Annotated in this window: 179 protein-coding genes, 3 tRNA genes, 2 rRNA genes and 1 other RNA gene; 94 read left to right on the forward strand and 91 right to left on the reverse strand. The window is 52.6% G+C overall.

What is annotated here, in order from left to right:
* The first annotated feature begins 6 nt into the window (after nt 1-6).
* The 3 genes from rrf (AC07RN_RS14965) (at nt 7) to rrf (AC07RN_RS14975) (ending at nt 369) form a co-directional block, all read left to right on the forward strand.
* Nucleotides 7-122 (forward strand): 5S ribosomal RNA (rrf, locus tag AC07RN_RS14965).
* Nucleotides 123-136: 14 nt separating this feature from the next.
* Nucleotides 137-212 (forward strand) — tRNA-Thr (locus AC07RN_RS14970).
* 41 nt (nt 213-253) lie between these two features.
* Nucleotides 254-369 (forward strand): 5S ribosomal RNA (rrf, locus tag AC07RN_RS14975).
* Nucleotides 370-503: 134 nt separating this feature from the next.
* Here the strand turns inward: rrf (AC07RN_RS14975) and AC07RN_RS14980 are convergent.
* From AC07RN_RS14980 to AC07RN_RS15010, 7 genes are all read right to left on the reverse strand, one after another.
* The gene (locus tag AC07RN_RS14980) at nt 504-1,262 is read right to left on the reverse strand and encodes an amino acid ABC transporter ATP-binding protein (RefSeq protein WP_015960688.1); all 759 of its coding nucleotides are present in this window, start codon (nt 1,260-1,262) and stop codon (nt 504-506) included.
* Between the two features lie 7 nt (nt 1,263-1,269).
* Nucleotides 1,270-2,373, reverse strand: coding sequence for an amino acid ABC transporter permease (locus AC07RN_RS14985; protein WP_478336794.1), 1,104 nt, complete (start codon nt 2,371-2,373; stop codon nt 1,270-1,272).
* A 9-nt stretch (nt 2,374-2,382) separates the two neighbouring features.
* The gene (locus tag AC07RN_RS14990; protein WP_478336732.1) at nt 2,383-3,564 is read right to left on the reverse strand and encodes an amino acid ABC transporter permease; all 1,182 of its coding nucleotides are present in this window, start codon (nt 3,562-3,564) and stop codon (nt 2,383-2,385) included.
* Between the two features lie 67 nt (nt 3,565-3,631).
* Nucleotides 3,632-4,657: an amino acid ABC transporter substrate-binding protein gene (locus AC07RN_RS14995; RefSeq protein WP_133631603.1), complete on the reverse strand. Its 1,026-nt coding sequence runs from the start codon at nt 4,655-4,657 to the stop codon at nt 3,632-3,634.
* A gap of 479 nt (nt 4,658-5,136) precedes the next feature.
* Nucleotides 5,137-5,358, reverse strand: a complete 222-nt coding sequence (locus AC07RN_RS15000; protein ID WP_015960684.1) for a lipoprotein — start codon at nt 5,356-5,358, stop codon at nt 5,137-5,139.
* A gap of 310 nt (nt 5,359-5,668) precedes the next feature.
* Complete coding sequence (locus AC07RN_RS15005; RefSeq protein ID WP_478336733.1) at nt 5,669-8,779, reverse strand: efflux RND transporter permease subunit; 3,111 nt, start codon at nt 8,777-8,779, stop codon at nt 5,669-5,671.
* 11 nt (nt 8,780-8,790) lie between these two features.
* Nucleotides 8,791-9,930 (reverse strand): efflux RND transporter periplasmic adaptor subunit, encoded by a 1,140-nt coding sequence (locus AC07RN_RS15010; protein WP_478336734.1) that lies wholly within the window; start codon nt 9,928-9,930, stop codon nt 8,791-8,793.
* A gap of 396 nt (nt 9,931-10,326) precedes the next feature.
* On the opposite strand from AC07RN_RS15010, the gene envR reads away from it, so the two are divergent.
* Complete coding sequence (gene envR, locus AC07RN_RS15015; protein WP_015960681.1) at nt 10,327-10,974, forward strand: acrEF/envCD operon transcriptional regulator; 648 nt, start codon at nt 10,327-10,329, stop codon at nt 10,972-10,974.
* Between the two features lie 14 nt (nt 10,975-10,988).
* Here envR and AC07RN_RS15020 read toward each other — a convergent pair whose 3' ends face one another.
* The 14 genes from AC07RN_RS15020 to acuI form a co-directional block, all read right to left on the reverse strand.
* Nucleotides 10,989-13,067: a putative bifunctional diguanylate cyclase/phosphodiesterase gene (locus AC07RN_RS15020; protein ID WP_478336735.1), complete on the reverse strand. Its 2,079-nt coding sequence runs from the start codon at nt 13,065-13,067 to the stop codon at nt 10,989-10,991.
* A 144-nt stretch (nt 13,068-13,211) separates the two neighbouring features.
* A complete protein-coding gene (locus tag AC07RN_RS15025; protein ID WP_015960679.1) occupies nt 13,212-13,376 on the reverse strand; it encodes a DUF2556 family protein in 165 nt (54 codons plus the stop codon).
* 179 nt (nt 13,377-13,555) lie between these two features.
* Nucleotides 13,556-13,852, reverse strand: coding sequence for a DNA-binding transcriptional regulator Fis (gene fis / locus AC07RN_RS15030; RefSeq protein WP_003855228.1), 297 nt, complete (start codon nt 13,850-13,852; stop codon nt 13,556-13,558).
* A gap of 25 nt (nt 13,853-13,877) precedes the next feature.
* Nucleotides 13,878-14,843, reverse strand: a complete 966-nt coding sequence (dusB, locus tag AC07RN_RS15035; RefSeq protein ID WP_015960678.1) for a tRNA dihydrouridine synthase DusB — start codon at nt 14,841-14,843, stop codon at nt 13,878-13,880.
* 330 nt (nt 14,844-15,173) lie between these two features.
* The gene (locus AC07RN_RS15040) at nt 15,174-15,914 is read right to left on the reverse strand and encodes a carbonic anhydrase (protein ID WP_478336736.1); all 741 of its coding nucleotides are present in this window, start codon (nt 15,912-15,914) and stop codon (nt 15,174-15,176) included.
* A 140-nt stretch (nt 15,915-16,054) separates the two neighbouring features.
* Nucleotides 16,055-16,936, reverse strand: coding sequence for a 50S ribosomal protein L11 methyltransferase (gene prmA / locus AC07RN_RS15045; protein ID WP_478336737.1), 882 nt, complete (start codon nt 16,934-16,936; stop codon nt 16,055-16,057).
* Between the two features lie 11 nt (nt 16,937-16,947).
* Entirely contained in the window at nt 16,948-18,399 is a 1,452-nt protein-coding gene (panF, locus tag AC07RN_RS15050; protein ID WP_015960675.1) for a sodium/pantothenate symporter, read from the reverse strand.
* On the reverse strand, nt 18,389-18,631 hold the full coding sequence (locus AC07RN_RS15055; protein WP_015960674.1) for a YhdT family protein: 243 nt from the start codon (nt 18,629-18,631) through the stop codon (nt 18,389-18,391). Before AC07RN_RS15055 ends, panF begins: the two co-directional genes overlap by 11 nt.
* Nucleotides 18,632-18,739: 108 nt before the next feature.
* Nucleotides 18,740-20,089 (reverse strand): acetyl-CoA carboxylase biotin carboxylase subunit, encoded by a 1,350-nt coding sequence (gene accC, locus AC07RN_RS15060; RefSeq protein ID WP_015960673.1) that lies wholly within the window; start codon nt 20,087-20,089, stop codon nt 18,740-18,742.
* 10 nt (nt 20,090-20,099) lie between these two features.
* The gene (gene accB / locus AC07RN_RS15065) at nt 20,100-20,564 is read right to left on the reverse strand and encodes an acetyl-CoA carboxylase biotin carboxyl carrier protein (protein WP_015960672.1); all 465 of its coding nucleotides are present in this window, start codon (nt 20,562-20,564) and stop codon (nt 20,100-20,102) included.
* A gap of 21 nt (nt 20,565-20,585) precedes the next feature.
* On the reverse strand, nt 20,586-21,038 hold the full coding sequence (gene aroQ, locus AC07RN_RS15070) for a type II 3-dehydroquinate dehydratase (protein ID WP_015960671.1): 453 nt from the start codon (nt 21,036-21,038) through the stop codon (nt 20,586-20,588).
* 234 nt (nt 21,039-21,272) lie between these two features.
* Complete coding sequence (gene msrQ / locus AC07RN_RS15075) at nt 21,273-21,872, reverse strand: protein-methionine-sulfoxide reductase heme-binding subunit MsrQ (RefSeq protein WP_015960670.1); 600 nt, start codon at nt 21,870-21,872, stop codon at nt 21,273-21,275.
* The gene (gene msrP / locus AC07RN_RS15080) at nt 21,873-22,874 is read right to left on the reverse strand and encodes a protein-methionine-sulfoxide reductase catalytic subunit MsrP (RefSeq protein ID WP_449554070.1); all 1,002 of its coding nucleotides are present in this window, start codon (nt 22,872-22,874) and stop codon (nt 21,873-21,875) included.
* Between the two features lie 77 nt (nt 22,875-22,951).
* Nucleotides 22,952-23,926 carry an acrylyl-CoA reductase (NADPH) gene (gene acuI, locus AC07RN_RS15085; protein ID WP_478336738.1) on the reverse strand — a complete coding sequence of 325 codons (975 nt, stop codon included), beginning with the start codon at nt 23,924-23,926 and terminating at the stop codon, nt 22,952-22,954.
* Between the two features lie 183 nt (nt 23,927-24,109).
* Between acuI and csrD the strand changes: the two genes are divergently transcribed.
* The 8 genes from csrD (at nt 24,110) to tldD (ending at nt 36,376) form a co-directional block, all read left to right on the forward strand.
* Complete coding sequence (gene csrD, locus AC07RN_RS15090; RefSeq protein WP_015960667.1) at nt 24,110-26,050, forward strand: RNase E specificity factor CsrD; 1,941 nt, start codon at nt 24,110-24,112, stop codon at nt 26,048-26,050.
* Nucleotides 26,051-26,331: 281 nt separating this feature from the next.
* Complete coding sequence (gene mreB, locus AC07RN_RS15095) at nt 26,332-27,375, forward strand: rod shape-determining protein MreB (RefSeq protein WP_000913396.1); 1,044 nt, start codon at nt 26,332-26,334, stop codon at nt 27,373-27,375.
* A gap of 61 nt (nt 27,376-27,436) precedes the next feature.
* A complete protein-coding gene (gene mreC, locus AC07RN_RS15100; protein WP_015960666.1) occupies nt 27,437-28,453 on the forward strand; it encodes a rod shape-determining protein MreC in 1,017 nt (338 codons plus the stop codon).
* A complete protein-coding gene (mreD, locus tag AC07RN_RS15105) occupies nt 28,453-28,941 on the forward strand; it encodes a rod shape-determining protein MreD (protein WP_015960665.1) in 489 nt (162 codons plus the stop codon). Before mreC ends, mreD begins: the two co-directional genes overlap by 1 nt.
* Nucleotides 28,942-28,950: 9 nt before the next feature.
* A complete protein-coding gene (locus AC07RN_RS15110) occupies nt 28,951-29,544 on the forward strand; it encodes a Maf family protein (RefSeq protein ID WP_478336739.1) in 594 nt (197 codons plus the stop codon).
* The gene (gene rng, locus AC07RN_RS15115; protein ID WP_015960663.1) at nt 29,534-31,003 is read left to right on the forward strand and encodes a ribonuclease G; all 1,470 of its coding nucleotides are present in this window, start codon (nt 29,534-29,536) and stop codon (nt 31,001-31,003) included. Before AC07RN_RS15110 ends, rng begins: the two co-directional genes overlap by 11 nt.
* A 42-nt stretch (nt 31,004-31,045) precedes the next feature.
* The gene (yhdP, locus tag AC07RN_RS15120) at nt 31,046-34,843 is read left to right on the forward strand and encodes an AsmA2 domain-containing protein YhdP (RefSeq protein ID WP_478336740.1); all 3,798 of its coding nucleotides are present in this window, start codon (nt 31,046-31,048) and stop codon (nt 34,841-34,843) included.
* Between the two features lie 87 nt (nt 34,844-34,930).
* Nucleotides 34,931-36,376 (forward strand): metalloprotease TldD, encoded by a 1,446-nt coding sequence (gene tldD, locus AC07RN_RS15125; RefSeq protein ID WP_015960661.1) that lies wholly within the window; start codon nt 34,931-34,933, stop codon nt 36,374-36,376.
* 37 nt (nt 36,377-36,413) lie between these two features.
* Here tldD and aaeR read toward each other — a convergent pair whose 3' ends face one another.
* Nucleotides 36,414-37,340, reverse strand: coding sequence for an HTH-type transcriptional activator AaeR (aaeR, locus tag AC07RN_RS15130; protein ID WP_478336741.1), 927 nt, complete (start codon nt 37,338-37,340; stop codon nt 36,414-36,416).
* 180 nt (nt 37,341-37,520) lie between these two features.
* On the opposite strand from aaeR, the gene aaeX reads away from it, so the two are divergent.
* The 5 genes from aaeX (at nt 37,521) to AC07RN_RS15155 (ending at nt 42,503) form a co-directional block, all read left to right on the forward strand.
* The gene (aaeX, locus tag AC07RN_RS15135) at nt 37,521-37,724 is read left to right on the forward strand and encodes a p-hydroxybenzoic acid efflux pump operon protein AaeX (protein WP_015960659.1); all 204 of its coding nucleotides are present in this window, start codon (nt 37,521-37,523) and stop codon (nt 37,722-37,724) included.
* A gap of 7 nt (nt 37,725-37,731) precedes the next feature.
* Nucleotides 37,732-38,664, forward strand: a complete 933-nt coding sequence (gene aaeA, locus AC07RN_RS15140; RefSeq protein WP_133631586.1) for a p-hydroxybenzoic acid efflux pump subunit AaeA — start codon at nt 37,732-37,734, stop codon at nt 38,662-38,664.
* Between the two features lie 5 nt (nt 38,665-38,669).
* Entirely contained in the window at nt 38,670-40,637 is a 1,968-nt protein-coding gene (gene aaeB, locus AC07RN_RS15145) for a p-hydroxybenzoic acid efflux pump subunit AaeB (RefSeq protein ID WP_478336742.1), read from the forward strand.
* A gap of 88 nt (nt 40,638-40,725) precedes the next feature.
* Nucleotides 40,726-42,180, forward strand: coding sequence for an NAD-dependent succinate-semialdehyde dehydrogenase (locus tag AC07RN_RS15150; protein ID WP_478336743.1), 1,455 nt, complete (start codon nt 40,726-40,728; stop codon nt 42,178-42,180).
* A 47-nt stretch (nt 42,181-42,227) separates the two neighbouring features.
* On the forward strand, nt 42,228-42,503 hold the full coding sequence (locus AC07RN_RS15155) for a barstar family protein (RefSeq protein WP_041689541.1): 276 nt from the start codon (nt 42,228-42,230) through the stop codon (nt 42,501-42,503).
* Between the two features lie 64 nt (nt 42,504-42,567).
* Here AC07RN_RS15155 and yhcN (AC07RN_RS15160) read toward each other — a convergent pair whose 3' ends face one another.
* The 3 genes from yhcN (AC07RN_RS15160) to argR all read right to left on the reverse strand — a co-directional run bounded on the left by yhcN (AC07RN_RS15160) (nt 42,568) and on the right by argR (nt 44,050).
* Nucleotides 42,568-42,834, reverse strand: coding sequence for a peroxide/acid stress response protein YhcN (gene yhcN, locus AC07RN_RS15160; protein ID WP_015960654.1), 267 nt, complete (start codon nt 42,832-42,834; stop codon nt 42,568-42,570).
* Between the two features lie 107 nt (nt 42,835-42,941).
* On the reverse strand, nt 42,942-43,205 hold the full coding sequence (gene yhcN / locus AC07RN_RS15165; protein ID WP_478336744.1) for a peroxide/acid stress response protein YhcN: 264 nt from the start codon (nt 43,203-43,205) through the stop codon (nt 42,942-42,944).
* Nucleotides 43,206-43,579: 374 nt separating this feature from the next.
* Nucleotides 43,580-44,050, reverse strand: a complete 471-nt coding sequence (gene argR / locus AC07RN_RS15170; RefSeq protein WP_015960652.1) for a transcriptional regulator ArgR — start codon at nt 44,048-44,050, stop codon at nt 43,580-43,582.
* Nucleotides 44,051-44,455: 405 nt separating this feature from the next.
* Here argR and mdh point away from each other — a divergent pair, with 405 nt between their 5' ends.
* A complete protein-coding gene (mdh, locus tag AC07RN_RS15175; RefSeq protein WP_015960651.1) occupies nt 44,456-45,394 on the forward strand; it encodes a malate dehydrogenase in 939 nt (312 codons plus the stop codon).
* Nucleotides 45,395-45,447: 53 nt separating this feature from the next.
* Here the strand turns inward: mdh and degS are convergent, their stop codons facing one another.
* From degS to zapG, 3 genes are all read right to left on the reverse strand, one after another.
* Nucleotides 45,448-46,515 carry an outer membrane-stress sensor serine endopeptidase DegS gene (gene degS / locus AC07RN_RS15180; RefSeq protein ID WP_041689727.1) on the reverse strand — a complete coding sequence of 356 codons (1,068 nt, stop codon included), beginning with the start codon at nt 46,513-46,515 and terminating at the stop codon, nt 45,448-45,450.
* Between the two features lie 91 nt (nt 46,516-46,606).
* Entirely contained in the window at nt 46,607-47,974 is a 1,368-nt protein-coding gene (gene degQ, locus AC07RN_RS15185) for a serine endoprotease DegQ (RefSeq protein WP_478336745.1), read from the reverse strand.
* A 171-nt stretch (nt 47,975-48,145) separates the two neighbouring features.
* Nucleotides 48,146-48,544 carry a Z-ring associated protein ZapG gene (gene zapG, locus AC07RN_RS15190; protein ID WP_015960648.1) on the reverse strand — a complete coding sequence of 133 codons (399 nt, stop codon included), beginning with the start codon at nt 48,542-48,544 and terminating at the stop codon, nt 48,146-48,148.
* A gap of 189 nt (nt 48,545-48,733) precedes the next feature.
* Between zapG and zapE the strand changes: the two genes are divergently transcribed.
* The 10 genes from zapE (at nt 48,734) to nanQ (ending at nt 57,232) form a co-directional block, all read left to right on the forward strand.
* The gene (gene zapE / locus AC07RN_RS15195; protein ID WP_478336746.1) at nt 48,734-49,858 is read left to right on the forward strand and encodes a cell division protein ZapE; all 1,125 of its coding nucleotides are present in this window, start codon (nt 48,734-48,736) and stop codon (nt 49,856-49,858) included.
* Nucleotides 49,859-50,147: 289 nt separating this feature from the next.
* Complete coding sequence (rplM, locus tag AC07RN_RS15200; RefSeq protein ID WP_015960646.1) at nt 50,148-50,576, forward strand: 50S ribosomal protein L13; 429 nt, start codon at nt 50,148-50,150, stop codon at nt 50,574-50,576.
* A 15-nt stretch (nt 50,577-50,591) separates the two neighbouring features.
* Nucleotides 50,592-50,984 (forward strand): 30S ribosomal protein S9, encoded by a 393-nt coding sequence (rpsI, locus tag AC07RN_RS15205; protein WP_003860436.1) that lies wholly within the window; start codon nt 50,592-50,594, stop codon nt 50,982-50,984.
* A 310-nt stretch (nt 50,985-51,294) separates the two neighbouring features.
* Nucleotides 51,295-51,933: a stringent starvation protein SspA gene (gene sspA, locus AC07RN_RS15210; protein ID WP_015960645.1), complete on the forward strand. Its 639-nt coding sequence runs from the start codon at nt 51,295-51,297 to the stop codon at nt 51,931-51,933.
* 5 nt (nt 51,934-51,938) lie between these two features.
* Nucleotides 51,939-52,436, forward strand: a complete 498-nt coding sequence (gene sspB, locus AC07RN_RS15215; RefSeq protein WP_015960644.1) for a ClpXP protease specificity-enhancing factor — start codon at nt 51,939-51,941, stop codon at nt 52,434-52,436.
* Nucleotides 52,437-52,548: 112 nt separating this feature from the next.
* A complete protein-coding gene (gene nanR, locus AC07RN_RS15220) occupies nt 52,549-53,331 on the forward strand; it encodes a transcriptional regulator NanR (RefSeq protein WP_015960643.1) in 783 nt (260 codons plus the stop codon).
* A 118-nt stretch (nt 53,332-53,449) separates the two neighbouring features.
* Complete coding sequence (gene nanA, locus AC07RN_RS15225) at nt 53,450-54,343, forward strand: N-acetylneuraminate lyase (protein WP_478336747.1); 894 nt, start codon at nt 53,450-53,452, stop codon at nt 54,341-54,343.
* A 65-nt stretch (nt 54,344-54,408) separates the two neighbouring features.
* Nucleotides 54,409-55,896, forward strand: coding sequence for an MFS transporter (locus AC07RN_RS15230; protein ID WP_059177308.1), 1,488 nt, complete (start codon nt 54,409-54,411; stop codon nt 55,894-55,896).
* The gene (nanK, locus tag AC07RN_RS15235) at nt 55,893-56,765 is read left to right on the forward strand and encodes an N-acetylmannosamine kinase (RefSeq protein ID WP_478336748.1); all 873 of its coding nucleotides are present in this window, start codon (nt 55,893-55,895) and stop codon (nt 56,763-56,765) included. The genes AC07RN_RS15230 and nanK overlap by 4 nt, the downstream gene beginning before the upstream one ends.
* Nucleotides 56,765-57,232, forward strand: a complete 468-nt coding sequence (gene nanQ, locus AC07RN_RS15240) for an N-acetylneuraminate anomerase (RefSeq protein WP_478336795.1) — start codon at nt 56,765-56,767, stop codon at nt 57,230-57,232. Before nanK ends, nanQ begins: the two co-directional genes overlap by 1 nt.
* Nucleotides 57,233-57,269: 37 nt before the next feature.
* Here nanQ and AC07RN_RS15245 read toward each other — a convergent pair whose 3' ends face one another.
* The gene (locus tag AC07RN_RS15245; RefSeq protein ID WP_015960638.1) at nt 57,270-58,688 is read right to left on the reverse strand and encodes a glutamate synthase small subunit; all 1,419 of its coding nucleotides are present in this window, start codon (nt 58,686-58,688) and stop codon (nt 57,270-57,272) included.
* A 9-nt stretch (nt 58,689-58,697) separates the two neighbouring features.
* A complete protein-coding gene (gene gltB, locus AC07RN_RS15250; RefSeq protein WP_478336796.1) occupies nt 58,698-63,158 on the reverse strand; it encodes a glutamate synthase large subunit in 4,461 nt (1,486 codons plus the stop codon).
* A gap of 682 nt (nt 63,159-63,840) precedes the next feature.
* Here gltB and mnmL point away from each other — a divergent pair.
* Entirely contained in the window at nt 63,841-64,785 is a 945-nt protein-coding gene (gene mnmL / locus AC07RN_RS15255; RefSeq protein WP_478336797.1) for a tRNA modification radical SAM protein MnmL/YtqA, read from the forward strand.
* Here the strand turns inward: mnmL and AC07RN_RS15260 are convergent.
* Complete coding sequence (locus AC07RN_RS15260; RefSeq protein WP_478336749.1) at nt 64,762-66,264, reverse strand: helicase HerA-like C-terminal domain-containing protein; 1,503 nt, start codon at nt 66,262-66,264, stop codon at nt 64,762-64,764. The two genes, mnmL and AC07RN_RS15260, sit on opposite strands and share 24 nt — an antisense overlap.
* A 137-nt stretch (nt 66,265-66,401) precedes the next feature.
* Between AC07RN_RS15260 and AC07RN_RS15265 the strand changes: the two genes are divergently transcribed.
* Entirely contained in the window at nt 66,402-68,048 is a 1,647-nt protein-coding gene (locus tag AC07RN_RS15265; RefSeq protein WP_478336750.1) for a glycerone kinase, read from the forward strand.
* A gap of 92 nt (nt 68,049-68,140) precedes the next feature.
* On the opposite strand, the gene ahr is transcribed toward AC07RN_RS15265, so the two are convergent.
* The 5 genes from ahr to pepA form a co-directional block, all read right to left on the reverse strand.
* Complete coding sequence (ahr, locus tag AC07RN_RS15270; RefSeq protein ID WP_015960633.1) at nt 68,141-69,160, reverse strand: NADPH-dependent aldehyde reductase Ahr; 1,020 nt, start codon at nt 69,158-69,160, stop codon at nt 68,141-68,143.
* Nucleotides 69,161-69,243: 83 nt separating this feature from the next.
* Nucleotides 69,244-69,750 (reverse strand): GNAT family N-acetyltransferase, encoded by a 507-nt coding sequence (locus AC07RN_RS15275; RefSeq protein WP_041689539.1) that lies wholly within the window; start codon nt 69,748-69,750, stop codon nt 69,244-69,246.
* A gap of 123 nt (nt 69,751-69,873) precedes the next feature.
* Entirely contained in the window at nt 69,874-72,729 is a 2,856-nt protein-coding gene (locus AC07RN_RS15280; RefSeq protein WP_478336751.1) for a valine--tRNA ligase, read from the reverse strand.
* On the reverse strand, nt 72,729-73,172 hold the full coding sequence (gene holC, locus AC07RN_RS15285) for a DNA polymerase III subunit chi (protein WP_015960630.1): 444 nt from the start codon (nt 73,170-73,172) through the stop codon (nt 72,729-72,731). Before holC ends, AC07RN_RS15280 begins: the two co-directional genes overlap by 1 nt.
* A 71-nt stretch (nt 73,173-73,243) precedes the next feature.
* Entirely contained in the window at nt 73,244-74,755 is a 1,512-nt protein-coding gene (gene pepA, locus AC07RN_RS15290) for a leucyl aminopeptidase (RefSeq protein WP_015960629.1), read from the reverse strand.
* A gap of 266 nt (nt 74,756-75,021) precedes the next feature.
* Between pepA and lptF the strand changes: the two genes are divergently transcribed.
* The 5 genes from lptF to mtgA all read left to right on the forward strand — a co-directional run bounded on the left by lptF (nt 75,022) and on the right by mtgA (nt 81,283).
* Entirely contained in the window at nt 75,022-76,122 is a 1,101-nt protein-coding gene (lptF, locus tag AC07RN_RS15295; protein WP_015960628.1) for an LPS export ABC transporter permease LptF, read from the forward strand.
* Nucleotides 76,122-77,204 (forward strand): LPS export ABC transporter permease LptG, encoded by a 1,083-nt coding sequence (lptG, locus tag AC07RN_RS15300; protein ID WP_015960627.1) that lies wholly within the window; start codon nt 76,122-76,124, stop codon nt 77,202-77,204. The genes lptF and lptG overlap by 1 nt, the downstream gene beginning before the upstream one ends.
* A 137-nt stretch (nt 77,205-77,341) precedes the next feature.
* Complete coding sequence (gene arcB / locus AC07RN_RS15305; protein ID WP_015960626.1) at nt 77,342-79,675, forward strand: aerobic respiration two-component sensor histidine kinase ArcB; 2,334 nt, start codon at nt 77,342-77,344, stop codon at nt 79,673-79,675.
* Nucleotides 79,676-79,907: 232 nt separating this feature from the next.
* Entirely contained in the window at nt 79,908-80,561 is a 654-nt protein-coding gene (elbB, locus tag AC07RN_RS15310; RefSeq protein WP_478336752.1) for an isoprenoid biosynthesis glyoxalase ElbB, read from the forward strand.
* Complete coding sequence (gene mtgA, locus AC07RN_RS15315; protein WP_478336753.1) at nt 80,558-81,283, forward strand: monofunctional biosynthetic peptidoglycan transglycosylase; 726 nt, start codon at nt 80,558-80,560, stop codon at nt 81,281-81,283. The genes elbB and mtgA overlap by 4 nt, the downstream gene beginning before the upstream one ends.
* A 53-nt stretch (nt 81,284-81,336) precedes the next feature.
* Here mtgA and npr read toward each other — a convergent pair whose 3' ends face one another.
* From npr to AC07RN_RS15370, 11 genes are all read right to left on the reverse strand, one after another.
* Nucleotides 81,337-81,609, reverse strand: a complete 273-nt coding sequence (gene npr / locus AC07RN_RS15320; protein WP_015960623.1) for a PTS phosphocarrier protein NPr — start codon at nt 81,607-81,609, stop codon at nt 81,337-81,339.
* Nucleotides 81,606-82,460, reverse strand: coding sequence for an RNase adapter RapZ (rapZ, locus tag AC07RN_RS15325; RefSeq protein WP_015960622.1), 855 nt, complete (start codon nt 82,458-82,460; stop codon nt 81,606-81,608). The genes npr and rapZ overlap by 4 nt, the downstream gene beginning before the upstream one ends.
* A 45-nt stretch (nt 82,461-82,505) precedes the next feature.
* Complete coding sequence (ptsN, locus tag AC07RN_RS15330) at nt 82,506-82,997, reverse strand: PTS IIA-like nitrogen regulatory protein PtsN (protein ID WP_015960621.1); 492 nt, start codon at nt 82,995-82,997, stop codon at nt 82,506-82,508.
* Nucleotides 82,998-83,079: 82 nt separating this feature from the next.
* The gene (hpf, locus tag AC07RN_RS15335) at nt 83,080-83,367 is read right to left on the reverse strand and encodes a ribosome hibernation promoting factor (RefSeq protein WP_015960620.1); all 288 of its coding nucleotides are present in this window, start codon (nt 83,365-83,367) and stop codon (nt 83,080-83,082) included.
* Nucleotides 83,368-83,389: 22 nt separating this feature from the next.
* Nucleotides 83,390-84,823, reverse strand: coding sequence for an RNA polymerase factor sigma-54 (gene rpoN / locus AC07RN_RS15340; RefSeq protein ID WP_015960619.1), 1,434 nt, complete (start codon nt 84,821-84,823; stop codon nt 83,390-83,392).
* A 47-nt stretch (nt 84,824-84,870) separates the two neighbouring features.
* Nucleotides 84,871-85,596 (reverse strand): LPS export ABC transporter ATP-binding protein, encoded by a 726-nt coding sequence (lptB, locus tag AC07RN_RS15345; protein WP_015960618.1) that lies wholly within the window; start codon nt 85,594-85,596, stop codon nt 84,871-84,873.
* Between the two features lie 6 nt (nt 85,597-85,602).
* Nucleotides 85,603-86,157: a lipopolysaccharide ABC transporter substrate-binding protein LptA gene (gene lptA / locus AC07RN_RS15350; protein WP_041689538.1), complete on the reverse strand. Its 555-nt coding sequence runs from the start codon at nt 86,155-86,157 to the stop codon at nt 85,603-85,605.
* The gene (gene lptC / locus AC07RN_RS15355) at nt 86,126-86,701 is read right to left on the reverse strand and encodes an LPS export ABC transporter periplasmic protein LptC (protein ID WP_133631563.1); all 576 of its coding nucleotides are present in this window, start codon (nt 86,699-86,701) and stop codon (nt 86,126-86,128) included. The genes lptA and lptC overlap by 32 nt, the downstream gene beginning before the upstream one ends.
* Nucleotides 86,698-87,264 carry a 3-deoxy-manno-octulosonate-8-phosphatase KdsC gene (gene kdsC, locus AC07RN_RS15360; RefSeq protein WP_015960615.1) on the reverse strand — a complete coding sequence of 189 codons (567 nt, stop codon included), beginning with the start codon at nt 87,262-87,264 and terminating at the stop codon, nt 86,698-86,700. Before kdsC ends, lptC begins: the two co-directional genes overlap by 4 nt.
* A gap of 14 nt (nt 87,265-87,278) precedes the next feature.
* On the reverse strand, nt 87,279-88,265 hold the full coding sequence (gene kdsD / locus AC07RN_RS15365) for an arabinose-5-phosphate isomerase KdsD (RefSeq protein WP_015960614.1): 987 nt from the start codon (nt 88,263-88,265) through the stop codon (nt 87,279-87,281).
* Between the two features lie 12 nt (nt 88,266-88,277).
* Nucleotides 88,278-89,255: a calcium/sodium antiporter gene (locus tag AC07RN_RS15370; protein ID WP_015960613.1), complete on the reverse strand. Its 978-nt coding sequence runs from the start codon at nt 89,253-89,255 to the stop codon at nt 88,278-88,280.
* Nucleotides 89,256-89,482: 227 nt separating this feature from the next.
* Between AC07RN_RS15370 and mlaF the strand changes: the two genes are divergently transcribed.
* The 7 genes from mlaF (at nt 89,483) to murA (ending at nt 94,276) form a co-directional block, all read left to right on the forward strand.
* Nucleotides 89,483-90,295 (forward strand): phospholipid ABC transporter ATP-binding protein MlaF, encoded by an 813-nt coding sequence (gene mlaF, locus AC07RN_RS15375; RefSeq protein ID WP_015960612.1) that lies wholly within the window; start codon nt 89,483-89,485, stop codon nt 90,293-90,295.
* Nucleotides 90,296-90,302: 7 nt separating this feature from the next.
* The gene (gene mlaE / locus AC07RN_RS15380) at nt 90,303-91,085 is read left to right on the forward strand and encodes a lipid asymmetry maintenance ABC transporter permease subunit MlaE (RefSeq protein WP_015960611.1); all 783 of its coding nucleotides are present in this window, start codon (nt 90,303-90,305) and stop codon (nt 91,083-91,085) included.
* Nucleotides 91,086-91,089: 4 nt separating this feature from the next.
* Nucleotides 91,090-91,653: an outer membrane lipid asymmetry maintenance protein MlaD gene (gene mlaD / locus AC07RN_RS15385; protein WP_015960610.1), complete on the forward strand. Its 564-nt coding sequence runs from the start codon at nt 91,090-91,092 to the stop codon at nt 91,651-91,653.
* A 3-nt stretch (nt 91,654-91,656) separates the two neighbouring features.
* Nucleotides 91,657-92,292 (forward strand): phospholipid-binding protein MlaC, encoded by a 636-nt coding sequence (gene mlaC, locus AC07RN_RS15390; RefSeq protein WP_407437250.1) that lies wholly within the window; start codon nt 91,657-91,659, stop codon nt 92,290-92,292.
* On the forward strand, nt 92,292-92,585 hold the full coding sequence (gene mlaB, locus AC07RN_RS15395; protein ID WP_015960608.1) for a lipid asymmetry maintenance protein MlaB: 294 nt from the start codon (nt 92,292-92,294) through the stop codon (nt 92,583-92,585). Before mlaC ends, mlaB begins: the two co-directional genes overlap by 1 nt.
* 125 nt (nt 92,586-92,710) lie before the next feature.
* Entirely contained in the window at nt 92,711-92,965 is a 255-nt protein-coding gene (gene ibaG / locus AC07RN_RS15400; RefSeq protein WP_015960607.1) for a BolA family iron metabolism protein IbaG, read from the forward strand.
* A 51-nt stretch (nt 92,966-93,016) separates the two neighbouring features.
* On the forward strand, nt 93,017-94,276 hold the full coding sequence (gene murA, locus AC07RN_RS15405; protein WP_015960606.1) for a UDP-N-acetylglucosamine 1-carboxyvinyltransferase: 1,260 nt from the start codon (nt 93,017-93,019) through the stop codon (nt 94,274-94,276).
* A gap of 71 nt (nt 94,277-94,347) precedes the next feature.
* On the opposite strand, the gene sfsB is transcribed toward murA, so the two are convergent.
* Nucleotides 94,348-94,635 (reverse strand): DNA-binding transcriptional regulator SfsB, encoded by a 288-nt coding sequence (sfsB, locus tag AC07RN_RS15410; RefSeq protein ID WP_015960605.1) that lies wholly within the window; start codon nt 94,633-94,635, stop codon nt 94,348-94,350.
* 228 nt (nt 94,636-94,863) lie between these two features.
* On the reverse strand, nt 94,864-95,835 hold the full coding sequence (gene ispB / locus AC07RN_RS15415; protein WP_478336754.1) for an octaprenyl diphosphate synthase: 972 nt from the start codon (nt 95,833-95,835) through the stop codon (nt 94,864-94,866).
* Nucleotides 95,836-96,094: 259 nt separating this feature from the next.
* On the opposite strand from ispB, the gene rplU reads away from it, so the two are divergent.
* The 4 genes from rplU to cgtA all read left to right on the forward strand — a co-directional run bounded on the left by rplU (nt 96,095) and on the right by cgtA (nt 98,939).
* Nucleotides 96,095-96,406, forward strand: a complete 312-nt coding sequence (gene rplU, locus AC07RN_RS15420; RefSeq protein ID WP_015960603.1) for a 50S ribosomal protein L21 — start codon at nt 96,095-96,097, stop codon at nt 96,404-96,406.
* 19 nt (nt 96,407-96,425) lie between these two features.
* Nucleotides 96,426-96,683 carry a 50S ribosomal protein L27 gene (rpmA, locus tag AC07RN_RS15425; RefSeq protein ID WP_007673187.1) on the forward strand — a complete coding sequence of 86 codons (258 nt, stop codon included), beginning with the start codon at nt 96,426-96,428 and terminating at the stop codon, nt 96,681-96,683.
* A 96-nt stretch (nt 96,684-96,779) separates the two neighbouring features.
* On the forward strand, nt 96,780-97,745 hold the full coding sequence (locus AC07RN_RS15430) for a DMT family transporter (protein WP_015960602.1): 966 nt from the start codon (nt 96,780-96,782) through the stop codon (nt 97,743-97,745).
* A 15-nt stretch (nt 97,746-97,760) separates the two neighbouring features.
* The gene (gene cgtA, locus AC07RN_RS15435; protein ID WP_174342824.1) at nt 97,761-98,939 is read left to right on the forward strand and encodes an Obg family GTPase CgtA; all 1,179 of its coding nucleotides are present in this window, start codon (nt 97,761-97,763) and stop codon (nt 98,937-98,939) included.
* A 46-nt stretch (nt 98,940-98,985) separates the two neighbouring features.
* On the opposite strand, the gene pmrB is transcribed toward cgtA, so the two are convergent.
* From pmrB to dacB, 3 genes are read right to left on the reverse strand one after another with little or no spacing between them, the layout of a single operon-like run.
* Nucleotides 98,986-100,029: a two-component system sensor histidine kinase PmrB gene (gene pmrB, locus AC07RN_RS15440; protein ID WP_015960600.1), complete on the reverse strand. Its 1,044-nt coding sequence runs from the start codon at nt 100,027-100,029 to the stop codon at nt 98,986-98,988.
* Nucleotides 100,026-100,688, reverse strand: a complete 663-nt coding sequence (pmrA, locus tag AC07RN_RS15445) for a two-component system response regulator PmrA (RefSeq protein ID WP_015960599.1) — start codon at nt 100,686-100,688, stop codon at nt 100,026-100,028. The genes pmrB and pmrA overlap by 4 nt, the downstream gene beginning before the upstream one ends.
* Before the next feature lie 2 nt (nt 100,689-100,690).
* A complete protein-coding gene (dacB, locus tag AC07RN_RS15450) occupies nt 100,691-102,124 on the reverse strand; it encodes a serine-type D-Ala-D-Ala carboxypeptidase (protein WP_478336755.1) in 1,434 nt (477 codons plus the stop codon).
* 243 nt (nt 102,125-102,367) lie between these two features.
* Here dacB and greA point away from each other — a divergent pair, with 243 nt between their 5' ends.
* The gene (gene greA, locus AC07RN_RS15455; RefSeq protein WP_015960597.1) at nt 102,368-102,844 is read left to right on the forward strand and encodes a transcription elongation factor GreA; all 477 of its coding nucleotides are present in this window, start codon (nt 102,368-102,370) and stop codon (nt 102,842-102,844) included.
* Nucleotides 102,845-102,995: 151 nt separating this feature from the next.
* Here the strand turns inward: greA and yhbY are convergent, their stop codons facing one another.
* Nucleotides 102,996-103,289: a ribosome assembly RNA-binding protein YhbY gene (gene yhbY / locus AC07RN_RS15460; RefSeq protein ID WP_041689726.1), complete on the reverse strand. Its 294-nt coding sequence runs from the start codon at nt 103,287-103,289 to the stop codon at nt 102,996-102,998.
* 126 nt (nt 103,290-103,415) lie between these two features.
* On the opposite strand from yhbY, the gene rlmE reads away from it, so the two are divergent.
* The 6 genes from rlmE to AC07RN_RS15490 all read left to right on the forward strand — a co-directional run bounded on the left by rlmE (nt 103,416) and on the right by AC07RN_RS15490 (nt 109,004).
* Nucleotides 103,416-104,042 carry a 23S rRNA (uridine(2552)-2'-O)-methyltransferase RlmE gene (rlmE, locus tag AC07RN_RS15465; RefSeq protein WP_015960595.1) on the forward strand — a complete coding sequence of 209 codons (627 nt, stop codon included), beginning with the start codon at nt 103,416-103,418 and terminating at the stop codon, nt 104,040-104,042.
* Between the two features lie 102 nt (nt 104,043-104,144).
* Entirely contained in the window at nt 104,145-106,079 is a 1,935-nt protein-coding gene (gene ftsH / locus AC07RN_RS15470) for an ATP-dependent zinc metalloprotease FtsH (RefSeq protein ID WP_015960594.1), read from the forward strand.
* 93 nt (nt 106,080-106,172) lie between these two features.
* Entirely contained in the window at nt 106,173-107,021 is an 849-nt protein-coding gene (gene folP / locus AC07RN_RS15475; RefSeq protein WP_478336756.1) for a dihydropteroate synthase, read from the forward strand.
* Nucleotides 107,014-108,351 carry a phosphoglucosamine mutase gene (gene glmM, locus AC07RN_RS15480; RefSeq protein ID WP_478336757.1) on the forward strand — a complete coding sequence of 446 codons (1,338 nt, stop codon included), beginning with the start codon at nt 107,014-107,016 and terminating at the stop codon, nt 108,349-108,351. The genes folP and glmM overlap by 8 nt, the downstream gene beginning before the upstream one ends.
* 224 nt (nt 108,352-108,575) lie before the next feature.
* Nucleotides 108,576-108,908, forward strand: a complete 333-nt coding sequence (gene secG / locus AC07RN_RS15485) for a preprotein translocase subunit SecG (RefSeq protein WP_041689537.1) — start codon at nt 108,576-108,578, stop codon at nt 108,906-108,908.
* 9 nt (nt 108,909-108,917) lie between these two features.
* Nucleotides 108,918-109,004: transfer RNA gene (locus AC07RN_RS15490), tRNA-Leu, on the forward strand.
* Nucleotides 109,005-109,190: 186 nt separating this feature from the next.
* On the opposite strand, the gene argG is transcribed toward AC07RN_RS15490, so the two are convergent.
* Entirely contained in the window at nt 109,191-110,537 is a 1,347-nt protein-coding gene (gene argG / locus AC07RN_RS15495) for an argininosuccinate synthase (RefSeq protein WP_478336758.1), read from the reverse strand.
* A gap of 344 nt (nt 110,538-110,881) precedes the next feature.
* Between argG and AC07RN_RS15500 the strand changes: the two genes are divergently transcribed.
* The 12 genes from AC07RN_RS15500 to mtr all read left to right on the forward strand — a co-directional run bounded on the left by AC07RN_RS15500 (nt 110,882) and on the right by mtr (nt 124,658).
* Nucleotides 110,882-110,958 (forward strand) — tRNA-Met (locus AC07RN_RS15500).
* 207 nt (nt 110,959-111,165) lie between these two features.
* Nucleotides 111,166-111,618 carry a ribosome maturation factor RimP gene (gene rimP, locus AC07RN_RS15505; RefSeq protein WP_015960590.1) on the forward strand — a complete coding sequence of 151 codons (453 nt, stop codon included), beginning with the start codon at nt 111,166-111,168 and terminating at the stop codon, nt 111,616-111,618.
* A gap of 28 nt (nt 111,619-111,646) precedes the next feature.
* Nucleotides 111,647-113,134 (forward strand): transcription termination factor NusA, encoded by a 1,488-nt coding sequence (nusA, locus tag AC07RN_RS15510; RefSeq protein WP_015960589.1) that lies wholly within the window; start codon nt 111,647-111,649, stop codon nt 113,132-113,134.
* Nucleotides 113,135-113,158: 24 nt separating this feature from the next.
* Nucleotides 113,159-115,855 carry a translation initiation factor IF-2 gene (gene infB / locus AC07RN_RS15515; protein ID WP_015960588.1) on the forward strand — a complete coding sequence of 899 codons (2,697 nt, stop codon included), beginning with the start codon at nt 113,159-113,161 and terminating at the stop codon, nt 115,853-115,855.
* 144 nt (nt 115,856-115,999) lie between these two features.
* Entirely contained in the window at nt 116,000-116,401 is a 402-nt protein-coding gene (gene rbfA / locus AC07RN_RS15520) for a 30S ribosome-binding factor RbfA (protein ID WP_015960587.1), read from the forward strand.
* Nucleotides 116,401-117,345, forward strand: coding sequence for a tRNA pseudouridine(55) synthase TruB (truB, locus tag AC07RN_RS15525; RefSeq protein ID WP_478336759.1), 945 nt, complete (start codon nt 116,401-116,403; stop codon nt 117,343-117,345). Before rbfA ends, truB begins: the two co-directional genes overlap by 1 nt.
* 151 nt (nt 117,346-117,496) lie before the next feature.
* Nucleotides 117,497-117,766 (forward strand): 30S ribosomal protein S15, encoded by a 270-nt coding sequence (gene rpsO, locus AC07RN_RS15530; protein ID WP_003861789.1) that lies wholly within the window; start codon nt 117,497-117,499, stop codon nt 117,764-117,766.
* A gap of 241 nt (nt 117,767-118,007) precedes the next feature.
* Nucleotides 118,008-120,143: a polyribonucleotide nucleotidyltransferase gene (gene pnp, locus AC07RN_RS15535; protein WP_478336760.1), complete on the forward strand. Its 2,136-nt coding sequence runs from the start codon at nt 118,008-118,010 to the stop codon at nt 120,141-120,143.
* 107 nt (nt 120,144-120,250) lie between these two features.
* Nucleotides 120,251-121,135 carry a lipoprotein NlpI gene (gene nlpI / locus AC07RN_RS15540; protein ID WP_015960584.1) on the forward strand — a complete coding sequence of 295 codons (885 nt, stop codon included), beginning with the start codon at nt 120,251-120,253 and terminating at the stop codon, nt 121,133-121,135.
* A 107-nt stretch (nt 121,136-121,242) separates the two neighbouring features.
* Nucleotides 121,243-121,323 carry a protein YrbN gene (gene yrbN / locus AC07RN_RS15545; RefSeq protein WP_097919743.1) on the forward strand — a complete coding sequence of 27 codons (81 nt, stop codon included), beginning with the start codon at nt 121,243-121,245 and terminating at the stop codon, nt 121,321-121,323.
* Nucleotides 121,316-123,271 carry a DEAD/DEAH family ATP-dependent RNA helicase gene (locus tag AC07RN_RS15550; RefSeq protein WP_478336761.1) on the forward strand — a complete coding sequence of 652 codons (1,956 nt, stop codon included), beginning with the start codon at nt 121,316-121,318 and terminating at the stop codon, nt 123,269-123,271. Before yrbN ends, AC07RN_RS15550 begins: the two co-directional genes overlap by 8 nt.
* A gap of 142 nt (nt 123,272-123,413) precedes the next feature.
* Nucleotides 123,414-124,658, forward strand: a complete 1,245-nt coding sequence (gene mtr, locus AC07RN_RS15555; protein WP_478336762.1) for a tryptophan permease — start codon at nt 123,414-123,416, stop codon at nt 124,656-124,658.
* A 46-nt stretch (nt 124,659-124,704) separates the two neighbouring features.
* On the opposite strand, the gene AC07RN_RS15560 is transcribed toward mtr, so the two are convergent.
* The 3 genes from AC07RN_RS15560 to ubiU form a co-directional block, all read right to left on the reverse strand.
* Nucleotides 124,705-125,712, reverse strand: a complete 1,008-nt coding sequence (locus AC07RN_RS15560) for a luciferase-like monooxygenase (protein WP_478336763.1) — start codon at nt 125,710-125,712, stop codon at nt 124,705-124,707.
* Nucleotides 125,713-125,843: 131 nt separating this feature from the next.
* Nucleotides 125,844-126,722 carry a U32 family peptidase gene (locus AC07RN_RS15565; RefSeq protein ID WP_478336764.1) on the reverse strand — a complete coding sequence of 293 codons (879 nt, stop codon included), beginning with the start codon at nt 126,720-126,722 and terminating at the stop codon, nt 125,844-125,846.
* Nucleotides 126,723-126,730: 8 nt separating this feature from the next.
* A complete protein-coding gene (ubiU, locus tag AC07RN_RS15570) occupies nt 126,731-127,726 on the reverse strand; it encodes a ubiquinone anaerobic biosynthesis protein UbiU (protein WP_015960579.1) in 996 nt (331 codons plus the stop codon).
* A 219-nt stretch (nt 127,727-127,945) separates the two neighbouring features.
* Between ubiU and ubiT the strand changes: the two genes are divergently transcribed.
* Nucleotides 127,946-128,470 (forward strand): ubiquinone anaerobic biosynthesis accessory factor UbiT, encoded by a 525-nt coding sequence (gene ubiT / locus AC07RN_RS15575; RefSeq protein ID WP_015960578.1) that lies wholly within the window; start codon nt 127,946-127,948, stop codon nt 128,468-128,470.
* A complete protein-coding gene (locus AC07RN_RS15580; RefSeq protein WP_015960577.1) occupies nt 128,464-128,967 on the forward strand; it encodes a GNAT family N-acetyltransferase in 504 nt (167 codons plus the stop codon). Before ubiT ends, AC07RN_RS15580 begins: the two co-directional genes overlap by 7 nt.
* Here AC07RN_RS15580 and AC07RN_RS15585 read toward each other — a convergent pair.
* Nucleotides 128,954-129,295: a GIY-YIG nuclease family protein gene (locus tag AC07RN_RS15585; RefSeq protein WP_478336765.1), complete on the reverse strand. Its 342-nt coding sequence runs from the start codon at nt 129,293-129,295 to the stop codon at nt 128,954-128,956. The two genes, AC07RN_RS15580 and AC07RN_RS15585, sit on opposite strands and share 14 nt — an antisense overlap.
* A 14-nt stretch (nt 129,296-129,309) precedes the next feature.
* Here AC07RN_RS15585 and AC07RN_RS15590 point away from each other — a divergent pair, with 14 nt between their 5' ends.
* Nucleotides 129,310-129,738, forward strand: coding sequence for a YhbP family protein (locus AC07RN_RS15590; RefSeq protein ID WP_015960575.1), 429 nt, complete (start codon nt 129,310-129,312; stop codon nt 129,736-129,738).
* Here AC07RN_RS15590 and AC07RN_RS15595 read toward each other — a convergent pair.
* A complete protein-coding gene (locus AC07RN_RS15595; protein WP_015960574.1) occupies nt 129,724-130,242 on the reverse strand; it encodes a type 1 glutamine amidotransferase domain-containing protein in 519 nt (172 codons plus the stop codon). The two genes, AC07RN_RS15590 and AC07RN_RS15595, sit on opposite strands and share 15 nt — an antisense overlap.
* Before the next feature lie 126 nt (nt 130,243-130,368).
* On the opposite strand from AC07RN_RS15595, the gene AC07RN_RS15600 reads away from it, so the two are divergent.
* Complete coding sequence (locus AC07RN_RS15600; protein WP_015960573.1) at nt 130,369-131,013, forward strand: NAD(P)H-binding protein; 645 nt, start codon at nt 130,369-130,371, stop codon at nt 131,011-131,013.
* Between the two features lie 39 nt (nt 131,014-131,052).
* The gene (locus tag AC07RN_RS15605) at nt 131,053-132,090 is read left to right on the forward strand and encodes a permease (protein ID WP_478336766.1); all 1,038 of its coding nucleotides are present in this window, start codon (nt 131,053-131,055) and stop codon (nt 132,088-132,090) included.
* A 48-nt stretch (nt 132,091-132,138) separates the two neighbouring features.
* Here AC07RN_RS15605 and dolP read toward each other — a convergent pair whose 3' ends face one another.
* From dolP to AC07RN_RS15625, 4 genes are read right to left on the reverse strand one after another with little or no spacing between them, the layout of a single operon-like run.
* Nucleotides 132,139-132,714, reverse strand: coding sequence for a division/outer membrane stress-associated lipid-binding lipoprotein (dolP, locus tag AC07RN_RS15610; RefSeq protein ID WP_015960571.1), 576 nt, complete (start codon nt 132,712-132,714; stop codon nt 132,139-132,141).
* Between the two features lie 9 nt (nt 132,715-132,723).
* Entirely contained in the window at nt 132,724-133,314 is a 591-nt protein-coding gene (diaA, locus tag AC07RN_RS15615; RefSeq protein WP_015960570.1) for a DnaA initiator-associating protein DiaA, read from the reverse strand.
* A gap of 20 nt (nt 133,315-133,334) precedes the next feature.
* Nucleotides 133,335-133,730 (reverse strand): YraN family protein, encoded by a 396-nt coding sequence (locus tag AC07RN_RS15620; protein ID WP_131486393.1) that lies wholly within the window; start codon nt 133,728-133,730, stop codon nt 133,335-133,337.
* On the reverse strand, nt 133,688-135,853 hold the full coding sequence (locus tag AC07RN_RS15625; protein WP_478336767.1) for a penicillin-binding protein activator: 2,166 nt from the start codon (nt 135,851-135,853) through the stop codon (nt 133,688-133,690). Before AC07RN_RS15625 ends, AC07RN_RS15620 begins: the two co-directional genes overlap by 43 nt.
* Nucleotides 135,854-135,914: 61 nt before the next feature.
* Here AC07RN_RS15625 and rsmI point away from each other — a divergent pair, with 61 nt between their 5' ends.
* Nucleotides 135,915-136,781, forward strand: coding sequence for a 16S rRNA (cytidine(1402)-2'-O)-methyltransferase (gene rsmI, locus AC07RN_RS15630; RefSeq protein WP_015960567.1), 867 nt, complete (start codon nt 135,915-135,917; stop codon nt 136,779-136,781).
* A gap of 39 nt (nt 136,782-136,820) precedes the next feature.
* Here rsmI and AC07RN_RS15635 read toward each other — a convergent pair whose 3' ends face one another.
* The 11 genes from AC07RN_RS15635 to kbaZ form a co-directional block, all read right to left on the reverse strand.
* A complete protein-coding gene (locus tag AC07RN_RS15635; RefSeq protein ID WP_478336768.1) occupies nt 136,821-137,531 on the reverse strand; it encodes a galactosamine-6-phosphate isomerase in 711 nt (236 codons plus the stop codon).
* Entirely contained in the window at nt 137,532-138,323 is a 792-nt protein-coding gene (gene agaD / locus AC07RN_RS15640; RefSeq protein WP_478336769.1) for a PTS galactosamine transporter subunit IID, read from the reverse strand.
* Complete coding sequence (agaC, locus tag AC07RN_RS15645; protein ID WP_478336770.1) at nt 138,313-139,116, reverse strand: PTS galactosamine transporter subunit IIC; 804 nt, start codon at nt 139,114-139,116, stop codon at nt 138,313-138,315. Before agaC ends, agaD begins: the two co-directional genes overlap by 11 nt.
* 51 nt (nt 139,117-139,167) lie before the next feature.
* On the reverse strand, nt 139,168-139,644 hold the full coding sequence (gene agaB / locus AC07RN_RS15650) for a PTS galactosamine transporter subunit IIB (RefSeq protein ID WP_041689723.1): 477 nt from the start codon (nt 139,642-139,644) through the stop codon (nt 139,168-139,170).
* A gap of 42 nt (nt 139,645-139,686) precedes the next feature.
* Entirely contained in the window at nt 139,687-140,565 is an 879-nt protein-coding gene (gene kbaY / locus AC07RN_RS15655) for a tagatose-bisphosphate aldolase subunit KbaY (RefSeq protein WP_478336771.1), read from the reverse strand.
* 12 nt (nt 140,566-140,577) lie between these two features.
* The gene (locus tag AC07RN_RS15660) at nt 140,578-141,720 is read right to left on the reverse strand and encodes an SIS domain-containing protein (protein ID WP_478336772.1); all 1,143 of its coding nucleotides are present in this window, start codon (nt 141,718-141,720) and stop codon (nt 140,578-140,580) included.
* A gap of 352 nt (nt 141,721-142,072) precedes the next feature.
* On the reverse strand, nt 142,073-142,507 hold the full coding sequence (gene agaF / locus AC07RN_RS15665; protein WP_015960560.1) for a PTS galactosamine/N-acetylgalactosamine transporter subunit IIA: 435 nt from the start codon (nt 142,505-142,507) through the stop codon (nt 142,073-142,075).
* A gap of 15 nt (nt 142,508-142,522) precedes the next feature.
* Nucleotides 142,523-143,401, reverse strand: a complete 879-nt coding sequence (gene agaE / locus AC07RN_RS15670) for a PTS N-acetylgalactosamine transporter subunit IID (protein ID WP_478336773.1) — start codon at nt 143,399-143,401, stop codon at nt 142,523-142,525.
* Nucleotides 143,391-144,167 (reverse strand): PTS N-acetylgalactosamine transporter subunit IIC, encoded by a 777-nt coding sequence (agaW, locus tag AC07RN_RS15675; protein WP_478336774.1) that lies wholly within the window; start codon nt 144,165-144,167, stop codon nt 143,391-143,393. The genes agaE and agaW overlap by 11 nt, the downstream gene beginning before the upstream one ends.
* Before the next feature lie 10 nt (nt 144,168-144,177).
* Nucleotides 144,178-144,651, reverse strand: coding sequence for a PTS N-acetylgalactosamine transporter subunit IIB (agaV, locus tag AC07RN_RS15680; protein WP_015960557.1), 474 nt, complete (start codon nt 144,649-144,651; stop codon nt 144,178-144,180).
* A gap of 18 nt (nt 144,652-144,669) precedes the next feature.
* The gene (kbaZ, locus tag AC07RN_RS15685; protein ID WP_478336775.1) at nt 144,670-145,965 is read right to left on the reverse strand and encodes a tagatose-bisphosphate aldolase subunit KbaZ; all 1,296 of its coding nucleotides are present in this window, start codon (nt 145,963-145,965) and stop codon (nt 144,670-144,672) included.
* A gap of 250 nt (nt 145,966-146,215) precedes the next feature.
* On the opposite strand from kbaZ, the gene AC07RN_RS15690 reads away from it, so the two are divergent.
* Nucleotides 146,216-147,025 carry a DeoR family transcriptional regulator gene (locus AC07RN_RS15690; RefSeq protein ID WP_478336776.1) on the forward strand — a complete coding sequence of 270 codons (810 nt, stop codon included), beginning with the start codon at nt 146,216-146,218 and terminating at the stop codon, nt 147,023-147,025.
* Nucleotides 147,026-147,080: 55 nt separating this feature from the next.
* On the opposite strand, the gene garD is transcribed toward AC07RN_RS15690, so the two are convergent.
* On the reverse strand, nt 147,081-148,652 hold the full coding sequence (garD, locus tag AC07RN_RS15695) for a galactarate dehydratase (RefSeq protein WP_015960554.1): 1,572 nt from the start codon (nt 148,650-148,652) through the stop codon (nt 147,081-147,083).
* Nucleotides 148,653-149,064: 412 nt separating this feature from the next.
* Here garD and AC07RN_RS15700 point away from each other — a divergent pair, with 412 nt between their 5' ends.
* The 18 genes from AC07RN_RS15700 to AC07RN_RS15785 all read left to right on the forward strand — a co-directional run bounded on the left by AC07RN_RS15700 (nt 149,065) and on the right by AC07RN_RS15785 (nt 168,669).
* On the forward strand, nt 149,065-150,399 hold the full coding sequence (locus AC07RN_RS15700; protein ID WP_015960553.1) for an MFS transporter: 1,335 nt from the start codon (nt 149,065-149,067) through the stop codon (nt 150,397-150,399).
* A gap of 15 nt (nt 150,400-150,414) precedes the next feature.
* Nucleotides 150,415-151,185, forward strand: a complete 771-nt coding sequence (gene garL, locus AC07RN_RS15705; protein ID WP_478336777.1) for a 2-dehydro-3-deoxyglucarate aldolase — start codon at nt 150,415-150,417, stop codon at nt 151,183-151,185.
* A gap of 29 nt (nt 151,186-151,214) precedes the next feature.
* Complete coding sequence (gene garR / locus AC07RN_RS15710; RefSeq protein ID WP_059177386.1) at nt 151,215-152,105, forward strand: 2-hydroxy-3-oxopropionate reductase; 891 nt, start codon at nt 151,215-151,217, stop codon at nt 152,103-152,105.
* 60 nt (nt 152,106-152,165) lie between these two features.
* Nucleotides 152,166-153,311, forward strand: a complete 1,146-nt coding sequence (gene garK / locus AC07RN_RS15715; RefSeq protein ID WP_478336778.1) for a glycerate 2-kinase — start codon at nt 152,166-152,168, stop codon at nt 153,309-153,311.
* 32 nt (nt 153,312-153,343) lie between these two features.
* An RNA gene (gene rnpB / locus AC07RN_RS15720) (RNase P RNA component class A) lies at nt 153,344-153,722 on the forward strand.
* A 284-nt stretch (nt 153,723-154,006) separates the two neighbouring features.
* The gene (locus tag AC07RN_RS15725) at nt 154,007-154,411 is read left to right on the forward strand and encodes a PAAR domain-containing protein (protein WP_478336779.1); all 405 of its coding nucleotides are present in this window, start codon (nt 154,007-154,009) and stop codon (nt 154,409-154,411) included.
* Nucleotides 154,411-155,823: a PAAR domain-containing protein gene (locus tag AC07RN_RS15730; protein WP_478336780.1), complete on the forward strand. Its 1,413-nt coding sequence runs from the start codon at nt 154,411-154,413 to the stop codon at nt 155,821-155,823. Before AC07RN_RS15725 ends, AC07RN_RS15730 begins: the two co-directional genes overlap by 1 nt.
* Nucleotides 155,816-156,223, forward strand: a complete 408-nt coding sequence (locus AC07RN_RS15735; RefSeq protein ID WP_478336781.1) for a hypothetical protein — start codon at nt 155,816-155,818, stop codon at nt 156,221-156,223. Before AC07RN_RS15730 ends, AC07RN_RS15735 begins: the two co-directional genes overlap by 8 nt.
* A 404-nt stretch (nt 156,224-156,627) precedes the next feature.
* Nucleotides 156,628-157,101, forward strand: coding sequence for a PAAR domain-containing protein (locus AC07RN_RS15740; protein WP_478336782.1), 474 nt, complete (start codon nt 156,628-156,630; stop codon nt 157,099-157,101).
* Nucleotides 157,101-158,519, forward strand: coding sequence for a PAAR domain-containing protein (locus AC07RN_RS15745; RefSeq protein WP_478336783.1), 1,419 nt, complete (start codon nt 157,101-157,103; stop codon nt 158,517-158,519). Before AC07RN_RS15740 ends, AC07RN_RS15745 begins: the two co-directional genes overlap by 1 nt.
* Nucleotides 158,509-158,925 carry a hypothetical protein gene (locus tag AC07RN_RS15750; RefSeq protein ID WP_478336784.1) on the forward strand — a complete coding sequence of 139 codons (417 nt, stop codon included), beginning with the start codon at nt 158,509-158,511 and terminating at the stop codon, nt 158,923-158,925. The genes AC07RN_RS15745 and AC07RN_RS15750 overlap by 11 nt, the downstream gene beginning before the upstream one ends.
* Before the next feature lie 572 nt (nt 158,926-159,497).
* Entirely contained in the window at nt 159,498-160,001 is a 504-nt protein-coding gene (locus AC07RN_RS15755) for a hypothetical protein (RefSeq protein ID WP_478336785.1), read from the forward strand.
* A 1,146-nt stretch (nt 160,002-161,147) separates the two neighbouring features.
* Nucleotides 161,148-162,086 carry a transcriptional regulator TdcA gene (gene tdcA / locus AC07RN_RS15760; RefSeq protein ID WP_235134121.1) on the forward strand — a complete coding sequence of 313 codons (939 nt, stop codon included), beginning with the start codon at nt 161,148-161,150 and terminating at the stop codon, nt 162,084-162,086.
* Nucleotides 162,087-162,184: 98 nt separating this feature from the next.
* The gene (gene tdcB, locus AC07RN_RS15765) at nt 162,185-163,174 is read left to right on the forward strand and encodes a bifunctional threonine ammonia-lyase/L-serine ammonia-lyase TdcB (RefSeq protein ID WP_015960548.1); all 990 of its coding nucleotides are present in this window, start codon (nt 162,185-162,187) and stop codon (nt 163,172-163,174) included.
* A 13-nt stretch (nt 163,175-163,187) separates the two neighbouring features.
* Nucleotides 163,188-164,519, forward strand: coding sequence for a threonine/serine transporter TdcC (gene tdcC, locus AC07RN_RS15770; protein WP_478336786.1), 1,332 nt, complete (start codon nt 163,188-163,190; stop codon nt 164,517-164,519).
* Nucleotides 164,520-164,549: 30 nt separating this feature from the next.
* Nucleotides 164,550-165,758: a propionate kinase gene (gene tdcD, locus AC07RN_RS15775; protein ID WP_478336787.1), complete on the forward strand. Its 1,209-nt coding sequence runs from the start codon at nt 164,550-164,552 to the stop codon at nt 165,756-165,758.
* A 15-nt stretch (nt 165,759-165,773) separates the two neighbouring features.
* Nucleotides 165,774-168,068 carry a formate C-acetyltransferase gene (pflB, locus tag AC07RN_RS15780; RefSeq protein ID WP_478336788.1) on the forward strand — a complete coding sequence of 765 codons (2,295 nt, stop codon included), beginning with the start codon at nt 165,774-165,776 and terminating at the stop codon, nt 168,066-168,068.
* A gap of 190 nt (nt 168,069-168,258) precedes the next feature.
* Nucleotides 168,259-168,669, forward strand: a complete 411-nt coding sequence (locus AC07RN_RS15785) for a Spy/CpxP family protein refolding chaperone (protein ID WP_015960544.1) — start codon at nt 168,259-168,261, stop codon at nt 168,667-168,669.
* 46 nt (nt 168,670-168,715) lie between these two features.
* Here the strand turns inward: AC07RN_RS15785 and AC07RN_RS15790 are convergent, their stop codons facing one another.
* Nucleotides 168,716-169,417 carry a pirin family protein gene (locus AC07RN_RS15790; RefSeq protein WP_015960543.1) on the reverse strand — a complete coding sequence of 234 codons (702 nt, stop codon included), beginning with the start codon at nt 169,415-169,417 and terminating at the stop codon, nt 168,716-168,718.
* Between the two features lie 104 nt (nt 169,418-169,521).
* Here AC07RN_RS15790 and AC07RN_RS15795 point away from each other — a divergent pair, with 104 nt between their 5' ends.
* Entirely contained in the window at nt 169,522-170,418 is an 897-nt protein-coding gene (locus AC07RN_RS15795) for a LysR family transcriptional regulator (RefSeq protein WP_015960542.1), read from the forward strand.
* 37 nt (nt 170,419-170,455) lie between these two features.
* Here the strand turns inward: AC07RN_RS15795 and AC07RN_RS15800 are convergent, their stop codons facing one another.
* The 11 genes from AC07RN_RS15800 to AC07RN_RS15850 all read right to left on the reverse strand — a co-directional run bounded on the left by AC07RN_RS15800 (nt 170,456) and on the right by AC07RN_RS15850 (nt 177,788).
* Nucleotides 170,456-170,821, reverse strand: a complete 366-nt coding sequence (locus AC07RN_RS15800; protein ID WP_202666223.1) for a DUF805 domain-containing protein — start codon at nt 170,819-170,821, stop codon at nt 170,456-170,458.
* 119 nt (nt 170,822-170,940) lie between these two features.
* Nucleotides 170,941-171,927 carry a glutathione S-transferase family protein gene (locus tag AC07RN_RS15805; RefSeq protein ID WP_478336789.1) on the reverse strand — a complete coding sequence of 329 codons (987 nt, stop codon included), beginning with the start codon at nt 171,925-171,927 and terminating at the stop codon, nt 170,941-170,943.
* 68 nt (nt 171,928-171,995) lie between these two features.
* On the reverse strand, nt 171,996-172,388 hold the full coding sequence (locus tag AC07RN_RS15810; RefSeq protein ID WP_015960539.1) for a DoxX family protein: 393 nt from the start codon (nt 172,386-172,388) through the stop codon (nt 171,996-171,998).
* Nucleotides 172,389-172,637: 249 nt separating this feature from the next.
* Nucleotides 172,638-172,934, reverse strand: coding sequence for a YqjK-like family protein (locus AC07RN_RS15815; RefSeq protein ID WP_449545190.1), 297 nt, complete (start codon nt 172,932-172,934; stop codon nt 172,638-172,640).
* Nucleotides 172,931-173,329 carry a phage holin family protein gene (locus tag AC07RN_RS15820; RefSeq protein ID WP_015960537.1) on the reverse strand — a complete coding sequence of 133 codons (399 nt, stop codon included), beginning with the start codon at nt 173,327-173,329 and terminating at the stop codon, nt 172,931-172,933. Before AC07RN_RS15820 ends, AC07RN_RS15815 begins: the two co-directional genes overlap by 4 nt.
* Before the next feature lie 2 nt (nt 173,330-173,331).
* The gene (locus AC07RN_RS15825; protein ID WP_478336790.1) at nt 173,332-173,637 is read right to left on the reverse strand and encodes an ElaB/YgaM/YqjD family protein; all 306 of its coding nucleotides are present in this window, start codon (nt 173,635-173,637) and stop codon (nt 173,332-173,334) included.
* Between the two features lie 29 nt (nt 173,638-173,666).
* The gene (locus AC07RN_RS15830; protein ID WP_015960535.1) at nt 173,667-174,035 is read right to left on the reverse strand and encodes a DUF1090 domain-containing protein; all 369 of its coding nucleotides are present in this window, start codon (nt 174,033-174,035) and stop codon (nt 173,667-173,669) included.
* Nucleotides 174,036-174,188: 153 nt separating this feature from the next.
* Nucleotides 174,189-174,572, reverse strand: coding sequence for an EnvZ/OmpR regulon moderator MzrA (gene mzrA, locus AC07RN_RS15835; protein WP_015960534.1), 384 nt, complete (start codon nt 174,570-174,572; stop codon nt 174,189-174,191).
* Nucleotide 174,573: 1 nt separating this feature from the next.
* Nucleotides 174,574-175,236 carry a DedA family general envelope maintenance protein YqjA gene (gene yqjA / locus AC07RN_RS15840; protein WP_015960533.1) on the reverse strand — a complete coding sequence of 221 codons (663 nt, stop codon included), beginning with the start codon at nt 175,234-175,236 and terminating at the stop codon, nt 174,574-174,576.
* A gap of 348 nt (nt 175,237-175,584) precedes the next feature.
* Nucleotides 175,585-176,361 (reverse strand): transcriptional regulator ExuR, encoded by a 777-nt coding sequence (exuR, locus tag AC07RN_RS15845; RefSeq protein WP_015960532.1) that lies wholly within the window; start codon nt 176,359-176,361, stop codon nt 175,585-175,587.
* 128 nt (nt 176,362-176,489) lie between these two features.
* On the reverse strand, nt 176,490-177,788 hold the full coding sequence (locus tag AC07RN_RS15850; RefSeq protein ID WP_041689534.1) for an MFS transporter: 1,299 nt from the start codon (nt 177,786-177,788) through the stop codon (nt 176,490-176,492).
* Nucleotides 177,789-178,262: 474 nt separating this feature from the next.
* On the opposite strand from AC07RN_RS15850, the gene uxaC reads away from it, so the two are divergent.
* Nucleotides 178,263-179,675 (forward strand): glucuronate isomerase, encoded by a 1,413-nt coding sequence (gene uxaC, locus AC07RN_RS15855; protein ID WP_478336791.1) that lies wholly within the window; start codon nt 178,263-178,265, stop codon nt 179,673-179,675.
* 17 nt (nt 179,676-179,692) lie between these two features.
* Nucleotides 179,693-181,180, forward strand: a complete 1,488-nt coding sequence (locus tag AC07RN_RS15860; protein WP_015960529.1) for a UxaA family hydrolase — start codon at nt 179,693-179,695, stop codon at nt 181,178-181,180.
* A gap of 93 nt (nt 181,181-181,273) precedes the next feature.
* On the opposite strand, the gene sstT is transcribed toward AC07RN_RS15860, so the two are convergent.
* The 4 genes from sstT to AC07RN_RS15880 all read right to left on the reverse strand — a co-directional run bounded on the left by sstT (nt 181,274) and on the right by AC07RN_RS15880 (nt 186,028).
* Nucleotides 181,274-182,515: a serine/threonine transporter SstT gene (gene sstT / locus AC07RN_RS15865; protein ID WP_015960528.1), complete on the reverse strand. Its 1,242-nt coding sequence runs from the start codon at nt 182,513-182,515 to the stop codon at nt 181,274-181,276.
* Between the two features lie 377 nt (nt 182,516-182,892).
* Complete coding sequence (locus AC07RN_RS15870; RefSeq protein ID WP_015960527.1) at nt 182,893-183,861, reverse strand: TerC family protein; 969 nt, start codon at nt 183,859-183,861, stop codon at nt 182,893-182,895.
* 422 nt (nt 183,862-184,283) lie between these two features.
* Entirely contained in the window at nt 184,284-185,282 is a 999-nt protein-coding gene (locus tag AC07RN_RS15875; protein ID WP_015960526.1) for a Gfo/Idh/MocA family protein, read from the reverse strand.
* A 245-nt stretch (nt 185,283-185,527) separates the two neighbouring features.
* Complete coding sequence (locus tag AC07RN_RS15880; protein WP_478336792.1) at nt 185,528-186,028, reverse strand: YgjP-like metallopeptidase domain-containing protein; 501 nt, start codon at nt 186,026-186,028, stop codon at nt 185,528-185,530.
* A 208-nt stretch (nt 186,029-186,236) separates the two neighbouring features.
* On the opposite strand from AC07RN_RS15880, the gene rlmG reads away from it, so the two are divergent.
* A complete protein-coding gene (gene rlmG, locus AC07RN_RS15885; protein WP_478336793.1) occupies nt 186,237-187,373 on the forward strand; it encodes a 23S rRNA (guanine(1835)-N(2))-methyltransferase RlmG in 1,137 nt (378 codons plus the stop codon).
* Nucleotides 187,374-187,642: the final 269 nt, after the last annotated feature.

Below are 187,642 nucleotides of genomic sequence, written 5' to 3' on the forward strand. Positions count from 1 at the left end.
AATTTGCCTGGCGGCTTTAGCGCGGTGGTCCCACCTGACCCCATGCCGAACTCAGAAGTGAAACGCCGTAGCGCCGATGGTAGTGTGGGGTCTCCCCATGTGAGAGTAGGGAACTGCCAGGCATCAAATTTAGCGTGCTGATATGGCTCAGTTGGTAGAGCGCACCCTTGGTAAGGGTGAGGTCCCCAGTTCGACTCTGGGTATCAGCACCACTTAACACGGGTTTAAGTTTGGCACTAAGTAAAAGAATTTGTCTGGCGGCTTTAGCGCGGTGGTCCCACCTGACCCCATGCCGAACTCAGAAGTGAAACGCCGTAGCGCCGATGGTAGTGTGGGGTCTCCCCATGTGAGAGTAGGGAACTGCCAGACATCAATTAAGTGAAAAGGCCATCCGAAAGGATGGCCTTTTTGCATTGGAAGATCTCTGAGTCTTACGTTATTTCTGCATTACTACGCCCGGGGAAGATGTTTCTCCGGGCGTAAGATCCTATTTATTCAACCTGTTAATGGATAACCTGCGATAAGAATGCTCTTGTACGTTCAGATTTCGGATTGGCGAAAAACTCTTCCGGTGGTGCCTGTTCAACAATTTCACCTCGATCCATAAAGATCACTCTATCTGCCACTGTTCTCGCAAATCCCATTTCATGTGTTACGCACAGCATGGTCATTCCCGATTGAGCAAGACCAATCATCGTATCCAACACTTCTTTCACCATTTCCGGATCAAGGGCTGACGTTGGTTCATCAAACAGCATAATTTTGGGCTTCATACACAGGGAACGAGCAATCGCAACGCGCTGCTGCTGCCCCCCAGAAATTTGCCCTGGGAATTTATGTGCATGCTCGGCAATACGAACGCGTTCCAGATAATGCATCCCTAAGACTTCGGCATCCTTTTTAGACATCTTTTTGACCCAAATAGGAGCCAGCGTACAGTTCTGCAATACCGTTAAATGTGGGAATAAATTGAAGTGTTGGAACACCATGCCCACTTCCTGACGCACGCGTTCAATATTGCGAACATCTTCATCCAGCTCGATCCCATCAACAACAATGCGTCCCTGCTGATGTTCTTCGAGGTGATTGATACAACGGATAGTTGTCGACTTTCCAGAACCCGATGGGCCACACAGAACGATACGTTCACCTTGCGTTACCTTCAGGTTGATATCTTTCAGCACGTGAAATTGTCCGTACCATTTATTGACATTTTCCAGGGTAATCATCGCGTCAGCAGGGGTCATAATTATTTTGCTCATAAATTCCTCAGTGCGGTGTCCGCCCGGTGTTAAAACGTTTCTCCAGATGCTGGCTATAGCGCGACATGCTGAAACAAAAAATCCAGTAAATCAGTGCAGCAAAGACATAGCCCTCGGTCGACATGCCAAGCCAGACTGGATCCACGGTTGCCTGTTGAACACTGCTGAACAGATCGAATAACCCGATAATGATCACCAGGCTAGTGTCTTTAAAGAGGGCAATAATCGTGTTCACAAGCCCTGGAATAACCAGTTTGAGTGCCTGCGGTAAAATCACCAAACCCTGCGTTTTCCAGTACCCGAGTGCCAGTGATTCAGCCGCTTCATATTGTCCTTTTGGCAGAGCTTGTAGCCCACCGCGAACGACTTCTGCGACATAAGCGGACTGAAATAAAATGACGCCCACGAGTGCGCGGATTAATTTGTCGATCGTAGTCCCTTCCGCCATGAATAATGGCAGCATCACCGAAGACATAAACAACACGGTAATCAGTGGTACGCCGCGCCAGAACTCGATAAAAATCACTGAAAGCACGCGCACTACCGGCATTGTTGAACGACGGCCAAGCGCCAACAAAATACCCAGCGGCAGCGCGCCAGCGATCCCGACGGAAGCAATGATCAAGGTTAATGTCAGCCCACCCCATTGGCGAGTTTCGACCCGCTCAAGTCCCAGCACGCCCCCATATAGCAACAACCAAACAACCAGCGGATAAACCACAGCCCAGCAAGCAATGTAGCGTCCACGGCGTGGCAAATGTTTCCAGAACATCGGTGCGATCGACAGCAGCCCAACAATCAGCGCCACGTTGATACGCCAGCGTTGCTCGTGTGGATACAAGCCATACATGAACTGACCAAAACGCTCATGAATGAATACCCAACAGGCACCCGCTTTGGTGCAGTCAGCGCGTGTGGAGCCAACCCAATTTGCCTGTAGAAATGCCCAGTTTATGAGTGGCGGGATAAGTTCCCACATCAGCCAAAAACAGATGATGGTGAGAAGACTGTTACTCCAGGAGGAGAACAGATTTTTACGTGCCCAGGCGATGAAACGCCAGCTCCCAGCGCTAGAAGGGCGCGGGGCGTGAGACAGTACGGCTTTTGTCATCATGACTCCTTAACGCTCGACCAGTGCGATGCGACGGTTATAGATGTTCATCAACAGTGAAATCGTCAGGCTAATAACCAGATAAACCGACATGGTGATGGCGATAGTCTCGATAGCTTGCCCCGTCTGGTTAAGTACTGTCCCGGCGAACAGTGAAACCATATCGGGATAACCGATAGCGGCAGCCAACGAAGAGTTTTTAGCAATATTCAGATACTGACTGGTCAGCGGTGGGATGATCACGCGTAAAGCCTGAGGAATGATCACCTGACGGAGTGTGACCGGATTGGGAAGGCCGAGCGATCGAGCCGCTTCGTGCTGCCCATGTGGTACAGCCTGAATACCAGAGCGAATAATTTCGGCAATAAACGCAGAGGTATAAATGGAAAGCGCCAGCGTGAGAGCCGCCAGTTCAGGGATTAATACCATCCCACCACGGAAGTTAAATCCGCGCAGTTCCGGAATATCCCAGTGCAATGCCGAACCAAAAACCCCTTGTGCCAGCAAAGGTAAACCCACGATCAAAAGTAATCCGACGGGCCAGGTCTTGCGAAGCTGTCCGGTTTTCATCTGATGCATGCGGTTATAGCGAAACAGCCCTACGGATATTGCAACGGCGATAACGATAGCGGCAATAGCGGCCCATAAACCTTCGCCAGCCTCAGGCGAGGGAATATATAAACCGCGATTACTGAGAAAAAATAACTCAAAAGCATCGAGGGCTTGGCGCGGACCTGGCAGATTACGCAGGACGGCGAAATACCAGAAAAAGATCTGCAACAAGGGCGGAATGTTGCGAAACGTCTCGATGTAAATCGTAGAAAGTTTGCGCAGGAGCCAGTTTTCAGATAGCCGGGCGAGCCCGAGGAAAAACCCGAGGAATGAAGCAAAGACAATACAGAGTGCAGAGACCAGAAGCGTATTCAGCAGGCCAACCAGAAATACTCTTCCATAGGTATCGCTCTCCTGATAATCAATCAGGTGCTGCACAATTCCAAATCCTGCAGTGCGATCCAGAAAGGCAAAGCCCGAAGTAATGCCGCGATTGCTCAGGTTAGTTACGGTGTTGTGAACCAAATAAATCGCAACGACCACGACGACGACGATGGCGATGATCTGAAATAGCCAGGCGCGGACCGCGGGATGAGAAAAGGAAAGTTTCCCTTTTAAGGCTAAGCGGCGATGGGACATAAAGAAACCTCGGTAACCATGACTCTGGGCTGGGCACCGCTCATGCAGTGCCCGTTACAGCTAAAAACTAGCGTACTGGTGGAGCGTACTGGATACCGCCGTTGTTCCAGAGGTTGTTCTGGCCACGTTTGATCTTCAGAGGACTTTCCGATCCCACGTTACGCTCGAAGATCTCTCCGTAGTTGCCAACGTGTTTAATGATGTTGTAAGCCCATTTATTATCGAGCTTAAGATCCTTGCCGTAGTCACCTTCTTTACCCAGAAGATGTGCCATATCCGGAGTGGATGGAGCTGCTGCTTTCTCATCAACGTTCTTCGAGTTAATTCCCATTTCTTCAGCATTCAGCATGGCGAAGAGAGTCCACTTAACAATCGAGGTCCACTCTTCATCACCGCGACGAACGACTGGGCCAAGAGGCTCTTTAGAGATAACTTCAGGCAGAACAATCCACTCCGCAGGATTACTGAGCTTAATGCGAAGGGCATACAGCTGAGACTGGTCAGAGGCCAGCGTATCGCAACGGCCTGATTCCAGAGCTTTTGCGGATTCATCAGAGCGATCGAACGTCACTGGGGTGTATTTCATCTTATTCGCTTTGAAATAATCCGCGACGTTCAACTCGGTATCCGTACCGGCCTGAATACATACAGTCGCACCGTCGAGTTCTTTCGCACTCTTCAGGCCTGCTTTATTGTGAGTCAGGAAGCCGATACCGTCATAATAGGTGACGCCAGTGAACGTCATGCCCATGCCAGCATCACGAGACGAGGTCCAGGTGGTATTACGCGAGAGCACATCAACTTCGCCAGATTGCAAAGCGGTGAAACGTTCTTTCGCTGTGAGTGGGGTGTATTTTACTTTGGTATCATCACCGAAGAGAGCCGCTGCAACGCCTCGGCACACGTCAACGTCGATCCCGGAGAATTTCCCGTTAGCATCCGCGTAGGAGAAACCCGGTAACCCATCGCTGATACCGCACTGTACAAAGCCTTTCTTTTTAACGGCATCCAGAGTTGCGCCTGCATGCGCCTGACCCGCTACAGCAAACAACATGCCGGCGGCGGCCAGGCTGGCTATCATCGTCTTTTTCATATGCATCCTGTGTGGCGAAAATTATTTTTATAGAAAGTCGTTTTAAAACGCTTTTACCTGTCTGTGGCGTTGGCCGACGTTTATAAAGCAAACGTAATGCCAGTTTTCGTATTCAGCTAAAAAGAGAGATATCTGAACGCGTAATGCTGAGTGTAGACAGGGATAATTAAATCAAGCGCCCTGAAATGGTGCGAAATGACAACCTACGCCACAAATCAGAGCAAAAGTTGATAAGACGAAACGGAAATTATTGAGATGATTTCAGGCGTGAATATTGGCAGGATATTGAATGTTATTAATCTGTGAAAAATATCACGTATTAGATTGCAACCTGGATCTCGAGTGAATAAAAATGTGAGAACAATCAAGGATGAAAAGAGAGACAGGAATGTTACAGGGAAGTTTTTTAACAAGGAGAGCAATGACTGCACTGATATGAAGCAAAAGCGCGGAAGATACCGCGCTTTTGTCAGAAAGCTTTATTTGGTTAACGCAACGATACCCAGCGTCAGGCCTGCAACAGCCGCAGCACCGCCTGCAATTGCGCCAGCTGTTTCCCAGTTATCCTGAGTGGTGCCTTTCATACACGTATTGGTATGGACAAGACGACCTTGATCGTCGTAAACCGGTACACACGGAGAATCGTGGGCACAACCAGCCAGAAGCGCAGCGAGCGTTGCAACGCAAATGAATCTTTTCATGATGTTACCTCAGAATAAAAACTGACTCGCCATAAATCCAAAAGGGTATTTACCGAGCAGAGCGCTATTTTATCACTGCTCACGGCTATCGAAGATAGATGAATAATCTCAAAGTATGTGGTTTGTAAAAATGATGGAGAGGTGCGGCTGAACGCATGAATGAATGGGTATTTTAAACGTAATACTTAGCGATTAGACCTAACTCAAATAATAAAGGGTTTCATTATTTATTCGTCATAGAACATAAGAGGACTAATACTTTGTTTAAACATAAAAAGAGCAGGCGCCATTCAGCGCCTACTGATTTTTTTTAATGATGTTGGCGAGTAAATCGCCGTCTTACGACGACGAAAAAGACGGGAACAAAAAAGATAGCCAGAAGCGTAGCGGACAACATCCCGCCCATGACGCCTGTACCTACGGCATTTTGTGCGCCGCTCCCCGCACCGTTACTGATCACTAACGGCATTACGCCAAGAATGAACGCCAGAGAAGTCATCAGAATGGGACGAAGGCGCATACGTGAAGCCTCCAGTGTTGCTTCGACAACCCCTTTGCCTTCTTTTTCCATCAGGTCTTTAGCAAACTCAACAATCAGGATGGCGTTCTTAGCAGAAAGCCCAATGGTGGTGAGAAGACCTACCTGGAAATAAACATCATTGTTCAATCCGCGCAGTGAAGCACCGAGGAGTGCTCCAATGACGCCTAATGGCACCACTAACATCACGGAAAATGGAATCGACCAGCTCTCGTAAAGTGCAGCCAGACACAAGAACACGATGATAAGTGAAATGGCATATAGCGCAGGTGCCTGGTTTCCAGAAAGCCGTTCCTGGTACGACATTCCCGTCCAGTCGTAGCCAATTCCGGAAGGCAGTTTATTCGCCAGGCTTTCCATCATGACCATGGCTTCACCCGTACTCTTGCCGGGCGCAGACTCCCCAAGTATTTCCATTGAGGGCATGCCGTTGTAGCGCTCAAGCCGTGGCGAACCGGAAACCCAGCGTGAAGAACTAAAGGCTGAAAAGGGGACCATCTCGCCGTTTGCACTGCGCACATAAAGATTATTGATATCACCCGGTAACATGCGGAACTGCGCCGCTGCTTGCGCATACACTTTTTTGACACGACCGTGATCGATGAAGTCGTTAACGTATGTTCCTCCCAGCGCAGTGGAAATCGTCTGGTTGATATCTGATACGCTGACGCCAAGCGCCTGGGCTTTCTCCTGATCAATATCGAGCTTAAATTGCGGAGTGTCTTCCAACCCATTAGGACGTACACGCACCAACAAGTCAGAATGTTCTTTGACCATACCCAGGAGTTGGTTTCGGGCTTGTGTGAGTGAGGTATGACCCAGGTTTGCCTGATCGATTAACTCAAAGTCGAAGCCCGTCGCTGTTCCCAGCTCGATAATGGCAGGTAGGTTAAAGGGAAAAACGAGACCATCTTTAATCTGGCTAAAGGCTTTTGTGGCACGGCCCACAATCGCTTCGACGCCATTTTTTTCACCTGGACGATCTTCCCACGGTTTGAGGCTGACAAATGCGATACCTGAGTTCTGTCCCTGGCCGCTGAAACTAAAACCGTTAACAGTAAAGACCGACTCAACGTTCGCTTTTTCTTGGATCAGATAGTATTGCTGAACCTGATCCAAAATTTGCTGCGTGCGGGTTTGCGTTGCACCGGCGGGTAGCTGAACCATTGTCATGAATACGCCCTGATCCTCCTCTGGCAGGAAAGAGGTGGGGAGACGCAAAAAGAGAACCGCCATACCGCCAACGATCAGCACATACACCACAAGATAGCGTCCTGTTTTACGCAGGATCCCGCTGACGCTATTACTGTAATGATCGACGCTTTTATCGAAGAGAGTATTAAACCAACCAAAGAAACCGCCTTTTGCGTGGTGCTCTTCAGAGGCCGGTTTAAGCAACGTCGCGCAGAGTGCTGGCGTCAGAATCAGTGCGACTAGAACTGAAAGAGCCATAGCAGAAACAATGGTCAGTGAGAACTGGCGGTAAATGGCTCCGGTAGAGCCACCAAAAAAGGCCATCGGTATAAACACCGCTGAAAGCACCATTGCGATGCCGACCAACGCGCCTTGAATTTGCTCCATCGATTTTTGCGTCGCCTCTTTAGGCGGTAGCTTGTCTTCTACCATAACGCGTTCGACGTTCTCAACCACCACGATGGCATCGTCGACCAGCAGGCCTATAGCCAACACCATGCCAAACATGGTGAGAGTATTGATGGAAAATCCAAATGCCGACAAAATGGCAAAAGTACCGAGCAATACAACAGGCACTGCGATGGTGGGAATGAGCGTGGCGCGCAGGTTTTGCAGGAACAAATACATGACCAGGAAAACAAGGACGATCGCCTCGAACAGGGTTTTAATCACTTCATGAATGGAGATTTTGACGAACGGGGTCGTGTCGTAGGGATAGACAACTTTCATCCCTTGCGGGAAGAAGGACTGTAATTCTGCGAGCTTCGTTTTAATGGCCGCTGCAGTATCGAGTGCGTTTGCGCCCGTTGCCAGTTTAATCCCAAGACCCGTCGCAGCCTGACCATTAATCTTGGTCACCATATTATAGTTTTCGCCGCCAAGCTCAATTCGAGCCACATCTTTCAGATGCACCATTGACCCATCTTGATTCACTTTCAGCGTGACGTTGCCAAACTCTTCCGGGGTTTTTAAACGGGTTTGCGCGATGATAGAGGCATTTAACTGTTGCCCTGGAATTGACGGCGTTCCCCCTAATTGACCGGCAGCTATTTGGTTATTCTGGATTTTTAGTTGGTTGATCACATCCAGAGGTGTTAGCTGAAATTTATTAAGTGCATTGCTGTCGAGCCAAATACGCATGGCGTACTGTGCGCCAAATAGCTGAACGTCACCCACGCCCGATGTCCGGCTGATCGCGTCTTTAACATTTGACGCAACGTAATCTGAGATATCGTCCTGCGTCAGCGTTTTATTATCAGAGACAAACCCTGCTACCAGAAGGAAACTGCTGCTGGATTTCTCCACGCCAATACCTTGCTGCTGAACTTCTTGTGGCAGCAGCGGCATGGCGAGCTGCAGTTTGTTTTGAACCTGTACCTGCGCGATATCAGGATCGGTGCCGGACTGGAAGGTCAACGTGATCGTGACGTTACCCGCTGAATCGCTGGTGGATGACATGTACATCAGGTTATCGATACCATTCATGTTCTGTTCGATAACCTGGGTCACGGTATCTTGTACCGTTTGTGCATCCACGCCGGGATAGGTTGCGGTGACGGCAACAGCAGGAGGCGCAATAGTGGGGTATTGCGCCACGGGTAATTGAAGAATAGCCAGCCCGCCCGCAATCATCAGAATGATGGCAAGTACCCAGGCGAAAATCGGCCGTTGAATAAAGAAATTAGCCATTTCGTAATCCTTTAGCTGGCTGTCTTGACGGCGGAAGCAGGCACGGCGATCACAGTGGCGCCAGGATGGATTTTCTGCAGGCCACTGACGACCACGCGATCGCCATCCTTAAGTCCTTCAGCGATCAACCAGCTGTCTCCAATGGCCTGAGGCGCAATAACATTACGCAATTCAATCTGCTCTTTATCATTCACCACCAGAACGGTGGCATCGCCACGTGGAGTACGTGTCACGCCCTGCTGGGGGACTAAAATGGCGTCAGGCTGTATGCCTTCATCAATACGGGCGCGGACAAACATCCCTGGCAACAAACTGTGTTGAGGATTCGGGAAAACGGCGCGAAGCGTGATGGAACCTGTACTTTCGTCGACAGTGACATCCGAAAATTGCAGCGTGCCTTTGAGTGGGTAAGGCTGACCATTTTCCATTAACAGCTGAACGCTGCTAGTACCCTCGTTTTTCTGCAAACGAGACTGCTTTAGATGCATGAAATCATTGCTCGACTGGGTCACATCAACATAGATCGGATCAAGCTGCTGGACGGTCGCCAGGGCAGAAGCCTGCCCGTTCGTGACTAACGCGCCTTCGGTGACGCTGGATTTGCCAATACGTCCATTAATAGGCGATGACACTTTGGTGTAGGCGAGATTAATACGTGCGGTTTCGACACTCGCTTGTGCCGCAATAACGCTGGCGTCAGCTTGCCTGGCATTGGCTACAGCCTGATCGTACTCTTGCCGACTAATGTATTGCGTCCCCACCAGAGGCACATAACGTTTCACCGTCAAGTGCGCAATGTTAGCTGCCGCCTCGGCTTTTGCCATCTCGCCTTTAGCGCTGTCATAGGCAGCCTTATACGTTGCGGGATCGATTTGATAAAGAGAATCGCCAGCGGTGACATCGCTGCCTTCAGTGAAATTGCGACGTAAAACAATGCCGCTCACCTGCGGGCGAACCTCAGCGACGCGAAACGCATCTGTGCGCCCCGGCAATTCAGTTGTCACTGCCAGTGGAGCACTTTTCACGACATAAACCGTTACCTGCGGAGCCTGTGCGCTTTGCTTTGGGTTGTCTGAACCATCACAGCCCGTGAGCAGTGTAGCGCAGACAATAAAACCGGATAGAGGTAAAAGCCTGAAGTGTGTCGTCATTACTGTTCCTTTAAAAACAATAAACTGATATTTGCCGTGGAGATGTGAAAAAAGGAGAAAGGCAAAGAGTCAGAAAGCCAGCGCACATCATAATGAGGTGTTTTGGCTTTTTTTAATTTATAAGTGCGGCATGCGGTCTATTAATACATAAATCACATTAAAACGTGGTAAATGAAGGGTATAGTGACCGATAAACAAATATATATTTTGTTTTTATCCATGGTTATTTATATGTTTAATGAATTTAATTATCACGATTCATTTATGGGGCTTATTAATTCCTAAAATTGACTTTTTTTGTTCAAAGTAAAAGGGGCATTTGGTGAATACTATCTGGGCAATGAGCGCCACGGATTTAACAGTGAGTGCAAATATTTATGTGACGGATGAGAGTCTATGGCGCGCAAAACAAAAGAAGAGGCACAAAAAACGCGACAACAGTTGATTGAAGCGGCCATCACACAATTCTCTACGCGTGGCGTTGCCAGTACCACACTGACGGATGTTGCAGATGCGGCAGGTGTGACGCGCGGTGCCGTATACTGGCATTTCACCAGTAAATCTGAATTGTTTAATGCGATATGGGAGCAGCAGTTACCGCTATGTGATCTGATTGATGAACGTCTTGCTCTCGATATCAGGGATGACCCTTTATTCACTCTTCGGGCGCGTTTTATTATTGCTTTGCAATATATTGCTCATGAGCCTCGCCAAAAATCGCTGCTGCAAATTCTGTATCATAAATGTGAATTTAATAAAGAATTGACATCAGAATGTGATATTAGAAAAAGAATTGGTTTCAATTATGACAATGTACGGGCGTTACTGGAGAGATGCCTGGCCCAGGGCGTTATTGATCCGCAGATTAATATTGATATGACGCTGATTGTTTTCCACGGTTTTTTTAGCGGCTTAATTAAAAATTGGTTAATGAATAGCGACAGCATCAACCTTTACCAACATGCACCCGCGTTAGTCGATAATATTCTGGCGACGTTAAACATTACGCGTAAGCCGCCAGTAAAATATGATGTTGCCTCTTAAAGGGCGACGTCATGTTAAAGGTTATTTTTCATCATCTCCGGACTGTGACAAAGTTCTTCGACGGCTTGTGCGGACACGGGTTTGCCGAGCAAATATCCCTGAAGCATATTGCAGCCAAGTTCTGTCAGGAATGCCTGCTGCGCCTCGGTTTCTACCCCTTCGGCAACCACTTTGAGATTTAACGTTTTTGCGAGTGCAACAATGGCAGAGACGATAGTGGCATCGTCGCTTTCACCGCTCAGATCTTTCACAAACGCGCGATCAATCTTCAATTCGCAGGCGGGCAGCCGCTTGAGATAAAGCAGGCTGGAATATCCTGTTCCAAAATCATCAATTGACGCTTTGACTCCCGCATTCGTCAGCTCTGTAAGGACCCTTACGCTTTCATCCGGGTTATTCATTGCGGTCGTTTCGGTCACTTCCAGGATCAGCGATTCTGGCGGAAGCTGATGCAGTGCCAGGCAATCGAGCACGGTGTTGACCAGCGACGGCTGCTCAAACTGCAGGGTAGACAAATTCACGGCCATCGACCAGTTAGTATGGCCCTGAATATGCCACGCGCGCAGTTGTCGACAGGCTTCATTGATCACCCAATTGCCTATCGGAATAATCAAACCGGTTTTTTCTGCCAACTGAAGAAATACATCAGGAGTCAACAACCCTTGTTTTGGATGCTCCCAGCGCAGCAGGGCTTCAAAGCCCAAAATAGGACCAGCGGGTGCATGAAACTTCGGCTGATAGTGCAGGCGCAATTCATCGCGCTCAACGGCCATCCACAGATCGTTCATCAACTGTAAATGCGTTTGCGCCAGTGTGTTCATCGACGGCTGGAAAAAGTGGTACCCATTCCGTCCAACATGTTTGGTGTGATACATCGCGGCATCAGCGTTGAACATCATTTCGCGATCGGTTTTCCCATCGTGCGGATACAACGCAATGCCAATACTGACGGTGACGACCAGCTCATAGGGATCAACGCTGAAAGGACTGTCGATGGCGCGCACTAACGCGTTAGCCAGTGAAGCGGCATCATCCGGTCCACTGACTTCGACCAGCAGAACAAACTCGTCACCGCCGATGCGGGCAAGCGTGTATTGCCCTTTCAGCGGTAACAGCAGCCGCTTAGTCACTGCGACCAACAGCTTGTCGCCAGTGACATGACCGTAAGCGTCATTCACTGCTTTAAAACCATCAAGATCCATAAACATCAGAGCGAAGTGTGTTCCTTCACGGTCTGCTTTGTTGATCGCCTGGCTGAGGCGATCTTCCAGCAGAATACGATTAGGCAACCGCGTCAGCGTATCGTGAAGGGCCAGTTGCGCCAATTCTCGGTTAGCTTCAGCAAGGGATGAGGCTAACAGCGTAGTCCGTGCCTGAAGGCGGGCATCAAGCATTGAGACCAGCAATGTGATCGCCAAAATCGAGAGTGCGACCACGCTGACCAAAACAGCTAACCAGCTGCCATTAATCCCGTGATGATGCATGTGCGTTGTTACTGGAAACTGCGCCGCTTTCATGCCCGCGTAATGCATGCCGGCAATCGCAATTCCCATTGTTAACGCTGCGCCCAGGCGCATCAGCGCAACTTGTGCGGCTTCATAACGTAATCGAAAGGTCAGCCACAGGGCGACCAGCGATGCCGCTAGCGCGATGATCACGGAAAGGGCGACCCAGGTTTTATCCCATACAATTCCCGGTGACACCTCAAGTGCCGCCATACCGGTGTAATGCATTGCGACGATGCCTGTCCCCATCACGAAAGCGCCCGGTAACAGGCGCCGTAAGCGAAGCTGTTCACCGCTCACCAACCAAAGGGCAAACATGGAGGAGACAATCGCAATAGCCATTGAAAGCGCAGTGATTGCCACGTCGTAGCTCATGCTCATGGCAAGATCCATCGCCAGCATACCGATGAAGTGCATGGCCCAGATGCCGATGCCCATCGCCACGCCACCGCCTGCGAGCCAAATGCGTGCCGCAATGCCCTGGCTCCCGGCGACTCGCCCAGCCATATTGAGTGCGGTATATGCAGCAAGGATGGCGACGACAAAAGAAATGACGACGAGGATATGGTTGTAATGGCTAACCAGCATGGTCTGTATAACTCATTCGTAGTGAGACGTTATGGAATAGTATCTGGAAAGGGCAGGGACATTATCACCGTACGGGAATGACGAAAAGGGATTTAAATCCCTGTTTTTAATAGGTGAAAAGTGTGTTTTTGCCGACGTTTGGGCTTAATCGAGATCCGAGCAGTTTACTAATTTTAAGGGATTCACGGAATTCATGTTACGACACTTGTCGGTTTCGGTGCTCAACAGCTCAATCCACTGCATGAGCAGCGCATCAAAGAGGAAAACCGAGACGGCAAAGATAACCAGCCACCAGTATTTACGAATCATTGTGTCGTTCCGGGGTCATCGAGCGAGAGAAGTGGTGGAAATATACACGAAACGCGGGCGTTTAAAAGGAGGAGAACTGAAGGTTTACAAATGGTTGACGGTACGGAGCGCAGGCAATAAAAAAGGCGCGTCCCCATGCCAGGTAGCGCCTTTTTAAACAAGCAGTTAGCTAATCGAAATTAGTTCATGCCGTATTTTTTGAGTTTCTTACGCAGGGTACCACGGTTGATACCCATCATCAGGGCAGCGCGGGTTTGGTTACCGCGGGTGTATTGCATCACCATGTCCAACAGTGGCTGTTCAACTTCAGCCAGTACCAACTCATACAGGTCACTCACATCCTGACCATTCAGTTGAGCAAAATAGTTCTTCAGTGCTTGTTTAACCGAGTCACGGAGAGGTTTTTGAGTCACCTGATCCTGAGAGTTAACGGTAGAAACGGTCAGTACGTCAGAATTTACGCGTTGTTCGAACATAGTTCTGTCAGCTCTTTATTTCTGTTTACGCAAAATTTTCGAAGTATGCCTCCAACGCCTCCAGCTGTACGCTGGCATCCTCTATGGCGTTGAATGTGCGCCGAAACTGGTCATTTGGAGCGTGTTCCTGGAGATACCAGGATACGTGTTTCCGCGCAATTCGGTACCCTTTTGCCTGACCGTAAAAGTCATGCAGTTCCCGAATATGCGCACAAAGCAAGCGCTTAACTTCTGCCAGAGGCAGTGGATCAAGCAACTCCCCAGTGTCCAGATAATGCTGGATTTCCCGAAAGATCCAGGGTCTTCCCTGAGCGGCACGTCCTATCATCAGAGCATCTGCCCCTGTATAGTCGAGCACAGCCCTGGCTTTTAGCGGGTCAGTTATGTCGCCATTCGCGATAATCGGAATGGAAACTTTCTGCTTAACTGCCCGAATGCTGTCGTATTCCGCATTGCCGTTGAACAAACAGGCGCGAGTGCGTCCATGAATGGTCAGGGCCTGGATACCACAATCTTCGGCCAGTTGGGCAATTTCTACACAGTTACGGTGTTCCGGCGCCCAACCAGTGCGAATTTTCAACGTAACGGGAACATCCACTGCGTTAACCACCCCCAACAAGATAGACTTCACCTGGTCGGGGTATTGCAGAAGGGCTGAACCTGCAAGCTTACGATTCACCTTTTTTGCCGGGCAACCCATATTGATATCAATAATTTGGGCGCCACTTTCAACGTTAATACGCGCGGCTTGCGCCATTTCTTCAGGATCGCTTCCAGCAATTTGCACGGTGCGAATACCTGGCTCATCAACGTGCACCATCCGTAGACGGGATTTATCGCTTTCCCAAACCTGCGGGTTAGACGACATCATCTCGGAAACGGTTAAACCGGCTCCCATCTCGTAGCACAGCGTCCGGAAAGGCCGGTCAGTAATACCTGCCATTGGCGCTGCGATCAGGCGATTTCTGAGCTGATAGTGTCCGATGCGCATGAGTTAAGAAATGACCATACTGTGACTGCAAGGCGGCGTATATTACGCATTTTTTACATGAGATGAAAGGCCAAACTTTGAACAATCTGCTGTTGCAGATCAAGGAATTGCTACTCAGCGCTAAGTGAGTGAATTATTCACTAAACAAATCATTGTGTTATGTTGTTTTGTCTATTTTATAGACGCTTACAAATTCCCGTAACTTCTCATCATTTCTCGATGAATGAATCATTTTATCGGGATAATCTGCTGTTTTTAGCAGCAGATTATTGACCTTCTTTGCGATCTGGGTCCCATTTCAGGACATGATATCAGCGCGCAATATGAACATTATTCAACCACAACACGCCCGTGAAGTGATTGTACCGGGCGGTTATTATCGTGATGCATAGTGTGGGTAAATTTTTCCAACTGAGTGGCGGAGAGGGTCATCGGATTTTTGAGCACCACCCAGGTCACTCCTTCCGAACAAGGAGGTGTGGTCAGAGAACCGCTAAAGCGCCAGTAGGTTTTGTTTTTAGGTAACAGTTTGTTCAGGTCAAGTTTCGTGTCCAGCGTCGCCGATTGTTCGGCTTGCCCTGGCATGATACCCCACAGTTTATCCAGCTCTGCGTTGGCGGCCCCTTTCTCAAACATCACCGCCACCACGGTCAATGCGCCATCTGCATTTTTATGGACCAGGTGCATTTCCATATCAAATTTTTTGCCGTGGATTGTATTTTCACTCGGCGCATGGAAGTGGAATTGCTGCAAAGCCCAGGATTGATTATCAAGCGTGATCGTATCTGCCGTATCCGGCTTTTCGGCCGCCTGAATGGTATGGCCGTTGTTGGTCAACGTGACAGGGCCATCGATGTAGTGGGTTTTTAACGGTGTGAGATGGGCCTTGATCGTTGAGTCGATATTAACAGGGGACTGGTTCATGCCGCTTTGACAGGTTTTATACGCCTCATCCAGCGCACCCCAATGCTCCGGTGAACCTTCGCCTTCATAGCTCCAGTGAGATGCATAAGCTGAAGCAGACACGATGCTTAGCGCCAGGATTGCTGCCTTACCAATAAATGGGGTCATAATATTCTTCCGGTGAATTTAATAATCTAAATCATATAATAGCCATATGATTTCAGTTGTTATTATACCGGACGGGAATAACGGGCGTAGAGGTTTTTTGCAGTAAAAATGGCGTGATCGACCGTTCACGCCAGAGGGAATTACTTCTTACGACCTGTAATGCGACACCATTCTTCTTTCTCTACCACCGGGTCGAGAGCGAAGAGTTCAGTGTAGGCTTCACATACGCTGTCTGCCTGGCTGGCCAGAATGCCGGAAAGCCCCAGTAAACCGCCCTCAACGGGCAGCACGCTGATTAACGGTGCCAGTTCACGCAGTGGGCCTGCCAGGATGTTTGCGACCACGACATCCGCTTTCATGACGTCTGGCTGGTCATTGGGCAAATACAGCTCAAGGCGATCGGACACCCCGTTTCGCTGGGCATTATCGCGGCTGGCCTGAATCGCTTGCGGATCGATGTCGATCCCGATCGCTTTTGATGCGCCGAGTTTCAGTGCGGCAATGGCGAGGATCCCGGATCCACAACCAAAATCGATCACCGTTTTCCCTTCCAGATCCAGACCATCAAGCCATTGCAGGCAAAGAGAGGTCGTTGGATGGGTACCCGTACCAAACGCCAGCCCCGGATCGAGCATCACGTTTACGGCATTGGGATCAGGCACATCGCGCCAGCTTGGGCAAATCCACAGACGTTTGCCGAACTGCATGGGATGGAAATTATCCATCCACTCGCGTTCCCAGTCTTTGTCTTCCAGTTGCTCGATTTTATGCACAAATCCTGCGCCCAGAAGCGGATGATTTTCCAGAATCGCCACGACGTCTTTCATGTCCGTTTCTGCGTCGAACAGGCCAATAACATCGGTATCACCCCACAGGCGCGTTTCGCCGGGCAATGGCTCAAACACCGGTGTGTCATGCGTGTCCTGGAAAGTAATGGAAACCGATCCGACTTCCATTAACGCATCACTCAGTTCTTCGGCGTTCGCGCCGGTTGTATTCAGTTTTAGTTGGATCCACGGCATGGCAAAACTCTTTATTTATGAGTAGAAATGACGGCCGCCTGTGGGACGGGTTGACCGAAACGGTTCCCCACCACAAACGCCAGCAAACTTAACAGTAACGAAGGCACAATCGGATGGAAGCCCAGATACTGAATTTTAAACGTGGCGAGCACCGCGTACAGTACGCCACCCACAATCATTCCGCTGAGCGCACCCGCAGCATTTGCGCGTTCCCAGTACAGACCCAGCACCAGCGGCCACAGGAACACGGCCTCCAGCCCGCCAAACGCCAGCAGGTTTAACCAGATGATCATCTCCGGTGGACGCCATGCGGCAAGCATCATCAAAATGCCAAGTACCAGCGTTGTCCAGGTTGAGATGCGCTTCAGGCGATGCTCATTATGGATTTTAGTGGGTTGCGCGCTGAGCCACAGATCTTTAATGATCGTGGCAGAGGCCTGCAATAAATGCGCATTCACATTCGACATTATGGCGGCCATTGGCGCGGCGAGGAATAATCCCGCAGCCCATGGCGGCAAGACTTGCACCATCAGTGTGGGGATAACCTGATCCGGCACCGTCAGATTCGGTAATATCGCGCGGCCAAGCGCCCCGGCAAGATGCATTCCGAGCATGAGCAGTGACACCACGACAGTGCCGATAATAATCCCACGGTGAACCGCTTTGCTGTCTTTATAAGAGATACAGCGCACGGCCGTGTGGGGCAAACCGATCACGCCAAAGCACACCAGCACCCAGAATGAAGTCATAAATGCCGGGGAGAGAATGTCGTCGGCACCGTGTGGGCTGACCAGTTTCGGATCGATCTTCTCCAGCGTTTCTACCGCATTGCCCAAACCACCGGCGGCGTAAATCACGCCAACCAGCAGCACCAACGTGCCTATCAGCATGACCATGCCTTGCATGGTGTCGTTCAGCACGCTGGCGCGGAAACCGCCAAACGCGGTGTACAGCGCGATGGTAATGCCGAAAATCAGCAAGCCATTTTCGTATTTAATGCCCGCTGCGGTTTCCAGCAATCGTGCGCCACCGATGAACTGCACGGCAATCGCACCGACAAACGCCACCAGCAGACTAATGCTGGCAATCCAGACCACTGCGCGGTTCTGATAGCGCGCCTGCAACATGTCATTAAGCGTGATCGCGTTGTATCGCCTTGCAAGAATCGCGAATTTTTTACCCAGAATACCGAGTGATAACCAGATAGTCGGAACCTGAATCATCGCCAACAACACCCAGCCCAGCCCGTATTTATACGCCGCACCGGGGCCGCCGATAAACGAGCTGGCGCTTACGTAGGTTGCTGTGAGCGTCATCGCCAGAACGAAACCGCCCATCGAGCGACTACCCAGGAAATACTCACTGAGAAACGAACCGGTGCTGCGTTTGCGCATGGCATAAGCCGAAAGGCCGAACACCACGAAGAGATAAATAATCAGAACGGCGATGATTTCAGTTTGCATCGCTATCCTCCAGAGAGATATCGCGGAAGATAAAACGCACCATCAGCCAGCACAGCAGAATAAAAACCAGCGGCATCAGAAGGCAGGCCATTTCGAACCAGTGTGGAAGGCCGGTGAACCCAGCGGTCGAATCAGGTAAGTAAGCAGTTACTAACCAAGCAACAAGGTAGAGAAGGGTCAGCCACAGCGCCCAGCGCGCCTCTTTATGGGCTTGAACAAAACGCTTGTCCATTTTATATCCCTTGTGGATGAAGAAAGCGGGGATTGTACATGATGGGTCCTGGCGATCCCCACAAATAAAAAAGGCCGGAATCTCCGGCCTTTTAATGAGAATGCAGTCTTACTTTTCCTGAAGACCGAGTTTTTTCTCCAGATAGTGGATGTTAGTTCCACCGTTCTGGAAATGCTCGTCGTTCATGATACGAACCTGCAGATCAATGTTGGTTTTGATACCGTCAATGATCAGTTCCTGCAAGGCGTTCTTCATGCGGGCAATTGCCACATCACGATTTTCGCCGTAACAGATAAGCTTGCCAATCATTGAGTCATAGTACGGCGGCACAGTATAGCCAGCGTAGATATGAGATTCCCAACGGACACCAAAGCCACCCGGCGCGTGGAAGCGCGTGATTTTACCCGGGCTTGGCAGGAAGGTGTTCGGGTCTTCGGCGTTGATACGGCACTCTACCGCATGGCCTTTGACGATCACTTCTTCCTGCTTGATGGACAGCGGCTGACCCGCAGCGATACGCAGCTGTTCTTTGATCAGGTCAACACCGGTAATCATTTCGGTGACAGGGTGTTCAACCTGAATACGGGTGTTCATTTCGATGAAATAGAACTCGCCGTTTTCGAACAGGAATTCGAACGTACCTGCACCGCGATAACCGATATCCACGCACGCTTTAGAGCAACGCTCGCCGATGTAGCGACGCAGTTCCGGCGTGATGCCTGGTGCTGGTGCTTCTTCAACGACTTTCTGGTGACGACGCTGCATGGAGCAGTCACGTTCAGCCAGATAGATAGCGTTACCCTGACCGTCAGCCAACACCTGAATTTCGATGTGACGTGGGTTTTCCAGGTATTTTTCCATGTAAACCATGTCATTGCTGAAAGCTGCTTTCGCTTCAGCTTTGGTCATGGCAATGGACTGCGCCAGGTCGGTATCGCTACGTACAACGCGCATACCACGACCGCCGCCGCCGCCGGACGCTTTGATGATAACCGGATAACCAATGCGTTTAGCATGGGCACGGTTAGCATCCATATCGTCGGTCAGAGGGCCGTCGGAACCAGGAACCGTTGGCACGCCAGCTTTCTTCATCGCGGTGATTGCAGAGACTTTGTCACCCATCAGGCGAATCGTGTCTGCTTTCGGGCCGATAAAGATAAAGCCAGAGCGTTCAACCTGCTCAGCAAAGTTGGCATTCTCAGAGAGGAAGCCATAACCCGGATGGATTGCCACCGCGCCGGTGATTTCAGCGGCGCTGATGATTGCCGGGATATTCAGATAACTTTTTACGGACGGAGCCGGACCGATACAGACCGTCTCATCCGCCAGTAATACGTGTTTTAAATCGCGATCCGCGCTTGAATGCACAGCAACAGTCTTGATGCCCAATTCTTTACAGGCACGAAGGATTCGCAGTGCGATCTCGCCGCGGTTGGCGATGACAATTTTATCCAGCATGTTCGCCTCGTTACTCGATGACGACCAGCGGCTCGTCAAATTCTACCGGCTGACCACTTTCGACCAGAATCGCTTTCACAGTACCAGACTTGTCTGCTTCGATTTGGTTCATCATTTTCATGGCTTCAACGATGCACAGGGTATCGCCTACATTGACTTTCTGACCCACTTCGATGAACGCCTTCGCGTCCGGGCTCGGGGTGCGGTAGAAAGTACCAACCATTGGGGAACGTACGATGTGACCACTGATTTCGGCTGCTGCAGCAACCGGCGCTTCTGCTGCCGGCGCGACTGCGTTAGACAGAGCAGGCTGTTGCATCACAGGTGCAGCATAAGCTTGCTGCATGACTGGATAGCCAACATTTGGCGCAGCACGACTGATGCGTACAGACTCTTCGCCTTCAGAAATTTCCAGTTCGGAGATGCCTGATTCTTCAACCAGCTCGATCAGCTTTTTAATCTTACGAATATCCATGAGTGGGTTCCGTACTCTTGTTTAGTGTGATTGTGACAAGCGTTTTACCGCTGTCTGTAAAGCGTATGAATAACCGTCAGCACCAAGTCCGCAGATAACGCCAGCGGCGATATCAGACAGATATGAATGGTGGCGGAACGGTTCACGGGCATGCACATTGCTCAGATGGATCTCGATAAACGGGATGCTCACCGCAAGCAGTGCGTCGCGGATAGCAACACTGGTGTGCGTAAACGCGGCCGGATTAATCAGGATATAGTCCACAGTGTCTTTAGCCTGATGAATTCGGTCGATGATTGCGTACTCCGCATTTGACTGAAAATGATCCAGTTCCACATTCAGTGAGGTTGCTTCCGTACTCAGACGGTTAACAATTTCGCTCAATGTCAAAGAGCCATACTTCTCCGGCTCACGGGTTCCGAGCATATTCAGGTTCGGTCCGTTCAGAACTAAGATGTGGAATTTATCAGCCATTGTGCCGCTATCTCCTGCGAATCTCGGGTAAAAAACAAAATATACCTTCAACGCGCAATTGTCACCTTTTCAGAGGCTAAAAACCCCTGTCAGGAAAACCAAAGTCGCACATTATAACGATTTCGTAGCATTTGGCAGCTAAATACTGGTCTTATCAGGGAAGATTATCAACCGCAAAGCCAAAAAGATTCGCGGTTGATAGGGTTTCTGCGGGAAAACGCACAGTTTAGCGGACTATCGCCACCACTGGCGGAACTTCTTGTAACGCCATGCCAGAAGCCCGAGTGCGAGCAAAGCATAGATGACAGGTTGGGGTGATAAAATCTTCACTGACCACAGGTAATGTATCGGCGTCAGGATCGCAACGAGATAGACGAAGTTATGCAAAAATTGCCAGCGTCTGCCCAGTTTTCGCTGCGCATATTGCGTTGAGGTTAACGTCAGCGCGAACAATATGACCCAACTTACAATACCTAGCGTTAAATAAGGACGCGATATGAGCTCGCTTCCGAGCAATGCCAGATTGTTAATCCCCAGTTCCAGCAGTGCGTAACTGGTCAGATGGAGCGTTGCCCAGGCAAAACACCACAAGCCTAAAAGGCGGCGAGTGCGGATCAATAACGGCTGTTTAGCGTAGCGCGCCAGGGGTGAAATCAGCAAGCTGGCCAACAAAAATTTCAGAGCCATCCTACCGGTAAAATGTTGGATATCTTTGGCCGGGTCGGCGCTGAAATAGCCCTGACTGGCCGCCCAGAATAGCCATATAAAAGGAAGCAAACCGGCAAGGTGTAAAATCACCTTTAGCCAGGTAATCTGCTTTGCGGTTAAACGCACTTAGAAATTCTCCCGCAAGTTGATGCCCCGATAGAGAGACGCGACCTGATCCGCGTAGCCGTTAAACAGCAATGTCGGCTGGCGTTTCACATCCAGCGCACCGCCGGATCCGATAAAACGCTCCGTAGCCTGCGACCAGCGAGGGTGATCGACGTGAGGATTCACATTCGCAAGAAATCCATATTCGTCAGGGGCGGCCAAATTCCACGTCGTAGGCGGGCGCTCGCGCGTCAGTTTGATGCTGACAATCGATTTGATGCCCTTAAAGCCGTATTTCCACGGCACGGTTAAGCGGATAGGCGCGCCGTTTTGCGGCGGGAGCGCCTTGCCATAAACGCCTACGGTCAGCAGCGTCAGCGGGTGCATGGCTTCATCCAGACGAAGCCCTTCCACGTAGGGATACTCCAGACCACCGCCGATAAACCGGTCCTTTTGTCCCGGCATCTGCTCCGGCGAGTAGAGCGTCTGGAAAGAGACATATTTTGCATTGCTGGTGGGCTCAACCAGCGCCAGCAATTTATGCAGCGGGAAGCCAACCCATGGCACCACCATCGACCAGGCTTCGACGCAGCGCATGCGGTAGATGCGCTCTTCCAGCGGGAATCGGGTGGTTAAATCGTGATGATCCAGCGTCAGTGGTTTTGCCACTTCACCGTCGATTTTAAGCGTCCAGGGATCGGTCTTCATGCTGCCTGCGTTGGCGGCAGGGTCCGCTTTATCCAGGCCAAATTCATAAAAATTGTTGTAACCGGTGACTTTATCTTCCGGCGTGAGCGACAGTTTGTTCTGCCATTGTGCGGGCTGGGTAAAATCCAGCGGCTGCCCGGAGGGGGCTTTGGGGCGGTCATTGCCTTTAAACCAATCAAGCAAGTCGGCATGAGCGGTGGGGGAAAGTGAAAGCGCGGTGGCGCTGATACCGAGCATCTTGAGGATCTGGCGGCGCTGTAACATAAAGACAGATTCGGACGTTACGTCGGCTTCCGTCAGTTTTCTGGTTTTCATGGCACTCTCCGTCATGCATTTTTATAAGCATGACGGAGGAGTGAGGTTATCGCGAATATGTCACGAAAAATTGAAGATTAGGCAATCTTGACTAGCGCACGGCCATGGAACTGGTTGTTCATGATTTTTTCGGCAAATTCAGGTGCCTGTTCGAGACGGATTTCAGTTGCGCTTTGGGTGTAGAACGATTCAGGTAAGTCAAGGGCCAGTCGTTCCCAGGCCTGTGTGCGGCGTGCTGCTGGTGTCATCACGGAATCCACACCTTGCAGACGCACATTACGCAGAATAAATGGCATGACGGTAGTTGGCAGGGCAAAACCACCCGCCAGACCGCAAGCGGCAACACATCCGCCGTAGTTCATCTGCGCCAGTAATTTTGCCAGCACTTTGTCGCCCACGGTATCCACCGCGCCTGCCCAGATTTGTTTTTCCAACGGGCGGGTTTCAGCGAACTCTGCGCGGCCCAGAATGCGGTTTGCACCGAGTGAACGCAGGTAATCATGCGTGCTTTCGCGACCGGAAACGGCAGCGACCTGATAGCCTAATTTGTGCAGCAGAGTAACGGCGGTACTGCCTACACCGCCACTTGCACCGGTTACCACGATTTCACCTGATTCGGGACGAATTCCCGCGTCTTCCAGCGCCATCACGCACAGCATCGCGGTAAAGCCAGCCGTACCGATGATCATCGCTTTACGACCATCCATGCCTTTTGGCATTGGCACCAGCCAGTCGCCTTTGACGCGGGCTTGCGCGGCCAGTCCACCCCAATGGTTTTCACCCACGCCCCAGCCCGTTAACAGCACCTGCTGCCCAACGTGGAAACGCGGATCTTCACTCGCGTGAACATGACCCGAAAAGTCGATTCCAGGAACCATCGGAAAGTTTCGGATGATTTTACCTTTGCCAGTAATGGCGAGCGCGTCCTTGTAATTCAGGCTGGACCAGTCAATGTCAACGGTGACGTCGCCTTCGGGCAGGCGGGTAGCCTCGATGGATTGAACCGAAGCCAGGGTTTTGCCGTCTTGTTGTTCTAAGATCAATGCCTGCATACAGGTATCCTCAGTAAGCATGGTGATTGGAAAATAATTTCTGAAGACTATACTCGCTCATTGAAACGCTATGCCGATTTAACGCAATAAATTGCCAGATATATCAGGTTTGCTAGTATGCCGCACTAGACATGCAAGTTAGTGCTCACTCGCCCCCCATCAACCAGCGGAGTAATCTCAAGGATGCGATTAACGACGAAATTTTCGGCTTTTATTACGTTGCTGACGGGGTTAACCATATTTGTCACCCTGATAGGCTGTTCGCTCAGCTTTTATAACGCCATTCAGGACAAGCTAACAAATCGCGTGCAGTCAGTTGCGTCCGTCATCGACACGCGGCTCGTGACATCAACTCTTCCCGCGCTTTCGCAGCAGCTTGATGAACTAATGGTGCCGGTCGATATCGTCCACATCGACATCCTGCAGGGGAATAAAGTCGTCCTCAGCCATGCACGCCAAAGTAGCTATCGCCCGGCGGGCACGCTCCCGCAGTACCGCGAACTCACCGTTCAATCATTAAAAAGCCCAGGCACGTCTATCCGATTGGTCTATCAGGACCCGATGGCCAATTATTTCCGTTCGCTGATGACTACCGCGCCGCTGACCTTCGCGGTGGGCTTTATGGTGATCCTGATTTTTCTGGCGGTGCGCTGGCTGCGACGCCAGCTTTCGGGGCAGGAGCTGCTGGAATCGCGATCCCTGCGCATTTTAAACGGTGAGCGAGGCGCGAAAGTGCGCGGCTCTGTCTATGAATGGCCGTCGCGTACCAGCAGTGCGCTTGATGTGTTGCTCTCTGAAATTCAGTTTGCCAGCGAACAGCGCAGCCGGATGGATACGCTGATTCGATCCTATGCCGCTCAGGATAATAAAACCGGTCTAAACAACCGGCTTTTCTTTGATAATCAACTGGGAACGCTGCTGGAAGATCCCGAAAAGGTCGGCACGCATGGGGTGGTGATGATTATTCGCCTGCCCGATTTCGATTTGCTGCGCGATACCTGGGGCCGCTCGGTGGCAGAAGATCACCTCTTCACGCTCATTAATCTGTTATCGACATTTATTATGCGCTACCCCGGCGCGTTACTGGCGCGCTATCACCGCAGCGATTTTGCCGTACTGTTACCGCATCGCACGCTGAAAGAGTCAGAAAGTATCGCCAGTCAGTTACTGAAAGCGGTTGATGCGCTGCCGCAGACCAAAATGCTCGATCGTGATGATATGGTCCATATTGGGATTTGCGCATGGCGTGGCGGGCAGCAGACTCAACAGGTCATGGAGCATGCCGAAGCAGCAACGCGCAACGCTGTGCTGCAGGGGGCAAATAGCTGGGCGATTTATGATGATTCTCTGCCAGAAAAAGGGCGCGGAAACGTACGTTGGCGTACACTTATTGAGCAAATGCTGAGCCGAGGCGGACCCCGAATTTATCAGAAGCCAGCGGTTCTGCGAAACGGGCAGGTTCATCACCGCGAATTAATGTGTCGCATCTTCGACGGCACCGAAGAGGTCATTTCGGCCGAATATCTGCCGATGGTGTTACAGTTTGGTCTCTCTGAAGAATACGACCGTCAACAAATCACGCGCCTTATCCCATTTTTATCTTTCTGGCCTGAAGAAAATCTGGCATTACAGGTTACGGTTGAGTCGCTGATTCGCCCGCGTTTTCAACGCTGGCTGCGTGATGTTTTAATGCAATGCGAAAAATCGCAACGTAAACGTATTATTTTTGAACTTGCAGAGGCAGATGTCTGTCAACATATCAGCCGCTTACAGCCTGTGGTCCGTTTGATGAATGCGCTTGGCGTACGCATCGCGGTGACACAAGCGGGTTTAACCCTGGTCAGTACCAGCTGGATCAAAGAATTGGATGTCGAACTTTTGAAGCTGCACCCGGGGCTGGTCAGGAATATTGAAAAGCGAGCAGAAAACCAGCTTTTGGTTCAGAGTCTGGTCGAAGCCTGCAAGGGTACGCAGACGCAAGTCTTCGCCACGGGCATACGTTCACGGAGTGAATGGCAGATGTTGACGGAGCGCGGTGTGGCGGGTGGTCAAGGAGATTTTATTGCGTCCTCTCAGCCGCTTGACAGCAATGTGAAAAAATATTTGCAAAGATACTCTGTTTGACCTGCCGTTTAATTTGTTTTCACGTAGAATATCGCGCCTGTGGCTTTGAGTATGACGAGCAAAACGCCAGTGAACGACCTTGAGTGTTGCAAATGGAAGTGAGGGACGCAGCTGTTGACTCAGCCCTGATGGAATCAGGTGATACATTTGTAACATTAGGAAACGTGCTGCACTAATTTTCACCGTAGCAGATGATTTTTGCGCCTTGTCGCTGCTGCGTGTGGTTGGTAAAGTAAGCGGATTTTATTTTTCCGCCCCAGCTTTCAGGATTATCCCTTAGTATGTTGAAAAAATTTCGTGGCATGTTTTCCAATGACCTGTCCATTGACCTGGGTACTGCGAATACCCTGATTTATGTTAAAGGACAAGGCATCGTATTGAATGAGCCTTCCGTTGTGGCCATTCGTCAGGATCGTGCCGGCTCCCCTAAAAGTGTGGCAGCCGTAGGACATGATGCGAAGCAGATGCTGGGTCGTACCCCAGGCAACATCGCCGCGATCCGCCCAATGAAAGATGGCGTTATCGCTGACTTCTTCGTCACCGAAAAAATGCTTCAGCACTTCATCAAACAGGTTCACAGCAATAGCTTCATGCGCCCAAGTCCGCGCGTGCTGGTTTGTGTGCCGGTGGGTGCGACTCAGGTTGAACGTCGTGCGATCCGTGAGTCTGCTCAGGGTGCGGGTGCGCGTGAAGTCTTCCTGATTGAAGAGCCAATGGCTGCCGCAATCGGTGCCGGTCTTCCGGTTTCTGAAGCGACAGGTTCCATGGTAGTGGATATCGGTGGCGGTACAACGGAAGTGGCGGTTATCTCCCTGAACGGCGTGGTGTATTCCTCCTCCGTTCGTATTGGCGGTGACCGTTTTGATGAAGCCATTATTAATTATGTGCGCCGTAATTACGGCTCTCTGATTGGTGAAGCCACCGCAGAGCGAATTAAGCACGAAATCGGTTCCGCTTATCCTGGCGACGAAGTCCGCGAAATTGAAGTTCGTGGTCGTAACCTGGCTGAAGGTGTTCCGCGTGGCTTTACCCTGAATTCCAACGAAATCCTGGAAGCGCTGCAAGAGCCGCTGACCGGTATCGTGAGCGCGGTGATGGTTGCGCTGGAGCAGTGCCCGCCAGAACTGGCTTCCGACATCTCCGAGCGCGGTATGGTTCTGACCGGTGGTGGTGCGCTGCTGCGTAACCTCGACCGCCTGTTAATGGAAGAGACAGGAATTCCTGTCGTAGTTGCAGAAGATCCACTGACTTGCGTAGCCCGTGGTGGCGGCAAGGCGCTGGAAATGATCGACATGCACGGCGGCGACTTGTTCAGCGAAGAGTAGTCGGGTGTGAAAGGGTAGCGGTCGCTACCCTTTCTCTCTGACGCGAGAATACGCATAGCCTATGAAGCCAATTTTTAGCCGTGGCCCGTCGCTGCAGTTTCGCCTGATCCTGGGGGTTCTGGTAGCGCTTGGAGTCATCATCGCCGACAGCCGCCTTGGTATGTTCAGCCAAATCAGAACATACATGGATACCGCCGTCAGCCCTTTCTATTTTGTATCTAATGGTCCCCGTGAATTACTCGATAGCGTTTCTCAAACGTTGTCTTCGCGCGATCAACTCGAACTCGAAAACCGGGCCTTACGCCAGGAACTGCTGCTGAAAAACAGCGAACTGCTGATGCTGGGTCAGTATCGTCAGGAAAACGCCCGTCTGCGTGAACTGCTGGGTTCGCCGCTGCGTCAGGATGAGCAGAAAATGGTGACGCAGGTGATCTCCACCGTTAACGATCCGTACAGCGATCAGGTGGTGATCGACAAAGGCAGCGTGAATGGTGTTTACGAAGGTCAGCCCGTTATCAGTGATAAAGGCGTTGTGGGTCAGGTCGTGGCGGTGGCGAAGTTGACCAGCCGCGTTCTGCTGATCTGCGATGCGACGCATGCGTTGCCGATTCAGGTGCTGCGTAACGATATTCGTATTATCGCGGCCGGTAACGGTTGCACGGACGACTTACAGCTGGAACATCTGCCTGCCAACACCGATATTCGCGTGGGTGACGTACTCGTGACGTCCGGTCTGGGTGGCCGCTTCCCTGAAGGCTATCCGGTGGCCGTGGTTTCCTCCGTGAAGCTGGATACACAACGCGCTTATACGGTCATTCAGGCTCGTCCTACGGCGGGTTTACAGCGCTTGCGTTATCTTCTGCTGTTGTGGGGGGCCGATCGTAATGGTACCAACCCGATGACGCCGGAAGATGTCCACCGCGTGGCCAATGAACGTCTGATGCAAATGATGCCACAGGTACTGCCTGCACCTGATTCGATGGGGCCGCCTGCGCCCGTACCAGCGCCTGCGACCGGATTAACGCAGCCAACGTCTGATGCGCCACCGCCGCCGCAACTCTCCTCAGGAGGGCAGTAGTGGCGAGCTATCGTAGTCAGGGTCGTTGGGTTATTTGGCTCTCGTTCTTCATCGCACTGTTGCTGCAAGTTATGCCCTGGCCGGACGACCTTCTCGTTTTCCGGCCAAACTGGGTGCTGCTCATTTTACTGTATTGGTCCCTTGCACTGCCGCACCGCGTAAATGTGGGCACAGGTTTTGTGATGGGTGCCATACTGGATCTCATTAGTGGCTCAACGCTTGGCGTGCGCGCCTTGTCCATGAGTATTATTGCGTACCTCGTCGCACTGAAATTCCAGCTTTTCCGAAACCTCGCGCTCTGGCAACAGGCGCTGGTGGTGATGTTGTTGTCGCTTGCCGCGGATATCATTGTTTTCTGGGCTGAGTTTTTAGTGATCAACGTCTCTTTCCGACCGGAAGTGTTCTGGAGTAGTGTAGTTAACGGTGTGCTCTGGCCGTGGTTGTTCCTGCTGATGCGCAAAATTCGCCAGCAGTTTGCCGTGCAATAAAAGGTTTCTATGACGTCTTTATATCTTGCCTCTGGTTCCCCGCGCCGTCAGGAGCTCCTCACTCAGCTGGGTGTCTCTTTTGAACGTATCGTCACCGGTATTGAAGAAAAACGAGCCGAAGGCGAAAGCGCGCAGCAGTATGTGTCCCGTCTGGCGCGAGAAAAAGCGCAGGCCGGTGTGGCACAAACGCCGCGAGACTTACCGGTGCTGGGGGCAGATACCATCGTGATTTTAAACGGTGAAGTTCTCGAGAAACCGCGTGACGCTGAACATGCGGCACGCATGCTGCGTAAATTATCCGGGCAGACGCATCAGGTGATGACAGCGGTTGCGCTGGCGGACAGCCAGAACGTGCTGGATTGCCTGGTGGTTACGGACGTCACATTCAGAGTGCTTACCGATGAGGAAATCGCCGGGTATATCGCCAGCGGTGAACCTATGGATAAAGCAGGTGCATACGGTATTCAAGGGCTGGGTGGCTGTTTTGTCAGGAAGATCAATGGCAGCTATCACGCCGTAGTCGGCTTACCGCTGGTGGAAACGTATGAGTTGCTAAGCAATTTTAACTCACTGCGTGAGGGAAGGGATAATTATGACGGCTGAACTGTTGGTTAACGTAACGCCATCGGAAACTCGAGTGGCCTATATAGATGGCGGCATTCTTCAGGAAATTCATATTGAGCGCGAAGCGCGACGCGGAATAGTAGGCAATATCTACAAAGGTCGTGTCAGTCGTGTACTACCGGGTATGCAGGCGGCATTTGTAGATATTGGTCTTGATAAAGCGGCGTTTCTGCATGCCTCAGACATCATGCCCCATACCGAATGCGTGGCGGGCGAAGAGCAAAAGCAATTTACCGTTCGTGATATCTCCGAACTGGTCCGTCAGGGCCAGGATTTAATGGTGCAAGTGGTGAAAGACCCGCTCGGCACCAAAGGCGCGCGTCTCACAACTGACATCACTTTGCCTTCACGCTATCTGGTCTTTATGCCGGGTGCCTCGCACGTAGGCGTTTCTCAGCGTATTGAGAGTGAAGACGAGCGCGAGCGCCTGAAAAAGGTGGTCGGCGCGTATTGCGATGAGCAGGGCGGTTTCATTATCCGTACTGCGGCAGAAGGGATCAGCGAAGAGGATCTTGCCTCCGATGCGGCCTATCTGAAACGCGTCTGGACCAAAGTGATGGAGCGTAAAAAACGCAACCAGACCCGTTATCAGTTGTATGGCGAGTTGGCGCTGGCCCAACGCGTGTTGCGCGATTTTGCCGATGCGCAGCTCGACAGAATTCGCGTCGACTCTCGTCTGACGTACGATGCATTGCTGGAATTTACTGCCGAATACATTCCTGAGATGCCGGGCCTGCTGGAACACTATTCTGGCCGTCAGCCGATTTTCGATCTCTTTGATGTCGAAAACGAAATCCAGCGCGCGCTGGAGCGCAAAGTCGAGCTGAAATCGGGCGGCTATCTGATCATCGATCAGACCGAAGCGATGACTACCGTTGATATCAACACCGGCGCGTTTGTTGGTCACCGCAATCTTGACGACACGATTTTCAACACCAATATTGAAGCGACCCAGGCGATCGCACGCCAGCTGCGCCTGCGCAATCTCGGCGGCATTATCATCATCGACTTTATCGATATGAGTAATGAAGATCACCGTCGTCGCGTCCTGCATTCCCTGGAGCAGGCGCTGAGTAAAGATCGTGTCAAAACCAGTATTAATGGTTTCTCGCAGCTTGGCCTGGTGGAGATGACCCGCAAGCGCACGCGCGAAAGCGTCGAGCATGTGTTATGCAACGTATGCCCAACCTGTAACGGGCGCGGCACGGTCAAATCCGTCGAAACCGTCTGTTATGAAATCATGCGTGAAATCGTTCGCGTTCATCACGCCTACGACTCCGATCGTTTTCTGGTCTATGCTTCCCCTGCGGTGGCAGAAGCACTGAAAGGCGAAGAGTCCCATGCGTTGGCGGAAGTGGAAATCTTTGTCGGCAAACAGGTCAAAGTGCAAATTGAGCCGCTCTATAATCAGCAGCAGTTTGATGTGGTCATGATGTAAACGCAGCGACGCTGCAAGAGAACGGCTGACAAGGAGAGATGCGTGAGGCGATTGCCAGGAATTTTACTGCTTACAGGGGCAACGCTTGTCGTCATTGTGGCGTTGCTCGTGAGCGGGCTGCGCCTCGTTCTGCCCCATCTGGATAGCTGGCGCCCGCAGGTGCTGGCAAAAATCGAACGTGCCACCGGCGTTCCGGTGGATGTCAGCCAGCTCAGCGCGAACTGGCAAAATTTTGGCCCGACGCTGGATGCGCGCGACATTAACGCCGCGCTGCCGGATGGCGGCTATCTTAAAATCAAACGTGTCACGCTGGCGCTGGATGTCTGGCAAAGCTTGCTGCACATGCGCTGGCAGTTTCGCGATCTCACCTTTTATCAACTCCAGTTTCTGACCAACACGCCTTTGCGCAACAGCAACAGCAAAGGAATCGAAACCAACCGTATCAGCGATCTGTTCCTGCGCCAGTTCGATCATTTCGATCTGCGTGACAGTGAAATCAGCTTTATTACGCTGTCTGGTCAACGTGCAGAACTGGCGATCCCGCAGCTTACCTGGCTGAACGGTAAAGATCGTCACCGCGCTGAGGGACAGGTCAATCTCTCCAGCCTGACTGGTCAACACGGCATCATGCAGGTGCGAATGGATCTGCGTGATGATAATGGTTTGCTGAACAGTGGCCGCGTGTGGCTGCAGGCGGATGACGTCGACGTCAAGCCGTGGTTGGGCAAATGGATGCAGGATAACGTCGCGCTGCAGCGTGCGCGTTTTAGCCTTGAAGGCTGGCTCACCCTGACGGATGGCGATATTGCGGCGGGTGATGTCTGGCTCAAGCAGGGTGGTGCGGCGTGGAAAGGCGACAATCAATCCCATGATATGTCCGTCGATAACCTGACCGCACATGTCACGCGTCAGGGGGCCAACTGGCAATTCTCTATTCCTGATACGCGCATTACGATGGATGGCAAAGCCTGGCCGCGTGGCGCGTTAACCATGGCGTGGATCCCTGAGCAGGAAGTCGGTGGCGTTGATAATAAGCGCAGCGATGAACTGCGTATTCGTGCGAGTAATCTTGAGCTGGCTGACCTCGAAGGCCTGCGCCCAATCGCCAACCGAATATCCGCTTCACTGGGCGATGTCTGGCAAGCCACGCAGCCGAGCGGGCAGATTGATAAGCTGGCGCTCGATATTCCCCTGCAGGCGACAGAAAAGACCCGATTCCAGGCATCCTGGAAAAATCTCTCCTGGAAGCAATGGAAGCTTCTGCCCGGTACAGAACACTTTTCTGGGACGCTTGAGGGCGGCGTTGAAAATGGCCGACTCACGGTGCAAATGAATGACGCTAAAATGCCTTACGAAACGGTTTTCCGCGCGCCTCTGGAGATTGAAAAAGGGTCTGCCACGCTCAACTGGCTGAAAAACGATAAAGGTTTTCAGCTGGATGGGCGTGACATTGATGTGAAAGCCACGGGTGTCCGTGCGGCGGGTAATTTCCGCTATTTGCAGCCAGAAGGCGACGAACCCTGGCTGGGCATTCTTGCCGGGATCAGCACTGATGACGGTGGCCAGGCCTGGCGTTATTTCCCGGAAAATCTGATGGGTAAAGCGCTGGTGGACTACCTGAGCGGCGCGATTCAGGGCGGACAGGCCGATAACGCCACGCTGGTGTATGGCGGGAATCCGCATCTTTTCCCTTACAAACATAACGAAGGCCAGTTCCAGATTCTGGTCCCGCTGCGTAACGCCACGTTTGCCTTCCAGCCCGACTGGCCAGCGCTCAAAAACCTGAATATTGAGCTGAATTTCCTCAATGACGGCTTGTGGATGAAAACCGACAGCGTCGCGCTGGGCGGCGTGACGGCCAGTAATCTCACCGCTGTGATCCCGGATTATTCCAAAGAAAAGCTGCTGATCGACGCGGATATCAACGGACCGGGTAAAGCCGTTGGGCCGTATTTTGAAGAGACACCGCTGGACGATTCCTTGGCTGCGGCGTTGAAAGAGTTGCAGATTGATGGCGATGTGAAGGCCCGCCTGCATCTTGATATCCCTCTGGATGGTGAAAAGACGACCGCTCAAGGCGACGTCGTGCTGAATAACAACAGCTTGTTCATCAAGCCGCTCAATAGCACGCTGAAAAACCTGAGCGGGAATTTCAGCTTTGTGAACGGCAATTTGAAAAGTGAACCGCTAAAGGCGAGCTGGTTTAATCAGCCGCTGAACGTGGATTTCTCAACCACAGAGGGTGAGAAAGCGTATCAGGTGGCCGTCAATATGAATGCCAACTGGCAGCCGTCAAAAATGGATGTGTTGCCAAAACCTATCGCTGAGTCGATTGATGGCTCGGTGGCGTGGAATGGCAAAGTGGGCATTGATCTGCCGTATCATTCTGGCGCGCGCTATAAGGTCGATATCACCGGCGATCTCAAGAATGTAAGCAGTCACTTACCGGCTCCGCTCAACAAGCGTGCGGGCGAGGCGCTGCCGATGAAAATAAACGTCGACGGCGATCTGAACAGTTTTGCGCTAAGCGGTAACGCTGACGCTAAAAACCACTTCAACAGCCGCTGGCTCCTGGGTCGTAAGTTGACGCTTGATCGCGCCATCTGGACGACGGACAGCCGCACCATCCCGCCGCTGCCTGAGCAGTCGGGTGTAGAGCTGAATTTACCGGCGCTGGATGGCGCGGAGTGGCTGGCGATGTTTAATCGCGGCGTCGGGCAAAATGTCGGTGACGCGGCCCAATTCCCGCAAAAAGTGACCGTGCGTACCCCGGCGCTAACGCTGGGCGGACAGCAGTGGAATAATCTCAGTATTGTTTCTGAACCGACAGTGAACGGCTCGAAAGTCGACGCGCAGGGGCGTGAGATCAACGGTACGCTGACGATGCGTGACAACGCGCCATGGCAGGCTGCGATTCGTTATCTCTATTACAACCCGACAACGGCTTCGCCAAAAGCTGATCCCAGCATACCTGCGCCCCTCTCCGAAGTGACAAAAGTGGACTTCAGTGGCTGGCCGGATCTGCAGTTGCGCTGCGCTGAATGCTGGCTGATGGGGCAAAAATATGGCCGCATTGACGGTGACTTTGCGATCGCGGGCAATACGCTGAGTCTCTCCGGCGGCCTCATCGACACGGGCTTTGGGCGTTTAACGGCTGATGGTCAGTGGGTGAATGGTCCTGGCGAACAGCGCACGTCCCTGAAAGGTCAGATCAAGGGAAGCAAACTGGATAGCGCCTTTGATTTCTTTGGCGTCAGCACGCCGGTGAGAGGCTCCTCTTTTGATGCCAATTACGATTTGCACTGGCGCGCCCAGCCGTGGAAACCGGACGAAGCGTCGCTAAACGGCATCCTGAAAGTTAATCTCGGCAAAGGTGAAATCGCTGATGTCAGCACCGGGCACGCCGGACAGATTTTGCGTCTGCTGAGCTTTGATGCACTGCTGCGTAAACTGCGCTTTGACTTTAGCGACACCTTCAGCGAAGGGTTCTACTACGATTCCATTCGCAGCACCTCGTGGATTAAAGACGGTGTGCTGCATACGGATGACACGCTGGTGGACGGTCTGGAAGCGGATATCGCCATGAAAGGCTCTGTCGATCTGGTGCGTCGCGAGTTGAATATGGAAGCGGTGGTCGCACCTGAAATCTCCGCGACCGTCGGCGTGGCGGCCGCGTTTGTGGTTAACCCGATTGTGGGGGCTGCGGTCTTTGCCGCCAGTAAGGTGTTGGGACCTCTGTGGGGCAAAGTCTCGATTCTACGCTATCGAATTACCGGCCCGGTGGATAAACCACAGATTAACGAGGTGCTTCGCCAGCCCCGCAAAGATGCACAGCAATGATTTGACGCGGGCGATATATTGCCTCACTCTCATTTATATTGATCTTTTATACCGCCCTCCCGGCGGCAACGAACGAGTAGCAAAACGATGAGTCTGAACCTGGTAAGTGAACATTTGCTCGCAGCGAACGGCCTGAGTCATCAGGATCTGTTCTCCATTCTTGCCCAACTGACCGAGCGTCGTCTCGACTACGGCGATCTCTATTTTCAGTCGAGCTACCACGAGTCCTGGGTTTTAGAAGACAGCATCATTAAAGATGGCTCTTATAATATCGACCAGGGCGTTGGCGTTCGCGCCGTGAGCGGTGAAAAAACCGGTTTTGCCTATGCCGATCAGATTAGCCTGACGGCACTGCAACAGAGCGCCCAGGCGGCACGTACTATTGTCCGTGAAACCGGTGATGGTCGCGTCAAAACGCTGGGTGAAGTGCAGCATACCGCGCTGTACACCAGCATCGATCCGCTGCAAAGCATGAGCCGTGAAGAGAAGCTGGATATTCTGCGTCGTGTGGACAAAGTGGCGCGCGCGGCGGACAAACGTGTGCAGGAAGTCTCGGCCAGTTTAACCGGTGTGTACGAACTGATTCTTGTTGCGGCAACCGATGGCACGCTGGCGGCAGATGTGCGCCCGCTGGTTCGTCTGTCGGTTAGCGTGCAGGTAGAAGATGACGGCAAACGTGAGCGCGGCTCTAGCGGCGGCGGCGGACGTTTTGGCTACGAGTGGTTCCTGGCCGACGAAGACGGCGAAGTGCGTGCGGATGCATGGGCAAAAGAAGCCGTTCGTATGGCGATGGTTAACCTGAACGCGGTCGCGGCACCTGCGGGCACGCTGCCAGTGGTATTGGGCGCGGGCTGGCCTGGCGTTCTGCTGCACGAAGCGGTCGGTCACGGTCTTGAAGGCGACTTTAACCGTCGTGGCACGTCCGTGTTTAGCGGTCAGATGGGGGAGCTGGTGGCCTCTGAGCTGTGCACCATTATTGATGACGGCACTATGGCCGATCGTCGCGGCTCCATCTCTATTGATGATGAAGGGACGCCAGGGCAGTACAACGTGCTGATCGAAAATGGCGTGCTGAAAGGTTACATGCAGGACAAACTGAACGCGCGTCTGATGGGCGTTGCGCCAACGGGGAACGGCCGTCGTGAATCTTACGCGCATCTGCCGATGCCGCGCATGACCAACACCTATATGCTGGCGGGTAAATCAACGCCGCAGGAGATTATCGAATCCGTTGATTACGGTATCTTCGCGCCAAACTTTGGTGGCGGACAGGTGGATATCACCTCCGGGAAATTTGTCTTCTCCACGTCCGAAGCGTATTTGATTGAGAAAGGCAAAGTCACCAAAGCGGTGAAAGGTGCCACGCTGATTGGTTCTGGAATCGAAGCGATGCAGCAGATTTCAATGGTCGGTAACGATCTCAAACTGGATAAAGGTGTTGGCGTCTGCGGTAAAGAAGGCCAAAGCCTGCCGGTTGGCGTGGGCCAGCCGACTCTGAAAGTCGACAGTTTGACGGTCGGCGGCACAGCCTGATTGTTGATTGAACATGCCCTCTACGGAGGGCATTTTATTACTCTTTTCTTCGCCCTCGCATTCCCTGATACAACTCCGCCACTTCCACAAAATAATCCGTCAGATAGTTAATGCACACCTGAACCTTCAGCGGCAGCTTGTCCTTTTCGGTGTACAGCGCGTAGACCGGGCGCGGGTCCGACTGATAACGCGGGAACAGGATCTCCAGTTCACCGCTGTTGATCTCATTGATCACCCACATCAGCGGTACGTATGCGATCCCCGCACCGGCCACCAGCCAGCGAGAAATAGTCATCGGATCGTTGGTCACAAACCGTCCCTGCGGCAGCAGTTTGGTTGACAGGCCTTCTGGTGCGATCAGCTCAAACTCGCTGTCCGGCCGCACGCTGTATTCCAGCCATGAATGATTGCTCAGATCCGCAGGTTTTTCTGGGACACCAAATTGCACCAGATAATTTTTTGAGGCACAGACGACCATAGGCATACTGCCCAGTCGACGGGAGAAAAGGCTCGAATCCTGGAGCGCCCCGACGCGGATCACGACGTCCAGCCCGTCAGCAATCAGGTCCGGTGCCGGGATCCCGGTGACTAAATTCACCGTCAGCCCTGGGTACTCTTTCAGCATTTCCGCGGTCATACCGGCGAGGACATTTTGTGCCATAGTTGAAGAACACCCGATGCGCAGCGTGCCGATAGGGGTGTTGTTAAAGGCATAAAGTTGTTCATGCACATCCTGAACTTCATGCAGCATGCGCCGACAGCCTTGATAATAAATTTTACCGGCCTCCGTCAGCCCAATACTCCGGGTGCTGCGATTTAGCAGCTTGACCTGAAGTTCATCTTCCAGTTTTGACACCGTCTGGCTGATGGATGACACACTCATCTGCAACTGCTTTGCAGCAGCGGTAAAAGAGCCAAATTCGACGACTTTGGCAAAGACGGACATGCGCTTTAAACGTTCCATTGTTCACTCTGGCTTAAAAGTGATTTAGATCACATATTATAGATAACAGCATAACAGTTACGTTAAAATATTATTAATGAGTTAACGGCTTCGCCATTCCCGCCCGGCTTTTCTTGCCTACTGCGATGGCGTGAGCGTAAAAAAATTCAGTCGCCTGCTCGCACTATAATCAAGGTCAACATGAGTCTGTTTCCCGTTTTCGTGGTGTTTGGTCTGTCCTTCCCACCGATTTTTTTCGAACTGATTTTATCACTGGCGATTTTCTGGCTGGTGCGTAAGCTGCTGGCCCCGACCGGTATCTACGATTTTGTCTGGCACCCTGCATTGTTTAATACCGCGCTGTATTGCTGCCTTTTCTACTTAATATCGCGCATGTTTGTCTGAGGTAGATGTGAAAACACTAACAAGAAATATCTCCCGTACTGCCATTACTGTGGCGCTGGTTATTCTGGCGTTTATCGCCATCTCGCGCGCATGGGTATTTTATACCGAATCACCCTGGACTCGTGATGCACGCTTTAGCGCGGATATCGTGGCGATTGCGCCTGATGTGGCGGGCCTCATTACAGCGGTCAACGTGCGTGATAATCAGCTGGTCAAAAAAGATCAGGTTCTCTTCACGATTGACCAACCGCGTTATCAGAAAGCATTAGAAGAGTCAGAAGCTGACGTGGCCTATTATCAGGCGCTCGCTACGGAAAAGCGTCGTGAGGCGGGGCGTCGCAACAAGTTAGGCATTCAGGCGATGTCTCGCGAAGAGATTGATCAGTCGAACAACCTGCTGCAAACCGTTCTTCATCAGCTGGCAAAAGCAGAAGCCACTCGCGATCTGGCGAAGCTGGATCTGGAACGCACCGTCATCCGCGCGCCCTCGGATGGCTGGGTGACAAACCTCAACGTCTACACGGGCGAGTTTATTACGCGCGGCTCAACGGCAGTGGCGCTGGTCAAACAACACTCCTTCTACGTTCTGGCTTATATGGAAGAGACCAAGCTTGAGGGCGTCCGCCCAGGGTATCGCGCTGAAATCACGCCGCTTGGCAGCAATCGAGTGCTGAAAGGCACGGTGGACAGCATTGCCGCGGGCGTCACCAACTCCAGCGCCACTCGCGACAGCAAAGGCATGGCGACGGTGGATTCCAACCTTGAATGGGTGCGCCTGGCGCAGCGTGTGCCGGTGCGTATTCGCCTGGATGACGAGCAGGGAAATCTGTGGCCCGCCGGGACTACGGCGACGGTAGTCATTACCGGCGAGAAAGATCGCAATGCCAGCAACGACTCTCTGTTCCGTAAAATCGCGCATCGCCTGCGTGAGTTTGGGTAATCACGATGGGTATTTTTACCATCGCCAGCCAGCACCTTCGCTTCGCCGTTAAGCTGGCATTCGCCATCGTCCTGGCACTGTTTGTGGGCTTCCACTTTCAGTTGGAGACACCGCGCTGGGCCGTGCTGACAGCGGCGCTTGTTGCGGCCGGTCCGGCGTTTGCCGCCGGGGGGGAACCCTATTCCGGGGCCATCCGCTATCGCGGCATGCTACGTATCGTCGGGACTTTTATTGGCTGTGCGGCCGCGCTGGTTATCATTATTACGATGATTCGTTCGCCGCTGCTGATGCTGATGGTGTGCTGTGTATGGGCCGGTTTTTGCACATGGGTTTCTTCGCTGGTAAAAGTGGAGAACTCGTATGCCTGGGGCCTGTCGGGTTACACCGCCCTGATCATTGTGATTACGATTCAGGCCGAACCTTTACTGGCCCCGCAGTTTGCCGTCGAACGTTGCAGCGAAATCGTGATTGGTATCGTCTGCGCGATCGTTGCCGATCTGCTTTTCTCGCCGCGATCCATTAAACAAGAAGTCGACCGTGAACTAGACGCCCTTATTGTTGCCCAGTACCAACTCATGCAACTGTGCATAAAGCATGGCGACAGCGCGGAGATGGACAATGCCTGGGGGGCGCTTGTGCGGCGTACCGCTGCGCTGGAAGGGATGCGCAGTAACCTCAATATGGAATCTTCGCGCTGGTCACGTGCTAATCGACGCCTGAAAGCCATCAATACGGTGTCATTAACGCTGATCACCCAGGCGTGCGAAACCTTTCTTATCCAGAACACCCGCCCTGAGGTGGTCACGGATACGTTTCGCGAGCTGTTTGAGGCACCAGTCGAAACGGTGCAGGATGTGCATCGACAGCTCAAACGCATGCGGCGGGTGATGGCCTGGACCGGCGAGCACGATACGCCGGTGACGATTTACACCTGGGTCGGCGCGGCGACGCGTTTTCTGCTGCTCAAGCGCGGCGTGGTGAGTAACACCAAAATCAGCGCCATCGAAGAAGATGTTTTACAGAGCGAAGTGGTTATCAAGCCCGAATCGGCCGAGCGCCACCATGCCATGGTCAACTTTTGGCGTACTACGCTGGCCTGTATGCTCGGCGCTTTATTCTGGCTCTGGACCGGCTGGACATCCGGGACGGGGGCGATGGTGATGATTGCCGTTGTCACCTCGCTGGCGATGCGGCTGCCGAATCCACGCATGGTGGCGATTGACTTCCTTTACGGCGCTATCGCTGCGCTACCCATCGGCGCATTCTACTTCCTGGTGGTGCTCCCGTCGACGCAGCAAAGCATGCTATTGCTCTGTATCAGTCTGGCGGTGCTGGCGTTCTTTATTGGGATTGAAGTGCAGAAACGTCGGCTGGGTTCGCTCGGGGCGCTGGCCAGCACCATCAATATTCTGGTGCTGGATAACCCGATGACGTTTCACTTTAGCCAGTTCCTCGACAGTGCGTTAGGCCAGCTGGTGGGCTGTTTCCTGGCGATGATGGTGATCCTGCTGGTGCGCGATAATTCTCAGGCGCGTACCGGGCGTGTGCTGCTGAATCAGTTTGTTTCTGCGGCCGTTTCCGCGATGACGACGAACACCGCGCGTCGCAAAGAAAATCATCTGCCCGCGCTGTATCAGCAGTTGTTTTTACTGCTGACGAAATTCCCAGGTGATGTCGCGAAATTTCGCCTGGCGCTGACAATGATCATCGCCCACCAGCGGCTGCGAAATGCGCCGGTGCCCATCAATGATGATTTGTCAGCGTTTCACCGCCAGCTTCGCCACACGGCCGATCGCGTTATTTCGGCTTCCAGCGATGACAAACGCCGTCGCTACTTTGGTCAGTTACTGGAGGAACTAAACGTGTATCAGGAGAAACTGCGTGTCTGGGAAGCGCCACCGCAGGTGACGGAACCGGTGCGACGGCTAACGGAAGTCCTCCATCGCTATCAAAATGCCCTGACCGATAGCTAAAGACCGAAAAAACCGACGCCAAAAAGCGTCGGTTTTTTTGTGGCTATACTTAATCTGGTAGGTTCTTAAACCCAGATCAGGAGGACACATGACCACCCAGACTCTTCAGGATAATGCGCTTTTCCAGACCGGCTATCTGGTCGATGGCGTGTGGAAAACGCTGGACACCACCTTTGATGTGCTCAACCCGGCAACGGGTGAAGTGGTCGCGAAAGTGGCGAAGGCGGGTAAAAAAGAGACCGAAGAAGCCATCGCGGCAGCCAGTCGCGCTTTTCCTGAATGGCGAGCCAAAACGGCGAAAGAGCGTTCGGCGATCCTGTATCGTTGGTATGAATTAATTATCGAGAATAAACGCTGGCTCGGGCAGTTGATGACCACGGAACAGGGCAAACCCTTAAAAGAGGCAGAGGGCGAAGTGGAATATGCCGCCAGTTTTATTCAGTGGTTTGCTGAGCAGGCAAAACGCGCCAACGGCGAGATTATCCCGCCCGTAAAACCGGGCTCCCGCATTCTGGCAACCCGTGAGCCGATCGGCGTCGTGGCGGCAATCACGCCGTGGAATTTCCCAATGGCGATGCTGACCCGCAAGCTCGGTCCGGCACTCGCGGCAGGCTGTACCGGGGTCATTAAACCCGCTAATAACACCCCTCTTAGCGCATTCGCGCTGCTATCGCTGGCGAAAAAAGCCGGTGTCCCTGATGGCGTGCTTAATGCGGTGGCGGGAAATACCCATGAAATCAGCGACGCGATTATGGCCAGTCACGAGGTGCGTAAAATCTCGTTTACCGGCTCTACCGAGGTGGGCAAAACCCTCATGCGTAACGCTGCGGAAACCATGAAAAAGGTATCGATGGAGCTGGGCGGCAATGCGCCTTACATCGTCTTTGACGATGCCGACATCGATGCAGCCGTGAAAGGCGCGATTGCCAATAAATTCCGTAACGCGGGGCAGGTGTGCGTTAGCGTGAACCGCTTCTATATCCAGGAATCTGTCTACGATACCTTCGTGACAAAACTCGCCGAAGCGGTTGAGGCGCTGAAAGTGGGGAACGGTCAGGAAGAGGGCGTCATTGTGGGTCCATTAATTGAACCTTCCGCGGTCAAAAAAGTGCGTGAACACGTCGAGGATGCCGTCGCGAAAGGCGCAACCGTGCTGGCGGGGGGGAAACCTCATGCGTTGGGCGGCAATTTCTGGCTCCCGACCGTGCTTGGCGATTGTCACGAAGGGATGAAACTTGCCGAAGAAGAGACGTTTGGCCCCGTTGCAGCGTGCTTCCGTTTTACCTCTGAGGAAGAAGTTATTCAGCGTGCGAATAATACGCCGTTTGGTCTGGCCGCTTACTTCTATACGCAAAACCTGCAGCGGGTTTTCCGCGTCTCGCAGGCGATTGAAAGCGGCATGATTGGCATCAATGAATGCGCCGTCTCAACCGAGCTGGGGCCGTTTGGCGGTGTGAAAGAGTCAGGGCTGGGTCGCGAGGGATCGGTGCTGGGGCTAGAGGAATTTCTGGAAGTCAAAACCCTGCATATCGGGGGATTATAATCAGCGTCAGGGCGGCGGAAGTCGTCTGTCTGGACGGGGTGGCGGCAATGAATATCTACACGTTTGATTTTGATGAAATCGACAGTCAGGAAGACTTCTGGCATGAATTTTCACGCACTTTTGGACTTGAGCGGGATAAAGTCACGAATCTGGATTCGTTATGGGATGTGATTGTTAGCGGGGGATTACCCATGCCGCTGGAGATCGAGTTTACCCATCTGCCGGAGAAACTCCGTCGACGGTTTGGCGCATTGATTCTGCTGTTTGATGAAGCGGAAGAAGAGCTGCAGGGGCAGTTACGCTTTAATGTTCGGCCTTCCTGATGGGCATAAAAAAGCCCCTGACAACGTGTCAGGGGCAAGTCGTATGATGAGATACGACGAGGGTTTATTTGTACAGCTCAGCCGTTGCGTGCCAGTGATCGCCCTGAGTTAACTCAGTCACGCGATAGCTGCTGGCACCGGCTTTCTCAGCTTTAGCTGCCAGTTTCTGACGGATATCCATTGGGGCGCCCCCAATGGCGGTGACCGATACGCTACCCATTGATTGCAGATTCTGCGCTTCGTCTGAATTCACCAGGTGTGCAGCAGCGCTGGCACCGAAGGAGAGAACGGAAGCTAAGCCAAGGGTTGCGATGATTAATTTGGTTTTCATAGTCATTTTCCTCAATAACGTTTTCTCAACGGCCAGAAGGATTAAACTGCTTTTTTTATGCCTGGTGCCGCTGAGTCGATAATTACAGTGTTCGGTATGGGCTGAACTTATTTGTACAGTTCAGCAGTCGCATGCCAGTGATCGCCTGAACGCGCTTCGATCACGCGATAAGATGATGCACCTTGCTCTTGCGCTTTTTTGTTCAGCATTTCATGCATATCCATCGGAGAAGTCCCGATAGCGCCGACTGAAACGGTGCCCATCGCCTGACGGGATTGTGCCTGATCCGCATTAATGGAGTCGGCGGCGAAAGCACTGAATGACAGGACAGACAGAACGCTCAGTGCTGCTACAGTTGATTTGATTTTCATAATTCTTTACCTCGTCGAATTTATTGGGGTCTTTCGTTTCGTGACCCTCATCACAAAATCAAGTATACACTAGTCACGCTAAATATTAATACCATGCTAATGGTTTCCTATGTAATTAGGTGTTAAATAGCTGAATAGATATAACCAAAATGAATATAAATGGTTAAATAATCGACATTTTATTTTATAAATGCAATGAAATCAGTGGGATATGGGTTTTTGATTTTTTGTGCGCTTTGTTGATTTGGTATTCACTGGATGAATGAAAAACAGCAGGATAAAGCACTAATTGCAAAATAGAAGGGCAAAACAATATGGTGTGGAATGGGGGAGGGGCAGAAGGTTCCCCGCTGCATTGACAGCAGGGAAGCGGTTTAAAGCTCTTGCTCGAACAGCATCAGGATGGCTTCGTACAGATCTTTCACCGAGAAACCGTTCGCAGGCGTCGTGAAGATCGTATCGTCACCCGCAATTGTTCCGAGAATGCCTTCCGATTTACCCAGTGAATCAAGCAGGCGAGCGATCAGCTGTGCAGCGCCGGGGCTGGTGTGAATCACGACAACCGCATCGTTATAATCAATATCCAAAACCAGATTCTTCAAGGGACTTGACGTGGTCGGCACGCCTAACTCTGCGGGCAGGCAGTAAACCATTTCCATTTTGGCGTTGCGAGTTCGTACCGCACCAAACTTGGTTAACATGCGGGAGACTTTTGACTGATTGATATTCTCGAAGCCCTGTTCCTGTAAGGCCAGGACAATCTCTCCCTGTGAGCTGAATTTCTCTTCTTTGAGCAGCGCTTTAAACGCTTTCACTAATTCTTCTTGTTTCGACGAGCTTCGCATATGTCACCCTGTTCAGGACGATGGAATGTCATCATTATGCATGTAAATGAATTTTTATGCAAATTATCGGATGGGGATGAAGGGGGAGATAATGTTATGAAAGGGAGTGATTTTATCAAATTTTGTTATCGGAAAACATGCCTGGGTCACGTCGCGCAAATAACCTTAAAAGTAAATTAAATGTTATCAAAATGATGTTGTTTTGATGACGAGCCAGGGTGTATGGTAACCCCCTCTTGATTCGTTGCTTTGTTGCTGAAAATTGCCCGTAAGCGTTCAGGCGAAGGCGAAAGAAGTGCGACCTCAAATTCTTTAGCTACGAAAATTGTTTTTATTCATCTGCTGAATTAAGGTCGCCGCAACGGAGTCACAGACACTTAAGTTAACCATAATAAGGAGTTTAGGATGAAAGTCGCAGTCCTCGGCGCTGCTGGTGGTATCGGCCAGGCGCTTGCCCTACTACTGAAAACCCAACTGCCTTCCGGCTCAGAACTCTCCCTGTATGATATTGCTCCGGTCACACCTGGTGTGGCAGTTGACTTGAGCCACATCCCAACAGCTGTGAAAATCAAAGGCTTCTCCGGTGAAAACGCACGTCCAGCGCTTGAAGGCGCAGATGTGGTGCTGATCTCCGCAGGTGTCGCGCGTAAACCGGGGATGGATCGTTCCGATCTGTTCAACGTTAACGCCGGTATCGTGAAAAATCTGGTTCAACAGATTGCTGAAACTTGCCCGAAAGCGTGCGTGGGTATCATTACCAACCCAGTCAACACCACGGTTGCTATTGCGGCTGAAGTGCTGAAGAAAGCCGGTGTATACGACAAGAACAAATTGTTTGGCGTAACCACGCTGGACATCATCCGTTCCAACACCTTTGTTGCGGAACTGAAAGGCAAATCACCGTCTGATATCGAAGTCCCGGTTATCGGTGGTCACTCTGGCGTGACGATTCTGCCATTGCTGTCGCAGATCCCTGGCGTGAGTTTCTCCGAGCAGGAAGTGGCTGACCTGACCAAACGTATTCAGAACGCAGGCACCGAAGTGGTCGAAGCGAAAGCGGGTGGCGGTTCTGCAACATTGTCTATGGGCCAGGCGGCTGCACGTTTTGGTCTGTCTCTGGTACGTGCGCTGCAAGGCGAGAAAGGCGTAGTAGAATGTGCGTATGTTGAAGGTGATGGCGAGCACGCTCGCTTCTTCTCACAGCCGCTGCTGCTGGGCAAAAATGGTATCGAAGAACGTCAGTCAATCGGCAAGCTGAGCGCGTTTGAACAACAAGCGATGGAAGGCATGCTGGACACGTTGAAGAAAGATATCACTCTGGGTGAAGAGTTCGTCAGCAAGTAATCGAACCCTCAGTCATAAAAACCGGAGCCATGTGCTCCGGTTTTTTTATGCTTTTAGTTAGTGGCGGGATATTCCTGAATCGTCACCTGAAGCGTCAGTTTTTTGTCATTACGCATGACTTCGACCGGAATAATCGAGCCAGGACGAATCTCTGCTACCTGATCCATTGTTTCGAGTGCGGATACGGCAGGCGTGCCGTTGACCGAAACAATCACGTCGTTCACCTGTAGCCCTGCGTTAGCCGCCGGACCGCCCGGTGTCACTTCATTGACCACGATACCTTGAATCTGATCGATGCCGCCGCCCTGAGTGTGCATTGGCGCAATTTCTCGGCCACCGATGCCAATATAGCCGCGAATGACGCGACCATCGCGAATCAGCTTGTCCATGATTTTGTTGGCCAGCTGGAACGGGATCGCAAAACCGATGCCCTCAGGCGTCTCGCCATCGTTACTTTTATCGAACGACAGGGTATTGATGCCCATTAATTCTCCAAGCGAGTTCACCAATGCGCCGCCGGAGTTACCGTGGTTAATCGAGGCGTCCGTTTGCAGGAAGTTTTGTCGCCCGGAGGGATTCAAACCGATACGACCGGTGGCGCTGATAATCCCCTGGGTAATGGTTTGCCCAAGGTTATACGGGTTACCAATCGCCATCACCACATCGCCGATATGCGGTGTGCGTTTACGGTTGATCGGAATCACCGGCAGCCCGCCCGTGGCATTGATTTTGAGGACGGCGAGGTCGGTCAGCGTGTCCGAGCCAACCAATAAGGCTTCAAACACGCGGCCATCCTGCAAGGCGACGATAATCTGATCGGCGTCGTTAATGACGTGTTTGTTGGTAATGATGTAGCCGCGCTCATCCATGATCACGCCGGAGCCGAGAGTACGAATCTCCAGTTGATTATGCGCGGAACTGTTGAGGCCGCGGTTATAGACGTTAACCACAGCAGGCGCAGCACGGCGAACCGCCTGGTTGTAGCTCACAGGCGTCTCATCGGTGCTGTCGAAACGCGGCGCCGCCAGCTGATTTAACTGACGTAAAGAGGGCATTGCAGCCAATAACAGGCCGCCAACGACCAAACCGATAGCAACTGAACGAAATAGCTTAAGAAACATGATGCGGGCGTCGTTAATTAAGGGACGGATGCAGCATAGCATGACTTATCCGGACATCACATGCAGCGGTGACGTCCGGATGAGCAAATGCTTAGCGTAATAGAATGTAGAGCGTATCGTTGCCACGGATGATTTGCAGCGCAATCACTGCTGGCTTGCTTTCCAGGACCTTGCGCATCTCGGCGATCGACTGAACACGGCTGCGGTTAACACCGATAATCACGTCATCCTGATGCAGGCCTGCCTGCGCGGCGGGACTGCTCTTTTCGACGCTCTCGATAGAAATACCTTTTGTACCGTCTTTAAGCTGACCATCGCTGAGCGCCGCACCTTGTAGTGCAGGGGCGATCAGTTCAGCACTGGCCGACGATGAGGTGCTCTTATCCAGCGTAACTTCGACTTCCAGCGGTTTGCCATCGCGCAGCAACCCAAGCTTCACCTTCGTCCCAGGTTCCGTGGTGGCAACACGTGAGCGTAATTCAGCGAAGCTGCTCAGCGGCTTACCGTTGAGGCTAACGATGATATCGCCCGATTTCACACCCGCTTTTGCGGAGCCGGAGTTCGCCAGAACTTCACTGACAAACGCCCCGCGCTGCACGTCGAGATTAAAGGCTTTTGCGATGTCCGCGCTCATTTCCATGCCTTTTATTCCCAGCAGACCGCGTTTTACCTCGCCGGATTCAATCAGCTGTTGCGAGAGGATTTTGGCCATATTGCTGGGGATCGCAAAGCCGATACCAACGCTGCCGCCACCGGGAGCAAGAATCGCGGTGTTAATACCAATCAACTCACCGTTAAGATTCAGCAGTGCGCCGCCGGAATTCCCGCGGTTAATGGAGGCGTCAGTCTGGATAAAGTTCTCCAGGCCTTCGAGATTTAGACCGCTACGACCCAACGCAGAGATGATCCCGGAGGTTGCCGTCTGGCCCAGACCGAAAGGGTTACCCACGGCCACGGCAAAATCTCCGACACGCAATTTGTCGGAATCCGCGATAACAATTTGCGTCAGCTTGCTGGGATTTTGGATTTGCAGTAGCGCGATGTCACTTTGATCGTCGCTGCCAATCAGTTTGGCATCGAACTCGCGACCATCATTCATTTGCACGCTGATTTTATCGGCCTGGCTGATAACGTGATTGTTCGTCAGCACGTAGCCTTTCGCCGCATCAATCACTACCCCGGAGCCAAGCCCTTCAAACGGCTGGGTTTGCTGATCGGGGCCCTCATCACCAAAATATTTTTTTAGCTCTTCCGGTATACGTTGGCTCTGTGCCGCCGTGCCCTCAACCTTGATGCTGACCACCGCCGGCAACACTTTTTCAAGCATTGGCGCAAGGCTTGGAATGGCCGCCTCCCCAGGCACTTGCGAAGGCAGGGCCGCAGCCGCAGGCCATGACGCCGTGAGAGATAACCCGACACTTAACGCAATCGCGCTTAACAGCTGGTTTTTTTTCTTCATTGATGCTGGCTCTCATAACCTGGAATAAAGGGAAAAACGGCCCAAAAACAGTTTGATGTTATTGAATTTTAAACCACTGAACAATGAGGTAATTGACTAAATAATAGCTGGGAAGGGAAAGAAAGGACGGGCGCAAGGGCTGCGCCCGTAAAATATATTGCAGATGTGCGATTAATCGCGTTTTACGCCACCGCGCAGCAGGCCGGATGCACCGTCTGAGTAATCACGCGGCATCTGTACTGGCACCTGATCGTTGCTGGCTTCGGACTCAGCCAGACGGTTGCGGAACGGGTTGCTTTCAGCACTCATCTCCGGCAGAAGGTTGCTGGAGCTTTTTGCCATATGTTGATATAGCTGACGATAGTCGGTGGCCATGTTGTCCAGCAGCTCGGCGCTACGGGCAAAGTGGCTGACCAGCTCTTCACGATACTCTTCCAGTTCAGCTTTGTTTTTTTCCAGTTCGTATTGTAACGACTGCTGCTGACGCAATTTGCGATTACCGAAACGCATGGCTACAGCACCGATTGCGATGCCGACGACTAAACCAATTAGCGCATATTCCCAGGTCATGAACTTCTCCCGTTGTCTTGTGGTTCCGTAGGGTATTGGCGCGGCTCCTGCCTGTGCCTGATTATGCCACTATAACCGCTATTTCTTCAGAAGTGGAATCCTGACGTATCATCGCGTACTGTAGAACGGCCTTTTTTTCGCCAGTTGAGCATCCTGGCGAGGATTAATTGAAGGAATAACAACGACATTATGCAAAGCCTGTCTCCAACATCGCGTTACCAACAAGCCCTGGATGAGGGCACTCACCAGCCAGATGATGTGCAGCGTGACGCGGTAAATCGCCTGAATTCTATCTATCAAAAATTGATGACCGAACCGACTGAAACGGCGCAAACCAGCGGGCTGAAAGCCGCGTTTGGGCGACTGTTAGGGAAAAAAGAGCCACAGACGGTTCCCCCGGTTCGCGGCTTATATATGTGGGGTGGTGTGGGGCGGGGCAAAACCTGGCTAATGGATATGTTTTATCAAAGCCTGCCGGGCACGCGGAAGCAGCGTTTGCACTTCCACCGCTTTATGCTGCGCGTACATGAAGAGCTCACGGCGCTGCAAGGCCACGCCGATCCGCTGGAGATTGTCGCCGACCGTTTTAAAGCGGAAACCGACGTCCTGTGCTTTGATGAATTTTTTGTCTCCGATATCACCGACGCCATGCTGCTTGGCGGCCTGATGAAAGCCCTTTTCGCGCGTGGTATTACGCTGGTAGCGACATCGAATATTCCGCCAGACGACCTGTATCGTAACGGTCTGCAACGCGCACGTTTCATGCCTGCAATCGATGCGATTAAAGAACACTGTGACATCATGAATGTGGATGCGGGTGTGGATTATCGTCTGCGCACGCTGACTCAGGCGCACCTCTGGCTGTCTCCTTTAAACGAGCAGACACAAAGCCAAATGGACAAACTGTGGCTGGCGCTCGCGGGCGCTAAGCGTGATAAATCGCCTGAACTGGAAATTAATCACCGCCCACTACAAACGCTTGGGGTCGAAAATCAAACCCTGGCCGTGTCGTTTGCGACGCTGTGCGTGGATGCCCGCAGTCAGCATGATTACATTGCGCTCTCGCGTCTGTTCCACACCGTGATGCTGTTGGATGTTCCGGTGATGACGCCGCTGATGGAGAGTGAAGCCCGCCGTTTTATTGCGCTGGTGGATGAGTTTTACGAGCGCCACGTCAAGCTGGTGGTCAGCGCGGAAATGCCGTTATATGAAATTTATCAGGGCGAGCGGCTGAAATTTGAATTCCAGCGCTGTTTGTCACGCTTGCAGGAAATGCAAAGCGAAGAGTATTTGAAGCGTGCTCATATGCCCTAACGCGCGGCCTTTCACGGTGTGAATGGCGCGGTCAGCGAAAGCATTCGCCAAAACGGACCGCTTCCCGGAAAACCTTGCGACTAATCACATTTAGGGGTCGATCTTTGACCCTGACTTCTCTATAATCTTGCGACCCCACGTTACGAGAAGGTTTTTTTCCCAAAACTTTCTATGTGCCGGCATAGGCTATTCGAAGGGGTAGGTTTGCTGGACAATGTCGTGTGAGCCTCAACTGACTAAACGTTTGGGTGTTCACCAACGTGTAACTTATTATTTGGGTAAGCTTTTAATGAAAACTTTTACAGCTAAACCAGAAACCGTAAAACGCGACTGGTATGTTGTTGACGCGACCGGTAAAACTCTGGGTCGTCTGGCTTCCGAACTGGCTCTTCGCCTGCGCGGTAAGCACAAAGCGGAATACACTCCGCACGTTGATACTGGTGATTACATTATCGTTCTGAACGCAGAAAAAGTTGCTGTAACCGGCAACAAGCGCGAAGACAAAATTTATTACCATCACACCGGTTTCATCGGTGGTATCAAACAAGCGACCTTTGAAGAGATGATTGCCCGCCGTCCTGAGCGTGTGATTGAAATCGCGGTTAAAGGCATGTTGCCAAAGGGCCCGCTGGGTCGTGCTATGTACCGTAAACTGAAAGTTTACGCGGGCAACGAGCACAACCACGCGGCACAGCAACCGCAAGTTCTTGACATCTAATCGGGATTATAGGCAATGGCTGAAAATCAATACTACGGCACTGGTCGCCGCAAAAGCTCCGCCGCTCGTGTGTTCATCAAACCGGGCAGTGGTAAAATCGTAATCAACCAGCGTTCTCTGGAACAGTACTTCGGTCGCGAAACTGCCCGCATGGTAGTTCGCCAGCCGCTGGAACTGGTTGATATGGTTGAAAAATTGGATCTGTACATCACTGTTAAAGGTGGTGGTATCTCTGGTCAGGCTGGTGCGATCCGTCACGGTATCACACGCGCTCTGATGGAGTACGACGAATCCCTGCGTTCTGAACTGCGTAAAGCTGGCTTCGTCACTCGTGACGCGCGTCAGGTTGAACGTAAGAAAGTGGGTCTGCGTAAAGCACGTCGTCGTCCACAGTTCTCCAAGCGTTAATCTTTTTTCTGCTTTGGCAGAAGGATTGGCGAAAAACCCGCTTCGGCGGGTTTTTTTTATGGATAATGTTCAGGTTATCCACAGTATTTATTTGATTCCCAGCTCTTTTTCAGCATTTCCAGAATCCCCTCACCACAAACCCTGCAAAATCTGGTAAACTATCATCCAATTTTCTGCCCAAATGTCGGCGAACCCTCGATTTTTGTTCACTTTATGAACAATGCGGTTGTTCTCTGGGATGGGTGACAAATCATCTGGCTAGCCATCGTGGCTAGTAGCAGTACTATTCTGAATATACCTGGAGGTTTTCATGGCTGTCGCTGCCAACAAACGTTCGGTAATGACGCTGTTTTCTGGTCCTACTGACATTTATAGCCATCAGGTTCGTATCGTGCTGGCCGAGAAGGGTGTCAGTTTTGAGATCGAGCATGTGGAAAAGGATAACCCGCCTCAGGATCTGATCGATCTCAACCCGAACCAGAGCGTACCAACGCTTGTGGATCGCGAGCTGACCCTGTGGGAATCCCGCATCATTATGGAATATCTGGATGAGCGTTTCCCTCATCCGCCGCTGATGCCGGTTTACCCGGTTGCGCGTGGCGAAAGCCGCCTGTATATGCAGCGTATCGAGAAAGACTGGTACACGCTGATGAACGTTATCGTCAACGGTTCCTCTTCTGAAGCGGACGCTGCTCGTAAGCAACTGCGTGAAGAATTGCTCGCAATCGCCCCGGTGTTTGGTCAGAAACCATTCTTCCTGAGTGATGAGTTCAGTCTGGTCGATTGCTACCTGGCTCCGCTGTTATGGCGTCTACAGTCTCTGGGCGTAGAATTCAGTGGTCCGGGTGCGAAAGAGCTGAAAGGCTATATGACTCGCGTATTTGAGCGTGATTCTTTCCTCGCGTCCCTGACAGAACCGGAACGCGAAATGCGTCTTGGCCGAGGTTAACGATTGTGGAAATGTCACAGCTGTCTCCACGCCGTCCGTATCTGCTGCGCGCCTTCTATGAATGGCTGCTGGACAACCAGCTGACGCCGCACCTGGTGGTGGATGTGACGTTGCCGGGTGTGCAAGTTCCGATGGAATACGCGCGCGACGGGCAAATCGTGTTGAACATTGCTCCGCGTGCGGTCGGAAATCTTGAGCTGTCCAACGACGAAGTGAGCTTCAATGCCCGCTTCGGCGGTGTACCGCGTCAGGTTTCTGTGCCACTGGCAGCCGTACTGGCGGTCTATGCACGTGAAAACGGTGCGGGTACGATGTTTGAGCCGGAAGCGGCTTATGATGAAGACGTCGCCAGCCTCAACGATGAAGACGGTTCTACCGGTAGCGAAAGCGAAACGGTCATGTCTGTTATCGATGGCGATAAGCCCGATCACGACAATGATAACGATCCGGATGACGATCCGCCGCCGCGCGGTGGCCGTCCAGCGTTACGTGTTGTGAAATAATCAAACAGGCCCCTTGGGCCTGTTTTGCTATCCAGGGTTTTTCGCTACGCTAAAAATCCTATGTTATGATAAATCGTTGTCACTGATTGTCACTCTTCTGACCCGAGTCTTTATGAAACCAATTGATCTTCAGGCGGAAAATTCAACCGAAACCGTGGGTCGCAGTTTGCGCCGTCGTCCGCTGGCGCGTAAAAAACTCTCCGATATGGTGGAAGAAGAACTGGAGCAAATGATTCGCCGGCAGGAGTTTGCGCAGGGCGAACAACTCCCGTCAGAGCGCGAACTGATGGAGTTCTTCAACGTTGGGCGTCCATCCGTACGCGAAGCGCTGGCCGCGTTAAAACGCAAAGGGCTGGTGCAGATTAACAATGGTGAGCGCGCACGCGTTTCCATGCCTTCTGCCGACACCATCATCGGTGAACTCTCCGGCATGGCGAAAGATTTCCTCACGCAACCCGGCGGGATTACCCACTTTGAGCAGCTACGGCTGTTTTTTGAATCCAGTCTGGTGCGCTACGCGGCGGAATTTGCCACGGATGAGCAGGTAGAAAGCTTATCGAAGGCGCTGGAAATCAACAGTCAGTCGCTCAGTGACAATGCGCTGTTTATCCGCTCCGATGTTGATTTCCACCGTGTGCTGGCGGAAATCCCAGGTAATCCCATCTTTATGGCGATCCACGTCGCGCTGCTGGATTGGCTGATTGCGGCCCGTCCAAAAGTCTCCGACGCCGAACTCTACGAACACAATAACGTCAGCTATCGCCAGCATATTGCGATTGTCGATGCGATCCGCCGACACGATCCCGATGAAGCCGATCGGGCGCTACAATCCCATCTCAACAGTGTTTCCGCCACCTGGCACGCGTTCGGCCAGGGATCCAAAAAGAAGAAATAACGATCCTTTAGTGAAGCAGATCGCATTATAAGCGTTCTGTATGCAGTGCTGCTTATTTGATCTGGTATAACAGGTATAAAGGTATATCGATAAGCAGACCAAAAACACTGAGGTATCTATGGCAAAGCAATTACGTGGCGTGATGGCCGCACTCCTGACTCCATTTAATAATCAGCAGGCACTCGATAAAGAGAGCTTGCGACGTCTGGTGCAGTTCAATATTCAGCAGGGAATCGACGGACTGTACGTCGGTGGTTCAACTGGCGAAGCCTTTGTGCAAAGCCTTTCCGAGCGCGAGCAGGTGCTCGAAATCGTAGCGGAAGAGGCAAAAGGCAAAATCACGTTAATCGCGCATGTCGGCTGCGTAAGCACGGCTGAAAGCCAGCAGTTAGCGGCGTCTGCCAGCCGTTTCGGGTTTGACGCTGTGTCAGCCGTCACACCGTTTTACTATCCCTTCAGCTTTGAGGAACATTGCGATCATTACCGTGCAATTATTGATTCGGCGGATGGTTTGCCGATGGTGGTGTACAACATTCCGGCGCTGAGCGGCGTGAAGCTAACGCTTGATCAGATCAACACCCTGGTGACGCTGCCGGGCGTGGGCGCGCTGAAGCAAACGTCTGGCGACCTGTTCCAGATGGAGCAGATCCGCCGCGCGCATCCGGATCTGGTGCTCTACAACGGTTACGACGAGATCTTCGCCTCCGGTTTGCTGGCTGGTGCTGACGGCGGTATCGGCAGCACGTACAACATCATGGGATGGCGCTACCAGGCCATCGCTAAAGCGATCCGTGAGGGTGACAACGCGACGGCACAGCGTCTGCAAAGTGAGTGCAATAAAGTTATCGATCTGCTGATAAAAGTTGGCGTATTCCGTGGCCTGAAAACGGTTTTGCATTACATGGATGTGGTGTCCGTCCCGCTGTGTCGCAAACCCTTTGCACCGGTGGCTGAACCGTATTTGCCGGAGCTAAAAGCGCTGGCGAAACAATTGATGGTTGAGAAGGCGTAGTGCGTTGCCCGGCGGCGCACCGTCGCTGGGCTAAACAGACGAAAACAGAGCGTCGGGAGAGTTAAATGCGTATTCCTACCCAAAGCATCCCGTGGTACCGCCATCTCAGCCGCCCGCAGTGGCGCGCCTTCTCCGCCGCATGGTTGGGATATCTGCTGGATGGTTTCGATTTTGTATTGATAGCGCTGGTGTTAACGGAAGTTAAAACGGAATTTGGACTCACAACGGTCGAGGCGGCTAGCCTCATATCCGCTGCCTTTATCTCCCGATGGTTTGGCGGCCTGCTGCTTGGCGCTATGGGCGATCGCTACGGGCGGAAACTGGCGATGATCACCAGTATCGTGCTGTTTTCGTGCGGGACGCTGGCGTGCGGTTTTGCGCCAGGCTACATCACGATGTTTATCGCCCGCATGGTGATCGGCATGGGCATGGCGGGCGAATACGGCTCCAGCGCCACCTACGTGATTGAAAGCTGGCCAAAGCATCTGCGCAACAAAGCCAGCGGCTTTTTGATCTCCGGCTTCTCTGTCGGGGCGGTTATCGCGGCGCAGATCTACAGCCTCGTCGTTCCCGTATGGGGCTGGCGCGCGCTCTTCTTTATCGGCATTCTGCCGATCATTTTTGCCCTGTGGCTGCGTAAAAATATTCCGGAAGCAGAAGACTGGAAAGCGAAACACGAAGGCAAAGCGCCCGTGCGCACGATGGTGGATATTCTCTATCGTGGAAAACATCGGGTGATTAATATTGTCATGACACTCTTCGCAGGTACGGCGCTGTGGTTCTGCTTTGCCGGGGAGCTCAACAATGCCGGTCTGGTGATGATTCTTGGCCTGCTGTGCGCCTTTGTGTTCATCAGCTTTATGGTGCAAAGCAGCGGTAAGCGCTGGCCGACGGGCGTCACTCTGATGGTAGTCGTGCTGTTTGCGTTCCTTTATTCGTGGCCGATTCAGGCGCTGCTGCCGACCTATCTGAAAACGGATTTGGCGTACGATCCGGCGATGGTGGCGCGCGTGCTGTTCTTCAGCGGCTTTGGCGCAGCGGTTGGCTGCTGTGTCGGCGGTTTTCTGGGGGACTGGCTGGGGACGCGCAAAGCGTACGTTTGCAGCCTGCTGGCCTCGCAGCTCCTTATCATTCCGGTCTTTGCGATTGGCGGGTCCAATATCTGGGTTCTCGGTTTTCTGCTCTTCTTCCAGCAGATGCTCGGGCAGGGGATTTCCGGAATTCTGCCGAAGCTTATCGGCGGCTACTTCGATACCGATCAGCGTGCAGCGGGGCTGGGCTTTACTTACAACGTCGGCGCATTGGGTGGGGCGATTGCGCCGGTGATTGGGGCGCTGCTGGCACAACGTCTGGAGCTAGGCACTGCGCTTGGTTCGCTCTCGTTCGGACTCACCTTTGTCGTCATCCTGTTGATTGGCCTGGATATGCCGTCTCGCGTGCAGCGCTGGATCCGCCCCGAGGCACTCCGCACGCACGATGCGATTGACGGTAAACCGTTCAGCGGAGCCGTTCCTTTAGGCAGCATCAAAAGCGAGCGTGAGGCGGTGAAATGACGACGTTGGCTATCGATATCGGAGGGACCAAACTCGCCGCCGCGCTGGTCGACGATTCTTTGCAGATCTGCGAACGACGCGAGATACCAACGCCTGCCAGCAAAACTCCCGATGCGCTGTATGCTGCGTTAACGGAGCTGGTGACACCGCTGATGAAGCAGGCAACACGCGTTGCCATCGCTTCGACGGGCATTATTCGCGAAGGCATTTTACTGGCGATTAACCCCCTTAATCTTGGTGGACTGCTGCATTTTCCGCTGGTGCAGACGCTGGAAAACATCACCGGTCTGCCTGCCATGGCGGTAAATGATGCGCAGGCTGCGGCATGGGCGGAATACCACGCGTTGGAAACGGAAGACGGCGAGATGGTTTTTATTACCGTCTCAACTGGCGTCGGCGGGGGCGTGGTGCTGAACGGAGTGTTGCAAACGGGATCGGGCGGTTTGGCCGGGCATCTGGGCCACACGCTTGCCGATCCGCAGGGGCCGGTGTGTGGTTGCGGGCGAACGGGTTGCGTCGAGGCCATCGCCTCTGGACGTGGCATCGCGGCGATGGCGCAGGGCGATCTGGCTGGGCTGGATGCCAAAACCATTTTCAGCCATGCGGCACGCGGGCATCAGCAGGCCCGCGACATCATCGCGCGTTCCGCCCAGACGCTGGCGCGACTGATTGGCGACGTCAAAGCCGTCACCGACTGCCAGACGGTAGTGGTGGGCGGCAGCATCGGGCTGGCCGAAGGCTATTTGCCTCAAGTGGTTGAGTCGTTAGCGCAGCTACCGCCGGTCTATCACGTTGCCGTGCGCCCGGCGCATTACCGGCACGATGCCGGTTTATTGGGTGCGGCATTACTGATTCAAGGAGAGCAATGATGATGATGGGTGAAGTAAAGGCGCTGTCTTTATCGGGCATTCATCCGATGTTGCAAGACGCGTTGATGCTGGGCGTCGCAGCCTGGCCGCAGGATAAACCGCCGGGTCGCTACGAATTGCAGGGTGACGATATCTTTATGAACGTGATGGAATTTGCCACGCAGTTACCGGAACAGAAGAAAGCGGAATTGCATGAGCGTTACATCGACATCCAGCTTTTGCTGGCGGGTGAAGAGCGGATCCAGTACGGCGTGTCAGGTTCGGCGCGGCAGTGCGAGGAGCAACACGTAGAAGATGATTATCAGCTGTGTAGCGTGATTCATGGCATGCAGCAGATCGATTTAAAACCGGGAATGTACGCGATTTTTATACCCGGTGAGCCGCATAAGCCCGGCTGCGTGGTGACGGAATCTGAAGAGATAAAGAAAGTGGTGATTAAAGTTCGCGCCAGTTTACTGAGCGCATAAAAAAAGCCGGATGGTTAACCCCATCCGGCCTTCGTTTTTACACTTCCAGGTAGTTCATGATTCCTTCAGCCGCTTTGCGGCCTTCGGCAATCGCTGTCACCACCAGGTCTGAACCGCGAACGATATCACCACCGGCGAAGATTTTCGGGTTGCTGGTCTGGAAAGCGTTTTCGTTACCTTCCGGCGCAATCACGCGGCCCTGCGAGTCCAGCTCTACGCTGTGTTTCGCCAGCCACTCCATGCTGTGAGGACGGAAGCCAAACGCCATCACCACCGCATCAGCCGGAACCACATGCTCTGAACCCGCCACGATTTCCGCACGACGGCGTCCCTTCGCGTCTGGCTGACCCATTTCGGTACGCGCCATTTTCACGCCGCTTACTTTACCGTTCGCATTCACTTCCACGCCCAGTGGCTGGACGTTGAACTGGAACTCCACGCCCTCTTCACGCGCGTTTTTCACTTCGCGTTTAGAACCTGGCATGTTCTCTTCGTCACGACGATACGCACAAATCACGTGCGTGGCATCCTGACGAATTGAGGTACGCACGCAGTCCATCGCGGTATCACCGCCGCCAAGCACGACAACGCGTTTACCTTCCATGCTGACGTACGGCTCAGCCGTGGTTTCGCCAAAGCCCATCATCTGCTTGGTGTTGGCAATCAGGAACGGCAGGGCGTCAAACACGCCCGGAGCGTCTTCGTTTTCCAGACCGCCGCGCATCGACTGATAGGTCCCGACGCCGAGGAATACGGCGTCGTAATCCTTCAGCAGATCGTCGATCTGGATGTCACGACCCACTTCGACGTTCAGTTTGAACTCAATCCCCATGTCGGTGAAAATTTCACGACGACGGGTCATGACCTCTTTTTCCAGCTTGAAGGCTGGAATACCGAAGGTCAGCAGGCCGCCGATTTCCGGGTGACGGTCAAACACGACAGCTTTGACGCCGTTACGGGTTAGCACGTCAGCACAGGCCAGGCCAGCCGGACCCGCGCCGATAATGGCGACGCGTTTGTCGGTCTGACGCACGCCGGTCATGTCCGGACGCCAGCCCATCTCGAAGGCTTTATCGTTGATATAGCGCTCGATGTTGCCGATGGTCACTGCGCCAAACTCGTCGTTCAGCGTACAGGAACCTTCGCACAGGCGATCCTGTGGGCACACGCGGCCGCAGACTTCCGGCAGGGTGTTGGTCTGGTGAGACAGCTCAGCGGCTTCGAAAATACGCCCTTCATTAGCCAGCTTCAGCCAGTTCGGGATGTAGTTATGTACCGGGCATTTCCATTCACAGTAAGGGTTGCCACAGGACAGGCAGCGATCTGCCTGTGCCTTGGCCTGGCCTTCTGAAAACGGCTCATAAATTTCTACAAATTCAATTTTGCGGATCTTCAGCGGTTTCTTCGGCGGATCAACGCGCTGCAGATCGATAAACTGGTATACGTTCTGACTCATTGCTACCCCTTACTGCGCCTGCACACGCAGCTCTGCTGCGCTACGACTACGGTGACCCAACAGTGCTTTAACATCGCTGGACTTCGGTTTAACCAGCGCGAATTTCGCTGAGAATGCTGGCCAGTTCGCCAGGATCTCTTCGCCGCGCGAAGAACCGGTATGCTGCACATGTTCGGTAATCAAACCGCGCAGATGTTCTTCGTGGATGGCCAGCGTTTCTACGTCCAGCACTTCCACCAGTTCAGGGTTCACGCGTTTGCGGAACTCACCGTCTTCATCCAGGACGTAGGCGAAACCGCCCGTCATGCCTGCGCCGAAGTTCACGCCGGTTTTGCCCAATACGCAGACAATCCCGCCGGTCATGTATTCACAGCCGTTATCGCCGATGCCTTCCACAACAGTGATGGCACCCGAGTTACGTACTGCGAAACGCTCACCTGCACGGCCCGCTGCAAACAGACGACCACCGGTCGCGCCGTACAGACAGGTGTTGCCGATAATGCTGGCTTCGTGACTGCGGAACGCAGAACCGACAGGAGGACGCACCGCCAGCAATCCGCCTGCCATGCCTTTACCGACGTAGTCGTTGGCATCGCCAGTCAGATACAGCTCAACGCCGCCCGCATTCCAGACGCCGAAGCTCTGACCCGCGGTACCGCTGAAGTGCGCGATAATCGGATCGGCTGCCAGGCCCTGATCGCCATGGGTTTGCGCGATATAACCAGAAAGCGTCGCGCCAACAGAACGGTCAGTGTTGCGAATATCAAACCAGAACGTTTTGCTCTGTTTGTCATCGACAAATGGTTTCGCCTGCTGCAACAGCTGGGCATTCAGCACGCCGTTATCAAACGGTGGGTTGGTCTCGGTCCAGTAAACGGCTTTGCCAGGGTGCGGCTGGGCCGTTTCCAGAAACTTAGACAGCTCCAGCTTCTGCTGTTTGGCGGTGAAACCTTCCAGCTCTTTCAGCAGGTCGGTACGGCCAATCAAATCCACCAGACGCGTCACGCCCAGCTGCGCCATCAGCTCGCGGGTTTCGCGGGCGATGAATTCAAAGTAGTTGGTCACTTTGAACGGCAAACCGTGGTAATGGTTCTTACGCAGTTTTTCGTCCTGAGTTGCCACGCCCGTTGCGCAGTTGTTCAGGTGGCAAATACGCAGGTATTTACAACCCAGCGCCACCATTGGACCGGTACCGAAGCCGAAGCTTTCCGCGCCCAGAATTGCCGCTTTAATGATGTCGAGACCGGTTTTCAGACCGCCATCCACCTGCAGACGGATCTTGTGGCGCAGACCGTTGGCTACCAGCGCCTGTTGCGTTTCAACCAGGCCCAGCTCCCACGGACAACCCGCGTATTTCACGGAGGAGAGCGGGCTTGCACCTGTACCGCCGTCGTAGCCCGCGATGGTAATCAGATCCGCATAGGCTTTTGCCACGCCCGTCGCAATGGTGCCCACGCCCGGTTCAGAAACCAGCTTCACGGAGATCAGCGCTTTCGGGTTGACCTGTTTCAGGTCGAAAATCAGCTGCGCCAAATCTTCGATAGAGTAGATATCGTGATGAGGCGGCGGGGAGATCAGCGTCACGCCCGGCACTGAGTAGCGCAGTTTGGCGATGTAAGGCGTCACTTTATCGCCTGGCAACTGACCACCTTCGCCCGGTTTCGCACCCTGAGCGACTTTAATCTGAATCACATCGGCGTTAACCAGATACGCCGGTGTGACGCCGAAGCGGCCGGAAGCCACCTGCTTGATGCGCGACACTTTGTTGGTGCCGTAGCGCGCAGGGTCTTCGCCGCCTTCGCCGGAGTTCGAGTTGCCGCCGATGCTGTTCATTGCTTCAGCCAGCGCTTCGTGTGCCTCAGGACTCAGTGCGCCGATGGACATGGCCGCAGTATCAAAGCGTTTGTACAGTTCGCTCGCGGGCTCTACGTCATCAATATTGACCGTTTTGCCGTCAGGCGTGACCGCCAGCAAATCGCGCAGGGTCGCCGCCGGACGTTCGTTCACCAGCTTTGAATACTGCTGATAATCGCTGTATTCACCACTCTGTACGGCCTGTTGCAGCGTGCGGACCACGTCCGGGTTGTAGGCGTGGTATTCGCCACCGTGAACGTATTTCAGCAAGCCACCCTGGTCCAGCGGTTTACGCGCCAGCCAGGCCCGTTTCGACAAGTTAATCAGATCCTGCTGGAAGTCAGAGAATCCGGCTCCGCCGATACGACTGATCACGCCCTGGAAACAGAGATCGGCGACGTCATCGTGCAAACCGACTGCTTCGAACAGCTTGGAGCAACGGTAAGAAGCGATGGTCGAGATGCCCATTTTGGACATGATTTTGTACAGGCCTTTGTTGATGCCGTTACGGTAGTTCAGCATCACGGTGCGGTAATTTTTTTCGATGACGTGTCCATCAACCAGTTTCGCCAGCGTTTCGTAGGCGAGGTATGGATAGATGGCGGTGGCACCAAAGCCCAGGAGCACGGCGAAGTGGTGCGGGTCGCGCGCGCTGGCGGTTTCAACGATGATGTTGGCGTCGCAGCGCAGGCTCTTATCCACCAGACGGGTCTGGATCGCGCCCACTGCCATCGGTGCAGGAACCGGCAGGCGGTTCTTAGCGATGTTACGGTCAGACAGCACCAGCAGAACTGTGCCATCACGCACCATCTGCTCGGCTTTATCACACAGCGCTTTCACCGTCTCTTCGAGGCTCGTTTCGGTCACGTCGAACGTAATATCGAGCGTGTCGGCGCGGTAATGCTCCTCTGTCATGGTGGTGAGCTGTTTGAAATCGGAGTACAGCAGGATCGGCGACTTAAAGCTCAGGCGGTGCGCCTGGCCTTCGGCTTCACAGAATACGTTCATCTCGCGACCGATGCTGGTCGCCAATGACATCACATGCGCTTCACGCAGCGGATCGATTGGCGGGTTAGTGACCTGCGCAAACTGCTGACGGAAGTAGTCGTAAATGATGCGTGGCTGGCTCGAAAGCACGGCAAACGGGGTATCGTCACCCATTGAACCGACGGCTTCCTGACCGTTCTCACCGAGCACGCGGATAACAGAATCCAGCTCTTCGGCGTTGTAGTTAAACTGTTTTTGGAAGCTGGCAAGCGTGTCGTCGTCCAGCTCGCGGCTGCCGACTTCTTCGTCCTGAAGATCTTCGAACGGCACCAGACGGCGGACGTTCTTCTCCATCCACTCTTTATACGGATGACGGCTTTTCAGATCGTCATCGGTTTCAGCCGAGTGCAGAATGCGGCCGCTGCGGGTGTCGATAACCATCAGCTCACCCGGACCGACGCGGCCTTTTTCAAGCACTTCGTCAGGCTGGTAATCCCAGATCCCTACTTCAGATGCGCAGGTGATCAGCTTATCTTTGGTGATGACGTAGCGCGCCGGGCGCAGACCGTTGCGGTCCAGGTTACAGGCCGCGTAACGTCCATCGGACATCACGATGCCCGCCGGGCCGTCCCACGGCTCCATGTGCATGGAGTTAAAGTCGAAGAACGCGCGCAGCTCAGGATCCATATTCGGGTTGCTCTGCCAGGCTGGCGGAACAAGCAGACGCATCGCACGCACGATATCCATCCCGCCAGCCAGCAGCAGTTCCAGCATGTTATCCATAGAGCTGGAATCCGAGCCGGTTTCATTCACGAACGGTGCGGCATCATGAAGATCGGGGATCAACGGGGTCTGGAATTTATAAGTACGTGCACGCGCCCACTGGCGGTTACCGGTGATGGTATTGATCTCACCGTTATGCGCCAGGTAGCGGAAAGGCTGAGCCAGCGGCCAGCGCGGTACGGTGTTCGTGGAAAAACGCTGGTGGAAGAGGCAAATGGCCGATTCCAGACGCAGATCCGCGAGATCCAGATAAAAGCGCGGCAGGTCCGTCGGCATACACAGACCTTTATAGATGTTCACCAGATTTGAGAGGCTACACACGTAGAACTCTTTATCGTCCAGCAAACGTTTTTCAATGCGGCGACGGGCAATGAACAGGCGGCGTTCCATATCACGCGGACGCCAGCCCGCAGGCGCATTCACAAAAATTTGTTCAATACGAGGCAGCGAGGAGAGGGCGATTTCACCGAGTACCCCTTCGTTGGTTGGCACATTGCGCCAGCCGACAATAGACAGGGTTTCGCGTTGAAGTTCTTCTTCGACGATGCGGCGTGATGCGGCAGCTTTTTCAGGATCCTGATTCAGGAACAGCATACCGACAGCGTAGTTTTTGGCTAAACGCCAGCCGCGCTCTTCTGCAACAATGCGGAAGAAACGATCCGGTTTTTGCAGCAGCAGACCGCAACCGTCGCCGGTTTTACCATCCGCGAGGATAGCACCTCGGTGCTGCATACGGGCCAGTGCGTGTATAGCGGTACGCACTACCTTGTGGCTAGGTTCGCCTTCTATGTGGGCGATCAGGCCGAAACCACAGTTATCCTTCTCAAGGGATTTATCGTACAACATATCAGTGAACCTCCCCAGGCTCTTCGGGCTTCCCATCTGGACGTGGCGCACAGGCACAGAAAGAGCGCGGCGACGGGGTTTGCGTGTCATACGCGTACCTCGCATTCGCCCTCTTAATATCCTTTTCGCACAGGTCAAACAAGTTTGAGGACTTGCTTCAGAGGGAATCTCAATTACTGCATAAATATGATGAGCAGGCTGCTCATCCAGAAAGCTTCCAGCGGATTTCCAAGTTATCGGTATTTGATACATAGGTCAAATGGCAATCTTATTTATACAAAATTGTACTAAAGAGGGGTTATCGATTTGAATTTAAACGTTATTTTGCTTATTTTTAACGAACTTATCGCAGGGGAGGCAATAAGGGAGTGTGATCTGACTCACTATCTGAAAGCGGTATTATCAATGCGGCATGCTGAATACCAGAATAATTGCAGGATATTACACTGGCGCTGCTGAACAACCCGCATAATCACACTGTTTTTCAGCCCCGGCGCTATAAGTGAAAAAATCGGCCTGAGCATAAGCAAAAGTAATTGCCAGAATGGTGAATGAAATTGCAATAATAGTGGGTTTTTATTCAAATGAATAATAGCGATCCAGAGCGATTGATCCAGGTCATCGCCGACTGAAGCTAAAAATGGCAGGCTTATCCCCTTTGTTCGGGGCGGTCTATCAGATTATGCAGTTACAGAAATTAGTCAATATGTTTGGTGGGGATCTTTCACGTCGCTACGGTGAAAAGGTTCATAAGCTCACGCTACACGGGGGTTTTAGCTGCCCCAATCGCGATGGCACCATTGGGCGTGGCGGCTGTACTTTCTGTAATGTGGCCTCTTTTGCCGACGAGACGCAGCAGCATCACTCTATTGCAGAGCAGCTCGCCCATCAGGCCCGTCTCGTTAACCGCGCTAAACAATATCTGGCCTATTTCCAGGCTTACACCAGCACCTGGGCAGAAGTACAAGTGTTGCGCTCGATGTATCAGCAGGCCGTCAGTCAGGCAAATATAGTGGGGCTATGCGTTGGGACCCGTCCGGACTGTGTGCCAGAAGCCGTGCTGGATCTGCTGAGTGAATATAAAGAGTTGGGTTACGAAATCTGGCTTGAGCTGGGACTGCAAACCGCACATGACAAAACCTTGCACCGTATTAATCGCGGCCACGATTTCGCCTGCTACCAACGCACTACGCGGCTTGCCCGCGAGCGCGGACTCAAAGTGTGTTCGCACCTGATTGTCGGTCTGCCGGGAGAAGGGCAGCAGCATGGCCTGGAAACGCTGGAAAAGGTGATTGAGACGGGCGTTGATGGCATCAAACTTCATCCGCTTCATATCGTTAAAGGCAGTATTATGGCGAAGTCTTGGGAAGCGGGGCGACTAAACGGGATTGAGCTGGAAGAATACACCGTTACGGCGGGTGAGATGATTCGTCATACGCCGCCAGACGTGATTTATCACCGTATCTCCGCCAGCGCCCGTCGCCCGGAACTGCTTGCGCCGCTTTGGTGTGAGAACCGCTGGACAGGGATGGTTGAGCTCGACCGCTACCTGAATGCGCACGGTGTACAGGGTTCTGCGATTGGTAAGCCCTGGGTTTCCCCGCTAACGTCGTCGGCCACCGAGTAGGCTACCCAGCATCCCGCGGACAATTTGATTCGTCACCTGGCGCGCCGCGCTTTTCGCCATGGTCTGCACGACGCCATCGCGCTTGCCGCCGCGCGGACCGGTGCTGCCGAAGAGAATGTCTTTCAACCCGCCGAGTATTCCGTCATCCACCGCAACCGACTCGCCTTTTGTCGCGGGCGCATTTTGCTGATCCGTCGTGACCTGAACCCCTTTTTGCAGCATTTCGAAGGCGGATTCTCTGTCGATGTCGTCCTCGTATTTTCCGTACACCGGCGAATGATTTATCAGTCCGTTTCGCTCATCCTCCGTCACGGGTCCCATGCGGGAGAATGGCGCAATAACCATTGCGCGCTCGACGATTGACGGGCTGCCTTTCGCATCCAGGAATGAAATCAGCGCTTCACCGGTTCCGAGCGCCTGAATGGCAAGCTCTGTATCAAACGCCGGATTGGTGCGCATAGTCTGCGCGGCAGCTTTTACGGCTTTCTGATCCTTCGGAGTAAAGGCGCGAAGCGCGTGCTGCACGCGATTGCCTAGCTGGCCCAGTACGTTGTCGGGGATATCAGAAGGGTTTTGCGAGACAAAATAAACCCCCACGCCTTTAGAGCGGATCAGGCGGATCATCTGTTCGATTTTATCCAGCAAGACCTGCGGGGCATCGCTAAACAGCAGATGCGCTTCGTCAAAGAAAAACACCAGCTTGGGTTTATCGAGATCGCCCGCTTCCGGCAGCTGTTCATAAAGCTCTGAGAGCATCCACAGCAGGCTAGCGGCATACAGTTTAGGCATCTGGTAGAGCTTTTCGGCGCTAAGGATGTTGATGATGCCTTTGCCGTTGCTATCGGTGCGCATCCAGTCTTTGATATCCAGCATCGGTTCGCCAAAGAAATGTTCGGCGCCTTGCTGTTCCAGACTCAGTAGCCCACGCTGAATGGCACCGACCGAGGCGCTGCTAATGTTGCCGTACTGATTCTGGAAGGATTTTGCGTTATCCCCGATATACTGCGTAATGGCGCGGAGATCTTTGAAATCGAGCAGCAGCAAGCCCTGATCGTCCGCAATGCGAAAGATGATATTCAGCACCCCGGATTGCACATCGTTCAGATTGAGGAGCCGCGCCAGCAGTAAAGGGCCGACGTCGGATACGGTCGCGCGCACCGGATGGCCCTTCTCACCGAAAATATCCCACACCACCACCGGATTACTTTGCGGTTGCCAGTCGGTTACGCCGATATTTTTGAGCCGGTCGATCAGTTTTTCAGACGCGGTGCCCGGCTGCGCAATCCCGGTCAAGTCGCCTTTCACGTCGGCCATAAACACCGGGACCCCAATTTCAGAAAAAGACTCCGCCAGCTTTTGCAGCGTGACGGTTTTCCCCGTCCCCGTCGCACCGGTAATCAGCCCGTGGCGGTTCGCCATACCGGGCAGCAGGAACAGCTCTTTCTCCAGCGTTCGGGCAATCTGCAGTGGTGTACTCATGGTGCGCGTCCTCTTTTTGTCCTGCGTCGAGTATAGGCAACCTGACGACAATGTGACTCAGTAAATTCCTGACTTTGCGGCGCATTATCCAGTGCGGACTATGCTTTTGCATACGGTTCACAAAATTTTGGGAAGCTATGTCCAGATTCTTTTTTAATGACCGCAAACAGCTGGTCAACGACGCCATTGAAGGCATACTGATTTCCGCGCCGCACGGGAATCTTGTCAAACTTGATATCGATCCCGCCATTCGGGTGGTTGCGCGTAGCGACTGGGATAAAAGCCGCGTAGCGGTGATTTCTGGTGGTGGCTCGGGGCACGAACCCGCTCATGCCGGATTTGTCGGCAGAGGGATGTTGACCGCAGCCGTCTGTGGCGATCTGTTTGCCTCACCGAGCGTGGATGCGGTGTTAAACGCGATTGTGGCGGTAACGGGCGATCGCGGTTGCCTGTTAATCGTCAAAAATTATACCGGCGATCGGCTTAACTTTGGCCTCGCGGCGGAAAAGGCCAAACGCTATGGGCTGAAGGTTGAGATGGTGATCGTTGCTGATGACATCGCCCTGCCGGATAACAAACAGCCGCGTGGCATTGCGGGGACGGCGCTGGTACACAAAATTGCCGGATATGCAGCCGAACAGGGGAAATCACTGGCTGACGTGCGGGATATTGCGCAGCAGGCCTGTGACAATATATGGAGCCTGGGCGTGGCGATGCAAACGTGCAACCTGCCGGGCAGCGACGATGAAGAAGGGCGTATCAAGGATGGTCATGTCGAACTGGGGTTGGGCATTCACGGCGAGCCGGGCGCGTCAGTGGTTGATACGCACAACAGCAAAGAGATTATCGACACCCTGGTGAAGCCGTTAAAAGAGACGGCCGGCGAAGGCAAATTTGCGGTGCTGATTAACAATCTCGGCGGTGTATCGGCGCTGGAGATGGCGCTGCTCACGAAAGAACTGGCGGATTCTGCGCTGAAAGAAAATATTGCGTATCTGATTGGCCCTGCGCCGCTGGTGAGCTCGCTGGATATGAAAGGCTTTTCGCTGTCACTGTTACGGCTTAACAATACCTTTGAGAAAGCCATTAACGCACCCGTCGAAACTATTGGCTGGCAAAAGCCGGTAGCATTCGCGCCATTACGCACGCTTTCGCATACTGCGATTCAGGATCGTGTTGAATTTACGCCTTCCGGGAACGACGAGGTCGCAGCGCGAATGGCAGCGGCGACGCAAACGTTGCTCGCTCTGGAGAACCGTTTAAATGCGCTGGATGCCAAAGTGGGTGACGGCGATACCGGGTCGACTTTTGCGCAAGGCGCGCGGGAAATTGCGCAGCTTCTGGAGCAAAAACAGCTTCCGCTAAACGATCTTTCTAAGCTGCTGTTGTTGATCGGCGAACGGCTGGCGACGGTCATGGGCGGGTCGAGTGGCGTCCTGATGTCGATCTTCTTCACAGCTGCCGGACAGACATTACATGACGGAAAATCACTGCCGGAGGCATTGCTGAGTGGGCTTGCGCAAATGAAGCATTACGGCGGAGCGGATCTTGGCGATCGTACCTTGATCGACGCACTACAGCCTGCACTGGAGACGCTGCAAAATGGCGATATTCAGGCGGCTGCCCAGGCAGCGAAAAAGGGTGCAGACGCTACGGCTGGCATGCAAAAAGCGGGAGCAGGGCGTTCGTCGTATGTGAATAAAGAGAACCTGGAGGGGGTAACGGATCCCGGGGCTGTGGCCGTTGCAGAGGTATTTAAGGCCATGGTAGATGCAAAACGGTAACAACCGTTACCGTTTTTAGTGTTTGCGCCCTCTCCCGGCGGGAGAGGGTTGGGGTGAGGGCATCAGGCCGCACATTTCCCGGCAATGTCACATCAGAAATCTGCTTTTAACACGACACGATAACGGGCTTTGCCGTCACGAACGTGCTGAATAGCTTCATTGATTTTAGACATCGGATACAGTTCGGTCGTTGGCGCAACCTTCGTGCGGCCAGCGAATTTCATCAGCTTGCGCAATTCGTAAGGCGTACCGGTCGCAGAACCCGACACGCTACGGTCGCCGCCAATCAGCGTGAACGCAGGCACAGGCAGTGGCTTCAGAACCGCGCCGACGGTGTGGAAGTTACCGCCATAGGCCAGCGCTTCGAAGTACGGCTGCCAGTCGAGATCGACGTTAACGGTGTTGATGATCAGATCAAACTGACCGGCCAACGCTTTTAACAATTCCGGATCGCGGCTGTTAACGACTTTGTCAGCACCCATCGCCAGGACTTCTTGCTCTTTCGCTGGGTTAGAGCTGAACGCGGTGACTTCGCAGCCCATGGCGTGCAGCAGCTTGATGGCGATGTGGCCCAGACCACCAATACCGATAACGCCGACGCGGCTGGTGGCAGTGACGTGATGCATCAGGAGAGGTTTGAAAACGGTGATACCGCCGCACAGCAGCGGGCCTGCGGATTCGATATCAATGCTGTCCGGCAGTGGAATAACCCATTGCCAGTCGGCGCGCAGTTTGTCGGCGAAACCGCCTTTGTTTAGGATTGTCGGGACAGCGCCTTCCAGACAGTTGATCTGATTGCCGCTGATACAGGCATCACAATGTCCGCAGCTACGCGCAGTCCAGCCGATACCGACACGCTGACCGATCTTAAGCCCTTTGTCCTGGGCAGCCGTCCCCAGTGCGACCACGCGGCCAATGACTTCGTGTCCAGCGACGAGTGGATAGCTTGAGAAACCCCATTCGTTGTCGATCATCGACAGATCTGAGTGGCAGATGCCGCAATAATCGACCTGTACTTCGACGTCTTCTGCTTTCAGCTCGCCCGCATCATATTCGTACAGCTCAAGTTCTGCACCTGCCTGCGGTGCGGCGTAGCTTTTTATCTTCGACATCGTCTTTCCCCCGTTTTGGTGTGAACTGAGAGTGTAGAGCATTCAGTTTACAGCCGCTTAACAGAAGAGGGCGGGAAAGGAATTTACAGATTTTTCAGCATTCTGACTTCGCAGTCGACGTGACCGGTACAGCCGAGAGGTTCTGAGATGTGCTCAAAGCCGAGGTGTTCGTACAACCCAATCGCATCTTTGAGGAACGCGGTGGTTTCGAGATAACAGCGCTTAAAACCCTGCGCGCGAGCGTGATCGAGTGCCACCAACGCCAGCTTTTTCGCCAGCCCTTGGCCGCGCACGGACGGCAGGAAGTACATTTTTTGCAGTTCGCAGATGTCGGGTTCGCTGCAGCTCAGCGGTGCCACACCGCCTCCGCCGACGACATGACCGTTTTGCTCGATGACCCAGTAGGCATGGCCTGGCTGACTGTAGAGTTGATACAACTCATCCAGATTCGGGTCAGCGACGGTGTAGCCTTTATCGGCCGTTAAACCATATTCAGCCGATACCGCACGAATGACGGTGGCGATGCCGGAATTATCCAGCTCTGTTATCCGACGCATCGTTGTCGCGGCGGTCGGGGTGATTACGCTCATAGCATGGCTCATGACAAAAATTGACACACAGTTGCAGTTAATAGCATCGCAGAAAAGGGAGTGCAAGCGAGGATATTTCAGGGAGGAGTCCCCTTACCTGCGAACAGGTAAGGGGTTAAGGCCTTACAGCGCAGCGATAACCGCTTGCTGTTCGATCAGTTTCGCTTTTGCATCAGCGAAAGCGACCAGACGTTCGCGCTCTTTCGCGATAACCGCTTCTGGTGCACGTGCCACGAAACCTTCGTTAGACAGCTTGCTTTCGATTTTGCCAATTTCGATCTCGACTTTGGTCACTTCTTTCGCCAGACGCGCCAGCTCAGTGTCCTTGTCGATAAGACCAGCCATTGGGATCAGCAGCTCGGCGCCATCGATGATTTTGGTCACGGAAACCGGACCTTTTTCATTGGCTGGCAGCACGGTAATGCTTTCCAGACGCGCCATGTTCTGCAAGAAGCTGCTGTTCTCATTAACACGACGAACCGCCGCATCACTGCAACCGCGCAGCAGGAGTTCCAGCGGTTTGCCTGGGGAGATGTTCATTTCCGCACGAATATTACGCACGGCAACGATCGCTTGTTTCAGCCATTCAGTATCAGAAGCCGCGGCTTCATCCACCTGTGCGGCATCAAACTCCGGGAACGGCTGGAGCATGATGGTATCGGCAGTAATGCCTTTGATAACCTTCACGCGCTGCCAGATGGTTTCGGTAATGAATGGAATGATCGGATGCGCCAGGCGCAATAAACCTTCCAGTACAGTAATCAGCGTGTTGCGCGTTCCGCGCAGTTCCGCTTCATTGCCGCCGTTCATCACCGGCTTGGTCAGCTCCAGATACCAGTCACAGAACTGGTTCCAGGTGAATTCGTACAGAATACCTGCCGCGATATCAAAGCGGTAAGTGTCCAGCGCTTCACGGTATGCTTTGATGGTTTGGTTGAATTCCGCGAGGATCCAGCGATCCGCTAGCGACAGCGTCATTTCACCGCCGTTGAAGCCGCAATCCTGATCTTCGGTGTTCATCAGCACAAAGCGGCTGGCGTTCCACAGTTTGTTACAGAAGTTGCGGTAACCTTCCAGACGTTTCATGTCCCAGTTGATGTCGCGACCGGTAGAAGCCAGCGCCGCCAGGGTGAAACGCAGGGCGTCGGTGCCGTGCGGCTCGATGCCGTCCGGGAATTGCTTCTCGGTACGCTTAGCGATTTTTTCCGCCAGCTGCGGCTGCATCATGTTGCCGGTACGTTTCTCGAGCAGATCTTGCAGAGAGATACCGTCAACCATATCCAGTGGGTCGATAACGTTGCCCTTGGATTTAGACATCTTCTGGCCTTCATCGTCACGAATCAAACCGGTCATGTAGACGGTTTTAAACGGAACCTGAGGTTTGCCGTTTTCATCTTTGATGAAGTGCATGGTCATCATGATCATGCGGGCGATCCAGAAGAAGATGATGTCGAAGCCAGACACCATCACGCTGGTTGGGTGGAACTGACGCAGCGCGTCGGTGTTCTCTGGCCAGCCAAGCGTAGAGAAGGTCCACAATGCGGAAGAGAACCAGGTATCGAGAACGTCGTCGTCCTGACGCAGCGCAACGTCTGCACTGAGGTTATTTTCCTGACGCACTTCTTCTTCGGTGCGGCCGACAAACACGTTGCCGTTGTTGTCGTACCACGCCGGGATACGGTGACCCCACCACAGCTGACGAGAAATACACCAGTCCTGAATATCACGCATCCAGGAGAAGTACATGTTTTCGTACTGCTTCGGCACGAACTGAATATCGCCGTTTTCAACCGCTTCAACCGCAGGTTTTGCCAGCACGTCAGCGCGTACGTACCACTGGTCGGTCAGCATCGGTTCGATAACCACGCCGCCACGGTCGCCGTAAGGAACGGTCAGATCGTGTGGCTTAACGTCTTCCAGCAGGCCAAGCGCGTCGATGGCGGCAACCACCGCTTTACGCGCGGCAAAACGCTCCAGCTTCTGGAATTCTGCTGGAATATCGCTTGGGTAAACGTCAGATTCTTCGCCTTTGGTGTCGTACACTTCTGCGCTTTCGCGGATGTCACCGTCAAAGGTAAAGATGTTGATCATCGGCAGGGCGTGACGACGGCCAACTTCATAGTCGTTGAAGTCGTGCGCCGGGGTGATTTTCACACAGCCGGTGCCTTTTTCCATATCAGCGTGTTCGTCGCCCAGAATCGGGATGCGACGATTCACCAGCGGCAGCATGACGAACTTGCCAATCAGATCTTTGTAGCGCGGATCTTCCGGGTTAACAGCCACGCCGGTATCGCCCAGCAGGGTTTCCGGACGGGTCGTCGCCACGACCAGGTAATCTTTACCGTCTGCGGTTTTCGCACCATCGGCCAGCGGATAACGGATGTGCCACATCGAGCCTTTCGACTCGCGGTTTTCCACTTCCAAATCGGAAATTGCCGTGCGCAGTTTTGGATCCCAGTTTACCAGGCGCTTGCCACGGTAAATCAGGTCTTCTTTGTACAGACGGACGAACACTTCTTTCACGGCATTGGAAAGACCTTCGTCCATGGTGAAGCGCTCGCGCTCCCAGTCCACGGAGTTGCCGAGACGACGCATCTGACGGGTAATGGTGCCGCCAGATTCTGCTTTCCACTGCCAAATTTTGTCGATAAAGGCGTCGCGACCGTAGTCGTGGCGGGTTTTACCTTCTTCAGCGGCAATTTTACGCTCCACCACCATCTGGGTCGCAATACCCGCGTGGTCAGTACCTGCCTGCCACAGGGTATTTTTCCCCTGCATGCGCTGGTAGCGGATCATGGTGTCCATGATGGTTTGCTGGAAAGCATGACCCATATGCAAACTGCCGGTGACGTTCGGCGGCGGGATCATGATGCAGAAGGACTCTTTGCTTTCATCGCCGTTAGGCTTGAAATAGCCCTGCTCTTCCCAGTGCTCGTAAAGCGGCTGTTCGATATCTCGTGGGTTGTATGTCTTTTCCATTATTTCCAGGTTGCCGTATTCAGGTTAAAACCAGCCAGGCGGTACGCTTTGTAGCGTTCGCGCGCCAGTTGTTTCAGAGAATCTTCGTGAGGGACAAAGTCTACCACTTCTGTGAAAGCGGTGGCAAAATCTGCAAAGCCCGTACGCAAGCTAATCAAAATATCGCGTGCGCTGCTGTTGCGTTTTTGCGGCCAGGCGATTTCCACCGGCGCGCCGCCGCGTGGTCCTTCACCCGATAAATTGTGCGGGACAAAACTCTCGGGCGGTCTTGCCCACAGCGCTTCGTCGAGGCGAATAGCCTGCTGTTCATCTTCGCAGGCAATCAGCACACGTTTTCCATTTCGCCAACGTTCTGCGGCAATTTCACACACCAGTTGTTCAACGGCGCTGAGACCATCCTGATGGGTATCATTGTCCAGAAGGTAGAACGTTGCATTCTTCATATATGGGGCTTCTTGTGGTGAATTTAAACGTAATGCCCGACGGCAACGCGCCGGTCGGGCATACGATTAGTTTACTCTTCGCCGTTAAACCCGGCGCGGTTGAGCAGGAACTGTGACAGCAGGGCGACAGGACGACCGGTCGCGCCTTTGGCTTTACCGGAGCGCCATGCGGTGCCCGCGATATCAAGGTGCGCCCAGTTGTACTTACGCGTGAAGCGCGCCAGGAAGCAGCCCGCAGTGATAGCACCACCCGGACGACCGCCAATGTTCGCCATATCCGCAAAGTTGGATTCCAGCTGTTCCTGATACTCATCGCCCAACGGCAGACGCCACGCGCGATCGCCAGCCTGTTCGGAGGCACCGATCAGCTCATGCGCCAGCGGGTTGTGGTTCGACATCAGGCCGGTGATGTGATGGCCCAGGGCAATCACGCAGGCACCGGTCAATGTGGCGACGTCGATAACCGCTTCAGGCTCGAAGCGTTCAACGTAGGTCAGCACATCGCACAGCACCAGACGGCCTTCGGCGTCGGTGTTCAGCACTTCGACAGTCTGGCCGGACATGGTGGTCAGGACATCGCCAGGGCGATAGGCACGGCCGCCAGGCATGTTTTCGCAGCCCGCCAGCACGCCGATAACGTTAATCGGTAGCTGTAGCTCGGCCACCATACGCATCACACCGTACACCGCCGCAGCGCCGCACATGTCGTACTTCATCTCGTCCATGCCTTCGGCAGGCTTGATGGAGATACCGCCGGAGTCAAAAGTGAGCCCTTTACCGACGAGCACGATTGGGCGCGCATCTTCTGACGGGTTGCCTTTGTACTCTATTACTGACATCAGCGATTCGTTTTGGGAACCGTTGCCGACCGCAAGGTACGAGTGCATCCCCAGCTCTTTCATCTGCTGTTCGCCGATGACGCGGGTCACGATATTTTTGCTGTACGAATCCGCCAATTGACGTGCCTGAGAAGCCAGGTAGCCCGCGTTACAGATATTCGGCGGCATATTGCCGAGATCTTTTGCTGCTTTGATACCGGCAGCAATCGCCAGACCGTGCTGAATCGCGCGTTCGCCGCTGGTCAATTCGCGACGAGTAGGCACATTAAAGACCATCTTCCGCAGCGGACGACGCGGTTCGCTTTTGGTGGTTTTCAGCTGGTCAAAGCTGTAGAGACTTTCTTTCGCTGTCTCAACCGCCTGGCGCACTTTCCAGTAGGTGTTACGGCCTTTGACGTGCAGTTCGGTCAGGAAGCAGACGGCTTCCATCGAGCCAGTATCATTCAGCGTATTAATGGTTTTCTGAATAACTTGTTTATACTGACGTTCATCCAACTCACGCTCTTTGCCACAGCCGATCAGCAGAATGCGTTCGGACAGCACATTTGGAACATGATGCAGCAACAGCGTCTGCCCAGGTTTGCCTTCCAGTTCGCCACGGCGAAGCAGGGCGCTGATATAGCCGTCACTGATTTTATCGAGTTGTTCGGCGATCGGGGAGAGACGGCGTGGTTCAAAGACGCCCACAACGATACAGGCACTCCGCTGTTTCTCCGGGCTACCGCTTTTTACACTGAACTCCATGCACTACGCTCCTGAATCTTAAAGACAACGACGGCGGCTACGGATAGAATTGCAACCTTTCGTAACTCATGTCCGCTGTTGTGGTGACTTCGTGTTAATCTTACGTTACTACGGTTTCGGCAGTTCAAAAAATTTCCTGAAGCGCGAATCCGCCGGGTTTTTTAATTTTAGCGGTGATTTCGACGACTCAAGAGAATAAATGACCTTTAAGCCATGAAACAAGCAATATTCCAGCAAAGAGACGGGTTTTTACGGGCGTATTTAAAGTGATAATCATAAGATATCTGGTACGGGAGACGCTCAAGAGCCAACTGGCCATCCTTTTCATCCTGCTTCTGATCTTTTTCTGTCAGAAGCTGGTCAGGATCCTCGGTGCGGCTGTTGACGGTGAAATCCCAACAAATCTGGTGCTTTCTCTGCTCGGATTAGGCGTGCCTGAAATGGCGCAGCTTATTCTGCCGCTAAGCCTTTTCCTCGGCCTGCTCATGACGCTGGGCAAACTCTACACCGAAAGTGAAATCACGGTCATGCATGCCTGCGGCCTCAGCAAAGCCGTATTGGTGAAAGCCGCGATGGTACTGGCGCTGTTCACGGGTATCGTGGCGGCGGTGAACGTCATGTGGGCAGGGCCCTGGTCTTCAAAACATCAGGACGAAGTGCTTGCAGAGGCAAAAGCTAACCCAGGCATGGCTGCCTTGGCGCAAGGCCAGTTCCAGCAAGCTTCTGACGGCAGTTCCGTGCTCTTTATTGAGAGCGTCGACGGTAGCCGTTTCAACGACGTGTTCCTCGCGCAAATTCGTACGAAAGGCAACGCCCGCCCGTCGGTGGTGGTGGCTGATTCCGGTCAACTCGCACAACGTAAAGACGGCTCTCAGGTTGTGACGTTGAATAAGGGTACGCGTTTCGAAGGCACAGCGTTGCTGCGCGATTTCCGTATTACGGACTTCCAGAACTATCAGGCGGTTGTTGGCCATCAAAACGTGGCCCTCGACCCGACAGATACTGAGCAGATGGACATGCGCACGCTGATCAATACCGATACCAATCGCGCCCGCGCAGAATTGCACTGGCGTCTGACGCTGGTATTCACCGTGTTTATGATGGCGCTGATGGTCGTGCCGCTGAGCGTGGTCAACCCACGTCAGGGCCGTGTACTGTCGATGTTACCGGCCATGCTGCTTTATCTGGTGTACTTCCTGCTGCAAACGTCCATCAAGTCTAACGGTGGAAAGGGTAAGATCGATCCCATGATTTGGACATGGGCCGTCAACGGTCTGTATCTGCTACTGGCGGTAGTATTGAACATGTGGGATACCGTGCCGATGCGTCGCATCCGTGCCCGTTTAATGCGTAAAGGAGCGGTGTAATGCAGGCGTTTGGCGTTCTTGACCGCTATATCGGTAAAACTATTTTCACCACCATCATGATGACGTTGTTCATGCTGGTGTCGCTCTCCGGCATCATCAAGTTTGTTGACCAGCTGAAAAAAGCCGGGCAGGGCAGTTACGACGCACTGGGTGCGGGGATGTATACCCTTCTCAGCATTCCGAAAGATGTGCAGATTTTCTTCCCGATGGCCGCGCTGCTTGGCGCATTGTTAGGTCTGGGAATGCTGGCACAGCGCAGTGAGCTGGTGGTGATGCAGGCGTCGGGTTTCACCCGTATGCAAGTGGCGCTGTCGGTCATGAAAACGGCTATTCCTCTGGTGTTGCTGACCATGGCTATTGGCGAGTGGGTGGCACCGCAGGGCGAGCAGATGGCGCGTAATTACCGTGCACAAGCCATGTACGGCGGCTCACTGATGTCCACTCAGCAGGGCTTGTGGGCTAAAGACGGCAATAATTTTGTCTATATCGAACGCGTGAAGGGCGACGATGAACTGGGGGGCGTGAGTATTTACGCTTTCAACGATAATCGTCGTTTGCAGTCCGTCCGGTATGCGGCGACAGCAAAATTTGATTCTGCAAACAGGGTATGGCGTTTGTCGCAGGTGGATGAATCTAATCTGCAAGATCCTAAGCAAATTACCGGTTCTCAGACGGTATCAGGCACCTGGAAGACCAATCTGACCCCAGACAAATTGGGTGTGGTGGCATTGGATCCAGATGCGTTATCAATAAGTGGCTTACACAATTACGTGAAGTATCTGAAGTCGAGCGGCCAGGATGCGGGGCGCTACCAGCTCAACATGTGGAGCAAAATTTTCCAGCCGATGTCGGTGGCGGTGATGATGCTGATGGCGCTGTCGTTTATCTTCGGGCCGCTGCGTAGCGTGGCAATGGGCGTGCGTGTGGTGACGGGGATCAGCTTTGGTTTCGTCTTTTACGTGCTGGATCAGATCTTCGGTCCGTTGACGCTGGTCTACGGCATTCCGCCGCTGATTGGCGCACTACTTCCAAGCGCTTCGTTCTTCCTGATAAGCCTTTGGTTACTCCTCAGACGCTCTTAGTTTCCTGATTTACTCACTCCCGCATCGCCGGGAGTGAGTCTCCTCACCCGTTTCACTCCGCACTTTTTCACACAACCTTCAACGTCTTGCCTCAAATTTGAGTATGATTGAGCGATGATGTTGTGAAGGGATCCCCTATGAAGCAAATTCGTATGCTGGCGCAGTATTACGTCGATCTGATGATGAAGCTCGGCCTGGTGCGTTTTTCCCTGCTGTTGGCCCTGGCGCTGGTGGTTCTGGCGATTGTGGTCCAGATGGCCGTGACCATGGTGCTGCACGGGCAGGTTGAGAGCATTGACGTTATCCGCTCAATCTTCTTTGGTTTGTTAATCACGCCGTGGGCCGTCTATTTTCTCTCGGTGGTGGTGGAGCAACTGGAGGAATCGCGCCAGCGTCTTTCCCGGCTGGTGCAAAAGCTGGAGGAGATGCGCGATCGCGATCTCAAACTCAACGTACAGTTGAAGGACAACATTGCGCAGTTGAACCAGGAAATTTCAGATCGTGAGAAGGCGGAAGCGGAACGTCAGGCCACGCTTGAGCAACTGAAAATCGAGATGAAAGAGCGTGAAGTGACGCAAATTCAGCTCGAACAGCAATCCTCATTCCTGCGATCTTTCCTTGATGCCTCACCCGATCTCGTTTTCTATCGTAATGAAGATAAAGAATTTTCTGGCTGCAACCGGGCCATGGAGTTGTTGACGGGAAAAAGCGAAAAACAGCTGATTCATCTTAAGCCGCAGGACGTTTACTCCGCAGAGGCTGCGGTAAAAGTGATTGAAACCGACGAGAAAGTGTTCCGTCACAATGTCTCTTTAACTTACGAACAGTGGCTGGATTATCCGGACGGTCGCAAAGCCTGTTTTGAAATCCGCAAAGTCCCATATTACGACCGCGTCGGTAAGCGCCACGGGCTGATGGGCTTTGGCCGCGATATTACCGAGCGTAAGCGCTATCAGGACGCGCTTGAGCGTGCCAGCCGTGACAAGACCACCTTCATCTCCACCATCAGCCATGAATTGCGCACGCCGCTGAATGGCATCGTGGGGCTCAGTCGTATTTTGCTGGATACCGAATTAACCAGCGAACAAGAGAAATATCTCAAAACCATTCATGTTTCTGCGGTGACGCTGGGTAATATTTTCAATGATATTATCGACATGGATAAGATGGAGCGCCGCAAAGTCCAGCTGGATAACCAGCCGGTCGACTTCACCGGTTTCCTGGCCGATCTAGAAAATCTCTCAGGCTTACAGGCTCAGCAAAAAGGGCTGCGTTTTGTGCTTGAGCCAACATTGCCGTTGCCACATAAAGTGGTGACTGACGGGACGCGCTTGCGCCAGATCCTGTGGAATCTTATCAGCAATGCCGTGAAATTTACCCAGCAGGGTGAAGTGGTGGTTCGGATACGTTTTGACCAGGGCGATATGCTGCACTTCGAGGTGCAAGATTCCGGTATCGGTATTCCGCAGGATGAGCACGACAAGATTTTCGCCATGTATTATCAGGTGAAAGACAGCAACGGCGGGAAACCCGCGACGGGAACCGGGATTGGCCTGGCCGTATCGCGCCGCCTGGCAAAAAGCATGGGTGGGGATATCACGGTTTCAAGCCAGCAGGGTAAAGGCTCAACGTTTACGCTGACTGTCCATGCCCCGGCGGTAGCGGAAGAGGTGGAAGACACCTTCGAAAACGACGAATTGCCATTACCTGCGCTGCATGTGTTGCTGGTTGAAGATATTGAATTGAACGTCATTGTTGCCCGTTCGGTGCTGGAAAAACTGGGTAATAGCGTCGATGTGGCGATGACCGGCACCGCCGCGCTGGAGATGTTTACCCCCGGTGAATATGATCTCGTGCTGCTGGATATCCAGCTTCCGGACATGACTGGGCTGGATATCTCGCGCGAGCTGACGCAACGTTATGCCCGCGATGAACTTCCGCCACTGGTCGCGCTGACGGCGAACGTGCTGAAGGACAAAAAAGAGTACCTCGATGCTGGCATGGACGATGTGCTCAGCAAGCCGCTGGCGGTGCCGGCCCTGACTGCCATGATCAAGAAATTCTGGGATACCTGTGATGAAGAGGAGAGCACTATGACGTCAGTTGATAGCGAAAAAGCGCAAACGATTCTGGATATCGCCATGCTTGAACAGTATATCGAGTTGGTGGGTCCGAAGCTGATCACCGATGGTCTGGCCGTATTCGAAAAAATGATGCCAGGCTATTTAAACGTGCTGGAATCGAACCTGACGGCTCGCGATCAGAAAGGTATCGTCGAAGAGGGTCACAAAATTAAAGGTGCCGCCGGGTCGATTGGTTTGCGTCATTTGCAGCAGTTGGGTCAGCAGATCCAGTCTCCCGATTTACCTGCGTGGTCGGATAACGTGGGTGAATGGGTTGAAGAGATGAAGCAGGAATGGCAAAACGATGTTGCCGTGCTGAAAGCGTGGGTGGAAAGTACAAAAAAATGACCCCGGATAAACCGGGGTGCGCGAAATACTGCGCCAACACCAGGGAAATCGTGGCCGCGCCTGATTCTTTGTGTTGTTTTCGCATGGACGCTGCCTTAAGAATGAGGCCGCACGCAGTTAAGATAGCAAATCTTAAATGATTTGTTACATGAATCAGTGAAATGTGTGAAGCATAGCGTTTTAATCAGAATTTTTAATATGCTTCAGACGGTTGGAGAGAAGGAACAGCAAGATGACAAAAGTGGGTGTAGTGCTGAGTGGGTGCGGCGTTTACGACGGTGCAGAGATACACGAATCCGTTTTGACGCTGCTTGCGCTGGCTAAACAGGGCGCAGAAGCCGTTTGCTTTGCGCCGGATAAAAATCAGGTGGATGTGATTAACCATCTGTCTGGTGAACCGATGTCTGAAACGCGTAATGTACTCATCGAAGCCGCCCGTATTGCCCGAGGCAATATCTTGCCGCTCGCGCAGGCAAATGCTGATGAACTGGACGCTCTGATCGTTCCCGGTGGGTTTGGCGCGGCAAAAAATTTGAGCACCTTCGCCAGCCAGGGGAGTGAGTGCCACATCGATAGCGCGTTGCAAGCGTTGGCTCAACGCATGCATGCGTTGGGAAAACCGCTGGGCTTTATGTGCATCGCGCCCGCCATGCTGCCAAAGATTTTTGATTTCCCGTTACGTTTGACCATTGGCACTGATATCGACACGGCGGAAGTGATCGAAGAGATGGGCGGGGAACATGTGCCTTGTCCGGTCGACGATATTGTTGTCGATGAAGACAATAAGATCGTGACCACGCCAGCCTATATGGTGGCGCAAAACATCGCAGAAGCTGCAACCGGTATTGATAAGCTGGTTGACCGTGTGTTGGTTCTGACCCAGTGAGTCAAAAACGTTCTCCTGTCGCATGGGCGAAGCGAATCTTCATTCGCGTGGTGCTGGCGCTGGCCGTTTTCTGGGGCGGCGGCATCGCGTTGTTTAGCATTATGCCCGTGCCCTTTTCGGCGGTGATGGTGGAGCGTCAAGTCAGCGCATGGCTAACCGGCCATTTCGGTTATGTGGCGCATTCCGACTGGGTGAGCATGGACGAGATTTCGCCATGGATGGGGCTGGCGGTGATTGCGGCGGAAGATCAGAAATTCCCGGAACACTGGGGATTTGACGTTTCGGCAATCGAGAAGGCGCTGGCGCATAATGAGCGGAATGAAAAACGCGTACGCGGCGCATCGACTCTTTCACAGCAGACGGCGAAAAATCTGTTTTTGTGGGATGATCGAAGCTGGGTGCGAAAAGGGCTGGAAGCCGGGTTGACGGTCGGGATGGAAACGGTCTGGAGTAAAAAACGCATCCTGACGGTGTACCTGAATATTGCTGAGTTTGGCGACGGGGTGTTTGGTGTCGAAGCCGCAGCACAGCGCTATTTCAATAAGCCCGCCAGTCGTCTGAGTCAGTCAGAGGCGGCGCTGCTGGCCGCCGTATTGCCTAACCCCATTATCTACAAAGCGAATGCGCCATCGGGATACGTCCGTAGTCGCCAGGCGTGGATTATGCGCCAGATGCGTCAGCTTGGTGGGGAAGGGTTTATGACCAGAAATAAACTGTACTGAGTGAATCTCAAGCCCCTTGGATGCATGCAAGGGGCGAAGGGCAAACCGCTAAATCAGTCCTCGTCAAAGCCTGAGTTAAACAGCGCAACGACCGCTTCCAGCGCCTCAACTTCTTGCGGACCGGTGGCTTCGACTTCAATCTGGCGACCTTTGGCGGAATCGAGCATGAGTAGCGCGATAACGCTGTTGGCTTCGGCTTCGGTGCCTTCGTCGTTACGCAACAACACTTCAGCGTCAAAACCCTGCATCAATTCAAACAATTTCATCGCTGGACGGGCGTGCATGCCCAGCTTGTTGGTGATCTCAACGGTATGTTTTACGGTCATGTTTTGCGTTTTTCCAGCGTGCGATGACGAGACTGAACGTTTTTACCGCGTGAGCGGAAATAGTCGGCCAGCTGTTCAGCAATATACACCGAACGATGTTTACCGCCGGTACAACCAATGGCTACGGTCAGGTAGCTGCGGTTGTTGGTTTCCAGCATAGGTAACCATAGCTCAAGGTAGCTTCGCGTCTGGTATATAAAATTGTGAACTTCTGTATGTCTGTCGAGGAATGCTGCGACAGGCTTATCCAGACCGGTCATTGGGCGCAGTTTAGGGTCCCAGTGCGGGTTGGGTAGGAAGCGCACGTCAAACACATAATCCGCATCGATAGGGATCCCGTGTTTGAAGCCAAACGATTCGAATACCATGGTGAGCTCACGCTCACGTTTGCCCAGCAAGCGGGTGCGCAGCATTTCGGCCAGTTCATGAACCGACATCTCGGAGGTGTCGACAATCAAATCGGCACGGGAACGCAGCGGCTCCAGCAAATCGCTCTCTTCGTCGATAGCGCTCTCAAGGGAGAGATTTTTGCTGGAAAGCGGATGCAAACGTCGGGTATCACTGTAGCGACGAATCAGCGTGTTGCGATCGGCATCCAGGAACAGCAATTGCGGAGTGAAGGTTTCTGGCAGGCTGCTCATCGCCTGCTCAAAGACTTCCGGCGATTCCGGCATATTACGGACGTCGATGCTGACGGCAGCTGAAATTTGTCTGTCAGCTAGCGTACGCGCCAGTTCTGGTAGCAGCACGACCGGAAGGTTATCGACGCAATAAAAACCCATATCTTCGAGTGCTCGAAGGGCCACGGATTTCCCCGAGCCCGAACGACCGCTGACGATCATCAGCACCATGTTCCGTTTCTCCTCGCGCCTGCAGATGTGGAGGCCATCTTGTGGTTACGCATCATCCTGATTGCCTTCCGCTTCGGTGATAATTTGATACAGTTCCTCATCACTTTGAGCTGCGCGCAGACGGCGGCAAATTGTTTTATCTGCCAGACGCTTGGCCACAAGCGAAAGCGTATGCAAATGGGTTTTGGTCTGGTCAGCAGGCACCAGCAGAGCGAAAAGCAGATCGACGGGCTGGTTATCGATCGCATCAAAAGCGATCGGCGTTTCCAGTTGGACAAAGACGCCCACGGCGCGCAGTGTGTCCTCCTCCAGCTTGCCATGCGGAATGGCAATACCATTGCCGATACCGGTACTGCCCATTTTTTCACGGGTCAGAATGGCCTCAAACACCACCTGAGGTGGCAGGCTTAACTGTTTTGCGGCCAGTTCACTGATGATTTCCAGAGCGCGCTTTTTGCTCTGGCAGTGAACGCCACTGCGGGTACATTCCTGGTTAAGGACATGACTTAATTGAAGACCGGAATCGTTGTTCATCATAATTTCACCTAAGCGCTAACTGTACAAATGGCCTGTTGTGTATCACAACAGGCCGCCCTGCACCCGTTAACTGCTCGGACAATTAGTGTTGTTTCAGTTTATCTTTATGTTTATTAAGCTGTCGCGCAAGTTTGTCAATCAAGCCGTCGATAGCCGCGTACATGTCTTGCCCTTCCGCACTGGCATGGATTTCGCCCCCGTTTATGTGCAGGGTTGCGTCCGAGATATGAGTCACTTTCTCCACTTTCAACACAATGTAGACCTGATTGATCCTCTCGAAATACTGCTCCAGCTTGGCGAATTTTGTATTCAAAAAGTCGCGTAAAGCCTCAGTGATTTCGACATTGTGTCCTGTGATGTTGAGCTGCATAGTGTCTTCCTTATCGGTTGTGTCAAACCAGTTGTTTACGCTGGTTAGACGGCGGAATGGATAAAGACTCTCGATACTTCGCAACAGTACGACGTGCCACCATGATACCCTGATCGGACAGCATGGTGGTTAACTTACTGTCACTCAGTGGCTTCGCGGGGTTTTCCGCGGCGATCAACTTCTTAACCAGAGCACGAATTGCCGTCGACGAGGCTTCGCCGCCGCCTTCGGTATTCACATGACTGGAGAAGAAATACTTAAGCTCAAAAATACCACGCGGGCTGTGCAGATACTTCTGCGTGGTCACACGCGAAATGGTCGATTCGTGCATCTCAACGGCTTGAGCAATATCTGCCAAAACCATCGGTTTCATAAATTCTTCGCCCTGCTCAAAAAAGCCTTGCTGCTGTTCCACAATGCAGCGACTCACGCGTAGCAGCGTATCATTTCGGCTTTCGAGGCTTTTGATCAGCCATCGCGCTTCCTGAAGATTGCTACGAATATATTGATTGTCGGAGTCGTTCCGCGCACTGGTGCACATGGAAGCATATTGCTGGTTGATTTGCAGGCGGGGAATGCTGTCGGAATTGAGTTCTACGGTCCAGAGACCGTTGTGCTTTCGGACCAGAACGTCAGGAATCACATATTCGGGTTCGCCGGTTTGGATCGATTGCCCCGGCCGGGGATCGAGCGACTGGATCAGATTCACCGCTTCCTTCAGTACATCTTCTTTGAGTCGCGTCACGCGCATCAGGCTGCGGAAATCATGATTCGCCAGCAAATCCAAATGTTCGCTGATAATCAGTCGCGCTTCGTCGAGTCTTGGCGTCTCTTTTGCAAACTGAGAAAGCTGGATCAGCAAACAGTCGCGCAGATCCTTTGCTGCGACGCCGACAGGGTCAAAGCGTTGAATGCGCTTGAGAACGGCTTCGATCTCGTCGAGTTCGATTTCGCTATCACCCATGCTTTCCAGAATTTCGTCCAGGGTCACCGTTAAATACCCGGTGTCATCCACGGCATCGACAATGGAAGTGGCAATCGCGCGATCGGTTTCGGTGAAAGGGGTCAACTCCACCTGCCACATCAGGTAATCCTGTAGCGACTGCGTGGTCTCACCCTGATAAACCGGTAACTCATCATCCTGATAATCAGCGCGCGTTCCGGAAGGGGTTCCAGCGGTGTAAATTTCATCCCAGCTGGCATCTAGCGGTAACTCGTCAGGCATCTCTTTTTGCTCAAGGGCATCTGCCGTATCGAGCGTTTCGGTATCCTGCTTTTCCTGGGTATCTACCTCTTCATGAAGATCGGTTTGCTCCAGCAGTGGATTACTGTCCAGCGCTTGCTGCAGTTCCTGCTGAAGTTCTAACGTTGACAGTTGCAACAGACGGATCGCCTGTTGTAACTGTGGCGTCATCGCCAACTGTTGGCTGAGCCTTAATTGCAAACCTTGCTTCATGTTCAGGGCGTTTTTCTCCGGTCCTGCGTAACTTAACCTCTACCCTATCAGAGTCTGAAGTCTTCCCCAAGGTACACGCGCTTAACATGTTCATCTTCGAGGATTTCGAGTGGCGTGCCGTGAGCAATTAAATGACCCTGGCTGACGATATACGCGCGCTCACAAACGGCCAGCGTTTCACGCACGTTGTGGTCGGTAATCAGCACACCGAGACCGCTGTCGCGCAGATGTTCGATAATGCGTTTAATGTCGATAACGGAGATGGGGTCGACGCCTGCAAATGGTTCATCCAGAAGGATAAATTTCGGATTGGCTGCCAGGGCACGAGCAATTTCTACTCGGCGGCGTTCACCCCCCGAAAGTGCCTGGCCGAGGCTGTCGCGCAGGTGTTCGATATGGAACTCTTCCATCAATTCGTTGGCGCGATCCTGACGCTGCTCAGCGGTCAAATCGTCACGGATTTGCAGGACGGCCATCAGATTGTCGAACACGCTTAGACGGCGGAAAATAGACGCCTCCTGCGGCAGATAGCCAATCCCGCGACGCGCGCGAGCGTGCAGCGGCAGCAGGCTAATGTCTTCATCATCAATGATGATGTTGCCCGCATCGCGCGGAACAATGCCAACCACCATGTAAAAGGTGGTGGTTTTACCTGCACCGTTAGGACCCAACAGGCCAACAATTTCGCCGGAGTTAACGGTCAGACTGACATCTTCCACGACGCGGCGGCCTTTATAGGCTTTGGCGAGGTTTTTTGCAGTTAATGTTGCCATAACGAATTAGTTACTCTTTTTCTGTGCGGGAGCCTGGGTTTTCCCTTTGTCCTGCAGCTGAGACGGAACCAGTACGGTTGTCACGCGCTTACCTTTCTCGCTGGATGCCTGCATTTTCTGCTCTTTCACCAGATAAGTGATCTTATCGCCGGTGATGTTGCTGTCCAACTGCTCTAGATAAGCATTGCCGGTCAGGATGACAAGGTCCTTCGCCAGCTCATAGTGCATGTGCGAGGCGTGGCCTTTAACCGGCTTACCGTTATCCTGCATTTGATAGAACGTTGCCGGATTGCCGTAGCCATCAATAATTTCTTTGCCTTGTTCACCGCCAGGACGGGTGACAACCACTTTATCGGCATTGATTTTGATGGTGCCCTGCGTCATCACGACGTTGCCCGTGAAGGTCACAACGTTCCCCTGCATATCAAGTGACTGAGTGTCAGACTCGATATGAATAGGTTGCTCAGTATCTCCTGTCACCGCAAGGGCAGGGAGACTGGCGGCCAGCAGCGCGCTGGCGATAACAAAATTAAGGCTGAGTTTGTTTATTTTGAATTTCATATGAGGTTCTAACCTTTTCAATCAGCTCGGCGTTTTTGCTGCGTAAGTTCCCGCGCATTCTCAAACCGCTGGAATTAAATGTAGTGCCGTATAACGTCACCAGATCTTGCGACGTCACATCCTGAGTCACCAGGTTGATCTGCGCATTATCTGTCGTAATTTTGCGTAGTTGAGAGTCAGCGGTCAGGGCGTTCACTTCTACGTGACCGTACAGATAAAGCATACGGTCATTTGTCAATTTTGCTCTGTCAGATTTGATCGACCAGGTCGGCACCTTATTGGTGTCAAACGTGGTCATGACCGGCTGAGTAAACCACGAGATACCTTCATCGGAAAAATACTCAACGTGCTGGGCAATTAAGCGATAGTTCAGCGCGCCTTCCGGGCTGTAAACCACCGTGTCGCTGTGATCGCTCTTATAGGTCGGATCGTTAGTGGCGACCACTTCTGCTGGCGCATCGTCATTGTCAGCGAGATTCACGCCAATCAATATCAACACGGCCAGTGAAAGCAGAATGATAACCCAACGTCTGGTTTTACTCATATCGATTGCCCTTTGGCCTCATCAAGCTTGCCCTGTGCCAGCAATAACAAATCGCACACCTCGCGAACGGCACCGCGCCCCCCGTTGATCCGGGTGACATAGTCCGCGCGCGGGATCAGCAGAGGATGTGCATCGGCGACGGCGATACTTAACCCCACTTCAGCCATCACCGGCCAGTCAATCAGGTCGTCCCCGACATAGGCCACATTCTCAGGTGCGATGGCCAGTTTCGCCAGTAAATCTCTGAAAGCGACCATTTTGTCAGACTGGCCCTGATACAGATGGGTGATGCCCAATGTCTCACAGCGATCTTCTACCAGTTTAGCCTTACGCCCGGTGATAATGGCAACTTCTATCCCGGATGTGAGCGCACAACGAATGCCGTAACCGTCGCGCACGTTAAATGCTTTCAGCTCTTCGCCGTTATTGCCCATAAAAATCAAGCCATCGGAAAGAACGCCATCTACATCCAGAATCAGCAGACGAATCTTTTCCGCCTGCGTCATCATTTGCGTGCTTACCGGACCATAACAGGTTGCAAGGGATGCACCCGCATTACTCATTGTCTTATCCTTCATTACACTACGCCTGCGCGCAGAAGATCATGCATATGTACCACACCCAGCAGTTGGTCGCCATCGGCAACCATGACGGCGGTAATATGACGGGACTGCATTAGGTTCAAAACTTCGACTGCCAGCGTGGCGGGACGGACTCTGATGCCGCCTGGCGTCATTACGTCGGCGATACCCAGCGTGCGGACATCAACGCCCATATCAAACACACGGCGTAAATCGCCATCAGTGAAGATCCCTTCGATATTCATCTGGTCGTCGCAAATCACCGTCATGCCGAGATTTTTACGCGTAATTTCCAGCAAGGCGTCGCGCAGCGGGGCATCTTTACTGACGCGAGGGATCTCTGCGCCCGTATGCATAATATCATTTACCCGCAGCAGTAGCTTACGTCCCAGCGCACCGCCAGGATGAGAGAGCGCGAAATCTTCTGGCGTGAAGCCTCGTGCTTCAAGAAGCGCAACGGCGAGGGCATCTCCCATCACCAGCGCAGCGGTCGTGCTGGAGGTCGGCGCAAGGCCGAGTGGGCAAGCTTCTTTCGGCACTTTCACGCATAAATGAACATCGGCCGCGCGCGCCATCGTGCTTTCTGGTCGGCTGGTCATGCAAATGAGCGGGACGTGGAGTCGTTTCAGCACGGGAATCAGCGCCAGAATCTCGTTGGACTCACCCGAATTCGACAGGGCGATAACGATGTCCTGCGGCGTCACCATTCCGAGATCGCCATGAGCGGCTTCACCGGGATGAACGAAGAATGAGGATGTTCCGGTACTGGCGAACGTCGCGGCCATTTTGCGCCCAATATGACCCGATTTGCCCATGCCCATCACCACGACTTTGCCCGCGCAGGAGAATATTTTCTCGCACGCAAGGCTGAAATCCTGATTAATGTATTGATCTAACTGCGCCAGACCTTCACGTTCAATCTCCAGAACTTCTTTGCCTGCTTTTTGAAAGTCAAAACCCGGTTGCAATTCTATTTGCGACATAATGCGTTCCGTTTACCCAGAGAGAAGAGGCGACAGCCAGTACAGCATCGCCATCCATACGATAAAACCACCCGTCAGCAAAGCACCCGCGCCTTTGCCAATTTGTTGTTTACGTCGCCAGCACAGCAGGGCGAAAATGATACTGACAATGAGCATCACCCCGTAATCGCGCGAGAAGGCCAGCGGATTAAATGCCCCTGGCGCAATCAGCGCCGGTAAACCCATCACGATAGCGATGTTAAAGATATTGGAGCCAATGATATTGCCAATCGCCATATCACCTTCGCCTTTACGTGCGCCGGCAACGGCGGTAGCCAGTTCTGGCAAACTGGTGCCAATCGCAATCACAGTCAGGCCGATAGTGAGCTCACTGATGGCGTAGAAATTGGCCAGTACGGTGGCATTGTCAACGACCATACGCGTGGCCATTGGCATGATAATCAGCGCGATGCCCAGCCACAGCAGGGCGACGGGCAGGGTGCCTTCGCGAGGCAGTTCCGCAACTTGCTCACGCGTCAGGCTGTCATTTCCCTGCTTTTCCGCCAGACGCGCAATTTTAACGATATACAGCAGCCAGATGACCGCCAGCGCAATGAGCAGGATGCCGTCATCCAGCGTGAGTTGCCCGTCATAAAGCACGTAACCTGCCAGCAGGCTGACAATTAACATTAGCGGCAATTCGCGGCGCAGAACATCAGAATGCACGCGAAATGGATGCATCAGCGCGGCGAGGCCGAGGATCAATAATATATTGACGATGTTAGAGCCAATTGCCGTCCCAATCGCGAGGTCAACCTGACCATGAAGAGACGCTGAAGCAGAGACGATAATTTCTGGAAGCGATGTTCCGACACTCACCACGGTCATCCCGATGATAAGGGGCGGTATGCCAAAAAGCCGACACAGGATGGATGCTGCAAAAACCAGGCGGTCAGCACTGTAGACCACTAACAGTAAACCGATTATTAACAGTGCCGTTGCTAAAAGCATCAAAAATCCTTTATTCAGGTATACTCGCCGGTCCACTGAGAATGAATCTCTGGCGCCGCATGCAGTCTGTAGACGTAACGATTCTCTAATTTTGACTTTATGCGTCGGAAAAGTAAAACAAATGCCAGCTTTCGCTAACCTGTACAGGCAATATTCTGCAAAAATGTCGGGTTTAAGGCTGAATTAAGCGCCATGCTTAACCTCAAAGGGAAAGAAAGGAATTTTAAATGAGCCAAACAATGGCGAATTTAGTCGATGTCCGTGACGTCAGCTTCTCCCGCGGCAACCGATTGATCTTCGAAGACATTACATTGACGGTGCCGCGTGGCAAGATCACTGCGATCATGGGACCATCCGGCATCGGCAAAACAACGCTGCTGCGTCTGATCGGTGGACAGATCCCGCCAGACAGCGGCGAAATTCTTTTTGACGGCGAAAATGTGCCTGAGATGTCGCGAACGCGCCTCTACACCGTGCGTAAGCGCATGAGTATGTTGTTTCAGTCGGGTGCGTTATTCACCGATATGAACGTCTTTGATAACGTGGCGTATCCGCTGCGTGAACATACGCATTTGTCCCCTGAACTACTGAAAACGACGGTCATGATGAAGCTTGAAGCGGTGGGGCTGCGTGGCGCTGCCAAGCTGATGCCTTCTGAGCTGTCTGGCGGAATGGCGCGGCGTGCGGCGCTGGCGCGTGCTATCGCGCTGGAACCCGATTTGATCATGTTCGACGAACCTTTCGTCGGCCAGGACCCTATTACCATGGGCGTGCTGGTTAAGCTGATTTCAGAACTTAACAGTGCACTCGGCGTCACCTGCGTTGTGGTCTCTCATGATGTCCCCGAAGTGCTGAGCATTGCGGATTACGCTTACATTGTGGCGGATAAAAAAATTGTGGCGCACGGGGGGGCTCAAGAATTGCAGAATAACTGCGATCCACGGGTTCGACAGTTCCTGGACGGTATTGCGGATGGCCCTGTGCCGTTCCGCTATCCCGCGTGTGATTATCATCAAGATTTATTGGGAATAGGGAGTTAAGCCACTGATGCTGTTAAATGCGTTGGCCGCTCTGGGACACCGTGGCATAAAAACCATCAGGACGTTCGGGCGTGCCGGGTTGATGTTGTTCAATGCGCTGGTAGGCAAGCCGGAATTTCGCAAGCATGCGCCATTGCTGGTACGCCAGCTCTATAATGTCGGCGTACTGTCGATGCTCATTATTATCGTGTCCGGTTTGTTTATCGGTATGGTTCTTGGGCTGCAAGGCTACCTTGTTCTAACGACGTACAGCGCTGAAACCAGCCTCGGTATGCTGGTGGCTCTTTCTCTGTTGCGCGAACTTGGACCGGTTGTTGCGGCGCTGCTTTTTGCCGGACGCGCGGGTTCTGCGTTAACTGCAGAAATTGGTTTGATGCGCGCAACGGAACAGCTTTCCAGCATGGAAATGATGGCGGTTGATCCTCTGCGTCGTGTTATCTCTCCGCGTTTTTGGGCGGGTGTGATCTCGCTACCTCTGCTGACTATTCTGTTTGTGGCCGTCGGAATTTGGGGCGGTTCGCTGGTGGGCGTGCAGTGGAAAGGCATTGACGCGGGCTTCTTCTGGTCCGCGATGCAGGATGCGGTTGATCTGCGTATGGATCTCGTGAACTGCCTGATTAAAAGCGTGGTCTTTGCGTTCACGGTTACCTGGATTGCGTTGTTCAATGGTTACGATGCGATACCGACCTCTGAAGGGATTAGTCGCGCGACAACGCGCACTGTAGTTCATTCGTCGCTGGCCGTACTGGGTCTGGATTTTGTGCTCACCGCACTGATGTTTGGGAATTGAGTTCATGCAAACAAGAAAAAGTGAAATTTGGGTAGGTGTGTTTCTTGTGCTGGCGCTGTTGGCTGCACTGTTTATTTGCCTCCGCGCGGCGGACATCACCTCAATTCGGACTGAACCCACTTATCGTCTCTATGCGACATTCGATAATATCGGGGGCCTGAAGGCGCGTTCACCGGTTCGTATCGGCGGCGTTGTGATTGGCCGAGTAGCGGACATTACTCTCGATGAAAAAACCTATCTGCCGCGGGTAGAAATGGAGATCGAAGAGCGCTACAACCACATTCCGGACACCAGCTCGCTCTCCATCCGTACTTCCGGTCTGTTGGGTGAACAATATCTGGCGTTAAACGTCGGCTTTGAAGACCCAGAACTGGGAACGTCTATCCTTAAAGATGGCGGCGTAATCCAGGATACCAAATCTGCGATGGTGCTCGAAGACATGATTGGTCAGTTCCTTTACAGCAACAAAGGGGACGCCAAAACCACTGACGATGCCTCTGCAAAGAGCGAAGGCCAAACTGATGTTGCTCCGACCCCTGGCGCAACCCATTCATCTCAGGAGAAGTAATTGATGATTAAACGACTATTGATGGTTGCCATGCTGGTGATTGCCCCACTGAGTGCCGCCTATGCAGCGGATCAGGCCAATCCTTATAAACAGATGGACGAAGCGGCGAAGAAGACGTTTGACCGCCTCAAAAATGAGCAATCAAAAATTCGTTCCAATCCGGATTATCTCCGTGATGTGGTTGATCAAGAGCTGTTGCCCTACGTGCAGGTGAAATATGCGGGTGCGTTAGTTCTGGGCCGTTATTACAAAGATGCCACGCCTGCGCAGCGTGATGCTTACTTTGCGGCATTCCGTGAATACCTGAAGCAGGCTTATGGTCAGGCGCTGGCGATGTATCATGGCCAGACCTATCAGATTGCTCCAGAGCAACCGCTGGGCGATGCGACCATTGTGCCTATTCGCGTTACCATCATCGATCCAAACGGCCGTCCCCCGGTGCGCCTGGACTTCCAGTGGCGTAAAAATACGCAAACTGGAAACTGGCAGGCTTACGACATGATTGCTGAAGGCGTGAGCATGATTACGACTAAGCAAAACGAGTGGAGCGATTTGCTGCGCACCAAAGGCATCGATGGTCTTACCGAACAGTTGAAATCTATCTCCAGCCAGAAAATTTCGTTGGACGAGAGAAAGTAATGACGCAGCCATTAAGCTGGACGCGTGAAAGTGACACATTATTCTTGTCAGGCGAGCTTGATCAGGACCTGCTGATTCCGTTATGGGATTCGCGTGAATTCGCTATGCAAGGCGTCACGCTGATTGATTTGCATAGCGTAACGCGTGTGGACACCGCGGGCGTTGCACTGTTAGTGCATCTCGTGGCTGAAGGCAAAAAACAGGGTGCAGCGGTGAAACTGGCGGGTGTCAGCGAAAACGTTCTCACCCTGGCAAAACTTTATAATTTGCCCGAAGACGTATTACCTCGCTAATTTTTTCAGTGCGTTACTTCTTAAAGCCTCGACTGTTTCACGGTCGGGGCTTTTTGCTTGTTTAAGACTGCGTCACTTTGCTCTAAGATGTTGGGCTTGTTTTCACTAAAGATGATTTAGAACCCATGGAAAATCATGAAATCCAGTCGGTGCTGATGAACGCACTCTCCCTTCAGGAAGTCCACGTCACCGGCGATGGCAGTCACTTTCAGGTTATTACTGTGGGTGAGATATTCGACGGCATGAGCCGTGTGAAGAAACAGCAGGCTGTCTACGCGCCGCTGATGGAATACATTGCGGATAACCGCATCCACGCCCTGTCGATCAAAGCTTATACCCCGCAAGAGTGGGAACGCGATCGCAAACTAAACGGTTTTTGAGCTGAGGGTGGTTTGCCCGCAGCACGGTTGAATTCATAAGAGAGCACAATCATGGATAAATTTCGTGTACAGGGGCCTACGCGTCTCCAGGGCGAAGTCACAATTTCCGGCGCGAAAAACGCCGCGCTGCCGATTCTGTTTGCCGCACTGCTTGCGGAAGAGCCGGTAGAAATTCAGAACGTACCGAAGCTGAAAGACATCGACACCACGATGAAGCTGCTCACCCAGTTGGGCACAAAAGTGGAACGTAATGGTTCGGTTTGGATTGATGCCAGCAAGGTGAATAACTTTTCTGCCCCGTACGATCTGGTGAAAACCATGCGTGCGTCTATCTGGGCGCTTGGCCCGCTGGTGGCGCGTTTTGGCCAGGGTCAGGTTTCTCTGCCGGGCGGCTGTGCGATTGGCGCGCGTCCAGTTGATTTACATATCTTCGGTCTTGAAAAGCTGGGTGCAGATATCAAGCTCGAAGAAGGCTACGTTAAAGCCTCCGTCAATGGCCGTCTGAAAGGCGCGCACATTGTGATGGATAAAGTCAGCGTCGGCGCGACGGTCACCATCATGTCAGCGGCGACGCTGGCGGAAGGCACAACCGTTATCGAAAACGCGGCTCGCGAACCGGAAATTGTTGATACAGCGAATTTCCTCGTCGCACTCGGCGCGAAGATTACCGGGCAGGGCACTGACCGCATCACCATCGAAGGTGTTGAGCGTCTGGGCGGCGGCGTATACCGCGTGTTACCCGACCGTATCGAAACAGGCACCTTCCTGGTTGCTGCGGCGATTTCTGGCGGTAAAATTCTGTGTCGCAATGCGCAGCCAGACACCCTGGATGCCGTATTAGCGAAACTGCGCGATGCCGGTGCAGACATTGAAACCGGTGAAGATTGGATTAGTTTGGACATGCACGGTAAGCGCCCTAAAGCGGTTAACGTACGCACGGCTCCGCATCCGGCGTTCCCAACCGATATGCAGGCACAGTTTACGCTGCTGAACCTGGTGGCTGAAGGGACAGGCTTTATCACTGAAACCATCTTCGAAAACCGCTTTATGCACGTACCTGAACTCATTCGTATGGGTGGGCGCGCAGAAATTGAAAGCAACACCGTGATTTGTCATGGCGTAGAAACGCTGTCTGGTGCTCAGGTGATGGCAACGGATTTACGTGCTTCTGCGAGCCTGGTGCTGGCGGGTTGCATTGCCGAAGGCACAACGATTGTGGACCGCATTTACCACATCGATCGTGGTTATGAGTGTATTGAGGACAAACTGCGCGCTCTGGGTGCAAACATCGAGCGTGTAAAGGGCGAGTAATCGTTCCGGCAGCCCCCTGCCAAATGGCCGGGGGGTTGCTGTTCTTTTCTCCTGCAAGTCTCTCGCAAGCGTCAGTCCTCGTGCTCGTTTTCCTGCTTTTTCTGACGCATCATTCGCGTTCTGTCTATAAATTCATGGGTAATCGGGTCGTGGTAACGCGAAGGCCAGATAATCCAGGGCTGTGTTTCCAGCGCCGTCGCAATAATCAATTCTCCTTTCGGCCAAGGGCGAGTCAACGCATTGGCAAGCGTTGAAGAGCTAAGCCCGCTGCGCCTTGATTCCGCTGCAAGTGAGGTCCCTTTTTTGCGCAGTGCGGCAATAATGTCGGCCGAATGCCAGTCAATAAACTTCTTTTCCATATGCTGTCCTTAGAGTGAAATGCGTCCACGTCATTCAGGTGAATTGACGTGAGTTACTATACCTTCTTAGACGGGCTGTTCTAAAAAGTTCGCATAACTGGAGGCAATATTCGGAATATGACAGGGCTTTATTCATGCAGCCTGTAAGCTGATGAATTAACGCGAATGAAGAGCTTATTGGAATTTATTGGAGTCTCCCCAGCAGGGGCGCGAGGAGACGTTGAGCTTTTAACGATCGCGCTGAACGGCGATGTGGGCAAGGCCAATTAACGCATCGCGCCATGGGCTGTCTGGAATAACCTGAATGGCGGTAATCGCTTTATCCGCTTCTTCTTCAGCCCGCTGGCGTGTCCATTCAAGCGATCCGCAGATCGCCATTGTTTCCAGTACAGGTTCCAGAAGATGTCGACCATTTCCTTGCTCGATCGCTTCACGAATCAATTTCGCTTGTTCCGGTGATCCGTTGCGCATTGCATGCAGCAGGGGCAGGGTAGGTTTACCTTCGTTTAGGTCATCGCCCACGTTTTTGCCCAGGGTTTCACCATCCGCACTGTAATCCAGTAAATCGTCGATCAGCTGGAATGCGGTGCCAAGGTAGCGGCCATAGTCCTGCAAGCCACGCTCTTGCGCTTCAGTACAGCCTGCAAGAATGCCGGAGCACTGCGCTGCGGCCTCAAACAGACGCGCCGTTTTGCTGTAAATCACACGCATGTAGTTTTCTTCGGTGATGTCCGGATCGTTGACGTTCATCAACTGCAGCACTTCACCTTCGGCGATGACGTTTACGGCCTCTGACATGACTTCCAGCACCTTTAACGAACCAAGGCTCGTCATCATCTGGAATGCGCGGGTATAGATAAAATCACCCACGAGAACGCTCGCTGCGTTGCCAAATGCGGCATTTGCGGTCGCTTTTCCGCGACGCATATCGGATTCATCCACCACATCATCATGAAGAAGAGTCGCGGTGTGGATAAATTCGATGAGTGCCGCAATATTGACGTGCGCATCTCCCTGATATCCAACGGCTCTGGCAGCCAGAATGGCGATCATTGGGCGAATGCGTTTACCGCCGCCACTGACGATGTAATAACCCAACTGATTGATGAGCTGAACATCAGAGTTGAGTTGCTCCAGGATTACTGCATTCACACCCGCCATATCTTGCGCGGTTAACTCGTTGATTTTATCTAAATTCATCGCAAAAGCCGGGCTTCTTATCCTGTTTACCACATATCAAATGGGCTAACGTAGGGTTTTGGTTTATCAAATAGTATGCCTGATTGTACTGAAAAAACGGCTCAGATAAACGTTACCGTACGTGTTGTGTTTTTTTTCTTCATGTATTGATGGTAGCACTTGTCAAAGGCTCGCGTTTTGCGTAATATTCGCGCCCTATTGTGAATATTTATAGCGCACTCTGAATCACACGAGGATGTGCGCGGAAGCGGAGTTCTATATGTACGCGGTTTTCCAAAGTGGTGGTAAACAACACCGAGTAAGCGAAGGTCAGACCGTTCGCCTGGAAAAGCTGGACATCGCAACTGGCGAAGCTGTTGAGTTCGCTGAAGTTCTGATGATCGCAAACGGTGAAGAAGTCAAAATCGGCGTTCCTTTCGTTGATGGCGGCGTTATCAAAGCTGAAGTTGTTGCTCATGGTCGTGGCGAGAAAGTTAAAATCGTTAAGTTTCGTCGTCGTAAACACTACCGTAAGCAGCAGGGCCACCGTCAGTGGTTCACTGATGTGAAAATTACTGGCATCAGCGCCTAAGACCTGAGGAGAGATTTAAATGGCACATAAAAAGGCTGGCGGCTCAACTCGTAACGGTCGCGACTCAGAAGCTAAACGTCTTGGCGTTAAGCGTTTCGGTGGCGAAACCGTTCTGGCGGGTAGCATCATCGTTCGTCAACGTGGCACCAAATTCCACGCTGGTAACAACGTAGGTTGCGGTCGTGACCACACTCTGTTTGCTAAAGCAGACGGTAAAGTGAAATTTGAAGTTAAAGGCCCGAACAACCGTAAATACATCAGCATCGTTGCTGAGTAAGTTTTTCGTGGTCCGGTAACGGATTAAAGCCCCGCAACGTGTTGCGGGGCTTTTTACATTGAAAACCCGGAAAAATTTTCTGCAGGAAAAACGGGCATGAAACAGCAGGCAGGCATCGGTATTCTTTTGGCACTCACTACGGCGGTGTGCTGGGGAGCGTTGCCCATTGCCATGAAGCAGGTTCTGGAAGTCATGGAACCGCCTACGGTAGTGTTTTATCGCTTTTTAATGGCCAGTATTGGCCTTGGCGCGATTCTGGCGATAAAAGGAAAACTTCCACCGCTGCGGATTTTTCGTAAACCGCGTTGGCTGATTCTCCTGGCTATCGCAACGGCTGGCCTGTTCGGTAACTTCATTCTGTTCAGTTCTTCTCTGCAATATTTAAGCCCCACCGCATCACAGGTCATCGGTCAGCTTTCACCTGTGGGCATGATGGTTGCCAGCGTCTTTATCCTCAAGGAGAAGATGCGTGTCACGCAGATAGTGGGTGCAAGTATGTTGTTATGCGGTCTGGTGATGTTTTTCAACACCAGCCTGATCGAGATTTTTACCCGCCTGACGGATTACACCTGGGGTGTGATTTTCGGTGTTGGGGCAGCAACGGTCTGGGTGACCTATGGCGTCGCGCAAAAGGTGTTATTGCGCAGGCTCGGCTCACCGCAGATTCTCTTTTTATTGTACACTTTGTGTACAATAGCATTATTGCCGTTAGCAAAACCGGGTGTTATTACCCAGCTCAGCGACTGGCAACTGGCGTGTCTCATTTTTTGTGGGCTTAACACGCTGGTCGGTTATGGCGCGCTGGCCGAAGCGATGGCGCGCTGGCAAGCAGCCCAAGTGAGTGCATTAATTACGCTCACGCCGCTGTTTACGCTGTTATTTTCAGATTTATTATCAATGGCCTGGCCCGATTTCTTCGTCAAACCGATGTTAAACCTCTTGGGATATCTCGGTGCGTTTGTCGTGGTTGCGGGCGCGATGTATTCCGCCATTGGTCATCGTCTTTGGGGACGTTGGCGCAAAAATGAAGCGGTTGTAGTTGTCCCCCGCTCAGGCGAATGATTTACGGAGAGTAAAATGAAGTTTGTTGATGAAGCAACGATCTTGGTTGTTGCAGGTGATGGCGGTAATGGTTGCGTAAGCTTCCGCCGTGAAAAATATATTCCTCGTGGTGGTCCTGACGGCGGTGATGGCGGTGATGGCGGTGATGTGTGGTTAGAGGCGGATGAAAACCTCAACACGCTGATCGACTACCGTTTCGAAAAATCTTTCCGCGCCGAACGTGGTCAGAACGGCCAGAGCCGTGACTGTACCGGTAAGCGTGGCAAAGACGTAACCGTTAAAGTACCGGTCGGTACGCGTGTGATCGACCAGGGTACTGGCGAGACGTTGGGCGATATGACCAAGCATGGTCAGCGCTTGATGGTGGGTAAAGGCGGTTGGCATGGTCTGGGTAACAGCCGTTTTAAATCTTCTGTTAACCGTTCTCCGCGTCAGAAAACGATGGGTACGCCTGGCGATAAACGCGATCTGCAGCTTGAGCTGATGCTGCTGGCAGACGTGGGCATGCTGGGGATGCCAAACGCGGGTAAATCGACCTTTATCCGTTCTGTTTCTGCTGCGAAACCTAAAGTCGCGGATTATCCATTTACCACGCTGGTACCAAGCCTGGGCGTTGTCCGTATGGATAACGAAAAGAGCTTCGTAGTTGCTGATATTCCAGGTCTGATAGAAGGTGCTGCTGAAGGCGCTGGTCTGGGTATTCGCTTCCTGAAACACCTTGAGCGCTGTCGTGTTCTGTTGCACCTCATCGATATCGATCCTATCGACGGTTCAGATCCGGTTGAAAATGCCCGTATCATCGTTGGCGAACTGGAAAAGTACAGCGATAAGCTGGCCGCTAAACCGCGTTGGCTGGTCTTCAACAAGATCGACCTGATGGATAAAGCGGAAGCTGAAGCCAAAGCGAAAGCCATTGCTGAAGCGATGGGCTGGGAAGATAAGTACTATCTGATTTCAGCGGCAAGCCAGATGGGTGTCAAAGATCTTTGCTGGGATGTGATGACCTTCATCATCGAGAACCCAATTACTCAGGCAGAAGAAGCGAAGCAGCCAGAGAAAGTTGAGTTTATGTGGGATGACTATCACCGCCAGCAGCTTGAAGAACAAGAAGTTGAAGTCGAAGATGACGAAGAGTGGGATGAGGATTGGGACGAAGACGACGAAGAAGGTGTCGAATTCATCTACAAACGTTAATTCCATGAAAGGCCCCCTGTTGAAGGGGGCTTTTTTTTAACGCATTTTAGCTCAACGTCGACGGTAGCCAGCAACTGGCGATTAATCCGCCCTCAGGCGCATTCTCGAGCCGTAAATGGCCACGGTGAAGCTGCACGATGCGCTGAACAATACTCAGCCCCAGACCACTCCCGCCATAGCGTTGATCGAGTCGACGGAAAGGTTCGGTAATTGAATGCCTATGCGCTTCATCAATTCCCGGCCCATTATCGATAACGCTCACTTGTGTCCCGCCTTCATGTTCAACCAGTGCGATTTTGATAGTGGTGCCAGGTGGACTGTATCGAGCGGCGTTTTCCAATAAGTTCCGCAGCATCAGGCGCAGCAATATGGCATCACCCTGTACCGTTAGCTCGCTTTGCGCGGGCCAAATCACCGGATGATCTTTGAATTCATGCTCCAGCTTTAACGGGGCAATAATATGTTTTGTCCAACTGACGGTATTGTAATGACCACTCGCCATGGCTTGTCCCGCCCGTGCCAGCATCAAAAGCTGTTCAACCGTATGCATGAGCTGATCGATACGATCAATAAGCGTGGATGCCTGTGGAGTGCCTGATTGCGCCATGAGTTCAAGATGGAGCCTAATCCCGGCCAGCGGCGTTCGCAGCTCATGAGCGGCATCAGCGGTAAATAGACGCTCTTGCTTAATAGTGTGGTCCAGGCGAGCCAGCAGTTGGTTCAGAGACGTCGTGACGGCACCAATCTCTTCCATATCGGAAAATTCAGGAAGAGGCGAGAGATTATCTGCAGAACGATTCGCCAGGCTAATACGCAGCTTGTTGAGGGGGCGCGTTATCCAGGTAATCGCCCAGAAAGAGAAAAACAGTGTGAAACCGACCATCACCAGCGAAGGTACGAGAAGCGACGCAATAGCTTCGCGGATTTCCTTTTCAACATGCTGGTTACGCGCTTTGGCTGAGAGGGTTTCGCTCACCAGGAAGCTAATTTGCTCTCGGCTTTCATGCCAAAGCCAAATCACGCTGATGAGCTGGAAAAATAACAGAATGACCGCCAGCAAAACCATCAAGCGCCGACGCATGCTGTTCATTTTTGGCTCTCAAGACGATAGCCGACGCCACGGACGGTTTTGATCCGATCTTTGCCGAGTTTACGTCGCAGGTTATGGATGTGAACTTCGAGTGTGTTCGAGCCCGGATCGTCTTGCCAACTGTAAATATCCTGCTGCAGCGTTTCGCGGTGCACGGTTTGCCCCGACCGCATAATCAGACGCGTGAGCAGAGCAAACTCTTTTGGCGTGACTTCGACGGGGTGAGAATCGCACAGAACCTGCTGGGTTTGCAGATTCAGGGTGAGGTCGCCGTCGACTACCTGATTATCGCTGTGGCCCTGATAGCGGCGAATCAGCGCGCGTGCTCGAGCCTGTAACTCAGCAAGCGCAAAGGGTTTGACCAGATAATCATCTGCGCCTGAATCAAGTCCATGAATTCTGTCTTCAATGGCGTCGCGAGCAGTCAGGATGAGAACCGGATTATCAACGCCGCGACGACGCCACTGGCTCAGCAGCGTCGCACCGTCTTTGTCAGGGAGGCCCAGATCGAGGATAACAAGGCTGTACTCACCGCTTTGAATCAGCGAGTCAGCCTCTGCGGCGGTAGCCGCACAGTCCAGCGCATAGCCTTCGTTGGCAAGCCCCAGAGCCAGCCCTTCCTGTAAGAGAAGATCGTCTTCAACAATGAGTAATTTCATCGCTAGTTATTCTGATAAATGTCCTTGTAAAGCCTGCTTTCGAAACGGACCAGAGGAATGCGACGATTACGCTGGTCACCCGGTTCGACGGCATAGCCGGAGAGATACTGTACAAACGCCATACGCTGCCCGCTGGCCGTGGTAATAAAGCCAGCCAGGTTATACACACCCTGCAGCGAGCCGGTTTTAGCGGAGACTTTACCATCGACGCCCGCGGCGTGAAGGCCTGCGCGATACTGCAGAGATCCATCGTAGCCCGCCAACGGCAGCATCGAAATAAAGTTTAGCTCAGTGTCATGCTGGGCAATGTACTGAAGAACTTGCATCATTGTTGCTGGAGAGATCAAGTTATGCCGTGAAAGGCCAGAGCCATCAACAGCGATAGTATTCCCAAGATCGATTCCCGCCTGCTGGCGCAAAATCTGACGAACAGCATCTGAACCTGCGCGCCAGGTTCCTGGAACGCCAAAACGCGCATGCCCGATCATGCGGAATACGGTATCGGCAATCATGTTGTCTGATTTTTTCAGCATAATCTTAAGCAAGTCGTGCAGTGGAGCGGATTGCTTGCTGGCAATCACCGTACCGGCTTCACTCGGTTGCGTCTGACGTAACAATGTACCTGAATAGGTGATATTAGCCTGTTTAAGCTCATCTTTCAGAATCGCACCTGCATAACTTGCGCCATCCTGGATAGCGAAAGCCAACGGCAGGGGGTCAGCGCGTTGCGTCAGGCAGCCCGTCAACGTAAAGCGATTGAGATCGCCGGGAACGACATCCAGTTCACAATATTGCGCATCCGGTGAGCCTTTCGCCAGGGTTCTGACCTGGCTGAACATGGTCACTGGGTAATAAGAGGCCACGCGGATAAAAGCTAAATCGTCGGGTTTTGGTGCGCTGTAGAGCGAAACCGAGAAGCAGTTGCGGTCAACAATAGCGGCAGCTGGGGGCGCGCTAAAACATTGCGTCATGTCATTCCATGGCCAGCCGGGCGCTTTATCGTGGCTCGCGAAAATAGACGTGTCGATCAGCACATTGCCCTCGATTTTTTGGATGCCGGACTTTTTCAGAACGGCGACCATATTGCGGATATCCTGACGTTTAAACGTCGGATCGCCGCCAAATCGGGCAATCAAGTCACCTTTCAGAACGCCGCTCTCCACATTCCCTTTGGTCTCAAGCGTCGTGGTGAAACGGAAGTTTGGTCCGAGTTGCAACAGCGCAGCCAGCGCCGTAATCACTTTCTGCGTACTGGCGGGCAGGGCCATTTGCTGGCTGTGATAATCAATCTCCGGCGCCTGGGCACCCACTTTTTGCACCATGAGCGCAAGGTTAGCGCCAGCAGGGAGTTGATTGATGTATTCATCAACATTCGCTGCGTTTGCAGTGAATGCCATACTGGTAGTCAATCCGATGATAAATCTGGAAAATCGCATAATCTCGCGCTAACAACCCGTAAACAAACCGCCATACTACGGTGCAACGCCCTGTAAAGTAAACGATGACCCATAGTGAACTTCGCGGTAAAATACGTATCAAATTGAAAAATTGCTGCTGACCTGGAACTTTGCTTCCGGGTCAGTTTTCTTTTGCTCCTGACCTGAGACAGGCATTGAAGTCTGCGAGGCCGGTAGTCGGGGTGAGTCACTCCCAACAGGAATGTTTAAGAGGTATAACAAATGCAAGCTATTCCGATGACCCTACGTGGTGCAGAAAAACTGCGCGAAGAACTGGATTTCCTGAAATCGGTTCGCCGTCCTGAGATCATTTCCGCCATTGCAGATGCGCGTGAGCATGGTGATCTGAAAGAGAACGCTGAATATCACGCTGCGCGTGAGCAGCAGGGCTTTTGCGAAGGGCGCATTAAAGATATCGAGGCTAAGCTGTCTAATGCGCAGGTTATCGATATCACCAAAATCCCAAATACGGGCCGCGTGATCTTTGGCGCTTCGGTAAAAGTGCTGAACCTGGACAATGACGAAGAACAGACTTATCGCATCGTGGGTGATGACGAAGCAGACTTTAAACAGAATTTAATCTCTGTAAACTCACCCATTGCGCGTGGTCTGATTGGCAAGGAAGAAGAGGATGTTGTTGTTATCCGTACGCCTGGCGGTGAAGTGGAATTCGAAATTATTAAGGTCGAATACCTCTGATTCGCATCTCAGCGCAGATGTTGATACATTGTAAAGAAAGGAAAAAGGCCGCATAGCGGCCTTTTATCAACTGTCGGAGCATGGCATTTTGCTCACCTACTCATGGAAATCCCTCGTTTTACACAGAAAATGTGTTCGATTCGGGATATTCTTAGCGTGGTAGCGAGATTTTACGCTCTTTAGTCGGGCGATAGAGCACCAGCGTTTTACCGATAACCTGTACATTACAGGCACCGGTTTCACGCACGATTGCTTCCACGATTAAGGTTTTAGAGTCTCTGTCTTCAGAGGCGATTTTCACCTTGATTAACTCGTGGTGCTCAAGCGCTAGTTCGATCTCGGCAAGCACCCCTTCGGTCAAACCATTGTTGCCAAGCATGACTACAGGCTTGAGTGGATGTGCCAGACCTTTAAGGTGCTGTTTTTGTTTAGTACTCAGATTCATCGTATATTTTTGCTTACGTTGGGATTGAAAACGGTTCATTCTACCGCCATCTCCCTTATATCGCCAAATAGCTGCGTAGAAATTTACGTCACAGGCAAATTACGATGAACCAGGACGGAAAGTGAAATGACAGGTAAAAAGCGTTCTGCCAGCTCCAGCCGCTGGCTCCAGGAACACTTTAGCGATAAATATGTTCTACAGGCGCAGAAAAAGGGATTGCGTTCCCGCGCCTGGTTTAAACTTGATGAAATACAGCAAAGTGACAAACTCTTTAAACCGGGAATGACGATTGTTGATCTCGGTGCTGCACCCGGTGGATGGTCTCAGTATGCGGTTACGCAGATTGGTGGCCAGGGTCGAATCATCGCTTGCGATCTTTTACCAATGGATCCAATCGTCGGTGTTGACTTCCTTCAGGGCGATTTTCGTGATGAATTAGTGCTTAAAGCGCTGCTTGAACGAGTCGGTGACAGTAAGGTTCAAGTTGTCATGTCGGATATGGCGCCAAATATGTGCGGAACACCAGCGGTGGATATCCCCCGTTCCATGTATCTGGTTGAACTGGCGTTAGAAATGTCTCGTGATGTTCTAGCACCTGGTGGTAGTTTTGTAGTGAAGGTGTTCCAGGGCGAAGGTTTCGAGGAGTATCTTAAGGAAATTCGCTCCCTGTTTGCGAAGGTGAAAGTTCGTAAGCCGGACTCTTCCCGTGCTCGTTCACGAGAAGTGTATATTGTAGCGACAGGACGTAAATGATAACCGGTTGATTTCAAACGTGAGTTTGAGAAAAGCCAGGTGCAGACTATCCTGACGCTGTTTTTAACACAGTTGTAATATGAGGTTCATCCCTTGAGTGACATGGCGAAAAACCTAATACTCTGGCTGGTCATTGCCGTTGTGCTGATGTCAGTGTTCCAGAGCTTTGGGCCCAGCGAGTCGAATGGCCGCAAGGTGGATTATTCTACCTTCCTGCAAGAGGTCAATCAGGACCAGGTTCGCGAAGCGCGTATCAACGGACGTGAGATCAACGTTACCAAGAAAGATAGTAACCGTTACACGACTTACATCCCGGTGAACGATCCTAAGCTGCTTGATAACCTTCTGACTAAAAACGTCAAGGTGGTAGGTGAGCCGCCGGAAGAACCGAGCCTGCTGGCTTCTATCTTCATTTCCTGGTTCCCGATGCTGCTGCTTATCGGTGTCTGGATCTTCTTTATGCGCCAAATGCAGGGCGGCGGTGGCAAAGGTGCCATGTCGTTCGGTAAGAGCAAGGCGCGTATGCTTACGGAAGACCAGATCAAGACCACTTTTGCTGACGTTGCAGGCTGTGACGAAGCAAAAGACGAAGTGGCAGAACTTGTTGAATACCTGCGTGAGCCAAGCCGTTTCCAGAAACTGGGCGGTAAGATTCCGAAAGGCGTTCTGATGGTCGGCCCTCCGGGTACCGGTAAAACGCTGTTGGCGAAAGCCATCGCGGGTGAAGCGAAAGTACCGTTCTTTACTATTTCTGGTTCTGACTTCGTCGAAATGTTCGTGGGTGTGGGCGCATCTCGTGTGCGTGACATGTTCGAACAGGCTAAGAAGGCAGCACCGTGCATTATCTTCATCGATGAAATCGACGCCGTAGGCCGCCAGCGTGGCGCAGGTCTGGGCGGTGGTCACGATGAGCGTGAACAGACGCTGAACCAGATGTTGGTTGAGATGGATGGCTTCGAAGGTAACGAAGGTATTATCGTTATTGCTGCGACTAACCGTCCAGACGTACTTGACCCTGCGTTGCTTCGTCCAGGCCGTTTCGACCGTCAGGTTGTTGTTGGTTTGCCGGATGTTCGTGGTCGTGAACAGATTCTGAAAGTCCACATGCGTCGCGTACCGCTGTCTCCAGATGTCGATCCGGCAATCATTGGGCGTGGTACACCGGGCTTCTCCGGTGCTGACCTGGCAAACCTGGTCAACGAAGCGGCACTGTTTGCTGCTCGCGGTAACAAGCGCGTGGTGTCCATGGTGGAATTCGAAAAAGCGAAAGACAAAATCATGATGGGTGCGGAACGTCGCTCCATGGTGATGACGGAAGCGCAGAAAGAATCCACGGCATATCACGAAGCAGGTCATGCGATTATTGGTCGTCTGGTTCCGGAACACGATCCGGTACACAAAGTCACCATTATTCCACGTGGCCGTGCGCTGGGTGTTACGTTCTTCCTGCCGGAAGGCGATGCTATCAGCGCCAGCCGTCAGAAGCTGGAAAGCCAGATTTCGACCCTTTACGGTGGTCGTCTTGCTGAAGAAATTATCTACGGTGTGGAACATGTTTCTACCGGTGCGTCGAACGACATTAAAGTTGCGACCAACCTGGCACGTAACATGGTGACCCAATGGGGCTTCTCCGACAAACTTGGTCCGCTGCTGTATGCGGAAGAAGATGGCGAAGTATTCCTGGGCCGCTCTGTCGCGAAAGCGAAACATATGTCCGATGAAACAGCACGTATCATCGATCAGGAAGTCAAAGCGCTGGTTGAACGCAACTATGGCCGCGCACGGGAAATCCTGAACGAAAACCTGGATATTCTGCACTCGATGAAAGATGCGCTCATGAAATATGAGACTATCGATGCTCCGCAGATCGATGACCTGATGGCTCGCCGCGAAGTGCGTCCGCCAGCCGGTTGGGAAGATCCAGGCGCTTCTAATAACTCTGACAACAATGGCACCCCGCGTGCGCCGCGTCCGGTTGATGAACCCCGTACGCCAAATCCGGGTAATACCATGTCAGAGCAGTTGGGCGACAAATAAGTCACTGCCTGAAATCGGTTAATCTGTACCCAAACCCTGGAGCTTGCTCCGGGGTTTTTCTTATCTGCTCATTTAAATACCAGGGATTTAGCCATGAAACTTTTCGCCCAGGACTCGACTCTTGATCTCTCACATCCGCATGTGATGGGGATCCTGAACGTTACGCCTGACTCGTTCTCCGACGGCGGCGAGCACAACACGCTGATTGAAGCGGTGAAGCATGCCAATCTGATGATCAACGCGGGTGCGACGATTATTGATATCGGCGGCGAGTCTACGCGCCCTGGCGCGTCGGACGTGACTGTGGAAGAAGAGTTAGCGCGCGTGATCCCTGTGGTGGAAGCGATCGCTCAACGCTTTGAAGTGTGGATCTCCGTGGATACTTCTAAACCTGAAGTGATCAGAGAATCCGCGCGAGTAGGGGCTCACATCATTAACGACATTCGCTCACTTACCGAGCCGGGCGCACTAGAAGCGGCTGCCGAAACCGGTTTGCCGGTATGCCTGATGCATATGCAGGGGCAACCCAAAACAATGCAGGCAGCGCCGAAGTATGACGATGTCTTTGCCGATGTGAATCGCTACTTTAATGAGCAAATAGCACGTTGTGAGCGTGCGGGTATCGCAAAAGAGAAATTGTTGCTCGACCCGGGATTCGGATTCGGTAAAAATCTCTCCCATAACTATGAGTTGCTTGCGCGTTTATCAGCGTTTCACCATTTTGGTCTACCGTTGTTGGTTGGGATGTCGCGAAAAACGATGGTAGGGCAATTGCTTAATGTGGGTCCTGGCGAACGTCTGAGTGGGAGTCTTGCGTGCGCAGTTATTGCGGCGATGCAAGGCGCGCACATTATTCGCGTCCATGACGTCAAAGAGACAGTAGAAGCAATGCGTGTGGTTGAAGCCACACTGTCAGCGAAGGAAAACAAACGCTATGAGTAATCGTAAATATTTTGGCACCGACGGCATTCGTGGGCGCGTGGGCGACGCACCGATCACCCCAGAATTTGTTCTTAAACTTGGCTGGGCGGCGGGTAAAGTATTGGCTCGTCACGGCTCGCGTAAAATTATCATCGGGAAAGATACCCGTATTTCGGGCTACATGCTGGAGTCAGCATTAGAAGCTGGCCTTTCAGCTGCAGGGCTTTCCGCTTCATTCACCGGCCCAATGCCAACCCCTGCGGTCGCGTATCTGACGCGTACCTTCCGTGCAGAAGCGGGCATTGTGATTTCTGCCTCGCACAATCCGTTCTACGATAACGGGATTAAATTCTTCTCTATTGATGGCACAAAATTACCTGACGAAGTTGAAGAAGCAATCGAAGCGGAAATGGAAAAAGAGCTGACCTGCGTCGATTCATCGGAGTTGGGCAAAGCAAGCCGTATCGTTGATGCTGCGGGCCGCTACATTGAGTTCTGCAAAGGCACGTTCCCCAATGAGCTGAGCCTGAGTCATCTCAAAATTGTGGTCGATTGCGCGAATGGCGCGACCTACCATATTGCGCCAAATGTTTTCCGCGAACTCGGTGCAAAAGTTATCGCTATTGGCTGTGAGCCTGATGGCCTCAACATCAACGAAGAAGTGGGCGCGACAGACGTGCGTGCTTTGCAGGCCCGCGTGTTGGCTGAAAAAGCCGATCTGGGTATTGCGTTTGACGGCGACGGTGACCGCGTGATCATGGTTGATCACGAAGGTAACAAAGTCGACGGCGACCAGATTCTCTATATCATTGCCCGCGAAGCTTTGCGTCAGGGCCAGCTGCGCGGCGGTGCGGTAGGCACGTTGATGAGCAATATGGGCCTGGAACTGGCTCTGAAACAACTTGGCATTCCGTTTGCCCGAGCCAAAGTAGGCGACCGCTACGTGCTGGAGAAACTCCAGGAAAAAGGCTGGCGTATTGGCGCAGAAAACTCTGGCCATGTGATTCTGCTAGACAAAACAACGACCGGTGACGGCATCGTGGCGAGTCTTCAGGTTGTTGCTGCGATGGTGCGCAATCATATGAATTTGCATGACCTGTGCAGCGGCATGAAAATGTTCCCGCAGATTCTGGTTAACGTTCGCTTTACTGCTGGTAAAGGCGATCCGCTGGAAAATGAAAATGTGAAAGCGGTCATGGCAGAAGTGGAAGCAGCGCTGGGAAATCGCGGTCGCGTGCTGTTACGCAAATCGGGAACAGAGCCGTTGATTCGCGTGATGGTTGAAGGCGAAGAAGAAGCGCAGGTTACTGAGTTTGCTCATCGAATTGCCGATGCGGTTAAAGCAGCATAATCTCTCGCAGTAAGTGTTTAAAAAGGCGGCGCTTGCCGCCTTAAGATTGTCCGATATCGGTGCTTTTGCTGTTTTTTTCCGCAGTTGATACAATGCACTAAAATTGCCCTTGCGAAGGCCATTCGCTTTGGTTAGTATTCACACCCGCTTCAGTGGGAAACAAAAATCCTGCTAAATTGGTCGAAGCATTGGTATGCGGCAAATCCGCAAGGAACAGGTTGATTATGTACGAAGCTCTTTTAGTTGTTTTCCTTATTGTAGCCATCGCTCTCGTAGCGCTGATCATGCTGCAGCAAGGTAAAGGCGCTGATATGGGAGCCTCCTTCGGAGCAGGCGCTTCCGGTACGCTGTTTGGCTCAAGTGGTTCTTCGAACTTCATGACCCGTACTACGGCGATTCTGGCTACGCTGTTCTTCATTATCAGTCTGGCGCTTGGCAACATCAATAGCAACAAGACCAGCAAAGGAAGCGAGTGGGAAAATCTGAATGCTCCGTCTAAAACCGAGCAGACTCAGCCAGCTGAACCGGCTAAGCCGACCAGCGATATCCCGCAGTAAGTATTCAGTACCGAGGTGGTGGAATTGGTAGACACGCTACCTTGAGGTGGTAGTGCCCTAACGGGCTTGTGGGTTCGAGTCCCATCCTCGGTACCAATATTCCAGAAGAAAGACATCGAAAGATGTCTTTTTTTTCGTCTGTTAGTTGTGCCGTTTTAAAAAATAGCAGAGTGATGACCGTTGCCATTATGCTCGACAGAGAGCGATGGTCGGCATCAGCGGCCGATAGCTCACAGACACAAAAAAGGCGCCTTTCGGCACCTTTTTTATTCCGCTTCGCGATTACTTTTTATCGCTGTGTTCCAGATTCTCAACCTGCGGCAGGCCATTTCCGGAAGACGCAGAGAGCAAACCGGTTTCAATGTAATTGAACAGCTTCTCACGCGTGTCGGTGATATCAAGATTACGCATAGTTAATTGGCCGATACGATCATCCGGAGAGAAGACAGAATCCCCTTTCTCCATGGTCAGGCGTTCAGCTTTGTACGTCAGATTATCAGACACGGTATTGAGGATAGAGTAGTCATTACCACGACGCAGTTCCAGTGTCACTTCGCCCGTAATGGCGGTGGCAACCCAGCGTTGCAGGGCATCACGCAGCATCAACGCCTGCGGATCGAACCAACGTCCCTGATACAGCAATTTACCCAACTGGCGACCATGAGAGTGATACTGCTCAATGGTGTCCTCGTTGTGAATACCGGTCAGCAGACGCTCGTAAGCAATGTGCAGCAGCGCCATGCCCGGTGCTTCATAGATCCCGCGGCTTTTTGCTTCGATAATACGGTTTTCAATCTGATCGCTCATGCCTAAACCATGACGACCACCAATGCGATTTGCTTCCAGCATCAGTTCTACGTCATCTGAGAAGGTCTGGCCGTTCAGTGCCACCGGATGACCACGTTCGAAACGAACCGTGACTTCTTCAGCCTGAACCTTGACGTTTTCGTCCCAAAACTTCACGCCCATGATGGGATTGACAATTTTAACGCTAGAGTTAAGGAACTCAAGATCCTTCGCTTCGTGCGTCGCGCCTAACATGTTGGAGTCTGTAGAGTACGCTTTTTCGGCAGACATTTTGTAGTCAAAACCGGAAGCCACCATAAACTCGGACATTTCCTGACGGCCACCCAGTTCATCGATGAAATCGGTGTCCAGCCATGGTTTGTAAATCTGCAGTTCAGCGTTGGTCAGTAGGCCGTAACGATAGAAACGTTCAATATCGTTGCCTTTATAGGTGCTGCCGTCGCCCCAAATATTCACACCATCATCTTTCATGGCTGCAACCAGCATGGTGCCGGTAACCGCGCGGCCCAGAGGCGTGGTGTTGAAATAGGTCAGGCCGCCAGTCGTGTTGTGGAAAGCGCCGCATTGAATGGCCGCGATACCTTCAGCAACCAGTTGCTTACGGCAGTCAATCAGACGTGCGTTCTCTGCACCGTATTCCATGGCGCGACGAGGAATCGCATCATAATCTTCCTCATCCGGCTGACCCAGGTTCGCTGTATATGCATAAGGAACCGCTCCCTTCTGGCGCATCCACAGGAGTGCAGCGCTGGTATCCAGGCCGCCCGAAAAAGCGATGCCTATACGTTGTCCTACTGGAAGATGCTTGAGAATCGTCGTCATAAAATAAAACCCTGCTTGATTGACTAATGAGAGACCGCTTTCAGCTCTCTTTGCATGTTTATGCAAAATAAGTGAGTTTTCATTTAATCATCTTTTGCCAATGACCGGAAGAGATTCGTGAGTTTTTTGTAAAAATTTCCCACTGTTTAGGCCGCTAGACATGAAGACGTCAGAACAGAATAGTGTCTGCTGGCTTATTCAGCAAAACGCATAGCTTGTAGGGTTGACAGGTGGGGTTAACTATCAATATACTAAACGCCGATTTAAAGTCCCGTCCTCGGTACCAAATCCCAGCATTATTTGCAAATTTTACCCAAAACGAGTAAAATTTGCCACGTTTCAGGCGCGGGGTGGAGCAGCCTGGTAGCTCGTCGGGCTCATAACCCGAAGGTCGTCGGTTCAAATCCGGCCCCCGCAACCACTTTCCTATAAAGTTCTTTTTCAAATATACTGTGAAGACATAGCGGCTTCGTAGCTGGATTTGAAAAAATTCTTTCAGAAAGTGCTCCAGGCCGCAGTTGCGGCTATAGGGTTCAGTTATCTAAAGCCCCGATTTATCGGGGTTTTTTGTTATCTGACTACAGAATAACTGGGCTTTATGCCCTTTTTTTACGTCTTGGGGGTGGGCTTGTCCACATTAGAGCAAAAATTAACAGAGATGATTAAAGCACCGGTCGAAGCACTGGGCTACGAACTGGTCGGCATCGAATTTATTCGCAGCCGTACATCCACGCTGCGCATCTATATTGATAGTGAAGATGGCATCAATGTTGATGATTGTGCTGATGTTAGCCACCAGGTCAGTGCGGTTCTTGACGTTGAAGATCCTATTACTGTTGCCTACAACCTGGAAGTTTCCTCGCCTGGCCTCCATCGCCCAATGTTTACTGCTGAACACTACACTCACTATATTGGTGAAGAAGTGGCTGTCGTTCTGCGTATGGCTGTGCAAAACCGCCGTAAATGGCAGGGCGTTATTAAGGCCGTTGATGGTGAGATGATCACAGTAACAGTCGAAGGCAAAGATGAAGTGTTCGCGCTGAGTAATATCCAGAAGGCGAACCTGGTTCCCCACTTTTAACAGTCTGGATTGAGGTGAAAAGCCCGCGATGAACAAAGAAATTTTGGCTGTTGTTGAAGCCGTCTCTAACGAGAAATCACTGCCGCGTGAGAAGATTTTCGAAGCGCTGGAAAGTGCACTGGCTACAGCAACCAAGAAAAAATACGAACAAGAGATCGATGTTCGCGTAGAAATCGATCGTAAAAGCGGTGACTTCGATACATTCCGTCGTTGGGTTATTGTTGAAGAAGTGACCCAACCGACTAAAGAAATTACGCTGGAAGCGGCTCGTTACGAAGACGAAAGCTTCAATGTCGGCGAATATGTTGAAGATCAGATTGAATCGGTGACGTTTGACCGTATCACTACCCAAACGGCGAAACAGGTTATCGTACAGAAAGTACGTGAAGCTGAACGCGCCATGGTGGTTGATCAGTTCCGTTCACACGAAGGTGAAATCATCACTGGCGTCGTGAAGAAAGTTAACCGTGACAACATCGCGCTTGACCTGGGTAGCAACGCTGAAGCGGTTATCCTGCGCGAAGATATGTTGCCGCGTGAGAACTTCCGTCCAGGCGACCGCATCCGCGGTGTTCTGTATGCGGTACGTCCAGAAGCGCGCGGTGCGCAGCTGTTCGTTACGCGTTCTAAAGCAGAGATGCTGATTGAACTGTTCCGCATTGAAGTACCAGAAATTGGTGAAGAACTTATCGAGATCAAAGCAGCGGCCCGCGATCCGGGTTCTCGCGCTAAGATCGCGGTAAAAACCAACGACAAGCGTATCGACCCGGTCGGTGCTTGCGTAGGTATGCGTGGTGCGCGCGTTCAGGCTGTATCAACTGAACTGGGCGGCGAGCGTATCGATATCATCCTTTGGGACGACAACCCGGCACAATTCGTGATTAACGCGATGGCTCCGGCAGATGTTGCTTCCATTGTGGTCGATGAAGACAAGCACACCATGGATATCGCTGTTGAAGCCGGTAACCTGGCGCAGGCTATCGGACGTAATGGTCAGAACGTACGTTTGGCTTCTCAACTGAGTGGTTGGGATCTGAACGTGATGACCGTTGATGATCTGCAGGCGAAGCATCAGGCTGAAGCTCACGCCGCGATCGCAACCTTCACGAAGTACCTGGAAATTGACGAAGATTTCGCAACTGTCCTGGTCGAAGAAGGTTTCTCTTCGCTTGAAGAACTGGCCTATGTGCCAATTAAAGAACTGCTGGAAATTGACGGCCTGGATGAAGCAACCGTTGAAGCCCTGCGTGAACGCGCTAAAAACGCACTGACCACCCTGGCACTGGCTCAGGAAGAAAGTCTTGGTGATAACAAGCCGGCTGATGACCTGCTGAATTTAGAAGGTCTTGATCGTGCGATTGCGTTCAAGCTGGCTGCCCATGGTGTTTGTACGCTGGAAGATCTCGCTGAGCAAGGCGTTGATGACCTGGCTGATATCGAAGGTTTAACCGACGAGAAAGCCGGCGAACTCATCATGGCCGCACGTAATATTTGCTGGTTCGGCGACGAAGCGTAATAAACTGTAGCAGGAAGGAACAGCATGACTGATGTAACTGTAAAATCGCTGGCTACTGAGATTCAGACCCCCGTGGAGCGCCTGGTACAGCAATTTGCTGATGCAGGGATCCCTAAGGCGGCTGATGATTCGGTAACCGCGCAAGAAAAACAAACGCTGTTAGCGCACCTGAACCGTGAACACGGTTCTACGCCTGACAAGCTGACGTTGCAACGCAAAACGCGTAGCACGTTGAGTATTCCAGGTACCGGTGGAAAAAGTAAATCGGTACAAATCGAAGTCCGCAAGACACGCACCTTTGTAAAACGTGATCCGCAAGAGGCCGAGCGCCTTGCAGCGGAAGAGCAGGCACAGCGTGAAGCGGAAGAGCAAGCTCAGCGTGAGGCTGTTGAAACAGCTAAACGTGAGGCCGTATTAAAAGCTGAACGTGAGGCCGCAGAAAAAGCGAAGCGCGATGCAAATGATAAAGCGAAGCGCGACGCTGCGGAAAAAGACAAAGTGAGCAATCAACAGACTGACGAAATGACCAAAACTGCCCAGACAGAAAAAGCCCGCCGTGAAAATGAAGCTGCGGAGCTGAAGCGCAAAGCGGAAGAAGAAGCCCGTCGCAAACTCGAAGAAGATGCGCGTCGCGTAGCAGAAGAAGCCCGTCGCATGGCTGAAGAGAATGCAGGCGTTTGGGCTGAGCAAGAGAAAGCGAAAGGTGAAGAGGATAAGACCGATTATCACGTCACCACTTCTCAGCACGCTCGCCAGGCTGAAGACGAAAACGACCGTGAGGTTGAAGGTAACCGTAGCCGTACGCGTACTGCGACGAAAGCTGCTCGTCCTCAGAAGAAAGGCAACAAACACGCTGAATCCAAAGCAGACCGTGAAGAAGCGCGCGCTGCGGGTCGCGGTGGTAAAGGTGGCAAGCGTAAAGGTTCATCTTTGCAGCAGGGCTTCCAGAAACCTGCTCAAGCCGTTAACCGTGACGTTGTGATTGGCGAAACCATCACCGTTGGTGACCTGGCGAACAAAATGGCTGTTAAAGGCTCTCAGGTCATCAAAGCGATGATGAAGCTGGGCGCAATGGCAACCATCAACCAGGTTATCGATCAGGAAACAGCGCAGCTGGTTGCTGAAGAGATGGGCCATAAAGTGACCCTGCGTCGTGAAAACGAGCTGGAAGAAGCGGTAATGAGCGACCGTGACACTGGCGCTGCGGCTGAGTCTCGCGCACCGGTTGTGACTATCATGGGTCACGTTGACCACGGTAAAACCTCTCTGCTTGACTACATTCGTTCTACGAAAGTGGCATCTGGCGAAGCGGGCGGCATTACTCAGCATATCGGTGCTTACCACGTTGAAACTGACAACGGTATGATCACCTTCCTGGATACCCCAGGTCACGCCGCGTTTACCTCTATGCGTGCTCGTGGTGCTCAGGCAACGGATATCGTTGTTCTGGTTGTTGCAGCAGACGATGGCGTGATGCCACAGACAATCGAAGCTATCCAGCACGCAAAAGCGGCGCAGGTACCGGTTGTTGTTGCAGTCAACAAAATTGATAAGCCTGAAGCAGACATGGATCGCGTTAAAACCGAACTGTCTCAGTACGGCGTTATGCCGGAAGAGTGGGGCGGTGAATCCCAGTTCATCCCAGTTTCTGCGAAAGCGGGTACCGGTATTGATGACCTGCTGAACGCTATCCTGCTGCAAGCTGAAGTACTGGAGCTGAAAGCGGTTCGCAACGGCATGGCAAGCGGCGCAGTGATCGAATCCTTCCTGGATAAAGGTCGTGGTCCGGTTGCTACCGTACTGGTTCGTGAAGGTACGCTGAACAAGGGCGACATCGTTCTGTGTGGCTTCGAATACGGTCGTGTTCGTGCGATGCGTAACGAATTGGGTCAGGAAGTGCTGGAAGCCGGTCCATCCATTCCAGTGGAAATCTTGGGTCTGTCCGGTGTTCCGGCTGCCGGTGACGAAGTGACCGTTGTTCGTGACGAGAAAAAAGCGCGTGAAGTTGCACTGTATCGTCAGGGCAAATTCCGTGAAGTTAAACTGGCTCGTCAGCAGAAATCTAAACTCGAGAACATGTTCGCTAACATGACTGATGGCGAAGTTCACGAAGTGAACGTCGTACTGAAAGCGGACGTTCAGGGTTCTGTGGAAGCGATTTCCGATTCTTTACTGAAACTGTCTACCGACGAAGTGAAAGTAAAAATCATCGGTTCTGGTGTCGGTGGTATCACCGAAACCGACGCAACGCTGGCGGCTGCTTCCAACGCGATTCTGGTTGGCTTCAACGTGCGTGCTGATGCTTCTGCACGTAAAGTTATCGATTCAGAAAGCCTGGATCTGCGCTACTACTCCGTCATCTATCATCTGATTGACGAAGTGAAAGCAGCGATGAGCGGCATGCTGTCTCCGGAACTGAAACAACAGATTATCGGTCTGGCTGAAGTTCGTGACGTGTTCAAATCACCTAAATTTGGCGCGATCGCGGGCTGTATGGTTACCGAAGGCACGATTAAACGTCACAACCCAATCCGCGTACTGCGTGACAACGTGGTTATCTACGAAGGCGAGCTGGAATCCCTGCGCCGCTTCAAAGATGACGTTAACGAAGTCCGTAACGGCATGGAATGTGGTATCGGCGTGAAGAACTACAACGACGTTCGCGTTGGCGATATGATCGAAGTGTTCGAAATCATCGAGATTCAACGTAGCATCGCTTAATTCATGGCGTCTTTCGGGTTGCAACGAATAGTTATAGCCCGAATGATTCAGTGGATGAGAACGTGCAGGCCGGGTTAGCTAAGCGCCACCCGGCAATAATTTTAAAAGGGGCTAATAGCCCCTTTTTTGTCTGGAGAATTTATTATGGCGAAAGAATTTGGTCGCCCGCAGCGTGTTGCTCAGGAGATGCAGAAAGAAATCGCACTCATCCTGCAACGTGAAATTAAAGATCCGCGCGTCGGTATGATGACGACCGTTTCTGGTGTTGAAATGTCCCGTGACCTGGCGTATGCCAAAGTGTTCGTCACGTTCCTGAACGACCAGGATGAAGCTGCGGTTAAGAACGGCATCAAAGCCTTGCAGGAAGCGTCAGGATTTATCCGCTCTCTGCTCGGTAAAGCGATGCGTCTGCGCATCGTGCCTGAACTGACGTTCTTCTACGATAACTCGTTAGTAGAAGGCATGCGTATGTCTAACCTCGTGACCACTGTGGTTAAGCATGACGATGAGCGTCGTGTGAACCCGGATGACGAAAAGGAAGACTGATGAGTCGTCCTCGTCGTCGCGGTCGCGACGTGCATGGCGTGCTGCTGCTGGATAAACCTCAAGGTGCCTCCAGTAACGACGTATTGCAAAAAGTTAAGCGCATTTATAACGCAAACCGTGCCGGACACACCGGTGCGCTGGATCCGCTGGCGACAGGTATGCTGCCAGTTTGTCTGGGTGAGGCGACAAAGTTTTCCCAGTATCTGCTCGATTCTGATAAACGTTATCGCGTCATCGCAAAACTGGGTCAGCGCACAGATACTTCCGATGCCGATGGCCAGGTAGTCGAAGAACGCCCGGTGACGTTTAGTGCCGAACAGCTGGATGCTGCGCTGGAAAGTTTCCGGGGCGAAACCCAGCAGGTGCCGTCGATGTATTCGGCGCTGAAATACCAGGGCAAAAAGCTATACGAATATGCGCGCCAGGGGATAGACGTCCCGCGCGAAGCCCGTCCGATAACCGTGTATGAGCTGTTATTCATTCGCCATGAAGGTGATGAACTGGAACTCGAAGTGCACTGTTCGAAAGGCACCTATATTCGTACCATCATTGATGATCTGGGCGAAAAACTGGGTTGTGGCGCGCATGTGATTTATCTGCGTCGTCTTGCCGTCAGTAAGTACCCGGTCGACCGTATGGTAACGCTTGAACAGCTTCGTGAATTGGTTGAGCAAGCCGAAACGCAGGGGATTTCACCTGCGGATTTACTTGATCCGCTGCTGATGCCATTGGACAGTCCAGCGTCTGATTTCCCGGTCGTCAATTTGCCGTTAACGTCTTCAGTTTACTTTAAAAATGGTAATCCGGTACGTACGACAGAGACGCCACAACGGGGTCTGGTTCGCGTCACCGAAGGCGAAGAAAATAAGTTCATCGGCATGGGTGAAATCGACGATGAGGGCCGTGTGGCACCGCGTCGCCTGGTTGTTGAATATCCGCTTTAAGCGAGTGACTTGCCTTGCGATAAGCAGGGGAGGCGAGTAGAATATCGCCGCTTAACGTCCGGTAAAGTGTTTAACATTTTGCAGGGCGTAAACTGGGGTTGCTGAATTAGAGATCGGCACCCTTTCATTCTTTATATTTTTGGAGTTCATCATGTCTCTAAGCGTTGAAGCTAAAGCTAAAATCGTTTCCGAGTTCGGTCGTGGTACTAACGACAGCGGTTCTACCGAAGTTCAGGTTGCACTGCTGACCGCACAGATTAACCACCTGCAGGGTCACTTTGCAGAGCACAAAAAAGATCACCACAGCCGTCGTGGTCTGCTGCGTATGGTTTCTCAGCGTCGTAAACTGCTCGACTACCTGAAACGTAAAGATGTTGCACGCTACACCGCGCTGATCGAGCGTCTGGGCCTGCGTCGCTAAGTCTTGCGAGTTTCAGAAAAAGGGGCCTAATGGCCCCTTTTTTCAACCAGACGGCAGCAATTCACTGGAAACTATTGTATTGTTGCTATAAATGATCTTCATTGCAGAGGTTCGCGCGGCTAATGAGAGGCTTCACCCATGGGGGTGTCGGTTGTCATTAGTCGCGAGGATGCGAAGAAGGTCGGGTTAAATCGACAGCACACCGTGGGTGTGCTGTCATCTATTAAGAAAGGACAGAATTTTGCTGAATCCGATCGTTCGTAAATTCCAGTATGGTCAGCATACCGTCACGCTGGAAACCGGCATGATGGCACGTCAGGCTACTGCTGCCGTTATGGTAAGCATGGATGACACTGCTGTATTCGTGACCGTAGTTGGCCAGAAAAAAACTAAGCCAGGCCAGGACTTCTTCCCGCTGACCGTTAACTATCAGGAGCGTACTTACGCTGCTGGTAAAATTCCTGGTGGCTTCTTCCGTCGTGAAGGCCGTCCAAGCGAAGGCGAAACCCTGATTGCGCGTCTGATTGACCGCCCGGTTCGTCCGCTGTTCCCGGAAGGCTTCATTAACGAAGTTCAGGTTATTGCCACCGTTGTTTCCGTTAACCCACAGGTTAACCCGGACATCGTAGCGATGATCGGCGCATCCGCTGCGCTGTCTCTGTCCGGTCTTCCGTTCAACGGTCCTATCGGTTCTGCTCGTGTGGGTTATATCAATGACCAGTACGTACTGAACCCGACTCAGGACGAGCTGAAAGAAAGTAAGCTGGATCTGGTTGTTGCAGGCACCGAAGCTGCAGTGTTGATGGTTGAATCGGAAGCAGAACTGCTGAGCGAAGACCAGATGCTGGGCGCAGTGGTCTTTGGTCACGAGAAGCAGCAGATCGTTATCGAAAACATCAAAGATCTGGTGAAAGAAGCCGGTAAACCACGTTGGGACTGGCAGCCAGAGGCCGTTAACGAAGCGCTGAATGCGCGCGTTGCTGCACTGGCTGAAGCGCGTCTGAGCGATGCATATCGCATCACTGACAAACAAGAACGTTATGCCCAGATTGATGTGATCAAATCTGAAACCATCGCTACGCTGGTTGCAGAAGATGAGTCTCTGGACGCTAACGAACTGAGCGAAATTCTGCACGCTATCGAGAAAAATGCTGTTCGTAGCCGTGTTCTGGCTGGCGAGCCGCGTATCGATGGCCGTGAAAAAGACATGATTCGTGGTCTGGATGTACGTACAGGCGTTCTGCCACGTACTCACGGTTCTGCACTGTTCACCCGTGGCGAAACTCAGGCGCTGGTGACTGCGACTCTGGGCACCGCTCGTGACGCACAGAACATCGACGAACTGATGGGCGATCGCACTGACAGCTTCCTGTTCCACTATAACTTCCCTCCGTACTCCGTAGGTGAAACCGGTATGGTGGGCTCGCCTAAGCGTCGTGAAATTGGTCACGGTCGTCTGGCGAAGCGTGGAGTTCTGGCTGTTATGCCAGAAGCTGACAAATTCCCGTATACCGTTCGTGTGGTTTCTGAAATCACCGAATCTAACGGTTCTTCTTCTATGGCTTCCGTGTGTGGCGCATCTCTGGCTCTGATGGATGCTGGCGTACCGATCAAAGCTGCTGTTGCGGGTATCGCAATGGGCCTGGTGAAAGAAGGCGACAACTTTGTTGTTCTGTCTGACATTCTGGGCGACGAAGATCACCTGGGTGATATGGACTTCAAAGTCGCGGGTTCCCGCGAAGGTATCTCTGCGCTGCAGATGGATATCAAAATTGAAGGCATCACCAAAGAAATCATGCAGGTTGCACTGAACCAGGCTAAAGGTGCGCGTCTGCACATCCTGGGCGTGATGGAACAGGCGATTAACGCGCCACGCGGCGACATTTCTCAGTTCGCACCGCGTATCCACACCATCAAGATCAGTCCAGACAAGATCAAAGATGTTATCGGTAAAGGCGGTTCTGTTATCCGTGCTCTGACCGAAGAAACCGGCACCACCATCGAAATCGAAGACGACGGTACTGTTAAAATTGCAGCGACCGACGGTGAGAAAGCGAAATTCGCTATTCGTCGTATCGAAGAGATTACGGCAGAAATCGAAGTGGGCCGTATTTACAATGGTAAAGTGACTCGTATCGTTGACTTTGGCGCATTCGTTGCCATTGGTGGCGGTAAAGAAGGTCTGGTTCACATCTCTCAGATCGCTGACAAGCGTGTTGAGAAAGTGACTGATTACCTGCAGATGGGTCAGGAAGTTCCAGTTAAAGTTCTGGAAGTTGATCGCCAGGGCCGTGTTCGCCTTAGCATCAAAGAAGCAACCGAGCAGACTCAACCTGCTGCCGCGCCGGAAGCGCCGGCTGCAGAGCAAGGCGAGTAACGTTGCATTTGCCCTCCGCATTAGTGGAGGGCCTATTATCAGGCAGGACGCCTTGTTAGCAGCCGGGGGACAGGACGTTCATCCAATAGTTGTCTTCGGGAGTGGAAATGAAGCCTTTTTTGCGCTGGTGTTTCGTTGCGACAGCTTTAACGCTGGCAGGATGCAGCAACTCTGCCTGGCGTAAGAGCGAAGTTCTCGCAGTGCCATTGCAACCCACTTTGCAGCAAGAAGTGATTCTGGCACGCATGGAACAAATTCTTGCCAGTCGGGCTTTAACCGATGATGAACGCGCACAGCTTTTATATGAGCGCGGAGTGTTGTATGATAGTCTCGGTCTGAGGGCACTAGCGCGAAATGATTTTTCACAAGCGCTGGCAATCCGACCTGATATGCCTGAAGTATTCAATTACTTAGGCATATATTTAACGCAGGCAGGCAATTTTGATGCTGCCTATGAAGCGTTTGATTCTGTACTTGAGCTTGATCCAACTTACAACTACGCGCACTTGAATCGCGGTATCGCATTGTATTACGGCGGTCGTGACAAGTTAGCGCAAGATGATCTGCTGGCGTTTTATCAAGACGATCCTAATGATCCTTTCCGTGTCCTGTGGCTTTACATCGTTGAGCAGAAGCTCAATGAGAAGCAGGCAAAAGAGGCGTTAAAACAACGTTTCGAGAAATCGGACAAGGAACAATGGGGATGGAACATTGTCGAGTTCTACCTGGGCAACATTAGCGAAGCAACGCTAATGGATCGGCTCAAGGCGGACGCAACGGATAACACCTCGCTCGCTGAGCATCTCAGTGAAACCAACTTCTATTTAGGTAAGTACTACCTAAGTCTGGGGGATATGGACAGCGCTACGGCACTGTTCAAATTGGCGGTTGCTAACAACGTACACAACTTCGTTGAGCACCGTTATGCATTGTTGGAATTATCGCTCTTGGGCCAGGAGCACGACGACCTGGCAGAATCGGACCAGCAATAGCTGACGACATAAACATCAGCCCGTAATCTTTTGATTGCCATCACCTTAACTGGTGAGGGCGTTGTTGTTCGTCAATACACCTACTTTGAGCCGGTTCACACTTTTCAATGAAAATCGCTAATCATTTTCACGATGAGTTATGTAGACTGGCCGCCATTAATATCGAGGCACTTGTACTACATGGCTGAATTCGAAACCACTTTTGCAGATCTGGGGCTGAAGGCTCCTATCCTTGAAGCCCTTACCGATCTGGGTTACGAAAAACCATCTCCGATCCAGGCAGAATGCATCCCGCATTTGCTCTCTGGTCGTGACGTGCTGGGCATGGCCCAGACTGGCAGTGGTAAAACCGCAGCATTCTCGCTGCCCCTGCTGAACAACATTGATCCGGAACTGCGTGCACCGCAGATCCTCGTATTGGCTCCGACCCGTGAACTGGCTGTTCAGGTGGCGGAAGCTATGACTGAATTCTCTAAACACATGCGCGGCGTGAATGTGGTAGCCCTTTACGGCGGCCAGCGTTATGACGTGCAGTTACGCGCCCTGCGTCAGGGCCCACAGATTGTCGTCGGTACGCCGGGTCGTCTGCTGGATCACCTGAAACGCGGTACACTGGATCTCTCTAAACTGAAAGGTCTGGTTCTGGATGAAGCTGACGAAATGCTCCGCATGGGCTTCATCGAAGACGTAGAAACGATTATGGCGCAGATCCCAGAAGGTCATCAGACCGCTCTGTTCTCTGCAACCATGCCAGAAGCGATCCGTCGTATTACCCGTCGTTTCATGAAGGATCCGCAGGAAGTGCGTATCCAGTCTAGCGTAACGACGCGCCCGGACATCAGCCAGACTTTCTGGTCGGTACACGGAATGCGTAAAAACGAAGCGCTGGTGCGTTTCCTGGAAGCAGAAGATTTTGATGCGGCGATTATCTTCGTTCGTACCAAAAATGCGACTCTGGAAGTGGCTGAAGCGCTGGAGCGTAGCGGTTATAACAGCGCCGCGCTGAACGGTGACATGAACCAGTCACTGCGTGAGCAGACTCTGGAACGTCTGAAAGACGGTCGTCTGGATATTCTGATTGCAACTGACGTTGCAGCACGTGGTCTGGATGTTGAGCGTATCAGCCTGGTTGTTAACTACGACATCCCGATGGATTCTGAGTCTTACGTTCACCGTATCGGTCGTACCGGTCGTGCGGGTCGTGCGGGTCGTGCGCTGCTGTTCGTTGAGAACCGTGAGCGTCGTCTGCTGCGTAACATTGAACGCACCATGAAGTTGACCATTCCAGAAGCAGACCTGCCTAACGCAGAGCTGCTGGGCAAACGCCGTCTGGAGAAGTTCGCCGCTAAAGTACAGCAGCAGCTGGAAAGCAGCGATCTGGACAAATATCGTGAACTGCTGACGCAAATCAAGCCGACCGCGGAAGGCGAAGAGCTGGATATCGAAACGCTGGCTGCAGCACTGCTGAAAATGGCTCAGGGCGAACGCGCTCTGATCGTGCCAGCTGATGCACCGATGCGTCCTAAGCGTGAATTCCGTGAACGTGACGAGCGCTTTGAGCGTCGCGACCGTAATGACCGTGGCGATCGTAACGATCGTGGCCCACGTCCAGAACGTGCTGCTGGCGCTGCTGGCGAAGAGCGTCCACGTCGTGAACGTCGTGAAGCTGGCGATATGGAACTGTACCGTATTGAAGTTGGCCGTGATGATGGTGTTGAAGTTCGTCATATCGTTGGCGCTATCGCTAACGAAGGCGATATCAGCAGCCGTTACATTGGTAACATCAAACTGTTTGGTACTCACTCAACTATCGAGCTGCCTAAAGGCATGCCGGGCGAAGTTCTGCAGCACTTTACTCGCACCCGCATCCTGAACAAGCCGATGAACATGCAGTTGATGGGTGATGCCCAGCCGCGTCCAGACCGTGGTCCTCGTCGTGAAGGCGATCGTCCTGCGGGCGAACGTCGTAGCTTCGGTGGCGGTGAGCGTCGTGAAGGCGGTCGAGGTCCTCGTCGTGATGGCGCAGCGCCAACTGGTGCTGGTGCTGGTGCAGGTCGCTTCAGCGGTGAACGTCGTGAAAACCGTGGTCCACGCCGCGAAGACGGTGCTGCTCCTACTCGTCGTCGCGACGCGTAAGCCTTTCGTCTCTAGCGTAAAGTAATATATACAGCCCCGATAAAGACTATCGGGGCTTTTTTTATTCCTTTTGTACTCCTGTACTGGTACAGTGCGACGCATTAGATTGAGTAGCACTATTTTTCACTGGAGAATTGGCGGTATGGCGACACTAACGACCACACAAACGTCACCTTCGCTGCTTGGCGGCGTGGTGATTATTGGCGGTACCATTATTGGTGCGGGGATGTTTTCTCTGCCGGTGGTGATGTCGGGTGCGTGGTTTTTCTGGTCACTGGCGGCGTTGGTGTTTACCTGGTTCTGCATGTTGCATTCCGGACTGATGATCCTTGAGGCGAACCTTAACTATCGCATTGGGTCGAGCTTCGACACCCTCACCAAAGACTTGCTCGGCAAACGCTGGAACGTGGTCAACGGCATCTCTATTGCCTTTGTGCTGTATATCCTCACCTACGCGTATATTTCAGCGAGCGGTTCGATTCTTCACCATACTTTTGCGGAAATGTCGCTGAATGTTCCGGCGCGCCTGGCGGGCCTGACGTTTGCTATCGCAGTGGCTTTTATCGTCTGGATCAGTACCAAAGCGGTCAGCCGCATGACGGCGATTGTGCTCGGTGCCAAAGTCATCACTTTCTTCCTGACTTTCGGCAGCCTGCTGGGGCATGTCACGCCGACGACGCTGTTTAACGTGGCAGAAAGCAACGCATCCTACTCGCCGTATTTGCTGATGACGCTGCCATTCTGTCTGGCATCATTTGGTTATCACGGCAACGTGCCGAGCCTGATGAAGTATTACGGTAAAGATCCGCACACCATTATTCGCTGCCTGGTATACGGCACGCTGCTGGCGTTGGCGCTTTATATCATCTGGTTGTTAGGGACGATGGGCAATATTCCGCGTCCGGAGTTTATTGGTATCGCGGCGAAGGGCGGAAACATTGATGTGCTGGTACAGGCGCTGAGCGGCGTCCTTAACAGCCGTAGTCTGGATCTGCTGTTAGTCGTCTTCTCAAACTTCGCCGTTGCGAGTTCTTTCCTCGGGGTGACGTTGGGGCTGTTTGACTATCTCGCCGATCTGTTTGGTTTTGATGATTCCGCCATTGGACGTTTAAAAACGGCGCTGCTGACCTTTTTGCCGCCGATCGTTGGCGGGCTGATGTGGCCGAACGGTTTCCTGTATGCCATTGGCTATGCGGGGCTAGCGGCAACCATCTGGGCCGCGATTGTTCCGGCACTGCTGGCGAGAAAATCGCGTAAACGTTTCGGCAGCCCAAAGTTCCGCGTCTGGGGCGGAAAGCCGATGATTGCGCTGATTCTGGTGTTTGGCGTTGGCAACGCGCTGGTACATATCCTGTCGAGTTTTGATCTGTTGCCGGTTTATCAGTAAATCCCTCTTTTCACCCTCTCCCGCAAGGAGAGGGTGCTCATCATCATTAACCCAGCAGTTCTTCTTTCACCTGCATCGCTAAATCAAAGGAATGCAAACGCGCCTGGTTATCGTAAATTTGTCCGTTAACCATAATCTCGTCCGCCTGCGTTTCACGCAGTACCGCTTCCAGACCGTGACGTACTTTCGCTTTATCCCCCACCAGAGACATGCTCAGCGCTTGCTGGACACCGTACTGTTCTGATGCCGACCAAAGCTGATGCATATTTTCCACCGGTGGCGGCAGCTGTCCGCTTTCGCCACGACGTAACTTCGCGAAGGCTTGCTGCATCGAGGTAAACAAGAATTCCGCATCACGATTGCTGTCTGCCGCGATGATGTTGATGCACACCATGGCATACGGCTTTTCCAGTCGTGCCGACGGTTTAAAGTGAGTGCGGTAGAGATGCAGCGCCTGATGCAGCATATCCGGTGCAAAATGCGAGGCAAACGCAAACGGCAGGCCAAGCTGCGCTGCCAACTGCGCGCTATAAAGGCTTGACCCTAACAGCCATACCGGCACCTGCTCGCCGTAACCTGGCACCGGGCGTACCTGTGGATTGGGATCATGTGCATCAAACCAGTCCACTAATTCCGCTACATCGCGCGGGAAGTTATCAATATCACCGCCCATATGGCGACGCAGCGCACGCATGGTAGGCTGATCGCTACCGGGCGCGCGTCCCAATCCTAAATCGATACGACCAGGATAGAGCGTATTCAGCGTGCCAAATTGCTCAGCAATCACCAGAGGGGAATGGTTTGGCAGCATCACACCGCCCGAGCCAAGATGAAGCGTGGTGGTATTGGCGGCAAGATAGCCAATCAGTACCGACGTTGCCGCGCTGGCGATGCCCACCATATTGTGATGTTCCGCCAGCCAGTAGCGATGATAGCCGCGCTGTTCCGCGAGACGGGCAAGATCCAGAGAATGCGAGAAAGCTTCTTTGGCAGAAGAACCTTCGGGAATCGGTGCCAGGTCCAGCACCGAAAACGGAATGGATTTATCAGTCATAACAGCTCACTTTGTCGACGGTGAATCTTTTAATAGTGCATTAAAATTTGATAACCGTTGTTAACAAAGTGAGCTTTATTCACGTCGTCCTTCACGCAGCCCTGATGCAACTTGAAGGATTTGGCGTCTCTTTACGCCTGCAGTTCCAGCCCCGCCAGACGTTTCCAGTAACCGTTGCAGTCACTGTTTGCCTTTAACGGCAAAGGCGCGCCACCCTTTTCATTGGCGCGGAACGCATCCATCATCGCGAAAACATCGGTATCCAGCGGGGAGAGACGCACCATATCCACCACGCCATGCATCGATGTTAACTCGTTGCCAAGGTTATACACGTAACCGCTCATCGTCTGAATGCCGTTGAGGACAAACACCTGCTGATTTTCCTGCGATAACATGTTGCGCCCGTTCGGGTATTTGATGCAGCAGGTTTCACATTCGTCTTTGGGCTTGTCTTCCGAGCGGGCGGTAAAGCAGCGCGCCGAGTAGGCCAGCGGCAGGTGCCCGTAGCTCAACACTTCCACTTCAAACCGATCGCGGATGCCCAGATCGTCGCACTGGTTCAGCAGATTGACGAGCCAGTCGCGGGACAACTCTACAGGCATACACCAGCGGATCATCCCTTGTTTTAGCAGCAGGCGCAGCGTCACCGCGTTGTAGCAGTTCAACGCATGTCCGGCCACGAACGGCAGTTTACGCTCGGCGCACATGTTCACCACCCCGAGATCGCTGGCTTCCAGCAGGAAATCCCCGTTCTCGACGTAACGTTTGATCTCGCCCAGTTCCGACGACGCCTGTACCAGCGCCAGCGTTGAGAGCACCACCTGTTTCCCGCTACCTGCCAGACTTTTGGCCATCTCCAGCCATTCGCCCACCTTGGTGGCGCGACGTTTACTGCACACGGATTCACCGAGATAAATCGTGTCGGCGCTGCTTGTCGCTGCCTGCTGGTAAAAATCTTCCAGCGTCTCTTTTGACCAGTAATAGAGCACCGGTCCTAATGAATATTTCATTGATTATCTCACTGCCATTTACGGTGATATGCACCCAGCGTGGTTTGCGTGCCTTCAGACATAGCGCCAAGCGTCTCCATCCAGGCGGGCTGCGGAGCGTAGTTCTGCGGATCGGCCATGCAGCGGTCAATCGCCTGACGCCACACTTTTGCCACCTGGCTGACATACGCCGGGCTGCGTTGACGACCTTCGATTTTGACCGAGGCGATATTAGCGGCCAGCAGCTCTGGCAGCAGTTCCAGCGTATTCAGGCTGGTCGGCTCTTCCAGTGCGTGGTAACGCTCGCCATCCACCAGATAGCGACCTTTGCACAGCGTCGGATAGCCCGCGTTTTCGCCATCCTGGTAACGGTCGATAAGCACGTCGTTAAGACGCGACTCCAGCCCTTGCGGCGTTTGCTGCCAGCGGACAAAGCGGGCAGGGGAACACGCGCCCACGGTATTCGGTGATTCACCGGTCAAATAAGAGGAAAGGTAGCAACGCCCCTCCGCCATGATACACAGGCTACCGAAGGCAAAAACTTCCAGCGGAACTGGCGAGACGCGCGCCAGTTGCTTAACTTGATGAATAGACAGCACGCGCGGCAATACCACACGAGCCACGTCAAAGTGACGATGATAGAAGCGAACCGCCTCTTCGTTGGTGGCGGAAGCCTGAACAGAGACATGGCGCTCAATATGCGGATAGCGTTCTGCGGCATACTCAAGCATGGCGAGGTCAGCGAGAATCAGCGCATCCGCGCCAAGCTGAGCCGCCATATCCACGGCGCGCTGCCAGCGCGCGTAGCCATCGGGATGAGCAAAAGTATTGATGGCGATATGTAATTTACGACGGTGCTGATGTACGAAATTGACGGCTTCCTGGAGTTTTTTCTCCGTGAAATTCAGGCCAGCAAAGTGGCGGGCGTTAGTATCATCTTTCAGCCCAATATAGACCGCGTCGGCGCCATTTTCGATGGCCGCCTTAAGTGCCGGGAGGTTTCCGGCTGGACAGAGCAGCTCCATAATTTATCCTGATTCCGCTGCCCCAGAGGGCACAAAATTGTTAACGAACGGGGAGTTTAATTAACCTCCGTGCGACAATTTTTGATTTAAGGCAGTTAATGGCGTATTGATGACACCAATAATGAATGTTGCAGCAAGACGGTTTGTTGATTTACGCCGCTACGGCTACCGCCGGATATGGCAAAATGACCGGATTAACGATATCAGGGAGTAAAGCTCGTGCTGGATAAACTGCGTTCACGTCTCGTCCAATTTGGCCCATCACTGTTGAGCGTGCCGGTAAAATTGGCGCCGTTCGCCCTTAAACGTCAGGTTCTTGAGCAAATGCTCAGCTGGCAATTTCGTCAGGCGCTTGAAGAGGGCGAGCTGGCGTTTCTGGAAGGCCGCTGGCTGAGTATTGAAGTGCGTGATATTGGGCTGCGCTGGTTTACCTCGGTAGAAAACGACCGATTGATCGTCAGCGATTCTGCCACGGCGGACGTCAGTTTCAGCGCCGACGCCAGCGATCTGCTGATGATCGCCGCACGAAAACAGGATCCTGATACGCTCTTTTTCCAGCGTCGTCTGGTCATTGAAGGCGATACCGAACTGGGCCTGTACGTCAAAAATTTAATGGATGCCATTGAACTGGATCAGATGCCAAAGCCGCTGCGCGTGGTGCTGATGCAAATGGCCGATTTTGTTGAGGCAGGGCTAAAAACCCCGCCTGAGAGTAAACACACTTCAGTGGGTGAGCCATGCTGATTCGAGTTGAAATAGGGATTGATGCCCCGGGTATCGATGCATTGTTACGTCGTTCGTTTGCGCAAGAGAGTGAGGCACGGCTGGTGCACGATCTCCGTGAAGACGGATTGATCACCCTGGGGCTGGTGGCCACCGATGACGAAGGTCAGGTGGTTGGCTACGTGGCATTTAGTCCGGTTGCCGTTCAGGGTGAAGAGTTGCAATGGGTTGGAATGGCTCCGCTGGCGGTCGATGAAAACTATCGCGGTCAGGGTCTGGCACGTAAGCTGGTCTATGAAGGACTGGATTCACTGAATGAATTTGGTTATGCGGCGGTGGTTGCGCTGGGCGATCCGGCGTTTTATGGGCGTTTAGGGTTCGAACCGGCTGCGCCGTACGATTTGCATTGCCGCTGGCCGAATACGGAGACCGCATTCCAGGTGCATCGTCTGGCGGATGACGCACTGAACGGCGTCAGCGGTCTGGTTGAGTATCACGACCACTTTAATCGCGTTTAACAGGCGGCGTTTGCAGGCTTTCGTATAGCGCCTCAAACGAACCGTCCCCGGCGACGAGGCGCTCTTTCTGATGCTTCGTCAGCTGCTTAATGCGGTACTCCATCTTCAGCGCCAGTGAGCGCTCGCCAACGGGCGCGGAAAAGGCCAGTGAGAGTTCACCTTTTCCCCGCAGCGCTTTCGCGCCTTTCCCTGTTTGATGTTCAAGGAAACGCCGCCCGACGTCGGTGGTAATTCCGGTGTAAAGCGCGTTATCAGCCGTTCTGACGAGATAGAGAAACCAGCACACGGTAAGCATGTTCAGTATCTTAAGGTGAATGCACCATAGCATGAGAGAGAGCAAAAATGGAAACTCTGGCCGCCATTAACCGCTGGCTGGCAAAGCAGCATGTCGTGACCTGGTGCGTGCACCATGAGGGCGAGCTGTGGTGCGCTAACGCGTTTTATTACTACGATCCTGATCGCGTTGCGTTTTACGTCTTAAGCGAAGACAAAACGCGCCATGCGCAGATGACCGGGACGAGAGCAAAAGTCGCCGGGACAATTAACGGGCAGCCGAAAAACGTCGCGCTGATTCGCGGCGTCCAGTTTCAGGGTGAGATTCGTCGTCTGGAAGGTGAGGAAAGCGACAGTATGCGCAGGCAGTACACACGCCGCTTTCCGGTGGCTTTGGCGTTGTCAGCGCCCGTCTGGGAAATTCGTCCTGACGAGCTCAAGTTCACTGACAACACCTTGGGCTTTGGTAAAAAGCTTCACTGGCTACGCGCCGAGTAAGCGCAACGCCTCACGATTAAATGCGGGCAGATCGTCCGGTGTACGGCTGGTCACAAGCTGATCCTGATCGACCACCACCTCTTGATCATAGAAGTCGGCACCCGCGTTTTTAAGATCAATCACGATCGGTTTAACGGCCGTCAGTTTGCGCCCGCGCACCACTTCGGCGCTGATCAGCAGTTGCGGCCCATGACAGATCGCGAAGACCGGTTTGCCGCTGGCGACAAAATCACGGGTAAACGTGACAAAGCGCTCGTCACCGCGCAGGGTATCCGGCGAATGGCCGCCTGGCAGTAAAAGCGCGTCAAACTCAGCCGCTGTGACGTCGTCAATGGACTTATCGATTGTCACGTTAGCCTCGCCTTTATGGCCTTTCACCGTTTTCCCCGCCTGTGTATCTATTGTCACAACTTCATGTCCCGCTTTGCGGAACGCCTCAGCAGGCGAGGTGAATTCTGAATCTTCAAACTCGTCGGTGATCAAGACCGCTATTTTCTTGCTCATGTTTCCTCCGTTGTTTTGGCTTCAGACAGATTTTTCTGCGTTTGTGGTAAATACTTACCCAACAGACTACTCAGTGTGGTCGAACAGGCTGAAACCGCATACGGACTAATCTGTAAAGGAGATAAAATGAGCCAGGTATTGATTACAGGCACAACCGGGCTGGTCGGCGGCCATTTGTTACGGCTGTTGATGCAGGAGCGCAAAGTCAATTACATCGCCGCCCCGACACGCCGCCCATTGACCGATATTTCAGGCGTCTTTAACCCTTACGATCCCCAGCTCACCGATGCTCTGGCGCAGGTCAAGGATCCAATTGATATCGCTTTTTGCTGTCTTGGCACCACGCGTCGTGCAGCTGGAAGCAAAGAGGCGTTTATTCATGCCGACTATACGCTGGTGGTGGATACAGCGCTCACGGCGAAAAAGTTGGGAGCGAAACATTTTCTGGTGGTCAGCTCAATGGGCGCCAATGCCCGCTCTCCCTTTTTCTACAATCAGGTGAAAGGGAAAATGGAAGACGCATTGATCGCGCAAAACTGGGAACGGCTGACCATTGTGCGTCCGTCTATGCTGCTCGGGGATCGCGATAAGCAGCGCTTCAATGAATCGATTTTTGCGCCGTTGTTCCAGCTTTTTCCCGGAAACTGGAAATCTATTCAGGCGAGAGATGTTGCGCGTGCCATGTTGCACGAGGCGTTTTCTCCGACGCAGGAAGGGGTCAACATTATACCCTCGGCAAAACTGCGTGAAATTGCAAAAGGTGAGGCGTAAAATCCCCCGGCTCATTAATGACTCTCCCCGGGATAGGTTATGACTGGTCAGTCTTCATCTCAGGCGGCAACACCCTTTCAGTGGTGGAAACCCGCACTCTTTTTTCTCGTCGTTATCGTCGGTCTTTGGTATGTGAAATGGCAGCCCTATTACGGTAAAGCCTTCACCGCTGCCGATACTCACAGCATAGGCAAATCCATACTCGCCCAGCCGGACGCTAGCCCGTTGCAGGCGGCGTGGGATTACGCGATGATCTATTTCCTCGCCGTATGGAAAGCCGCGGTGCTGGGCGTGTTGCTGGGATCGTTGATTCAGGTTCTGATTCCGCGCAACTGGCTGATGCGAACGTTAGGCCAGCCGCGTTTTCAGGGCACGCTGTTGGGGACGATTTTCTCTCTGCCCGGCATGATGTGCTCCTGCTGCGCAGCGCCCGTGACGGCTGGCATGCGGCGTCAGCAGGTATCAATGGGTGGCGCGCTGGCATTCTGGATGGGAAACCCGGTGCTCAATCCCGCCACGCTGGTCTTTATGGGCTTTGTGCTCGGCTGGCACTTTGCGTTGATCCGCCTGGTGGCCGGGCTACTGACCGTGCTGATTGTGGCCTCTGTAGTCCAGTATCTGTTTAAAGATAAAGATGCCCTGCCAGCGCCCGTAGACGTCGTCACGCCTGAAGCGCAGGGCGGATTCTTTGCCCGCTGGGGAAAAGCGTTGTGGCAGCTCTTCTGGAGCACCATCCCGGTGTATATCCTTGCGGTACTCGTGTTAGGCGCGGCACGCGTCTGGTTATTCCCTCACGCAGACGGCGCGATCGATAACACGCTGCTGTGGGTGATTGCGATGGCGGTGGCCGGATGCTTGTTTGTGATTCCGACTGCGGCTGAAATTCCGATTGTGCAGACGATGATGCTCGCCGGTATGGGTACCGCTCCCGCGCTAGCACTGTTAATCACGCTGCCAGCCGTGAGCCTTCCGTCGCTTATCATGCTGCGCAAGTCATTCCCGGCGAAAGCGCTGTGGCTGACGGGGTTGCTGGTCGCATTAAGTGGTGTGATAACAGGCAGTATTGCGCTGCTGTAAAACAAAAAACCCGGCTTCCGCCGGGTTTGTCTTATCATGCAAACGCGTTTACTTAATATAGGTAAATGCGGTTGTCACGTGCTTCACGCCGCTCACACGGCTGGCGGTATCGGCCGCGGCTTTGCCTTCACGATCGGTGACCAGGCCGAGCAAGAACACTTCGCCATTCTCGGTGGTGACTTTCACGTTGGAGGATTTCACCTGATCGCTACCCAACAGCTGTGAACGCACTTTGGTGGTGATCCAGGTATCCGACGATGCCGTTCCCAGACCAATAGGCTGACCCTGGCGAACTTCGTTGAACACTTCCGTGGTGCCTTCTACGCCCATGGCGATTTGTTTCGCGCGGGCAGCCAGCTCCAGATTGGGTGCCTGGCCTGCCAGCAGCACTTTGCCCTGATAAGCGGTCACGTTAATGCGCGCTTCTTTCTTAATTTGTTCGTCTTTCGACAGGGCGCTGTTGACGCGCAGTTCCAGCGTGCCGTCATCGACTTGAGTACCCACAGAGCGCGGATCGGTTGCTGCTTTGGTGCCGACAGCCGCTGTACCTACCACAGCCGCAGCGATACATCCTTGAAGCAGCAGCGCAGAAATAAGGACTGCGAGGGGCGTTAATGCCTTCATTAGTACTCCTTAATCATCCTGGTGAGGGAAAAGCGTGTTATCAATCAAATCGCATAGACAGTTCACCGTCAGCATGTGCATTTCCTGAATGCGCGCACTGCGATGAGAGGGAATGCGAATTTCCACATCCTGCGGGCCTAAAAGGCCTGCCAGTTCACCACCGTCATACCCTGTTAGCGCGACAATAGTCATATCACGCGTCACGGCAGCTTCGACGGCTTTCACGATATCACGGCTATTTCCGCGCGTAGAAATCGCCAGCAGAATATCCCCGGCGTGGCCTAAGGCTCGAACCTGTTTTGCGTAGATTTCATCATGAAGACGATCGTTGGCAATCGCGGTTAAGACCACATTATCGGTATTAAGTGCAATGGCAGGTAAACTAGGGCGTTCTGTTTCAAAACGATTGATCATGCTGGCAGCAAAATGCTGTGCGTTGGCGGCGGAGGTGCCGTTGCCACAACAGAGGATTTTGTTGCCATTGAGCAGGGACTGCACCAGCGTCATTGCTGCGCGTGAAATAGCTTCCGGGAGGGCTTCCGCCGCTGCAATCTGAGTTTGAATGCTTTCTGTGAAGCAAACCTTAATTCTTTCGAGCACGTTATCCCTTTAAATCTTAATTATGCGTCTTCGCCAAAAGCGTTTTTAAGCCACTCGATGTCGTTTCCGGTGAAGGCTACCACATCGAACCGGCAATCCACAGTATCAAAACTCCCATTATGGCGGGCAAGCCACAAGTGGGCAGTCTGTAATAATTTATGTTGTTTGGCGAGCGTCACGCTGGCGGCAGCGCCACCAAATCGGGACGACTGTCGGAAACGTACCTCAATAAACACGATAACCTGACCGTCTTTCATGATCAGATCAATTTCGCCGCCACGTCCGTGAACGTTAGCGGCGATAAAACGCAGTCCTTTGCCTTCCAGCCAGCGACGCGCTTTTAGCTCCCACGCGTCGCCCGTCTGTTTGCGGCTTAACTCGCCGGGACGATCTGCCCCTGCTGGTATTTGAGCCATGATAACTTCCTGTTAATCACACAATCCTGGGTAGCGGTCAGATCGCCGGTGTTGCCGTTAAGCTCAAAGCCCGGCACCTGACGCATCTTGGTAAAGTGGTTCGCCAGCGCCCACGCATCCACGCCCATCGCGTACAAACGCGCGAGTGAATAGTCGTTACGTACGCTGCTCAGCGCCTGCTGCATCAGCGCCGGGTTGCTACCCGCCAGCATAGGGATTTCGCTGTATTGCAGGCCGTCCATTTCCAGACGGAAATCAGGCCCAGCCGTCCCCTGTGCGCTGCGCGAGCTGGCATACAATGTTACGCCGCTTTGGCTGCCGTTGCGCATGGCAATCATCGGTTTGATAAAGGCAATTTCTTCTGGTGTCGCGACGATATAAGCCGCATCCACTTTGCCGCCGCCGCTGATTTGCGCGTCAGTTGGTGGAGCCGGAATCGTCAGACCGCCGATGGTCACGCCTTGCTGCTGCGGCAGACTGGCCGAAACCGGGCTACCGGTCAGTGCAATACCTGACCCGCCGTTCACGCCAGCTCTCAGCTCAGAGGTTGAGCCAAATTTCTGCTGCAACACGATATTACCGCCGAGCTGTTGCCATTCCTGAGCAAACGCGGTGGCGACGCGGTCACCCAGCGCGCTACGCGGTGTCAGCAGCAACGGAACCTGTTTTCCCTGTTCGTGGATATGACGCGCCGCATCGCGGGCTTCGTCTTCTGGTGAAAGGGCGAAGTAACAGATATTCGCGCGATTCTGAACTTGCTCAGGCTGGTTAAGCGCCAGCACGTTCAGCGAAGTGTTGCTCTTCATCAACTCTTCGACGTTGTTCTTCAGCAAGGGGCCAACCACGATACTGGCACCGTCCTTCTGAACTTGCGCCAGCACCTGATCGAGTGGCTGCGAACTGGTGTCATAGACTTTCAATTCTGCACCCGGATTCGCGGTCGTTGCAGCAACGGCTTGCGGCTGCGCGGCAGGCTGCTGATCGGGCGTCGTGGTTTGTGGTTGTGCCGTTGCCGCATCGGTTGCCGGAGCTGCCTGAGGAACAACAGGCGTTTGTGCTTCCGCTGGCGCTGCGGTTTCTGCAGGGGCCTGCGTGGTCGCTGGCGGCGTTGTCGGAGCGGTCACTGGATTTTGCATCGTGCCTTGAGCTGGCGCTTGTGCAGAGGTCAAATCGCTGGTTTCCACCGCAGACGGGCTAATGACATCGTTCACATTCGCGGCTTGCGCTGCTTGTGCAGGAACGGCGTTACCTGCCACCGCAGTGGTGCCATTTTTCGCAGCTTCAAAGCCCTGCTGAATGGTGCGACCAAATACCGCCGCCTGACCATTCAATGGCAGCAAAAGGGCGATTTTGCTGACGGAGGCAGGCTGGAAGTTCTGCACGTTGACCAACTGCGTCGGCAGCATTTTCGCCCCCGGGTTTTGCGGGTAACGCGTCTGCCAGTCGGTAATGCCCGCTTTCAGCATTTTTGGATCGCTGCGGTTGTTGAACCACATCTGCTGCAAATCCATCCAGCCTTGCAACACATTCTCATCAGCGTTGATTACCAGCGCCTGAGCCTGTTCCGGCGTCATTGCAGAGAGCGCTTGCCAGGTGGCATCGATGTTTTTCTGCTTATCCGCGCCGCTCAGCAGCGGCTCTTGCGCAATGAGCGCGCGCAGGAGTGGTAGGGAAGGTCGGCCCTGTTCGGCAGCGATAACGGCCTGCCAGTAACGAGCTTGTTGGTTGTTTTCCAGCGCTTTCGTATCGATATCCGCCAGCAGTTTTTTCGCGGCCGGATACTCTTTCTGCGCGATTTTCAGCTCAGCCGCCAGCAGCGATTGCTCGCCGCGCTGCGTATTGTTCAGTTCCTGCGGCAACTGGTTATACAGATCGACTGCCTGCTGCGTTTTACCTTCATTCAGCAGTGCACGAATGGCAAGTAATTGCCAGTTGGTCTTGGTATCATTTGAGCTCTGCGACATTTGTTGCAGATAAAAGCCGGAATCAGCCTGCGCGGAACCCTGCATATGGGCGGCAGTCTGATCGGGCGCCTGAGTGCCACAGCCTGCGAAAATCAGGGCTGCCAGCATAATAGGAAGGCTGCGCGAAGCTTTTGTTCGAAGAAACGTTAAGGGTACCATACTGTATCCAGTGATTTTTTTAGGCAATGCTCAATATTAAATCGGCAATACGGACTAAACAATGAAACAACACGAAACGGCAGATAATTCTCAAGGCCAGCTTTATATTGTACCTACTCCTATCGGGAATTTGTCTGATATTACCCAACGTGCGCTCACCGTATTACAAGCCGTTGATTTAATTGCTGCTGAAGATACGCGTCATACGGGGTTACTGCTGCAGCATTTCGCGATCAGCGCCCGTTTGTTCGCTTTGCACGATCACAATGAGCAACAAAAAGCCGAAACGCTGGTGGCGAAACTCAAAGAAGGGCAAAACATCGCGCTGGTATCCGATGCTGGTACGCCGCTGATCAACGATCCCGGTTATCACCTGGTGCGCACCTGTCGCGAAGCCGGTATCCGCGTCGTGCCGTTGCCAGGCCCTTGTGCCGCGATTGCCGCTTTGAGCGCCGCAGGTTTGCCTTCTGACCGCTTCTGCTACGAAGGTTTTTTACCCGCCAAATCGAAAGGCCGTCGCGACACGCTGAAAGATCTTGAAGCCGAACCGCGCACGCTGATTTTCTATGAGTCTACCCATCGCCTTCTGGACAGTTTAGAAGACATGGTCACCGTGTGGGGTGAAGCACGCTATGTGGTGCTGGCGCGCGAATTGACCAAAACCTGGGAGAACATCCACGGCGCGCCGGTTGGCGAGCTGCTGGCCTGGGTGAAAGAAGACGAAAACCGCCGCAAAGGTGAAATGGTACTGATCGTTGAAGGCCATAAAGCGCAGGAAGAGGCGCTGCCAGCCGAAGCGCTGCGTACGCTGGCATTGCTGCAAACCGAACTGCCGTTGAAAAAAGCCGCCGCGCTTGCCGCCGAAATCCACGGCGTCAAAAAGAACGCGCTGTATAAGCATGCGCTGGATCAGCAGGGCGAATCGTAACAACGAGCCGGGCAAACGTCGCGTTGCCCGGCTGACTATTCACATATCGCAGTAAAGACAGGTGGTTTTCGGATGCAACCAAAGGAATGACGCCGGAATTTGGGTTGTCACTTTCCCTTCCTTAAACGCCGCAAATGCCCGCTGTTTCCCTTCGCCAGAAACCAGCAATAAGACTTCTCTCGCTGCCAGAATATCGCGTAAGCCTAAGGTAATCCCTTTCTCGACCGGGACGTTTGCCTGTTTCAGCATCTCATGGAGCCGGGTGCGCTCATCAAGATGCGTAATATGACAGGCAGGTTCCAGTTTCTCATCCGGTTCGTTCAGCCCGAGATGTCCATTTTTGCCGATTCCCAGAATGCACAGATCCAACCCTCCGCGCTGGGCAATTTGCTCCACAATTCGCGCGCATTCCTGTTCATCGGCGTTGTCAGACCTGAACGAAATGTAGTTGTCAGGCGCAATGCCGAGTGGCTGGAGAATATGGTGCTGCAAGAAAACCTCGCAGGTGGCCGGGTTGTCTGGCGCTAATCCCACCCATTCGTCCAGCTTGACGAAGGTGATCCGGCTAATATCAACCTGTTGTGCGATGATCTTTTCAACCAACAGCTGATAGGTCATCACCGGCGTCGCACCTGTCGCGAGACAGATGACGGCGTCAGGTTTGCGATGAATCAGCGCTAATAATTTCTCGCTGGCGGCTTCGCTGAGCGAGCGGTCATCACTTTTTACCTGGAACGTTATGCCATTCATTTACAGAATCCCCAGCGCAGAACCGACGATAGCCAGCACAAATGTCACCGCAATCAGCAGAACCGGATGCGCTTTTTTCACGCGTAAAAGGTAGTACATCAACAAGGTATAGCCCATGGGTAAAATGTTGGGGAAGACCTTATCGAAGAAGTCTTTTTGCAGCGCAACGTTGTGGGTGGCATCGATGGCAAACGTGGTGACGACGTTGATATGAACGTAGGAAGCAATCAGCCCGCCGATCACCGTGATCCCCAGAATTGTTGCTGAGCGGGCAATCATCTGCGAATTTTCTCGCACCTTATCGATCGCTTTTATCCCCACCGTATAGCCAACGTGCGTCCAGCCCACGCGCAGGAAGAAAATGGCGAGATAGACGGCGAAGAACAGAATCGGTCCCAACAGGTTGCCCTGGCTGGCAAACGATGAGCAAATCCCGGCCATAATCGGTAACAGCGTAAACCAGAAAATCGCGTCGCCGATCCCGGCGATAGGACCAAACAGCGCTACTTTGAGGCCTTTAATCGTGCTGCGGTTTTCGCCTTTCTCCTCCATGGAGATCAGCAGTCCCATCAGGAATCCCACCAGGTTTGGGTGCGTGTTGATAAACTCCAGATGGTCCTTCATGGCCGCGCTAAGGCCTTCTTTATCGCCTTTGTAGATCTTCTTGAGGATCGGCAACATCGCCCATGTAAAGCCGCCCGCCTGCATACGCTCGTAGTTAAAGCTGGCCTGCAGCAGTGAAGAACGGAACCCCAGGCGCGTAATGTCTTTTTTACTGATTTCAGATCCCATTGCTGTAATCCTCTTCATCTTTTTTCGCAGCGGAAGCCTGAGGCTGAGCGGCGTTTTTGGCTTTCGCGTTAAAGAACTCATACACCGCAAATCCGGCCCCTAACACAGCGACCGGCAGCAGGCTGCTGACCTGGATGTAACAGACAAATAAGAAACCAGCGATCAGGTAAGGGATGTACTGCGCTTTGAACATCACGCGCAACAGCAAGCCGAAACCGACAGCAGGAAGAATGCCCCCCGCGACTTCAAATCCGTGCGTCAGCCAGGCCGGCATGGCCTTGACCAGCGCCTGCATCGCCCCTTGAGCAAGATATGTGCAGAGGAACGTGATCACCGCGTAAGTGAAGGCCACAATCAGCGTGGTCGTCCAGTTAAGACGGGCGAATCCCGCGGTATTTGTCTCTTTCGCATACCTGTCGGCTTTCGACATAAACAGGGAGAATGCTGAATAGAAAAACAGAATGACGTATTGCATTAACAGGCTAAACGGCAGCCCCAGTCCGATGGCTGTTTTGGCATCGACACCGGTAGACCAGGCAATGACAGTGGTCATCACCCCGGCCATGATGGGGTTAGGTGGCTGCACGCCACCCGCGGGTGTGAGACCCGCAAATGCCAGCTCGGTCAGACCGCCGGTAATCAAGCCGATATGGATATCACCCAAAATCGCCCCGGTAAGGGTACAAACGATAATAGGACGAAACAGAAACAGCGCTTCCAGCCAAAAATCAATCCCTAAGAAAAACACTAACGCGGCCAGGGAAATCCCCTGAATCAATGTTATTTCATGCATTTTATTGCCTCGTAATAGCGACTTTAGTTTTTGAATGTCGAGACAGGGCGATTAATCAGGAATACTCTCTTTCGCATCCCCCGGGACATCCTGGATAAAGAGATTCACGCCGCTGCGCTTGATAAAGCGCAGATCGTCGAGATCCCGATCGTCGACATAAACTTTGCTGCTGATCTGCCGTTTACCTTCCGAAAAATGCATATTCCCAACGTTAACGTCGTTTAGCGGTACGCCGGCTTCAATTAGCTTCCTGACAATGTCCGGCGTACGGCAAATCAGGAAGATCTTCTGATGCGGCGCGGCCTTAGAAATGATCGCGGCAGTTTTTTCGATTGAAAAAAAGCGAATGCCGAAACCGTAGGTATCCGCGGTGATCCCCATCAGCTTTTGTTGGATCTCGTCTTTCGCGACGTCGTCATCGACGACGATCAGCAAATTAGCGCCGATGGTTGAGGTCCATGTGACCCCAACCTGACCATGCACCAGGCGGTTATCGATCCGGGTTAATAAAATATTAGGAGCGCTCATCATCTTCATTCCTGCCCATAGTGTGTTGTGTTGTGCGAGTTTTTATAAAACGACGGCGGAGTCGAGCACGAGTTTGTTGGCCGAGCCGCAGACGTTGATTTTGTTTTTTACCACCTCTTTCATGGCGTCCATACCGACACGCATGTAAAAGCGCGGATCGTTTCCCTGCGGATTTTTGTTGAACCACTCTTTGATGGCGGCTGAAAACGCGATTTTCAGTTCCGTCGCCACGTTCACTTTACAGACCCCCAGCTCGATCGTGCGGCGCACGAATTCATCCGGAACGTCGCTTGCACCGTGCAGCACGAGAGGGATATCCACAACGTCACGGATTTCAGCCAGACGTTGAAAATCAATTTTTGGCCGCTTGGTGTAAAGCCCATGTGCCGTGCCTATTGCCACGGCCAGACTGTCGACTCCCGTGAGCTCCACAAAGCGTTTTGCTTCCTGCGGATCGGTCAGAAATGCGCTTTCGGCATCCACGCTCATGTCATCTTCAACGCCGCCCAGACGCCCCAGTTCGGCCTCGACACTGCAATCATTGAGATGGCAGAAATCCACAACGGATTTCACCAGCGTCACGTTTTGCTCAAACGGGAAGTGGCTGCCGTCGATCATTGCGCTACGCACGCCCGCATTGACCTTGCGACGAATGTCATCCAGCGACTCATGGTGATCGAGATGCAACGCCAGCGGCATGTCGTAACTGATGGAATACGCGCTGCACAGCGCGTAGATCTCTTCTAGTGCGATATGTTTAAAGGTGCCCGGCGTGCCCGCGAGGATCACCGGCGATCGCATTTCGCTGCACACTTCGAGAATGGCCTGGATCGTTTCGGCGTTATGAATGTTAAACGCGGGAACCGCATAGCCTTTGGCTTGCGCATCCTGCAGAAGGTATTTCGTTGAGATAATGCTCATGATGCGCTCCTGTTAAGCCAGCCACGGGTGAATAACAACGCCCTGCACCACACGATTTACCGTACCGCTGGCGGATGGGGTGTCTGGGGTATTTCCGACGCTGATGGACTGCGTGAGTGCAAAGACCTGCGCGTACATCAGGAAGCAGAACGCCAGCTCAACGTCCAGGAATGGGCGTGAAGCAGGGAGCAAAATATACGGACCCGCTTCGACAATCGGATCGGGCTCGGCAGTCACGGCAACCACACTCAGGGCCTGCTGATCACGGCGTAATTCGGCCACGAGATCGAGATCATACTGGCGCGTGTAGGGATGGCTGGAGACAAAAACCACCACCAGCGTTTCGTTATCGACCAGTGATTTCGGGCCGTGGCGGAAACCGGTTGGCGAGTCATAAAACGCGACCACTTTGCCCGCCGTCAGCTCCAGCACTTTTAACGCGGATTCACGCGCTGCGGCCTGCAATCCGCCGCTGCCGAGATAAACGATCCGTTTCCAGGGTTCAGCGCCAAATACGCCGTGACTGAAATCCCCCAGTGACGACAAGATCGCTTCGCAGCGATTTGCGACGTCGTGGAAGGAAGCACTGTTGATCGTGTCCGGAGCGAATACCGCGAGACAACTTGCCATCATGGTGGTGATGCTGCTGGTCATCGCAAAACCGCGATCGTGCGTCTCGGGCGGCATCAGCAGCGCAAAGGCGTTGTCGCTGTCAGCCGCACTCTGATAAAGACTCCCGGCTTCGTTGCAGGTGATCGTCAGGTGATAGCACTCTGGCACAAACTGATTTGCCAGCTCCACGGCGGCCACGCTTTCCGGGCTATTGCCGGAGCGGGCAAAAGAGACCAGCAGCAGCGGGTGCGCGGGACTCAAATAATCCATCGGATTGGTCACCAGATCGGTGGTTGGAATAGCACTAAAATTTTTCCCGGTGTGACGCGAAAGCCACGGGGCGATAATATCGCCGATAAATGCCGATGTTCCCGCTCCCGTCAGCACGATCCGCAGAGTGTCTTTGCAGAGCAACGGCAAGAGAAAACGATCGAGTGTCTGTCGAAGGGTGTCGATATGGTTGAGAGAACGGCTCCAGCACTCAGGTTGCTGACGGATCTCTTTTTCCGTCCAGGTGCCGGTGGCGGTTGAGGTTTCTGGCATAACTCTGTCCTTAGTAATGTGAAATCCACATCAGACGCGACTGTAATCGCCAATGTCTTTCGTTTCGTTTCACTTGTTCGATTAATTAAAATCTATAGAAAGGAAAGTGAAAGATCAATACCAGGAAAAGAAATAAAACGAAAACTGTGAGCGGGGGAGGTAACGGTTTTAGTAACACATTAATTTTTATATATTTTCCCGCGGGAAATACTAATTAATCGAAAGCAAAAGAAAAGGCCCTACGCAGTTAACGTAAGGCTAAAGTGACGCATAATGAAAGGGCTAAGGGGGAGAGCCTGCCCGGAATACAATGTGTGATGACGGTTTCGTGAAGTGGATAATCTCCACGAAGCTAAATGCCTTCTTCAACGGGTTTTTCTTCGCGACAGCGCCCCAGCTCGTCTACCAGGCTGGTCAGACCGCGATGCCCGCACTCAAGCGCCTGTAACCGAAACGCTTCGCTGGTTAACCCTTCGCGCTCCATCACCATTTCCAGCAGAAGCTGCATATTGGTTCCTGTAAGCACTTCCCAGCCGGGTTTTTCCAGCGCCATGGTAGAGGCCACGCGAAACGGCGTGCCGCCCAGTAAATCGGTCAGAAAGACAATATCCTCCTGACTACCCAACTCGTTTATTGCCTGCTCCAGTTGCGAAGTCAGGAGCGCGGTGGTCGAGGTTTCAGGAAAATCGATGGCAATAAATTGCTCTTGCTCACCGAGGATTTGCTTCATCGCTTTTTCAAGCCCGCTGGCGAATCCGCCATGACCACAAAGAATAATGCCTAACATCTCAAACCCCTTGTTTTACAGGAAGTGACAGAACTTACCCACGACGCCCAGTACCACTGTGATGCCGATGAGGCGCAACGGACTCCAGCCACGACGTACCAGCCAGAACATCGTCAGGGTGTAGAGCAGCGGCAAAAACGCGGGCATCAGCTTGTCGATAACATCTGTTTGCAGTTTCACCACCGCGTCACCAGCTGTAATTTCCAGCGTGGTGTTCAGGCGCACATAGGTCGCCACCAGTGCGCCGATGACCGTCATCCCTACAATCGACGCGGCGTGGCCGACTTTCTTGGTATTGGCCTTAATCAGCGGGATCGCGGCGACGCCCATCCGATAGGCATAGTGCGCAAGGCCAAAGCGCAGCCCCAGATGCACCACGTTGAACATCACGATGAACACCACGGCCCCAAGTATCGATCCTTGCAGCGCAAGGCTGGCCCCGATGCCGCCGCAAATCGGCAGCAGCGTCAGCCAGAACATCGCATCGCCAATCCCACCGAGCGGAGCGCCCACGGCAATCTTGGTGCTCTGAATACTGTTTACGTCCTGCTTGGAGCGTTCCATCGCCAGAATAATGCCGATCACGAAGGTCACCAGAAACGGGTGGGTGTTGAAGAACCCCATATGGCCTTTCATGGCGCGGGCCAGATCGCGCGGGTTGGTGTGGATTTTTTTCAACGCTGGCAGCAGGCCATACAACCAGCCGGATGCCTGCATACGTTCGTAGTTAAATGAAGCCTGCAACAGCATCGAACGCCAGGCCACGCGGTTGATATCTTTTTTGGTCAACTCCGCGCCGATTTTCTGATCTTCGTAAATATTTTCGTTTACGCCGGAAAGCAGCGACTCGTCGGCCTCGGAAGCGGTAGGCAGAGTGGTTTGATTAGATGCCATCTTCGAATTCCTCTTTCTGAGCGACCGGAGCCGGCTCCTGGGATTTACGGACAAAGTCGATCAGCGCCATCGCCAGCGCCGCAGCAGCAATAGCCAGTACCGGCAGTTTAAGCCAGGCGGCTGCCACAAAACCGAGAATGAAATAGGGGATGTAGACGTTTTTCATCATGATTTTCAGCAATACGGCAAAGCCGATGGCTGGCATGATGCCGCCCGCAACGCCAAGCCCGTCAATTAAACGCGCGGGAAGCACATCAATGGCGGTTTTCGCGTGTTCTGCGCCGAAGTAGATCGGCAGAAAAGCGCAGAGAAAATAGAAAATCCCGAGTGCCAGCAGCGCCAGATAATTCACCCGCTCAATGCCTGCGGTATCCGCGTTGGCGGCCATCCGATCGCAACGTGCCATGACGCCTGACATCACTGAGAACAAGAAAGTAATCCCCATTTGTACCGCAACGGCGAACGGTACGGCCACGCCGACGGCAACCTCCGGCTTCACGCCGGTGGTAATGGCGAAAGTTGTCCCGACAATGGTGCCAATAATGACGTTCGGCGGCTGCGCGCCCGCCAGCGGAGCCAGACCCATCCAGACCAGTTCCAGCGTACCGCCCGTTAAAATACCGGTATGCAGATCGCCCAGAATCAAGCCCACCAGCGGTCCAAGCACCACCGGGCGGTGCATATGCGTTAAGCCATTGAACATATCCAGGCCTGCGATAAAGGCGAGAATGCCCAGCGCAAACGCCTGCAATAAACTGATTTCCATGGTGAATCCCTCAGAGAAGTTTAAAGAGATCCAAAGCGGGTTCTGTCGGGACGCCCTGCACGAAGCACTCCACTCCAGCGGCTTTCAGACCATCAAACGCCGCCGTATCGTTGGCGTCTACAGAGACCGTTTTGGCAATTTGCTGTTTGCCATTCGCGTAATGCATATTTCCAACGTTAATACGGGTGACGGGCACGCCACCTGCTGCGAGCGTCAGGAAATCGGCAGGCGACTTGCAGACCAGCAGAATTCTCTGCCGATCGGCGGCGCGGTGAATATTGTCGATGACTTTCTGCAGTGACCAGAAGCGAACGTCGATGCCTTCGGCCAATACCATTTCCATCAGGTTTTGCTGGACCGAATCCTCAGCCACTTCATCATTGGCGACCAGAACCAAATTTGCGCCTGCAAATCCGACCCACTGCACGCCCACCTGGCCGTGAATCAAGCGTTCGTCAATGCGACATAAGACAATGTTTGGCATAGCGTTTTCCTGTTGTTGTTATGCGTTATGCGGCGTGACACGCTGACAGGCGTCGTGGTACTGACGCAGTATGTCCTGAATGTGGTCGATGATAAGTTCTCGCGGCGTAGCCTTGAGAACGCCCTCGCGAACTTTGCTGTATTGCAGCGGTAAGTACTGACTCACAAGCGGCAGCGGAATGGGGTCGTCGGCCAGGTTTCGTACCAGCCGTTCGAACGCGTCGTCGATCTGACTGTCGGGCCAGTAGTAGCGAACGCGATCTGAATAGCTGTAGCCGCGTGCCAGGCGACGCGCGTTGCCATCGCCGTGATAGTGGCTTTGCCAGTATTCCGGGCGATCGAGCATCACGTTTTCCAGAACGTGGCGCAGTCCAGACCCGGCTTTCACGGGGAGTAACTCTTCTTCAACAGCCGCCAGCGAAAACAGTGCCTCACGCAAAGCAAACGTGAGTGCCGGACCGACTTTTAGAATCGCAAAATGATCTTTCACCAGCTGGCGCAGCGCCTGCGGCGTCTGGTAATCGGTAGAGTGAGCCTCAAACACCAGCGTGTCATACCCTTCCACCATCGCTCTCAGCGCTGCCGCTTTTTCCGGTTGATAGTCAATCACGTTGGTGTGATCGAACTCCACACCAGGCTGAACGACCAGCCCGATAATACGCGGCCAAATCGCACTTAATCCTTGCTGCTCGAAAGCATGGCGATGAGCTTCGAGTGTGGCGCGTGCTGCATCAGGTGTGGTGACTACGAGTTCGCTTAGCGTTTCGTGCGCGCCGCCGGGAACGGGCACTTCGGTGCCAATGATGTACACCAGATCGGATTCTCCAAAGCACGCGTCACTGGTCTCTTCGGCTATTTTCGCCAGACGCGCGGCACGCGTCGCGACGATCTCATCCGTCAGGGGAATCGGATCGTCCTCGCAGGACATGCTGCAATCGAGGTGGATCTTCTTAAAGCCTGCGGCCACGTAGCTTTTGATAAGTGTCTGCGCGTTTTCCATCGCGTCGTCAGCAGTGAGGTGTTGCCAGCGATTTGGGCCGAGATGGTCGCCGCCCAAAATGAGCATTGAGCGAGGAAAATTCAGCGAGTCCGCAAGCTGGTGGACAAAACCGCAGAAATCGGCGGGCGTCATGCCGGTGTAACCGCCAAACTGGTCCACCTGGTTGGATGTCGCTTCAATCAATAATGCGGTGTTATGTGTACGGGCAAATCGAATTGCGGCTTCGAGTACCAGTGGGTGCGCGGAGCACACGGCATAAATCCCGTTTTCCGCGCCTTGTTTATGGCTTTCCACCATTTCAATCAGATGTTTCACTTTCCTCTCCACTTCGGATGGTTATGGTATTAACCTTTCGTTTTATTTCACTTTATACTGCTGCATGGTGCTGTAAAAATAAAACGAAAGATAATAGTTTTCCGATCTGTTTCACAAAAGAAACATAACGAAAGGTTTCAGCACCGACAACCTCCGCCAGGAACACGCCGGTGGGGCTTGCATTCCGCTAAAAGAAAGGAGTTAATAGATAAATCGAAATGAAACGAAAGATTTTAGTGAAGGAGCTCTCATGAGCAGCAGCGATTCATCCGCGGAAAAACGCGTGACGGGCACCAGCGAAAGGCGTGAGCAGATAATCCAGCGGTTACGGCAGCAGGGAAGCGTACAGGTTAACGATCTTTCTCATCTTTATGGCGTCTCTACGGTCACGATCCGTAACGATCTCGCCTTTCTGGAGAAGCAGGGCATTGCCGTTCGTGCCTACGGCGGGGCGTTGATCTGTGACGGTAATACCCCTGGTGTTGAGCCTTCCGTTGAAGATAAAAGTTCGCTCAATACAGCGATGAAACGCAGCATTGCGCAGGCGGCGGCGAACCTGATTAAGCCAGGCCATCGTGTGATTCTCGATTCGGGTACCACAACCTATGAAATCGCACGCATGATGCGACAGCACAGCGATGTGATCGCCATGACAAATGGCATGAATGTCGCCAATGCGTTGCTTGAAGCGGAAGGGGTGGAACTGCTGATGACCGGCGGCCATTTGCGTCGTCAGTCGCAGTCGTTTTATGGCGATCAGGCGGAACAGTCGTTGCAAAACTATCACTTCGATCTGCTGTTTCTGGGCGTGGATGCCATCGATCTCGATCGCGGCGTCAGTACCCACAATGAAGATGAAGCGCGACTGAACCGAAAAATGTGTGAAGTCGCCGAGCGGATTATTGTCGTGACGGATTCGACGAAGTTTAACCGTTCTAGCTTGCATAAAATTATTGATACGCAACGCATTGATATGATTATTGTCGATGAAGGTATCCCGACTGAAAGTCTGGAAGGGCTGCGTAAAAATGGGATTGATGTGATTCTTGTTGCGGAGTAAGGATGTTTAAATCGCCCTCTCCTCTAAGCAGAGGGCGATTGGGCTTAGAGGGCTATCACGTTACCGGCGCCGGGTTAAACACCGCCAGCTGGTTGTGCAAGCCCCATTGATCTGAGAAGGTTTTCTTGCGCCCGCTCGCCACATCAAGAATAAAGTGGAACAGTTTCCAGCCCACGTCCTCAATGCTCTCTTCGCCGGTGGCAATGGTGCCCGCGTTGATATCCATCAAGTCATACCAACGGTTTGCCAGCTCGGTGCGCGTCGCCATCTTGATGACCGGAACGGCCATCAGACCGTACGGCGTACCGCGACCGGTGGTGAAGACCTGCACCGTAATGCCGGATGCGACCTGCTGCGTGCCGCAGACAAAATCGCTGGCGGGCGTTGCGGCATAAATCAAACCGCGTTTGGTCGGGCGCTGGCCTGGCGATAGCACCTCTGAAATCGCGCTCTGACCAGATTTCGCAATCGAACCCAACGCTTTTTCCACCACGTTTGCCAGACCGCCTTTTTTGTTGCCGGGGGACGGGTTCGCGCTGCGGTCGGTTTGCCCCAGGTCGAGATAGTTATCGTACCAGGCCATCTCTTCCAGCAGGCGTTTGCCCACCTCTTCGTTGATGGCGCGCGGAGTCAGCAGGTGGATCGCATCGCGCACTTCGGTGACTTCCGAGAACATTACCGTTGCGCCGCAACGCACAAACAGATCCGACGCGTAGCCGACCGCTGGGTTTGCTGTCACGCCGGAGAACGCATCGCTGCCGCCGCACTGCGTGCCGACAACCAGCTCAGAAGCCGGGCAGGTTTCGCGTTGACGCTTGTTCAGCCTTTCCAGATGGATCGTGGCAACCTGCAAAATGTCGTCCACCATCGATCTAAAGCCAACGTGATGTTCATCCTGCAAGCGCACAATGCTTGCGCTGTCTACGGGGATTGCCTTCACATCGTCGGTGCCCTGTAACAGACGTTCTGGCTGGAGTTTTTCGCAGCCCAGGCCAATCACCATCACTTCACCGCCGAAATTCGGGTTCAGCGAAATGTTGTGGATGGTACGGATGGGTACAACAGCCGCGGGCGCGTTAATCGCCACGCCACAGCCATACAAATGGTTCAGCCCCACCACACCGTCGACGTTCGGGTATTTTGGCAGCAAATCACGTTCGATGATTTTGACCACGTAATCCACCACGCCCGCCACGCAATGCACGCTGGTGGTAATGCCGAGCAGATTTTTGGTACCCACGCTGCCGTCGGCATTGCGATAGCCTTCGAAGGTATATCCTTCCAGCGGGGGCAGTGGCTCCGGCACGCGGGTCGCCAGCGGTAAGGTATTGAGCGGTGGTGCTTCTGGCAGCTCGACGAGTGATTCATCTATCCAACTGCCCTGCGGCACGGCGCGTACGGCGTAGCCGATGACTTCGCCGTAACGGACGATTTCACCGTGCGCAGGAATATCGACCAGCGCCACTTTGTGTCCCTGGGGAATGTGCTCAATCAGTTCCAGGCCATCCGGGAAACGCGTTCCTGCTTTCAGGCCGTTGTCGTTAACAATAATCGCCACGTTATCAGTGTCGTGTACTTTTATATAGAACGCCGTCGGCGACGTTTGTCGAATTTCGATGTCGGCCATTGTTCAGTATTCTCCAGCGAAAATTAGATATTAAATGTCGTTAAGAGTGTGCTTATTTTCTTATTAGAAAAAATAAAGACGCTGCCTGCTTTAATAAAGAATGTCAGGACTTACGGGATAAAAATGTGATCAAGATCACTCATCAGGGCGAGCACTGACGGCGTCTGGCGGGGAATGCGTAAATCTGTGCATCAGCGCCCAAGGGATTGTGCATATGCTCAAATTATTATTCGTAAAGACCCTGATAATTGAGCGATGCGACAATGTGCGGGCCGGGGGTGATGTTTATACTTAATCACGATTTCATTGCATCTGGTTAATTAACTGATATTGCCTGCTATCGATAATAATCAGTATAGATTTCTCTCAAAATAATAAAAATACCAACATCGATGTGCCCGAGGAAATAAACATGTCACTAGATACTGCTGTAGAAACGAAAAAGGGTATTCATACCCGTCATTTAATATTACTGATTATTTTCATTGTGACGGCGGTTAACTACGCTGACCGCGCAACACTTTCAATTGCCGGGACCGAAGTTGCAAAAGAGCTGCAGTTAAGCGCGGTATCGATGGGGTACATCTTCTCCGCGTTTGGCTGGGCCTATCTGCTGATGCAGATTCCAGGCGGCTGGTTGCTCGACAAGTTTGGCTCGAAAAAAGTCTACACCTATAGCCTGTTCTTCTGGTCGTTGTTCACGTTCTTACAAGGTTTTGTCGATTTCGTGCCGCTGGCGTGGGCAGGCATTTCGATGTTCATCATGCGCTTTATGCTGGGCTTCTCCGAAGCACCGTCATTCCCGGCTAACGCCCGTATCGTTGCGGCCTGGTTCCCGACGAAAGAGCGTGGCACGGCATCAGCCATTTTCAACTCTGCACAGTATTTCTCTCTGGCGCTGTTCTCGCCGCTGCTGGGCTGGTTGACCTTTGCGTGGGGCTGGGAACACGTCTTTACCGTGATGGGTGTGATTGGTTTTATCCTGACCGGTATGTGGGTGAAATATATTCATAACCCAACCGATCACCCACGGATGTCTGCTGAAGAACTGAAGTTCATCACTGACGGTGGCGCGGTGGTCGATATGGATCATAAAAAGCCAGGCGATAAAGCAGCGAGCGGTCCAAAGCTTCATTACATCAAACAGTTATTGACCAACCGCATGATGCTCGGCGTGTTTTTTGGTCAATACTTTATCAACACCATCACCTGGTTCTTCCTCACCTGGTTCCCGATTTATCTGGTGCAGGAAAAGGGCATGTCGATTCTGAAAGTCGGCCTGGTGGCCTCCATCCCGGCGCTGTGTGGATTTGCGGGCGGTGTGCTAGGCGGCGTGTTCTCGGATCATCTGATTAAAAGCGGTAAGTCGATTACTCTGGCACGTAAGTTGCCGATTGTGCTCGGAATGCTGTTGGCTTCCTCCATTATTCTGTGCAACTACACCGACAACACGGTCCTGGTGATTGCGCTGATGGCGCTGGCGTTCTTCGGTAAAGGTTTTGGTGCGCTGGGCTGGCCGGTGATTTCTGATACCGCGCCAAAAGAAATTGTGGGCCTGTGCGGTGGCGTGTTCAACGTCTTCGGTAACGTGGCGTCGATTGTCACCCCGCTGGTGATTGGCTATCTGGTGAGTGAACTGCATTCATTCAATACGGCTCTGGTCTTCGTTGGCTGCTCTGCGTTGATGGCGATGTTCTGCTACCTGTTCGTAGTGGGCGACATTAAACGTATGGAATTGCAGAAATAATTGAAGGTATAAGCGATGAGTAACGATATTTTCCCGAACAAGTTTAAAGCGGCCCTGGCGGCGAAAGAGATTCAGATTGGCTGCTGGTCTGCGCTGGCAAGCCCCATCAGCACCGAAGTGCTCGGTCTGGCCGGTTTCGACTGGCTGGTCCTGGACGGTGAACATGCGCCGAATGATATCACCACGTTCATTCCGCAGCTGATGGCGCTCAAAGGCAGCCGCAGCGCACCGGTCGTACGTGTGCCAACGAATGAGCCGGTGATCATCAAGCGTTTACTGGATATCGGGTTCTATAACTTCCTGATTCCGTTCGTGGAAAATGTGGAAGAAGCGGTTCAGGCCGTGGCGTCTACCCGCTATCCGCCGGAAGGGATCCGTGGCGTATCGGTTTCTCATCGCGCCAATATGTTTGGCACCGTGCCGGACTATTTTGCGCAGTCCAACAAGAACATCACGATTCTGGTGCAGATCGAGAGCCAGCACGGCGTGGATAACGTTGATGCCATCGCGGAAACCGACGGCGTAGACGGCATCTTTGTTGGCCCAAGCGATCTGGCGGCGGCGTTCGGACATCTCGGCAATGCCAACCACCCGGAAGTGCAACGCGCTATTCAACACATTTTTGAACGTGCAAAAGCACACGGCAAGCCGAGCGGCATCCTGGCACCCGTTGAAGCGGACGCCCGTCGTTACCTGGAATGGGGCGCAACGTTTGTTGCCGTCGGCAGTGACCTTGGCGTGTTCCGCTCTGCCACGCAGAAGCTCGCCGATTCCTTTAAAAAATAACCACCACTGAGATAAAGAGAGACGCAATTATGACAATGAAAGTTGGTTTTATTGGCCTGGGTATCATGGGTAAACCAATGAGTAAAAACCTCATCAAGGCAGGTTACTCGCTGGTGGTTTCTGACCGTAATCCAGAAGTGATTGCTGAGTTGATTGCCGCTGGCGCAGAAACGGCCACCACCGCAAAAGCGATTGCTGAGCAGTGCGACGTAGTCATCACCATGCTGCCAAACTCCCCGCACGTCAAAGAAGTCGCGCTGGGTGAGAACGGCCTGATCGAAGGTGCAAAACCGGGCCTGGTGCTGATCGACATGAGTTCCATTGCGCCACTGGCGAGCCGTGAAATCAGCGATGCGCTGAAAGCGAAAGGCGTCGAAATGCTGGACGCACCGGTCAGCGGCGGAGAGCCAAAAGCCATCGATGGAACGCTGTCTGTGATGGTGGGCGGCGACAAAGGCACGTTCGACAAATATTACGACCTGCTGAAATCCATGGCCGGTTCCGTTGTGCATACCGGTGATATCGGCGCGGGCAACGTCACCAAGCTGGCAAACCAGGTGATTGTGGCGTTGAACATCGCCGCCATGTCCGAAGCGCTGACCCTGGCGACCAAAGCAGGGGTTAACCCGGATCTGGTGTATCAGGCGATTCGCGGCGGGCTGGCGGGAAGTACCGTGCTGGATGCCAAAGCGCCGATGGTGATGGATCGCAATTTCAAGCCGGGTTTCCGAATCGACCTGCATATCAAAGATCTGGCGAATGCCCTGGATACTTCGCACGGTGTTGGCGCGCAATTGCCGCTCACCGCTGCGGTGATGGAGATGATGCAGGCGCTGCGTGCCGATGGCTTGGGTAATGCCGACCATAGCGCCATCGCTTGCTACTACGAAAAACTGGCGAAAGTGGAAGTCACTCGCTAACAAAGACGGGCGCGGAAACGCGTCCGGTATTTTTGCCGCGTGCAGTAACAGGCTACAACTATGAAAATCGTAATCGCCCCTGACTCTTATAAAGAAAGCCTATCTGCCGCCGAGGTAGCTCAGGCCATAGAAAAAGGATTTCGGGAAATATTTCCTGATGCTCAGTATGTTTCTGTGCCTGTCGCTGACGGTGGCGAAGGCACGGTCGAAGCCATGATTGCCGCCACCCAAGGGACAGAGCAACACGCGGTTGTCACGGGGCCGCTGGGCGACAAAGTCAGTGCCTGCTGGGGGATTTCTGGCGACGGCGCAACGGCGATTATCGAGATGGCCGCTGCCAGCGGTCTGGCGCTTGTTCCTGCCGCAAAGCGCAATCCGTTGATCACCACATCGCGTGGAACGGGTGAGCTGATTCTGGATGCGCTGGATAAAGGCGCACGCAATATCATTATCGGTATTGGCGGCAGCGCCACTAACGATGGCGGGGCCGGCATGATGCAGGCGCTGGGGGCAAAACTGTGTGATGCTAATGGCAAAGAGATCGCTTTTGGTGGCGGCAGCCTGATGGCGCTCAACAGTATTGATGTTTCCGGACTGGATCCGCGTCTGAAAGACTGCACTATCCGCGTGGCCTGCGATGTGACCAACACGCTGGTGGGTGAACTCGGGGCCTCGCGTATTTTTGGTCCGCAAAAAGGGGCCGATGAAGCGAAAATTGTTGAGCTGGATAAAAACCTCAGCCATTTTGCGGACGTTATTAAGCAGTCCCTTCATATCGACGTGAAAAACGTGCCGGGTTCCGGCGCGGCTGGCGGTATGGGCGCTGCGCTGATGGCGTTCCTGGGCGCAGAACTGCGCAGCGGGATTGAGATTGTCACCCAGGCATTAAACCTGGAAGAACATATCCACGATTGCACGCTGGTGTTGACCGGCGAGGGCCGTCTCGACAGCCAAAGTATCCACGGAAAAGTGCCTGTGGGTGTGGCGAACGTCGCTAAAAAATACCATAAACCCGTTATCGGTATTGCGGGTAGTTTGACCCCTGATGTGGGTGTCGTGCATCAATATGGTATCGATGCCGTCTTTAGCGTCCTGAACAGTATTGGCTCACTGGAAGAGGCATTCCGTGGGGCCTATGACAATATTTATCGGTCGTCGCGTAATATTGCCGCCACTTTGCAGGTGGGGATGCGCACGCAAGGGTGACAGCGACGCGCAAACCCTCTATACTGCGCGCCGAAGCTGACCAGACAGTCGCCGCTTCGTCGTCGTCCCCTTTCGGGGGGAGACGGGCGGAGGGGAGGAAAGTCCGGGCTCCATAGGGCAGGGTGCCAGGTAACGCCTGGGGGGGAAACCCACGACCAGTGCAACAGAGAGCAAACCGCCGATGGCCCGCGCAAGCGGGATCAGGTAAGGGTGAAAGGGTGCGGTAAGAGCGCACCGCGCGGCTGGTAACAGTCCGTGGCACGGTAAACTCCACCCGGAGCAAGGCCAAATAGGGGTTCACAAGGTACGGCCCGTACTGAACCCGGGTAGGCTGCTTGAGCCAGTGAGCGATTGCTGGCCTAGATGAATGACTGTCCACGACAGAACCCGGCTTATCGGTCAGCTTCACCTCTTATAAAACCCCGCTTCGGCGGGGTTTTTGCTTTTAAGCCAGCGGGGCAGCGATGAATGACTGTCCACGACGCTATACCTATACGAGACGGCAATGATGTAGCCACTCATTACCCTTACAGCAAAAGCTTTGACACTGTCGACAGCCCGTAAGTTTTCGTTGTGGAATGGGCTTACCAATTGTTACGGAAAATAATTGCACTTAAGTGCAGCACCTATTGTTAGTGTGGTTATTGTATTTAAAATGACCGCTGTGATTATTTTCTATAGCAAGAAAGGGACTTATGCAGCAATACACTAACGAAATAACGCCTGAAATCCGTGAATCTCATTCACAGCCGTCCTACGACAAAGAGCTTCTAGCACTCTGCGACAGCCAAACACGCAAGGAACTCGAAACCCGAAACGGTGGAGTGATCCGCCATGTATCAGGAACCAGTACAGCTGGTGGGTATCGAATGGCGCGAGTAGGAGATAAGGTTGTATACCCTGATGGCAGTGAGGGCACGATTTTTTCTGGAGCAGGTAAAGCGCGTGTTATGCAGGGAGTATCTGCGGCTCTAGTTGGCAGTATGCTCGATAATGGTGATGAGATAATTTCTACCCCTCAATCAATTAACAAACTGGCTTTTCGTAAAGGTGACACACTCCCGGAAGGATTCTTGACCATGCCTGGGAGCAAGCACTGATGGGAGTTAAGGGATACTATTTATTCAGAGGTGATAAAACACGATGTGGCGGTGTTATCACTGAGGGATGGAGCGACCATCAGCATTTTGACAGAGATATGTCCTGCGAAGGGCATAAAGTAACTTGTGGTAAACATCCTGGGCTTTACCGTATCTGCGGTGGGCTTGATGATGACATACATGGTAAAAGGATTGCCGGAACGCTACATAGCTATAGTTCGTGTCCCTGTAAATCTAAATTCCTCAATTCAAACTGGGATGATGATTATGAACTTGAGAGCCAGTCAACAGCAGCCACAGACAATTTTCACAAGGTAGAGTTTCCTGTTCTGCCTGGCCCGATTGAGTCAGAACCAGATCAGCACGCTCAAGTAGCGAAAAAGAAAACAGGCATCGACGCTGGTTTTACCGTTATCCCTTACGGTGGTACGACAGAAGCCTGGCAACGCCTGTTATTCACTGAGAACCCGCCAGCAGGCGTAAAAGAACTATTCGCCACATTGAATGGACCAGACGAACGATTCAGAGCCGGGTCTATTATGCTGGTGGTTGACCCCAAAAAGCAGGATGAAAAGCAAATCGCTCATATGCAGGCCGCAAAACAGCGGATTGATGCAGCATTAGCGCCGCTCTCAATCCAGCAGTCCAACTTTCTTTTTAAGCACAAAGACACCATTGAGATGTTCGCCGCCGCTGCGACTACTGCAAACGATGCTGCCGGAAATGCAGGAAGAGCGACGGAAGCAGCGAAAGGATATTTCAAACGAGTCGAAAAGATTCTCGTTGAGATCGAGAAGACTTACAAAAACCAGTACATCACCAGCGGCACGCTGATTGGTGAACAATTTTACGTTGAGCGCAGTCGGTTGTTCGGCCAACTCGATAGCGTCCTCAAGATGTTCATGAAACATCGATTCATGTTCAACGAATACACCGATCTGAAAAGTACCCTTGGCCTCTCCAGCCGTTCAATCACACACCGCTGGAACGAAACAGGTGTGAGTGATATTGACGGTTACGCAACCCACATCGAAAAACTGGCAAAATACGTCAAGCTGATGGAAACCGCCGGGAAGATTGGCCTTGGCCTGTCTGCCTTTGATACCGCTGCAAAAATCACGGAAGCTTGCACCGTTGGCAGGGATTGCGCCAAAACCTCGTTTACCTCCATTGGGGAGTTTGCGGGTAGCTTAGCTGGGGGAGCTTTAGCAAGTAGAATTCTCCAAGGAAGTGCAGCAAGTTCTATCTGCGCAGTAGTGCTGGGTGCTGCAACCATAGAGGCTGGAGGCGCAGGTGCCTTGCTCTGCACGATCGGCGTAAGTGGTGGTATAGCATACGGGAGTGATAAAGCATTATCTGCGGTAGGAGAGCACACCGGCGAGCTTTTATACAAGGTAAGCAGCGATGATTAATACTCCAGATAAATTATTCCTCGTGGCTACTTGCCTTGGCACTGTGTTCATCGTCGCCAGCGTCATAGCCTCACTTCTGAACAGGAAGAGATTTAAGGAGATCTGCCAGCTATACAAAGAGAAGTTCGGCAGCCTTCCTGATGCGGTATTACTGTTCGAGAACGTTAACTCACTTTACTTCAAGGGCGCATACGGCATAAAAACGCAGTTCATAATCATGCCTTTGCTGTCGAACCGCAGTTCTATTCTGACCAAAAACGATGACAAGGACTTCATCCGTGGGCTACCCAAACGAATTATCAGGCCATTCTATTTAGAGGCATACCTTGGTCTGGCTAGCATCGTTTTTTTTGTCATTGCAGGACTTTTAATGCTGGCCATTAAACAGGATTGGGTCTAAAGGGCTTCGCTTGGCAGGCTTTATTCTGTCACACAAAGTGAGATACAGTCTGCGACATAAGACAACTCCAGCGCCGTAGATGCCTGACGTATGGTTGAACGAAGCCGCCTTATCGGTCAGCTCCACCTCTTATTAAACCCCGCTTCGGCGGGTTTTTTGCTTTTCAGGTTCAAAGGCAGGACAGTCCACGACGCTATACCCATACGAGACGGCAATGATGTGGCCACTTATTACCCTTACAGCAAAAGCTTTGACACTGTCGTCAGCCCGTAAGTTTTCGTTGTGAAATGGGCTTACCGATTGTTACGGAAAATAATTTCACTTAAGTGAAATGCCTATTGTTAGCGCGGTTATTGTATTTAAAATGACCATTGTGATTATTTCCATAGCAAGTAGAGGGACTTATGAAACAGTACACCAACGAGATCACACCTGAAATTCGTGAAATCCAATCACAACCGCCATACGACGAGGAGCTTTTGTCACTCTGCGACGACAAAACCCGAAAAGAGCTTGAAGAAATAAACGCACAGTATTTAAGCCGCCCTTTAGCTCACATTTTCCGGTTTGCAGTCGTTGGGAGTTTGACCCGTTGCGGGGGAGTTATTCGCCATGCTTCAGGCGGTGCTACCACAGGAGGGTTACAAGTTGCTCGGGTTGGCGACAAGGTTGTATATGCTGATGGCAGCGAGGCAACCATTATTTCCGGTGCTGGCAAGGGCCGAGTCATGCAAGGCGCATCCGCGGCACTCGTTGGCAGCATGCTTGATAATGGCGATGAAATAATTTCTACCCCACAATCATGCAGCAAACTGGTTTTTCGTGAAGGCCGCGAACTCCCGGAAGGATTCCTGACCATGCCAGGGAGTAAGCACTGATGGGGGTTAAGGGATATTATTTATTCAGGGGAGATAAAACTCGATGTGGTGGCGTTATCACTGAAGGATGGAGCGACCACCAGCATTTTGACAGAGATATGTCCTGCGAAGGGCATAAAGTAACGTGTGGCAAACACCCCGGGCTTTACCGTATCTGTGGTGGGCTTGATGATGACATACACGGCAAAAGGATTGCCGGAACACTGCACAGTTATAGCTCCTGCCCCTGTAAATCCAAATTCCTCAATTCAAACTGGGATGATAATTATGAACTTGGCGGAGAAGCAACAGTAACGCACACCGATCTATCCCACCTTGTTGAGATGCCAGTACTACCAGGGCCGATTGAGTCAGAACCAGAACAACATGCCCAGACAGCGAAGAAGAAAACAGGCATCGACGCAGGTTTTGCCATTATCCCCTACGGCGGCACAACAGAAGCATGGCAGCGTCTGCTATTCACTGAAAACCCACCAGCAGGAGCCAAAGAGCTATTTGCTACGCTGAACGGCCCAGACGAAAGATATAGAGCCGGTTCTATCATGCTGGTGGTTGACCCTGATAAGCAGGACAGCGAGCAGATTGCCCACATGCAGGCAGCGAAAGAACGAGTTGATGCAGCGTTAGCGCCGCTCTCCATGAAGCAGGCTAACTTCCTCTTCAAGCACAAAGACACGATTGAAATGTTCGCCGCCGCTGCAAGTATGGCGAGCGATACTTATGGCTATTCAGGGCAAGCGACCGAGGCCGCGAAGGGGTATTTCGAACAGGTGGAGAAAATTCTCGTTGAGATCGAGAAGACTTACAAAAATCAGTACCTCACCAGCGGCACGCTGATCGGTGAACAGTTTTTCGTTGAGCGCCGTCGTTTGTTCGGTCAACTCGATAGCGTGCTGAAGATGTTCATGAAGCATCGTTTCATGTTCAGCGAGTACGCAGACCTGAAAAGCGCCCTTGGCCTCTCCAGCCGTTCAATAACCCATCGCTGGAATGAAACAGGCGTTAGCGATATCGAAGGTTACGCAACCCATATCGAAAAGCTGGCGAAGTACGTCAAGTGGATGGAAACAGCCGGGAAGACTGGCATTGGCCTGTCTGCCTTTGATACCGCTGCAAAAATCACGGAAGCTTGCACCGTCGGAAGGGATTGCGCCAAAACCTCGTTTACTTCCATAGGGGAGTTTTCCGGTAGCCTGATCGGCGGTGCGATAGCTGGAAAAATTGCGGGTACAGCCGCAGCAAATACCGTCTGTGCGATAGTGCTTGGCGCTGCAACTATAGAAGCCGCAGGTGCCGGAGCATTACTTTGCACGCTTGGCGTAAATGGCGCTATTGCATATGGGAGCGATAAAGCCACATCCGCGTTCGGTGGCTTCGTTGGTGAATCGCTATATGAGGTTACAAGCAATGACCATTGATGACCTACTCAGCGCCAAGGCAACAGTAATTATTGGTGCACTTGCTTTCGGCTGCGGTATAGCCAGTATCATAGCCTCAGTTCTGAACAGAGGTAGATTTAAAGAGATCTGCATCCTGTACAAAGAAAGATACGGTAGTTTGCCTGATGCTGTATTGCTGTTCGAGAACGTCAACACGCTTTATGTCAAAGTGGCATACAGCACAAAAGTGAGTTTTATATACATGCCGCTGTTGTGGAATAAAAGCTCAATACTGACCAAAAACGATGACAAGGACTTTATACGTGGGCTACCAAAACGGCTTATTGGCCCGTTCTACGTGGAGATATACTTGGCGGTTGTCAGTCTGTCGTTTTTTATCATTGGTGTGTTACAAATGTTAGCAATTAGGCATGGCTGGGTGTGAAAAGTGCTTCACTCGGTGGGTTTGCTCTGTAGCACAAACTGCGATACAGTCTGCGACACATGACAACCCCAGCGCCGCAGATGCCTGACGTATGGTTGAACGAAGCCGCCTTATCGGTCAGCTCCACCTCTTATTAAACCCCGCTTCGGCGGGTTTTTTGCTTTTCAGGTTCAAAGGCAGGACAGTCCACGACACTACACCCAAAAGAAAGCGGCTTATCGACTTGGTTCATCTCTTATAAGAGATTGCTTTGTGCTTTTTTTTAGGTCAATGTGACCCGCAAATTTCCGTTCACATCAACCTAAAATTCATATGGGGGAATGCATTCAGTTGATGCCTCATGAAGTTGTGAATTTAAATGCTTTCAAATGTCATCGTTCAAGCTTTTGATTAAATACGACTAACCAGAACGAAATAAAGTACGCCATTCAAATATGCAATGCGGGCAGAATTCTGATTTTTTAACCTCCTCTTTAATTCACTTGTATGTTGTTACATTATGGCTTCGTGGTTTCAAATTATTTCGTAGAGAGGAGATTGATAAATGGAATTTGATAGTCTTTTAAAAGGTCGTGCTACGGAAACATATAAATTACCAGTGGAATTACTTGCGGGGGGTTTGTTGGATTGAGGTTGGAGATGATCCTAATATCGTTGACAAAATAGCGTTTGAAGTGAGAGCGTTGGACTGGAGCGGTCCAGAAATCATTGATAGAAATTTCACTGTGACAAGTCCACTCGAGAAAACCTCATTTGGATTTGTGAGTCTCCAGCTTCGTACAGCGGCAAAAAAGCTTGGTATTGATGCGAACCAACTGAATTCTCAACAATTAAGACATTTGGCTAACTGTATTGAGCAAGATGTCTATAACATTAACCTTGTTGCCAGCCACCTTCGCCAACTCGCTAATTACGATCATTTACCCATTAATTTAAGCATCGATGATGCCAGAATCATCGGGTCTCGCTACAATCGTGGTGTAAAGCCGACTCAGGAAGAAATTAAACGCAATTCTCGCTACGGAGATTTTATCATTAATCACTGGAAGTTATTTACTAAATTAGTTTGGGCATAAGATGAAAAATATTTTTAGAATTATATTCTTTGTTTTGTACTTAAGCGGTATTTTTATTTTATTTGTTTTGTCAGGTGATAAGTATTCATTCATGTACGAAATGGATAATTCTGTACCTGCGGGCGCTATAAAAAATAACTCACAAAATGGAGTGATTGTTTCAGCTGTTATTTTGTTATTATTATTGATAATTCAAATGATATATTTTATTCGTGAAACGAATAAATATATAAAGATGACTTCTTTGCTGCTAGCCAGCATGGCTGTTTTCATATTCTTAATGAGGTTATGAATTGACTTGTCGTGGCGGCTAACCTATAGGCCCTATAGGTGAAAAGTCAGAACGACTGATGCTTCGTGTAGGTTACGTTATGGGGAGGAGGTTCTCGCAGAAATGATCAGATTCAATGCCAAATAGCATCATGTTATGAACTGGCTAGACTCTGGAATGCTTAACTTATCGATCAGTGGCAGTGCTCACAAGTCTCTACTTCGTTCCGGCGTTTTTTTGCTCTCTCGTTCTGGAAAGTCACCATAGGCCATCAGGATGAATTGTCATATTTGCGACATTAAGCACATTTCACTGTTTTTCATTCAAATTCCGCCCTATCGGACAAGTTGACGATCTCAATCACAAAATTACGCGCTGGAAAATGGCGATTTCTTGGTGTTGGATTGATGTTAATTTTGTATCTTGTATGTATCTGACTTTTTTCTTATTCATTAATGATATTTTCAGATTCAATACATTTGCCATGTGAATGTGTGATGGGTTCTACTCTTTTGACTTATCAAAACATAATTTTATAATTTTATTTGATAAATCATAAAAATGTTTAATCAGAAAAAAGATTAATTATTAATCTTTAATTGCCTGAAATATAGCCTTTATTGCTGGGGGTTAATTTCACCTAATACATCTTGGTTATCCCCATAAAATAAAATTATCTCCCGCAATTTAGTTGATCAATATCAGGCAATAGAACGGTTTATTTAATTTCAACTTATTGATAAATATGGTTTTAAATTGATTTTTTGGTGTGTTTGAACGAGGCTGAAAAGTAATTTGTGAGTAACAGCACATCCCTCATTCATCATTAGTGGGTACAATTAAGCATCGGGATACGGAAATAAGAGCAGAATATAATGAACACTATTATTCTACCGAAAACGCAACACCTCGTTGTATTTCAGGAAGTCATTAAAAGTGGATCTATTGGTTCTGCCGCCCGTCAACTCGGTCTTACGCAGCCAGCAGTCAGCAAAATTATCAACGATGTCGAATCTTACTTTGGCGTTGAACTGATTGTGCGCAAAAACACGGGCGTGAAGCTCACCAGCGCCGGGCAAACGCTGCTGGCTTACTCTGAATCCATTACCCGCGAAATGAAGAACATGGTCAGCGAGATGAACAGCCTGAGCTTCAGCACCGTTATTGACGTGTCGTTCGGTTATCCGTCGTTAATCGGTTTTACTTTCCTCTCCAGCATGCTCAAAAAATTCAAAGAAGTGTTCCCGAAAGCGCGAGTGTCGATGTTTGAAGCGCAGCTCTCGTCATTTTTGCCCGCGATTCGCGACGGGCGACTGGATTTTGCTATCGGAACACTCAGTGACGAAATGCTCCTGCAGGACCTGCACGTTGAGCCGCTGTTTGAATCCGAGTTTGTGCTGGTCGCCAGTCGTTCACGAACGTGCACCGGCACGACAACCCTGGCATCGCTCACGAACGAGCAGTGGGTGATGCCGCAAACCGATATGGGCTACTACAAAGAATTACTCACTACCCTTCAGAATAACCACATCAGCATCGAAAACATCGTTCAGACCGATTCCGTTGTCACTATTTATAACCTGGTGCTTAACGCTGATTATCTCACCGTTATTCCTCGTGACATGATCGCTCCCTTTGGCTCAGATCAATTTATCGTGCTCCCTGTGGAAGAAAAATTACCTGTCGCACGCTATGCGGCAGTATGGTCAAAAAATTATCGTATTAAAAAATCCGCTTCGGTATTAGTGGAGTTAGCGAAGCAATATTCTGCGCAAAACAGTGAAAGGCGAAAGCAATTTGTCATAACAGAATAACTCACTCAGCTTTTTAGTTTTTAACTATCCGGCGGTTTTTTATAAGCGTCGACACCCAGGCTTTGCTTAAAATATCATATTATTATAAAGAGGATTATATGCACATTACTTACGATCTTCCGGTGACGATTGAAGACATACAAGCTGCTCGTAAACGACTGGCAGGCAAAATATATAAAACAGGAATGCCACGTTCTAATTATCTTAGTGAGCGTTGCAAAGGTGAAATATTCCTGAAATTTGAAAATATGCAGCGTACAGGTTCATTTAAAATTCGCGGTGCATTTAACAAATTAAGCTCGCTAACTGAGGCGGAACGACGTAAAGGCGTGGTGGCCTGTTCAGCAGGAAACCATGCTCAGGGTGTATCTCTTTCCTGCGCTATGCTGGGTATCGACGGCAAAGTGGTGATGCCGATGGGCGCGCCGAAATCCAAAGTGGCCGCAACGCGTGACTACTCGGCCGAAGTGATCATGCATGGCGACAACTTCAACGACACCATCGCGAAAGTCAGTGAAATCGTGGAGCTGGAAGGGCGTATTTTTATTCCACCTTACGACGATGCGTTAGTCATTGCCGGGCAAGGAACGATTGGTCTGGAAATTCTCGAAGATCTGTACGACGTGGATAACGTGATTGTGCCTATTGGCGGCGGTGGTTTAATTGCCGGTATTGCTACCGCAATAAAATCCATTAACCCGACAATTAATATTATCGGTGTGCAATCCGAAAATGTTCATGGGATGGCGGCGTCATATTATGCCGGTGAAATAACCAACCATCGAACGACAAGCACCTTAGCCGACGGTTGTGATGTTTCTCGCCCAGGGAAATTAACGTTTGAAATTGTGCGTGAATTAGTCGATGACATTGTTCTGGTGAGCGAAGACGATATTCGTAACAGCATGGTAGCACTTATTCAACGAAATAAAGTCGTGACCGAAGGCGCGGGTGCGCTGGCGACCGCTGCATTATTAAGTGGAAAATTGGATCATTATATTCAGGGACGGAAAACAGTCAGTATTATTTCCGGTGGTAATATCGATCTTTCACGTGTTTCCCAAATTACCGGTCTCGTCGACGCATAAATAAGGACAGATTATGAGCAATACTGAAAGCATTATTGTCAGTCAGACAAAAACAACGTCCTGGCGGAAATCAGATACGACCTGGACGCTGGGGTTGTTTGGTACGGCCATCGGCGCAGGTGTTTTATTCTTCCCTATTCGCGCCGGTTTTGGCGGCCTGATCCCCATCTTACTGATGCTGGTATTGGCATACCCAATCGCCTTTTATTGCCACCGTGCACTGGCGCGCTTGTGCCTGTCCGGCAGCAATCCGTCGGGCAATATCACCGAGACGGTAGAAGAGCATTTCGGTAAAACCGGCGGTGTGGTGATCACCTTCCTTTATTTCTTTGCCATTTGCCCGCTGCTGTGGATTTACGGCGTCACCATTACGAACACCTTTATGACTTTCTGGGAAAACCAGCTCCAGATGCCTGCGCTGAACCGTGGCTTTGTGGCCCTGTTCCTGTTGCTGCTGATGGCATTTGTTATCTGGTTTGGTAAAGACCTGATGGTCAAGGTGATGAGTTTCCTGGTGTTCCCGTTTATTGCCAGCTTGATTCTGATTTCCCTGTCGTTGATCCCTTACTGGAACTCGGCGGTGATCGACCAGGTCAGCATGAGCGATCTCTCCTTCACCGGGCATGACGGCATTCTGGTCACCGTCTGGCTGGGCATTTCCATCATGGTCTTCTCCTTTAACTTCTCACCCATCGTCTCCTCTTTTGTGGTCTCGAAACGTGAAGAGTACGAAGGTGAATTTGGTAAAGAATTTACCGAGCAGAAATGTTCCAAAATCATCGGCCGCGCCAGCATGCTGATGGTCGCTGTGGTCATGTTCTTCGCCTTTAGCTGCCTGTTTACGCTCTCTCCGCAAAACATGGCAGAGGCCAAAGCGCAGAACATACCGGTGCTTTCTTACCTGGCGAACCACTTCGCTACCATGACTGGCACCAAATCGACATTCGCCACCGTGCTGGAATACGGCGCGTCGATCATCGCGCTGGTCGCCATTTTCAAATCCTTCTTCGGTCACTATCTGGGCACGCTGGAGGGACTGAACGGCCTGGTGCTGAAGTTCGGCTATAAAGGCGATAAGAAGAAAGTCTCCGTCGGCAAACTGAACACCATCAGCATGATCTTCATCATGGGTTCGACCTGGGTTGTGGCTTACGCCAACCCGAACATTCTCGACCTTATCGAAGCCATGGGCGCGCCGATTATCGCTTCTCTGCTGTGCCTGCTGCCGATGTTCGCCATTCGTAAAGTCCCTGCACTGGCGAAGTTCAGAGGCAGAACCGAGAACCTGTTCGTTACCGCGGTTGGTCTGCTGACCATTCTGAATATCGTTTACAAACTGTTCTGATTTATTGCTCAGGAAGAGCGGAGTAAAGACATGATTGAGTATCCGGTTGTACTGGTTATTAACTGTGGATCGTCTTCTGTGAAGTTTTCGGTGCTCGACGCGGCAAGCTGTGAGGCGCTGATCACCGGCATCGCGGATGGTGTTAACACGGAAAACGCCTTTATATCCGTGAACGGGGGCGAGCCAGCACCGCTGGCTCGCAAGGACTACGAAGGGGCGTTGGCCGCCATCGCCCTGGAACTGGAAGCGCGCGATTTGATGGGCAGCGTGGCCTTAATTGGCCACCGTATCGCTCACGGCGGCAGCGTTTTCAGTGAATCCACCCCGATCACCGATGAGGTCATCGATCAGATTCGTGAGATTTCCCCGCTGGCCCCGCTACACAACTACGCCAACCTCAGCGGTGTGGAAGCGGCAAAGCAGCTATTTCCTGGCGTGCAGCAGGTGGCGGTGTTTGACACCAGCTTCCACCAGACGCTTGCGCCGCAGGCATATTTATACGGCTTGCCGTACCGCTACTTTGAAGAGCTGGGCGTACGTCGTTACGGTTTCCACGGTACGTCCCATCGCTACGTCGCCCAGCAGGCGTATTCCTTGCTGAATATTCCTCAAGACGACAGCGGCCTGGTGATTGCCCATCTTGGCAACGGCGCATCTATTTGCGCGGTGCGTAACGGCGAAAGTGTCGATACCTCTATGGGCATGACGCCGCTGGAAGGCCTGCTGATGGGCACGCGTTGCGGCGATGTGGATTTTGGCGCGATGGCGTGGATCGCTCAACAGACCGGCCAGACCCTGGACGATCTGGAACGCGTGGTGAACAAAGAGTCCGGCCTGCTGGGCATTTCGGGCCTCTCTTCCGATTTGCGTACGCTGGAAAAAGCGTGGCATGACGGGCACGAGCGCGCGCGGCTGGCGATTGAGACGTTTGTGCATCGTATCGCGCGGCATATTGCCGGGCACGCGGCGTCACTGCACCGTTTGGACGGCGTGGTCTTTACCGGCGGCATTGGCGAGAACTCAAAACTGATCCGCCAACTGGTGACGGATCGCCTGAAGGTTTTCGGTATCACATTGGATCCGCTGAAAAATGCCTTACCGGGCAGCGCTGGCGAGCGAATCATCACCACTGATGATTCAGATGTGCCGTGCGCCGTCATCCCCACCAACGAAGAAAAAATGATCGCGCTGGATGCCATTCGTCTTGGAAAGGTCCATCCAGCCGCTGCTTACGCCTGATACAGAGAGAAAATCATGAAGGTTAATATGGATATCAGCGCGACGCCGTACAGCGACGCGTGGGCCGGGTTTCGCACAAATGAATGGCAAAACACGATCGATGTGCGTGATTTTATTCAGCACAACTATACCCCGTACGAAGGCGACGAATCCTTCCTTGCGCAGGCGACGCCTGCTACGACGGCGCTGTGGCATAAAGTGATGGATGGTATTCGACAGGAAAACGCTACACATGCGCCGGTCGATTTCGATTTAAACGTTGCCACCACCATCACCGCTCACGCCCCAGGCTATATCGACAAAAATCTCGAAACCGTCGTGGGTTTGCAGACGGATAAACCGCTGAAGCGCGCACTGCATCCGTACGGCGGGATCAACATGATCCGCAGCTCATTCGAAGCCTACGGACGTGAAATGGATCCGCAGTTCGAATATCTGTTCACGCATCTGCGTAAAACACATAACCAGGGCGTATTTGACGTCTATTCGCCGGATATGATGCGCTGTCGTAAATCGGGTGTGCTCACCGGCTTGCCGGATGGCTACGGTCGCGGACGTATTATTGGTGATTACCGCCGCGTGGCGCTCTACGGCATCAGCTATCTGGTGCGCGAGCGCGAACTGCAGTTTGCCGATCTCCAGTCCAAAATGGAGCGTGGCGACGATCTCGAAGCCACGATCCGCCTGCGTGAAGAGTTGTCAGAGCACCGCCGCGCGCTGCTGCAAATTCAGGAGATGGCGGCGAACTACGGCTTTGATATTTCTCGCCCGGCCATGAACGCGCAGGAAGCGGTGCAGTGGCTGTACTTTGCCTATCTGGCTGCGGTGAAATCGCAGAACGGCGGGGCGATGTCGCTCGGTCGTACGGCGACGTTTATCGATATTTATATTGAGCGCGATATGCAGGCAGGACGCCTGAATGAAATCCAGGCGCAGGAGCTGATCGACCATTTCATCATGAAGATCCGCATGGTGCGTTTCCTGCGTACCCCGGAATTCGACACGCTTTTCTCGGGCGATCCAATTTGGGCGACGGAAGTAATCGGCGGTATGGGGCTGGATGGCCGCACCTTGGTGAGCAAATCGTCGTTCCGCTATCTTCATACGCTGAACACCATGGGGCCTGCGCCGGAGCCGAATCTGACCATCCTGTGGTCAGAAGAGTTGCCGATTGCCTTTAAAAAATACGCGGCGCAAATGTCGATTGCCACCTCATCGTTGCAGTACGAAAACGACGATCTGATGCGCACGGATTTTGACAGCGATGATTACGCCATCGCCTGCTGCGTCAGCCCGATGGTGATTGGCAAGCAGATGCAGTTCTTCGGTGCGCGCGCCAACCTCGCCAAAATCCTGCTGTACGCGATCAACGGCGGTGTGGATGAGAAGCTGAAAATCCAGGTCGGGCCGAAAACCGCGCCGCTGCTGGATGATGTGCTGGATTACGATACCGTGATGGCGAGCCTGGATCACTTTATGGACTGGCTGGCGGTGCAGTACATCAGCGCGCTGAATCTCATTCACTATATGCATGATAAATACAGCTACGAAGCCTCGCTGATGGCGTTGCATGACCGCGACGTGCACCGCACCATGGCCTGCGGGATCGCCGGATTATCCGTCGCTGCCGATTCGCTGTCCGCTATCAAATACGCGACGGTTCAGCCGGTGCGCGACCATACCGGTCTGGCGGTAGATTTCGTTATCACCGGGGAATATCCGCAGTACGGTAATAATGACGACCGCGTGGACAGCATCGCCTGTGACCTGGTTGAGCGCTTTATGAAGAAAATTCAGGCGCTGCCAACCTATCGCAACGCCGTGCCAACCCAATCGATTTTGACCATCACCTCTAACGTGGTGTATGGGCAGAAGACCGGCAACACGCCGGACGGACGCCGCGGCGGCACGCCGTTTGCGCCAGGGGCGAACCCGATGCACGGGCGCGACCGCAAAGGGGCGGTTGCCTCGCTGACGTCAGTGGCGAAGCTGCCGTTCACCTACGCCAAAGACGGGATTTCGTATACGTTCTCCATCGTGCCGCAGGCGCTGGGCAAAGACGAAGGAGTGCGTAAAACCAATCTGGTCGGGCTGTTGGATGGGTATTTCCACCACGAGGCATCCATTGAAGGCGGTCAGCATCTGAACGTTAACGTGATGAACCGCGAAATGCTGATGGATGCGATCGAACATCCAGAGAATTACCCGAACCTGACGATCCGCGTTTCGGGCTATGCAGTGCGCTTTAATGCGCTCACCCGCGAACAGCAGCAAGACGTGATTTCACGTACCTTCACCCAGGCGATTTAACGCCTAACTCGCCAACAAGCCCCCTTCCGGTAAGGGGGCTTTTTTGTGCGTAAGAATTCTCAAGGCGGCGAAAAATACGCCCTCACCGCATTTACATACAAAATTGTTTATATACTTCATCACAGATCGACATCCGTAATTGAAAAATACTTCCCGTGTTTTTTACTGACAGATAATTGAGGATTGTGAGATGAGAAAAATTTTCCGTATCGCGCTGATGGCGGCAACTCTGGCGGGCTTTACTGGTATGGCGCAGGCGGTAGAGGTAGAAACCGCGCCGGAGCCTACGCAGGACCCGATCGTCCAGCAGCTGAAACTCAACAACGATCAGATTGCGAAGATTAAAGCGCTGCACAAGCAGCTGGAAGCCGACGTCTTTAAAATCCCGACGGATAGCGTGAAAAATGGCTCGTTGATTAACGTGATCCAGTCAGGCAAATGGGATGAGAAAGCGGTCAGAGAGCAGCTGGCTGCCTTTAGCCATATTGAAGAGCAGGCGCGGTACTACCGCATGAAATATTACTTCGATGTGAGCCAGATCCTGACCCCGGAACAGCGCGCCGAAGTCCGCTCGCAGTTTGCTCAGGCGATGAGCCGATAAGCTGTCAGTGCTGGCCGGGAACGCTTACGCAAACCCGGCCTTTGACTTATACCGGCAAATCAATCAGCAGCGCGCGCAGCGGCGTGTCGGCAACCAGCGTGATATTCGCTTCATCGCGGATAAACGCGCCGTCACCGCAGGTGAGCGCTTCTTTCTCTTCCGTATGCGTCAGCGCATGTACCGTGCCGTGAATCGACTGCAGATAGGCTCGCGGGCCGTGAAGCTGGAAACTCGCCTGTTCCCCTTTCTTCAGCTCAATATGGTGCAGCCACACCTGCTGGCGCAATTGCAGGCTATCGTGAATGCCATCCGGTGAGGCGATCACTTGCTGCTTGTCGCCGCTCAGATTGATCTTCTGCACGGCCGGATTTTCGCGTTCCGGACAGGCATCAAGCCACAGCTGCATGCGGGTCAGCGTTTTATCTTTGCTGAGGTTATGTTCGCTGTAGCTAATGCCCGGTTGGGTTGAAATCAATAACGCTTCACCCGCTTTCGCCTGGACGTGATTGCCCTCGCTATCGCGATATTCTGCTTCACCTTCGAGGATCAGGTTCAGGATATCCACTTTCGGATACGTACGCGGCTGGAAAGACGCGCCCGGAGCGAGCACTTCCTGATTCAGCACGCGCAGTGAGGCGTAACCGAGCAATTTGGGATCAAAGTAGTGTCCAAAGGAAAAGGTGTAGCGGGCCTGCAGCCAACCAAAATCGGCTTGTCCGCACTGTTTTGCTGTTCTTGTCGTAATCATAAAACTGACCTCTCTTTACACTAAAACAATGGTAAAGGTATGGACGCTTCATTGTTAGCCAGATATTCTGCCCGGTATGTTCAAATTTCCTGAATGAGAACGAGATGGCAAAAGAAAGGGCATTGACGCTTGAGGCGCTTCGCGTGATGGACGCGATCGACAGGCGTGGCAGCTTTGCCGCTGCGGCAGACGAGCTGGGGCGCGTTCCGTCTGCGCTGAGCTACACCATGCAGAAGCTCGAAGAAGAGCTGGACGTGGTGCTATTCGACCGTTCCGGTCACCGAACAAAATTCACCAATGTGGGACGCATGCTGCTGGAGCGCGGGCGCGTTCTGCTGGAAGCGGCCGACAAACTGACGACCGATGCGGAAGCGCTGGCACGCGGCTGGGAAACGCACCTGACGCTGGTCACCGAAGCGCTAGTACCGACCGCCGCGTTATTCCCGCTGGTGGAGCGTCTGGCGAATAAAGCCAATACGCAGCTTTCCGTGATTACCGAAGTGCTGGCGGGCGCGTGGGAGCGTCTTGAAACGGGCAGGGCGGACATTGTGATTGCGCCGGATATGCACTTCCGTTCGTCGTCAGAGATCAATTCGAAAAAACTTTATAGTGTGATGAACGTTTACGTCGCTGCGCCGGATCATCCGATTCATCAGGAGCCAGAACCGCTATCTGAAGTGACCCGCGTGAAGTATCGCGGCGTGGCGGTGGCAGATACCGCGCGAGAACGCCCGGTGTTAACCGTCCAGCTTTTGGATAAACAGCCGCGTCTGACCGTGACGTCGCTGGAGGATAAGCGTCAGGCGCTGTTAGCCGGTTTGGGCGTCGCGACGATGCCGTATCCATTTGTCGAAAAAGATATTGCAGAAGGGCGCTTGCGCGTTGTTAGCCCGGAATACACCAACGAGGTCGATATCATTATGGCCTGGCGCCGCGACAGCATGGGCGAAGCCAAATCGTGGTGTTTACGCGAGATCCCTAAGCTGTTTGCGAACAAATGAGGGTATGCCCGGCAGGCGCAACGCCGCCGGGCAGGAATTATGCGAGACGTTTGGGATCGGGACCAAAACGGTTTTCACCCGGCGTACCGCTCTGACAGCAGAAGACCAGAATCACCAGCCAGCCGATAATCGGGATCAAAATCAGCAGTAACCACCACGCCGAACGGTCGGTGTCATGCAGTCGGCGGAACAGCACCGCCCAGGAGGGCAGAAAGACCAACAGCGCATAAATAGTGGTGAGAATGCCTTCGCCGCCCGCGCGCTCCCAGCCCAGAATCCTGTCGACAATTCCTATCACCATGGCGAGAACGAAGTTCACCAGCATGAACATCCAGTACTCTTTGCGACGGGCGCGGCCGCCAAATCCCACGTAGTTTTTCAGTACTTTTAGATACCAGTCCATTTTTCCCTTCCCTCAATAGCAATTAATCACTTGTTTTTTAAGCGATCAGATTAAGCGTAGACGGGAATAAATGCGTGGTAAAGGGCACGCGATTGGTGCCCTTTGGATGACGGTGTCAATCAACCGAAACGCGTATCGCGGCCGTGGGGTTCATCCAGATCCTGCCACGGGCCAATGGAGATAATGCCCGTCGGATTGATGGTTTTATGACTACGATAGTAGTGGGTGCGGATGTGACCAAAATCGACGGTTTCGGCGATACCGTCCATCTGATAAATATCACGCAGGAAACCGTAAAGATTCAGGTAATCGCTGATGCGGTGTTTATCGCATTTAAAGTGGGTGACATACACCGGATCGAAGCGCACCAGCGTCGTCCACAGGCGGATATCGGCTTCTGTCAGCGTATCGCCCGTCAGATAGCGATGCTGTCCAAGGATCTGCTCCAGCCGCTCGAGCGATTCAAACACTTTTGCGACCGCGTCGTCGTAGGCTTCCTGGCTGGTGGCAAATCCGGCTTTATAGACGCCGTTATTCACGTTGTCGTAAATCCAGCTGTTCAACTCGTCGATTTTATCGCGCAGTGCCGGCGGGTAGAAATCACCGGCGCGGGCACCGTGCGCGTCAAACGCGGTATTGAACATGCGGATGATCTCCGCGGATTCATTGCTGACGATGGTTTGATTTTTTTTGTCCCACAGTACGGGAACGGTGACGCGTCCGGTGTAGTGCGGATCGGCGCGCAGATAGAGCTGATACAGAAAGTCGTGGTGATACAGGTCATCGCCGGTGGCGGCCGGGAAATCACGGTCAAAGGTCCAGCCATTTTCCAGCATCAGCGGGTTCACCACCGAAACAGGAATTAGCGCGTCCAGCCCCTTTAATTTACGCACCATCAGCGTGCGGTGCGCCCACGGACAGGCCAGCGACACATAAAGATGATAGCGATCTTTTTCCGCCGCATAGCCGCCTTCGCCCGTTGGACCCGGTGCGCCATCGGCAGTGAGCCAGTTACGGAAAGCCGAAACAGAACGCTTAAAGCGTCCCCCAGTGGATTTGGTGTCATACCAGATGTCCTGCCAGACGCCGTCAACAAGTTGTCCCATTTTTTCCTCCTGTATAAAAAACAAAAGCGAGGAGATGTCTCCTCGCTTTTTTATTCAGTATAGCGTGCTTACCACTTTTTATTCAGAACACGGTCGATGCTGAATGCGCCTGGGCCGGTGATAGCCAGCAGCAGGAAGCCGCCTGCGATGGTCAGGTTTTTCATGAACATCAGAGAGTTCATGCCTTCCGCAAAGTTGCTGTGGAAGATAAACGCGGTCAGCAGCGTGAAGCCCGCAGTGAACAGTGCCGTGGTGCGAGTCAGGAAGCCGAACAGAATCGCCAGACCGCCGCCAAACTCAAGCAAAATGGTCAGTGGCAACAAGAACCCTGGGACACCCATCGCTTCCATGTATTGTTGCGTGCCTGCATAACCGGTGATTTTGCCCCAGCCTGCGGTGATGAACAGAATTGGCATCAAAATACGTGCGACCAGAATACCAACATCTTCTAATTTTTTCATTTTACTCTCCAGGGAACCACAATGGCTGCTGATTATTATTTGTGTGCAAATCCGGGGGGATACCGCGTGTTTGCTGTCGATGGAGAGGATAATAAACGTGACGAATGACAATTGTTAGCAAGGAAAACTGTCAATCTTCTTCAAAGATATTGAGTAAGGGAGTGTGCACTTATGTGCTCACCGCATCCCTCCTCACGGGGAGAGGCGCAAAAACAAAAAACGGTAACCTGCGTTACCGTTTTGCTTTTACTATCGCAACTGCTGTTGCCGGAGTGTGGCCTTCACCAGACGCCAGGCGCTCCACGCACCAAAGCCACGTCTGGCCCAGCGCACGAGCATGCTGGGATGACGAACAGACCAGATCGCCATCACGCTGCTTCCGACCAATACCCATGAGCGCATGCTAAGAAGCGTGCTCCAGCCACGATCGTACGACCGCGTCACTTCCAGCCAGTCACGGCGACAGGCGGTCAGATCCAGCCGTTGCTGCTGGATCTGACTCAACAGATACGCTTTGCGCTTCTGACGTTCAGTTGTGCTGCTCACGGCTTGTCATCCTCCAGCAGCGTGCGGTCATTGGCCAACTCCTGACGGGTATGGCGCAGCAGCGTAGAGGTGCGCGCCTTATGCATCGTCCAGATCCCGCCTATCAGCGCAGCCACCAATAGCACGACAGTTGTCGCAATCATCGCGTTAAGCCGATACTGCGGGTCGATGGCCCAAATGATCAACACCATCAGGCTCATCAGACCAAACGCGGCGAACAGCATGGTGAGTCCCAGCATGAGCAGCATCTGGAAGAGATTGGCTTTCTCCTCTTCCAGTTCCACCACCGCCAGGCGAACTCGCGTTTCGGCAATGCCGACCAGCGTCGTTAATATGCGCTGGCCGATGCCGAGGACGTTTTTTGCAGGCCCCTGTGCGTGACGAGGATCTTCCATAATCAGCGACGCGTCAGCAGAACGCCCAGGACTACACCCACGGCAGCACCGATGCCTACGCCTGCCCACGGATTATCGCGCACATATTCGTCCGCACGAGCCGCTGCTTCGCGAGTCTGTTTTGCCAGCGCATCACCGGTTTCACCCAGGCGATAGCGGCTGTCTTTCAGCGCGCTTTCCGCTTTGCTGCGCAGTTTGCTCAGCTCTTCTTTCGATTTATCGGTCGAAGAGTTCAGCACCTCTTCCAGGGTATCGGCCAGGGACTTCAACTCAGCGCGCAGGTGTTCTGAAGTAGTATCTTTAGACATGATTTTCTCCTGTTGAGATTTCCGTTAACTCAATAATCGCGAGCTTCAAGAGCTTTCAGTTCTTCCTGAGCCTCTTTCAACTTTTCTTCGCGCTTTGCAATCTTATCCGCATCACCTTTCTCTTTCGCCTCTTTCAGGTCGTGACGGCGTTCAGCAATCTCTTCCTTTTGTTCAGCGATTTTCTTCTGGTGATCGGCACGCAGCTTGCTGTCCGAACAGTTGGCTTTCACTTCACTTAACGCTTTTTTCAGGCCATCAATGCGGTTCTGATTGTTATGCTTTTCGGCATAACTGATCTCACGCTGAATGTCCTGTTCTTTCTCCTGACAGAGAGAGTTTGCAAAGGAAGCTGTACTCAAAGAAAAAAGGGCCAAAGCCAGGGTGATGCGGTATTTCATTATAGAAACCTTCCATTGTGTTACGGCATTTTAAAGAGAATGCCGCGGTCCAGTATCATGCGGAGAACATCTGAGGGGTGCTCCGCGTACTTAAGCATAGTAAGTAAACGGGGGAATCACCAAAGTGAGTGAAAAGATTCAGAATATAGGAAATTAACCAAACCGATGCGATGTGTCACGCAGTCGCGTTAACCACACCGCTGTCTGGCTTTGATCGTCCTGCAGCGCAATGATGTAGCCGCGCGGCAGGGAGCGGTCGAGAACAACCTTCGCTGCGGCGCTTTGCGCGCTGGAATCAAACTTAATCAGCAAAACGTCATCCTGCGGCGTGATGCTTTTAAACTGAATGCCGTTCGCATCCAGATGATGCCAGATATAAAAACCGTCAGGGACGCTAGCCCCTTGGCTCACCGGGCGAATCGCCAGGGTGGATTCCTGGCGCTGAAGTGCGGTCCAGACCAGAATCAACGCGCTGAGGAGCACCAACGCGATCAACCCATAAGACAAGCGGCGCAGAGCCAGTGGCGAAATAACCATGTTAGCTCCGAGCCCCGTATTTCTTTTTCAACAACACGTATACCGAGCCGAGCAGACCAAAGACCAGCAGCACGACAGGAAGCAGCATCAGGCAGGACATCAACTGGTCTTCGTATTTCAGGAACACCGGCGTTTTGCCCAGCAGATAACCAAGGCTGGTTAAAATCAGCACCCACAGCAAGCCACTCATCCAGTTAAAGAACTGGAAGCGTGCGTTGTTCAGGCCAGACAGGCCTGCGATTGTTGGCAGCAATGTACGAACAAAAGCGATGAACCGGGCAATCAGCAGGGCCGAAAGACCATGCTTATGGAACAAGTGGTGCGCTCGCTGGTGGTAATGGGCTGGAAGATGAGAAAGCCAGTTCTGTACGATACGCGTATTGCCCAGCCATCGTCCCTGGATATAACTCACCCAGCATCCGAGGCTGGCGGCGATAGTCAGCAGGAGAACGGTTTGCGGGAATTCCATTGCGCCTTTCGCGCACAAAACACCCACCAACACCAGTAAGCTGTCGCCAGGGAGAAACGCAGCGGGAAGCAGTCCGTTCTCAAGGAACAGAATCATAAACAAGACGAAATAGAGCATGCCAATCATGGAGGGATTGGCCAGGGTTTCGAAATCCTGGGCCCATAAGGCATTCAGTAATTGGGTCAAAAGTTCCATTCAGTGTTCCTGGAGATCGGTTAACGTCTCGCCTGTTATCCGGGTCAAACAGCACAGCGACATCGTTTATAATTTCATTATGGTCGCCCGCGGACACATTGTGATGGCCAGAACTGTTCCCTGTAAAATGGCTAGGTAAGCAAGCACTAACTAAAAAATGCAATTTGCATCCAATTGTAACAAAGCCCAACGTACTGCGTCAGATAATTTGCGCTCGGCTGGATAAATGATTTTGGCTTAACAAACGGAAGGGAAGCGAGGCTTTTTACACAGGCTGACACTATATTTGTTTTACTTACCCCTGCATGCCGGAAGGCGCATCGGTGCGCCTGCCAGCGAAAAGCGTTTCTATTTTGCCTGACTGGATGCTGTATCGAGGTGAACGACGGGATTATCAGCAAAAAGATAGCGGTCTGCATTGAATTCGAAGTCGTCACTGGTTTCGTTGAACAGCATCAGTTTTGTGTTCTCGAGATGCTGCCACATCGCCAGTTTTGCCGCGTGCGGATCTTTACGAATCAGCGCTTTAAGAATTTGGTCATGATCGTCGCACCAGTTATCCACGGTACGCAAATCGATGTGATCGTGCAGTTTCTTCCAGTACGGGTTATGAACGCGCTGAGTCCACATTTTTTCGACGATTGCCGCCAGAGCCGTATTTTGCGTCGCCAGTGCTACCTGAACGTGGAATTGGAGGTCCCATTCTGAATCGCGGAAGCATTTTTCCTTGCGCGCATTGTCCTGGATTTCCATCAATTTCATGATGTCCTGCTTGGTCACCTGCGTCGCCGCAAACTCCGCGATATTGCTTTCGATAAGCTGTCGCGCCTGGAGCAGCTCAAACGGACCATAGCTGGCAAATTCCAGGCTTTCGTCTGGAACAGGAGAGTGTTTCGGCAGATTGGAAATCACATGAATGCCGGAGCCTTTGCGTACTTCGACGTAACCTTCGACTTCGAGCATGATAATGGCTTCACGAACCACGGTGCGGCTGACGCTCTTTTCATCAGCAATAAAGCGTTCAGCCGGGAGCTTATCACCCACCAAATAGACGCCTTGCTCGATGCGGCTTTTCAGCTCGGCAGCAAGTTGCTGATACAAACGACGGGGTTCAGTGATTTCCATATGCGCTCCAGGCAAGGTACGACGGATGATTTGTTATACCACTTTTGCGAGCCAGTCTCCAGATTTCCCCCTGTTTCGCCATAAAAAAAGCCGCCCGGAGGCGGCTTTAATCAATATTGTGAACTGGGCTAACTTTGTGCGGCGGGCCCGCCCACCGAGCTGTTTTGTAGCTCCTCGGCAGACTGGTTTTTCAACACCGTCCAGATAACGACAGCCCCCATCAAATCGAAGATAGCCAGCACTGCGAACAGCGGGCTGAAGCCGATGGTATCCGCCAGCGCACCGACGACCAGGGCAAACATAGTACTCGCGGTCCAGGCTGCCATCCCGGTCAGGCCGTTGGCAGTTGCCACTTCGTTACGTCCAAAGACGTCAGAAGAGAGGGTAATCAGTGCGCCAGACAGGGACTGGTGAGCAAAGCCACCAATACACAGCAGACCAATCGCGACGTATGGGCTGGTAAAGAGACCGATCATGCCCGGGCCAATCATCAGCAGTGCGCCCATGGTGACCACCATTTTACGGGAAACAATCAGGTTCACACCAAACCAGCGCTGGAACAGCGGCGGCAGATAACCCCCGACGATACAGCCCAGGTCAGCGAACAGCATTGGCATCCAGGCGAACATCGCGATCTCTTTCAGGTTAAAGCCGTAGACTTTAAACATGAACAGCGGGATCCAGGCGTTGAACGTTCCCCAGGCCGGTTCTGCCAGGAAACGTGGCAGGGCGATACCCCAGAACTGACGGGTGCCCAGGATCTGCCATGGCGTCATTTTTTTACCATTGTTGGTCTGATGCTGAGACTCCTGACCACTAATGATGTATTCGCGTTCTTCGTCAGACAGTTTCTTCTGATCGCGCGGGTGTTTGTAGAAAATCAGCCACGCCATTGCCCAGGCAAAGCTCAGGACGCCAGAGATGATGAACGCCAACTGCCAGCTGTGCATCACGATAGCCCATACCACAAGTGGAGGAGCAATCATGGCGCCGATAGAAGAACCGACGTTGAAGTAACCCACGGCGATGGAGCGCTCTTTAGCCGGGAACCATTCGGAGCTGGCTTTCAGGCCTGCAGGGATCATTGCAGCTTCAGCCGCACCGACCGCACCACGTGCCAACGCCAGTCCACCCCAGCTTCCTGCCAGTGCGGTTGCACCACAGAAAATCGCCCAGGTTACGGCGAAGAAGGCGTAACCCACTTTGGTGCCGAGAACATCCAGAAGGTAGCCCGCAACAGGCTGCATGATGGTATAAGCCGCGGAGTAGGCCGCGATAATGTATGAGTATTGCTGCGTGGAGATATGCAGCTCTTCCATTAGCGTTGGCGCAGCCGCCGCTATGGTGTTACGCGTCAGGTAACCCAGCACGGTGCCGAGCGTCACCAGTGCAATCATGTACCAACGTAACCCTTTAATTTTACGCATGTAAAACCTCATCGTTATAGTATTGCCGCGCCGGAGCGCGGTAACATCTCGACCGTTTCCGGGAGCTGTCTTGTAACGGGAGGGCGTAACGGGGAGTGACTCCCGGAACGGCCCGAACCTTGCCATAAGTAATCGTGCATAAGTCGGTATCCGTACCGCTAATTCCGATGTTGAAACACCGGTAATGCATTCCGTCGGCTTATATGTTGCGACGGCGAAAAGATAACTTGTCATACAACTTTAAAAGGTGAGTGACATCACAAAAGCGTGAATCTTAGTGTGGTCATTATTTTCACGATATGAAGCCAGTGCTGGCGCGGCTTGCGTTGAGGTTTGCTCCTTTGGGGGTAATTATTTTGTCGACGTTTATTGATCTAACTCACGAAAAAAACTTCTGCCGCTGGAAATTGGTGTGATAACTTTGCAACATCTGAACATAAGTTTCTGACGCTCTCGTTATAGAGGAAGATGATAATGACGCCGTTTATGACCGAAGATTTCCTATTAGATACCGAATTTGCTCGCCGTCTGTACCACGACTACGCAAAAGACCAGCCGATTTTCGACTACCACTGCCATTTACCGCCGCAGCAGGTTGCCGAAAATTATCGCTTCAAAAACCTGTATGACATCTGGCTGAAGGGTGACCACTATAAATGGCGTGCGATGCGCACCAACGGTGTGGCTGAGCGCCTGTGTACCGGTGATGCGACTGACCGCGAGAAGTTTGATGCGTGGGCGGCAACCGTGCCACACACCATCGGTAACCCGCTGTATCACTGGACGCATCTGGAACTGCGACGTCCATTCGCTATCACCGGCAAACTGCTGTCGCCAACCACTGCCGACGAAATCTGGAACCAGTGTGGCGATCTGCTGGCGCAGGATAATTTCTCTGCACGCGGCATCATGAAGCAGATGAATGTGAAGATGGTCGGTACCACTGACGATCCGATTGATTCTCTTGAGCACCACGCGGTCGTCGCGAAAGACAGCTCGTTCGATATCAAAGTGCTGCCAAGCTGGCGCCCGGATAAAGCCTTCAACATCGAGCAGGCGACGTTCAGCGACTATATGGCGAAACTGGCCGAAGTATCAGATACCGATATCCGTCGTTTCACCGATCTACAATCCGCACTGACCAAACGTCTGGACCACTTTGCTGCCCACGGCTGTAAAGTGTCTGACCACGCGCTGGACGTGGTGCTTTTCGCTGAGTCAAACGAAGCAGAACTGGATAGCATCCTGGCTCGTCGTCTGTCCGGTGAAAGTCTAAGCGAACACGAAGTGGCGCAGTTCAAAACCGCCGTGCTGGTCTTCCTGGGCGCAGAATACGCGCGTCGCGGCTGGGTTCAGCAGTATCACATCGGTGCGCTGCGCAACAATAACCAGCGTCAGTTCAAACTGCTGGGCGCAGACGTCGGCTTTGACTCCATCAACGACCGTCCGCTGGCGGAAGAGCTGTCAAAACTGCTGAGCAAACAGAACGAACAAAACCTGCTGCCGAAAACCATTCTGTACTGCCTGAACCCACGTGACAACGAAGTGCTGGGCACCATGATCGGTAACTTCCAGGGCGAAGGCATGCCAGGCAAGATGCAGTTCGGTTCCGGCTGGTGGTTCAACGATCAGAAAGACGGCATGGAACGTCAGATGACGCAGTTGGCACAGTTAGGTCTGTTAAGCCGCTTTGTCGGCATGCTGACCGACAGCCGCAGCTTCCTGTCTTATACGCGCCATGAATATTTCCGCCGCATTCTGTGCCAGATGATTGGCCGCTGGGTGGCAGCAGGCGAAGCGCCCGCTGACATTCAACTGCTGGGTGAAATGGTGAAAAACATCTGCTTTAACAATGCGCGCGACTACTTCGCCATTGAACTGAACTAAGGCCGTTTGAGGTTGATATGCAATACATCAAGATCCATTCGCTGGATAACGTAGGCGTAGCACTGGCAGATTTGGCCGAAGGTACGCAAGTCACTTTCGACACGCTTTCGGTCACGTTACGTCAGGCAATTGGCCGTGGACATAAGTTTGCCCTGATCCCCATTGCGAAAGGGGAAAACGTGGTGAAATACGGTTTGCCCATCGGCCATGCGCTGGCGGACATTGCGCCGGGTGAATACATTCACTCTCACAATACCCGCACCAATCTCAGCGATCTGGACGAGTACAGCTATCAACCTGATTTTCAGGCCGACGTTGGGCAGGCGGCAGATCGCGACGTTGAGATCTATCGCCGCGCCAGTGGGGAAGTGGGGATCCGCAATGAACTGTGGATCCTTCCTACCGTCGGCTGTGTGAACGGGATCGCGCGTCAAATTCAGACGCGTTTTCTGAAAGAAACCAACGATGCCGAAGGCACCGACGGGGTATTCCTGTTTAGCCACACCTACGGCTGCTCTCAGCTAGGCGACGACCACATCAACACCCGTACCATGCTGCAAAACATGGTGCGCCACCCCAATGCGGGTGCGGTGCTGGTGATTGGCCTCGGCTGTGAGAACAACCAGGTCGATGCCTTCCGTGAAACGCTGGGTGATTTTGACCCTGACCGCGTCCACTTTATGGTGTGTCAGCATCAGGATGACGAAGTGGAAGCGGGGCTTGAGCAACTGCACCAGTTATATGACGTGATGCGTCACGACAAACGTGAGCCGGGCAAACTGAGCGAGCTGAAGTTTGGTCTGGAGTGCGGCGGTTCCGATGGCCTTTCCGGCATTACTGCTAACCCGATGCTGGGACAATTCTCTGACTATATGATCAGCAACGGCGGCACGACCGTGCTGACCGAAGTGCCAGAAATGTTCGGCGCTGAACGCATTCTCATGAGCCATTGTCGCGATGAAGAGACGTTCGAAAAAACCGTCACGATGGTGAACGACTTCAAACAGTATTTCATCGCGCACAATCAGCCGATTTACGAAAACCCATCGCCGGGTAACAAAGCGGGCGGGATCACCACGCTCGAAGAGAAATCTCTTGGCTGCACGCAGAAAGCGGGTGCAAGCCAGGTGGTAGACGTGCTGCGTTATGGCGAACGTTTGAAAACTCACGGTCTGAATTTGTTAAGCGCACCGGGCAATGACGCCGTCGCTACCAGTGCTCTGGCGGGCGCTGGCTGTCATATGGTGCTGTTCAGCACTGGTCGCGGTACGCCTTACGGCGGTTTTGTCCCGACGGTAAAAATTGCCACCAACAGCGAACTGGCTGCCAAGAAAAAGCACTGGATCGACTTTGATGCCGGTCAGCTGATTCACGGCAAAGCGATGCCGCAACTGCTGAATGAATTCATCGATACCATCGTGGATTTTGCCAACGGCAAGCAGACCTGTAACGAGAAGAATGATTTCCGCGAACTGGCGATCTTCAAAAGCGGTGTCACGCTGTAGTACCGCGCGGTCTGATGCCCTCACCCTGACGCTCTCCCACGGGGAGAGGGCACAAACACTAAAAACGGCAACCTCAGGGTTGCCGTTTTGCTGTTAACCTCGTAACGCGTTCTTCGCTAAACGCGCGTCTTCCGCCTGACATACCGCAGCCGTAAACATCACGTCCGTTGAGGAGTTAATCGCGGTTTCGCACGAGTCCTGCAACACGCCGATGATGAAGCCCACTGCAACCACCTGCATGGCAATTTCGTTCGGGATGCCAAACATATTACAGGCCAGCGGGATCAGCAGCAGTGAACCGCCCGCCACGCCCGACGCACCACAGGCGCACAGTGCCGCTACGACGCTCAACAGCAATGCCGTCGGCAGATCCACCGGAATGCCCAGCGTATTTACCGCCGCCAGCGTCAGCACCGTAATGGTGATCGCTGCACCCGCCATATTCACGGTTGCGCCCAGCGGAATCGACACGGAATAGGTATCGCGGTCCAGATTCAGCTTTTCGCACAGCGCCATGTTAACCGGAATATTCGCCGCTGAACTGCGGGTGAAGAACGCCGTCACGCCGCTTTCGCGCAGGCACATCAACACCAGTGGATACGGATTGCGACGGGTTTGCAGGAACACCAGCAGCGGGTTAATCACCAGCGCGACGACCGCCATACAGCCGATCAGCACCAGCAGCAGTTGGGCATAACCCCACAGTGCGGAGAACCCGGTGGTCGCCAACGTAGAAGAGACCAGACCAAAAATACCAATCGGTGCGAAGCGAATCACCAGCTTAACGATAAACGTTACCGCGTCGGAAAGATCGTTGATCAGGTTTTTAGTGGTTTGATTGCTGTGGCGCAGGGCAAAGCCCAGACCCACGGCCCACACCAGAATGCCGATGTAGTTAGCGTTGATCAGTGCGTGAATAGGGTTGGCGACGACGCTCAGCAACAAGCCGTGCATCACTTCAACAATACCCGCAGGCGGCGTGATGTCAGTTGCGCCAGTGCTCAATTGCAGCGTGGAAGGGAAGATAAAACTCACCAGCACGGCAGTCAGCGCCGCCGAGAACGTGCCCAGCAAATACATCCACAGAATCGGACGGATATTGGTTTTTTGGCCGTGCTGATGATTGGCAATAGAGGCCATCACCAGCGTTAAAACGAGTATTGGCGCTACGGCTTTCAACGCACCGACAAACAGCGTGCCGAGCAGGCCGGTCGCTTCAGCCGCCGGTTTTGAGATCAGTGCCAGCAGAATACCCAAAACCAGGCCTGCCAGTATTTGTTTAACCAGGCTGCCCTGCGTCAGACGCTTGAGCAGACCAGACGATTGCATGGTCATAGTCAATCCTTAAGTGAAATTGCGTTCCATCCTGGATGCGTTCTAGGCCGCATTTATGTCCGGATGTAAGTAAATGTTTGCCTAGTTGAGTATAGGGAAAGCACGCCGAGGGGGAAGTGTAAAATGCTGGAATTTACGTACTGCGTCATATTTTTTAACTGTAAATTAACATTATTGTGGGTTGTGTGAGGTAAAAGCAAAACGGTCACAACCGTGACCGTTTTTAATGTTTGCTCCCTCTCCCGTGGGAGAGGGCCGGGGCGAGGGCATTAGACCGCACACGGTAAAAGCAAAACGGTCACAACCGTGACCGTTTTTAGTGTTTGCACCCTCTCCCGTGGGAGAGGGCTGGGGTGAGGGCATCAGACCGCAGAAGTTTACTGCGCCTGCTGTTTCTTATCGTTCTGATGGTTAACCCATGCGTTAATCACCAGCGTCAGCGCCAGAATACCAAACACAATCCCCAACGAAATCGCGATCGGAATATGGTAGAAATCAACGATCAGCATCTTGATACCGATGAAGACCAGAATCACTGACAGACCATACTTGAGCATGGAGAAGCGCTCAGCCACGCCCGCCAGCAGGAAGTACATCGCACGCAAGCCGAGGATCGCAAACAGGTTAGACGTCAGGACGATGAACGGATCGGTGGTCACCGCGAAAATCGCCGGAATACTGTCGACCGCGAAAATCACGTCGCTAAGCTCAACTAAAATCAGCACCAGCAGTAGCGGCGTGGCAAACAGCAGGCCGTTCTTGCGCACGAAGAAATGCTCGTTGTCGATGGTGTCGGTCATGCGCAGATGTCCACGGATCCATTTCACCAGCGGCTTCTCGCCAATCCCGGTTTCATCCTCTTTTGCCAGTGCCATTTTGATACCGGTGAACAGCAGGAATGCGCCAAACACGTACAGCAGCCATTCGAACTGCGTAATCAGCCAGCTACCGGCAAAGATCATGATGGTACGCAGGATGATCGCACCCAGCACACCGTACACCAGCACGCGGCGCTGAAGGGCAGCAGGAACAGCGAAATAGCTGAACAGCATCAGCCAGACAAAGACGTTATCGACGGCTAAGGCTTTCTCAATCAGATAACCCGTGAGGAAGGCGAGCGCCTGAGGATCGGCCACCGCACGGCCTTCGGTTGAGGCCAGATACCACCAGAACGCGGCGCAGAACAGCAGAGAGAGGGTGACCCACACCAGCGACCAGGCGGCGGCTTGTTTCATGGTCATGCCATGTGCGCCACGACGACCCTGTAAAAACAGATCGATCGCCAGCATGATGACTACCACGACTGCGAATCCGCCCCATAACATTGGAGTGCCGACAGAATGCATACTATTTTCCTTACGCTACGAGCCTACTCCACAAGACTATTTTGCTTGCCATTTTGAACCTCGGCGGTGCTCGCAATTCTTACGTACTCCGTGTACGTTCCGGTTGCTTCGCGCTGCCCGTGTTCAAACTGTCTGCGCCAATAACGCCTTCTGGGTCGGCTCTAAAAAAACAAAAACGGCTAACGTCAGAAGACGATAGCCGTTGCGTTTTTTATGCAGGGACCTCGCCTTCCGGCAAGGTCTCACTTACAACCAAAAAGAACACGTTTTCGTGACTCTTTTTCGTTGCCCGGCGACCGGATGCGGTATTGCACGCATCGTAATGACGACCCACCGGCAATGAAGTTACTCCCCTTTGCAGGTAACAAAATATGTCAGCAGACGCGTTTCGTCAATGGCTGGCCGAATTCTATTACACAGCTTTACGCGGTGACTTCAGCACTCACGCCATCCGCAGGGAACACCACGCCGGTCTGACGACGGATTTCCGTCTGCAGTTTCGCCGTCGTACGGCTCACCGCCAGCCCAGGGTGATTCACTTCATTATTTTCTACCAGACGAGCGAAGACCTCTGCCTCATAGAGCATAGTGTTAATATGTTGAGGCTGCGTCAGCTCCTGCGGCTTTCCACCGCGCGGCACAAAGCTCACCTTTTGACATTCTGAGATTTTCTCGATAACCATTGAACCGGCTTCGCCCTGAATTTCGCTCGGCAGCACGGAATCGCTGACCTTAGAATGCTGCAGCGTCACGCTGAAATCACCGTAATCCAGAACTACCACACCGTGCGCGTCCACGCCGCTGTCCAGCAGGCTGGCGGTGGCCATCACGCCGTGCGGTTCGCCCCAGAGTGCTACCGCAGAAGCCAGGCAATAAAAGCCGATATCCATAATCGACCCATTCGAGAACGCCGGATTAAAGGTGTTTGGGTTTTCGCCATCCAGGTAACGCTGATAGCGCGAGGAATACTGGCAGTAGTTAATAAACGCTTTACGCACTTTCCCGAGCTTGGGCAGCGATTGCTGTACCAGCAGGAAATTCGGCAGGCTGGCGGTTTTGAACGCTTCGAACAACACCACCTGGTTTTCGCGCGCCAGAGCGATAGCGGCTTCCACTTCCTGAATATTCGACGCCAGCGGCTTCTCGCAAATCACATGCTTTTTATGGGCGAGGAACTGTAGGGTTTGTTGCGAATGCAGAGCGTTCGGACTGGCGATATAGACCGCGTCAATTGCGTCGCTTTGCGCCATGTCGTCGAGCGAGGTAAACAAATGTTCGACGGGATAATCGCTTGCAAAGGACTGCGCCTGTTCAAGGCTGCGGGAATAAACGGCGGTGAGTTTATATTTGCCGGTTTCATGGGCGGCGTCGACGAACTGGCGAGTGATCCAGTTCGTACCAATAACTGCGAAACGTATCATAAACGTTCACGTACTCCGTAGCGGGGAACCTTTTGTCACTGTAGCACGGCATCATGACAAAACCAGTGTCTTACCCGTCATTCTTCACGCTGCAGATACGATGGCTCTCCTCGCTCACCCCCGTCACTGACTGGAGTCAGCTCCTGGGGACTCACTACGTCGTTACTCGGCCTAGCCCTCGCCCCTTCGGGGTCAGCGCCAGCGCTGCTCAAGGCACAAGCGCCTTGTCCTGCAACTCGAATAATTTAGGAGCAACTACTTAACGATAAATGCGTTAGCCACAGGCGCGTATCAAACTCAAGCTGGTGGTACTGCGGTTCCATATGGCAGCACAAAGAATAGAACGCTTTGTCGTGCTCTTTTTCCTTCAGATGCGCCAGTTCGTGTACCACGATCATGCGCAAAAACGCTTCCGGCGCGTTGCGAAAAACGGTCGCCACGCGGATCTCCGCCTTGGCCTTCAGCTTGCCGCCCTGCACGCGCGAAATGGCCGTATGCAAACCCAGCGCGTTCTTCAACACGTGGATCTTGTTGTCATACATCACTTTATTGATTGGCGGGGCGCTCTTCAGATACCGGTTTTTCATATCCTGCGTATACTGCCAAAGGGCCTTGTCGGTCGCGAAATCGTGCGTGCCCGGATAGCGTTTTTCCAGCACCGATCCCAGCTTTTTCTCAGTAATTAACGTGCGAACCTGAGTCAGTAAATTCTCCGGATAGCCCTGGAGATAAGTTAGTTGGTTCATCAAAGCCCCAAATGAAGAGGAAAACGGGTATACCCTTCATCCTTCCCGTTGTCTCTGCGTTGGCTGCGTCTGCTCACCCCAGTCACTTACTTGTGTAAGCTCCCGGGGATTCTCAGACTTGCCGCCTTGATACAACTTGAATGATTTTGGGTATATACTCACGCACCCTTTTCAGGGATACGCCAAATTTTACCATTCAGGAGGGCCGATGAGCCACTTAGACAACGGTTTCCGTTCACTCAACCTTAAACGTTTCCCGGAAACGGACGACGTTAACCCGCTGCAGGCGTGGGAAGCGGCGGATGAATATTTGCTGCAACAGTTGGATGACACCGAAATCAGCGGCCCGGTTCTGGTCCTGAATGATACCTTCGGTGCGCTGGCCTGCGCGCTGGCCGAGCACACGCCTTACAGCATCGGCGACTCCTATCTTAGCGAACTCGCCACCCGCGAGAACCTGCGCCATAACGAGATTGCGGAATCCAGCGTCAAGTTCTTAGACAGCACCGCGGAATACCCGCAGGCGCCGGGCGTTGTGCTGATTAAAATCCCTAAAACGCTGGCCCTGCTGGAACAGCAGCTGCGCGCGCTGCGTCTGGTCGTGACGCCGCAAACGCGCATTATCGCGGGCGCAAAGGCGCGTGATATTCACAACTCCACGCTGGAGCTGTTCGAAAAAATTCTGGGTACCACCACCACGACGCTGGCCTGGAAAAAGGCGCGTCTGATCAACTGTACCTTCACGGAGCCTGCGTTGGTTGACGCACAGCAGATGCTAAGCTGGAAGCTGGAAGGCACCGACTGGACTATTCATAACCACGCGAACGTCTTCTCCCGCACCGGGCTGGACATTGGCGCGCGCTTCTTCCTGGAACATCTGCCGGGCAACCTGGAAGGCGAAATCGTCGATTTGGGCTGCGGTAACGGCGTGGTAGGCCTGACGCTGCTGGAGAAAAATCCGGAGGCGAGTGTCCTCTTTACGGACGAATCGCCAATGGCTGTCGCCTCCAGCCGCCTCAACGTTGAAACCAATATGCCCGAAGCGCTGGATCGCTGCGAGTTTATGATCAACAACGCGCTGTCCGGCGTTGAGCCGTTCCGCTTTAACGCCGTGCTGTGCAACCCGCCGTTCCATCAGCAGCATGCGCTGACGGATAATGTCGCGTGGGAGATGTTCCACCACGCGCGCCGCTGCCTGAAAATTAACGGCGAGCTGTACATTGTGGCGAACCGTCACCTGGACTATTTCCACAAGCTGAAGAAGATCTTCGGTAACTGCACAACGATTGCGACCAACAATAAATTCGTGGTGCTCAAAGCCGTGAAGCTGGGTCGTACCCGCTAAGATTTGGGGGGAGTGAGGCCTGATGCCCTCACCCCGACCCTCTCCCACGGGGAGAGGGTGCAAAGACTAAAAACGGTCACGATTGTGACCGTTTTGCTTTTAAAGTGTGCAGTCTGATGCCCTCACCCCGGCCCTCTCCCACTGTACGGTCCGGAGACATGGCAGACAGGTGTTCGGAGACATGGTGAACACTTTTTAACATCCTTTACCCAGGGTGATCGACTTTTTCTTCAGGTCGACCACCCCCACTTTCGTGCTGTACCACCACA

It is taken from the genome of Lelliottia sp. GFLA7 (assembly GCF_056490165.1).

Coding starts and splice junctions, on each gene's coding strand:
- AC07RN_RS14980 (WP_015960688.1), bottom strand. CDS start 1,262: ATGAGCAAAATAATTATGACCCCTGCTGACGCGATGATTACCCTGGAA.
- AC07RN_RS14985 (WP_478336794.1), bottom strand. CDS start 2,373: ATGACAAAAGCCGTACTGTCTCACGCCCCGCGCCCTTCTAGCGCTGGG.
- AC07RN_RS14990 (WP_478336732.1), bottom strand. CDS start 3,564: ATGTCCCATCGCCGCTTAGCCTTAAAAGGGAAACTTTCCTTTTCTCAT.
- AC07RN_RS14995 (WP_133631603.1), bottom strand. CDS start 4,657: ATGAAAAAGACGATGATAGCCAGCCTGGCCGCCGCCGGCATGTTGTTT.
- AC07RN_RS15000 (WP_015960684.1), bottom strand. CDS start 5,358: ATGAAAAGATTCATTTGCGTTGCAACGCTCGCTGCGCTTCTGGCTGGT.
- AC07RN_RS15005 (WP_478336733.1), bottom strand. CDS start 8,779: ATGGCTAATTTCTTTATTCAACGGCCGATTTTCGCCTGGGTACTTGCC.
- AC07RN_RS15010 (WP_478336734.1), bottom strand. CDS start 9,930: ATGACGACACACTTCAGGCTTTTACCTCTATCCGGTTTTATTGTCTGC.
- envR (WP_015960681.1), top strand. CDS start 10,327: ATGGCGCGCAAAACAAAAGAAGAGGCACAAAAAACGCGACAACAGTTG.
- AC07RN_RS15020 (WP_478336735.1), bottom strand. CDS start 13,067: ATGCTGGTTAGCCATTACAACCATATCCTCGTCGTCATTTCTTTTGTC.
- AC07RN_RS15025 (WP_015960679.1), bottom strand. CDS start 13,376: ATGATTCGTAAATACTGGTGGCTGGTTATCTTTGCCGTCTCGGTTTTC.
- fis (WP_003855228.1), bottom strand. CDS start 13,852: ATGTTCGAACAACGCGTAAATTCTGACGTACTGACCGTTTCTACCGTT.
- dusB (WP_015960678.1), bottom strand. CDS start 14,843: ATGCGCATCGGACACTATCAGCTCAGAAATCGCCTGATCGCAGCGCCA.
- AC07RN_RS15040 (WP_478336736.1), bottom strand. CDS start 15,914: ATGACCCCATTTATTGGTAAGGCAGCAATCCTGGCGCTAAGCATCGTG.
- prmA (WP_478336737.1), bottom strand. CDS start 16,936: ATGCCGTGGATCCAACTAAAACTGAATACAACCGGCGCGAACGCCGAA.
- panF (WP_015960675.1), bottom strand. CDS start 18,399: ATGCAAACTGAAATCATCGCCGTTCTGATTATTTATCTCTTCGTGGTG.
- AC07RN_RS15055 (WP_015960674.1), bottom strand. CDS start 18,631: ATGGACAAGCGTTTTGTTCAAGCCCATAAAGAGGCGCGCTGGGCGCTG.
- accC (WP_015960673.1), bottom strand. CDS start 20,089: ATGCTGGATAAAATTGTCATCGCCAACCGCGGCGAGATCGCACTGCGA.
- accB (WP_015960672.1), bottom strand. CDS start 20,564: ATGGATATTCGTAAGATTAAAAAGCTGATCGAGCTGGTTGAAGAATCA.
- aroQ (WP_015960671.1), bottom strand. CDS start 21,038: ATGGCTGATAAATTCCACATCTTAGTTCTGAACGGACCGAACCTGAAT.
- msrP (WP_449554070.1), bottom strand. CDS start 22,874: ATGAAAACCAGAAAACTGACGGAAGCCGACGTAACGTCCGAATCTGTC.
- acuI (WP_478336738.1), bottom strand. CDS start 23,926: ATGCAGGCATTGATCTTAGAACAACAAGACGGCAAAACCCTGGCTTCG.
- csrD (WP_015960667.1), top strand. CDS start 24,110: ATGCGATTAACGACGAAATTTTCGGCTTTTATTACGTTGCTGACGGGG.
- mreB (WP_000913396.1), top strand. CDS start 26,332: ATGTTGAAAAAATTTCGTGGCATGTTTTCCAATGACCTGTCCATTGAC.
- mreC (WP_015960666.1), top strand. CDS start 27,437: ATGAAGCCAATTTTTAGCCGTGGCCCGTCGCTGCAGTTTCGCCTGATC.
- AC07RN_RS15110 (WP_478336739.1), top strand. CDS start 28,951: ATGACGTCTTTATATCTTGCCTCTGGTTCCCCGCGCCGTCAGGAGCTC.
- rng (WP_015960663.1), top strand. CDS start 29,534: ATGACGGCTGAACTGTTGGTTAACGTAACGCCATCGGAAACTCGAGTG.
- tldD (WP_015960661.1), top strand. CDS start 34,931: ATGAGTCTGAACCTGGTAAGTGAACATTTGCTCGCAGCGAACGGCCTG.
- aaeR (WP_478336741.1), bottom strand. CDS start 37,340: ATGGAACGTTTAAAGCGCATGTCCGTCTTTGCCAAAGTCGTCGAATTT.
- aaeX (WP_015960659.1), top strand. CDS start 37,521: ATGAGTCTGTTTCCCGTTTTCGTGGTGTTTGGTCTGTCCTTCCCACCG.
- aaeB (WP_478336742.1), top strand. CDS start 38,670: ATGGGTATTTTTACCATCGCCAGCCAGCACCTTCGCTTCGCCGTTAAG.
- AC07RN_RS15150 (WP_478336743.1), top strand. CDS start 40,726: ATGACCACCCAGACTCTTCAGGATAATGCGCTTTTCCAGACCGGCTAT.
- AC07RN_RS15155 (WP_041689541.1), top strand. CDS start 42,228: ATGAATATCTACACGTTTGATTTTGATGAAATCGACAGTCAGGAAGAC.
- yhcN (WP_015960654.1), bottom strand. CDS start 42,834: ATGAAAACCAAATTAATCATCGCAACCCTTGGCTTAGCTTCCGTTCTC.
- yhcN (WP_478336744.1), bottom strand. CDS start 43,205: ATGAAAATCAAATCAACTGTAGCAGCACTGAGCGTTCTGTCTGTCCTG.
- argR (WP_015960652.1), bottom strand. CDS start 44,050: ATGCGAAGCTCGTCGAAACAAGAAGAATTAGTGAAAGCGTTTAAAGCG.
- mdh (WP_015960651.1), top strand. CDS start 44,456: ATGAAAGTCGCAGTCCTCGGCGCTGCTGGTGGTATCGGCCAGGCGCTT.
- degS (WP_041689727.1), bottom strand. CDS start 46,515: ATGTTTCTTAAGCTATTTCGTTCAGTTGCTATCGGTTTGGTCGTTGGC.
- degQ (WP_478336745.1), bottom strand. CDS start 47,974: ATGAAGAAAAAAAACCAGCTGTTAAGCGCGATTGCGTTAAGTGTCGGG.
- zapG (WP_015960648.1), bottom strand. CDS start 48,544: ATGACCTGGGAATATGCGCTAATTGGTTTAGTCGTCGGCATCGCAATC.
- zapE (WP_478336746.1), top strand. CDS start 48,734: ATGCAAAGCCTGTCTCCAACATCGCGTTACCAACAAGCCCTGGATGAG.
- rplM (WP_015960646.1), top strand. CDS start 50,148: ATGAAAACTTTTACAGCTAAACCAGAAACCGTAAAACGCGACTGGTAT.
- rpsI (WP_003860436.1), top strand. CDS start 50,592: ATGGCTGAAAATCAATACTACGGCACTGGTCGCCGCAAAAGCTCCGCC.
- sspA (WP_015960645.1), top strand. CDS start 51,295: ATGGCTGTCGCTGCCAACAAACGTTCGGTAATGACGCTGTTTTCTGGT.
- nanR (WP_015960643.1), top strand. CDS start 52,549: ATGAAACCAATTGATCTTCAGGCGGAAAATTCAACCGAAACCGTGGGT.
- nanA (WP_478336747.1), top strand. CDS start 53,450: ATGGCAAAGCAATTACGTGGCGTGATGGCCGCACTCCTGACTCCATTT.
- AC07RN_RS15230 (WP_059177308.1), top strand. CDS start 54,409: ATGCGTATTCCTACCCAAAGCATCCCGTGGTACCGCCATCTCAGCCGC.
- nanK (WP_478336748.1), top strand. CDS start 55,893: ATGACGACGTTGGCTATCGATATCGGAGGGACCAAACTCGCCGCCGCG.
- nanQ (WP_478336795.1), top strand. CDS start 56,765: ATGATGATGGGTGAAGTAAAGGCGCTGTCTTTATCGGGCATTCATCCG.
- AC07RN_RS15245 (WP_015960638.1), bottom strand. CDS start 58,688: ATGAGTCAGAACGTATACCAGTTTATCGATCTGCAGCGCGTTGATCCG.
- gltB (WP_478336796.1), bottom strand. CDS start 63,158: ATGTTGTACGATAAATCCCTTGAGAAGGATAACTGTGGTTTCGGCCTG.
- mnmL (WP_478336797.1), top strand. CDS start 63,841: ATGCAGTTACAGAAATTAGTCAATATGTTTGGTGGGGATCTTTCACGT.
- AC07RN_RS15260 (WP_478336749.1), bottom strand. CDS start 66,264: ATGAGTACACCACTGCAGATTGCCCGAACGCTGGAGAAAGAGCTGTTC.
- AC07RN_RS15265 (WP_478336750.1), top strand. CDS start 66,402: ATGTCCAGATTCTTTTTTAATGACCGCAAACAGCTGGTCAACGACGCC.
- ahr (WP_015960633.1), bottom strand. CDS start 69,160: ATGTCGAAGATAAAAAGCTACGCCGCACCGCAGGCAGGTGCAGAACTT.
- AC07RN_RS15275 (WP_041689539.1), bottom strand. CDS start 69,750: ATGAGCGTAATCACCCCGACCGCCGCGACAACGATGCGTCGGATAACA.
- AC07RN_RS15280 (WP_478336751.1), bottom strand. CDS start 72,729: ATGGAAAAGACATACAACCCACGAGATATCGAACAGCCGCTTTACGAG.
- holC (WP_015960630.1), bottom strand. CDS start 73,172: ATGAAGAATGCAACGTTCTACCTTCTGGACAATGATACCCATCAGGAT.
- pepA (WP_015960629.1), bottom strand. CDS start 74,755: ATGGAGTTCAGTGTAAAAAGCGGTAGCCCGGAGAAACAGCGGAGTGCC.
- lptG (WP_015960627.1), top strand. CDS start 76,122: ATGCAGGCGTTTGGCGTTCTTGACCGCTATATCGGTAAAACTATTTTC.
- arcB (WP_015960626.1), top strand. CDS start 77,342: ATGAAGCAAATTCGTATGCTGGCGCAGTATTACGTCGATCTGATGATG.
- elbB (WP_478336752.1), top strand. CDS start 79,908: ATGACAAAAGTGGGTGTAGTGCTGAGTGGGTGCGGCGTTTACGACGGT.
- npr (WP_015960623.1), bottom strand. CDS start 81,609: ATGACCGTAAAACATACCGTTGAGATCACCAACAAGCTGGGCATGCAC.
- rapZ (WP_015960622.1), bottom strand. CDS start 82,460: ATGGTGCTGATGATCGTCAGCGGTCGTTCGGGCTCGGGGAAATCCGTG.
- ptsN (WP_015960621.1), bottom strand. CDS start 82,997: ATGATGAACAACGATTCCGGTCTTCAATTAAGTCATGTCCTTAACCAG.
- hpf (WP_015960620.1), bottom strand. CDS start 83,367: ATGCAGCTCAACATCACAGGACACAATGTCGAAATCACTGAGGCTTTA.
- rpoN (WP_015960619.1), bottom strand. CDS start 84,823: ATGAAGCAAGGTTTGCAATTAAGGCTCAGCCAACAGTTGGCGATGACG.
- lptB (WP_015960618.1), bottom strand. CDS start 85,596: ATGGCAACATTAACTGCAAAAAACCTCGCCAAAGCCTATAAAGGCCGC.
- lptA (WP_041689538.1), bottom strand. CDS start 86,157: ATGAAATTCAAAATAAACAAACTCAGCCTTAATTTTGTTATCGCCAGC.
- lptC (WP_133631563.1), bottom strand. CDS start 86,701: ATGAGTAAAACCAGACGTTGGGTTATCATTCTGCTTTCACTGGCCGTG.
- kdsC (WP_015960615.1), bottom strand. CDS start 87,264: ATGAGTAATGCGGGTGCATCCCTTGCAACCTGTTATGGTCCGGTAAGC.
- kdsD (WP_015960614.1), bottom strand. CDS start 88,265: ATGTCGCAAATAGAATTGCAACCGGGTTTTGACTTTCAAAAAGCAGGC.
- AC07RN_RS15370 (WP_015960613.1), bottom strand. CDS start 89,255: ATGCTTTTAGCAACGGCACTGTTAATAATCGGTTTACTGTTAGTGGTC.
- mlaF (WP_015960612.1), top strand. CDS start 89,483: ATGAGCCAAACAATGGCGAATTTAGTCGATGTCCGTGACGTCAGCTTC.
- mlaE (WP_015960611.1), top strand. CDS start 90,303: ATGCTGTTAAATGCGTTGGCCGCTCTGGGACACCGTGGCATAAAAACC.
- mlaD (WP_015960610.1), top strand. CDS start 91,090: ATGCAAACAAGAAAAAGTGAAATTTGGGTAGGTGTGTTTCTTGTGCTG.
- mlaC (WP_407437250.1), top strand. CDS start 91,657: ATGATTAAACGACTATTGATGGTTGCCATGCTGGTGATTGCCCCACTG.
- mlaB (WP_015960608.1), top strand. CDS start 92,292: ATGACGCAGCCATTAAGCTGGACGCGTGAAAGTGACACATTATTCTTG.
- ibaG (WP_015960607.1), top strand. CDS start 92,711: ATGGAAAATCATGAAATCCAGTCGGTGCTGATGAACGCACTCTCCCTT.
- murA (WP_015960606.1), top strand. CDS start 93,017: ATGGATAAATTTCGTGTACAGGGGCCTACGCGTCTCCAGGGCGAAGTC.
- sfsB (WP_015960605.1), bottom strand. CDS start 94,635: ATGGAAAAGAAGTTTATTGACTGGCATTCGGCCGACATTATTGCCGCA.
- ispB (WP_478336754.1), bottom strand. CDS start 95,835: ATGAATTTAGATAAAATCAACGAGTTAACCGCGCAAGATATGGCGGGT.
- rplU (WP_015960603.1), top strand. CDS start 96,095: ATGTACGCGGTTTTCCAAAGTGGTGGTAAACAACACCGAGTAAGCGAA.
- rpmA (WP_007673187.1), top strand. CDS start 96,426: ATGGCACATAAAAAGGCTGGCGGCTCAACTCGTAACGGTCGCGACTCA.
- AC07RN_RS15430 (WP_015960602.1), top strand. CDS start 96,780: ATGAAACAGCAGGCAGGCATCGGTATTCTTTTGGCACTCACTACGGCG.
- cgtA (WP_174342824.1), top strand. CDS start 97,761: ATGAAGTTTGTTGATGAAGCAACGATCTTGGTTGTTGCAGGTGATGGC.
- pmrB (WP_015960600.1), bottom strand. CDS start 100,029: ATGAACAGCATGCGTCGGCGCTTGATGGTTTTGCTGGCGGTCATTCTG.
- pmrA (WP_015960599.1), bottom strand. CDS start 100,688: ATGAAATTACTCATTGTTGAAGACGATCTTCTCTTACAGGAAGGGCTG.
- dacB (WP_478336755.1), bottom strand. CDS start 102,124: ATGCGATTTTCCAGATTTATCATCGGATTGACTACCAGTATGGCATTC.
- greA (WP_015960597.1), top strand. CDS start 102,368: ATGCAAGCTATTCCGATGACCCTACGTGGTGCAGAAAAACTGCGCGAA.
- yhbY (WP_041689726.1), bottom strand. CDS start 103,289: ATGAATCTGAGTACTAAACAAAAACAGCACCTTAAAGGTCTGGCACAT.
- rlmE (WP_015960595.1), top strand. CDS start 103,416: ATGACAGGTAAAAAGCGTTCTGCCAGCTCCAGCCGCTGGCTCCAGGAA.
- ftsH (WP_015960594.1), top strand. CDS start 104,145: ATGGCGAAAAACCTAATACTCTGGCTGGTCATTGCCGTTGTGCTGATG.
- folP (WP_478336756.1), top strand. CDS start 106,173: ATGAAACTTTTCGCCCAGGACTCGACTCTTGATCTCTCACATCCGCAT.
- glmM (WP_478336757.1), top strand. CDS start 107,014: ATGAGTAATCGTAAATATTTTGGCACCGACGGCATTCGTGGGCGCGTG.
- secG (WP_041689537.1), top strand. CDS start 108,576: ATGTACGAAGCTCTTTTAGTTGTTTTCCTTATTGTAGCCATCGCTCTC.
- argG (WP_478336758.1), bottom strand. CDS start 110,537: ATGACGACGATTCTCAAGCATCTTCCAGTAGGACAACGTATAGGCATC.
- nusA (WP_015960589.1), top strand. CDS start 111,647: ATGAACAAAGAAATTTTGGCTGTTGTTGAAGCCGTCTCTAACGAGAAA.
- infB (WP_015960588.1), top strand. CDS start 113,159: ATGACTGATGTAACTGTAAAATCGCTGGCTACTGAGATTCAGACCCCC.
- rbfA (WP_015960587.1), top strand. CDS start 116,000: ATGGCGAAAGAATTTGGTCGCCCGCAGCGTGTTGCTCAGGAGATGCAG.
- truB (WP_478336759.1), top strand. CDS start 116,401: ATGAGTCGTCCTCGTCGTCGCGGTCGCGACGTGCATGGCGTGCTGCTG.
- rpsO (WP_003861789.1), top strand. CDS start 117,497: ATGTCTCTAAGCGTTGAAGCTAAAGCTAAAATCGTTTCCGAGTTCGGT.
- nlpI (WP_015960584.1), top strand. CDS start 120,251: ATGAAGCCTTTTTTGCGCTGGTGTTTCGTTGCGACAGCTTTAACGCTG.
- yrbN (WP_097919743.1), top strand. CDS start 121,243: ATGAAAATCGCTAATCATTTTCACGATGAGTTATGTAGACTGGCCGCC.
- AC07RN_RS15550 (WP_478336761.1), top strand. CDS start 121,316: ATGGCTGAATTCGAAACCACTTTTGCAGATCTGGGGCTGAAGGCTCCT.
- mtr (WP_478336762.1), top strand. CDS start 123,414: ATGGCGACACTAACGACCACACAAACGTCACCTTCGCTGCTTGGCGGC.
- AC07RN_RS15560 (WP_478336763.1), bottom strand. CDS start 125,712: ATGACTGATAAATCCATTCCGTTTTCGGTGCTGGACCTGGCACCGATT.
- AC07RN_RS15565 (WP_478336764.1), bottom strand. CDS start 126,722: ATGAAATATTCATTAGGACCGGTGCTCTATTACTGGTCAAAAGAGACG.
- ubiU (WP_015960579.1), bottom strand. CDS start 127,726: ATGGAGCTGCTCTGTCCAGCCGGAAACCTCCCGGCACTTAAGGCGGCC.
- AC07RN_RS15580 (WP_015960577.1), top strand. CDS start 128,464: ATGCTGATTCGAGTTGAAATAGGGATTGATGCCCCGGGTATCGATGCA.
- AC07RN_RS15585 (WP_478336765.1), bottom strand. CDS start 129,295: ATGCTATGGTGCATTCACCTTAAGATACTGAACATGCTTACCGTGTGC.
- AC07RN_RS15590 (WP_015960575.1), top strand. CDS start 129,310: ATGGAAACTCTGGCCGCCATTAACCGCTGGCTGGCAAAGCAGCATGTC.
- AC07RN_RS15595 (WP_015960574.1), bottom strand. CDS start 130,242: ATGAGCAAGAAAATAGCGGTCTTGATCACCGACGAGTTTGAAGATTCA.
- AC07RN_RS15600 (WP_015960573.1), top strand. CDS start 130,369: ATGAGCCAGGTATTGATTACAGGCACAACCGGGCTGGTCGGCGGCCAT.
- AC07RN_RS15605 (WP_478336766.1), top strand. CDS start 131,053: ATGACTGGTCAGTCTTCATCTCAGGCGGCAACACCCTTTCAGTGGTGG.
- dolP (WP_015960571.1), bottom strand. CDS start 132,714: ATGAAGGCATTAACGCCCCTCGCAGTCCTTATTTCTGCGCTGCTGCTT.
- AC07RN_RS15620 (WP_131486393.1), bottom strand. CDS start 133,730: ATGGCTCAAATACCAGCAGGGGCAGATCGTCCCGGCGAGTTAAGCCGC.
- AC07RN_RS15625 (WP_478336767.1), bottom strand. CDS start 135,853: ATGGTACCCTTAACGTTTCTTCGAACAAAAGCTTCGCGCAGCCTTCCT.
- rsmI (WP_015960567.1), top strand. CDS start 135,915: ATGAAACAACACGAAACGGCAGATAATTCTCAAGGCCAGCTTTATATT.
- AC07RN_RS15635 (WP_478336768.1), bottom strand. CDS start 137,531: ATGAATGGCATAACGTTCCAGGTAAAAAGTGATGACCGCTCGCTCAGC.
- agaD (WP_478336769.1), bottom strand. CDS start 138,323: ATGGGATCTGAAATCAGTAAAAAAGACATTACGCGCCTGGGGTTCCGT.
- agaC (WP_478336770.1), bottom strand. CDS start 139,116: ATGCATGAAATAACATTGATTCAGGGGATTTCCCTGGCCGCGTTAGTG.
- agaB (WP_041689723.1), bottom strand. CDS start 139,644: ATGAGCGCTCCTAATATTTTATTAACCCGGATCGATAACCGCCTGGTG.
- kbaY (WP_478336771.1), bottom strand. CDS start 140,565: ATGAGCATTATCTCAACGAAATACCTTCTGCAGGATGCGCAAGCCAAA.
- AC07RN_RS15660 (WP_478336772.1), bottom strand. CDS start 141,720: ATGCCAGAAACCTCAACCGCCACCGGCACCTGGACGGAAAAAGAGATC.
- agaF (WP_015960560.1), bottom strand. CDS start 142,507: ATGTTAGGCATTATTCTTTGTGGTCATGGCGGATTCGCCAGCGGGCTT.
- agaE (WP_478336773.1), bottom strand. CDS start 143,401: ATGGCATCTAATCAAACCACTCTGCCTACCGCTTCCGAGGCCGACGAG.
- agaW (WP_478336774.1), bottom strand. CDS start 144,167: ATGGAAATCAGTTTATTGCAGGCGTTTGCGCTGGGCATTCTCGCCTTT.
- agaV (WP_015960557.1), bottom strand. CDS start 144,651: ATGCCAAACATTGTCTTATGTCGCATTGACGAACGCTTGATTCACGGC.
- AC07RN_RS15690 (WP_478336776.1), top strand. CDS start 146,216: ATGAGCAGCAGCGATTCATCCGCGGAAAAACGCGTGACGGGCACCAGC.
- garD (WP_015960554.1), bottom strand. CDS start 148,652: ATGGCCGACATCGAAATTCGACAAACGTCGCCGACGGCGTTCTATATA.
- AC07RN_RS15700 (WP_015960553.1), top strand. CDS start 149,065: ATGTCACTAGATACTGCTGTAGAAACGAAAAAGGGTATTCATACCCGT.
- garL (WP_478336777.1), top strand. CDS start 150,415: ATGAGTAACGATATTTTCCCGAACAAGTTTAAAGCGGCCCTGGCGGCG.
- garR (WP_059177386.1), top strand. CDS start 151,215: ATGACAATGAAAGTTGGTTTTATTGGCCTGGGTATCATGGGTAAACCA.
- garK (WP_478336778.1), top strand. CDS start 152,166: ATGAAAATCGTAATCGCCCCTGACTCTTATAAAGAAAGCCTATCTGCC.
- AC07RN_RS15725 (WP_478336779.1), top strand. CDS start 154,007: ATGCAGCAATACACTAACGAAATAACGCCTGAAATCCGTGAATCTCAT.
- AC07RN_RS15730 (WP_478336780.1), top strand. CDS start 154,411: ATGGGAGTTAAGGGATACTATTTATTCAGAGGTGATAAAACACGATGT.
- AC07RN_RS15735 (WP_478336781.1), top strand. CDS start 155,816: ATGATTAATACTCCAGATAAATTATTCCTCGTGGCTACTTGCCTTGGC.
- AC07RN_RS15740 (WP_478336782.1), top strand. CDS start 156,628: ATGAAACAGTACACCAACGAGATCACACCTGAAATTCGTGAAATCCAA.
- AC07RN_RS15745 (WP_478336783.1), top strand. CDS start 157,101: ATGGGGGTTAAGGGATATTATTTATTCAGGGGAGATAAAACTCGATGT.
- AC07RN_RS15750 (WP_478336784.1), top strand. CDS start 158,509: ATGACCATTGATGACCTACTCAGCGCCAAGGCAACAGTAATTATTGGT.
- tdcA (WP_235134121.1), top strand. CDS start 161,148: ATGAACACTATTATTCTACCGAAAACGCAACACCTCGTTGTATTTCAG.
- tdcB (WP_015960548.1), top strand. CDS start 162,185: ATGCACATTACTTACGATCTTCCGGTGACGATTGAAGACATACAAGCT.
- tdcC (WP_478336786.1), top strand. CDS start 163,188: ATGAGCAATACTGAAAGCATTATTGTCAGTCAGACAAAAACAACGTCC.
- tdcD (WP_478336787.1), top strand. CDS start 164,550: ATGATTGAGTATCCGGTTGTACTGGTTATTAACTGTGGATCGTCTTCT.
- pflB (WP_478336788.1), top strand. CDS start 165,774: ATGAAGGTTAATATGGATATCAGCGCGACGCCGTACAGCGACGCGTGG.
- AC07RN_RS15785 (WP_015960544.1), top strand. CDS start 168,259: ATGAGAAAAATTTTCCGTATCGCGCTGATGGCGGCAACTCTGGCGGGC.
- AC07RN_RS15790 (WP_015960543.1), bottom strand. CDS start 169,417: ATGATTACGACAAGAACAGCAAAACAGTGCGGACAAGCCGATTTTGGT.
- AC07RN_RS15795 (WP_015960542.1), top strand. CDS start 169,522: ATGGCAAAAGAAAGGGCATTGACGCTTGAGGCGCTTCGCGTGATGGAC.
- AC07RN_RS15800 (WP_202666223.1), bottom strand. CDS start 170,821: ATGGACTGGTATCTAAAAGTACTGAAAAACTACGTGGGATTTGGCGGC.
- AC07RN_RS15805 (WP_478336789.1), bottom strand. CDS start 171,927: ATGGGACAACTTGTTGACGGCGTCTGGCAGGACATCTGGTATGACACC.
- AC07RN_RS15810 (WP_015960539.1), bottom strand. CDS start 172,388: ATGAAAAAATTAGAAGATGTTGGTATTCTGGTCGCACGTATTTTGATG.
- AC07RN_RS15820 (WP_015960537.1), bottom strand. CDS start 173,329: ATGGAAGATCCTCGTCACGCACAGGGGCCTGCAAAAAACGTCCTCGGC.
- AC07RN_RS15825 (WP_478336790.1), bottom strand. CDS start 173,637: ATGTCTAAAGATACTACTTCAGAACACCTGCGCGCTGAGTTGAAGTCC.
- AC07RN_RS15830 (WP_015960535.1), bottom strand. CDS start 174,035: ATGAAATACCGCATCACCCTGGCTTTGGCCCTTTTTTCTTTGAGTACA.
- mzrA (WP_015960534.1), bottom strand. CDS start 174,572: ATGGTTATTTCGCCACTGGCTCTGCGCCGCTTGTCTTATGGGTTGATC.
- yqjA (WP_015960533.1), bottom strand. CDS start 175,236: ATGGAACTTTTGACCCAATTACTGAATGCCTTATGGGCCCAGGATTTC.
- exuR (WP_015960532.1), bottom strand. CDS start 176,361: ATGGAAATCACTGAACCCCGTCGTTTGTATCAGCAACTTGCTGCCGAG.
- AC07RN_RS15850 (WP_041689534.1), bottom strand. CDS start 177,788: ATGCGTAAAATTAAAGGGTTACGTTGGTACATGATTGCACTGGTGACG.
- uxaC (WP_478336791.1), top strand. CDS start 178,263: ATGACGCCGTTTATGACCGAAGATTTCCTATTAGATACCGAATTTGCT.
- AC07RN_RS15860 (WP_015960529.1), top strand. CDS start 179,693: ATGCAATACATCAAGATCCATTCGCTGGATAACGTAGGCGTAGCACTG.
- sstT (WP_015960528.1), bottom strand. CDS start 182,515: ATGACCATGCAATCGTCTGGTCTGCTCAAGCGTCTGACGCAGGGCAGC.
- AC07RN_RS15870 (WP_015960527.1), bottom strand. CDS start 183,861: ATGCATTCTGTCGGCACTCCAATGTTATGGGGCGGATTCGCAGTCGTG.
- AC07RN_RS15875 (WP_015960526.1), bottom strand. CDS start 185,282: ATGATACGTTTCGCAGTTATTGGTACGAACTGGATCACTCGCCAGTTC.
- AC07RN_RS15880 (WP_478336792.1), bottom strand. CDS start 186,028: ATGAACCAACTAACTTATCTCCAGGGCTATCCGGAGAATTTACTGACT.
- rlmG (WP_478336793.1), top strand. CDS start 186,237: ATGAGCCACTTAGACAACGGTTTCCGTTCACTCAACCTTAAACGTTTC.